Below are 180,496 nucleotides of genomic sequence, written 5' to 3' on the forward strand. Positions count from 1 at the left end.
TAATGCCGTTCACTTAAGCCTCGCGTGACTTATAGCTGAACGGATATTTAGGCGGAATATAAAGCACCGAACGCTCGTATCGTCGGTGCTTTCTTTTTTCCGGAAGGATAAAGGCTTTTACATTTTCCCTCATTCCTTTCAGATGCTTAGGTATATTCCCCGTCGCGCCCTTACCACTCACCCTGACCTGCGATATCAGAATATTTAATGCCGCCACGAAACTTATCCGGGTTGGAATAACGCCGGCCTCTCCTGCAATATCCACCATTTCCTTTCTCAGCAGGTTGTACGACACCAGGATCCCCCACAGCTCCTGTTTTACCCCCTCCGGAAATCGGCTCCGCAGTGTGACCTCCCCCTTCAACTGCCGTCTTTTTAGCTCTCCATAGCCTAGTTCGATCTCCCAGCGTTCCCAGTAAATTCGCAGCAAATCTTCGACTGGCCAGGCGACCGGATCGGTCAGCGACGTTAAAAATCCCGTGATTTTCCCTTTACCGCCACCGCTGACATAACTCACCATCCTTGCCCGCCAGACTTCCGGGAGATGAGGCGCAGCCTTGCGAGCCTGAGGTGAAACCGGCATCTCAATCAGCATGTCGTAATCGCTGTATCGTTCGATAACCTCATAGCGGAGTTTACTTTTTACTGGTGTGAGCCAGTGTGTGCAGGCTCCGGCCTGCTGCCATTCCAGGAAAAAAGCCGCGCTGAAATAACAGCGGTCGAACAGGGTCAGCGTATGGTCAGGGGCGGAGGAAATCAGACGATGCGCCAGCGTTAGCTCCCCCTCGGCCACACCGCCAAACGCCGCATCCAGCAACATATGGGAATGGGTTGCCATCAGCCCGACCATCCGTACCTGCGGGAATGTCCCCGTGGACGGTTCGATAAACCCAAAAGCAGCGGCGTTCTCAGGTGAATCGGGCGTGCGAAAAAGTGTTCCGTCAACGCTCAGAACCCGGAGGCCATGGAACGTAGCGGGCCCGAGTGCCGCAGGTTGCCAGGCCTCGTTGCAGGCATGAAAAAGGTAGCGAAGTGGGGCTTCGCCCAGGCGCTGGCGTGCGGCAGTGAGTACGCTGGGGGCAAGGCTTTGATAACCGTCTTCAGGCTGGAGAACAATGTCGAGATGATGGCAGACATCTTTAATGGATAAGTCACGCAGCAACCCCATCATCAGAATAAGCCAGACAGCCTGCTCAGCAGGGAGGCGACGCCTGCGAATGCTGGCCTTCTGGCAGGCGCTTAATGCCTGGTGTATCCAGAGGGGGTCAAGGGAGCGAGAAAAAGCATCCAGCTCAGAGGCGAAAGCATCAACAACAAAATCCATATCCTGTTCAGACATAAAAAAATCCGGGAGCAGAGGGCTGTTCCCGGATTGTCTCTCACTGGCAGGATCGTTCAAGTACTCTTAAATGATCGGCATTAAGTCGTTCGACTGGCCTTTTTCATTGAAGCTGAGTTTTTTCAGCGATGAAGCGATCGTACAAAGTCTTCAAGAAACCTCTGTTCCTCATCCTGCATCTGTTCATCACGCGCTGTTAACTTTTCTTTGAGCGATTTCAGCGTGCTGAGATTTTCCAGCTCCTGTTTTTCCTCTTCGATAAACGAACGCAGAGCCGTAATATGCTCATTGATTTTCTTATCGATGTCTTTTTGTGTGCTGCTCTTAAACTTGCACCAGATCATGCCTTCAGGCGAATCGCTGTCATTATTGAGTGCCTTGAATTCTTCTTTCAGAGTGGCTATTCGTTGTTCCAGTAAGGAATTGAGGGCCGGTAAATCTATTTCTGCAAACTCAGCGTCTGCATCTATGTGCTCCTGATACAAACTGAAAATAGCCCAGACGTCATGCGACTTTCTGGCCGCCGAGAGAGTGGTCATCAACTGATGACGGTGCTGTTTTTCTGTGTCATCCTGTGCTCTGTCAGGATGAAAAGCCGCAGCCAATCGTTTATACATCCGATTAATGACGGAGCGGCTGAACAGCGAATCTACTTTTTTCTGAGATGAGTGAGCGGTTTTGCCCGATGACTGGTCATCCTCAAAGAAATCATCATCATAAAAATCTGAGTCACCCTCTTCTTCATCCATAAAGTCATAGGTGTCTTGCCCTGCCGTTTCATGGAATTCGCGGATAAGAGCCGCTAATTTTTGTGGGTCATGCATCATTTCTGCGATTTGTTCGTCACTCAGATCACCGGCGATCCCCCACCTGTTTCGCAACTCATCCCGAAGATCCTCAATCTCTTCTGGAGAAGGGGGAGCGAGTGATTTTTTGGCGCTGTCGCTGTAAAGATCAATGAGAGCGTTGAGATCGGTAGTCACGTCCCGGAAGGGGTGTTCAATCAGGAACTGTAATTCATCCTGGATCCACAAGCCCAACTCTTCACGCTGGTAATTCGCAATGGATTTTTTCCCCATAAAGGCGATGAGCTTTTCTATTTTGAGATAGATAAGGTGAGTATGCTGATGTTCAAGGGGTAATACTTTTTCGCTAAAGCGTGCCATCAACTCCTGTTGTTGTTGGACCAGCTGTTCAATGCGTTGCTGCTGTTTCTTTATTTCTTTGCATCCGGCGTTAAACCGTTGACGTGGAGTGTTAGCGGTATTTTTGCGTTTCGCGGCCTTCGCTTTGCTGAGATGATTAGCCATAAAAAACCTGTAGTTAATGAACAAAGTTGTGCGCATTTTAATCTATTTTTTGATCATTAAAGGAGGTTTTTTATCTCCGAGTTCAGCATATCCGGTTCCTGAAGGGAGCCTCTCTCCGGGCAACCCGTTTACCGACCGTAAGTGACGCCTGTCAGTAGCCTTGTTCTATGCTCTCAGTGAACTTATCCCTGACCCCGGAGACTGTATGAACATCATCAATTGGTTTGAAATCCCGGTGTCTGACCTCAATCGTGCTGTCGCTTTTTATGAGCCCGTCATGCAAGTGAAACTGCGACGTGAAAGTATGGCGGAGGTGGAAATGGCTGTTTTCTCACATGCAGAGACCGCAACGGGTGGGGCGCTGCTGGCTGAGCGACTGGGCGTGTCGCTGTCCGGCATGCCGGAAGGCGATTCTGCGAGTGAGCAGACCGTTCCCTCAGTGATTTTCTGCGAAAAGTTCGTTGCGAAGATCGGAACGGACGCTGAGGTCAAACTCTGGCACTTTTTTTCGCACAAGCCCCGGCGTTGCAGGTATGGTGAGGGTCTCACTCACGACTCGGGAGTCACACGGAAATGCCCCATCACCACATTCACCTTCAGAACGTCCCGCAGCCGCAGTGCTGGACGGGGTTGCCTTCAGTCACGCTCAGCGATGCCACTCTTGCACAGCGTAAGGCGAAAGTGCTCGCCGGAATGCAGCAACAGAAGCTGGACACGCTGATTGTCTACGCTGACAAAGAGCACGGCGGCAACTTTGAGTATCTCACCGGGTTTATTCCGCGCTTCGAGGAGGCGCTGCTGGTACTGCATAGCGATGGTGAAGCGGTGCTGGTGCTTGGCAATGAAAATCTCAAACTGGCCGCTCATGCCCGGTTGCCAAACCGTGTTGTGCATGCGCCGTGGTTCTCGTTGCCTAATCAGCCGATGGATAACGTGCAGTCTCTGCCTGAGCTATTACAAAGCGCGGGTATCACGGCGAATAATCGGTTGGGGCTGGCGGGCTGGAAACTCTTCACCGGCGTGAAAGACAATACCCGTCAGATGTTTGATATTCCGGCGTTTATCGTGGATGCCCTCCGTGAAGCGGCACCGCTTGCGGAACTGCAAAATGCCACCGGGCTATTTATTTCCCCAGCGGTTGGGGCACGCGTTGTCAACAACGCCAATGAACTGGCGCATTATGAGTACGGCGCGAATCTGGCTTCTACCGCTATTCTGAGCGCCTTAAATGCCGTTGCACCGGGCAAAACTGAAAAGCAAATCGCCAGCCTGCTAGCCGCTGACGGTCAACCGAATAACGTGGTGATGATCGCCGCGACGGGCGACCGCTTCGCTAACGCCAGTCTTTATCCTGGCGACAAAGTCGTGCAGCAGGGTGATAAATTTTCGCTGACCACCAGTTATAAAGGCGGGCTCAGCAGTCGCGCGGCTTACGTCGTAAAAGATGCCTCTCAGCTCCCTGAAGCAGTAAGTGATTATCTTGATGTGGTGGTTATTCCGTATTTCCGCGCGGTGGTCACCTGGCTGGAAAACATTCGCCCGGGCATGACGGGCGGCGAACTGTATCAACTGATTGAAGACGTGCTGCCAAAGTCGGCATACCACTGGCATCTCAATCCTGGTCACCTGGTCGCAGATGAAGAGTGGTTATGCTCGCCAGTCGGCCCCGGGTCTGACATTCCCTTCAAAAGCGGCATGCTGCTGCAAATCGATATTATCCCATCACGTGCGGGCTACGCGGGCGCAAGCATTGAGGACACGGTGGCACTGGCAGATGAAACGCTGCGCAAACAGTTATCCGCTGAATACCCGGCACTTTGGGCGCGAGTCCTGAAAAGACGAGCGTTTATCGAGCGTGATATAGGGATTCAGTTGCCGGAATGGGTGTTGCCGTTTTCAAATACGGTGGGGTATTTACGACCGTGGCTATTGGATCAGAGTACAGCGTTGAGCGTGAAGTAGAGAAATTGCCCGGTGGCGGCTACGCCTTACCGGGCCTACAAACCGGGCTAATCGTTGATGCCTTGCATTCTGTTGTAGGCCCGGCAAGCCTGCGCCGCCGGGCATCAGCATTATCAGAAGTTATAACCCACAACCAGATAACCACCCCAACCGGTGGAGCGAACGCTGAAGTTGCCGTCGCCGAAGTTCAGGCTGGCATCATCGTTCCACTGGCCACCGTCGTGCCAGTAACGCGCCACCACAGAGTAGTGCCAGTGATCGTAGTTAAGCGCCAGGATGTGGCTTGAGGCGATGGAGTTGCTGGTACGCGCGTGCTTCCCGTTGTTGTCGATGAAGTTGTCGTCGCCCAGATCGGAACCCCAGTCAAAGTTGGTGAAGCCGATATAGCTCAGCTGACCGCCCCACAGTTGAGTGATTGGCACGAAGTATTTCACTTTGAAACGGTAGCCGTCCCACTCGTTTTCGTTGGACGCGCCGTAGTTCTGCCACTGGTATTTCGCGTACACGTTCAGGGACAGGCTCATTGGCAAACCGGTGTCGATGTCGGTGCCCAGACCCATGTACCAGGTGCTCTGCTTGCTGGCATCGTTGCCGTGAGCACCCATGTCATAGATGTAGTTGTTCGCGAAGTACCACTCTTTGAACGGACCGAACGCCAGGCTGGTGCCGGTCAGCTTGTCGATGGAGAAGCGCGGCTCGATTTCCATGAACATGCGGGAACCGTCGTCCCAGACGCCAGTGTCATTGCCGTTACCCCAACCGAAGGTTTTTGGGATATCGATGTAGCCGTAGAAATCAAACCAGTCTTTTTTGGCAAACGCTTCGTACTCCAGGTACACGTCGTTGTTGATTTTTGGTCCGAAGCGGGTGTGATAGCTGCCTACCACGTTGACGCTCTGGTGCCACCAGTCAGAGACGTACTCTGGCTTAGCGGTGTCGGCAGCGTTTGCCGTGAAAGACGAGGAGAGCGCAAGCACTGCACTGGCTGCAAGTAATGTTTTTTTCATAAAAGACGCCACTTTTTTAAAAATCCCTTTCGGGGTGTGAAAAGACCCGCCGAAGCGTTTCTAAATGTAACTGTTTTTGCGAGGCCTATTATAAGAATCATTGCTCACAAAAATATGTGGTGTTTCACAGTTTTCTCATATACGTAATCGATTGCGTTCACGTTTGCGTACATTGACGGCGGGCATTGTACGGATTCTCATGAATGTTTCCAGGGTTTTCTGGAAAAACAGGAAACATTGCAAAGGGGGTCAAAGCGTGAGGAACAGGCGGGAAAGAGGCCGGATAACGGGCGTTATCCGGCAACAATCAGTTACTGAGCATTCACTGGCTGAATGTCGTGGATACGGACGAAGACCGGTTGTTTCGGATCGATGCCGTTCAACTGCAACGGAATATCGACATCACTTGGGGCAAGGATGCTTGCTGGGGCGTTGATGAGCTGGTTTTTAACGTCAACTTCCTGGTAGTTGTCCGTGGTGCCCTGAATCAGGCCCCATTCGACTGTGCCGCTAAAGGCGGGCAACGGATCGTTGGATTCACCCTGAATACGCAGCGTGGCACGCATCCCGTCAGCGTTTTGCGCAATATTGGTCAGCGACATGCGCAAGGTACCAATCTGGCTTTCCAGACGTGCCGGGGTGTTCGCGCCGGGTAACAAGTAAACACCGCTTGCGGATTTTGCATTCAGCGCATTTTGCTGGGTTATCTTGACCGTTTCCTGATTAAGTTTGGACATGTCCTGAGAGAGGGCGCTCACGCTCTGCTGCATCTGGTGAACTTCGGTTTGCTGTGCACAGGCGCTAAGGGTAAACAAACTTCCCACGGCCAAAAGGCGTAAATAACGTCGTGTCATTGTCAGGGTTCCTTTCAGAGTTCTTTCGTCTTCAATGGTAGCAGTATCGCGCGCGTTGCCATCGGGGGTTTGTCTCAAAATGACGGCGCCGCCTGGGTCGTGGTAAAATAGGAAAATATTATTCCCCTTTCGTCAGGACGCGCCATGCATTGCCCATTTTGTTTAGCCGTAGATACCAAAGTGATCGACTCTCGTCTGGTGGGAGAAGGCTCTTCTGTACGCCGCCGCCGACAGTGCCTGGTCTGTAATGAACGCTTCACCACCTTCGAAGTGGCCGAACTTGTGATGCCGCGAGTGGTGAAAAGCAACGATGTTCGCGAGCCGTTTAATGAAGACAAATTGCGCAGCGGCATTCAGAAAGCACTCGAAAAGCGTCCTGTCAGTTCAGATGACGTCGAAATGGCGCTGAATCACATTAAGTCGCAGCTGCGCGCCACCGGTGAGCGTGAGATCCCAAGCAAACAGATTGGCAATCTGGTGATGGAGCAGTTGAAGAAGCTCGATAAAGTGGCCTATATCCGCTTTGCTTCGGTGTATCGCAGCTTCGAAGACATCAAAGAATTCGGCGAAGAGATCGCCCGTTTACAGGACTAAGCCATGCATGACGAACAGTACATGGCGCGTGCGCTGAAGCTGGCGAATCAGGGCCGTTTCACCACTCATCCCAATCCACGTGTTGGCTGTGTGATAGTCAAAGACGGCGAGATAGTGGGAGAGGGCGCGCACTACAGAGCGGGCGAGCCTCATGCTGAGGTGCATGCGTTGCGTATGGCTGGCGAAAAAGCTAAAGGCGCGACGGCATACGTCACGCTTGAACCGTGCAGCCACCACGGGCGTACGCCGCCGTGCTGTGACGCTCTCATTGCGGCAGGCGTGAACCGCGTGGTGGCAGCGATGCAGGACCCAAATCCCCAGGTTGCAGGCCGTGGGCTTTATCGTTTGCAGCAGGAAGGCATTGAAGTCAGCCACGGGCTGATGATGAGCGAAGCCGAAGCATTGAACAAAGGCTTCCTGAAGCGCATGCGTACCGGTTTCCCGTTTATCCAGCTAAAACTTGGCGCATCGCTGGATGGGCGCACGGCAATGGCGAGCGGTGAAAGCCAGTGGATCACTTCGCCACAAGCGCGCCGGGACGTTCAGCGTTTACGTGCAGAAAGCCATGCCATTCTCACCAGCAGTGCAACAGTGTTAGCGGATAATCCGGCTCTGACCGTACGCCGGGAAGAACTCAACGCTGATGTGCAGGCGCAGTATCCGCAGGAAAATTTGCGTCAGCCAGTGCGTATCGTTATCGACAGTCAAAATCGTGTGACGCCGGAACACCGCATCGTGCAGCAACCGGGCGAAACCTGGTTTGCCAGAACTCAGCCAGATCCTCGCGACTGGCCGGAGTCTGTACGCACGCTGCAAATCCCGGAACACAACGGTCATCTGGATCTGGTCTTGCTGATGATGCAACTGGGCAAACAGCAGATTAACAGTATCTGGGTTGAGGCTGGTCCAACGCTTGCTGGCGCGTTGTTGCAGGCAGGGCTTGTGGATGAGCTGATTGTTTACGTTGCGCCTAAACTGTTAGGCAGTGACGCCAGAGGATTATGTGTGCTGCCAGGGCTTGAGAAACTGGCCGATGCGCCCCAATTTAGTTTCAGCGAGATACGCCACGTTGGCCCGGATCTCTGTTTGCACCTGATACCCGCGTAAGTTGCTGTCAATAACCGAAGCAGCGCGCAAATTATTATGATAAAATCCGCCCCCCTCATGGGGTAAGTCGAATCCCAAAAGGAAAAGTATGAACATTATCGAAGCTAACGTAGCGGCTCCTGAAGCCCGCGTCGCCATCACCATTGCGCGTTTCAACAACTTCATCAATGACAGCCTGCTGGAAGGTGCGATTGACGCCCTGAAGCGCATTGGTCAAGTGAACGATAACAACATCACCGTAGTCTGGGTTCCGGGCGCATACGAACTGCCACTGGCAGCGGGCGCACTGGCGAAGACCGGTAAATATGACGCCGTTGTGGCATTGGGCACCGTTATTCGTGGCGGTACGGCTCACTTTGAATACGTCGCCGGTGGCGCAAGCAATGGCCTGCTGCAGGTTGCACAGGACAGCGAAATTCCGGTCGCTTTTGGCGTATTGACCACCGAAAGCATCGAACAAGCCATCGAACGCGCTGGCACCAAGGCGGGTAACAAGGGTGCAGAAGCTGCACTGACCGCACTTGAAATGATTAATGTATTGAAGGCCATCAGGGCCTGATTTTTGTAAGGGGAATTCCGTGAAACCTGCTGCTCGTCGCCGCGCCCGTGAGTGTGCCGTCCAGGCGCTTTACTCCTGGCAGTTGTCCCATAACGACATCGCTGATGTTGAATATCAGTTCCTGGCGGAACAGGACGTGAAAGACGTCGACGTCGTGTACTTCCGTGAACTGCTGTCCGGGGTGGCGACCAACAGCGCGTATCTCGATGGCCTGATGAAACCGTACCTCTCCCGTCTGCTGGAAGAGTTGGGTCAGGTGGAAAAAGCCGTGCTGCGTATCGCGCTGTTCGAGCTGGCTAAACGTGATGATGTGCCGTACAAAGTGGCCATCAACGAAGCCATCGAACTGGCGAAAACCTTCGGCGCTGAAGACAGCCACAAGTTTGTCAACGGCGTGCTGGATAAAGCAGCTCCGGTCATCCGTCCCCGCAAAAAGTAATCTGCAGGCCGACGAAGCGGTTTCTCCGCTTTGGTCGGCCTCTCTTTTTTCCTGTCTCGAGGCTGACGCATGGCATGCGGTGAATTCTCTCTCATTTCCCGTTATTTCGATCGCGTAAGAAGCTCCCGTCTTGATGTTGAAACCGGAATCGGTGACGACTGTGCGCTGCTCAGCGTGCCAGAGAAACAGACGCTGGCGATCAGCACCGATACGCTGGTATCGGGCATTCATTTTCTTCCGGACATCAACCCTGCCGATCTTGCTCGCAAAGCGCTGGCGGTCAATCTCAGTGATTTAGCGGCGATGGGCGCGGACCCCGCGTGGCTGACATTAGCCCTGACGCTGCCTTCTGTGGATGACGCCTGGCTGGAAACGTTCAGCGACAGCCTGTTCGAACAGCTCAATTACTACGATATGCAGCTGATTGGCGGCGACACCACTAAAGGTCCGCTGTCGATGACGCTGGGTATTCATGGTTTTGTGCCAGAAGGCCGGGCCCTCAAGCGGTCAGGCGCAAAACCAGGTGACTGGATTTACGTCACTGGCACACCGGGTGATAGCGCGGCGGGTCTGGCGATTTTGCAGGACCGCTTGCAGGTTAACGCGAAAGAAGACGCTGATTATCTGGTCAAACGCCATCTCCATCCGACGCCACGCATTCTGAGCGGGCAAGCCCTGCGCGGGCTGGCAAATTCGGCTATCGATCTTTCTGACGGGCTGATTTCTGATTTAGGGCACATCCTCAAAGCGAGCGAGTGCGGGGCAAGAATCGATCTCGATTTACTGCCGTATTCGCAAGCCATGACTCGCCACGTCGAGCCTGAGCAGGCGCTGCGCTGGGCGTTAGCGGGCGGCGAAGACTACGAGCTGTGCTTTACCGTGCCAGAATTGAACCGAGGTGCGATGGATGTGGCGCTGGGGAGTTTTGGTATGGCGTATACCTGCATCGGGCAGATGACGGCCGATGTAGAAGGACTGCATTTTCAGCGTGACGGTAAGCCGGTGACGCTCGACTGGAAGGGGTACGACCATTTTGCGCAGTAAAGACGTCGCGAAAAGCCGCCTGAGTCTGCTCAATCCCTGGCATTTACTCGCCACAGGATTTGGCAGCGGGCTGAGCCCAATCATGCCAGGCACGGCGGGCTCTCTGGCCGCCATTCCCTTCTGGTATCTGCTCACGCTTCTGCCCTGGCAGCTCTATTCGCTGGTGGTGATGCTGAGTATCTCTATCGGGGTCTACATTTGTCACCGCACTGCCAAAGACATGGGCGTGCATGACCACGGCAGTATCGTCTGGGACGAATTTGTCGGGATGTGGATAACGCTGATGGCGTTGCCAACCAACCAGTGGCAGTGGGTCGCCGCAGGCTTCGTGATCTTCCGCATTTTCGATATGTGGAAGCCGTGGCCGATTCGCTGGTTTGACCGCAACGTGCACGGCGGCATGGGGATTATGGTCGACGATATCATCGCCGGGATCATCTCTGCGGGGCTGCTGTACTTGATTGGCCACCACTGGCCGATGGGGATTATTTGATAAAGGGGGGCTTGCTCTCCTTTTTTATAATCAATATTTATATATTAATGTCAATTTATTCATTTAGTTAATGAGTAAAGTCCTGCTGGACATCCTCCTGCGAAATCGGACACACTAAATACAAGACCGTTTCTCCTGTAGCAACGTTTTGTAAGGCTGGTGATGATGGCAACCGATCTCAGTTATGACTTCCTTGAACAATTCAAAGAACAAAGCCTGGCGTTAAAGCTCCTTCGTTCAACACATTTCTCTCTTACCGTCAGTTTTCTCTATCGTGTCTTTGTTGTGACCAATCGCCGCAGCGTTCCCTATATGGAGCTGGTTGGCTTACTGGAGCAACACTTGTTTGATATCAAAGAAAGCTATGGCGAAGAAAAATATCCCAAAGCAGCCAGAAACTACCTTGATGACTGGATTAATAATAAAGGCGGCTATCTCAGAAAGTATCTGTCCGAAGGCAGCGATGAACCGGAATGCGATTTGCTACCCGAAGTGGAAAAAGCCCTGCACTGGCTTGAAGAGCTACAGGGGCGCCAGTTTGTCGGCACCGAATCGCGCCTGAAACTGTTGCTGGATATGATTGGTGAATTGGTTGAAGGCACCAGTGAAGATCCGGTGCAAAAACTGCAACAGCTTAAAGCACGAAAAGCTGAAATTGAGCAATCCATCGTGGCGGTAGAGCTTGGGCAGGAGCAGGGGTTCTCAGCGACACAGATCAGGGAAAGACTTTATTTACTCTCCGATATGTCTCGCCAGTTGCTTGGGGATTTTCGCCAGGTTGAGGCCAATTTTCGCCAGCTTGACCGCGATTCACGTAAGACTATCAGTGCCGGTGGTCATCTTAAAGGTGACGTGCTGGACAGGATTTTCGAGCATCAGGATGTGATTGATGATTCTGATGAGGGCCAGTCATTTAGCGCCTTCTTTGAGCTGCTGATGACGCCCAAAATGCGGGATGGAATGCGGGAAAATTTACAGCTGTTATTGCAACACGAACAGGGGCGTGAGGTTATTCAAAACGATCGGTTGTTGACGCATTTATACAGCTGGCTGTTGGATGCTGGGGGGAAAGTCAATGCGACCCGTCAGCAAATTACGGATCAATTAAGGCGCTATATCCAGGAACAATCGCAGGATAACCGACGCGTGCTGGAAATTATTCGTGAGTTTGAAATAGAAGCTCACCGTTTCAGAGAGCGGGAAGACGAACTGAATGCACTCTCGCTCGGTGGCATGCAGGCAGAGATCGACCCGTTGTTTAGCCGTCAGCTCTGGCAGCCGAAACAGGACGAACAGCTGGAGAGCCGCATTACGGTTGCGGAGTCAGAGCCTGATGTTGATTTCAACCAGTTGCTTGCGTTAAGCCATATCAGTGAGCAGCAGCTCCAGCGCAATATTTTGCAGTGCCTGATGGATAACCACGGGCAGGTCACTCTGGCGGAAGTGCTGGAACGCTATCCATTGCAGTATGGGCTGGATGAACTGCTGACCTACATCAAAATGGGCTGCGACCAGGTGGTGGCTTCGCATATCGACAAACAGCATAAGCAACGCGTCTCCTGGCAGCCTGAAGCCGGTCTGACGAGAAGCGTGTCGGTACCTAAAATTACGTTTGTACGGGGAGGGTAACGGATGACCGATATTTTTGCTGCCTCACTTTTGGGGGAAGAAACGCGTAACAGCCTGTCGCGGGTACTCATTCGTCTGTTGAAAGGGCCGCTATATCGCTCGCGCCACCGTGATTTGTGGGAAGTGATGACCCGTGATCAGCACAACATTCGCAGTTATTTTCAGCCGTTAGGGTTGACGCTAACGCTGGATGAGGCCGAAGGATTTGCTTTTCTGGTTCAGCAGCCTACTGATAATGATGATGATTTTCCCCGGCTTATTCCCAGACGTAATTTGACCTTCGCCCAAAGCGTGTTGCTGGTGTCATTAAGAAAGAGGCTGGCTGAACACGATGCAGAAGAAGGGGCGCCACGGCTGGTGGTGACGCGCCAGGAAATGTATTCCTGGCTAAAACCTTATCTGCCGGAAGTGAATAATGAGGTTAAACAAAATAAAGAGCTGGACACGGTAATTAAACGGATCAGCGAGATGGGATTTATCAGCGTGCTGACCCATCACCCTGATGAGTTTGAAGTTTTGCGCATTATTAAAGCCATTGTAACGGCAGAGCAGATTAACACGTTTATCCAGCTATTCAGGGAACGAAACGGCGTTCAGGAGGAAGAGTCGGATGAGTGACACGAGGGTATTAAAGGGCTTTCGCCTCGAACGTATGGAAGTCCTTAACTGGGGAACGTTTGATCAGCAGGTCTGGTCAATCACGCCTGAGGGGAAAAATAGTCTGTTGACCGGCAATATCGGCAGCGGCAAATCGACGCTGGTTGATGCTCTCACCACGTTACTGGTTCCTCCACGCAAGCTGGCCTATAACAAAGCCGCAGGAGCTGAAGACAAAGAGCGTTCTGCTGAGTCTTATTTCTTCGGACACTATACGTCCGTTCAGGATGATAGCGGGAAAGCGAGAGCCAAAGGGCTCCGGTCCGACGATAAACACTTCAGCGTGCTACTGGCTGTTTTTTATGCCGAAGCACTCCAGCAGACGGTTTCGCTGGCGCAACTCTTTTGGTTGAAGCCAGGTGAGACAAAAGTGAAGCGTCTCTACGTGGTTGCCCAGCGAGCGTTGTCTGTTTCGGCGGATTTCTCGGGTTTTGGCTCCAGAATAAACGATCTGCGTAAAGTCTTACGCAAAGACGTGACGACAGAGATATCGGATACCTTTCCGCTCTACCAGCAATCTTTTTCTAAGCTGCTGGGTCTGGGAAGCGATGGTCGCGCACTGGAGCTGTTCAACCAGACCATTTCCATGAAATCCGTGGGCTCGGTAACGGATTTTGTGCGCCACAATATGCTGGAACAGCCCGAAACGGAAAAGCAGCTGCTGGAGCTGGAGCGTAATTATGACGATCTCCATCGTTTACACGACGCGGTAGTTGCTGCGAGGCAGAAAATTCAACTATTGGAACCGGTAAGTCAGTTGGGCGAAGAAGCGCAGAAAGCGGCTAAAGAGCGGGAAGTTTATCATTATGCCCGAACGTTCCTTGAACCCTGGATGAGCAGCAAAGCTATCGTGTTGTATCGTTCGCGTCTGGAGCGTCAGCAGCAGGAACTGGCTAAGCAGATTATCGATCTTGATAACCTGGACAATCTTCAGGTCACGGTACAGCAACGGATCGAACAGATCCGTGATGAGATCAGCGGCAACGGGGGGAGCCGACTCCAGCAGCTTTCTCAGGAGATCAAACAGAAAGAAGCCGAACGCGACGACAGGCGCAAGAATTACGTGCTGTATCAGGGGCTCGCACTGGCGCTGGAGTTAAACAGCGAACTAGACTCTGCGACGTTTGTCAGCAACCTTGAACAGGCCAAAAATCGAGCCGAAAGTATTCATCAGAAGCTTAATCAGCATGAAGAGCGGCGCGACGAGCTCAAGCAGCAGCTGTGGCAAACACAGGCTGAACAGGAAAAAATTGCCGGGGAGCTCACGGCCATTAAAAAAAGGCAATCCAACATTCCTTCCCGCCAGTTGGCTATTCGCGAACAGCTTTGTGAAGCACTGTCGGTGGCAGAAACCGATTTACCCTTTATCGGTGAATTGCTGCAAATCAAACCCGCGCAGCAGCACTGGCAGGGGGCTATCGAAAGGGTGATGCATGGCTTTGCACTGAGTTTGCTGGTGCCCGATGAGCATTATCAACAGGTCTCTGAGTTTATAGAGCAAACCCATCTGGGGGGCCGACTGGTTTATTATCGCGTTAAGTCGGGCATCGATTTTTCTGTCGCGTCAGTGGATAACGAGGCTCTACCCGCAAAAATAGAGATTAAACCTGACAGCGCTTTTTATGGCTGGCTCGACCGGGAGATTCAGCAACGCTTTCATTATCAGTGCTGTGAGTCATTGACCGATTTTCGGCGTAGCCAAAAGGCGATTACGCTGAATGGGCAGGTAAAAACCGGCCCCGATCGCCATGAAAAAGATGACCGTTATCAGATTCAGGATAAAAGCCGTTATGTGCTTGGCTGGAGTAATAAAGAAAAAATTCAGCTGCTGGCGGCAAACTACAGCCAGTTACAAAGCAGCGTGGCCGCAATAAACAAAGAGATCGGTGAGTCCACGACATTCAAAGAATCGCTGGATGAACTGCGGCGAAAAGCCTTACAGCTTGCTGACTTTAGTTATTCTTTTCTTCAAATTAACTGGCCGCTTTCCAGCGAGCAGGTTGAACGGCTTGCCGATGAATATCGCCAGCTGGAGTCCTCTTCTGAGACGTTAAAGCTTTTACAGCAAAATTTAGATGTCGCACGTAACGAGTTGCAACAGGTACAAACTCAGCGTGATGAACTTCATCGCAAGCAAGGTGAGCTGAAAAATAAAATACTCACCCATCAGGGCGAATTGAATCAGCATCAAGTGCAGGCTTCTACTCCTACGGCCCAACAACAGACGGATTATTATCCCCTGCTGGAAGAGATATATACTCGCTATGGTGCCGGAGACGGGTTGCGTATCGAAATGCTGGTTAACCAACTTTTGTTACTGCGTACTAAATTAAACGAAAAAATACAGCATATTGAAGAACGGAGGGGCAAAAAACAGGATGGAATGATTGCGGCGATGGGCGATTTTATTTATGCCTTCCCCAATGATGCCACCGAACTCGATCGTAGCATGGAGGCACTGCCGGAATATCAGCAGCTTTTGCTCCAGTTACAAAAAGAAGATCTTCCTCGTCACGAAGCACGTTTTAAAGAAATGCTCAATCGTGACACCATTCGCGCCATGGTGCTATTTCGCAGCCAGCTGGATAAGCAGGAAGAAGATATTAAGAACCGGATCCGGATAATCAATCGTTCACTGATCGATTTAGATTATCAGCCCGGAACCTATATCGAAGTGATGGGGGTTCCTTCACCGGATGTGGATATTCGTGAATTTAAGCAGCGGCTGAAGCAGTGTGTTGAATATAGCACCGACGATAATCTGTATTCAGAGCAGAAGTTTGAGCAGGTGAAATCTCTTATCGAACAGATGCGCAATCAGCCGAAATGGACGCAAAAAGTCGTTGATGCGCGCTACTGGCTGCTGTTTAACGTGATCGAGCGCTACCGTGAGGATCACAGCGAGAAAGAGTGTTATTCCGACTCGGGGGGAAAATCGGGGGGACAAAAAGAGAAGCTGGCTTATTCCATTTTGGCCGCGGCTATCATGCTGCAATATCGTCTGGTTGAAGACGGCGAGCATAACAACAGGGCACGACGCTTCAACCTTGTGGTCATTGATGAGGCCTTTGCTCGCGGCTCAAAAGACAGTACGCGTTTTGGGCTTGAGTTGTTTAAAAAGCTGGGCCTGCAGCTTTTACTGGTGACGCCGTTACAGAAGCTGGACGTGATTGAAAACTATGTAAACCATGTTCATTTTGTCGATCAGAAAGAGAATCGCTCTATGGTGCTGAATATGTCGATTGAGGATTATCGTGAGCGTCTGCAACAGCATCGGGCGTTACAGGAATATGCGACGCTGATAGAAGAAGGCGATGATGGCCACTCTGTTTGACATAAAATCAGTGCGGGAAAAGCTAGTAAAATCATGGCTGCGTTACGATTTTCACCGGCGTTGGTTGACGAACAGCCTTGAATTTCCCTTGCAGGTCGCTTTGCCGAAAGTCACTGAACGACAGATGATGCATGATTTTATGAGTGTGCAGACTCAGGTTATCCAGTTTCGCAGAGTCTGTGAAGAACACCCCGGATTAGTGCTGATCGAGAAGGAATTTCAGTTTTCGTCGCTCGGGCGCCAGCGCGTACCGATTGCTGTTGAATGGCTATCGCTGGAGGCGATATGCCAGTTCCTCAGGCAACATGGCGCATGGGCGCGTTTTGTCAGCGATGTCACTTTATTACGTTCCCATTTCCCACAGCTTGAGTCGTGGTATTCGGAGAACATTGCGCTGATTGAGGAGTATCACGGCGACTGGCCTAAACTCATCAAAGTCTGTCACTACTTTTTGGCGATGCCACGACCTGGATTGTACCTGCGCCAGCTCGATATTGCTGATATTGACAGTAAGTTTATTGAAGCGCGCAAGCGGGCTCTTAAACTGCTGCTGGATGTCTTGTTGCCGCAGGAGAGTATTGATTTACGCTTTACGCAGTTATCGCATTTTGGTTTTGAACAGCGCTACGGCTTGTTGCATGAAAAAAATACGCTTCGTTTTCGGCTCCTTGATCCGGCGCTTGCTGAGCATTTCTGCGGCGTGCGTGATATGACGATCCCCGTGGATGAATTTGCCAGTCTCAATCTTGGTTTGAATGCCGTTTATATCACAGAGAATAAGGTCAATTTTCTGGCTTTTCCTGATGTAGCCAATGCCATCGTTATTTTTGGTCAGGGCTATGGCGTTCAGTTATTAAAGCAGGTGAGTTGGTTAACTCGGGTCAATATCCGGTATTGGGGCGATATTGATACCAACGGTTTTGCTATTTTGTCGCAGCTACGCGGCTATTTTCCTCATGTTCAGTCATTGCTGATGGATGAAGTGACACTCGTTGCCAGTCGGGAATTCTGGGGGGATGAGCCGAAGAGTAAGTGTCATCCTGCCGACATGCTCCCTTTTCTGACGGAGCCAGAACAACGGGTCTACCAAAAGCTCAAAACACATCACTGGAAGCCGTTTTTGCGGGTAGAGCAGGAAAGAATTCCCTTTCATCTCCTGCAGCAAGTGCTTACTTAAACCCCACTACAGGATGAGGCTGATAAGGCGTTTCCAGCTCAGCAATTTGCTCAGGCTTCCACCGCATTCAACAGGTCATTATTGGCGGTATCAAAGAAGTTAATGCCGCGCTTCCAGCGCGTGTTTGATGATAGGACGACTGCTCTCTTCCGGCAGCGTCCAGGCGTGATTGCCGCGATCGGGCTCGCCAAAGGTCATACAGCCCAGACAAAGTCGGGAGACGTTGAGGTCGGTCGTTCCTGATTTGTTGTATTGCATGGTTCCACTCCTGCGATGAACATGATGTTAAGCATAGCAGGAGCGGAAAGGGGGAGGGATCAGGCCAGCCAGGCGTTGATTTTGGCTTCGATTCCGGCGGCATCCAGACCAATTTCGGCCCGAGCCTCTTCCTGCGTACCTTGTGGGATAAAGAAATCAGGCAAACCAAGGTTCAGCACTGGCAACGGTTTACGATGCGCCATCAGCACTTCGTTCACACCGCTACCCGCCCCGCCCATGATGGCGTTTTCTTCCAGCGTGACCAGCACTTCATGACGTGCGGCCATCTCCAGAATCAGTGCTTCATCCAGCGGTTTCACAAAGCGCATATCGACCAGCGTGGCGTTCAGCTTGTCTGCGACAACGGCCGCATCTGCCAGCAGGGTGCCAAAGTTCAGCATCGCGATTTTTTCGCCCTGACGTTTCACCATGCCTTTGCCCAGCGGCAGTTTTTCCAGCGGAGCCAGTTCTGCACCCGTGCCACTTCCACGCGGATAACGCACAGCACTTGGGCCATCATTGTGGTGATAGCCGGTAAACAGCATCTGGCGGCACTCGTTCTCATCGCTCGGGGTCATGATGACCATATCCGGAATGCAGCGCAGATAAGAGAGATCGAATGCGCCCTGATGGGTTTGCCCATCTGCACCGACAATCCCGGCACGGTCGATAGCAAACAGCACCGGCAGCTTCTGGATAGCCACATCGTGGATAACCTGATCGTAAGCGCGTTGCAGGAAGGTGGAGTAAATCGCCACCACCGGCTTGTAACCGCCAATCGCCAGACCTGCGGCGAAGGTGACCGCGTGCTGTTCAGCAATCGCGACATCGAAATACTGATCCGGGTATTTCTTCGAAAACTCAACCATCCCGGAGCCTTCGCGCATCGCCGGAGTGACCGCCATCAGCTTATTGTCTTTGGCCGCCGTTTCGCACAGCCAGTCACCGAAGATTTTCGAATAGCTCGGCAGACCGCCGCTGCTTTTCGGCAGCACGCCGCTGGTGTGATCAAACTTCGGCACGGCGTGGAAGGTGATCGGATCTTTTTCCGCTGGCTCATAGCCACGGCCTTTCTTGGTCATGATGTGCAGGAACTGCGGGCCTTTCAGGTCTCGCATGTTCTTCAGGGTGCTCACCAGACCCAGCACGTCGTGCCCGTCCACCGGGCCGATGTAGTTAAAACCGAGCTCTTCGAACAGCGTGCCCGGCACCACCATGCCTTTGATATGTTCTTCGGTGCGCTTGAGCAGTTCTTTAATTGGCGGTACGCCAGAGAACACTTTCTTGCCGCCTTCGCGCAACGAGGAGTAAAGCTTACCGGAAAGCAGCTGCGCCAGATGGTTGTTGAGCGCACCAACGTTCTCGGAAATCGACATTTCGTTATCGTTGAGGATAACCAGCATGTCCGGTTTGATATCGCCCGCGTGGTTCATAGCTTCAAACGCCATGCCTGCGGTAATGGCCCCGTCGCCAATCACGCAGACGGTGCGACGCTGTTTGGCTTCTTTTTCGGCGGCGACGGCGATGCCAATCCCGGCAGAAATGGAGGTCGATGAGTGGCCGACGCTCAGCACGTCGAATTCGCTTTCACCGCGCCACGGGAACGGATGCAGGCCGCCTTTCTGACGAATGGTGCCAATTTTATCGCGACGACCGGTCAGAATTTTGTGCGGATAAGCCTGATGGCCTACGTCCCAGATCAGCTGATCAAACGGGGTGTTGTAGACATAGTGCAGCGCCACGGTGAGTTCCACCGTGCCAAGCCCGGAGGCGAAGTGTCCGCTGGAGCGGCTCACGCTGTCGAGCAGGTAGCGGCGCAGTTCGTCGCAGAGCTTCGGCAGGCTCTCTTTTGGCAACAGACGCAGTTCCTGAGTGGACTCCACCAGTGCCAGCGTCGGGTATTTGGCAATATCAAAACTCATCAGAGACTCATCGTGTTCCTCGTCATACTTCAGGCTGCAGATGCGTTGGCTGCCTTGCTCACCTCAGTCACTTACTGGAGTAAGCTCCTGAGGACTCACTGCGTTGCCGCCTTTCTGCAACCTGAATTATTTAGAGGATAATAGTTATTTATCGCGCTGAATAATATAATTCGCTAGCGCTTCCAGTGCCGTGGTGTCCAGAGACTGCGCGGCCAGAACGGTCAAGGCCTGGCGGGCTTCTTCAATCAGATCACGGGCTTTCGTTTGGGCTTGCTCAAGACCCAACAGGGCAGGGTAGGTGCTTTTGCCAAGTTGCTGATCGGCACCCTGGCGCTTACCAAGGGTCGCAGTATCCCCTACCACATCCAGAATGTCATCCTGCACCTGGAAGGCCAGGCCGATGCATTCTGCGTATTTATCCAGTACCGGCAGCGCCGCGAGGCCTTTATCACCCGCACTCAGCGCGCCTAAGCGTACGGCAGAACGAATCAGTGCGCCTGTTTTATGACGATGGATACGCTCCAGCGCCTGCAAATCAACCTGTTTGCCTTCTGCTTCCAGGTCTAACGCCTGACCGCCACACATGCCCGCCACACCGCTCGCTTGTGCCAGCTCGGAAACCATTTTCAGACGATAGCGATCGCTTACTTCCGGCATGGGCGCATCACTGAGTATAGAAAACGCCAGCGTTTGCAACGCATCTCCGGCCAGAATGGCGTTGGCTTCGCCAAATTTAATGTGGCAAGTCGGCTGACCGCGACGCAGATCGTCGTCATCCATCGCCGGTAAATCGTCGTGAATCAAAGAATAAGCGTGAATACATTCCACCGCCGCAGCGGGCGCATCCAGCGTGGACAAACTGACGTTGAACATCTCGCCTGTGGCATACACCAGGAACGGGCGCAGGCGCTTACCGCCTAAGAGTGCGCCATAGTGCATGGCTTCAACCAGTGGAGTGTTCTGAAATGGCTGCGGGGCGATGAACTGACGCAGCGAGTCGTTAGCTCGCGTTACGCAGGCCTGCAATTGTTGCGTGAAATCCATCTTACTCGGCGTCCGGCGTGAAGGGGGTCAGTGGGGCGTCTTCGTTATCGGCCAGCAGGATTTGCACACGCTGCTCGGCCTGTTGCAGTTTCACCTGGCCCTGACGCGCAAGCCCGATGCCGCGTTCAAACTCGTTCAGCGCCTCTTCCAGCGGAAGATCGCCGTTTTCAAGGCGCGAGACAATCTGCTCAAGTTCAGTCAGTGCGGTTTCAAAACTGGCTGGCGCTTCATTTTTCTTTGGCATGTGAATGGACTCTTATGTTTTCAGCCCCGTCATGGTAACGGACTCGGGGCAATTATCAAATAACGCGCAATGTGCACAGGAGCCGCGCGAAGGTGGTATACTTGCGCGCCTGGATGCAGCCACCGACGTGAGCTGCTGTACTCTTTTTCATCACAAGCCTTTGCGGGCTTGCCAAAGAACCATTGCCGCCATGAAGTTTATCATTAAATTGTTCCCGGAAATCACCATCAAGAGCCAATCTGTGCGCATACGCTTTATAAAGATGCTCACCGGGAACATCCGTAACGTTCTGAAGCAGTATGACGAAACCCTCGCCGTGGTGCGCCACTGGGATCACATTGAGGTGCGTGCCAAAGATGAGGAGCAGCGCCCTGTCATTCGTGACGCGCTGACCCGCATTCCCGGCATCCATCATATTCTGGAAGTGGAAGATGTGCCTTTCACTTCGCTGCACGATATTTTCGAACAGACGCTGCCGCTGTGGCGTGAGCAACTGGAAGGCAAATCCTTCTGTGTGCGCGTGAAACGTCGTGGTAAGCACGAGTTCACCTCTATCGAAGTGGAACGTTACGTTGGCGGCGGGCTGAATCAGCATATCGAAACGGCACGCGTGAAGCTCACCAACCCGGACATCACCGTGCACCTGGAAATCGAAAACGATCGCCTGCTGCTGGTGAAAGGCCGCTATGAAGGCATCGGCGGTTTCCCAATCGGCACTCAGGAAGACGTGCTGTCGCTGATTTCTGGCGGCTTCGATTCCGGCGTCTCCAGCTACATGCTGATTCGCCGTGGTTGCCGTGTGCATTACTGCTTCTTTAACCTCGGCGGTGCAGCGCATGAAATCGGTGTTCGTCAGGTGGCGCATTATCTGTGGAATCGCTTTGGTAGCTCCCACAAGGTGCGTTTTGTGGCGATCAACTTTGAACCCGTGGTTGGCGAAATTCTTGAGAAAGTCGATGACGGCCAGATGGGCGTTGTCCTGAAACGCATGATGATGCGTGCTGCATCCCAGGTTGCCGAGCGCTATGGCGTGCAGGCGCTGGTGACTGGCGAAGCGCTGGGCCAGGTATCAAGCCAGACGCTGACCAACCTGCGCCTGATCGACAACGTGTCTGACACGCTGATCCTGCGTCCGCTGATCTCTCACGATAAAGAGCACATCATCGATCTGGCACGTGAAATCGGCACCGAAGATTTCGCCCGTACCATGCCGGAATATTGCGGCGTGATTTCGAAGAGCCCAACCGTCAAAGCGGTGAAAGCGAAGATCGAAGCGGAAGAGCAGAACTTTGATTTCGCGATCCTCGACAAAGTGGTGGCGGAAGCCAGCAACGTCGATATCCGTGAAATTGCGCAGCAGGCCGAACAGGAAGTGGTGGAAGTGGAAACCGTTAGCGGCTTCAGCGCCAACGACGTGATCCTCGATATCCGCTCCATCGACGAGCAGGACGAAAAGCCGCTGAAAGTGGAAGGCGTTGAGGTTGTTTCTTTGCCTTTCTATAAGCTCAGCACGAAGTTTGGCGACCTTGATCAGAGTAAAACCTGGCTGCTGTGGTGCGAGCGTGGAGTGATGAGCCGCCTGCAGGCGCTGTATCTGCGTGAGCAGGGCTTCGCGAATGTGAAGGTTTACCGACCTGAGTAAACAGTCGGATTTCCCCCTCTCCCTCAAGGGAGAAGGCACCAGACCGCACTGTTCGCCGGGCGGCACGTCGTTTGCCCGGCCTACAAAAGCGGCAGGAATTTGTAGGCCGGGTCAGCGCAGCGCCACCCGGCGATTTTCTGGGAACCGCAATGCAAAAAACGCACAAATACCTCGAAATTAAGGAACGCCTCAAAGGCGACATCCTTAGCCAGGTCTATAAAAAAGGTGAAAGCATTCCCTCCGAACGTGAACTGGCGACGCAGTATGACGTCACTCGCGTCACGGTGCAGAAAGCCATCGATATTCTGGTGCAGGAAGGGTTTATCGAGCGTATTCACGGCAAGGGCATGTTTGTGCTGAAGAATACCGACACCAGCGTTTACCTCCTCAATAATGAAACCAGTGACAGCATTCTTGGCTTTTCCCGTGAATTTCAGGGGCGGGTCAAGGTCAGTAGCCAGTTATTAAAACTTGTGCTGATTCAGGCTGATGCCACTCTCGCACAGCATCTTGAAATCACCACGGGCGACAACGTCTGGTTTATCCGCCGAATCCGTCTGCTGGACGGCAATCCTGTGCTGGTCGAAGACAGCAATATTCCGCAACGCATTATCGAGACTATCCCTGAGCATATCCTCAAAGAAGGCTCGCTGTATGGTTATGTCGAGGAATACACCGGGAAGAAAATCAAAGATGCGGACTCGATTATCGAAGCCGCGCTGTTTGATGCTGAGCTGGCCCCTTTGCTGAAAATTGCCAGCGGGCTGCCGATGCTGAAAATTACCGAAGTGACGCGTCTGGCCGATAAAACGGCGTTTAACTTTTCCATCAGCTACAATCGCGCCGATATTTTCCGCGTCAAAAACCTGCGCATCGAACGCTAGCAGACGCGTGAGCGCCTGCCAGAGAAACGTTACAGCGCAGTGGCAGCCGCCTTATCGACGTATAAACTTGCCTTGTTGGTTGTCCTGACCAGCGTGGAAGGAATGGCGTTGCTGGCAGGCTGATTCACTGTCTGCGCCACAATCGACGCTTTCTTCTCACCGCTCGCCATCAGCACGATTTTCTTCGCAGCCAGAATCGTTTTCAGGCCAAGCGAAATCCCCTGCTTAACGTCCCGCGCGGTACCGAAATATTTCACTGACACGGTCTGAGTGACAGGATCGAGATCGACAACGTGACAGGTATTGTCCAACGCTGCTCCCGGTTCGTTAAAGCCAATATGGCCGTTCATGCCGATGCCGAGCATGATGCAGTCGAGTGGGCCGTGCTTCTCGATATAGCTGTCGACGCGTTTGCACTCAGCCTGCGGATCGTTTGTCAGGCCGTCAAAGAAGCAGATTTGCTCGTCGCGTAAGGCCAGTTTATCGAAGAAATGGCTCCAGACCATTTCCCGGCAGCTGCCTTTGTCCGCTTTGCCAAGCCCCAGCCATTCGTCGAGGCCGACAAACTGCGTGCGGGAGAAATCAACGTGGCCCTGTTTTTGCGCCTCGACCAGGGCGGCAAACACCCCGAGAGGCGTGTCGCCGCCTGCAATGCAGATCAGTGCATCCGGTTTTGCGTTCACACAATCGATAACGTTCTTCGCCACCGCCTCACACAGCTGTGGGTAATCCTGAGAGATAAGCGTTTTCATTGCTGCTCCTTAGCGTTTAGCCTGATATTGCGGTAAATAGCGCTGGTTCACTTCCAGATACTCATCAAGAATTTTCTCCGCAAGCGTGGCGGAAGGCACTAATGGGTTGATGGTCAGCGCCATCAGCGCCGTGCTGTAATCACCAGTGATCGCGGCTTCAACGGTCAACTCTTCATAGGCTTTAACACTCTGAATCAAACCACGTATTTTCACCGGTAAGCGGCCGTAGGCCAGCGGGTGAGCGCCGTGACGGTCAATCATTGCGTTGGTTTCCACGGTGACATGATCAGGCAGATCCGGTGTCGTTCCGTTGTTCACGGTGTTGACCACGTGGATCTCTTTTTTGTCGTTATAAATCGAGCTGATAATCGAGCAGGCGGTATCGGAGTACCAGGCACCGCCGCGTTTTTCCAGTTCTTTCGGTTTATGGGAAAGGTGCTCATCCTGATACAGCTCAAACAGGCGGTGTTCAATTTCTCGCGTTTGCTCACCGCGCGTCCCCTTGGTGGTCGCATCTTTTTGCGCCGCTTCCACCATTTCCCGGGTCAGGAAGAAGTACTTCAGATAAGAAATCGGGTACATGTGCAGCGCTTTGGCAAAGCGTGAAGAAAAGCCAATATCCGGGATGTTTTTCAGCGAGTTGCTGGCGCTGCCCTGAGCCAGTTTTGCCATAAAATCATCGGTGTACTCTTCCCCTTTAATGTAAATCTGGTCGGCGAAAATCAGATGGTTAAGCCCCATAATGCGGGCGTAGACGTCTTTCTTTTCCACCTCATAGGCTTTGGCGATATCCATCAGCATGCTGTTCGCGCCGCTGCAAATACCGATACTTTTAATCCTGGAATGACGAGTGATGGCTTCGGTGACAATGCCCGCCGGGTTGGTGAAGTTAATCAGCCACGCGTCCGGGCAGTATTTTTCCATATCGCGGCAGATATCCATCAGCACCGGAATGGTGCGCTGGGCTTTCATAAAGCCGCCGGGGCCGGTGGTTTCCTGACCAAGGACGCCATATTTCAGCGGGATTTTTTCGTCGTTAATGCGTGCATCAAGGAAACCGACGCGCAGCTGAGTGGTGACAAAATCCGCGTCTTTCAGCGCTTCGGCGCGGTCGAGCGTCAGATGGATAGTCATCGGGAGCCCGGCTTCTTTCACCATCCGCTGTGCCAGTTTGCCGACAATGTCCAGCTTCTCTTTGCCTTCCTCAATGTCCAGCAGGGTGTAGTCGGTCACCGGCAGTTCATCGTAGCGTTTGATAAAGCCGTCGATCAGTTCCGGGGTGTAGCTTGACCCCCCACCGATGGTCACGATTTTTAACTTTTTCATAGTGATGTCCTTAAGACGAAGCAGAGTCAGTGTTCAGTACAGAGTCAGTAGCCTGTTGGCTTTCCTGCGCTTCACGCGCCAGTTGTTGGCGTTCGAGCGCTTTGAAGAAGGGGAAGTAAATCGCCACTGAAATCACAATGGTGCAGACAGACCAGATGACCGCCGGGATATTGCCCCCCGTCACAAACCAGGCGGCCAGAATCGGCGGCATGGTCCACGGGATTTGTAGCACCGGGCGGCCGATGATGTCGAAGTACATCAGGCTGTAGGTGGAGATGCACAGCAGCATCGGTGTCAGTGTGAAAGGGATCATCAGCAGCGGGTTGAAGACAATCGGGGTGCCGAAAATCACCGGTTCGTTGATGCAGAAAACGGCGGAAGGCAGCGAGAGCTTGCCCACCGATTTATACATCTTGCTGCGGGAACGCAGCATCGCCAGCACCAGCCCGAGCGTTGCGCCAGTGCCGCCAATGCACATAAAGACGATGTAGAAGCCATCCGCCGTAATGTGAGGGATCGGCTGGTGGTTCAAATAGGCCTGAGTATTTTCAGCGATATATTTCAGGAAGATGGGGCTGGTTATCCCCGACAGCACGTTATCGCCGTGAATGCCGCAGCACCAGAGCAGGGAAATCAGGAAAATCAGGACCAGCATCCCCGGCAGTGAACCCAGGCCGCTGACCAGTGGGCTGAGCACTTCGGTAAAAAAGTTATTGATATCAAAGTTCAGCATCACTCTGACAAACCACACCAGCGTAATGGTCACCGCCGCAGGCACCAGGCTTGCGAAAGATTGTGCAACCGCGGGTGGTACGCCGTCCGGCAGTTTGATGACGATTTCACGGCCTACAAACCAGCGGATAATTTGCACAGTGACTATCGCAAGAATGATGGCGGAGAACAGTCCTGCCGCGCCGAGGTTATCCACGTTCAACTGATATTTGTCGTTAAGCTGCGCCAGCAGGAATACCACCAATGTCACGGCAGTGCAGGTAATGGCGTTGAGTTTGTACTCTTTCGCCAGGTTGTAGCTGATCCCGACGGCAGAAATCAGGCCAATCGCACCAAAGGTGACGGCCACCGGCGCGCTGATTTTTTCTGCCCACGGGCCAAGCCATTCGCTCCAGCCAGGGATGGGCAGGTTGGCAATAATCAGGAACAAACTGCCAGTAATGGTAAAGGGCAACGTCAGGGCAATTCCGTTTCTGACGGCGACCAGAATTTTGTTTTCACCGATCCGGATGAGGACAGGGACAACCTTGCTCTCAATAAATGTCACCACGGGCCACTCCTCTTAAGAGGTTTTTATGCCTTCAGTTGTAGGGGTCAGAAGGTTATTTTCAACTGGACTAGTCCAGTTGACTTTGAGTGTTCCACGCATCTTCTGGACTGTCAAACAGGCGACAACCTGGCAAATAACATGTCATCTCGATGAAATATCAGGGATTTGTTGAATAGATGTGCGAAAGGGTAGGCGCAGAAAAAATGAGAAGTGTGAGCGCTGGCACGCAAAACCGTACCTGAGCAGATCTTGATTAATTCTTAAAATGTCTTTTCCTGAAACGGCCTCGTAAATCATGAAAGTCATGATTTACAGTGAGTTATACGAGGCATATAAAAGCACCCACCTCGTTATTCTTGTGTTGAGAATAAACAAAAAAGTTTATACTCAAGGAGTGGTTGATGAAGCAAAGGGAATTTCGTCAGTGGCTGGCAAGGCAAGGAGCCATCTTCGTTGAAGGCACAAATCACCTGAAGATTTACCTTCATGGCCGTCAATCGGTTATGCCACGGCATCCGGGTAAAGAGCTGAACGAAAAGCTGCGCAAGGCCATCATTAAGCAACTCAATCTGCGCGAGGAATAAACAATGAAATACAAAGTGGTGATTGAGAAAGATGAGGTTGAAGGGGGCTGGTTTGCCTCTTTCCCTCAGATCCCTGAAGCGCTGACCTGTGGTGATACCCGAGAGGAAGCATTGCTGATGGCCAAAGATGCCCTGGTCACAGCGCTGGATTTTTACTTTGAAGATGAGCGTGCGATCCCGCTGCCTGACGCGCTTAAGGCTGAGGATGAGTTTGTCCAGCTCCCGGCCAGCATCACGGCCAAAGTGCTGTTGCTGAATGCCATGCTAAAGAGCGGCACCAGCCAGGCGGAGCTGGCGCGTAAACTGAAAACCCGCCCGCAGGAAGTGACTCGCATCGTGACGCTGGGGCACTCAACCAAAATCGATACCATTGCCGGAGCGTTGTCTGCGCTGGGCTGGCAGTTGGAACTCACTCTTGTAAAACGAGCTTAAAGACAGGCTTTGGCAGGCCGGGGAAGGCGATAGCCGCCACCCGGCGCATCAAGGATTATTCAGAGTAGTAGTTATAAATCCCCGCAGCCATCACCAGCTGCGAAGCGACCTCATACGCTTTTTCGCGTCCGACCAGCAGGTCGATAAGCTTCAGGCCAAAGTCGATGCTTGTTCCCGGCCCCTGGCTGGTCAACAGGTTCACTCGCGGGTCCCAGACTACGCGTTTGTCCTGCCATTGGTCTTCCGGAATAGTGTCTTTCAGCCCCGGGAAACCGGTCATGTTGCCGATGGGGAAGATATCGTGCGGCACTAAAACTGTGCCTGCGGCGGCGCAGATGGCGGCAACAATTCGCCCGGAGCGGTGAAATTGTTTCACCGTTTCAACCAGTAACGTGCTGTCGCGGAAACATTCCGCGCCTTTCAAACCGCCGGGCAGCACAATCGCGTCATAGTCGCCGTCGGCGACCTGAACCAGCGGCGCATCGGCCAGCAGTTTTACGCCACGAGAGCAGACAATCGCCAGTTCGCCATCGCTGGCCACACTCGCCGTGGTGACGCTAATGCCGCCGCGAACCAGCAGATCGATTGTGGTGACGGCTTCTGTCTCTTCACTCCCAGGGGCGAGACAAACCAGCGCTGATGCGCTCATACGCGTTCTCCTTACGTTTAATCAGTTCGAACAGACGGGCGTTTTCCGGCACCGGAATACCGTGCGCCCGGGCCCGTTTCAGCAGGTAACCGCTGATATAGTCTATTTCAGTTTGTCGCTCAGCGCGGACGTCCTGCAACATCGATGAGATGTTGGCGGCCGTGCTGTCGACAACTTGCCAGACGTAATACAGCAAATCTTCCTGCGAGGCATGATGCCCTTCGCGTTGCATCACCGCGGCGACTTCCGCACAAATACGTTCCACTTCTTGTGGATAGTCGCGAAGCTGTCCGTTCGGGCAGTTATAAATCGCGGTCAGCGGGTTAATCACGCAGTTCACGGCCAGCTTTTTCCAGCTCGCATTGCCCATATCGTTATGCCAGGCCACGTCGGGCAGGGCGGCTTGCAACACGTCGGCAAGATGGCTGTATTCCTGCACCATGGTATTCGCCGGGCCAATGTGTGTGATGCCGTTGGCGACATGAATGATCAGGTTTCCATCACGACGCGCCGCCTGGGTGGTCATCCCTATCAGCAGCGGCTGTTTCAGTGATTGCAGCTCTTCCACGGTGCCCATGCCGTTATGAATCAGCAGGATTGGGCAACCCGGCGGCAGTAACGGGGCCAGATTTTTGACGGCAGTAGAAATTTGCCAGGCTTTCAGCGTGACCAGTAAAAGGTCGCTGTGGGCGAGAAACTCAGGGTCGTTGGCGGTCAGCAGTTCGTTGAAGATACTGCCGTCGCGCTGCTGGAGGTTCACGCTGCACCAGGGCGCTGGCACGCGTAACCAACCCTGAACATCGTGGCCTTGCCGGAACAGCGCGGTCAGCCATAATTGTCCAAGGGCGCCGCATCCGAGCACGGTAATCTTCATTATTCCTCCTCACCTGCTTAGGGATCAGGCGTTATGTTACTATTATAGCGCCGACCGCATCCCCGCAGACACAGGTATAACAGGTTGTGTTCTCTGATGTTGCGGGTATTATGCATCGCAACAAAAAGAGAGGGAGAATAAAACATGCCATCTTTCGATATTGTCTCTGAAGTTGATCTTCAGGAAGCCAAAAACGCCGTAGAGAATGCGGCACGTGAAGTCGAATCTCGTTTTGATTTTCGCGGTGTAGAAGCAACCATCGAGCTGAACGAAAAGAACGAGACCATCAAGGTCCTGAGCGAGTCAGATTTCCAGGTGAATCAACTGCTGGATATTCTGCGCGCCAGGCTGCTCAAGCGTGGCATCGAAGGCAACTCCATTGAAGTGCCAGAAGAGTTTGTCCACAGCGGCAAAACCTGGTTCGTGGAAGCGAAGCTGAAAACCGGCATCGAAAGCTCAGTGCAGAAGAAAATCGTTAAGCTGATTAAAGACAGCAAGGCCAAGGTACAGGCGCAGATTCAGGGCGAAGAAATTCGCGTCACCGGTAAATCCCGTGATGACTTGCAGGCTGTCATGGCGCTGGTGCGCGGCGGCAACCTGGGCCAGCCGTTCCAGTTCAAAAACTTCCGCGATTAATTCGGTCGTGATGCGCCTCTGCTCTTTCGAAGCCGAGGCGCTGCTTTTATTCCGCTACTCTTCAACCCGCAGTCCGTAGCTCTTAAATTTCTCCAGCACAATCGCTATCTCTTCATCCGGCAGCACGGGCACATGCTCAGTGACCGCTAACGTTGCCAGATAAAGCTTCGCCAGCACTTCCACTTCCTGGGCCAGCCACAGCGCTTTTTCCAGATTCTGTTCACAGGCGATCAGCCCATGATGTTGAAGCAGAGTCGCTTTACGGTTGCGCATCGCAACGGCAACATGTTCCGACAAGGCTTTCGAACCAAACGTGGCATAAGGCGCACAGGGAATGGAATTTCCCCCGGCCGCGGCAATCATGTAATGAATGGCCGGAATTGGGCGGTTCAGAATCGACACGGCGGTACAGTGAATGGCGTGATTGTGCACCACGGCATTCGCTTCCGGGCGAGTCTGATAAACGGCCTGATGGAAGCGCCATTCGCTTGAGGGCAGTTTGCCCTCTTCGTGGCGGCCTTGCGCATCAACATACACAATGTGGTTTTCGGTGAGTTTTTCGTAAGGAATACCCGTGGGCGTAATCAGCATGCCGTTATCGTAGCGGGCGCTGATGTTGCCCGCCGTGCCCTGATTCAGGCCAAGGCGGGTCATTTCCAGACAGGTTTCGATGATTTCGCGTGACAGTTGTGATCGTTCCATTTCTTTCTCCGGGTGACGCGAGGCAAAAGGAAGCCACTGGAGAAGCGCAGGCCTCTCCAGACAGCGGCATAACAGACGTAATTAACGTTAAGCGCGACGAGCGCGTTTAATCAGTTTCATTTTTACTTTCACGGTTTCATTCACCGGGTCGCCCTTGATGGCGCGCTGCATAATCTCGAACGCCTTTTCGGCCCAGGTATGTTCATCCTGCTGCATCGACCAGACGTTATTGGCCAGAAACCCCAACATGGGGTGTTCGTCGAAGGTACCGATGTTGATGTCAGGCGGCACTTCACCGAACTTGTCGCGAAGGGCTTCAATCGCCCCTTCCAGAACCGGCAACGACGAGGCAATAAAAGCTTCAGGCGCAGGATGGGTATCCAGCAGCTGAGTCATGATTTGATGGCCGCCTTCCGGGGTGTTTTCCGCGCCGCGCTGCACCCAGTCCTGATGCTCAATGCCGTGTTTTTTTAACGCGTTCAGATAACCGGTAAGACGATCGCTGATGCTCGGCAGTTCGGCATCCCCCACCAGGAACCACAGCGGCGATTTGCCTGCGGCCAGTAGCGCTTCGGTGAGTTTCTGCCCACCTTCAGCGTTATGACTTTCGACCAGCGCGTTATCGGTAAATTTAAAATCACGGTCCAGCAACACCAGCGGCTTTTTCACCAACCGTAAATGATGCTGCTGGTTTTCCAGCGAGGTCGGAACAATAAACAGCCCGTCGAGGTTGCGGGCAATCAGCGACTGCACCAGCTTGTTCTCGTAATCAATATCGTTATAGGTACAGCTGATGGTCAGCTGATACCCCGAACGGCGACAGCGAAGCTCCAGTTTTTCAGCAAGCGTGGCGAAGAACACGTTGGAAATGTTCGGCACGATGAGGCCCAGCGTCTCGGTTTTGTTCAGCTTCAGGCTGCGGGCGGAATGATTGAGCACGTAGCCGTAGCGTTCCACGTGCTGGTTAATCCGGCTCTGGGTTTTCACGCTGATCCGGTACTGTTCCGCTTTTCCGCCCAACACCAACCGGACGGTGGTCACCGACAGGTTAAGGTCATTGGCAATTTGTTCCACTGTTTTGGCCATCACTGAGCTCCGCAGGCTTCCATAAAGAAAAACATAGCCGACATCATAGAAGGATTAGGCATCATAGTCGTTATTCATCAGGTGGTTAAGCTGCTGTTGGTGATCCCAAAGGGTCAGGTACACCTGATATTTGCGTTCATGAAACGCCCGGCGGGCCGGGTTCGCCAGTATGGACCGCCCTGGTTGAACCATGGCACCTGCGGCGGCAGACATGTCTGGATACGTACCGCTGGCTACCGCGCCGGTAATGGCGGCACCGAGTGTGACGGCATCTTCTTCCGCCATGAGTTGGATATCGCACCCGGTGACATCGGCATATTCTCGCAGCCACAAAGGATTATGGCTGGCCCCGCCGCACAGCGCGATGCGTTCCACGGTATGCCCGTTTTCACGCATCACTTCCAGAATATGGCGCGTGCCGTAGGCGATGGCCTGAAGGGTGGCCAGATAAAGCCGGGCGAGGGCGCTTTCGCCTTGTTCTACTGTCAGCCCGGAAACCGTACCGCGTGCGTCCGGTCGTGCTCGTGGCGAGCGATTACCGTGATGATCGGCAAGCACATGCAGATTCTGTGTGGGGTCTTTTTCTGCGGCTTCGAGTGCCGCAACCCACTCATTGATGAGTGCGACAGGGTGGCAATCTCGTGCTTTGGCCCTGGCGAACAACTCCGCGCTGGGGTAATGCTCTTTCAGCGTCCAGTCGACCAGGGCGCCTGCCGCGCTTTGTCCGCCTTCGGTTAACCAAAAATCCGGCAGCATCGCTGACCAGTAAGGGCCCCAAACGCCGGGTGTCATTAACGGTTGAGGATGGCTGATCATGTGACAGTTCGAGGTGCCGCTTATCAGGGCGACGGTGCCAGAAGGTTTTGCGGCAGTCAGCGCAACGCCGCCTGCGTGGGCATCAATCATCCCTGTGGCGACAATCACGTCTGTCGACAAACCAAGCTCCGCAGCAGCCTGTGGCGTAAGTTGCCCGGCGCGAGCACCTGGCGGAAGAATACGTGTTGGCACTTTATCCAGCAGCGGCGTGAGCCCAACCGCCGATAGCAAGGAGTCGCTAAAACGGTGTTCGTGCGCCAGATAGTTCCATTTGCAGGTGAGGGTGCACAGGCTGGCGACATCCTCGCCGGTGGCTTTCCAGACCATGAAATCGGCCAGGTCAAAAAAGCGGTGTGCCTGCTCCCAGGTTTGCGGATGGTGATGCTTGAGCCAAAGGACTTTTGGCAGCTCCATTTCGATACTGATTTCACCGCCGACATAGCGTAGCGCCGGGTCGCCGGTACGGTTGAGCTGGTGGGTTTCTTCATCGGCGCGATGATCCATCCACATGATGATGTCATGGTCAGGGCTGCCGTCAGGCGAGACCGACAGCCCTTTTCCCTGGGCATCGATAGCCACCAGTGAACAGGTGGCATCGAAGCCGATGGCGCAAACGTGGGCCGCGTCGATATCGGCAAGCGAGACGCTTTCACGCACGGCCTCGCAGGCATGTCGCCAGATTTCAGCGGACGACTGCTCCACGCGTTTCCCGCCGGGACGAAACTGAGACAGCGGGCGGGTGGCGAAAGCCAGGCGCTTGCCCTGACGGTCGTATATTCCAGCCCGAACGCTGCCTGAGCCGACATCCACACCCACAAAATAGCTGCTAGTCATCTTCATTCCTCAACGGGGATTATCATTATTTTTTACCCAGCGGGTAGAGCAGTTTGTCGACTTCAGGCGTATCGATATTTTTCGCGTTCACATATTTCACCGGAATATCGATTTGCTTCGGCACGCTTTGACCTGCCACGGCTGCATCCAGCGCTTTAAGCCCCTGATAGCCTATCTGGTAAGCATCCTGCACCATAAAGCCCTGAATCACGCCGCTTTTCAGGAACCCAATGATAGCTTCAGTGCTGTCAAACCCGATGACTTTCACTTTGCCCTTCAGGCTCTGGCTGTCGATGGCGTTCGCCACACCCAGTGTAGCCCCTTCATTGGTGGCGTAAATCCCCGCCAGGTCCGGGTTGGCCTGCACCATATCGATAGTCTTATCCATCGCTTTTTGCGGATCGCCATCGCTGTATTGCACCGGCAGTACCTGAATAGTAGGGTACTTCGCTTTCATTTCCGCGGAAAAACCTTCGGAACGTTCGATGGCTGACGTAGTACCGGCAACGTGCGCAATAATCCCGACTTTGCCTTTTCCGCCTACCTGTTCGGCCAGCGCATCGGCAGCCTGTGCCCCGGCTTTGCGGTTGTTGGTGGCGACGAAGCTTGCCGGAATGTCGGATTCCACGCCGGAGTCAAACGTCACGACTTTAATACCACGGCTGTTCGCAGTTTCAACCAGCGGAGCCAAGGCATTCGCGTCGAGTGCCGCCAGCAGCAGGCCATTCGGCTTCTGCGCCATGGTGTTTTCCACCAACTGGATCTGCTCCGCAATCTGCGTTTCATCCGCCGGGCCAACGTAGCTGGTTTTATCGCCCAGCTCTTTTGCCGCAGCTTCGGTTCCCATTTTGACGGTCTGCCAGAATTCATGCTGGAAGCCTTTACTGACCACCGGCAGGGTGTAATCTTTAGCCAGCGCGCTGCTGGTCATCACGGCGACGAGAGAGAGTGCATACAGAAATTGTCTGGTTTTCATTTTTGTACTCCGTACTGAGGGAAGAACCCTGGGCGTCAGGGCAGGTAAGGGTGTCCGGCATCACCGCCGGACGCTGTTTTAACGCATTTTTTTACGCAACGTATCGAGATACACCGCAGCGATAACTACCACGCCCATCGCCACCATCTGCCAGAACTGCGAGACGCCCATCAGGTTGAGGCCGTTTTTCAGCACGCTCATGATGAAGGCGCCGATGATGGTGCCGCCGATGGTGCCGATACCGCCCATCAGGCTGGTGCCGCCAATCACGACGGCAGCGATCGCTTCCAGTTCATAACCCACACCGACAGTCGGCTGGCCGGAATTGAGGCGCGAGGCGAGGATCACGCCTGCGATACCGGTCAGCAGACCGCAGAAGGCGTAAACAAAGATTTTGACCCGGCGTACTTTGATACCGGAAAGGTGTGCCGCCGTTTCATTGCTGCCCACGGCGTAGACATAGCGACCAATGACGGTTTTTTTCAGGATGTATGCGGAGAACAGCGCCACAATCACCAGATAGAACACCGGGTAAGGCAGAACATCAAACAGGCGACCCTGAGCCAGCAGTTTGAACATCGGGTATTCAGAGAAGTAAATGGCGCGCCCGTCGGTCATCACCATGTTGATGCCGCGTACCGACATCATCAGCCCCAGCGTGGCAATAAAAGGGGGGATTGCCGCGCGTGTGACAAGGAACGCGTTGACGTAGCCGCAAAGGCCACCGGCCAACACGCCAGCCAGCACGCACAATGGCAGAGGCAAACCGAAGCCTGCGCAGATGCCCACGACCACGCCGGAAAAGGCCACGACCGAGCCGAGCGACAGGTCGATGCCCGCGGTGATTATCACAAACGTCACGCCGATAGCCATAATGCCAATCACCGAGGTTTGCAGGGCGATGGTCATCAGGTTTTCGGTGTTGAAGAAGAACGGTGAGCTGAAGCTGAAGAACAGCACCAGCAGGATCAGGCTGAACAGCGGCGCCAGACGCATCAGCAGGGCTTTGTTCACTTTCATTTTGTGCTGCTCACTTTTTGCAGGGGTGACAGTGATGCTCATGGTTAATCCTCCAGCGTCGCGTATTGCATGATTTTTTCCTGGGTGGCGCTTTGTGCCTGAACTTCGCCGGTAATTCGGCCACCGCGCATGACCAGAATGCGGTCGCACATGCCTAAGACTTCCGGGAGTTCAGACGAAATCATGATGATGGATTTGCCTTTAGCGACCAGCCGGTTCATTAACTCGTAAATTTCCAGCTTCGCGCCGACGTCGATGCCGCGGGTCGGTTCATCAAAAATCAGGATATCGGTGTCTTTGCAGATCCAGCGGGCAATAATGATTTTTTGTTGATTGCCGCCGCTTAGGTTCAGCGCGGCCTGTTGCAGGTGGGGCGTTTTGATGCGCAGGGCTTTGACTAATTCGCTGCTGGTTTTCTCGCAGGATTTTTCATCCACGTTGCCAAAGCGGCTGCTGAATTCGGGGTAGTTGCCCAGCATGATGTTCTCTTCCACCGACAGCCCGAGCGCCAGCCCCTCTTTTTTACGGTCTTCCGTGAGATAGCTGATGCCCTGACGAATGGCATCGGCGACGTCTTTAATCACGATGTTTTTGCCGTTGAGCGTTAAGGTGCCGCCATCAATCGGGTCGGCACCAAAAATCGCGCGAGCAAGTTCGGTGCGTCCGGCTCCCATCAGCCCTGCAAGGCCAAGAATTTCCCCACGATGCAGCGTGAAACTGATGTCGTTAAGCACCTCTTTGCGCTGCAAATTTTTCACTTCCAGCACCGGCACTTTCTCGGTTTGTGGCGGGCGTTTAGGGTAAATATTGCCCAGATCCCGGCCGACCATCATGGCGATAAGCTCGCTTATCTGCACCGTTTCATACTCGACGGTGGCAATAAACTGGCCGTCGCGCATCACCGTGGCCCGGTCGGCAATCAACGCTAACTCTTCCAGGCGGTGTGAGATATACACAATGCCGGTGCCGCGAGATTTGAGCAGACGCGTGACCTTAAACAGACTTTCGATTTCACTCTCGGTCAGCGCTGCCGTGGGTTCATCCATGATCAGGACTTTGGCGTTAACAGAAATCGCCTTGGCAATTTCCACCATCTGCTGCTGAGCAACGGTTAAATCCGCCACGCGAGTTTGCGGTGAAATCGAAAGATTTAGCTGTGCCAGAATATCGATAACCGCCTGGCGTTGGCTTTTCTCATCCAGCCGCCAGCTCGTGTTCTTACGAAACTCGCGACCGATATAGATATTTTCCTCAACGGTCAGGTCAGGGAAGAGGTTAAATTCCTGATGAATAATGGTGATCCCGGCGTGCTGCGCACTGAGCGGATCGCTGAACGCCACCTTATTATTTTCGAAAACGATCTCGCCTTCATCGGGCTGATAAACGCCAGAGAGAATTTTCATCAGCGTCGATTTTCCGGCACCGTTCTCCCCCAACAGCGCATGCACTTCACCGGGCCGCAGGTTAAAACTGACGTTGCTGAGCGCCAACACACCGGGAAAACGCTTGGTGATGTTGCTCATCTGCAAGAAAGTCTCTGACATCATTAGGTTTTCTCCGGATGTTATCGCAATCACTTTGCAGCTAATTCGAATTAGCTTGTGCTGATAAAAGCTATTTCACGGTGGAATTTTCGCCAAATTATTTGTTTTTAAATTGTGACGCGGTGCAAGCGTATTTGTTTAACATAATGAATTTTAACTATTTATTGTTTTTTAGCTGAAACGAGTTATCTGACGCTGATCGAATTTTGACCTTTGATCGTGAAGGCGTTCACAGATCAACCACAAAGTAGTTGAGCGAAATTTCAAAGCGCTTCTAAGCTAATTCGAGTTAGCAATTTCTTGTTTTCATGCTCAATCGGCCTGCCGGGTCCACCGCGCCGTGCCTGTACGGGCAATAGCCATCACGAGGAGTGAAGATGAAATCGAAAAAACTGTTACCGAGAATTGGCATTCGTCCGGTGATCGACGGGCGTCGGATGGGCATTCGCGAATCGCTGGAAGAGCAGACCATGAACATGGCGAAGGCCACGGCGGCGCTGCTGCAGGAGAAGCTGCGTCACCCTTGTGGCAGCCAGATTGAGTGCGTGATTGCCGATACCTGTATTGCTGGCATGGCGGAGTCTGCCGCCTGTGAGGAAAAATTCTCGGCGCTGAATGTCGGGCTGACCATCACCGTGACGCCTTGCTGGTGTTACGGCAGCGAAACGATTGATATGGACCCGCTGCGACCAAAAGCCATTTGGGGTTTTAACGGCACTGAGCGTCCGGGCGCGGTTTATCTGGCTGCCGCGCTGGCTGCACACAACCAGAAAGGCCTCCCGGCGTTTTCTATTTATGGCCATGAAGTGCAGGACGCGGGGGACACTTCTGTTCCGGCTGATGTGGAAGAAAAACTGCTGCGCTTTGCTCGCGCAGGGCTGGCGGTTGCCAGCATGAAGGGCAAAAGCTATCTGTCACTGGGCGGCACCTCGATGGGGATTGCCGGGTCCATAGTTGATCATAACTTCTTCGAATCGTGGCTGGGGATGAAAGTGCAGGCGGTCGACATGACCGAACTGCGTCGTCGCATGGATAACCAGATTTACGATGAAGAAGAACTGGCGCTGGCGGTGAGCTGGGCGCAAGAGAAATTCCGCTTTGGCGAAGACAAAAATTCCGCCAAATACCGCCGCAGCGAAGAGCAAAATCGCGAAATTCTGCGCGAAAGTTTGCTGATGGCAATTTGCATTCGCGACATGATGCAGGGCAATCCTAAGCTTGCGCAGAAAGGCCGCGAGGAAGAGGCGCTGGGCTACAATGCCATCGTGTCGGGCTTCCAGGGGCAGCGTCACTGGACGGATCAATATCCCAATGGCGACACCGCAGAAGCGCTGCTCAACAGTTCGTTTGACTGGCACGGCGTGCGTCAGCCGTATGTGGTTGCCACGGAAAACGACAGCCTCAACGGCGTGGCGATGCTGTTCGGTCACCTGATGACTGGCACCGCGCAGATTTTTGCCGACGTGCGCACCTTCTGGTCGCCGGAAGCGGTTAAGCGAGTTACCGGGAAAGAGCTCACCGGTCACGCTCAGTACGGCATTATCCATCTGATTAACTCCGGTTCAGCAGCGCTGGACGGCACCGCCCAGCAAACTGATGCTGAAGGTAAACCAACCTTAAAACCGCACTGGGAAATCAGCCAGAAAGAGGCGGACGCCTGTCTGGAAGCCACGCGCTGGTGCCCGGCGGTGCATGAATATTTCCGCGGCGGCGGCTACTCCTCTAATTTCCTGACCCGTGGCGGCGTGCCGTTCACCATGACGCGCGTGAACATCATTAAAGGCATTGGCCCGGTGCTGCAAATTGCTGAAGGCTGGAGCATTGAATTGCCTGCGGATGTGCATAAAACGCTGGATCAACGAACCGATTCCACCTGGCCGACCACCTGGTTTGCGCCACGTCTGACGGGCAACGGCCCGTTCAAAGATGTCTGGTCAGTGATGTCGAACTGGGGCTCCAACCACGGTGTGTTGACGGTCGGGCATGTGGGCGCCGAGTTTGTCACTCTGGCGGCGATGCTGCGTATTCCGGTCTGCATGCACAACCTCGAAGAGGAGCAAGTCTGGCGTCCTACCGCGTGGGCGGCGCACGGCATGGATCTGGAAGGGCAGGATTATCGCGCCTGTCAAAATTACGGCCCGCTGTATAAACGTTAAGGGATGAGAGCGCGGGGTGATGCCTCGCGCTCATCGGGAGGGACGATGAAAGACTGTTTTCTGGTTCTCGATTGCGGGGCGACCAACGTGCGGGCGATAGCACTGGATCCGCAAGGTACGGTCGTCGCACGTGCAAGCATCGCCAATGCCAGTGAGTCTGCAGCTGAAGACTCCACCTGGCACCAGTGGTCGCTGGACGCCATTTTGCAGCGTTTTGCTCATTGTTGCCGGGAAGTTCAGACCCAGCTTATGGGCTACAGAATTGCCGGGTTGACCGTCACCACTTTTGGCGTCGACGGTGCGCTGGCAGATAACGCCGGAAAGTTGCTTTATCCCATCATTAGCTGGAAATGCCCGCGCACAACACCGGTGATGAACACCTTCCTGCAACAGGTTTCCCCTGAGTGGCTGCAAAAAACCAGCGGCGTCGGGCATTTTAGTTTTAACACCCTCTACAAGCTGCTTTGGTTGAAGCAACACCATCCAGATCTGCTGACAAAAGCACACCGCTGGCTGTTTATCTCTTCGTTGATTAATCAACGTTTGACGGGCGAATTCACCACCGACCGCACCATGGCAGGAACCAGCCAACTGCTGTCTCTGCAAAGTGGGGATTTCAGCGCATCCATCCTCGATTTAATGGGGGTTCCCGAGTCGCTCTTTCCGCCGCAGGTCATGCCGGGGGAATGTGTGGGACAATTACTTCCAACGATGGCTGAGTTTCTTGGATTACCGCCTGCTTTACCGGTGATTTCCTGCGGCCACGATACTCAGTTTGCGCTGTATGGCGCAGGGGCGGATATCGATCAGCCTGTGCTTTCTTCCGGCACCTGGGAAATTCTGATGGTACGCAGCCGCACTATCGACAGTCAGAAACTGGCGGCTTGCCCCGGTTCAACCTGCGAACTCGACAGCGAACCCGGCGTGTACAACCCCGGCATGCAGTATCTGGCCTCTGGCGTGCTGGAGTGGTTACGCACGCTGCTGGGCGATGCGCAAACGCCGTGGCAAGACATTGTGGAACAGGCTCGTCACATTCCTGCGGGTTGCGAAGGCGTGAGGATGAATTGTGAGCTGTTAACGCATCCGCAGGCTGGCTGGGAAGGCGTAACTTTAGGCACCACGCGCGGGCATTTGTATCGCGCCGCGCTGGAAGGATTAACGCGCCAGTTGAAAGGCAATCTTGCCCGGCTGGAACAGGCTGCGGGGTTCAGAACACGTGAATTATTGCTGGTGGGCGGGGGAAGCCGCAATACGCTCTGGAATCAGATGAAAGCCGATGCGCTGGGCATTCCGGTGAAGGTGCTGGATGAAGCAGAAACCACCGTGCTTGGCGCTTCTTTTTACGGCTGGAGCGGTGTCGGTTTCTATCCAACTGCCAGCGTCGCACGAGCCGCTGTTGATTACCGCTACCGCGTTTATACACCACAGGAAAACTGACATGCTGAAAACTATCTCGCCTTTGATTTCGCCTGACTTGCTGAAAACGCTGGCCGAAATGGGCCACGGGGATGAAATCATTTTCGCCGATGCGCACTTTCCCGCCCACAGCATCGGGCCACAGGTGATTCGCGCGGATGGCCTGAAAATCGATGCGCTGTTGAAAGCAGTCATTCCGCTGTTTGAACTGGACAGCTATGCTGAGCCCCTGGTGATGATGGCCCCGGTTGCAGGCGATCAGCTTGATAAAAGCGTGGAGGCTCGCTACCAGAAGGCTTTATTTGGTGAAGGTGAGATGACGCCTGTCAGTCGAATCGATCGCTTTGCCTTTTACGAGCGAGCGCAGAAAGCCTTTGCGATTGTCGTCACCGGCGAAACAGCTAAGTATGGGAATATTTTGCTGAAGAAAGGGGTGACGCCGGAGTCGTGATTTTGCCCGGTGGCGCTACGCTGACCGGGCCTACAGATTCAACGAAACCGTAGGCCGGGTAAGGCGAAGCCGCCACCCGGCAATCCAGACGACCGGCAATCAAGCCACCCGGCAATTTGTGAATCAAACGGCTTTGATAACCTGCTCCACTTCAAAGCGGTTGGTCACTTTGCTGTCAATTTTGACATAGGCAGAACGTTCCGCCGCAACCACCAACACTTCTTTCACGCCTTCTTTTGCCAGCAGACGAGTTTTCAACGCTTCGTCTTCGTCTACATCATCCGGAATGGCGACTCGCAGGCTACTGACGTAAGGCGGTTCCTGCATCGTCATGGCGACCAGCAGCCAAACCGTTGCCAGTAACGCACCCATCAAAAAGACGGTTTGTGAATCAAAGATGCCATCAACCCAGCCGCCCAGTGAGCCACCAATCGCCACGCCGAGGAACTGGCTGGTGGAATAGATACCCATCGCGGTGCCTTTGTACCCGGCCGGGGATTCCTTACTGATAAGCGAGGGCAGCAGGGCTTCCATCAGGTTAAACGCCAGGAAGAACAGCTGCACGCCTGCGACCAGCTCCCAGAAGTAAGAACCGGAACCCCACAGCACAATTTCTGCAATCAAAATCAGGGCGATGCACACCAGGAACACGCGCTTCATGCGGCGTTTCACTTCGGCGTAGATGATGAACGGCACGACGGAGACAAACGAAATCAGCATTGTCACCAGATAGATTTTCCAGTGTTCGGCGGCCGGGAAACCTGCGGCTTCGAGCTGGCCGGGCAGGGCGACAAACGTCGACATCAGCAGGATGTGCAGGCACATAATGCCGAAGTTCAGCTTCAGTAGCTTTGGCTCCATCAGCACTTTGCTGAAGCAGCCTTTCACCATGCCAGACTCGCGGTTCAGCACATGGTTTTCGCTGTTGGGCACCACCCAGAGGGTCAGCAGAATACCGAGCGTCGCCAGCCCGGCGATCATCCAAAACAGCGCGTGCAGACCCAGCTTGTGGGTCACTATCGGGCCAAGCACCATCGCGATAGCGAAAGTGACCCCGAAGCTGACGCCGATAAAGGCCATCGCCTTGGTGCGGTTCTGTTCGCGGGTGAGGTCGGAAAGCAGGGCCATAACGGCGGCGGCAATCGCCCCTGAGCCCTGTAATGCCCGGCCAAGAATAATGCCCCAGATGGAATCCGAGAGAGCGGCAATCACGCTGCCGAGGACAAAAATCAGTAAGCCGCCGACAATCAGCGGTTTGCGGCCAATCCGGTCAGAAAGCAGGCCAAACGGGATTTGAAACACAGCCTGAGCCAGACCGTAAATGCCGATAGCCAGGCCAATCAGCGCTTCGCTCGCGCCCTGAAGCGCCATGCCGTAAGTGGTCAGAACGGGCAGAACCATAAACATGCCGAGCATGCGCAGCGAGAATACGGTCCCTAAACCCCAGGTTGCGCGCAGTTCCCCCGGTGTCATTTTAAAATCGTTCATTTCCACCTCAATATAAAAGCAGCGCTTAGTGTAAGGCCGGGGAAGGGCAGGGTAAACAGGCGGTTGATTAGCAAATATTACATTGGGATTTTATTGATAACATGAATAAAAAAGGGTGCCGAAGCACCCTTTTATAGAGGCGATACGCTCAATCAATTTTTGATCGAGAAAATGGCACCCATCATAAAATCAGGAAAATCAATTTATTGATTTTCGGCTGCTAACTAAAAATAAGGAAAAACCACGCTTTTTCCTTATTTTTCATAATGTAAAGGGTGCCGAAGCACCCTTTTATTCATTTCGTCCGGTTTACCAGAGGTAAGCCAGCACAGAATGAGAATCCGGCACCATAAAGTCGACGGACATCATCACGGAAAGGGCAGTGATCGCGATGATAGAGAAGCCAAACAGCTTGCGCGCCCAGATTCTGTCATCGGCCACTTTGTATCCGCGTAATGCCATGCCAAGCCACCAGACGCTGACCGCTGCCGCGACAATCAGGTATTTATAGCCTGCATAGCCGCCGAGGGTGAGCATCAGGGTCGCCACAGCAAAGGCGATGATGTAGAGCGTGATGTGGTTTTTGGCAACGGAGATCCCTTTCACCACCGGCAGAACCGGGATGTTCGCCGCCTGATAATCCTTAAAGCGGAAAATCGCGATGGCGTAGGAGTGAGGCATTTGCCACAGGCTGAAGATAGCCAGCAGAATAGCCGCACCGCTGTCAAAGTTACCGGTGACGGCACAGTAGCCAATCACCGGCGGCGCTGCGCCTGACAGGGATCCAATCAGCGTGCCGTACACGGAGTTGCGCTTCATGTACAGGCTGTAAACGCCAACATAAACCACGAACCCCATCACGCCAAGCCAGCAGGCCAGCGGGTTAGCGCCGAACCACAGCAGCGCGAAGCCAGCAATACCCAACAGAGTGGCATACGCCAGCGAAACGTTCGCAGAAATCAGGCCTTTGACCAGCACCCGATTTTTGGTTCGTTCCATCTTCTTGTCGATATCCCTGTCGATGTAGTTGTTGAATACACAACCGGATGCAACGACCAGGGACACGCCGATCAGGGTGGAGATAAACAGCGGGTAATCGATGTGGCCTTTGGAGGCCAACAGGAATCCGCCGATCACCGAGATCAGGTTACCGAAGATGATGCCGGGTTTTGTAACTTGCAGGTATTGCTTAATCATACTCGCCGCTCTTATCGAACCATCATGTTGTAGTTAAGGTTCCACATGATCCAGATGGAGCCTATCACCACAATGGCGATGATCAGTACAGTAAAGATGAAGGCCGTCAGGTTCCAGCCCTCATCAGACTTGCTGTTCATGTGCAGGAAGCACACCAGATGCACCAGAATCTGCACCACAGCGGTCAACAGCACAGTGCCAATCAGCACAACGTGGGACGCAGAGCCGTTCATCACCATCGCAAACGGGATAGCCGTCAGGATGATCGACAGGATAAACCCTGTCATGTAAGTTTTTACGCTGCCGTGAGACGCGCCATGATCGGTTGAATGACTCATTACATCGCCCCCATCAGATAAACTACAGAGAACACGCAGATCCACACGACGTCCAGGAAGTGCCAGAACAGGCTCAGGCACAGGATACGAGTACGGTTAGTGCTGGTCAGGCCGCGACGGCTAATCTGGAACATCAGTACCGCCATCCAGATAAGACCAGAGGTCACGTGCAGACCGTGAGTCCCGACCAGCGCGAAGAACGCGGACAGGAAGCCACTGCGATCCGGACCCATACCTTCTACGATCAGGTGATGGAATTCATAGATTTCCATCGCGATGAAGCCTGCACCGAACAGCCAGGTCAACGCCAGCCAGGCGATAACCTGGCTCTTGTTGTTCTTATACATGGCGATCGCCGCCATGCCATAAGTGATGGAGCTGAACAGCAGCAGAGCCGTCTCAACCAGAACGAACGGCAGCTCGAAAATGTCCTTCCCTGCCGGGCCACCGGCGGTGTTGTTAACCAACACCGCGTAGGTCGCGAACAGAATGGAGAACAGAACGCAGTCGCTCATCAGGTAGATCCAGAAGCCGAAGACTTTGGTCGGCCCTGAATCGTGATGCCCATGGTCGTGCGCGTGGGCGTGCGCGTTAGTCAGAGTATCAGTTGCCATTTTTCAGCCCTGCCTTAGAGATCTCATCGAAATGCTGATTTTCCAGTTTTTCGATTTCTGCTACCGGCACGTAGTAATCCACGTCCTCGTCGAAGCTTTTCACAATCCAGCTAATAACGATGCCGAGGAAGCCAACAATCGCCATCCACCAGATATGCCAGATCATGGCAAAACCGAATACCGTAGCGAAGGCGGCAATCACGATGCCCGCACCGCTGTTTTTCGGCATATGGATTTCTTCATAGCTCGCAGGTTGCTTGTACGCTTCGCCTTTCTCTTTCATTTCCCAGAATGCGTCACGCTCATGAATCTGCGGCACAATGGCAAAGTTATAGAACGGAGGCGGAGAAGAGGTTGCCCACTCCAGCGTACGCGCGCCCCACGGGTCACCGGTCAGGTCACGGTTCTGCTCGCGGTCGCGAATAGACACGTAGTACTGAATCAGCTGGCACGCGATACCACAGGCAATCAGCGCTGCACCACAGGCTGCAACAACCAGCATAGGGTGGAACTGCGGATCAATCTGCTGGCTCAGGCGACGGGTCATCCCCATGAAGCCCAGCACGTACAGCGGCATAAAGGCCACGAAGAAGCCGATTATCCAGAACCAGAAGGCGCGTTTGCCCCAGGTCTCGTTCAGGGTGAAGCCAAAGGCTTTCGGCCACCAGTAGGTGATACCCGCGAAGCAACCGAACACCACACCACCGATAATCACGTTATGGAAGTGGGCAATCAGGAACAGGCTGTTGTGCAGCACGAAGTCCGCACCCGGCACCGCCAGCAGAACGCCAGTCATACCGCCGACCGAGAAGGTCACGATAAAACCGATGGTCCACAGCATCGCAGAATGGAACACGATCCGGCCCTGATACATGGTGAACAGCCAGTTGAAGATCTTAACCCCGGTAGGGATCGCGATAATCATGGTCGCAATACCGAAGAAGGCGTTTACGTTCGCGCCTGCACCCATGGTGAAGAAGTGGTGCAACCAAACGATGAACGACAGAACGGTAATACAGACGGTGGCCCACACCAGTGAGGTGTAACCAAACAGACGCTTACGGGAGAAGGTGGCCGCCACTTCGGAGAACACACCAAACACCGGCAGCACCAGAATGTACACTTCCGGATGGCCCCAGGCCCAGATCAGGTTGATGTACATCATCATGTTGCCGCCCATTTCATTAGTGAAGAAATGGGTACCGATATAACGGTCAAGGGTCAGCAGCGCGATGGTGACAGTCAGGATGGGGAAGGAGGCAATAATCAGGACGTTAGCGCACAGAGAAGCCCAGGTGAAAACAGGCATCTTGAACATGGTCATGCCAGGCGCACGCATCTTGATGATGGTCACAAAGAAGTTGATCCCGGTCAGCGTCGTACCGATACCGGAGAGCTGAAGGGCCCAAATCCAGTAATCGACCCCTACGCCCGGACTGTACTCAATGCCCGACAGCGGTGGATAGGCCAGCCAGCCGGTCTGCGCGAATTCGCCCACACCGAGAGACAGGTTAACCAGGATAACGCCGACGACAGTGAACCAGAAGCTCAGGTTGTTCAGGAACGGGAACGCAACGTCGCGCGCGCCGATCTGCAGTGGAACAACCACGTTCATCAGGCCGATAACCAGCGGCATCGCCACGAAGAAGATCATGATAACGCCGTGTGCGGTAAAGATCTGATCGTAGTGGTGCGGTGGCAAGAAGCCTGCTTCACCGGCTGAGGCAAGGACCTGCTGGCTACGCATCATGATGGCGTCAGCAAAGCCACGAATCAGCATCACGATACCGACGATGCAGTACATGATACCGAGCTTTTTATGGTCGACAGACGTCAGCCACTCTTTCCACAGGTAGGTCCACTTACCGAAGTAAGTGATCAAGCCCAGTAAGGCTGCCCCACCGATGATAATGGCAGCCACCGTAACCACGATAATGGGTTCGTGGTAGGGCACTGCATCCAGTGTTAATTTTCCGAACATCGTTTCTTCCTCGGCCCCTTAGTGAGCGGTTTCCGCGTGACTCATGTCCATGCCTTCCATCCCTTCGTGTGAGGCGTGCTCACCGGCAGGTTGGCTCATGTCCATGTGACCGTGACCCATGAATTTGTTAATCACATCTTTGAACAAATCAGGTTGCACGCTGGAGAAGTATTCCACCTTGTTGTATTCGCTCGGTGCGGCCAGTTTGTCATACGCAGCCATGTCGTTCAGGGTGCTCTGAGACTGTTTCACTTTCGCGACCCACTGATCGAAACCCGCGCGATCAGGTGTGGCAATGGCTTTGAACTTCATTCCAGAGAAGCCCGGGCCACTGTAGCTGGCGGAGATACCGTCGTAGGTGCCTGCTTCATTGGCGATCAGGTGCAGGTTAGTCTGCATACCGGCCATCGCATAAATCTGGCTACCCAAACGCGGGATAAAGAACGAGTTCATCACGGAGTTGGAGGTGACTTTGAACTGGACTGGCACGTTCGCCGGGAAGGCGATTTCGTTAACAGTCGCAATACCCTGTTCCGGATAAATGAAGAACCATTTCCAGTCCATGGAGACCACTTCGATGGTCATTGGTTTTTCGTCATGGGCCAGCGGTTTGCCAGGCTCAAGCGCGTGAGTGGTCTTCCAGGTGAGAACGGCAAGGAACAGGATGATAAGAATAGGCACTGTCCAGACCACAGCTTCCACTTTATTGGAGTGTGACCAGTTAGGGCTATACTTCGCATCTTTATTGCTCGCACGGTACTTCCAGGCGAAACCAACTGCCATCAAGATGGCGGGAATAACGACAATCAACATCAGGCCAAAAGCCGTCAGTATCAAAGAACGTTGCTCCAGTCCAATCTGTCCTTTGGGGTCAAGTAGCGCAGAATCACAGCCACTGAGTAATACAGTGCCTGCGAGTAATGACAACCATCCCAAACTTTTATTGTATTTCCTGAGTCTCATTAACGACCTCAATTCCACGGGATCTGGTGGCGTTTAAAGTGTGGGGGCATTTTACGGGAAGGTTACATTACTGTAAACATGATTGGAGAAGTGTCTTTGGGCTGTTACTGGGTTCTGCCGGGGCTGTCACAGATGTTACCGATTATGTCTAAAATCCAGGCAGATAGCGCATTCGCGCGGCGTTATAACTAAACGGGGTTGAATAATCTGGTTTCTGGAGCTTGGGCTATAAATGGCGCCAAAAACAAACAAATAATTAACAATAAATTATCAAACAAACGACAATGAAAAAACAATAAAATAAATGGCCTCAAGCTGAATCGGTTAAGGGAATAAGCCGAAATGCGAAAAGCGCCAGTAATTTCCGAAATTAGATAACGCACAAAATAACAATCGAAAAAAGTGAATGACTGACGGCCGTTATAATTACCCGAGGTGATTACAACGGCTGCTTTGCTTATTTATTGTTCAGGCAAGGCGTGTTTTCCGTAATGCCAGCGCATCCAAAAGGCCGCCAAAGACAATGCCGCCAATGGCAATAAAAGCGCCGACTTCCAGCATGTCGGTGAGGAAGGAGAAGTTGGTCAGATCCAGGGCGTTCAACACCAGCAGCAGAAGCCAGACGGCCAGGACAAGACAGCCCAGGGTCAGAACCAACAACGCCAATGAATAGGCCGATTTAAATTCCGTGCGTGGCATAAAGCTTTCTGTTTGCCAGGTGTATTCCAGCGTCTGACGACACAGCAGCAGCAGTAAAATACCGGGAACGGCGGCAACGACAGAGAACATATAGAAGGTTGGCCAGCCGTGCGCTTCCACAAACCAACCGGCAATTGGGCCGACATAGACACGCCCAACGGCAGACAGGGCAGAAAGCAGGGCAAACTGTGTTGCAGAAAACGACTTGTTGCAGAGGGTCATTAATAAGGCAACAAACGCCGAGGTGCCCATCCCGCCGCACAGGTTTTCGAAGAAGACGGCGCTGCCCATGCTGAACATGCTCTTATCGGTGACCGACAGCAGCCAGTAACCCGCGTTCGATGCGCCCTGCAAAATACCGAAAATCAGCAAAGCCCTGAACAGCGACAGACGTTGCATTAACACCCCGCCGTACAGCGCGCCGAGGATGGTGGCAAACAGCCCCAACGTTTTATTCACCACGCCCACTTCACCGGCATCAAAGCCGACGCCGCGGATCAGGAATGTGGTGGTCAGACTCATGGCAAACGCATCGCCCAACTTATAAAGGACGATCAGCAGCAGAATCAGCCAGGCGTTATTGCGGCCAAAGAAATCCAGCAGTGGCTCAGCCACAGCTTGTTCCAGCGTTTTCGGGGCAGGAATAACGTCGCTGGGTTCCGGCGCCATTAAGGTGGCGATGATGCAAGGGATCATCAGCGCGGCCATCAGCCAGTACATCGCTTGCCAGCCAAGCCATTGATCGGCCAACCACAGCGCCAGGCCGCCAGAAACCAGCATCGCCAGGCGATAACCCAGCACGCTAATCGCCGCGCCCGTGCCACGCTCTTCTGGTGGCAGCACATCCGTTTTCCAGGCATCGAACACGATATCCTGCGAGGCAGAACAGAAAGCTATCACTACCGCCAGCGCGGCCATCCAGCGTAACTGACTCGACGGTTCGAGAAAGCCCATCGCAGCAATGGCTACCAGCAACAGCACCTGAGTCGTTAATAACCAACCGCGACGACGGCCAAGAAACGGCGGCGTGTAGCGGTCCATCATCGGTGACCACAGGAATTTAAAGACGTAGGCCTGGCCGACGAGCGAGAAGAAACCGATGGTTTTGAGATCGATGTTCTCGACGGTCATCCACGCCTGAAGCGTGCCGGACGTCAACGCCAGAGGCAGGCCAGAGGCGAAGCCGAGGATCAGCAGAATGGCTGATTTAGGTTGCTGGAAGATGCGCAGGTAGTGATTTGACATGGGCTTTAGATGACTGACCCGGCCGGAGCCGGGTCAGTCATCAACTTAACGAGCGTTTTGCTTGATGAAGTCGTGAACGCTGGTGTCCTGCGCCATGTCGGAAATGGTATCCGTCAGCACGCTGTTCACCGCATTAGCGATGTTCTGGTTATTGGCGGTGAATGCGCCTTCAACCTGGTAGCTCGCGCGATAGTTCTTAGTCATCTTGTTACCGTTCTTCGCGGTGGCGATGATGGCGATGTCTGCTTTGGTCGCGATGTTGTAGCGAACGTTGCCCTGAGACACGTCAGCGTACAGGTTGTTAACGATGACTTGCAGATCAACGGCACCGTTCGGGCCAATCATGTAGCCACGGGCGGTCATTTGTTTCTCAAGCACTTCCTGCAGCAGGAAACGCAGATCGCGGGAAGCGGTCAGGGTCACCAGCTGGTTATCACGGGTCACTTTCGCCAGCGCCTGGTCCTGACGCTGATCGGCGCCATTGATGCTGACGGTCACGCCCATCAGGCTTGGATCCTGTGAAGGCAGGGTAATTTTAGGCGATACGTCAATGGTGGTTTGCGGCTTGGCACAACCGGCCAGCATAAACATCGCAACCAACGGGAAGAGGATTTTTTTTAACATGTCTTGGCTCTCAGCGTCACTGTTGTTCAACGGGCAAAATTTTCTACGGAGAAAAATTCCCGCCATCATAACATCGCCATCAGAGAGGGGAAGTGGGCAATGCATGTAAATTCATCGTGTTGAGTGATTTCTGCGCACAGGCACAATTTCCTGCCGATTTTTGCGAGGATTCGGAGGGCATTGAAAGCAAACTTCATCCCTTTGCGTGAGAGAAACAGACGAAAGCTAAATTTTTGTTGTCTTCATGTAATGGAAACGGTAAAAGCGGCTAACATTTAAAGGGAAAGGCGACATCTCAGCGTTGTCGGAGGAGTAAATTCATGATGATACGTGAACAGATAGAAGAAAAGTTAAGGGCAGCGTTTTCACCCTTATTCCTCGAAGTGGCAGACGAAAGTTATCGCCACAATGTCCCGGCGGGCTCTGAAAGCCATTTCAAAGTCGTGCTGGTTAGCGACTGTTTTGCCGGAGAGCGTTTCCTTAGCCGCCATCGAATGATTTACGGGACCTTAACCGCTGAATTGTCCAGCACCGTACATGCGCTGGCACTGCACACCTACACGGTGAAAGAGTGGGAAGGGTTACAGGACACCGTGTTTGCGTCACCGCCGTGTCGCGGAGCGGGCACTATCGCGTAAATTCACATTTGCAACAGCCGGAACTTTTCCAGTATGTTGCGTACAGATTAATGAGAAAACGGCCCATTGGGCCGTTAGAGACTTCTGACAAAGAAGGAAAAAGCGTGGTTTTTCCTTCTTTGTGGTGAGCAGCCGAAAATCAATAAATTGATTTTCCTTGTTTTTTTATTCGGTACCCTATGACAAATCTCATTCGTTAGAGGTTTGTCATCACTCTCAACGGCCCATTGGGCCGTTTTGTTTTGCATGAGATTTGAGCAGGCAATGCTTTTTTCAGGTCAAATTTACCTCAAAATTGTGAAAAATGGCGCATCGCTGCGCCATTCCTGTTCTCGACTCGCTACAGTGATGCCGCTATAATGCTGCGTCTTATTTTCGGAATGTCTTCGGGATGATTCTGGCAACAGGGAATGGACTTCTGTACTGAAGGGAACATCCCGGTTCTGCGAAGTCTGCGATACGCGCTTCCAGAGTTGACCGAGCACTGTGATTTTTTTGAGGTAACAAGATGCAAGTTTCAGTTGAAACCACCCAGGGCCTTGGCCGCCGTGTAACGATTACTATCGCTGCTGACAGCATCGAAAACGCTGTGAAAAGCGAGCTGGTCAACGTAGCGAAAAAAGTTCGCATCGACGGTTTCCGTAAAGGGAAAGTACCGATGAATGTTGTTGCTCAGCGTTATGGCGCCTCTGTTCGCCAGGACGTGCTGGGTGACCTGATGAGCCGCAACTTCGTTGATGCGATCATCAAAGAGAAAATCAATCCAGCCGGTGCCCCGAACTACGTTCCGGGTGAATACAAACTGGGTGAAGACTTCACTTACGCGGTTGAGTTCGAAGTGTACCCAGAAGTAGAACTGCAGGGTCTGGACGCGATCGAAGTGGAAAAACCAGTGGTTGAAGTGACCGATGCTGACGTTGACGGCATGCTGGACACCCTGCGTAAGCAGCAGGCAACCTGGAAAGATAAAGAAGGCGCAGTTGACGCTGAAGACCGCGTTACCGTTGACTTCACCGGCTCTGTAGACGGCGAAGAATTCGAAGGCGGCAAAGCCACTGATTTCGTACTGGCAATGGGCCAGGGTCGTATGATCCCAGGCTTTGAAGACGGTATCACAGGCCACAAAGCGGGCGAAGAATTCACCATCGACGTGACCTTCCCGGAAGAGTACCACGCTGAAAATCTGAAAGGTAAAGCGGCTAAGTTCGTTATTAACCTGAAGAAAGTCGAAGAGCGTGAGCTGCCAGAACTGACTGAAGAATTCATCAAGCGTTTCGGCGTGGAAGAGGGTTCCGTAGCCGGTCTGCGTGCTGAAGTACGTAAGAACATGGAGCGCGAGCTGAAAGGTGCTGTTAAAAACCGCATCAAGTCTCAGGCAATCGAAGGTCTGGTTAACGCCAACAACATCGACGTGCCAGCGGCCCTGATCGACAGCGAAGTTGACGTTCTGCGTCAGCAGGCGGCACAGCGCTTTGGCGGCAACGCTAAACAAGCGATGGAGCTGCCACGCGAACTGTTCGAAGAACAAGCTAAACGCCGCGTTGTTGTTGGTCTGCTGCTGGGCGAAGTGATTCGTACCCACGAGCTGAAAGCTGACGAAGACCGCGTGAAAGGCCTGATCGAAGAAATGGCTTCTGCGTACGAAGATCCGAAAGAAGTGATCGAGTTCTACAGCAAGAACAAAGAGCTGATGGACAACATGCGTAACGTCGCGCTGGAAGAGCAGGCTGTTGAAGCCATTCTGAACAAAGCGAAAGTGTCTGAAAAAGCCACTTCTTTCAACGAACTGATGAACCAGCAGGCGTAATTAACGCCCTGACGGTGTAAAGTTTGAGCGAAAAACCCGTTGCCTGCCGGTAGCGGGTTTTTTTATTGCAGTAATAGATGCCTGAACGTGCCAAAACAGTGTTTCGGTGTTAGCGTAACACCAAAATATTGTTATGCTTGAAATACGGCAGTAGCAACCCCATAAAAGGGGAAGTAACAGACAGACTGGCTGATGATCCGTCCGCAAGGTTACAATCAGTACAGCAGGTAATTTCACTATTTATCCAGGAGACGGACATGTCATACAGTGGCGAACGAGATAACTTTGCACCCCATATGGCCCTGGTGCCCATGGTCATCGAACAGACTTCTCGCGGTGAACGTTCTTTTGATATCTACTCCCGTCTGCTCAAGGAGCGCGTTATCTTTCTGACCGGTCAGGTGGAAGATCACATGGCGAACTTGATCGTAGCGCAGATGCTGTTTCTGGAAGCGGAAAACCCGGAAAAAGACATTTACCTGTACATCAACTCCCCAGGCGGCGTGATCACCGCAGGCATGTCTATCTATGACACCATGCAGTTCATCAAGCCGGACGTCAGCACCATTTGTATGGGTCAGGCGTGCTCGATGGGCGCATTCCTGCTGACCGCGGGCGCGAAAGGCAAGCGTTTCTGCCTGCCGAACTCCCGCGTGATGATCCACCAGCCGCTGGGCGGTTACCAGGGGCAGGCGACGGATATTGAAATCCACGCCAAAGAAATCCTGAAAGTTAAAGCGCGCATGAATGAACTTATGGCGCAACACACGGGTCAATCTCTTGAACAGATTGAGCGCGACACCGAACGTGACCGCTTCCTGGCTGCATCTGAAGCGGTAGAGTATGGTCTGGTCGACTCCATTTTGACCCATCGTAAATAATGCCACTGCGTCCAGTGCCGCTATACTGTAGAGGGCGGCATTTCGCGAAGACTGGCATTTGCGTCGTCATGTGCGGCACAAAGAACTTAGAAAGAGGTTTGGACTCATGACAGATAAACGCAAAGATGGTTCAGGCAAACTGTTGTATTGCTCTTTTTGCGGCAAAAGCCAGCATGAAGTGCGTAAGCTGATCGCCGGGCCGTCCGTGTATATCTGCGACGAATGCGTTGATTTATGTAACGACATCATTCGCGAAGAAATCAAAGAAGTCGCTCCGCATCGTGAACGTAGTGCATTGCCCACGCCGCATGAAATCCGCCATCACCTGGACGATTATGTTATCGGTCAGGAAAGGGCGAAAAAAGTGCTGGCGGTGGCGGTTTACAACCATTACAAGCGTCTGCGTAACGGCGATACCAGCAACGGTATAGAACTCGGCAAAAGTAATATTCTGCTGATTGGCCCAACCGGTTCCGGTAAAACACTGCTGGCGGAAACGCTCGCTCGTCTGCTGGACGTGCCTTTTACCATGGCGGATGCCACCACCCTGACCGAAGCCGGTTACGTGGGTGAAGACGTGGAAAACATCATCCAGAAACTGCTGCAGAAGTGCGATTACGACGTACAGAAAGCGCAGCGTGGCATCGTTTATATCGATGAGATCGACAAAATTTCCCGTAAATCGGATAACCCGTCGATTACCCGCGACGTGTCCGGCGAAGGCGTACAGCAGGCTCTGCTGAAGCTTATCGAAGGCACCGTGGCCGCTGTTCCGCCGCAGGGTGGCCGTAAGCATCCGCAGCAGGAATTCCTGCAGGTTGATACCTCGAAGATCCTCTTTATCTGTGGCGGTGCATTTGCCGGTCTGGATAAAGTGATCTCTCATCGTGTGGAAACCGGTTCAGGTATCGGCTTCGGTGCGACCGTGAAAGCGAAATCTGAAAAAGCCAACGAAGGCGAGCTGCTGGAGCAGGTCGAGCCGGAAGATTTGATCAAATTTGGTCTTATCCCGGAATTCATCGGCCGTCTGCCCGTGGTTGCAACCCTGAATGAACTGAGCGAAGACGCGCTGATTCAGATCCTCAAAGAGCCGAAAAACGCCCTGACCAAGCAGTATCAGGCGCTGTTTAACCTCGAAGGCGTGGATCTGGAATTCCGTGATGAAGCGCTGGACGCGATTGCTCGCAAAGCGATGGCCCGTAAAACCGGTGCCCGTGGCCTGCGTTCTATCGTGGAAGCTGCGCTGCTCGATACCATGTACGATCTGCCTTCTATGGAAGACGTTGAAAAAGTGATTATCGATGAGTCCGTCATCGAAGGGCAAACTAAGCCGCTGCTGATGTATGGCACCAGTGAAACACAGCAGGCATCTGGCGAATAATTCACCAAATTACTCAGTCAGTTAACCAAAAGGGGGATATTTTATCCCCCTTTTACTTTTCCTGTATTCCTGGCGTTGAATGTGTGGGAAACATCCCCATATACTGGATTACATGTTAACGGTGGCGTAAAGCCAGTGGCGCCATCGACTACCTGGCGGACATTAAACTAAGAGAGAGCTCTATGAATCCTGAGCGTTCTGAACGCATTGACATCCCCGTATTGCCGTTGCGCGATGTGGTGGTTTATCCGCACATGGTCATTCCCTTATTTGTCGGGCGGGAAAAATCTATCCGTTGTCTGGAAGCGGCCATGGACCATGATAAAAAAATCATGCTGGTCGCTCAAAAAGACGCGTCAACGGATGAGCCGGGTGTAAACGATCTTTTCACCGTCGGGACCGTGGCCTCTATTTTGCAGATGCTGAAGCTGCCTGATGGCACCGTCAAAGTGCTGGTTGAAGGCCTGCAGCGTGCGCGTATTTCCGCACTGTCTGACAACGGCGAGCATTTCTCGGCGAAAGCGGAGTACCTTGAGTCTCCGGCTATCGAAGAGCGTGAGCAGGAGGTGCTGGTACGCACCGCCATCAGCCAGTTTGAAGGCTACATCAAGCTCAACAAGAAAATCCCACCGGAAGTGCTGACGTCGCTGAACAGCATCGACGATCCGGCGCGTCTGGCGGACACCATCGCTGCGCACATGCCGCTCAAGCTGACGGACAAACAGTCGGTGCTGGAGATGTCCGACATCAACGAACGTCTGGAATACCTGATGGCGATGATGGAATCGGAAATCGACCTGCTGCAGGTTGAAAAACGCATCCGCAATCGCGTCAAAAAGCAGATGGAGAAATCTCAGCGCGAGTACTATCTGAACGAGCAAATGAAAGCCATTCAGAAAGAACTCGGCGAGATGGACGATGCGCCAGACGAAAACGAAGCGCTGAAGCGTAAGATTGATGCCGCTAAGATGCCGAAAGAGGCAAAAGAGAAGGCGGAAGCTGAGCTGCAGAAGCTGAAAATGATGTCTCCGATGTCGGCGGAAGCGACGGTCGTACGCGGCTACATTGACTGGATGGTGCAGGTTCCGTGGAATGCGCGCAGCAAAGTCAAAAAAGATCTGCGCCAGGCGCAAGAGATCCTCGATACCGACCATTATGGTCTGGAGCGTGTCAAAGACCGCATCCTCGAGTATCTCGCAGTCCAGAGCCGCGTGAACAAACTGAAAGGGCCGATTCTGTGCCTGGTAGGGCCTCCTGGTGTGGGTAAAACCTCTCTGGGTCAGTCCATTGCCAAAGCAACGGGCCGTAAATACATCCGTATGGCACTCGGTGGCGTGCGTGATGAAGCTGAAATTCGTGGTCACCGTCGTACCTACATCGGTTCGATGCCGGGCAAACTTATCCAGAAAATGGCAAAAGTGGGCGTTAAAAACCCGCTGTTCCTGCTGGATGAGATCGACAAAATGTCCTCTGACATGCGCGGAGACCCGGCGTCTGCATTGCTGGAAGTCCTTGATCCAGAACAGAACGTGGCGTTCAGCGATCACTATCTGGAAGTCGATTACGATCTCAGCGACGTGATGTTCGTGGCGACCTCTAACTCCATGAACATTCCGGCTCCGCTGCTGGATCGTATGGAAGTGATTCGTCTTTCCGGTTACACCGAAGATGAGAAGCTGAATATTGCCAAACGCCATCTGTTGCCCAAACAGATTGAGCGTAACGCCCTGAAAAAAGGCGAGCTTACGGTTGAAGACAGTGCGATTGTGGGCATCATTCGTTACTACACTCGCGAAGCCGGTGTGCGTAGCCTGGAGCGTGAAATCTCCAAACTGTGCCGTAAAGCGGTGAAACAGCTGCTGCTGGATAAAACGCTCAAGCACATCACCATCAACGGTGAGAATCTGCATGATTACCTTGGCGTGCAGCGCTTCGACTATGGCCGTGCGGATGATGAAAACCGCGTAGGTCAGGTTACGGGTCTTGCGTGGACAGAAGTGGGCGGCGATCTGCTGACCATCGAAACCGCGTGTGTACCGGGCAAAGGCAAGCTGACTTACACCGGTTCCCTGGGGGAAGTGATGCAGGAATCCATTCAGGCTGCGCTGACCGTGGTACGTGCGCGTGCGGAGAAACTCGGCATTAATGGCGACTTCTACGAAAAACGCGACATCCACGTTCACGTTCCTGAAGGCGCAACGCCGAAAGACGGTCCGAGCGCAGGTATCGCAATGTGTACCGCGCTGGTGTCCTGTCTGACGGGGAATCCGGTGCGTGCCGATGTGGCGATGACGGGTGAAATTACCTTACGTGGTCAGGTGCTGCCGATTGGGGGCCTGAAGGAAAAACTGCTCGCGGCTCACCGTGGTGGCATTAAGACTGTTCTGATTCCGGACGAGAACAAACGCGATTTAGAAGAAATTCCTGATAACGTGATTGCCGATTTGCAGATTCATCCTGTGAAACGTATTGAGGAAGTTCTGGTACTTGCACTGCAGAATGAGCCCTACGGAATGCAGGTTGTGACCGCAAAATAGTGATTTCGCGCAAATAGCGCTAAGAAAAACAGGGCTGGCAGGTGATTTCGCACTTGCCAGCCTTTTTTTGTATAGCTAATTTAGATTGCTGGTTGGGTATGTCATAGACAACGGGTGTTGTAAGGGCATGACACTCCTGATATAACTGCTGCGCCGTCGCACTGTGAAGGATTCCAGTGCGATATAAATTATAAAGAGAGGAAGAGAATAGTGAACAAATCTCAACTGATTGACAAAATTGCTGCAGGTGCGGATATTTCTAAAGCTGCTGCTGGCCGTGCGTTAGATGCTTTGATCGCTTCTGTCACCGAGTCTTTGCAGGCTGGGGATGACGTTGCGCTGGTAGGTTTTGGTACTTTTGCTGTTAAAGAGCGTGCTGCCCGTACTGGTCGCAACCCGCAAACAGGTAAAGAGATCACCATTGCTGCTGCCAAAGTTCCGGGTTTCCGTGCAGGTAAAGCACTGAAAGACGCGGTAAACTGATCGCTTTCCCGTTAAGGGAATGTGACAAAGTTCAAGGGCGCATCATCTGATGTGCCTTTTTTTTATTTGTCCAGCCGCACTTTCTCTGTTTTTAAGTGAGTCGCAGGCTGACAATTGCCCCTCTTTCTTGTCAAAATACGCCCTTACGCATAGCGCCAGTCGTGCTATGCTGTGCGAGGTAAAAGTCACCTACAGCGGAGCGTTGTTACACCATGATGGACTCCTTACGTACGGCTGCGAATAGCGTCGTGCTCAAGATTATTTTCGGTATCATTATCGTGTCGTTTATTTTGACCGGCGTGAGCAGCTACCTGATTGGCGGGAACAAGACCTACGCCGCGAAAGTGAACGGTCAGGAAATTAGCCGACCACAGTTTGAAAATGCCGTTGCCAGCGAACGTAACCGTATGCAGCAGCAGATGGGCGATCAGTTCTCCGAACTGGCGTCTAACGAAAACTACATGAAAACCATGCGTCAGCAGGTGCTGAACCGTCTTATCGACGAAGCGCTGCTGGATCAGTATGCCAGACATCTGAACCTTGGCATCAGCGATGCTCAGGTCAAACAGGCCATCTTCCAGACACAGGCATTCCAGTCGAATGGCAAATTTGATAACGATCGTTTCAACGGTATCGTCAATCAGATGGGGATGAGCGCCGATCAGTATGCGCAAGCACTGCGTAACCAACTGGTTACCCAGCAACTGATCAACGCGATTGTTGGCTCTGAATTCATGCTGCCGGGCGAAACGAATCAACTGGCTGCGCTGGTTTCTCAGCAGCGTGTTGTGCGTGAAGCCACCATTGATGTGAACGCACTGGCTGCGAAGCAGCAGGTGAGCGATCAGGAAATCAACAGCTACTACGAGCAGAACAAAAACCAGTTCGTTGCTCCAGAGCAGTTCCGCGTGAGCTACATCAAGATGGATGCTGCGAGCATGCAGGAAACCGCTTCTGACAGCGATATCCAGTCTTACTACGATCAGCATCAGGATCAGTTCACTCAGCCGCAGCGCGTGCGCTACAGCATTATCCAGACCAAAACGGAAGCTGATGCCAAAGCCGCGCTGGATGAAATCAACAAAGGCGCTAACTTTGCTGACGTCGCAAAAGCGAAATCTACCGATATCATCTCCGCGAAAAATGGCGGCGATATGGGGTGGCTGGAAGCCTCTACCACGCCAGATGAACTGAAAAATGCCGGTCTGAAAGACAAAGGTCAGCTCTCCAGTGTGATCAAGTCTTCAGTGGGTTTCCTGGTGGCACGTCTTGATGATGTTGAACCGGCGAAAGTGAAGCCGCTGGCAGACGTTCATGATGATATCGCGGCGAAAGTGAAACAGGAAAAAGCGCTGGATGCGTACTATGCGCTGCAGCAGAAAGTGAGCGAAGCAGCCAGCAATGACAACGAGACGCTGGCTGGCGCGGCGCAGGTTGCAGGCATGAAAGTGGTTGAAACCGGCTGGTTCGGTCACGACAGCCTGCCGGCTGAGCTGAACTTCAAACCTGTTTCTGATGCCATTTTCAACGGCGGTCTGGTGGGTGAGAACGGCACGCCGGGCAGCAACTCTGACATCATCACTGTCGATGGCGATCGTGCTTTTGTCCTGCGCGTGAGCGAGCACAAAGCCGAAGCGGTTAAACCGCTGGCAGAAGTCAAAGATCAGGTTGTTGATATCGTTAAGCACACCAAAGCGGAGCAGCAGGCGAAGCTGGATGCTGACAAGCTGCTGGCTGAGCTGAAAGCGGGTAAAGGTGACGATGCGATGAAAGCGGCCAATCTGAGCTTCAGCGCAGCGAAAACCCTGAGCCGTACCGGTCAGGATCCAATCAGCCAGGCTGCATTCACCCTGCCGCTGCCGCAGAAAGATAAGCCAGGCTACGGCGTGAGTACCGACATGCAGGGGAACGTGGTTCTGCTGTCGCTGGATGAAGTGAAAGACGGCACTATGCCGGAAGAACAGAAGAAAGCGATGGTTCAGGGCATTACCCAGAACAACGCTCAGATTGCCTTCGAAGCCCTGATGGCGAACCTGCGTAAAGAAGCGAAGATCAAGCTGGGCGATATCGTTCAACAGCAGCAATAACGTCGAGCACGCTCGCAGATTTTCGTAACGTACTGCAAAATTCAAAGGCCGCTTTCGCGGCCTTTTCCAATTCTGAACATTGCCTTTTGTGCTGGTGTTTTTCTCCGGTTATGGTGGCCTCGCTGTCAACAAACAAGGAGATAACAGCATGAAATCAGGAATCAAAGTTTGTCTTATTGCTCTCTCAGTCGCTTTCTCAGCTCTCGGATCACAGGCCATTGCTGCACAATCCACAAGCAAAGCACAAGTGGAAACCAAAGCAGCTGCTGCGCCTGCGGCTACGGCTACGGCAAAAACACCTGCGACCACCGAAAATAGCGACAGTGGCAAAGTCAGCATCAACACCGCCAGCGCCGAAGAGTTAGCGCGTGCCATGAACGGCGTCGGGTTGAAGAAGGCACAGGCGATTGTCAGCTACCGCGAAGAGTATGGCCCGTTTAAAACCCTCGACGATCTGCGCCAGGTACCAGGCATGGGAGGCGCATTGGTGGAAAGAAATCTGCCGCATCTGATGCTCTGACGCGCGAAGGCGTTTGCACACTAGCAAAAAAATGCCAGACTAAAGAGGTCGTACCAGTGTGCGACCTCCGATACTGGTGAGAATGATGATGCTTTCCGTCTAACGCACAGAAAGCACTCACGAGTAAACCTGGAAAATCAATTTATTGATTTTCGGCTGATAACCACAAAGAAGGAAAAACCACGCTTTTTCCTTTTTTGTTTGTGAACAGAGAGGTCGTACCAGTGTGCGACCTCTGACTCTATTAATAAGAAAGGCTATTGCGCTATGCAGACACAAATCAAAGTACGCGGCTATCACCTGGATGTTTATCAACACGTGAATAACGCCCGCTATCTCGAATTTCTCGAAGAGGCTCGTTGGGATGGGCTGGAAAACAGTTCGGGCTTCCAATGGATGACCCAACACCACATCGCGTTCGTGGTCGTCAACATCAACATTAATTATCGCCGCCCGGCGGTGCTGGGGGATTTACTCACCGTCACCAGCAAAGTTCAGCAGCTTAACGGCAAAAGCGGCGTATTAAGCCAGGTCGTGACGCTGGAGCCTGAAGGCGAAGTCGTTGCCGACGCGCAAATTACATTTGTCTGCATCGACCTGAAAACGCAAAAAGCGCTGCCGCTGGAAGGTGAACTTCGCGAGCATCTGGAAGCGATGGTGGAGTAACAGAAAACTTACCCCGTCGCAGAGCGCGGCGGGGGTTCTCCGTGTTTACTTCAGCCCCGTTTTCACCTTCATCGCCGCCATTACGCCTGCTTTATCAGCCATGTAATGGTTCAACCCGTTAGCACGCAGGGTGCACGCTGCACAGTGCCCGCAACCATCGCCTTTGATGCCGTTGTAGCAGGTGAGCGTTTCACTGCGGACTAACTCCAGTTGGCCCCAGTAATCGGCCAGTGCCCAGGTTTCGGCTTTATCAATCCACATCAGCGGGGTTTCAAAGCGAATCTCTTTGGCCATGCCCAGATTGACCGCGTGGTTCAGCGCTTTGACGAATTCGTCACGGCAGTCAGGATAGCCAGAGAAATCTGTTTCGCAGACTCCGGTAATGACCGCTTCGGCTTTCACCTGCCAGGCATAAATCGCTGTCAGGGTCAGGAACAGAATATTGCGGCCGGGAACGAAGGTATTGGGAATACCGTTGGCTTCTGGTTCGTAATCCGGCACCGGGATGCTGTCGCGAGTCAGGCTGCTCACCGCCAGTTCGTTCAGCAGGGTGACATCCAGCACTTTATGCGCTCGTGCACCTAATTTCAGGGCCAGTTCTCGGGCTACGTCGATCTCTGCGCGATGGCGCTGACCATAATCAAAGGTCACACAGTGTACTTCATCATACTGCTGTAAAGCCTGGACCAGACATGTTGTCGAATCCTGACCTCCGCTGAACACCACCACGGCGCGTTTCATAGCAAATCCTGTCAACTTTTTTGGAAAGCGCTATGGTAGCGCCTGAGCGCCGCGTCCACCAGCTTCACGACACGCTTGATGCTGGAAGCCAGGCTTCAGTGAATTCGAACCAGCCACGGGCATTGAGCCGAATCCCATTGACACCTGGCGGCGCGCTGATCTTGTATTGATAGTTGAAGAGCGGCGTCAGCACCGCGTGTTCCATCAGGTCCTGGAAAACATGCTTCAGCGCCGCATGCCGGGCTAGTGGCTGTTTTTGGGTCTGAACGGCATCCAGTGTCTGCTGAAGTTTGGCATATTGCTCGGCGCTCAACATTTGCGCCCAGAGCGAATCACAGCGCAACCATTGCTCAAGGGTATATTCAGGCGCTTCACCAATCAGCCTGTCTCCCATCATCAAATCGGCGTTGGCTAATGCTTCACAGCCATCCCAGGTTTTTGCATCATGGAAAATGAGCGTCAGTGTGCAGCCCAGTTTCTCTAAGGCCTGCCGGAGTTGTTCTGCCATGGTGTGAAGCTCAACGGGCAAATGGTAAACCAGCGTCAGGGCTGACGGGAACGCGATCTCAGGAGCGTCTTTCGTCACCGGAATATCCCATCCCGGCAGAAGTTCATGCGTTGGCGTGATCAGATTTTCATCCAGAGGCAAGGTTTCCATCAGCGACGAGCGATGAATTAAGGCAATGATTTTTTGTGCCTGGGCCGTGGTGAGACATGAGCTTTTACGCAGTGTGAGATAGCAAAACCCCAGGCTAATGCTGTCACTGACCAGCCGAAGTTTACGCAGTTCATCGGGTTCTCCAATGGCAATCTGTACCGGATGCCGACAGCTGGTACCCAAATCCTGTTCAAAAAGCTGAGGCGTTATCCAGAACTCAATCGCCTGCAATAACGGGTGGCTCAGGTGATAGCGATTGTGGCTTTCCAGCCGCACCAGTTCAGGTTCGAAAATTTTCAGCCGAAAAGGGCCCGTGCCCAGCGTGACGTTATCCGGATGGGCCAGCACGCTACAATAGCTTGCCAGACGATGCGCCAGCCAGAAGTCGGGTTTAGTCAGCGTAAACGTCAGGCACTGAGCGTGCGTCATTTCAATCCGCTGGACACTGACAAACAGTTTTCGCAGCGCAGGAAGCGCCAGCAACATCTCCAGGCGGCGGTGAAGTTGGGCGGTATCGACAGGATCGCCGTTGTGCCAGTGCAACGTTGAACGAATGTAAAAATGCCAGCGTAAGCCATCGGGGGAAACCTCCCAGTGATGTGCCAGATCGCCAATGGGCTCATCACTGTCAATGCCAAACCGGGTCAGCCCGGAAAAAATCTGCCCTGCCAGATGCTGCTCGGCGCGCCCTGGCAGAAAACCCGGCTGCAGTGAGTCAAGCGGGCGGTAATAAGGAATACGCAGTGTTGGCGTGTTGTTTTGCCATTGTCCACCCAGAAAAGGATGCAACAGGGCGCGCAGTTCTGGCGCATTAAGCTGCGCAAGTTCCAGTGCGTTTTGCTGTTGGCCCTGAGTGAGCGCCTGTTCCATCATGTCGTTGCGCAGGGCTTCTGGCGTGACCTGAAACGTCAGCGTGCCGCGTTTTCCCCGGCCTGACTGCGCCTGCCAGGTTAGCCAGCCGGCTTCCTGGGCCTGACGTAATAATGTTCGCACATGCCGCTCACTGCAAAAGCACCGTTCAGCCAGTTCGGCAACGGTGATCTGCTGCGGTGCGCCGGAAGAGGGCTGCCACAGGCGTTGAAACTGATTGAGTCTGTTGAGCTGGCGCATAGGCTAAATCCGGAACAATAAATAAGAGTTATTCAGTATTCCTTCCGTATATATCAGGTGATACTTTCCCACAAGCGACACTCATCACACTCCGGGGAAGAGAATGGCAAGACTGGCTGCATTTGATATGGACGGGACGTTGTTGATGCCCGACCATCGTCTGGGTGAACAAACGTTGAATACCCTTAAGCGCCTGCATGAAAGGGAAATCACGTTGACGTTTGCCACTGGCCGTCATGCTCTTGAAATGCGCCATTTGATGGGCAACCTTTCCCTTGATGCTTTCCTGATTACCGGCAACGGCACGCGCATTCATTCCCGCGAAGGCGATGTTCTGCATCGTAGCGATCTTGACCCGGATGTGGCCGACCTGGTTCTGCACAGTCATTGGGATACCCAGGCCAGCATGCATGTCTTCAATGATAGCGGCTGGCTCACCAACCGTGAAATCCCGGAAATGTTGCATGCCCACGTTTACAGCGGCTTTCGCTATCAGCTGTGTGATTTCAAACGCCTGCCCGCGCATGAAGTCACAAAAATCTGTTTCTGCGGCGAGCACGAAGATTTGAACCGTCTGCGCATTCAACTCAATGAAGCGTTGGGCACTCGCGCACATCTGACGTTCTCGGCGTTTGAATGTCTGGAAGTGCTGCCGGTTGGCTCCAATAAAGGTTCCGCGCTTTCTGTGCTGAGCCAACACCTCGGGATGGCGATGGCGGATTGCATGGCGTTTGGTGATGCAATGAACGACAGCGAAATGCTGGGATTGGTGGGGAAAGGCGTCATCATGGGCAATGCCATGCCGCAGCTTAAAGCCGCGCTGCCTCACTTACCGGTTATCGGGCACTGCCAGAATCAGGCGGTCTCACACTTTTTGACTCATTGGCTGGACACTCCACATCTCCCTTATTCCCCCGAATGATTGAGACTCCTCCCAGCAAGCCAGACATCGCATGATGCCTGGCTTTTTTCTTTTCTTATTCCAGCCATTGCGCAAGCTTAGCCTGCCATGGCGTCAGCTCGCCGATATTCGCCGCCACCCACTGCGGATTGTAGTAAGTGTCGAGGTAGCGTTCGCCGCTGTCACACAGCAGCGTCACGATAGACCCGGTTTGACCGTCGTTACGCATTTGCGCCGCCAGCTGCAGCGCGCCCCACATATTGGTGCCGGTTGAGGCACCTACTTTGCGGCCCAATTGGCTTTCCAGCCAGTGTGCCGTCGCCACGCTTGCCGCATCTGGCACGCGCAGCATGTTATCCACGACATCAGGAATGAATGACGGTTCGACACGCGGGCGACCAATCCCTTCAATTTTGCTGCCAACTGGGCTGCGCAGAGACGCATCGCGCTGTTGCCAGTAATCCATAAATACTGAATTCTGCGGGTCAACGACGGTCAGTTGCGTGTCATAACCCTGACAACGAATGTAGCGGCCGATGGTGGCAGAGGTACCGCCCGTGCCCGCGCTCATCACGATATGCGCCGGAACAGGGTTAGGTTCATGCTGCATCTGGCGGAAAATGCTGTCGGCGATGTTGTTGTTCCCGCGCCAGTCTGTTGCACGTTCTGCGTAGGTGAACTGATCCATATAATGGCCGTTCAGTTCGCGAGCCAGCCTTTCAGAGGCTTCATAGATCTCGCAGGCACTTTGCACGAAGTGACAACGTCCGCCATAAAATTCAATCTGTTCAATCTTGCGCTTCGCCGTACATGACGGCATCACCGCGATAAACGGCAGGCCGAGCAGGCGAGCAAACCAGGCTTCCGACACGGCGGTGGAACCGGAGGAGGCTTCGATTATGGGCATGCCTTCCTTGATCCAACCGTTGCAGAGTCCATAGATAAACAGCGAACGCGCCAGGCGGTGTTTCAGGCTGCCGGTTGGGTGTGTACTTTCATCTTTGAGATAGAGCTGAATGCCCGGGAAAGCGGGCAGCGCCAGACGAATCAGGTGCGTATCGGCAGAACGCTGATAGTCGGCGTTAATTTCACTGATGGCGTGTTTGACCCAGGTGCTATTCATCGTGGTTATCCGTTTGTCATTTTGTGCCCAGAATAGCGGAAAGCACGGAAAAAATTGTTGCTATTTGACCTTTGAAATACAATTAAAGGAGAAAAAATTTCTCCGAGGTGGGGTGATGATAGATAAAATTGACCGTAAGCTGCTCGCTTTGCTGCAAGAGGACTGCACCCTCTCTTTGCAGGCGTTAGCAGATGCCGTTAATCTGACCACCACACCCTGCTGGAAGCGCCTGAAACGTCTCGAGGACGAAGGCATTTTGCGCGCTCGGGTGGCGCTGCTGGATGCAGAAAAACTGGGGCTCGGGCTAACGGCTTTTGTGCTCATCAAAACACAGCATCACAGCAGCGACTGGTATAGCCGGTTTGTCTCCCACGTTACACAAATGCCCGAAGTGCTTGGCTTCTGGCGCATGGCAGGCGAATACGACTATTTGCTGCGGGTACAGGTAGCGGACATGAAACGCTACGACGATTTTTATAAACGGCTGGTGAACAGCGTGCCGGGGTTATCGGATGTGACATCGAGTTTTGCGATGGAACAGATCAAATACACCACCGCGCTGCCGGTCGATTCATTCTCTGGGTAATTCTGCGTGCGATTATTTGCTCAACTCAGTTGGTACTTCCGCCGGGAATGGCGTCGCTATCTCGGTGCGGTCCTGCTGCTTATCATTATTGCTATCCTTCAACTGATCCCGCCGCGTGTGGTGGGCTATGTGGTGGATGGCGTGACACAACAACATTACACCGCCATGCGAGTGATGATGTGGGTGGCGACACTGGCGCTGATTGCGGTGGTGGTTTATCTGCTGCGCTACGTCTGGCGCGTGCTGCTGTTTGGCGCATCCTATCAGCTCGCGGTTGAACTGCGTGAAGACTATTACCGTCAGCTCAGTCGTCAGCATCCGGAGTTTTATTTGCGTCACCGCACCGGGGATTTAATCGCCCGTGCTACCAACGACGTCGACCGCGTGGTCTTTGCCGCCGGGGAAGGCGTGCTGACGCTGGTGGATTCGCTGGTGATGGGCCTCGCGGTATTGATCGTGATGTCCACGCAAATCAGCTGGGAGCTGACGCTGCTGGCGCTGTTGCCGATGCCGATTATGGCGATTGCCATCAAGCGCAACGGCGACACGCTGCACGAGCGTTTCAAACTGGCGCAGGCCGCGTTTTCGGGTCTGAATGACCGAACTCAGGAGAGCCTGACCAGCATTCGCATGATCAAAGCGTTTGGCCTGGAAGACCGACAATCAGCACAGTTTGCGGCAGAAGCGGCTGATACCGGGGCGAAAAACATGCGCGTGGCGCGCGTAGATGCGCGCTTTGACCCGACTATTTACATCGCCATCGGCATGGCAAACCTGCTGGCTATTGCGGGCGGCAGCTGGATGGTGGTGCATGGCAGTCTGACGTTGGGCCAGCTCACCAGCTTTATGATGTATCTGGGCCTGATGATTTGGCCGATGCTGGCGCTGGCGTGGATGTTCAATATCGTTGAACGCGGCAGCGCGGCGTACAGCCGAATCTGCGATATGCTGGCTGAAGCGCCAGTAGTCACGGACGGAACAGAAACGCTGAAACCAGAGCGCGGCACGCTGGTCGTTGATATTCATGAATTCCAGTATCCGCAAACCGATAAAACCACGCTGAGTAACGTCAGTTTCCGCTTGTCGCCGGGCCAGATGCTGGGTATCTGTGGCCCCACTGGCGCGGGCAAAACGACGATACTTTCCTTGATTCAGCGTCACTTCGATGTGAAACACGGCGATATCCGCTTCCAGGATCTGCCCTTGACCGCGCTGCAACTGGACAGTTGGCGTAGCCGCCTCGCGGTGGTCAATCAGACGCCGTTCCTGTTCTCGGACACGGTGGGCAGCAACATCGCGCTGGGCAAACCTGGGGCGACGCAGGAAGAAATTGAGCATGTGGCGCGGCTTGCCAGCGTGCATGAAGATATTCTTCGCCTGCCGCAAGGCTACGACACCGAAGTTGGCGAACGCGGCGTGATGCTTTCTGGTGGGCAGAAACAGCGTATTTCTATCGCGCGCGCGTTGCTGCTGGATGCGGAGATCCTGATCCTCGACGACGCACTCTCGGCGGTTGATGGACGCACAGAACATCAGATCCTGCACAACCTGCGTCAGTGGGGCGAGGGGCGCACCGTCATTATCAGCGCACACCGTCTGTCAGCGCTGACCGAAGCGAGCGAAATCATTGTTATGCAGCATGGGCATATCGCCCAACGCGGCGAGCATGAACACCTGGCGATCCAGTCAGGCTGGTATCGCGATATGTACCGTTATCAACAACTTGAGGCGGCACTCAACGATGCACCGGACGAGCAAGAGGAGGCCGCCAATGCGTAGTTTTGGACAACTGTGGCCAACCCTGAAACGCCTGCTGGCATATGGCTCGCCGTGGCGTAAACCGCTCGGCATCGGCATGGTAATAATGTGGATTGCTGCGGCCGCCGAAGTCACCGGGCCGCTGCTGATAAGCTACTTCATCGATAACATGGTGGCGAAAAGCTATCTGCCGTTGGGCATTGTGGCTGGGCTGGCTGCGGCCTATGTGGGTTTACAGCTGCTGGCGGCTTCGCTGCACTATGTTCAATCGCTGCTGTTTAACCGGGCGGCGGTGGGCGTGGTGCAGCAACTGCGTACCGATGTGATGGATGCCGCGCTGCGCCAGCCGCTGAGCGAATTTGATGTGCAGCCTGTCGGGCAGTTGATCTCGCGCGTGACCAACGACACTGAAGTTATCCGCGATCTCTACGTCACGGTCGTTTCCACGGTATTGCGCAGTGCAGCCCTTATCAGTGCGATGCTGGTGGCGATGTTCAGTCTCGACTGGCGAATGGCGCTGGTGGCGATTGCTATCTTCCCGGTGGTGATTGTCGTGATGGTTATCTATCAGCGTTACAGTACGCCGATTGTGCGCCGCGTCCGTGCTTATCTGGCGGACATCAACGACGGCTTTAACGAAGTCATTAACGGCATGAGCGTTATCCAGCAGTTCCGCCAGCAGGCGCGTTTTGGTGAGCGCATGGGTGAGGCGAGTCGTTCGCATTATATTGCCCGCATGCAGACGCTGCGTCTGGACGGTTTCCTGCTGCGCCCGCTGCTGAGCCTGTTTTCTTCGCTGATCCTCTGTGGCCTGCTGATGCTGTTCGGGCTGACGACCAAAGGAACGATTGAAGTGGGCGTGCTTTATGCGTTTATCAGCTATCTCGGCCGTCTGAACGAACCGTTGATTGAACTCACGACGCAACAATCGATGCTTCAACAAGCGGTCGTGGCGGGCGAGCGTGTGTTCGAGCTGATGGACAAGCCGCGCCAGAACTATGGCGGCGATCCGCAGCCGCTGCGTAGCGGTTCAATTGACGTTGATAACGTTTCATTCGCTTATCGCGGCGATAGGCTAGTGCTGCAGGACATCAACCTGAACGTGCCTTCACGTCATTTTGTGGCGCTGGTTGGGCACACCGGCAGCGGCAAAAGCACGCTGGCCAGTTTGTTGATGGGCTATTACCCGCTCAGCCAAGGGGAAATCCGTCTTGATGGACGTCCGCTTTCCTCGCTCAGCCACAGCGTGCTTCGTCAGGGCGTGGCGATGGTTCAGCAGGATCCGGTTGTAATGGCAGACTCCTTCTTTGCCAACGTGACGCTGGGGCGAGACATCAGCGAAGAGCAGGTGTGGCAAGCACTGGAAACGGTACAGTTGGCGGAGCTGGCTCGTGGCTTAGATGACGGCATTTACACCCGTCTGGGCGAGCAGGGCAATAATCTCTCCGTGGGGCAGAAACAACTGCTGGCACTGGCTCGTGTGCTGGTGGATACGCCACAAATTCTGATCCTCGACGAAGCCACAGCCAACATCGATTCCGGCACGGAACAAGCCATTCAGCAGGCGCTGGCAGCGGTGCGTGAACGCACAACGCTGGTGGTGATCGCACACCGTCTGTCGACCATTGTGGAAGCGGATACCATCATGGTGCTGCATCGCGGGCAGGCGGTTGAAAGGGGTACTCACCAGCAATTGCTTGAAGCCAAAGGCCGTTACTGGCAGATGTATCAATTGCAACTGGCGGGTGAAGAGCTGGCGGCAAGCATCGAAGAAGAGTCGCTTATCGCCTGATGCACCACTATCAGGCAATCTGATAACACCAGCGCAAGCTGGTGCAAAAGTGAAACGCACCGTGCACTACGCTGGTGCGTTTTTGTTTCTGGCCTTGTGTCCGCTGTGCTTGCCCATCCGCTTTCCGACTCATTCCTCCCCCATAAAACGCCTCCACACTTCATGTAGTGGCCAGATTTTTATTTCTGGCACGCCGCTTGCTTTACCTCCTACGTGTTAGCCGCAGCCATTACCGAATTCTGACTGGAGGGGATCTATGAAGCTGGTTACCGTGGTAATCAAACCATTCAAACTCGAAGACGTGCGTGAAGCGCTGTCTTCCATTGGTATTCAGGGGCTGACCGTTACCGAAGTGAAAGGCTTCGGTCGTCAGAAGGGCCATGCCGAGCTGTACCGCGGTGCCGAATATAGCGTCAACTTCCTGCCTAAGGTGAAAATCGATGTCGCTATCGCCGATGACCAGCTTGAAGAGGTTATCGATGTGATCAGCAAAGCGGCCTACACCGGCAAAATTGGCGACGGCAAAATCTTCGTCGCCGAGCTGCAACGCGTTATTCGTATTCGTACCGGCGAAGCCGACGAAGCGGCACTGTAATTCTCAGACCACACAGTGATAGGGATCGAGAAAATGAATAAAGTACTGAAATTTGCCCCTGGTGTACTGGCTCTGCTGCCGGGTCTGGCGATGGCGGCTCCCGCTGTTGCTGACAAAGCGGATAACGCTTTTATGATGATCAGCACCGCGCTGGTGCTGTTTATGAGTATCCCTGGGATTGCGCTGTTTTACGGCGGCCTGATCCGCGGTAAAAACGTGCTCTCCATGCTGACGCAGGTCACGGTGTCCTTCGCACTGGTTTGCGTGCTGTGGGTGGTTTACGGTTACACCCTGGCGTTCGGGACCGGTGGGAATTTCTTCGGCAGCTTCGACTGGGTGATGCTGAAAGGCATTGAGCTGAAAGCGCTGATGGGCACCTTCTATCAGTACATCCACGTGGCGTTCCAGGGTTCGTTTGCCTGTATCACCGTTGGCCTGATTGTCGGTTCCCTTGCAGAACGTATTCGCTTCTCTGCGGTACTGATTTTCGTGGCCGTGTGGATGACCTTCTCCTATGTGCCAATCGCGCACATGGTCTGGGGCGGCGGCTTACTTGCAACACATGGCGCGCTGGATTTTGCAGGCGGTACCGTCGTGCATATCAACGCCGCAGTCGCGGGGCTGGTTGGTGCCTACCTCATCGGCAAACGCGCGGGCTTTGGCAAAGAAGCTTTCAAACCGCATAACCTGCCAATGGTCTTCACCGGCACCGCTATTCTGTATGTCGGCTGGTTTGGTTTCAACGCAGGTTCTGCAAGCTCAGCCAACGAAATTGCGGCACTGGCGTTCGTGAATACCGTTGTGGCAACCGCCGCAGCGATTCTGGCCTGGGTCTTCGGTGAGTGGGCTGTTCGCGGTAAACCTTCTCTGCTGGGAGCCTGTTCAGGTGCTATCGCTGGTCTGGTTGCGGTCACTCCGGCTTGTGGCTACATCGGGGTTGGCGGTTCGCTGATTGTTGGCATCGCGGCAGGTCTGGCGGGTCTGTGGGGTGTCACCGCACTGAAACGCTGGTTACGTGTAGATGACCCTTGCGATGTGTTCGGTGTTCACGGCGTGTGTGGGATTGTGGGTTGTATCCTGACCGGTATCTTCGCGGCGACTTCACTGGGCGGCGTGGGTTATGCCGAAGGTGTCACCATGGGCCATCAGGTGCTGGTACAGCTGGAAAGTGTCGCCATCACTATCGTCTGGTCTGCGGTTGTTGCCTTCATCGGCTACAAACTGGCTGACCTGACTGTGGGCCTGCGTGTACCGGAAGAGCAGGAGCGCGAGGGTCTGGACGTCAACAGCCATGGCGAGAATGCTTATAACGCCTAGGTAGACAGCAAGGCTCTCTCCTGGGGAGAGCCTTTAGTGTTTGCACCCTCGCCCTGTGGGAGAGGGGTTGGGGGAGAGGGCATCAGACAACTCAATCCTCGACGTTATCTCCATAGCGACGAAAGCCTCCGAATCGGAGGCTTTTGTTTTTTGGTGATATTGCCGGGCGGCACTGCGTTGGCCCGGCCTACTTTCCGGTTTGTAGGCCGGGTAAGCGTTAGCGCCACCCGGCAATCACGCAATATCAATTGCGGTTACGCATCACCCCTTCCTGCACCGTCGAAGCGACTAACACACCATCCTGGGTGTAAAACTCGCCGCGCACAAACCCGCGAGCGCTGGAGGCGGAAGTGCTTTCCACGCTATACAGCAGCCACTCATTCATATTGAACGGGCGATGGAACCACATGGAATGGTCGATAGTGGCGACCTGCATGCCTTTTTCGAGGAAGCCCACGCCGTGCGGCTGAAGGGCGACTGGCAGGAAATTGAAATCTGAGGCATAACCCAGCAGATACTGATGGACGCGGAAGTCGTCTGCGACGGTACCGTTCGCACGGATCCAGACCTGGCGAGTGGGTTCCGCCACATGGCCTTTTAAAGGGTTATGGAATTCGACCGGGCGAATCTCCAGCGGCTTATCGCACAGAAACTTCTCTTTGGCCTGCGGAGGGAGCAGATGTGCCAGCTTGCGTGCAATGTCTGTTTCCGAAGGCAGGGCATCTGGCGCAGGCGCAGGAGGCATCTGCTTTTGATGTTCATAACCGGATTCCGGTGCCTGGAAAGAGGCGGTCATATAGAAAATCGGTTTGCCATGCTGAATGGCGGCCACGCGGCGCGCGCTGAAGCTATTACCATCACGCAGCACTTCTACGTCATAGACAATCGGCTTCTGGCTGTCGCCCGGGCGTAAAAAGTAGCTGTGAAAGGAGTGAACGAGTCGGTCAGCAGGCACGGTTTCTTTCGCCGCATACAGCGCCTGACCGACGACCTGACCCCCGAATACCTGACGTAATCCCAGATCCTCACTCTGGCCGCGGAATAATCCCTCTTCGATTTTTTCCAGATTTAACAGGGCTAGCAGATTAGAGAGAGCCTGACTCATAAATGTCCTCAACAGGTAAAAAAAGCCACGGTGGAGCGCGGGAATAGCCACAGTATAACGCAGTTTGCGAAGTGGTCCGATGGGTGCAATAGTCTGAATAACGAGGCGAATACAGGCAAATATCTGAGATCTGTGCCACACTTAGCGCGTCACAAATGTTTTAACCACTCACTCTGGCAGGATATCATCCTGCGAGTGCATGGATGAAAAGGAGAACATAATGAAACTCGTGCACGTGTTAAGTGGTTTAGCGGTTGCGGTTGCGCTGTCGGCCTGCGCTCAGAAAAGTGCAGACATTCCGACACCTGCGCCAAGCCCGAACCCCTCTGCGGCTACACAGCCTGTTATCCAGCAGCCTAATGTTTCAGGTACTGCGTGGATCCGCCAGAAAGTGGCGCTGCCACCTGATGCCGTTCTGACGGTCATGCTGTCTGATGCTTCACTGGCCGATGCGCCATCGAAAGTGTTGTCACAGAAAGTGACCCGTACGGAAGGGAAACAGGCACCGTTCAGCTTCGTTCTGCCTTATAACCCGGCCGATATTCAGCCGAATGCTCGCATCCTGTTGAGTGCGGCCATCACTGTGAACGATAAGCTGGTGTTTATCACCGACACCGTTCAGCAGGTGATCAATAACGGTGGAACAAAAGCCGATCTGACGCTGGTGCCTGTTCAGTCGACTGCTGTGCCGGTGAATGAAACCGGTGGTGCGGCGACAACCGTTCCGTCCACTTCACCGACTCAGGTGAATCCGTCTTCGGCCGTTCCTGCTCCAACGCAGATGCCGTAATGACGTGAGCTCCTCCCTCCATTGCGAGGGAGGACTCAGTATTTCCAGCGGTACTTCAGCAAATCAACTTTTCCGCTTCCCGACACCTGAACGCCCTCAGACAACAGCGCCTGGCGCTGACGTTGCAAATCCGGCCCGGTAAGGGAAATAGTGCCCTGACTGTTGATCACCCGGTACCACGGCAGCGTCGAGCCTTCCGGCAGCCTGCGAAGCACGCCACCCACTTGTCGCGCCGCGCGGGGTGAACCTGCCAACCGTGCCACTTCACCGTACGTCGTTACAGACCCTTCCGGAATAGCAGCCACAATTTGCCAAACCCGCTGCGGGAATGAATCTTTAGGTTCCATTACTGCGTCCGAATTGCCAAAAAACACAGGATAAGTGACGCTCCTGACCTTGTGAAGCGCTCACTCGGGCTGCTGAACGGTAAATTCAAGCGCCAGGCCAATCACTTGCGTGGTTGTCGGGGCAAATTTATCCGGGCTGACGACCTGATTTTCCAGAAACTTGAGCTTTCGTGAGGCGGTGTTGATGATGAGTTTACCCCGCAGTTCCGGCAGTTCCTGAGTGCAAATCGGATAGATAACCCGACCAGATACCGCGACGGGGATCTGGCGCAAAGACACGTGATTCACCACGCCGAGCGAAGAGAAAAGCACCGCCACAGGCGTAACAAACAGCAACGGGCTGGGGCTGATGGTGACGAAATCCAGCAGCAGTTCAGGGCGCAAATAGTTCAGCCCCTGATGAGGAATGGTGGCTTCGTCGATAGCGGGCATCGGCAGCGTGAGTGTCTGAGGTGGTGTCTTGATCATTGTCATACCCTGAATGCTTCGAAAGATAAACAGAGTCTGCACGTTGTAGCCGGATTTGCTGGGAGCAGCTTCGCACTCTGCACATCCTGGCTTTCAGGTGCTGTACAGAAAGAATGGCGCAAAGATGGGCAATAAACCAGCATCCAGTCTGCAGCGGGTTGCAATTGCCGGGCTGCACAGGGATAATGCGCCAGCGCGTTAGGAATAACGCTCTCAATGGGGGCTCTGTTGGTTCTCCCGCAACGCTACTCTGTTCACCAGGTCAGGTCCGGAAGGAAGCAGCCAGGGCAGACGACGTGTGTGCCGGGATGTAGCTGGCAGGGCCCCCACCCATTCGTGCTCCCCCAAAAATCTTCATGCTTCACCTCTTTGCTTCGTGCGCTTTTTATCCGTTCTCTACAATGTAGCGTGCACCCTCAGAGCAAAGATAAATGTTAAATTAACGGTGAAAAGTTAAGCTATGCTAATCCCATTACTCAATAGTTTGTCATGCCACTGAAATATTACTGTCATATAAATGTCATTTTATAGGCGGACAATAAAAATGGGTAATTATTAAGTTAACGATTATGAAAAATTTATTTCTGGATCGTTTTGTTATGTTCATGTATTAATTATCTGAATTTATTGCACGGGAAACGTGAACATGAGTACTGCAGTACTGAATGTAAAAATTGATGGCGATCTGAAAGAGCAATTACGGCATTACGCGGAAGTCCATAACGAGACCCTGAGCGCGGCAACACAGAAGCTGTTACAGCTTGCGTTCGACAAGGAGGTTGCGGCGGGAGTATCCGAAGATGAGGTCGACAGCCAGCATACCGAAGAAGAATCATCACCTCTTACTCCTAAAGAAATCAAAGCACTACGCAAACTTTTGAAGAAGAGAAAATGAAACAACAACTCTCAACGGCCAGCACTTATGGCGAAGCCTGTGAACTGCTGCGTTCCGGTTATGTTAAGCATGTGCGTTTGAACTGGAATGTGGGCAGCGATGAGTTTTTCCGCATCGCTTCTGACTGGTGTGATACCGGTGCAAAAATTAAAAAAGATGGCGACAGTTTTATTATTTCCTTGAAAGGTTTCCCGATCCCACGCCAGCATTAATAAAACTGCCAACATCTTGTCATGTTGCGGACATCTGAATCCAGGATGATGTTTTGCAATAAGAAAGACATGATCATCTCATATCATCATGGACGATATTTTTAGACGAGCCATCGTTAATGCTGGCTCGTCGTTATTTTATTATATTATTTTCCGTGTACGTAAATTATTCTGCTGACCGTTCAGAGAATTCCAGAGGGGTTGCAGCGCCTTAAAAGCAACACGCAGCGTTTCGTCGTCATGGGTGAAGGGCAGACGAAGCCAGCGATCGAAAGCGCCCGCCAGCCCAAAACGGGTACCCGTTCCCAAATGAATACCGATGCCTTCGGCGCGAGCGGCAAACAGCGTTGCCAGCATATCCGGCAGTTCCACCCAAAATGACAGGCCACCTTCAGGCTGCTCATAACGCCATTGTGGAAAATACTCCGCCATTAATGCACTGCACATGTCCCGTCGAGTCGCCAGCATCTGGCGGCGCTGGGACAGCAAATCCTCGCTGTTTTCCAGCAGCCAGCAGGTGGCGAGCTGCTCCAGGATCGGCGAACCCAAATCGAGTGTGTCACGCGCCTGAATCAGCGATGCAATTGTGCGAGTGGATGCTCTGATCCAACCCAGCCGTAATCCGCCCCAAAAGCTTTTTCCTGCCGAACCCAGCGTGATGATTTGCGCCTGAGAATTAAACGCAGCGAGCGGTGGCGGCGGCGGGGCGTTGAACCACAAATCGACCATCGTTTCATCCACCACCAGAGCAGTACGCGTTTTCGCAGCCAGGTCAGCAATCGCCTGTCGCGTAGCGCTGTCCATGCACCGCCCTGTGGGGTTATGAAAATCGGGCATCAGGTAAGCCAGTCTTGGCGCGGTTTGCGCTATGGTGGCCGCTAACCCTCCCACGTCCCAACCCTGATGGGGAAGTGCAACGCTGACAGGACGGCAAGATGCGCCCTGAATGGCTGCAATCGCCAGCGGGTAAGTCGGGTTTTCCACGACCACCCGATCGCCCGGCCCGGTCAGTAAACGCAGGATCAGTGCCAGCCCGCTGACGGCACCATTGACCACCATGATTTCATCCGCTCGGGTAGGCAGCCCACGTTGGCAATAGCGCTTTGCGATAGCTTCCCGCAGCGCGGGTAATCCTTGCTGATCGTAACCCGTGCTGGCGAGATGTTCGGGCAGAGCGGCCATTGCGTGGCTGTAGGCCTGATGGATTTCAGGCCCGGCGCTCAAAGCCGCGGTGGAAAGATCCAATGACTGAGCGGCGCTCATTCGGGTCGGCACCTGAGGATGGTGAGCGGGTAGCATGACCTGCGATCCGCTACCGTGACGGCTGACGATAAATCCTTCTTCACGCAAGTGGGCAAGGGCGCTGGCAATCGTCGTTCGACTGACCTGTAGCGCGCTTGCCAGTTCACGTTCGCCGGGCAGACGGCTGTCCAGCGCCAGACGACCGTCCAGAATCAAAAGACGCAGCGCTTCAGCCAGCTGTCGCCAGAGCGGCATACGAGAAGGGCTTTCCTGCCAGTGGCCCAATAAGCTCACCAGCGACTGACTTCCGGAACGACGTTGAGGCATAGCAGTCCACTTTTATAAAACTGGTCATTAATAATAAGTCCATTTTTAACGATGATGCGGTTTTCAGCAATCCATCGTGAGGTTTTTATGCTGCGCCGTTTAGTTCAGCTGTATGTCGGGCTTTGTCTGTATGGGATTTCCACCGCGATGTTTGTCCGTGCGGATCTCGGGGCCGATCCTTGGGATGTGTTTCACCTTGGCGTCGGGAAAGTCTTTTCGTTGGATATTGGCACGGTGATGATCCTCACCGGCGCGCTGGTGTTGCTGCTGTGGATCCCGATTCGCCAACGCCCTGGACTGGGCACCATCAGCAATGTGATTGTGTTGGGTCTGGCGGCCAATGCCACGATGGCTGTTTTGCACACGCCGGATTCGCTGTGGTTAAAAGCGGTGTTGATGGTGGCCGCTGTCGTGCTAAATGCGCTGGCAACAGGCATGTACATCGGCGCAGGATTTGGTCCGGGGCCGCGCGATGGGTTAATGACCGGCCTGCACGCCCGCACGGGCTGGTCGCTTCGTGGCATCCGCACCACCATTGAGTTGACCGTGCTGGTGATTGGCTATCTGCTCGGCGGCAGCGTGGGGGTCGGCACGCTGGTTTATGCCCTGGCGATTGGCCCCTTGATTCAGCTCTGCTTGCCCTGGTTTCGCACTTTACCCACAGCAGAATCTGTCGCCGCAAAGGTGAAAGCAGTTAGCTAAATTTGCGAAGCGCTCACAGTCAGAGTAAGGCTTTTCAGGTACACTGAGTGCATCTCTGACTGGAAGCTGCATTTGATGAAACCCACAACGCTCTACGATGTCGCTCGCCTCGCGGGTGTGTCCTACCAGACTGTCTCCCGCGTCATTAACCAGGCGGAGCACGTTTCTGCTCGTACGCGAGAGAAAGTTCAGCACGCCATGGCTGAACTGAATTACGTGCCCAACCGGGGCGCGCAGCTGCTGGCTGGAAAACATCAACCCACTCTGGGGTTAATCACCGCCGATCTGGCATTACACGCGCCATCGCAAATTGCCTCCGCAGTAAAAACTCGGGCCACTGAGAAAGGGTATGCCGTGTTGATTTCGATGGTTGCCAGCCATCAGCCGAGTGATTGCGCCCTGGCGATGCAGGAGTTGCTGGCGCAGCGTGTCGATGGGCTGGTGATCAACGTGCCGCTGGAAAATGCAGCCGCAAAACAGCTTCGCGAGCTGGCTGCGCCGTTACCGGTGCTCTTCCTGGATGTGGGTGAACAGGCTCAGGTCAATAGTCTGGTGTTTGATGCTGTTCAGGGCGCGGCGCTGGGCGTTGAACATCTGCTGGCGGAAGGGCATCGCAAAATAGCGTTATTGGCGGGGCCGAAAACCTCTGTTTCAGCGCGTGCGAGGCTGGAGGGTTGGCTGCACACGCTTCGAAATGCAGGCTTAGAGGCCGCTGCAATTGCAGAAGGAGACTGGAGCGCACAATCGGGCTTCGAAAAAGCGCACAGCTTGCTTGCCGGTGCACCGCGCCCAGAGGCCATTCTGGTGGGCAACGATCAGATGGCGCTTGGCGTACTTCGTGCCTGTGCCGAAAAGGGGATTTCTGTCCCGCATCAATTATCGGTTATCGGTTATGACGACACCACGGACAGCGCCTGGTTTACGCCGCCGTTAACCACCGTTCGGCAGGCTTTTCGCGAGGCCGGTGAGAAGGCTGTCGATTGGCTGATTGATTCACATCGCGGGGAAACCTCAGCCAGCCAAACTCGTTTGCCCGTCTCGCTGATCGTGCGTGGATCAACCTCTCGAATGAGTCAGACGACATCGCAGGATCTGGCTGAACGTTTTCAGGCACTGGCAGAAATGGCCAACAAGCTTGGGCTGCGCTAAACGCTTTGTGATCCTCCTCGCTTCCTGCTGATCTGATCCTTTACGGGCACAGGATAACGATGCACTCTCAGTTAAAATTGTGAGCGCTTCGCAAAAGAGGTTTACTGATGCAATCTGCTACCCAAATTCTGGCTTCGTTACTGGCTCGTCGTGACTGGGAAAACCCAGGCGTGACCCAATGGCACCGTTTACCTGCTCATGCGCCGATGTTTAGCTGGCGTCACGAAGAAGAGGCCCGGCGCGATGAAGCTTCCACTTCACGCTTGCTGCTAAACGGCGAGTGGCGGTTTAGCTTTTTTACTCGCCCGGAAGCGGTGCCTGAAAGCTGGCTCGAAAAGGATTTACCTGAGGCAGTTGCCATGCCCGTGCCCTCAAACTGGCAGATGCAAGGGTTTGATATCCCGATTTATACCAACGTGACCTATCCCATTCCCGTCACGCCGCCGCAGGTGCCAGAAGAAAACCCGACAGGCTGTTATTCCCGTGAATTTGAGGTGCCGGAAGCCTGGCTGGCGGAAGGGCAGACGCGCATTATCCTCGACGGCGTGAACTCCGCTTTTTATTTATGGTGCAACGGCCTGTGGGTCGGCTATTCCCAGGACAGCCGTTTGCCCGCGGAATTTGACCTCAGCCCTGGGCTGGTGGCCGGACGAAACCGGCTGACCGTGCTGGTGCTGCGCTGGTGTGATGGCAGCTATCTTGAAGATCAGGATATGTGGCGGATGAGCGGCATTTTTCGCGATGTCACTCTGCTGCACAAACCGGTGACGCGCATCGCCGACTATCACCTCTCAACCCGGCTTAACGAAGATTTCACCCACGGCGTGGTGGAACTTGAGGTCACGCTGGAAGGTGAGGCGTACGCTCGTTCCGTTGTAGAAGCCGTGCTTTGGCGCGATGGCGTTGAGGTTGGAAGCGTGAGCCAACACCCCGGCAGCGATATCGTGGATGAGCGCGGAAATTGGACTGAACGCCTTCATCTGAACCTTCCCGTAGCGCAGCCTGCATTGTGGAGCGCTGAGCTTCCCGAGCTGTATCGGCTGACGCTGACGCTAAAAAATGCGCAGGGCGATGCTCTGGAAACAGAAGCTTGTGACGTCGGTTTTCGCAAGGTGGAAATTGCTGATGGCTTGCTGAAGCTCAACGGTAAGCCCTTGCTTATCCGTGGCGTGAACCGGCATGAACATCATCCGCTCACCGGGCAAGCCGTGGATGAGGCCACGATGGTTCAGGACATTCTGCTGATGAAGCAGAACAACTTTAATGCCGTGCGCTGCTCGCATTATCCTAATCATCCGCAGTGGTATCGGCTGTGCGATCGCTACGGCCTGTATGTGGTGGATGAAGCCAATATCGAAACCCATGGCATGGTGCCGATGAGTCGCCTGGCGGACGATCCGCGCTGGCTCCCTGCAATGAGCGAACGCGTGACGCGGATGGTCGCCCGCGATCGCAATCACCCGTCGATAATTATCTGGTCGCTGGGCAATGAATCCGGGCATGGCGCGAACCACGATGCGCTCTATCGTTGGATCAAAACCACCGATCCAACCCGTCCGGTGCAGTATGAAGGCGGCGGTGCAAATACCGCCGCAACGGATATTGTTTGCCCGATGTATGCTCGCGTCGATCAGGATCAGCCTTTCCCGGCGGTGCCAAAATGGTCGCTGAAAAAGTGGATCGGTTTGCCTGGTGAATATCGCCCGCTGATCCTTTGTGAATATGCGCATGCCATGGGCAATAGCTTTGGTGGTTTTGCCAAATACTGGCAGGCGTTTCGCGACTTTCCTCGTTTGCAGGGCGGTTTTGTCTGGGATTGGGTCGATCAGGCTTTGTGCAAAACAGACGCCGAGGGCAAGACGTTTTGGGCTTACGGCGGCGATTTCGGCGATACGCCAAACGATCGCCAGTTCTGCATGAACGGGCTGGTGTTCCCGGATCGCAGCCCGCATCCTGCGCTTTACGAGGCCAGGCGCGCGCAGCAGTTCTTCCAGTTCCGTTTGCTGTCCACTTCACCGCTTCAGATTGAAGTGACCAGTGAGTACCTTTTCCGTCATAGCGATAACGAAAAATTACGCTGGTGGCTGGCCTGTGAGGGCGAAACGCTGGCAGAAGGCGAAAGGGCGCTTGATGTCGAAGCGGAAGGCCAGCAACGGTTTGAGTTGCCAGAGTTTACGATGCCAGAAAACGGTGGAGAGATATGGCTCAACGTCGAAGTGTGGCAGCAGGAAGCCACCGCCTGGTCTGATGCCAACCATCTTTGTGCCTGGGATCAGTGGCTGTTGCCTTCGCCACTTGCCCTGCCAAAACCACTCGCCCACGGCACGGCTTCACGTTTGAATGAAACGGAAGCGGCTTTTAGCATCACGCACGGCGATCAGCGCTGGCAATTCAGTCGCCAGAGTGGCGATCTCAGCCAGTGGTGGCGCAACGAACAGCCCGCTTTGCTTGCACCGCTGACCGATAATTTTACCCGTGCGCCGCTGGATAACGACATTGGTGTGAGCGAGGCCACGCGTATCGATCCGAATGCCTGGGTTGAACGCTGGAAGGCGGCGGGCATGTACGCGATGACGCCGCATTTACTGCTGTGCGAAGCTCAGGAACAAGGCAATGACGTGGTGGTGATGACTCGCCACGCCTGGCAGCACGGTGACAAGACGCTGTTCATTTCTGATAAACGCTGGCGTATCGACGGGCAGGGCGAACTGCACGCAGAAATAGACGTGTCCGTGGCAAGTGATATTCCCGAACCTGCGCGTATCGGCCTGAGCTGCCAGCTAGCGGCATCGGCCAATGAGGTGACGTGGCAGGGGCTTGGCCCTCATGAGAATTACCCCGACCGTAAACTGGCAGCACGGCAGGGTCGCTGGACGTTACCGTTGGAAGCGCTGCACACGCCGTATATTTTCCCGAGTGAGAACGGGCTGCGTTGTGATACGCGCGAAGTGCAATATGCCGATCATTGCCTGCGCGGGTTGTTCCATTTTGGCCTGAGTCGCTACAGCCAAAAACAGCTTCATGAAACCACGCATCAGCACTTGCTACGCGAAGAAGCGGGCTGCTGGCTAAATCTCGATGCGTTTCATATGGGCGTCGGTGGGGATGATTCCTGGAGTCCGAGTGTGTCGCCAGAGTTCCTTTTGCCGACGCGCCGCCTGCGTTATGCGTTCAGCTGGCGTCGCGACTAAACTTATCAACGCCGGACGCGGTCAGACCCGCTGGCCGCGCCGTTCACTTCGGAGGTTATCTCATGAAGTATGTTGATGGTTTTGTCGTTGCCGTGCCGGCGGACAAAAAGGAGGAGTATCTGGCGCTGGCGGCAAAGGCGGCACCGCTGTTTAAAGAGTTTGGTGCCACTCGCGTGGTGGAGTGCTGGACGGACGATGTCCCCGCGGGAAACCTGACTGATTTTCGCATGGCGGTCAAAGCTGAAGACAGCGAAGAGGTGGTGTTCAGCTGGATTGAGTATCCGTCGAAAGAGGTTCGGGATGCTGCCAACGCGAAGATGATGGCCGATCCACGGATGAAAGAGATGGGTGAAAGCATGCCATTTGACGGTAAACGCATGATCTATGGCGGCTTCGCGCCGATTCTCGACGAGTAATCCTTCCCGGCTGTGCGGCGTGCCGCCAGCCGTTTTCGTTTCAGGCCTGCCTCAGACTGGCTTCCGCCCACGCAATAAACGCCTCTTTCGGCAGCGCTTTGCTGTAAAGCCATCCCTGACCAAACTGCACGTCATGCGCTTCCAGCCAGTCCGCCTGAGACTGGGTTTCCACGCCTTCGGCAATCATCGACAGATTCAACGTTTTGGCTATCTCGATAACGTGCGGTGTCAGGCTGGTAAAGGCCTGCGGGTCGACAAAGGCTTTGTCGATTTTGAGCGTATCGACCTGCAAATCTTTCAAAAAGCTCAGGCTGGAGTAGCCGGTGCCAAAGTCATCGATATAAATCGCGTGCCCGGCTTCACGGAATTGACTCAGCCGAGCTGACGAACGTTGAGGATCAATAAAACTGCGCTCTGTCAGTTCAAGCGCAATCTGCGATGGCGAGATTCCATATTCCAGCAGCTTATGGAACAGCAATGCTGAAAATGACGGTGAGTTGAGATCGCGGGGATCTAAGTTCACTGAGATATGAAGCTGCGGGTGATGTTTCAGCCAGGCTCCCAAATCTTCAAAAATCTTCTCAATCACCAGTTCGGTGAGGTCTGTAATCAACCCGGCTTGTTCAGCGATTGGAATGAAAATGTCGGGTGACAAAAAGGTACCGTCCGGCTGCGGCCAGCGGGCAAGCGCTTCTGCCCCGACAATTTTCTTTGTCTTCAGTGAGACCACCGGCTGGTAATAAACCTCAAGGGTCCTGTTTTTGATGGCGTCCTGAATTCTGTGCCACGGCAGTTGTGTGCGTCGAACCATCCAGATAATCAGCCCTGCGCCCGCCAGACTGATAAAAATGCCTACCGGCAGCCAGATAAATAACTGGCGATGCCAGCTTTCTGCGAGGGGAACCGTGGAGGCCCAGACCACCAGCGAGATGCCCAGTTCCGGATAATCGCGCAGGTTGTACATCATGCCCTGGTGTTCAAACACCCGTAATCCATCACGGCGGGCGTTTTCCCACAGCTGAGGTGTTAAGTCGGCATTTTGCGCGATGATATGCCCGCTACGGGTGGCAATCAGTGCAGCATTAATGTTCCACGATGAGAAAGGAAGCACGTCGACAAAGGCCGTGGGATCAACCATCACCATATAATGCTCGTTGGCGAGCGCAACCATGGCATGCTTGATACCCAGGTCGTTATCGGTGGTCAGCCAGACGCGGTAGCCATCGTGAGTATGGCCGAAGGTCGAGGGGAACCCGATCTCAGCGCTGCGCTTTTCCATCGATGAACAGCGGGGCTGCAATCCGTCGAGCCACAGCACTTCCTGAACATCACGCCAGGTGTAAGCGATACGGCGCATCGCCATTAAATGTTCGTCACTGCAAGGCGTGCCCTGGAACTGGCTGATGACCTGAATAGCTTGTTTCGCCTGGTCAGCCACCTGCTGAGAACGCTGGATGACACGCTCGCCATACGCATCGAGCGTGTAGGTAAAATCCTTTTGTGCCTGATAATGCGCCAGCCAGATGCTCAGGGTGACAGGCAGCAGCACGACCAGAAACAGCACGGTGATGACAAGCGCAATCAACCGGGTATTTGTCATAGCCTGCTTTCCTTTCAGCGCAAATTTCGTAAAGTTAACCCAGTATATGCGCTGCCAGCCCGTGCTGTCTTACGGAGATCAAGAATGAGAAAAACAACGTATGAAGAAGAACGAGTTCGTCACCCAGGATCTGCTCAGTAAAATTTATCAGCACAGCGAAGGCGGCCCGTGCAAACTGCCTCCGGAGCGGCAACTGGCCGAGGAATGTTTCACCGTGCGTCAGGCGCTGGAAAAACTGGCGAGTATTGGGGTGGTCAGAATTGTTCAGGGTTTGGGGGCGTGGATTCACGAACAGGCGCGGAATAACCCGCTGGTATTGCGCATGTACTGATCCTGATCGAACCAGGCGCCGGAAGAAGGGTTTTCGGGATCGTATCATTCCGTTGGCGTGCCGCCATAAAAAAAACCACTGGGGATCACCGAACCCGCGCTGTCCGGCGTGGCTATCGCGCTGGTGCTGTCCTTCACGCTGACGACAGTGCTGGTGGGGCGCGAGCAGCGGTAATGTGCCATTGCCGGGTGGCGGCTGCGCCTGACCCGGCCTACGTTTCTATGTTGCATTGTAGGCCTGCGCAAGCGTAGCGCCGCCAGGCAGCTCCTTTTTCTTAATAAATAACCCTGATTTATTCAGGGTTGATCTTGTTCAGGCGTCGGCGTATTTTATTGTTATGTTATACTATAACAATTGAGGTTCATCATGAAAGCCGACATTCATCCGCACTATCGTACCGTGGTGTTTCACGACACCAGTGCTAACGAGTACTTTAAAGTGGGCTCGACCATCAGAACGGACAGAGAGATTGAGCTGGAAGGCGAAACGTATCCGTACATCACCCTGGAAGTGTCGTCCAAATCGCACCCGTTTTACACCGGGAAGCAGAAAACCTTCTCCAGCGAAGGCAGTACAGCGCGCTTCCGTCAGCGTTTTGCTGGTTTCCTTAATGCGAAACGAGGCTAACCATGCAGGTGCTTAACTCACTGAAGAGCGCGAAACAGCGCCATCCGGATTGCCAGATAGTCAAACGCAAAGGGCGGCTGTACGTCATTTGCAAAAGTAACCCCCGCTTTAAAGCTGTGCAGGGGCGTAAGAAAAGACGTTAACGTTTTGGCTGTCGCCAACTTTCCAGGGAACTTACCTGCTTGCCGTCGGGACCAAAATTCCCGGCGGCAAGCCATTTCTGCATAGCATGGTCGATTTCGGGCCACTCGCTATCAATGATCGAGAACCAGTCGGTATCCCGGTTGTGCCCTTTAATCACCAGCGCCTGGCTGCCAACGGGCTGCCCCGTGTTTTTGTCGATCACTGCAAAATGAATCGGGTCCTGCAGCGCAGCAATACTTGCCACCCACGCCTGATAGCTTTCAACGTTTGTATCCGGTTCACGCAGTAACCATGTCCAGTTGCGCGTATCTTCTGCCAGTTGATAAGCTGAGAACAGTGCTTGCGCATGGTGTTCAGCCAGCGGCTCCAGCCTGCACAAACGGCCTTCAAGGGGGACTCGTTGTGGATGTTGACGCGGTTGCCAGTCCGGAAGGGCATCGCCCACCGGCTGACCAAACTCATTATTCTGACTCATACTCACTCCTTTTATGAACGCTCGCCTGCAGAATAGAGATAAGATGGTTCCCTAAAAAGAACCATTGACGGGCATTGTGGTGGTACCACGAGGAGAGGCGATGAACATTCCGCAGGACGCTTTCTACACCTGCCGTCCAGGCTGGTACAACTGCCACCGGGCATCCGGCGCGATTCCCCTGCCTTTATGTTCACGCCTGGCACTTCGGCGGTGAACTATTTTCCGCTACCGCTGTGGCGATGTTTGCTGGATCGCGTGTTGAGGGAAGAGGGTAGCACGCTGCCTGGTTACGGTGAATCGGGCCTCTGTGCACGGCAATTGCCCGCCACCTGGCGCTGTTGGCGTTCGCGCGCGCCTCTTGCCGCGCTGAGTCGTTATTACCTCGACGCTTCCAGTGGAAAAACGGGCTTTGTGTTGGGGGACGGCAATACGTCCGCATCCCAGTTTATCTCTGGAATGCGGACGCTGAATAAGCTTATTGCGCAGTCTCGGCGCGGGCGAGGGTGAAGATATCGTAGAACGACAGCTCGCCTTTGGTCGCCATCATTTTCTGTAATTGGCTTTTCTGCGGGTCGGCTACGCGAGGGGAATGCAAAATGCGCTCGATGAGCTCATCTGGCACAAAGCGAGTGTTGTACCACTCGCCGTTATAGCAGACGCGAAAATCCAGCACGTCGATATCTTCGTAGCGGTAACGCGGGGCGACGTCGAAAAAGAAAAAGCCGTTGAGGACGATAAACAACACCACCAGTAGCCACAGGGAATCCGCCAGCGTTTCTGAACGATGCATGACGATGTACGTCGCCAGAAAGCCGAGATACATCGCCAGGAACAGCCCAGGGAAGCGGCGAATAAAGCTGATGCTAAAGCGCGGACGATTATCGCGTTTCTCGGCGCTGTTTAATTCTTCGATGGTATTGGTAAGCAGTCGCTGGATTTCGGCCATCTGCGCCCTCTGTTATGCCTGAATCGGGTGATGCCCTATTTTAGGTTGCCGTGATTCAGGCGGAAAGTAACAGTTTGGTTGCAGAAAAGCATAACAGTCAGTTGAGCATTTTAATGATTTGCGCCGGATTGCCACCGACCACCGCATTCGCCGGGACATCTTTCACCACGATAGCGCCGGAAGCAATCACCGCATTATCGCCGATGATGACGCCAGGATTGATCACCGCACGTCCGCCAATCCAGACATTGTGGCCAATCGTCACGGGTTTGCCGAATTCGGCTCCGCCTACGCGTTCCTGCGCATCGAGGGGATGAGTGGCGGTGTAGATATGTACGCCGGGCGCAAGCATACAGTTGTCGCCGATATGAATCGGGCAGACGTCGAGCATGATGCAGTCAAAGTTGGCGTAGAAGTTGCGACCGAGGAGAATGTTGTAGCCGTAGTCACAGCGGAAAGTGGGTTCGATATAAGCGCCATGCTCATAGCCCAGTAAGTCGCTGAGCAGGCTGCTACGTAACGCTTTCTCTTCTGGCGAGGAAAGGTTGTAGCGATGCAAAATTTCTCTTGCCCGCAAACGATCGGCCCGGAGGGTGACGTCACCCGGACGATACAGCTCTCCAGCGAGCATTTTGCGTTTTTCTTCACTCATGTGATTCTCCTGTTAGCGAGAGAGTCACAGTATAAGGTCTACGGCAATCAGGGAACGTTCCCTGCGTTGCCGTGTGACATTTGTCACACTGCCATCTGTACGCTTGAGGGAGACAGATAAGGACGTGTCTTTTTTTAGCTGACAGGGATAATTAACGTATAAATTTCCACACAGAAGAAGGGATTTTATCGTACAGCTTATTCATGGTCAGTTCGGCCAGACGGTGATCTGCCGCTGAGTAAAAAACAGCCAGTTCGTTATCGGAAAGTTCATATTTATTTTTTTCAATAACACGTTCCAACGTATCAATAGTCTGACAACGTCGCAGACGCATCAAATAATCGGTTTTTGTTAAAAGTTTATCTGACATCATTTTACCTTTTTGGTTGTAATAATTTTAACAAGAATGACTTACAGGATTCGCTCGGCTGACGTTGATGAAGCAACGGAAAAGTCTGTTACCCGATTTACGCCATTTCTGCAGGTCGTCAGCATTAATGCCATAGTTACTGAACAGCATAAAGGTATCGTCCAGATATTCATCAATTTGCGCGATCAATTTATTGTCTTCATCATACTTAATTTTGTAATTAAGTGCGAAGGTGGCTATATGCTCGATCAGTTCATTAAGCTGAAGATTAAGCGCCGACGTCGGGTCATTGACCCAGCCAGTTCGGTTTTCTTCAAGGTTAACCAGACAATCATGATACAGGGTTTCGCAGAGAAATTTAAGCTGCGCAATATCATGTCTTTTTGGCGAGTATTCGTCCATAGCGCATCCCCTTATGATAAACCAACAAACACCGTGTGGGATGGATACAACTGTCTGACCCGGAACATATGCTTCTATCCTGACACTCTAACTATAATCCACTCTGAAAAAGATTTCACCGCGCTATTACGAAAAATTACAATTAGCGTTATTTCGGACATTCAGCTTGCGTAAATCTTAAGCATTTCTAATGCCTGAAATTTTAGGTTTCGCTCACTAAATATGCTGTTGGACGCTTAGTTTTCATTAGCTTATGTTTATCTGAGGGCAATGAATGCGTGTGAAATTTCTTAGTGACTTAGCAAACTATTCTTAATGGCTTAGCAAGCTAAGAATATTCCTAAGCAAGTTCAGATAAAAATCAACGTTATCGCTTATAGCTACGGAAAAAGTGTCAGAATATTAAGATTATATCCCTGATGTTTGTTGTGGAGATATAAACAGAGAGGCAATACGTGCGATTTTAGTGGGATTGAAGAGATAAGAAAGGGCCGCGAATGCGGCCCTTGAGAGTGATGACAAACCTCTAACGAATGAGATTTGTCATAGGGTACCGAATAAAAAAACAAGGAAAATCAATTTATTGATTTTCGGCTGATAACCACAAAGAAGGAAAAACCACGCTTTTTCCTTCTTTGTCAGCAGTCTGAAGGGCCGCGAATGCGGCCCTTTGTCGTTATGGCTTAGCCAAATTAACGGTGTTCAACCGGGTGGTTATGTTCCAGATCATCGTTCTTTTTACTGAAACGACGACGAACAACCACAAAGAACACTGGCACGAAGAAGATAGCCAGTATGGTCGCGGTGATCATCCCGCCCATTACGCCAGTACCTACGGCGTTCTGTGCGCCGGAGCCTGCACCGGAGCTGATAACCAGCGGCATTACCCCGAGGATAAACGCCAGCGAAGTCATTAGAATCGGGCGCAGACGCATGCGCACCGCTTCCAGCGTTGCTTCAATCAACCCTTTACCTTCTTTGTCCATCAGGTCTTTGGCGAATTCCACAATAAGTATCGCGTTCTTTGCCGACAAGCCAATGGTTGTCAGCAGGCCTACCTGGAAGTACACGTCGTTAGTCAGGCCGCGGAACGTCGCCGCCAACAGCGCACCGATAACGCCAAGTGGAACGACCAGCATAACGGAGAACGGAATAGACCAGCTCTCGTACAACGCCGCCAGACACAGGAACACGACAATCAGTGAAATCGCATACAGGGCAGGGGCCTGGTTACCGGACAGGCGCTCCTGATAGGACATACCGGTCCAGTCGTAGCCCACACCGGTTGGCAGTTTGCTCGCCAGTTCCTCCATCAGCAACATCGCTTCACCGGTACTTTTACCTGGCGCTGCCTGACCGAGGATTTCCATCGATGGCAGACCGTTGTAACGCTCCAGACGCGGTGAACCGTATTCCCAACGTGAAGTGGAGAAGGCGGAGAACGGCACCATCTGTCCATTACTGCCGCGAACATACCAGTTACCAATATCACTCGGCAGCATGCGGTATGGCGCTTCGGACATCAGATACACTTTTTTCACGCGGCCACGGTCAACGAAGTCGTTGACGTAGCTTCCGCCCCAGGCGGCACCTAGCGTAGTGTTAATGTCGCTAATAGACACGCCCAGAGCCTGTGCTTTTTCCTGATCGATATCGATTTTAAACTGCGGCGTATCTTCCAGACCGTTCGGACGCACGCCGACGAACACATCAGGATGCCTGGCAATTTCGCCAAACAGTTGATTACGTGCCTGAGTCAGTTTTTCGTGGCCGAGACCTGCCTGGTCAATCAGCTGGAAGTCAAAGCCGGTTGCCGTACCCAGTTCAACGATTGCTGGGAGGTTGAAGGCGAACACCATCGCATCTTTAATCTGCGAGAAGCGCGCCATCGCTCGACCGGTAATGGCCTCGACCTTGTTCTCATCGCCGGGTCGTTGGCTCCAGTCTTTCAGCGAAACGAAGGCGATACCGGTGTTCTGGCCACGACCAGCGAAGCCGAAGCCGTTAACCGCGAACACGGATTCCACGTTGTCTTTCTCTTTGTTGAGGTAGTAATCGGTCACCTCATCGAGCACTTTTTGCGTACGCTCCTGGGTGGCACCCGCTGGCAGCTGCGCCATGGTCAGGAATACCCCCTGGTCTTCATCTGGCAAGAACGAGCTTGGCAGACGTACGAACAGGTAGGCCATGCCGACCACAATGATGATATAGAGCAGCAGATAACGACCGGTGCTGCGCAGAATGTTGCCCACGCTGTCGGTATAATGGTGCGTGCTCTTATCGAAGATGCGGTTAAACCAGCCGAAGAATCCTTTATGCTCGCCATGACCGCCTTTCTGAACGGGCTTGAGCATGGTGGCACACAGTGCAGGCGTCAGGATCAATGCAACGAGTACCGACAGTGCCATCGCTGAAACAATCGTGATGGAGAACTGACGATAAATCGCCCCGGTGGAACCGCCAAAGAATGCCATCGGGATGAATACCGCTGACAGCACCATCGCGATACCGACCAGCGCGCCCTGAATCTGGCCCATGGATTTACGGGTTGCTTCTTTTGGCGGCAGCCCTTCTTCGGCCATCACACGCTCGACGTTTTCCACCACCACGATGGCGTCATCCACGAGCAGGCCGATGGCGAGCACCATCCCGAACATCGTCAGGGTGTTTATCGAGTAGCCGAAAATGGACAGGACCGAGAACGTCCCCAGCAATACGACCGGTACTGCGATGGTCGGGATCAACGTCGCGCGGAAGTTCTGCAGGAACAGATACATCACGAGGAACACGAGGATGATCGCTTCGACCAGCGTTTTCACTACTTCATGAATGGAGATCTTCACGAACGGGGTGGTGTCGTACGGGTAAACGATTTTCAGACCTGACGGGAAGAACGGCTCCATGTGTTTCAGTTCAGCGCGGATAGCATCGGCAGTGTTCAGCGCGTTCGCGCCAGTTGCCAGTTTTATCCCCAAACCGGATGCCGGTTGGCCGTTGAATTTGGCGACAACGTCGTAGTTCTCACCGCCAAGCTCAATTTTCGCCACGTCACGCAGGCGGACCTGCGAACCGTCCGGGTTTACTTTCAGCAGAATTTTGCCGAACTCGTCGGTATTGGTCAGACGGGTTTGCGCCACAATTGAGGCGTTCAACTGCTGGCCTTTCACTGGTGGCGTGCCGCCTAACTGACCGGCTGCAACCTGGGCGTTCTGTGCTTTCAGCGCGCTGATAACGTCGACAGGAGTCAACTGAAAGTTATTCAGTTTATTCGGATCCATCCAGATACGCATTGCGTACTGAGAACCGAACAGCTGAACATCACCGACGCCGGAAGTACGGCTGATAGGATCTTTCATATTGGCCGCAACGTAGTCGGAGATATCGTCCTGGGTCATGGTGCCGTTGGTGTTAATCACCCCGACAACCATCAGGAAGCTGCTGGACGCTTTCTCAACGCTCACGCCTTGCTGCTGAACTTCCTGCGGCAGAAGCGGCATTGCCAACTGCAATTTGTTCTGCACCTGGACCTGCGCGATATCCGGATCGGTACCGGATTCAAAGGTCAGCGTGATGGTGGCTGTACCCGTCGAGTCACCGTTGGAAGACATGTACATCAGGTTATCGATACCGTTCATGTTCTGTTCGATAACCTGTGTCACCGTGTTCTGCACGGTTTCAGCATCCGCTCCGGGATACATCGCCGTGATGGCAATTGCCGGTGGCGCAATCGTTGGGTATTGCGCTATGGGCAGTTTGAGGATCGCAAGTCCCCCTGCCAACATGATAATAATGGCGATCACCCATGCAAAAATGGGGCGATCGATAAAGAAATTAGGCATGTCTTAACGTCTCCTGTTTAAGTTAAGACTTAGGCTGTTCTGACGCGGCATGACCTGGGGTTTGCTGCTGATTGTCAGAAGTGACTTCTTGCGCTTTGACCTGGGCGCCCGGTCTGACTTTCTGTAAACCGGTAATGATGACGCGATCGCCTGGCTTCAGACCGTCGGTCACCAGCCATTTGTCACCAATCGCCTGAGTGGCGGTAATCTGGCGAACTTCCACTTTGTCACCTTCACCGACAACCATCGCACTGGCATCACCGCGTGGTGTACGAGTGACGCCTTGCTGAGGAACCAGCAAGGCTGTCGGGTTCACGCCTTCTTCCAGTTTCGCCCGGACGAACATGCCCGGCAGCAGGGTATGATCAGGGTTCGGGAAGATAGCGCGCAGGGTAATAGACCCGGTGGTCTGGTCCACGGTGACGTCAGAAAACTCCAGCGTGCCGCTCTGCGAATAGGTAATGCCGTCCTGAGTCACGAGGTTGACTTTCGCTTTGCCGTTTTCTTGTTTCAGCGAGCCGCTAGCCAGCTCTTGTTTCAGACGCAGGAAATCGTTGCTGGACTGGGTCACGTCGACATAAATCGGGTCGAGCTGTTGAACGGTTGCCAGTGCATCGGCCTGACCATTCTGGACCAGCGCGCCTTCAGTGACAGACGATTTACCAATACGACCGCTGATGGGCGAGGTCACTTTGGTGTACGCCAGGTTAATACGTGCCGTTTCTGTCGCCGCTTTGGCTGCCACAACGGCGGCATTGGCCTGTTGAGCGTCTGCCAGCGCAGTATCATAATCCTGCTTACTGATGTACTGGGTCCCTACCAGCTTCTGATAGCGGCTTACGGTCAGTTGCGCGATTTTTGCAGCGGCTTCAGCTTTCGCTAAATCGCCTTTCGCGCTGTCCCAGGCAGCCTGATAGGTTGCGGGATCAATCTGATACAAAGACACCCCAGCCTGAATATCGCTGCCTTCTGTAAAGTTACGTTTCAGGATGATGCCACCCACCTGAGGGCGAACTTCTGCGATACGGAAAGCACTGGTGCGGCCAGGTAATTCAGTCGTGATTTGGAGAGGTTCGGTTTTGAGCGTCACCACGCCAACTTCTGGCGTCTGGGCCGCGCCCTGTTGAGCCTGTTTATCGTCACATCCTGTAAGCGCTAAGCTGCCTGAAAGCATCAGAACGACCGCCAGAGGCGTTAACCCTCTGTTTTTGTTCATATGTAAACCTCGAGTGTCCGATTTCAAATTGATCAATGGATCAAATGTCCACAAACCCATTGCTGCTTTATATTATGGTCGTACTATGGTACATACATTCATAAATGTATGTAAATCTAACCTCTGTAAATTCACTAACCTATGGCACGAAAAACCAAACAACAAGCGCTGGAAACACGGCAACACATTCTTGATGTTGCCCTGCGTTTGTTTTCTCAACAGGGGGTATCATCCACCTCGTTGGCCGAGATTGCAAAAGCGGCTGGCGTGACCCGCGGTGCAATATACTGGCATTTCAAAAACAAATCAGATCTCTTCAGCGAAATCTGGCAGCTCTCGGAGCTTAGCATCGACTCATTAGAAACAGAGTATCAGGCAAAATTCCCCGGCGATCCACTCTCAGTTCTTAGGGAGATTCTAGCTTATATTCTTGAAGCTACAGTGTCAGAGGAGCGCCGACGTCTGCTAATGGAGATAATCTTCCATAAATGTGAATTTGTCGGCGAAATGGCCGTGGTGCAGCAGGTTCAACGCGACCTCTGTCTGGAGAGTTACGATCGCATCGAACAGGCCTTACAGTCATGTATGGATGCCGGGCAGTTGCCCGCGGATTTATTGACCCGGCGTGCGGCGATTCTGATGCGTAGCTATGTTTCCGGAATTGTTGAAAACTGGCTTTTTTCGCCGGACTCTTTCAATCTGAAAAAAGAAGCCCGTGCTTACGTGGACGTGTTGCTCGAGATGTATCAGTACTGCCCGACGCTGCGGGCGGGTTCCACGAAGTAAGGCGTGAACGAGTCCGAGAATTTTCCTGGTGAGATCTGCTATTCGACGCCAGGCAGAAATGCTATTCTCTGGCGGCACTTGTCCCCGGTTATTCCGGTCCTGAACTCATTCATGTCGACACTATGCTGCACAACATTTTCTGGCGGAAGCCACTTTCCGCATTCATTATTGTTTTGGTCTTTTTCTTTGGCGCCATGGGGACCAGCCAGGCACGAGCGCAAAACAGCAGCGATCTTCCCGATCGCGCCGATGTTCAGAAACAACTGACCTCGCTCACCGGGAAAAAAGAACTCACGCCTCAGGATAAGCTCATTGAGCAGGATCTGTCAGACACCCTGCAACTGCTCGACAAAATCGATCGGGTAAAGGATGAGACCAGCCAGCTTAAGCAGCAGATTGATCAGGCTCCGCTGAAAATGCGTCAGGCGACAGACAACCTGAATGCCTTAAGCGAGCTTGATAACGACGACGAAACCCGCAAAACGCTGAATCAGCTCTCCGTACGCCAACTGGAAGCACGCATTTCAGACGTTCTGGACCAGTTGCAAACCGCACAAAACGATCTCGCGACCTATAACAGCCAGCTGGTTTCGCTGCAAACGCAGCCAGAGCGTGTGCAGAACGCGATGTATAACGCCTCGCAGCAGTTACAGCAGATTCGTAATCGACTCAACGGCACGACGGTGGGCGAAGATGCGCTGCGTCCCACTCAGCAAACCATGCTGCTGGTGCAGCAAGCCTTGCTGAATGCCGAACTCGATCAGCAACGCAAAAGCCTTTCAGGCAATACCGCGCTGCAGGATGCTCTGCAAAAGCAACGAGACTATGTGACTGCCAACAGCAACCGCCTGCAACATCAGCTTCAGCTCTTACAGGAAGCGGTGAACAGCAAACGCCTGACGCTGACAGAAAAAACGGCGCAGGAAGCGGTTTCTCCGGATGATGCCGCCCGTATTCAGGCCAACCCGCTGGTGAAACAGGAGCTTGATATCAATCATCAGCTCAGCGAACGCTTGATCAAAGCGACCGAAAATGGCAACCAGCTGGTACAGCAAAACATCCGTGTGAAAAACTGGCTCGACAGGGCGCTGCAGTCCGAACGTAATATCAAAGAACAAATTTCCATGCTCAAAGGCAGCCTGCTGCTGTCGCGCATTCTGTATCAGGAACAACAAACGTTGCCTTCCGCCGATGAGCTGGAAGACATGACCAACCGCATCGCGGATTTGCGTCTTGAGCAGTTTGAAGTCAACCAGCAGCGTGACGCGCTGTTCCAGAGCGATGATTACGTGTCGAAGCTGGAAGAGGGGCATACCGGCGAAGTGAACGACGAAGTGACCGATGCATTAACGCAGGTTGTTGATATGCGCCGTGAGCTGCTGGATCAGATGAACAAACAGTTGGGTAACCAGCTGATGATGGCTATCAACCTGCAGGTGAACCAGCAGCAGCTGATGAGCGTATCGAAAAGCCTGCGTTCCATTCTGACTCAGCAAATTTTCTGGGTGAACAGCAACAAGCCGATGGACTGGGGCTGGATCAAATCTTTCCCGTCGGCGCTGAAAGACCAGTTCAGCAAAATGAAGCTGACCGTTAACTGGCAGAAAGCCTGGCCTGCGGTCTTTGTCGCTTTCCTCGCCGGATTGCCGCTGTTATTGATTGCCGGGCTAATTCGCTGGCGGCTGAAATGGCTGCATAACTATCAGGCAAAGCTGGCTTCAGAAGTCGGGCAACTGCGTAACGACAGCCAGTTGCACACGCCGAAAGCGATTCTTATCGACCTGATTCGCGCCCTGCCGGTGGTGATGCTCATTCTCGCGGCAGGGTTGATTCTGCTGACCATGCAGTTGAACGTCAGCGATCTGCTGTGGGCATTCAGTAAAAAACTGGCGCTGTTCTGGCTGGTGTTCGGCGTGTGCTGGAAAGTACTGGAAAAAGACGGCGTTGCCGTGCGGCATTTCAACATGCCACCGCAGCTGACCAGCCACTGGCGTCGGCAGATTGTGCGTATCAGCCTGGCGTTGTTGCCACTGCATTTCTGGTCCGTTGAGGCGGAGTTGTCTCCGCTGCATCTGATGGATGACGCGCTGGGCCAGTTTGTTATTTTCCTCAACCTGCTGCTGATAGCCGTGCTAATCATGCCGATGTGCCGCGACGCCTGGCGTGATAAAGAGTCGCATAGCCTGCGTTTGCTCACCATCACCGTACTGGCGATTGTGCCTGTCGCGCTGCTGGTGTTGACGGCAACGGGGTATTTCTACACCACGCTGCGTCTGGCGGGGCGCTGGATTGAAACCGTCTATCTGGTCATCTTGTGGAACCTGCTTTATCAAACCGTTCTGCGCGGTCTGAGCGTTGCGGCTCGCCGTATTGCTTATCGCCGTGCGCTGGCTCGCCGTCAGCATCTGGTGAAAGAGGGCGCTGAAGGGGCGGAACCGCAGGAAGAACCGACCATTGCGCTGGAAGACGTAAACCAGCAAACATTGCGCATCACCATGCTGGTGATGGTGGCGCTGTTTGGCGTGGTGTTCTGGGCTATCTGGTCGGATTTAATCACCGTCTTCGCTTATCTCGACAGCATTACCCTGTGGCATTACAACGCCAGCGAGGCGGGGGCAGAGGTTATCCGCAACGTCACGCTGGGCAGTATTCTGTTCGCGCTGATCTCGTTAGCGGTCGCCTGGGCGTTGATTCGCAACTTGCCGGGTCTGCTGGAAGTGCTTGTGCTCTCGCGTCTGAACATGCGTCAGGGCGCATCTTATGCCATCACCACCATTCTGAATTACGTCATCATTGCCGTCGGGGCGATGACGGTCTTTGGCTCACTTGGGGTGTCATGGGACAAACTGCAATGGCTTGCTGCTGCGTTGTCAGTCGGTCTTGGCTTTGGTTTGCAGGAGATTTTCGGGAACTTCGTTTCCGGTCTGATCATTCTGTTCGAACGTCCGGTGCGCATCGGCGATACGGTCACCATCGGAACGTTCTCGGGTTCTGTTAGCAAAATTCGTATTCGTGCCACGACGATTACAGATTTCGACCGCAAAGAAGTCATCATCCCGAACAAAGCGTTCGTGACCGAGCGCCTGATCAACTGGTCGCTAAGCGATACGATCACCCGCGTAGTTATCCGCCTTGGTGTGGCGTATGGGTCAGATCTCGACAAGGTGAAAGAAGTCCTGCTGAAAGCCGCCAACGATCATCCAAAAGTGATGCACGAGCCGGAACCATCAGTCTTCTTCACCACCTTTGGCCCAAGCACGCTCGATCACGAGCTACGCCTGTATGTGCGTGAGCTGCGAGATCGCAGCTATACCGTCGATGAACTGAACCGTACCATTGACCGCTTGTGCCGCGAGAACGGCATCAACATTGCCTTTAATCAGCTTGAAGTGCACCTGCGCAACGAGAAGGGTGATGAAGTGAGGGAAGTGAAGCGTGAAGTGAAAGGGGACGATCCGACGCCTTCTCAGGCATAGCACCCGCTTTTTCCCCCTCTCCCTCTCCCTCAGTGACATGGGGGCGTCTTCTTTTGACTCCCTCTCTCTCAGGGAGAGGGCAGGGGAGAGGGTGAATCTCCCTGTAACTTACGCTCAAAATCCCGCTTCACCATTTCTAAAGCACTCAGCACCGTTTCCGGGGCCAGTGCGTGCTCTTCCAGCAACATAATTAAATCCACAGCCAGCTTCACATCATCCGGGGCGTTTTCCAGCGACATCCTTCCTCCTGCTAGCGCGTCATTCGCGCCAGTACGTTTTCTATGTTTTCCAGCGCATCGCGGCAGCGTTTAAGTCTGGTGCTAAACACCTCCACTTCCCGCGCGAGCCGTTGCTGATCTTCAAGCGTTGTGGCTTGCGCAAGTTGCCGTCGACGCTGCTGTGTCATCTCTAGCAGCCGCCGCTCATAATCCTGATGTTGCAGGCGTTTTCTCTGCCAGCGTGTCAATGCGGGGGAGCCATTATCCCAGCCGCGTAGCTGCCAGGCGGCGCTTTCGCGGGCGATGGCTTCCAGTTGGGCGACCAGATGTTCCGCCAGCCACTGGACTTGCTCGAATTGCTGTTGTGCGACGGCATGACGCAACGCTTGCAGATTGCCTCGTGCTTCTTCCACACAGGCCTGCAAAAATGAGCTGCGAGTGCGAAATAACTGTCTGTCAAAACGAGCACCGAGCGTGGCATGAAAGGCCACTGGCGCAATGTCGGCTTCCAGCCTTGAAAGTTGGGTCTCCAGCGATTGCAGTAACAGGTCTGTTCTCATCTTTTTCTCCAGCGATTTCACGCATGCCTGTGCTACATTTGCCGTTCGGTTTGATAACCCTTATCACGATGAAACGGACTATTCTAAACATCATTGGCTGGCTGGCGGTAGTGTTAGGCACGTTGGGTGTGTTTTTGCCGCTGTTGCCGACGACGCCCTTCATCCTGCTGGCGGCCTGGTGCTTTGCCCGGTCGTCGCCTCGTTTTCATGCCTGGCTGCTTTATCGTTCCTGGTTTGGCGGTTATTTACGCCACTGGCAGCAGCATAAAGCGATGCCGCCGGGGGCAAAGCCGCGCGCCATCGCAATGATTCTTATCACTTTCGCGTTTTCCCTGTGGATGGTGAAGATCCTGTGGGTGCGCATTCTGCTGCTGGTTATCCTGGCCTGCCTGCTGATTTTTATGTGGCGAATTCCCGTGGTTGATGCAAAACAACAAAAAGAATAATGGTCGCAATGGTTATTGCATTTATCGATGACTGCCAGTACATTCTGGCGTTTTCGAGCACGGGTGCAATGGGTTAAAAGTTAATCAAATGTAACTTTGAACTAAAGTAAAATGCGCCTTGTGAGTTACACCGTTTTAATCAGGCATACACCTATGACCGCAACTGCACAGCAGCTTGAATTTCTGAAAAACAGCATCAAAAGCATCCAGGATTATCCGAAGCCAGGCATCCTTTTCCGTGATGTCACCAGCTTACTGGAAGACCCGAAAGCCTATGCGCTCAGCATTGAACTGCTGACGGAGCGTTTCAAAAACGCTGGGATCACCAAAGTGGTGGGAACTGAGGCACGTGGTTTCCTGTTTGGTGCTCCGGTTGCGCTGGCGCTGGAAGTAGGTTTTGTGCCAGTGCGTAAACCGCGCAAACTGCCACGCGAAACCATCGCGGAGAGCTACGAACTGGAATACGGCACCGATCAGCTGGAAATCCACGTTGATGCCATCAAACCAGGCGACAAAGTGCTGGTGGTGGACGATCTGCTGGCGACCGGCGGCACCATCGAAGCAACCGTGAAGCTGATTCGTCGTCTGGGCGGTGAAGTCACCGACGCGGCGTTCATCATCAATCTGTTCGATCTGGGTGGTGAGCAGCGCCTGGAAAACCAGGGCATTAATTGCTATAGCCTGGTCCCGTTCCCGGGTCATTGATCCGCACCTCCACAGCCTCGCCCAACGGGTGAGGCTGTGGAAGGTTTTAACAAAGAAGGAAAAAGCGTGTTTTTTCCTTCTTTGTGGTTAGCAGCCGAAAATCAATAAATTGATTTTCCTGGATTTTCATGTTGAGAACGCCTTCGAGGCTGGCGCTAATCTAGGGTTTATTCGCAGTTTGTGATAGCATTACCCTCCTGTATTCCACCTTCCAGCGTTTCAGAGCCTGCCAATGAGTTATCAGGTCTTAGCCCGAAAATGGCGACCACAAACCTTTGCTGACGTCGTCGGTCAGGAACATGTGCTGACCGCACTGGCGAACGGCCTGACGTCCGGTCGACTCCATCATGCGTATCTCTTTTCCGGCACGCGCGGCGTCGGTAAAACCTCCATTGCCCGTTTGCTGGCAAAGGGGCTGAACTGCGAAAGCGGCATCACCGCCACCCCTTGTGGCGTTTGCGATAACTGCCGTGAAATCGAACAGGGCCGTTTTGTCGATCTGATTGAGATCGACGCCGCCTCGCGCACCAAAGTTGAAGACACCCGTGACCTGCTGGACAACGTTCAGTACGCGCCCGCGCGTGGCCGCTTCAAGGTCTATTTGATAGATGAAGTGCACATGCTCTCGCGTCACAGCTTTAACGCGCTGTTGAAAACGCTGGAAGAGCCGCCCTCACACGTGAAATTCCTGCTGGCGACCACCGATCCGCAAAAGCTGCCGGTGACTATCCTGTCGCGTTGCCTGCAATTTCACCTCAAAGCGCTCGATGTCGATCAGATTCGCGATCAGCTCGAACACATTCTGGCGGAAGAGAAGATTGCCGCTGAGCCGCGTGCGCTTCAGCTTATCGCCCGTGCGGCGGATGGCAGCCTGCGTGATGCGCTGAGCCTGACCGATCAGGCGATTGCCAGCGGTGACGGCCAGCTGAGCGCCGCCAGCGTCAGCACCATGCTGGGCACGCTGGATGACGATCAGGCGCTGTCGCTGATTGAAGCGCTGGTGGCCGCCAATGGCGAGCAGGTGATGACGCTGATCCACGAAGCGGCTGCCCGTGGTATCGAATGGGAAGCCCTGCTGGTCGAGATGCAAAGTTTGCTGCACCGCATTGCGATGGTGCAGCTTTCGCCTTCTGCCCTCGGCAGCGACATGGCGATTGTCGAGCACCGCATGCGCGAACTGGCTCGCACCGTGCCGCCTGCTGATATTCAGCTTTACTACCAGACGTTGCTGATTGGCCGCAAAGAACTGCCTTACGCGCCAGATCGTCGGATGGGCATTGAAATGACGCTGCTGCGTGCGCTGGCGTTCCATCCTCGCAAGCCGCTGCCGGAGCCAGAGGTGCAGCCTCAATCGTTCGCGCCCGTTACGCCAACGGCGGTGATGCACCCAACGCAAGTGCCGCAACAACAGGCACCGGCTGCGCCCGCATATCAGAACGAAGCATTGCCGGATTCCACCAGCCAGGTGCTGGCGGCCCGCAATCAGCTGCAACGCGCTCAGGGAGCACCCAAAGCAAAAAAGAATGAGCCGGCCACCGCATCCCGCGCGCGGCCGGTGAACAGTGCTGCGCTCGAGAGACTGGCCTCGGTGACGGAACGCGTGCAGGCGCGCCCGGCAGCGTCTGCGCTTGAAGCTCAACGTCCGCAGAAAAAAGAAGCCTACCGCTGGAAAGCGACCACCCTCACTGAAGAGGTGAAGGAAGAGGTCGCCACGCCGAAAGCGCTGAAAAAAGCGCTGGAGCATGAGAAAACGCCAGAGCTGGCGGCTAAGCTGGCGGTTGAAGCCGTTGAGCGTGACAGTTGGGCGGCTGAAGTCAGCCAGATGAAATTGCCTAAACTGGTAGAGCAGGTGGCGTTAAATGCGTGGAAAGAGCAGAACGGAGCGGCAATTTGTCTGCATCTGCGTCCCTCGCAACGACACCTGAACAATGCCGGAGCGCTCAAGACGCTGACCGAAGCGCTGAGCGAATTAAGCGGTTCTCCGGTTGAACTGACCCTCGTGGAAGATGATAATCCGGCGGTACGTACGCCGCTGGAGTGGCGTCAGGCCATTTATGAAGAGAAGCTCGCACAGGCGCGTGAGGCGATTGTGGCAGATAACAACATCCAGACCCTGCGCCGATTCTTTGATGCGGATCTGGATGAAGAAAGTATACGACCCATTTGACTGTAAGCCCGGCTTGCGGTTGAACCTTTAACATGACTGACTGAGAGATAAGCCTATGTTTGGTGGAAAAGGCGGTCTGGGTAACCTGATGAAACAGGCCCAGCAGATGCAAGAAAAAATGCAAAAAGCCCAGGAAGAGATCGCTCAACTGGAAGTGACCGGTGAGTCTGGCGCTGGCCTGGTAAAAGTCACCATCAATGGGGCGCACAACTGCCGCCGCGTTGAGATTGACCCAAGCCTGATGGAAGACGACAAAGAGATGCTGGAAGACCTGGTCGCTGCGGCGTTCAACGATGCGGCTCGCCGTATTGAAGAAACCCAGAAAGAGAAAATGGCGTCTGTCTCCTCCGGGATGCAACTGCCACCAGGCTTTAAGATGCCGTTCTGATAACGGTCAAAGGGCGACAGCGATGTCGCCCTTTTTGTTTTTAGTTCTCCACCAACGCCTCATAACGCTCAGCCAGAAAATCAATCAACGCCCGAACCGCAGGCAATTGTCCGCGTCGTGAGGGATAGACGATATGGATGATTTCCTGCTTTGCCCGCCACTCGGGCAGCAACTGAACGAGTTTCCCTTCTTTAAGCTGTTCATCCAGCATCAATAACGGCAACTGGACCACGCCAACGCCCGCGACGGCGGCGGTTCTCAGGGCAATCATATCGGTGGTGATAAAGCGCGGCTGATGATGAATTGTCGCTTCCTGCTGTTCAGGCCCAATCAAAAACCAACGATAGTGGTTCTGAGCGTGAGCCCGCGCCAGGCTTGGCCAGTGTTGCAAATCGGCTGGGGAAGAGGGCAGGCCAAATTGAGCGACCAAACTCGGGCTAGCCACCAGACACATATTACGTGTCGCCAATTTGCGCATCACCAGGTCACTGTCTTCCAGCGGCAGAGGACGCACGCGGATCGCCAGATCGATGTTTTCGTTCACGACGTCCACGCGGCGGTTGGTTTCTTCGAGCTGCACCGTCACGTGCGGGAACTTGAGCATGAACTGCGCCAGCATCTCACCAATATGGACATGCAACAGCGCGACAGGGCAGGTCAGGCGAATCAAGCCACAGGGCTCGGCGTGCAGGGTTTCCATCGCTTCTTGCGCGGCTTCTGCTTCGATGATCATCGCTTTGCAGTGGCGATAGAACAGCTGCCCGGCGTCCGTGACCGTAAAGCTCCGTGTTGAGCGCTGTAGCAAGCGAGTCCCCAGCCGTTCTTCCAGCAGTGCAATGCGGCGGCTGAGGCGAGATTTCGGTATCCCAATCGCCCGGCTAGCCGGGGAAAACCCTCCTTGTTCTACCACCTGCGCGAAATACCACAAATCGTTGAGATCCTGCATAACCTTTGTCCTGTTTGTAGAACACTGTGTTCATTTTGGCAGTCTACCGCAATCACTGTCTTGCCGATAAGCTTTATCCCATCGCATGACATTGCACAGGAGAGAAACATGAAATCGATTCTTGGCGTTTACTCAGCCCCGAAATCGCATTGGGTGGGTGACGGGTTCCCGGTGCGTTCCCTGTTTTCCTACGCAAAATTCGCGCAGCAGCTCAGCCCGTTTTTGCTGCTGGACTATGCAGGGCCCGCTGAATTCAAACCGAGCAACAAAGGCCAGCGTGGCGTGGATGTGCATCCTCATCGTGGATTTGAAACCGTCACCATTGTCTATAAAGGCGAAGTCGCACACCGTGATTCCAGCGGAGGCGGTGGTGTTATCGGGCCGGGTGACGTGCAATGGATGACGGCGGGCAGCGGAATTCTGCATGAAGAGTTTCACTCTCCCGCGTTCAGCGAAAAAGGCGGCACGCTGGAAATGGTGCAGCTCTGGGTGAACCTTCCGGCGAAGGCGAAAAACACGCCGCCTGCGTATCAGCCGATCACGGATGCGGATATTCCGCAGGTGACACTGCCTGATAGTGCAGGCCTGGCGCGAGTGATTGCTGGCGAACTGGACGGCCACAAAGGCCCAGCCAACACCTTTTCGCCGATGCAAATTCTCGATTTACGCCTGAACGCGCAGGGCGTGACGCATCTGCACCTTCAGGATGGCTGGAATACCGCGCTGGTGGTGCTCAAAGGCACTGTCATGGTGAATGGCGAAGAGGTTGCGCGGGAAGCGCAACTGGTGGTGCTGGATGCCAAAGGCGAGGGCGTGGCGCTTGAAGCCAACAATGATGCCGTGGTGCTGGTGCTCAGCGGCGAACCGCTGAATGAGCCAGTGGAAGGTTACGGGCCGTTCGTCATGAACACTCGTGAAGAAATAAACCAGGCCATTGACGATTTCAACCAAGGGCGATTTGGCCAGTCGGTGGCGTAAACGTGAACGGCTGCCAGGGAGGTAGCCGTTTATTTTCAACAGAAACGGAGAATTGAATCATGAACCCTGCAAATTTTAACGGACAAAAACCGATGATTGACGCCAGCGACGCGGTGTTGTTGCTGATTGATCATCAAAGCGGCCTGTTCCAGTTGGTGCACGATATGCCAATGACCACGCTGCGTACCCACGCCACTGTACTGGCGAAAATGGCGACACTGGCTGAAATCCCTGTCGTGACCACGGCCTCCGTCCCGCAAGGGCCGAATGGGCCGCTGATCCCGGAAATTCATCAGTACGCGCCGCATGCGCAGTACGTTCCACGTAAGGGGGAAATCAACGCCTGGGATAACCCGGAATTTGTCGCTGCCGTGAAGGCGACCGGGCGTAAAACACTCATTATTGCCGGTACGGTTACCAGTGTTTGCATGGCGTTCCCGGCCATCAGCGCGGCAGCAGAAGGCTATAAAGTTTTCGCTGTCATCGATGCCTCTGGCACTTACTCCAAAATGGCGCAGGAAATTACGCTGGCGCGGGTGATGCAGGCCGGTGTGGTGCCGCTGGATATGGCTGCGGTAGTGGCGGAAATTCAGCACACCTGGAAGCGAGAAGACGCGCTCGACTGGGCGAATTTGTGGACCGGCGTGTTCACCGAATATTCCTTACTGATTGAAAGCTACCAGAAAGCTCAGGATGTGGTGACGCATCAGGAACAACTGGATTCTCAACGCGCTTGAGGGTGTCCCTCTGCACGGGTGACGGTGCAGAGGGATCTTTTTCTATGCCCGCCGCCGGGGCTAATGTTAGGCTATGGCCCACTCTTTTTTCAGAAGTCTGAGCGATGCAAACCAGTCCTTTACTTACCACCCTCATGGAAGCGTTACGCTGCCTGCCGGGCGTTGGCCCGAAATCCGCGCAGCGTATGGCGTTCACTCTGTTACAACGCGATCGCAGCGGCGGAATGCGCCTGGCGCAGGCGTTGACCCGTGCAATGTCAGAGATTGGTCACTGTGCCGATTGCCGGACGTTTACCGAGCAGGATGTGTGCAACATCTGTTCGAACCCGCGTCGTCAGGAAAATGGACAGATTTGTGTGGTAGAGAGCCCGGCGGACATCTACGCCATCGAGCAAACAGGGCAGTTTTCTGGTCGCTACTTTGTGCTGATGGGCCACTTGTCTCCGCTCGACGGCATTGGGCCGGACGATATCGGTCTCGACAGGCTGGAGCAGCGCTTAAGCAGCGAACAAATGAAAGAAGTTATCCTCGCCACCAACCCAACGGTAGAAGGCGAAGCAACGGCGAACTACATCGCTGAACTGTGTGGTCAGTATGGCGTTGAGGCCAGCCGCATCGCGCACGGCGTGCCGGTTGGCGGCGAGCTGGAAATGGTGGATGGCACCACGTTGTCTCACTCCCTTGCCGGCCGTCACAAGATTAAATTCTGAACAAACGGAGGCGCTTCTTCTCGCCTCCGCTTGAAATCATCCTCGCCGAGCCTCATATCTCCCTCAACGCTTTTTTACACTGTAAACATTGGCATTGAGGAATTTTCCCTATGAAAGGACAAGAAACCCGTGGTTTCCAGTCAGAAGTGAAACAGCTTCTGCACCTGATGATCCATTCTCTCTATTCGAATAAAGAAATTTTCCTGCGTGAACTGATTTCCAACGCCTCCGATGCGGCGGATAAGCTGCGTTTTCGCGCGCTCTCTGACGCCAGCCTCTATGAAGGCGATGGCGACCTGCGCGTGCGCGTCTCTTTTGATAAAGAAAACCGCACGCTGACCATCGCCGATAACGGCATTGGGATGAACCGTGATGACGTTATCGACCATCTCGGCACCATCGCCAAATCAGGCACCAAAGCCTTCCTGCAGTCCATGGGCTCTGATCAGGCGAAAGACAGCCAGTTGATTGGTCAGTTTGGTGTGGGCTTCTACTCTGCGTTTATCGTGGCCGACAAAGTCACCGTACGTACCCGTGCGGCGGGCGACAGCGCAGAGAACGGCGTGTTCTGGGAATCCCACGGTGAAGGCGAATACACCGTAGCGGACATCACCAAAGCCGATCGCGGGACCGAAATCACTCTGCACCTGCGTGAAGGCGAAGATGATTTCCTCAACGACTGGCGCGTACGCTCGATCATCAGCAAATACTCCGACCACATCGCGCTGCCGGTAGAGATTGAAACTCAGGAAGAAAAAGACGGCGAAACCATCGTCTCCTGGGAGAAAATCAACAAGGCGCAGGCGCTGTGGACCCGCAACAAAGCGGAAATCAAAGACGAAGAGTACAACGAGTTCTACAAGCATATCGCGCACGACTTTACCGACCCGCTGGCGTGGAGCCACAACCGCGTGGAAGGTAAGCAGGAATACACCAGCCTGCTGTATATCCCGGCGCAGGCACCGTGGGACATGTGGAACCGTGACCATAAACACGGCCTGAAACTGTACGTCCAGCGCGTGTTCATTATGGATGAAGCGGAGCAGTTCATGCCGAACTACCTGCGCTTTGTCCGTGGCCTGATTGACTCCAACGATCTGCCGCTGAACGTTTCCCGTGAAATCCTGCAGGACAGCAGCGTGACCCGCAATCTGCGTAACGCACTGAGCAAACGTGCCCTGCAGATGCTGGAAAAACTGGCGAAAGACGACGCGGAAAAATACCAGACCTTCTGGAAACAGTTCGGCCTGGTGCTGAAAGAAGGCCCGGCAGAAGACAGCGCTAACCAGCAGGCGATCGCCAAACTGCTTCGCTTTGCTTCTACTCACACCGATTCTTCGGCGCAGACTGTCTCTCTGGAAGAGTATGTGTCTCGCATGAAGGAAGGGCAGGAGAAGATTTACTACATCACCGCCGACAGCTATGCCGCTGCGAAGAGCAGCCCGCATCTGGAATTGCTGCGCAAGAAAGGCATCGAAGTGCTGCTGCTTTCTGACCGCATTGATGAGTGGATGATGAGCTACCTGACCGAGTTCGACGGCAAGCCGTTCCAGTCCGTGGCGAAGGCAGATGAGTCGCTGGATAAGCTGGCGGATGAAGTGGACGAGTCCACCAAAGAAGCCGAGAAGGCACTGACGCCGTTCATCGAGCGCGTGAAAACCCTGCTGGGTGAGCGTGTGAAAGAAGTCCGTCTGACGCACCGTCTGACCGATACGCCAGCCATCGTGACCACCGAAGCGGACGAAATGAGCACCCAGATGGCGAAACTGTTCGCCGCTGCGGGCCAGAGCGTCCCGGAAGTGAAGTACATCTTTGAACTGAACCCGGATCATGCGCTGGTGAAACGTGCGGCGGATGTGCAGGACGAAACGCAATTCGGCGAATGGGTCGAGCTGCTGCTGGATCAGGCGCTGCTGGCAGAGCGCGGCACGCTGGAAGATCCGAACCTGTTTATCAAGCGTATGAACCAGCTGTTGGTGTCGTAATCACGTAACCCTCACCCCGGCCCTCTCTCTGAAAGGGAGAGGGAGCAAATCATACCCTCGCCCCTCCGGGGAGCTGTCTCTTATACACAAGTCTGTATCATGTTGTTTTATAAAAAGATTGTTTTTTGAATGTATGTATGTAGCTCAAAAAAAATTCCTTTAAAAACAACCTGCTGTATTTCTCAGATCGCGGCAATAAAGCCGCAATCTGAGATGTGTATAAGAGACAGCCGGGGAGAGGGTTAGGGTGAGGGGCAACCACTCCGCCGCCAAAATTATTCCCCCCATTAACCGTTTCAGCCGTCCCGCCTTCCTTGAGCGAGCCGCCGTCTGGTGGTATCGTTTAGCGCTTTTGAAAAATTGAACCAACATTTGAGGGGATTTTCGCGATGCGTATTATTCTGCTTGGCGCTCCGGGCGCGGGTAAAGGAACTCAGGCGCAGTTCATTATGGAGAAGTACGGTATTCCGCAAATCTCCACCGGTGACATGCTGCGTGCTGCAGTCAAATCTGGCTCCGAGCTGGGCAAACAGGCGAAAGACATCATGGACGCTGGCAAGCTGGTGACTGATGAGCTGGTGATCGCCCTGGTGAAAGAGCGCATTGCGCAGGAAGATTGCCGTAACGGTTTCCTGCTGGACGGCTTCCCACGCACCATTCCACAGGCTGATGCCATGAAAGAAGCGGGCATCAAAGTGGATTACGTGCTGGAGTTCGACGTACCGGACGAACTGATCGTGGATCGTATCGTGGGTCGTCGCGTACACGCGGCTTCTGGCCGTGTGTATCACATCAAATTCAACCCGCCTAAGGTTGAAGGTAAAGATGATGTGACTGGCGAAGAGCTGACCACCCGTAAAGACGATCAGGAAGAAACCGTGCGTAAGCGCCTGGTGGAATACCATCAGATGACCGCGCCGCTGATCGGCTACTACTCCAAAGAAGCGCAGGCTGGCAATACGAAGTATGCCAAAGTTGACGGCACTCAGGCCGTGGCTGACGTTCGTGCTGAACTGGCTAAAATCCTCGGTTAATTCCGTGGCAAGTGCCGGGTGGCGCAAGCTTACCCGGCCTACGGTTTTCCACAGGCCTCTTTTGTAGGCCTGCTCGCGCCCCCGCTCACCTTTCGCAGCAATTAGTTCTTCTTTCTCTCTTTTCCGTTACAATTATCAGCCATTTAAACAGTTAAGAGGCGGTAATGCGTCAGACGAAAACCGGCATTCTGTTAGCAAACCTCGGCACGCCCGATGCACCCACTCCTGCGGCGGTAAGCCGCTATCTGCGCCAGTTCCTGAGCGATAAACGTGTGGTGGATACGCCCCGCTTACTGTGGTGGCCGTTGTTGCGTGGGGTGATTTTGCCGATTCGCTCGCCGCGAGTGGCAAAACTCTATCAATCTGTCTGGATGGATGAAGGCTCTCCGCTGCTGGTTTACAGCCGCCAGCAACAACAGGCGCTGGCAAAGCGTCTGCCGGGCACGCCCGTCGTGTTGGGCATGAGCTATGGCTCGCCTTCACTGGAAAGCGCGGTGGAAGAATTGCTGGCGCAGGATGTGGAACACATTGTCGTGCTGCCGCTTTATCCTCAGTACTCCTGCTCAACGGTAGCTGCCGTGTGGGATGAACTGGCTCGCATTCTCGCCCCTAAACGCCATATTCCGGGCGTTTCGTTTATTCGTGATTACGCCGACGACAGCGACTACATTCAGGCACTGGCGGACAGCGCACGAGCTTCCTTTGCCGAACATGGCGAACCGGATTTACTGCTGCTTTCCTATCATGGCATTCCACAGCGTTACGCTGACGAAGGTGATGATTATCCTCAGCGCTGCCGCGATACCACACGTGAACTGGTGTCCGCGCTGGGTATCTCGCACGATAAAGTGATGATGACGTTCCAGTCACGCTTTGGCCGCGAGCCATGGCTGACGCCGTACACCGATGAAACCCTGAAAATGCTGGGTGAGAAGGGCATGAAACACATTCAGGTGATGTGCCCGGGCTTTGCCGCAGATTGCCTGGAAACCCTCGAAGAGATTGCGGTGCAGAACAAAGAGGTGTTCCTCGAAGCGGGCGGGGAGAAGTACGAATACATCCCGGCGCTGAACGCTCAGCCGCAGCACATCGAGATGATGGTCAACCTGACCGCCCCTTACCGCTGAGTGCACAGAGCAGCGAACAGGCGGGGAATATGCTAGTATTCTTCGCTTGTTCACAGCTACCTGACCGCAACTCATGAAATTTCCCGGTAAACGCAAATCCAGGCACTATTTCCCCGTTAACGCTCGCGATCCCCTCCTGCAACAAATTCAGCCTGTCAATGAGACCAGCGCCTCCTGGGTGGTGGGTATCGATCAGACGCTGGTGGATATCGAAGCCAAAGTTGACGACACCTTTGTGGCGCGTTACGGCCTGAGCAGCGGGCACTCTCTGGTGATTGAGGATGATGTCGCGGATGCGCTTTATCAGGAACTGATGCGCGAAAACCTGATTACCCATCAGTTCGCGGGCGGGACAATCGGCAACACCATGCACAACTATTCCGTGCTGGCCGACGACCGCTCGGTGCTGCTTGGCGTAATGTGCAGCAATATTGAAATCGGTGGCTATGCCTATCGCTATCTGTGCAACACCTCCAGCCGTACTGACCTGAACTACCTGCAAGGCGTTAATGGGCCGATTGGCCGCTGCTTCACGCTTATCAGCGACAACGGCGAGCGCACGTTCGCCATCAGCCCGGGCCACATGAATCAGCTGCGCGCCGACAGTATTCCTGAAGAGGTGATTGCCGGAGCCTCCGCCCTGGTGCTGACGTCCTATCTGGTGCGCTGCAAGCCGGGTGAACCGATGCGCGATGCCACGATGAAAGCGGTGGAATACGCCAAAAAGCATAATGTGCCGGTGGTGCTGACGCTCGGGACTAAATACGTTATCGCGGACAATCCCGCCTGGTGGCAGGACTTCCTCAAAGAGAACGTCTCGATTCTGGCGATGAACGAAGAAGAAGCCGAAGCGCTGACCGGCATTGCCGATCCGCTGCTGGCCTCCGACAAAGCGCTGGATTGGGTTGATCTGGTGCTTTGCACCGCGGGGCCTGTGGGGCTGTATATGGCGGGCTTCACCGAAGATGAGAAAAAACGCGTCACGCAGCATCCGTTGTTGCCGGGCGCAATTGCAGAATTCAACCAGTACGAGTTCAGCCGTGCGATGCGTCACAAAGACTGCAAACAGCCGCTGCGTATCTACTCCCATATCGCGCCATACATGGGCGGCCCGGAGAAGATAATGAACACCAATGGCGCGGGCGATGGCGCTTTAGCGGCGCTGCTGCACGACATCACCGCCAATAACTATCACCGCAGCAATGTGCCGAATTCCAGCAAACACGAGTTCAGCTGGCTGACCTATTCGTCACTGGCGCAGGTGTGTAAGTACGCGAATCGTGTGAGCTATCAGGTGTTGAACCAGCACTCCCCACGCCTGACGCGCGGCCTGCCGGAACGGGAAGACAGTCTGGAAGAGTCTTACTGGGATCGTTGAGTTTCCCCCGGCGGCTCTGTGCTTGCCGCGGATGCGGGCTTTTGTAGGCCTGCTAAGCTAAGCGCCAGCAGGCAATGTTGGATTATGTACCGCGTTTTCCCCCTCTCCCTGACTTTCTCCCCAAAGGAGAGGGAACGAAAAACTCCCCTCGCCCTGTGGGAGAGGGGCTGGGGGAGAGGGCATCAGGCCGCAGAAAGCTTACCCCGTCACCGCTTCTCCAACCGGCGGTTTCTCCAGCAGCGTCAGCATCGTGTTCGCAATCTCTCGCTCGCCCATCACCACCTGATTCGCACCCCGTTCGGTAATGTATTCCACTTCGTCGTCATAGTGTGCGCGGGCGATAATCTCGATATTCGGGCATTTCTCTCTGGCTGAGGCGACAATTTCCCCTGCCTCGTAGCCATTTGGAATCGTCAGCAGCAGCCAGCGTGCGCAATCCAGATGCGCCAGATTCATGATTTCTTCACTGGCCGCATTGCCTAGTACGGCACGAATACCGCATTCTCGCAGCTCATCCACTCGGGTGCGCGAGGTTTCAATCACCACTAATGGAATGCCCTGCGCCATCAGTTTCTCACCGAGCAGGCTGCCGACGCGGCCAAAACCGACCAGCAGCGCATGGTTGCAGATATCCACCGGGATCTGTTTCTCGTCTTCAATCGCTTCTTCGAAGGTTTGCTCGTCGAGGGTTTCGGTTTTATCGAGGTATTTTTCCAGCACCGCGAACAGCACCGGGTTGAGCATAATCGACAGAATAGCCCCGGCCAGCACCAGATTCTGCCCGGCTTGTGGCAGCAGGTTCAGCGCCATGCCAAGTCCGGCGAGGATAAACGCAAATTCACCAATCTGCGCGAGGCTTGCGGCGATGGTCAGAGCGGTACGCTGCGAGTGTCCAAACAGGCGCACCAGAATGAACGCGGCAACAGACTTACCGAAGATAATAATCGCCAGCGTGCCCAACACCGCCAGAGGCTGCTCGATCAGCACCATCGGGTCGAACAACATGCCGACGGACACAAAGAACAGTACCGCAAAGGCATCACGCAGGGGCAGCGTGTCGTGCGCCGCTCGGTGGCTGAGTTCGGATTCGTTCAGCACCATTCCGGCGAAGAACGCGCCGAGAGCAAAGGAAACATCAAACAGTTCGACTGCGCCAAACGCGATGCCCAGCGCCAGCGCTAAAACAGAAAGGGTAAACAGTTCACGTGACCCGGTGGCGGCGCTGCGAGCCAGGATCCACGGTACCAGGCGACGGCCCACCAGCAGCATCACGGCGATAAAGGCAACGACTTTGCCGATGGTCAGGCTCATGTCCAGCGCAAGCGTAGCCAGCCCGACGTCGCCTTGTTCCATCATCCCGGCGACCGCAGGCAGCAGCACCAGCGTCAGCACCATCACCAGATCTTCCACAATCAACCAGCCGATGGCGATTTGCCCTCGCTGGCTGTCTATCAGTTGCCGCTCTTCAAGCGCGCGTAACAGCACCACGGTACTGGCGGTCGAAAGACATAATCCGAACACTACGCCGGTCATCAGCGACCAGCCCAGCATGGACGAAAGCGCCATACCCAGCAGCGTTGCGACCAGAATCTGGGCAATCGCGCCGGGAATGGCGATGGCCTTTACCGCCATCAAATCCTTCAGGGAAAAATGCAGGCCTACGCCGAACATCAGCAGGATGACACCCAGTTCAGCCAGTTCAGGGGCAAGTTTCGTATCGGCAACGAAGCCAGGAGTAAAAGGACCTGAAAGCACACCCGCCAGCAAATAGCCCACCAGAGGCGAAATACGGAGTTTGTTGGCGATCATGCCAAAGATAAAAGCGAGTACCAGCCCGCCGACAATGGTGGTGATTAGCGGTGTTGCGTGATGCATTCCGTCTCCTTTCGTTGCTGCAGGGTCCCCTTTCTGGCTCGACGAACCAGAAATCCGAGTAATAGTTTATGACAATTTCAATCATCCTGTTTATGAATAATTGTTGGATTTTGAGGAAAAACGGAATTTGGCGTGAAAACCGCACAGATCGAAAAATGAAAGGGCAATTACGCCAATAAAGCGGACAGAATGCAGGGAAATGCCCGCCAGGGTTTCACTCTGACGGGCAGAAAATCAGGCTTTATGACGATTATCAGGCAGGAATATGGTCAACATACCCAGTAAAGGCAGGAAAGCACAGATTTTATAGACTTCTTCAATGCTGGTGTGATCGGCAACCACCCCAAGCACCGCGGCTCCAAGGCCACCCATGCCAAAAGCGAAACCGAAGAAAAGGCCGGAAACCATGCCAATTCGGCCCGGTAACAGCTCCTGGGCGTACACTAAAATGGCGGAAAACGCGGAGGCGAGGATAAATCCAATGATCACCGTCAGAATCCCTGTCCATTCGAGTGATGCGTACGGTAAAACGAGAGTGAACGGCGCAACACCCAGGATAGAGCCCCAAATAACATATTTACGGCCAATCTTATCGCCAACAGGCCCACCAATTACGGTGCCAGCGGCTACTGCAAACAGGAAGGCGAACAAGTGAATCTGCGCATTCTGTACCGATAAGCCAAATTTATGCATCAGATAAAAGGTGTAATAGCTGCTGATGCTCGCCATATAGAAATATTTCGAGAAAATCAGCATTAACAACACGCAAACCGCCAGAATGACTTTGTTGCGCGGTAGCGGATTGACTATCGCCGCTTTGGGCTTGCCCTTGTTCATTCGGTGCTGCGCGGCATACCAACGGCTGATTTGCGCCAGCACCACGATGGCGAGCAGGGCCGCCAGCACAAACCACGCCACGTTACCTTTACCGTATGGTGCAATAATCATTGCCGCCAGCAACGGTCCTAAGGAACTGCCAAAGTTGCCGCCAACCTGGAACAGCGATTGCGCCAGACCATGACGGCCACCGGAAGCCATTCGTGCCACGCGAGAGGATTCTGGGTGGAACACCGAAGACCCCGTTCCGACCAGCGCTGCCGCCAGCACAACGGCTTCAAAACTGCCTGCCATCGCCAGCAAAATCAGACCGCTCATGGTGAAACACATGCCAATCGGCAGCGACCACGGCATCGGGTGTTTGTCCGTCCAGTAACCGACCACCGGCTGGAGCAGCGAGGAGGTGAGCTGGAAGGTCAGGGTGATCATCCCGATCTGGACAAATGTCAGGGAAAACTCAGATTGCAGCAGCGGATAAATCGCCAGGATCAGCGACTGGATCATGTCATTCAGCAGGTGAGACAGACTGATGGCGCCGAGAATGCGAAATGAGGTTTTGGCTTTTTGCTGCGGCGACGACGTGCCGGGCAGTGTTGGACTGGTTTCACTGATTGCCATAGAAAATTCACTGTAGTTAGGGTTTAGCGACGTTGGGGATTTTATGGTCTGTAATCATTATCAGACTAAGATAACGGGCTCAGGCGTTTGAAGAAAGTCTCAATTCTGAAAACATATTTGTCTAAGCTTGTGACTCACTGTAATTTCGGCAGGTGAAATTTATTCAGGGAGAGAGTCATGACATTGTTGAAACGTGGCGTGGTGCTGGCGATGCTGGCAGCGGGCCTGTTGAGTAGCCTGCAAGCCAACGCTTATGAGCAGGATAAAACGTATAAAATTACCCTCCTGCACACCAACGATCACCACGGGCATTTTTGGCGTAGCGAGTACGGCGAATATGGCCTGGCTGCGCAGAAAACGCTGGTGGATGGCATTCGCAAAGAAGTGGCGTCGGAAGGGGGCAGCGTGCTGCTGCTTTCTGGTGGCGACATCAATACCGGCGTGCCGGAATCCGATTTACAGGATGCGGAACCTGATTTCCGCGGCATGAACCTGGTGGGCTACGATGCGATGGCCGTTGGCAACCACGAGTTTGACAATCCGCTCAGCGTGATTCGCCAGCAGGAAAAATGGGCCAAGTTCCCGTTCCTGTCGGCCAACATCTACCAGAAAAGCACTGGCGAGCGCCTCTTCAAACCGTGGCAGCTGTTTGATCGTCAGGGGCTTAAAATTGCAGTTATCGGTTTAACGACCGATGACACGGCCAAAATTGGCAACCCGGAAAACTTTACCGATATCGAATTCCGTAAACCTGCCGAAGAAGCGAAGCTGGTGATTCAGGAACTGCAGCAGACGCAGAAGCCCGACATCATTCTGGCGGCTACCCACATGGGTCACTACGATAACGGCAATCACGGTTCCAATGCGCCGGGCGATGTGGAACTGGCTCGCAGCCTGCCTGCTGGGGCCTTGACCATGATTGTGGGTGGTCACTCACAAGATCCGGTTTGCATGGCTTCCGAGAATAAAAAGCAGGTCGATTATGTGCCTGGCACGCCTTGCGCGCCGGACAAGCAAAACGGTATCTGGATTGTGCAGGCTCATGAATGGGGCAAATATGTCGGCCGCGCGGATTTTGAATTCCGCAACGGCGAGATGAAACTGGTGCATTACCAGCTCATTCCGGTGAATCTGAAGAAGAAAGTGACCTGGGACAACGGGCAAAGCGAGCGTGTACTTTACACCCCGCAAATCCCGGAGAACCCGCAAATGCTGTCGCTGCTGACGCCGTTCCACAATAAAGGCAAGGCACAGCTCGACGTAAAAGTGGGTGAAGTGAATGGGCACCTGGAAGGCGATCGCAGCAAAGTGCGTTTCGTGCAAACCAACATGGGGCACCTGATCCTCGCGGCACAGATGGCGCGCACCACAGCTGATTTTGGCGTCATGAGCGGCGGCGGCATTCGCGATTCTATCGAAGCGGGCAAAATCACCTACAAAGACGTGCTCAAGGTGCAGCCGTTTGGCAACGTGGTAGTTTATGTGGATATGACGGGCAAAGAAGTGACGGACTATCTGACCGCCGTGGCGCAGATGAAGCCGGATTCAGGAGCTTATCCGCAGTTCGCGAATGTCAGCTTCGTGGCGAAAGGCGGGCAGCTCACTGAGTTGAAAATCAAAGGCGAGCCTGTCGACCCGGCGAAAAACTACCGTATGGCGACGCTGAGCTTTAACGCCACCGGCGGCGACGGCTATCCGCACATCGACACCAAACCGGGCTATGTGAACACCGGGTTCATTGATGCGGAAGTGCTGAAGCAGTATATCGAGCAGAACTCACCGTTGGATGTGAATGCTTACGAACCGAAAGGGGAAGTGAGCTGGCAGTAACGTTTTACCCTCACCCTAACCCTCTCCCTAAAAGGGAGAGGGGATCAGGCCGGAGCTGGTTTTCTCCCTCGCCGCTTTGGGCGAGGGGATCAGGCCGGAGTTGATTTTCTCCCTCGCCGCTTTGGGCGAGGGGATCAGGCCGGAGTTGATTTTCTCCCTCGCCGCTTTTGGCGAGGGGAGCGGGCCGGAGTTGATTTTCTCCCTCGCCCCTTTGGGGAGAGGGTCGGGGTGAGGGGAAATAAACGACACGAAACCTAATCCCGTCGCGCAATATCCGCAAACGTCGCATCCAGCATTTTCGCAAGGCTCTCTGCCGTCAGCTCAATATCCAGACCGCGTTTACCGCCGGACACATAAATAGTCTCAAACGTTTGGGCAGGTGCATCGATAAGCGTCGGCAGGCGTTTTTTCTGCCCTAATGGGCTGATGCCCCCCACCAGATAGCCGGTGGTTCGCTGGGCGATCATCGGGTCAGCCATATCGACTTTTTTGGCTCCCAGCGCTTTTGCGACCTTCTTCAAATCAAGCTGTGTAGCGACTGGCGTTACCGCTACGGCCAGGTGTTTCATATCCCCGTTAACCGCCACCAGCAGGGTTTTGTAAACCTGATCGGCATTGAGTCCCAGTTTACGCACTACCTCATCGCCAAAGTTGGTTTCATTCGGATCGTGATCGTAGCTGTGAACCTTAAACGGGATCTTGTTTTTTTCGAGTAACTTAACGGCGGGCGTCATAACCATCCTTCTTACAACCGGAGTGAACAGCCGTCAGGATACGCCTGACGGCTGTCGAAAAAATAGTACCATCTTGCGCAATAGTGTTGGCAGTGATGGTTACTTTGAGCGACAATCGAAAGATCCGAAGTGCGAACTTCGGGATAATAATAATGATGAAATACCTCTTTGACGGGCCAATAGAAATATTGGCCATTTTTTTATTTCCGCGCCGCGCTCAGCATCGAAGGCAGGTTTCCTTCTCCGTACAAATGCAGGGCGCCCACCGCCACAACGTAGCGCCCCGGCGGCAGGGAAAGCAGACGATCCCGCCATGCCAGATTGCGCTGGTGCATTAAGACGTCATACAGCTCATGGCTGAAGGTATTTGGCAGCGAAGGGGTTTCACCCGGCGGCTGCTCCAGCCACCAGCCGATCATCACCTGCAACAGACGTGCATTGGTATGCCAGTGCGTCAGCGTGTCTTCCAGCAGCGACAGCCCCTGATCGGGTAAGTTGCGCAACAGGTCAATCTGGCTTTGCGCCCCTTCCAGTTCAATGATCTTCCTGTGAGCTTCACGTGCGCAATGCAGCAGCTGGTAATCAATCCCATAATCAGGGCGAAGGCCCAGTTTCTGCGCCTGCGTCGCCTGAAGCACCATCGCGATTTGCCATAAAGGTTGGCTGTCGAACAGCGCCAGCGAGAGGCCCAGCTCATCGGTCAGCTGTTCCAGCTGTTGATAGCTTGAGGGCGATAAGCGTTCGCTCAGCGGTGGACAGGGGGGCAGATCACGAAAGGGTGTTTCCGTGCCGGTAATGTCGGCTTCGACGATCACCGCATCGGCCTGTTGGATCAGGGCTGTCAGCCTGGGCGGCAGCGGCGACATATCGCGAGTGCCCATGTGAATGCTGCCCACCAGATGCAACTGCTGTCCGCTAGCGAGCGTGATGTCCAGACCGGGCCAGCGATAGCGTTTCCCGGACAAGGCGCGTAATAAAGATTTTATTCGTTGAAACAGACCCATACGCGCTCCCTAAAATCAAAGGTCCATGCTAGCGCGTCGGGGATCGGGGCTCAACGTCTAAATAGGGGACTGGCCCTTAACAAGCTCTGCTAAGGGCCAGTACGCCATCAGGCTTTCGGTTTGAAGCGCAGCAAGCGGTTGGCGTTGCTCACCACGGTGATGGACGAAAGTGCCATCGCCGCCCCGGCAACTACCGGGTTTAACAACGTCCCGGTGAGCGGCCACAGGATCCCGGCGGCAATCGGAATACCCAGCGAGTTGTAAACAAACGCGCCCAGCAGGTTCTGCTTCATGTTCCGCAGCGTGGCCCGGGAAATCGCCAGCGCATCGGCAACGCCAGTCAGGCTGTGGCGCATCAGCGTGATGGCTGCCGTTTCGATAGCCACGTCGCTGCCGCCGCCCATCGCAATCCCGACTTCCGCTTGTGCCAGCGCAGGCGCATCGTTGATGCCGTCGCCCACCATCGCCACTTTGCGGCCTTCTGCCTGCAATTTTTTGATGGCTTCGGCTTTGCCGTCTGGCAGCACTCCGGCGATCACTTCGTCGATACCCGCTTCTTTGGCAATGGCGTTGGCGGTAGTCGGGTTATCCCCCGTCAGCATCACCAGGCGATAACCTTCGCGATGCAGGCGTTGCAGCGCTTCTACGCTGTCACTGCGCAGCGGATCCCGGATGGCAAACAGAGCCGCGATTTGCCCGTCGATAGCCAGTAATACCGGCGTTGCGCCTTGCTCTGCCTGCGCCTGAATTTCAGCTTCACAGGCTGTGGTCATCACGTTTTGCTCGTTTAACAGAGCCTGATTTCCCAGCAGCAGCGCACGGCCTTCCGCTTCACCGCTGACGCCTAACCCGCGTAACGTGCGGAAGTTGTTCACTTGCGGCAGCACAGTTTCACCGGCTTTCTCAATAATGGCTCGGGCCAGCGGATGGCTTGAACCCTGCTCAAGAGCCGCTGCAAAACGCAGTGCCTCGGCTGCGTCCACCGTGGCGAAGGTTTTCACGGCCACCACCTGCGGTTTTCCTTCCGTCAGCGTTCCGGTTTTATCAAACACCAGAGTGTCGAGTTCACTGGCACGTTGCAGTGCATCGGCATCACGTACCAGCACGCCGTATTCTGCGGCACGCCCGACACCCGCGATAATCGACATCGGCGTCGCCAGACCCAGCGCACAAGGGCAGGCAATAATCAGCACCGTGGTGGCGATCACCAGGGTGTAAACAATCTGCGGTGCCGGGCCGAAGAAATACCAGATGGCGGCGCTGATAAGCGCGATGGCGACAACCACAGGAACAAACACCGCTGAGATGCGATCCGCCAGTTGGCCGATTTCCGGTTTGCTGCTTTGCGCCTGGCGAACCATGCGGATAATACGCGACAGCGTGGTGTGACTGCCGACAGCGCTGGCACGGAACAGCACGCTGCCGTCCTGCACCACGGTGCCCGCATGAATCGCTGCGCCGTCTGTTTTTTGCTGCGGCACGGGTTCGCCGGTCAGCATGGCTTCATCAAACCAGCCTTCACCCTGGGTAATTTCGCCGTCGACCGGCACCCGATCGCCAGTCGTCAGGCGTAACGTCATGCCCGGCTGAACATCGGCCAGCGGCACGGATTTCTCGCCTTGTTCTGTCACCACTCGTGCGGTTGGCGGCGTGAGGTCGAGCAGTTTTTCCAGCGCTTTCGAAGAACGCTGGCGTGCGCGCGCTTCCAGCATGTGGCCGAGGTTAATCAGACCAATGATCATCGCGCTGGCTTCGTAATAGAGGTGGCGAGCTTCCATCGGGAACCATTGCGGCCACAGGTTGACGCTCATCGAATAGAGCCACGCCACGCCAGTGCCCAACGCCACTAAAGTGTCCATCGTCGCGGTGCCGTTTTTCAGGCTCTTCCACGCGCTGGCATAAAAATGACCGCCCGCAAAGACCATCACCCCGAGGGTGATAAGGCCAATCGTCAGCCACAGGGAGCGATTGGCTTCGGTGACCATCATGTTGTCGCCGAACATGCCCCAGACCATCACTGGCACACCGACCAGCAGGGCGACAATCGCCTGCCAGCGGAAGCGTTTCATGGTGACGATGGCGGTTTCCTGCTGGCGTTCACGGCGTTCTTGATCGTCTTCAATCGCTTCTGCGCCGTAGCCTGCTTTTTCCACCGCCTGCACTAAATTTGCGGCGGACGCACTGCCCATCACCAGCGCCGTGCGTTCCGCCAGATTCACCCGTGCCTGCGTCACGCCCGGTACCGCAGCAAGCGCGTTTTGTACCCGGGACACACAGCTGGCGCAGCTCATACCGTTGATCAGCAGCTGTTGGCTGTCATCAATGTCATCGGCTGCCGGAAGCGCTGAGGGGGCCGCTGTCAGTGCTTCCGACGGGGTTGATGACTCTGTCAGCGGGTTAGCCTTTGGGTGGCTGAGCTCCGCCCCGTATCCAGCTTGTTTAATGGTTTCAATCAGCGCTTCGGCGCTGGCGCTGCCGGTGACATGCGCTTCAGTGATCGTCACGTCAGCCTGGTCAACGTCAGGGCGTTGTTCAAGGCTCTCTTTTACGCGTTTGACGCAGTGGCCGCAGGAGAGGCCGTCCAGCGTCAGGTCGATGGTGGTAGACATCATTCCTCCAAATTTAACAATCGCTGGCTATTGACCAGCAGGTGACTTCTTTCTACTGTTAGTCAGGATAAACCTTCCATTAAGGGAAAGGTCAAGGGGGGAATATGAACATCAGTGATGTTGCGAAAAAAACCGGTTTGACCAGCAAAGCGATTCGTTTCTATGAAGAGAAAGGGCTGGTGACGCCGCCCTTACGTAGCGATAACGGCTACCGCACCTACTCGCAAAAGCATCTTGATGAGTTGACGCTGCTGCGCCAGGCACGCCAGGTGGGGTTTAATCTGGAAGAGTGCGGCGAGCTGGTGAACTTGTTCAACGATCCCGCTCGCCACAGTGCGGATGTGAAAGCGCGAACCTTGCAGAAAGTGGCGGATATTGAACGTCACATTGAAGAGCTGCAGGGAATGCGTAAGCAATTAATCACGCTCGCCGAAGCCTGCCCGGGAGATGACAGCGCCGACTGCCCGATTATCGATAATCTTTCCGGCTGCTGTCATCGTAAGGCCTGATCAGTGAGGGCGCACCTTTAAGGTGATCCCTTCCACGGCAATGACTTCCACGCGCGTGCCTGCTGGAAAATCTTCTTCGGCGGCGACGGGCCACGAGCTGTCACCCACTTTGACATGGCCTCGCCCGTTGTTTAGCGCCGCTTCAAGCGTAAACACTTTGCCCACCAATTGCTGCCCACGCTGATTTAGCTGACTGTCGGCGCGGGACTGTTGCTTCACGCGATTAGCCAGCCAACGCCACCACAGCCAGGCGGCCAGCAGCGTCAGGACGGCAAAAATCACCCCTTGCCACTCCCAGCCAAGCGGCAGAAGCCACACCAGCAAGCCGGTGATGATACCCGCCACGCCGCTCCACAGCAGATACCCGTTCCCGCCCAACATTTCCGCCGCCAGCAGCAAACCACCGAGGCTTAGCCAGAAGATGTGCGGGTGTGTGAGAAGGGTGTCCATCATCTGTTTTTCCGCTCAGTGGCGCTGTCTTTCATCAATTCGGCAATCCCGGCGATAGACCCCATCAGGCTGCTGGCATCCAGCGGCATCATCACCACTTTACTGTTGCTGGAGGAGCCAATCTGCTGCAGCGCATCGGTGTATTTCTGCGCCACGAAGTAGTTCACCGCCTGAATGTCACCGGCAGCGATCGCTTCGGACACCATTTGCGTAGCACGAGCTTCTGCTTCCGCAGAACGTTCACGGGCTTCCGCCTGCAGAAACGCTGACTGACGCTCACCTTCCGCTTTGAGGATCTTGGACTGTTTTTCCCCTTCCGCTTTGACGATTTCGGCCTGACGAATCCCCTCGGCTTCAAGGATATAAGCACGCTTGGTACGTTCGGCTTTCATCTGGGCATTCATCGCATCGATAAGTTCGGCTGGCGGGCGAACATCACGGATTTCGATACGGGTGATTTTGATCCCCCAGGGATTGGTGGCTTCATCCACGATGTGCAGCAGGCGAGTGTTGATGCTGTCTCGCTGAGAGAGCATTTCATCGAGCTCCATCGAGCCCAGTACGGTACGGATGTTGGTCATGGTCAGGTTGATGATCGCCAGCTCAAGATTGCTGACCTCATAGGCCGCTTTCGGGGCATCGATAACCTGAATAAAGCACACCGCATCAATCGCCACGTTGGCGTTGTCTTTGGAAATGACTTCCTGTGAAGGGATGTCGAGGACCTGTTCCATCATATTGATCTTACGCCCAATACGGTCCATAAACGGCACCACCAGGCTCAGCCCTGGCTGCAGGGTGTTGGTGTAGCGGCCGAAGCGTTCTACCGTCCATTGATAGCCCTGCGGCACAATTTTGACGCCTGCACCAACAATCACCAGCGCGACAAAGATTAAGACGGGAATAAAGATGAGCATGAAAACCTCCTGTTTTTTTGCCTGATAGCCAACAGCCTTCGTCAGCCCGAGAACAGAAAGTATAACTTTTATCCTTCTCAGCGCGAAGTGCGCAGGCGTACAATAATGGGGAATAAGCGTAATAAATGGGAAAACAATGAAGGAATTATTGCAGGTCAGCCAACTGGGATTTATGTCTGGTGAAACTCCCCTCCTGAATAATATCAATCTGCGGTTGTGTGAAGGACAATTTACGCTGATTACAGGGCCTTCCGGCTGCGGAAAAAGTACCTTACTTAAGATCATTGCCTCGCTGCTCAGCCCAACGTCCGGCAGCATTCATTTTTGTGGGGAAGATATCCTGCAACTTTCTCCTGAAGCCTATCGCCAGCAGGTTTCTTACTGCGCACAAACCCCTGCGCTGTTTGGCGAGACGGTTTATGACAACCTCATTTTCCCGTGGCAAATACGGGATAAACGTCCGGAACCGGAACATTTGCTGGCGGATTTGGCGCGTTTTAATCTGCCAGAAGACACGCTGCAAAAATCCATTCATTCGCTGTCTGGTGGTGAAAAGCAGCGAATATCGCTGATTCGCAATCTGCAATTCTTACCGAAAGTGTTATTGCTTGACGAAATGACCAGCGCACTCGACGAGAGTAATAAGCATAACGTGAATGAGATTATTCATCGCTATGTGAAGGAGCAGAACGTCGGCGTGTTGTGGGTCACTCATGATAAAGACGAAATAAGCCACGCCGATGACGTTATTACCCTGAAACCGCAGGCGGGTGGAATGGAGGAGCACGCAGATGGGCGAGCATAATATTTCCAACGAATCACTGGCGTTATCGATGCTGCTAGTGCTGGTGGCGATTATTGTCAGCTATCGGGAAAAACTGGCGCTGGAGAAAGACATCATCTGGAGTATCTGCCGGGCCGTTATCCAGTTGGTGATTGTCGGCTACGTGCTGAAAACGATTTTTAACGTCAATAACGCCTTGCTGACCCTGCTGATGGTGCTGTTTATCTGTTTCAATGCGGCGTGGAATGCGCAAAAACGCAGTAAATACATCAGTCAGGCGTTTGTTTCGTCGTTTATGGCTATCACCACTGGGGCAGGGCTGACGCTGGCGGTATTGGTTTTCTCAGGGGCGATTACTTTCACCCCAATGCAGGTGATTCCTATTGCAGGGATGATCGCTGGCAACGCGATGATTGCGGTGGGGCTGTGCTACAACAACCTTGGGCAGCGCTTCAACAGTGAACAGCAGCAAATTCAGGAGAAGTTGAGTCTGGGCGCAACGCCGAAAATGGCGTCTGAACGTTTGATTCGCGAGAGCATTCGCGCGTCGCTGATCCCAACGGTGGATTCGGCCAAAACGGTAGGATTAGTCAGTTTACCGGGCATGATGTCAGGCCTGATTTTTGCCGGAATCGACCCGGTGAAGGCCATTAAATACCAGATTATGGTGACGTTTATGCTGCTCTCAACCGCGAGCCTGTCGACCATCATTGCCTGCTATCTGACGTACCGGAAGTTCTATAACTCGCGCCACCAGCTGGTGGTGAAGCAGTTGAAAACGCCGGGCGGCTGATGCCTTACCCGGCCTGTTTACGTTATCGTAGGCCCGTGCAAGCGAAGCGCCGCCGGGCATTCAGCAAAGGGGTTAGTAAAGCAGAGAATAAAGCTGACGGCGGTACTTCGAGGCCAAAGCGTCGCCGGTGCCGAGTGCTGCAAGAATTTCCTGCATCATCTTGCGTGCCTGGCCGTCTGCTGCGCCCAAATCTTTCTTCAAATGGCTAAACAGCAATTCCAGCGCTTCTTCGTTACGCCCCACTTGATGCAGTTGCAGCGAGAGCTGGGAAGCCAGCGCAGCATCTTCTGGATTGGCGGCCACTTGCTGCTGTAATTGCTGAATTTCTGGGGTATCAGCGGCTTGTTTCAGCAACTCGATTTGCGCGACCAGCCCTTGATAGCGGGTATCCTGATCCTGCAACGGCACGGTTTTCAGCGTCGCTTCGGCGTCTTCAGAACGGTGTAGCGCGATTTGAGTTTCTGCCAGCAGCAGGCCAATCTGGCTGTCCTGACTGGACAACTGCCAGGCGTCTTTCAGCAGCGGCAACGCTTCGTCGTGTTTACCTTCCTGCATCAGGGCCATCGCCTGCTGAGCTTTTAACTCTTCTTCACGCGGCAGTACTTTGTCGAGCAGGGCCCGCACCACTTCTTCCGGCTGCGGGCCCTGGAAGCCGTCAACCGGCTGACCGTTCTGGAACAGATAAACGGTTGGAATGGCGCGCAGACCAAACTGTGAGGCGATCATTTGCTCGGCGTCGCAGTCCAGTTTGGCGAGGATAAACTGCCCGTTGTACTGTGCCGCCAGGCTTTCCAGCATCGGGGTTAACTGTTCGCAATGCTGGCTACGAGGAGACCAGAAGTAAAACAACACCGGCGTGGTGACCGACTGCTCCAGCGTCGGGTGCAGGTTAGCTTCGGTAATGTTAACGATGTACTGTGCAGTCATGAGGCACTCTCTATAGTCGAATTCAGAGGATATCTCTGTTACATGGGGGCTTTAGCCACAGCTTCAACTCAGCCCTGTAAAATTTTGTCCATCATCCGGCCGGGTAACAGGCGCTTGAGCAGCATCACCGCATGGGTGACCAGCGTCACCGGATAGCGCATTTTGGGCTTATCACTGGTAAAAGCATGGCGCACTTTGTCCACTACGGCTTCCGGCCCCAGCGTGAAACGTGCGGCAATGCCTGGGTTTTCTACTGGCTTATCGGCCTGAGACTGATTGACGTTTTCCGTAAAGCGGGTGCGAATTGGGCCCGGTTCAATCAGGCTGACTTTGATGCCGCTGTAGCGTAATTCCATGCGCAATGCGTCGGACCACGCTTCCAGCGCATATTTACTGGCGGCATAAGCCCCGCGGCCTGGGGTGGAAATCAGCCCCATCACCGACGATGTCATCACAATGCGGCCTTCGCCGTGCGGTTCCATGGCGGGCAGCAGGCGCATGGTTAACTGGTGTGTACCAAAGAAGTTAGTGGAGAATTGTTGCTCTACCTGCGCACGACTCAGCGTGCTTAATGGGCCGTACAGCCCGTATCCGGCGTTGTTGAAAATGCCGAACAGGCGGTTCCCGGTGAGGGCGATAATGTCATCGGCGGCACGATCGACGCTGTCAGGCGAATCCAGATCGAGAACGATCCCGACCAGCCCCAATTCTGCCATGCGCGCCACGTCTTCTGGCTTACGGCAAGCGGCCAGTACGCGAAAACCCTGGCGTTTCAGTTCCAGCGCACTTTCCAGCCCGATTCCGCTGGAACATCCTGTTATTAAGACCGTTTTTTGCATAACTTTACCTGAAGACCACTCGCGACTCTCAGGAGTCGTGTTTAACTAAGGGAGCCAGACGTGTCGCCATCCAGTCGGCAATAAACGGCTGGGCGTCACGGTTGGGGTGAATACCATCATCCTGCATCCACTGCGGTTTCAGATAGACCTCTTCCATAAAAAACGGCAACAGAGGAATAGCGAACTCGCTGGCAAGCTTCGGATATATCGCGCTAAACGCCTCATTATACCGACGGCCATAGTTTGCAGGCAGACGAATTTGCATCAGCAAGGGTTTGGCGTGGGCGGCTTTGACCTGAGTAAGGATCGTGCGCAGGGTGGCTTCAGTTTGCTGCGGCTGGAACCCGCGCAGGCCGTCATTGCCACCCAGTTCAACCAGCACCCATTTGGGCTGGTGTTGTTTCAGCAGGACGGGTAAGCGCGACAGCCCTTGCTGCGAGGTGTCACCGCTAATACTGGCGTTGACAACCTCCGTCTTCGGCTGCCACTTTTCATTCAGCAGCGCAGGCCATGCGGCCGTGGCCGCCATCCGATAGCCCGCACTCAGGCTGTCACCCAGAATCAGCAGCGTGTCGGCAGCCGCGGCGCGGAAGCTTAACAGAATCAGAAACAGGAAAGGCAAATGCCAGCGGAAAACATACTTGAAGTTCATCATCTTAAGAAATCCGTCGGTCAGGGTGAGCAGGAGCTTTCCATCCTTACCGGAGTTGAGCTGCTTGTCAAACGGGGGGAGACACTCGCGCTGGTGGGCGAATCGGGCTCCGGGAAATCGACGCTGTTGGCCATTCTTGCGGGTTTGGATGATGGCAGCAGCGGTGAAGTGAATCTGATGGGTAAGCCACTGCATAAGCTTGATGAGGAGGCTCGGGCGGCTTTACGCGCACGGCATGTCGGCTTTGTTTTCCAGTCATTCATGCTTATCCCAACGCTGAATGCGCTGGAAAACGTCGAGCTTCCTGCGTTGCTGCGTGGGGAAAGCGACAGCCAGGGGCGCACTCACGCCAAAGCGCTGTTAGACCAGCTTGGCCTGGGCAAGCGTCTGCATCACCTTCCGGCACAACTTTCCGGTGGCGAACAGCAGCGAGTGGCGCTGGCTCGTGCGTTTAACGGTCGGCCTGATTTGCTGTTTGCCGATGAGCCAACAGGCAATCTCGACAGACAAACCGGGGATCGCATTGCTGACTTACTGTTCTCCCTTAACCGCGAACATGGCACCACGCTGGTGCTGGTGACGCATGACCCGGAACTGGCAGCACGCTGCGACAGACGTCTGCGTCTGGTTAACGGTCAGTTGAGGGAAGAATCATGATTGCCCGCTGGTTCTGGCGAGAGTGGCGGTCGCCCTCGCTGCTGATTGTCTGGCTGGCGTTGAGCCTGGCGGTGGCGTGCGTGCTGGCGCTCGGCAATATCAGCGACAGAATGGAAAAAGGATTAAGCCAGCAAAGCCGTGAATTTATGGCGGGCGACAGAGCCCTGCGTAGCGCGCGGGAAGTGCCCGCCGCCTGGCTGGATAAAGCCCGGGAATCAGGCCTGAAAGTGGGCGAGCAGCTCAATTTTGCTACCATGACCTTTGCAGGCGATACCCCGCAGCTTGCCGATGTAAAAGCGGTAGACGATGTTTATCCGATGTACGGCGAGCTGGATACGCGTCCTCCAGGCCTGAAGCCGCAGGCGGGCAGCGTGTTGTTAGCGCCGCGCTTAATGGCGCTGTTGAACCTGAAAGTCGGTGATTCTATCGATGTGGGTGATGCGACACTCAAGATAGCCGGGGAAGTGATTCAGGAGCCAGATTCAGGATTTAACCCTTTCCAGATGGCACCACGGCTGATGATGAATGTCGCCGATGTGGCGAAAACAGGCGCGGTTCAGCCTGGAAGCCGCGTGAGCTGGCGCTATAAATTTGGCGGCACGCCGCAGCAAATAGCCGCATATGAATCGTGGTTGTTGCCGCAGCTCAAACCCGATCAGCGCTGGATTGGCCTTGAACAGGATGAAGGCGCGCTCGGCAAATCTCTCGAACGCTCACAGCAATTCTTGCTGCTTTCCGCTTTGCTGACTTTGCTTCTGGCTGTGGCTGCCGTCGCCGTGGCGATGGGGCATTACTGCCGCAGCCGTTACGATCTGGTGGCCATCCTGAAAACGCTTGGCGCCGGGCGAGCGCAGCTGCGAAAACTGATCCTCGGGCAGTGGGCGATGCTGCTGGCGTTGTCGCTGATCACCGGTGGCGCGATGGGATTGGTGTTCGAGAAAGTCCTGATGGTGCTGCTAAAACCTGTGCTGCCTGCCGCGCTGCCGCCAGCCAGTTTGTGGCCGTGGCTATGGGCTACCGGCGCGATGGTGGTGATTTCGCTGCTGGTGGGCCTTCGTCCGTGGCGATTGCTGCTGGCAACCCAACCGTTACGCGTGCTGCGGCGTGATGCGGTGGCGGATGTCTGGCCGCTGAAGTTTTACATCCCCGCGATTGTGGTGGTCGTGGTGCTGCTTCTGGCCTGGTTGATGGGCGGCTCAATGCTGCTTTGGTCGGTGCTGGCTGGGGCCGTCGTGCTGGCCGTGCTGTGCGGCATTGTTGGCTGGCTGTTGCTTAATGGCCTGAAGCGATTGACGCTGAAGTCTCTGCCGCTGCGTCTGGCGGTGAGTCGTTTGCTGCGCCAGCCGTGGTCGACGCTCAGTCAACTGGCGGCGTTTTCGCTGTCATTCATGCTGCTGGCGCTGCTTTTGGTGCTGCGTGGCGATCTGCTGGACAGATGGCAACAACAACTGCCGCCCGAAAGTCCGAACTATTTTCTCATCAACATAGCGCCGGAGCAGGTGGGGCAAGTGAAGGGGTTCCTGGCTGAGCATCAGGTTATTCCTTCGGCGTTTTACCCCATTGTTCGCGCACGTCTGACAGAGATTAACGGCAAATCCACCGATGGCAGCGCTGACGAATCCTTGAACCGAGAACTGAATCTGACCTGGCAAAACCAGCTGGATCATAACGAGGTGACAGCCGGGAACTGGCCGCCGAAAACGGGCGAGGTCTCGATAGAAGAGGGGCTGGCGAAACGGCTGAATATTGCGCTGGGCGACAGTGTGACCTTTACCGGCGACACGCAGGCGTTCAGCGCCAAAGTAACCAGCCTGCGCAAAGTGGACTGGGAAAGCCTGCGGCCCAATTTCTTCTTCATCTTCCCGCAAGGGGCGCTGGACGGGCAACCGCAAAGCTGGCTGACCAGTTTCCGCTGGGATAATGGCACGACGTTGCTGACCCAACTGAACCGTGAATTCCCGACCGTCAGCCTGCTGGATATCGGTGCGATCCTCAAACAAGTTAGCCAGGTGTTGGGGCAGGTCAGCCGCGCGCTGGAGGTCATGGTGGTGCTGGTCACAGCCTGTGGCGTGTTGCTGTTGTTGGCGCAGGTGCAGGTCGGCATGCGGCAACGCCATCAGGAGCTGGTGGTGTGGCGCACGCTGGGTGCAGGCAAATCGCTGTTGCGAACCACGCTGTGGGCTGAATTTGCGCTGCTTGGCTTTGTCTCCGGGCTGGTCGCCGCGATAGGGGCGGAAACGGCGCTGGCAGTATTGCAGACCAAAGTCTTTGACTTCCCCTGGGAACCAGACTGGCGGCTGTGGGTGACCTTACCGGTGTGCGGTGCAGTGCTACTTTCCCTTTGTGGTGGCTGGCTGGGCGTTCGGCTGCTTAAAGGCAAAGCGTTATTCCGTCAGTTCAGCGTATAGTTTTTTTTGGTCATCAATTAAAGCTGGCCAATATGCCTAATGACGACGAATATCTGCCGGGCAACGGCCTGCGCGACGATTTCTGATACAGGAAGGCGGCGAAATCGCCGCCCTTCTTTAGGCTGAGAGCCAGGCCGCAACCTCATCATAATTCCCGCGAAACACAATTTTCTGTGCTTTTTTACTGAGCTGATAGCTGTACATCGGATCGTAATATTCAATCAGCAAGGGCTTGAGCCAACTGAAATGCGATTCGGTCGATCCTGTACGCTGCTGCTCAACCAACGCGGTATCCAGTTTGTCCGTCAGTTCCGCAAAGCGCTGTAACCCCAGACGGCGGCGAATGGCGAACAAGCCCTGGTGCAGATAATCACTGTATTCCTGCCAGCCTTTTTCTTCGCCAAAAGCCTGCAAGAACGCCTGATGCATCGTCGTGAAGTACTCTTCCCGAAGGCGCTCTAGCCGAACGTCAAACGGATCTTCCACCACCACAATTGGCGATTGCGCCATCCTTTCGCGCAGACATTCTGGCAGGTGATTGGCACCAATCATGTGGCCTTCATCTTCCAGCACCCAGCGTTCACTCTCAGTACGTAACAATTCAACAGCCAGCGCATTTTCAAAACTTGCCTGCGAAAGTTGCGGTTGCAGGGTTCGGCCAAATGAAGAGCCGCGATGATGTGCGAGGCCTTCGAGATCAACACCCGAAGCGTGCGCCTTCACCAGTAGCGTTTTGCCATTACCTGTGCAACCGCCAACCAGCACAATGGGCTTTTTGACCTTCTCCTCGGTGAGGCTTATCGTTGCTTGCCTCAGGGATTTATACCCGCCGACAATCAGCGGAACATCAAGCCCTGCTTCGTGCAGCCACTGCTGAGAGATATGCGATCGCTGGCCGCCACGGGCGCAGCAAAGAAAAGCGGTTGGGTGATGCTGAAATGCCTCTAGCCAGGCGTCAATACGCTGCTGGCGAAGCTCACCGCCAACCAGTGAATGGCCGAGTTTTAGCGCAGCTTCTGCCCCATGGCGTTTGTAGCAGGTACCAACGGACGCGCGCTCATCGTCATTCATGAGCGGCAGGTTGATGGCTGTAGGCACGGCACCTTGCTGAAACTCAACGGGCGCGCGTACATCGATGATGGGCGTTCCGGCACGCAGAATGGCGCGGAAGTCTGTCCCATTGTTCATGAAAAAATCCTTCTCAGATGGCATAGGGGGATTCTACGCGCATCGCGGAAGGATACTTTGATTTTTCACTGCAACGACGAGGAAAAGGGCTGCCAGAAGCCTTCGACCTCCGCTTTACGTTGAAGGAACAGCTCAACAATATCCTGCACGGCTTTTCCGGTATTGCCTTTTTGCCAGGCCAGACTCAGCGGTGAAGGCGGGCGCATCACTGGAATGGTCATACTGACCAACAAGCCTGCCTCAATTAACGGTCGACACAGGGGTTCAGGCAAAAAACCGACGCCAACGCCTGCGAGGTGAGCCGCAATTTTGGTTTCCATGTCCGGCACGACAATCTCTTTTTGCCCCGGCAGCAACCAGGCAACACGCCGGGTTAGCTTCACGGCGCTGTCTTTGATATTGACTGCCGGATAGCGCCGCAACTGGGCATCGGAAAGGGGTAAAGATTGCTGGCTGAGCGGGTGATTTGGAGCCATCACGAACAGCCAGTTGACCTCGCCGAGCGGGGCCAGCGCCACGCTGTCGGACAACGATTCATTCCCCGTCACGCCAATGGCCAGGGAAAAATCATCGTGCAGCAGAGTGTCCCACACGCCCATATAAATCTGGCGCGAAAAGTGAAACTGCGTAAAAGGATAGCGCTCGGTCAGCCAGGCCAGCAGCGTGGCAATGGCCTGCGGGGAATACATCAGGTTGTTCACCACGATATTGACCTGTCGCTCAACGCCATCGTTGATTTGGCGAAGCTCGCCCTGCATGCCGTCTATCCAGCCTAGCCATTCCCTCGCCTGGCTTAAGAGATGCCGTCCTGCGGGGGTCAGGGAAACGCTGCGGGTGGTTCTGATCAGCAAAGGAACGCCCACATTGTCCTCGAGCAGTTTTATGCGGTAGCTGATGGTGGCGGTGGTCTTAAACAGCTTTTCCGCTGCGCGTGAAAAATTCCCCGTTTCGGCAATGCAAACAAAGGTGCGTAAGGTATCAGGATCTAACATGAGCTTTCCCCTCTGTGGAGGCGTTAATTTTCTTGTTGGCTGATTTAAAAGTATTTTTTCATAATGGCCATGTTAATAATGTGGCCTTCATCTGTTTTTGGAAAAATATTCCAACTTTGGTATTGATGTTCCGATTCGATGGTTCTAAATTAGCCAACAGAAACGCTACGGCGGTGAAAGGCCGGGCAAAACGGATTGAGATAACAAGGAAAAGGCGATGAAACTTGAAGTGTTACCGCTGTCGCGTGAAGCGTTCCGTCCGTATGGCGATGTCATCGAAACCGACGGGCAGGATTTTTTCCACATTAACGAGGGAAAGGTCCAACGTTTCCACGATCTGGCGCTGGTCGAGGTGCTGGAACAGCCCCGAACGCTTATCAGCATCAATAAAGCCCAGCCGGCAGCGTTGCCCATTATTGTCACCGAACTGGAACGTCATCCGCTGGGAACCCAGGCTTTTATCCCGCTAGGCGGAGAAGCCTTTGTGGTGGTTGTGGCGCTGGGCGGTGACACACCCGATGAAACCACACTGCGTGCCTTTATCAGTAACGGCAAGCAGGGCGTGAATTATCACCGCAATGTCTGGCATCATCCGCTGTTTGCCTGGCAGAGCGTGACAGACTTTTTGACCGTCGATCGCGGCGGCCAGGACAACTGCGATGTGGCGAAAGTAGGACCCAAAGAGCTGCACTTTGCATGAACTGAACGTGACCCGGTGGATTATCTTGCATAAGATGTCGGTGTTTTCAGACAACTGATGCCCGCTTTCAGGGTGGAGATAATCGAAGCATGACTGAAGTTAAACGGCGTGGCAGGCCGAGCCAGGCAGAGCCCGCGGCGCAAAAGGGCGCACAGGCGCTGGAGCGCGGTATCGCTATCCTGCAGTACCTGGAAAAAAGCGGTGGCAGCTCGTCGGTCAGCGATATTTCATCGAATCTGGACTTGCCGTTATCAACGACTTTTCGCTTGCTGAAAGTGCTGGAAAGCGCTGATTTCGTCAACCAGGACAGCCAGTTAGGCTGGTGGCACATCGGGCTAGGGGCGTTTAATGTGGGCGCGGCTTACATCCACAATCGCGATGTCCTGTCAGTTGCCGCCCCGTTTATGCGCCGTCTGATGCTGATGTCAGGTGAAACCGTGAATGTGGCGATTCGCAACGGCAATGAAGCCGTGCTGATAGGGCAGCAAGAGTGTAAATCGATGGTCAGGATGTGCGCGCCGCTGGGTAGCAGGCTGCCGCTTCATGCCTCTGGCGCAGGAAAGGCGTTGCTGTTTCCCTTGTCAGAAGAAGAGTTGATGGACGCTATCCTGAAAACGGGCCTGCAACGTTTTACGCCCACCACAATAGTGGATTTGCCGGAACTGCAGGCAAGCCTGAAGCAGGCGAAAGAACGGGGTTACGTTATCGATCTGGAAGAGCATGTGGCAGGGCTTAACTGTCTTGCTGCGGCCATTTACGATGATGTGGGCACCGTGGTTGCGGCTATCTCCATCTCTGGCCCGGCATCAAGACTGACGCCGGAACGCTTCACCAGCCAGGGCGAATTAGTGCGTGATACCGCAAGAGATATCAGCCTGGCGTTGGGCCAGAAAGCGCCAGCCCAGTAACCGTAAGACCCCGCTCTCTGGAGCGGGATTTTTTGACCCAAATTTGAAGTTGGAAAATTTTTCCAAAAATAAAGGAGTGGAAAGAGAATGGCAAAAATGCGAGCTGTTGATGCGGCACTGTTGATACTGGAAAAAGAAGGGGTGACCACGGCGTTTGGCGTACCGGGGGCAGCAATCAACCCGTTTTATTCCGCGATGCGTAAGCACGGTGGAATTCGCCATATTCTTGCCCGTCATGTAGAGGGCGCGTCCCATATGGCAGAAGGGTACACCCGTGCGACGGCAGGAAACATCGGTGTTTGTCTGGGGACTTCTGGCCCGGCTGGCACGGATATGATCACCGCCCTTTATTCCGCCTCGGCCGATTCAATTCCTATTCTGTGCATCACCGGGCAAGCCCCGCGTGCGCGTCTGCATAAAGAAGATTTCCAGGCTGTAGACATCGAATCTATCGCCAAACCGGTCAGCAAAATGGCTGTCACCGTGCGTGAGCCGGCACTGGTGCCAGGCGTGCTGCAACAAGCTTTCCATCTGATGCGCTCTGGTCGTCCAGGCCCGGTACTTATCGACCTGCCGTTTGATGTTCAGGTTGCGGAAATTGAGTTCGACGCTGAACTTTATGCGCCGCTGCCGGTATACAAACCAGCCGCCACACGTCCACAGGTTGAGCGTGCGCTGCAAATGCTGTGTCAGGCGGAGCGTCCGTTGATTGTCTCCGGCGGCGGCGTTATCAATGCCGATGCCGCGGCGCTGCTGCAGCAGTTTGCTGAACTGGTTAACGTGCCGGTTATCCCTACGCTGATGGGCTGGGGCACTATTCCAGACGATCATGAACTGATGGCGGGGATGGTCGGGCTGCAAACGGCGCATCGTTACGGCAATGCCACGTTGCTGGCCTCGGATCTGGTCTTCGGTATCGGTAACCGCTTTGCTAACCGCCACACAGGCTCAGTAGAGAAGTACACCGCCGGGCGCAAAATCATTCACGTTGATATCGAACCGACCCAAATTGGCCGCGTGCTTTGCCCGGATTTAGGCATTGTTTCCGATGCGAAAGCCGCGCTGACGCTGCTGATTGAAGTGGCGAAAGAAATGCAGGCACAAGGTCGTCTGCCGAAGCGTGATAGCTGGGTGGCAGAATGTCAGGAGCGTAAACGCACGCTGCTGCGTAAAACACACTTTGATAACGTGCCGGTGAAACCACAGCGCGTCTATGAAGAGATGAACAAAGCCTTCAGCCGTGACGTGTGCTATGTCACTACCATCGGTCTGTCGCAGATTGCGGCGGCGCAAATGCTGCACGTCTTTAAAGACCGTCGCTGGATTAACTGCGGTCAGGCTGGCCCGTTAGGCTGGACGATTCCGGCAGCGCTGGGGGTGTGTGCCGCCGATCCAGAACGTGAAGTGGTCGCTATTTCCGGTGACTTCGACTTCCAGTTCCTGATTGAAGAACTGGCCGTGGGCGCACAGTTCAACATTCCTTACCTCCACGTGCTGGTCAACAACGCCTATCTGGGTCTGATTCGCCAGTCGCAGCGCGGCTTTGATATGGATTACTGCGTGCAGCTGGCGTTCGAGAATATCAACTCCAGCGAAGTGAACGGCTACGGTGTTGATCACGTGAAAGTGGTTGAAGGCCTGGGTTGTAAAGCCATCCGCGTGCAAAAACCAGAAGATATCGCGCCAGCGCTGGAACAGGCGAAAGCCTGGATGAAGCAATACAAAGTGCCGGTTGTCGTGGAAGTGATTCTGGAACGTGTCACCAATATTTCGATGGGGACGGAGCTCGATAACGTTAACGAGTTTGAAGACGTGGCAGACTGTGCCGCTGATGCCCCAACCGAAACCTGTTTCATGAAGTACGAGTAGGAGACCGCTATGCTTCGTTTCTCTGCCAACTTGTCGATGCTGTTTACGGAATATGATTTCCTTGAGCGTTTCGAGCGTGCCGCACGCGCGGGCTTTCGCGGCGTGGAATTTATGTTCCCGTACGACTACGACATCGACGTTTTAAAACAAAAATTGCAGGACAACGCGCTCGAACACACGCTGCACAATCTGCCTGCGGGTGACTGGGCGGCGGGTGAGCGTGGCATCGCTTGCATTCCAGGCCGCGAAGAAGAGTTTCGTGAAGGTGTGACGGCCGCAGTTCGCTATGCTCGTGAACTGGGCAACAGCAAGATCAACTGCCTGGTGGGTAAAACGCCTGCGGGTGTGAGTGCGGAAATCGTGCGTAACACGCTGGTTGAAAACCTGCGCTATGCCGCAAATGTGCTGGCGAAAGAGCGCATTTTGCTGCTGATTGAGCCTATTAATCAGTATGACATTCCGGGCTTTTACCTCTCTGGCACTCAGCAAGCGCTGGCGTTACTGGAAGAAGTCGGATGCAGCAACCTGAAGATTCAGTACGACATTTACCACATGCAGCGCACCGAAGGTGAAATTGCTCTGACGATGCAAAAATATCAGGACAAGATTGGCCATCTGCAAATTGCCGATAACCCGCAACGCGGGGAACCGGGCACCGGTGAAATTAATTACGACTATTTATTTGCCGCGATTGCAGACTCCCGTTACGACGGATGGGTCGGATGCGAATATAAGCCGAAAACAACCACCGAGGCGGGTTTAGGCTGGTTTGATCGCTATCGCTAATTAAGTAATCACATTCAGGCTGTGTTTTATTTCCACCCGGTGGAAAGGGACTGCTGTTGCCTGAATATCTGAAAAGGAATGAGGGAAATGATGAAACTGGGATTTATTGGTCTGGGCATTATGGGTACGCCGATGGCGGAACGTCTGGCAAAGGCCGGACATCAGCTTCACGTCACCACGATTGGGCCCGTGTCACAAACGCTGCTTGAGCTTGGCGCACAGCATCTCGAGACTGCGAAGCAGGTCGCTGAGAAATCAGAAATTATCTTTATTATGGTTCCCGATACGCCACATGTCGAAGCGGTTTTGTTCGGTGAAAACGGATGTGCTGAGACGTCGCTGAAGGGAAAAACCATCGTGGACATGAGCTCCATCTCACCTATCGAAACCAAGCGTTTTGCCGCGAAAGTGAATGCGGCGGGGGCAGATTATCTCGATGCACCGGTCTCCGGTGGCGAGATTGGTGCCCGTGAAGGCACGCTCTCTATCATGGTTGGTGGCGATGAGTCCGTCTTTAATCGTGTTAAGCCTCTGTTTGATGTACTGGGGAAAAACATCACCCTGGTGGGCGGCAATGGCGATGGGCAAACCTGCAAAGTGGCGAATCAGATTATCGTTGCGCTGAATATCGAAGCGGTGTCTGAAGCACTGTTGTTTGCATCGAAAGCCGGTGCCGATCCAGCACGTGTTCGCCAGGCATTAATGGGTGGGTTCGCCTCTTCACGCATTCTTGAAGTGCATGGCGAGCGTATGCTGAAACGCACTTTTAACCCAGGCTTTAAGATTGCGCTGCATCAGAAAGATTTAAATCTGGCCTTGCAGAGCGCCAAAGCGCTGGCGCTAAATTTACCGAACACGGCAACCTGTCAGGAGTTATTTAATACCTGTGCGGCAAACGGTGGCAGCGATCTCGATCACTCGGCGCTGGTGCAGGCACTGGAATTAATGGCGAATCACAAGCTGTCATAATAACAAATCGCCACATCAGTGATGTGGCGAATAAAATTTGTCTTTATTTAATAATTATAAAATTAAAACATCATTGTTCCGCATAGCTAAACCTGAAAAACGTAATCCGATACGTCTTAAGAGGGAATTATGGAACAACACAGAAATCTGTACCAACAGCGAGGTTACAGCGAGGATCTACTGCCTAAAGTAGAAGCTCAGCGTAACTGGAAGACATTTAACTACTTTACCTTATGGATGGGATCAGTTCACAACGTGCCAAATTATGTGATGGTGGGCGGGTTTTTTATTCTCGGCCTTTCTACGCTTAATATTATGCTGGCCATTATTATCAGCGCATTATTTATTGCTGCGGTGATGGTGTTTAACGGCGTCGCGGGCAGCAAATATGGTGTTCCCTTTGCGATGATTTTACGTGGCTCTTACGGCGTTCGCGGGGCATTATTCCCGGGGATTTTAAGAGGCGGCATTGCAGCCATTATGTGGTTCGGCTTGCAGTGCTATGCCGGGTCACTGGCCTTTTTGATTTTAATTGGCAAGTTCTGGCCTGAATTTCTGACGTTGGGTGGGGATTTCAAACTGCTTGGGCTTTCATTGCCCGGGTTGATTGCCTTCCTAATCTTCTGGCTGATTAACGTCGGCATCGGGTTTGGTGGCGGCAAAGTCCTGAATAAATTCACCGCAGTGCTGAACCCTTGTATCTACATCGTGTTCGGCGGCATGGCGATTTGGGCGATTTCGTTGGTGGGGATTGGCCCTATTCTGGATTACCTGCCAGCAGGTGTTGCTAAAGCGGAAAACAGCGGTTTCTTAACGCTGGTGGTTATCAACGCGGTGGTTGCCGTATGGGCCGCGCCCGCGGTCAGTGCGTCTGACTTTACCCAGAATGCGCACTCGTTTCGTGCTCAGGCGTTGGGGCAAACGCTGGGTTTAGTGGTCGCTTACGTGCTGTTTGCCGTTGCCGGGGTCTGCATTATTGCCGGAGCGAGCATTCACTACGGTATGGACACCTGGAACGTGCTGGATATCGTGCAGAGATGGGACAGCCTGTTCGCTTCCTTCTTTGCCGTCGTTGTTATTCTGATGACGACTATCTCCACGAACGCGACGGGGAACATCATTCCGGCGGGCTATCAAATTGCTGCCATCGTACCGACGAAATTGACCTATAAAAACGGTGTGCTGATTGCCAGTCTTATCAGTCTGGTTATCTGTCCATGGAAGTTGATGGAAAACCAAAGCAGTATTTATCTGTTCCTCGATATTATCGGCGGCATGCTTGGCCCGGTCATTGGCGTCATGATGGCACACTATTTTGTGGTGATGCGTGGTCAGATTAACCTCGATGAACTTTATACCGCGCCTGGCGATTACCAGTATTTTGAGAATGGTTTCAACCTGACGGCTTTTTTAGTCACGCTGGTGGCGGTTGTTCTTTCGCTCGGCGGAAAGTTTATTCCCTTGCTTGAGCCTTTGTCTCGTGTCTCGTGGTTTGTGGGTGTCATATTTGCCTTCGTGGCTTATTCATTATTAAAAAAACGCACGCTGCAAAAAGACTTAGTGCAGCAAAATATTCCCGGTTAGTGAAGTACAAAGTAACAGGATGATTGAGTTCAGGGATGAAGCAGATAAAACACTCTTATTAATACAAGGAATAAGTTATGTCATTTGATCTGATTATTAAGAACGGTACCGTCATTTTAGAAAACGAAGCACGCGTGGTCGATATTGCCGTCAACGCGGGCAAAATTGCCGCCATCGGGGAAAACCTGGGTGAGGCGAAAAGCGTCATGGATGCCAGCGGACTGATTGTTTCCCCTGGCATGGTGGATGCGCACTCTCATATCTCCGAACCAGGGCGTACCCATTGGGAAGGCTATGAAACTGGCACCCGTGCAGCCGCGAAAGGTGGTATCACCACCATGATTGAAATGCCGTTGAACCAGCTGCCCGCCACCGTTGACCGCGCCTCTATCGAACTGAAATTCGATGCTGCAAAAGGTAAGTTAACGGTGGATGCAGCGCAGCTGGGTGGCCTGGTGTCTTACAACACCGACCGTCTGCATGAGCTGGATGAAGTCGGCGTGGTCGGTTTCAAATGCTTCGTCGCCACCTGCGGCGATCGCTCAGTGGATAACGACTTCCGCGATGTGAATGACTGGGAGTTTTATAAGGGCGTGCAAGCGCTGGCGAAAATGAACCAGACCGTGCTGGTGCACTGCGAAAACGCCCTGATTTGTGATGCGCTGGGTGAAGAAGCCAAAAACGAAGGCCGTGTCACCGCGCACGACTATGTGGCCTCTCGTCCAGTGTTCACGGAAGTGGAAGCCATTCGCCGCGTGCTGTATCTGGCGAAAGTGGCAGGTTGTCGCATTCATATTTGTCACGTCAGCAGCCCGGAAGGTGTGGCGGAAGTGACCCGTGCGCGTCAGGAAGGTCAGGCCGTGACCTGCGAATCCTGCCCGCATTACTTCGTGCTGGATACCGATCAGTTTGAAAAAATCGGCACCCTGGCGAAATGCTCACCGCCAATTCGCGATGCAGAGAATCAGAAAGGCATGTGGGACAAACTGCTGAACGGCGAAATTGACTGCCTGGTCTCTGACCACTCGCCATGCCCGCCAGAAATGAAAGCCGGCAATATCATGCAGGCGTGGGGCGGAATTGCTGGCCTGCAAAGCTGCATGGATGTGATGTTTGATGAAGCCGTACAGAAGCGCGGGATGTCGCTGCCGATGTTTGCTCGTCTGATGGCGACCAACGCCGCCGATATTTTTGGTCTGAAGAACAAAGGCCGTATCGCCCCGGGCAAGGACGCCGATCTGGTGTTTATTCAGCCGGAAAGCAGCTACGTGCTGAAAAATGAAGATCTGGAATATCGTCACAAAGTCAGCCCTTACGTTGGGCGCACTATTGGCGCGCGCATTGCCCGCACCATTCTGCGTGGGGAAGTGATTTATGACATCGAGCAGGGCTTCCCGAAAGCGCCGCAGGGTAAATTTATCCTGAAACATCAGCAGTAAGTCGTCGTGTGTGCCCGCCCTGCGCGGGCACTCTTTTACAGAGTGGTGCTATGGCCGTATTCAAGTTTGATCGTCGCCAGTTGCCTGGCGGATTTCAGTGGTTCTTCTTCATTTTCTGCAACACCGTGGTGGTTCCGCCCACGCTGTTGTCGGTCTTTCATCTTCCTGCCTCGTCGCTTCTGACCCTGACTCAATATGCGTTTATCGCAACCGGCTTTGCCTGTCTGGCTCAGGCATTTTTCGGCCATCGACGGGCTATCATGGAAGGGCCAACGGGGCTGTGGTGGAGTACAATTCTGACCATCGCCGCCGGGGAAGCCGCGCGAGGCACGCCGATTAACAGCATTGCCTCAAGCCTTGCGGTGGGCATTTTGCTTGCTTCGCTGTTGAGCATGGTGATTGGCATCAGCGGCATAGGCTATCGCTTAGCCCGGCTGTTCAGCCCGGTGGTGATGACCTTCTTTATGCTGATGCTCGGCGCACAGTTGACCACGATTTTCTTCAAAGGCATGCTCGGCCTGCCGTTTGGCGCCGCTATTGCCCCCGTGAGCATTCAAATGGGGCCTGGGATGTTGTCGTTGGCGATAGTGTGCCTGATGCTCGGCATGATTATTTTCCTGCCCCTTCGATGGTCGCGGTATGCCTTGCTGACCGGAACGCTGGTAGGCTGGCTGCTCTGGTATCTCTTGTTTCCGGCCGTTGCCGCACAAGGCGTGGCGGAGGCGCACTGGCAATGGTTCCCGTTAGGAAGCGGTGGGCAACTGATGCCGGGTATCATTCTCACTGCCGTGCTGGCCGGGCTGGTGAACATCACCAACACTTACGGTGCCATTCGCGGCACGGACACGTTTTATCCTGAGCAGACAAACGGCAATGCGCGATATCGCCGCAGTTTCCTTGTCTCCGGCGTGGTGACGCTGGTGACTCTCCCGATGGCCGTTGTGCCGTTTTCCCCGTTTGTCTCTTCCATTGGCTTGTTGACCCAAACCGGGGACAGTTCACGTTCGCCTTTTGTGCTGGGCGGTTTCTGCTGTCTGATTGTCGGTTTGGCTACGCCGTTAACGCATTTTTTCACCACGTTGCCGCTCACTGTGAGCAGCGCCGTGATGCTGGTTTCTTATCTGCCCTTGCTCTATTCCAGCCTGAATTTCAGCCGCCAGGTGACGTTCACCTCCCGCAATATCTACCGTCTGGCGCTGCCGCTGTTCTTCGGTTTGTTTTTAATGAATCTGCCAGGTGTCTATCTGCAAAGCCTGCCGCTGGCGTTGCGCCCCTTATTAAGCAACGGGTTGCTGGTCGGTGTTTTGCTGGCTCTGGTTCTGGAAAATGGTATTCCGTGGCAACGGATTGACTCCCCTCGTCAGTGAAAGGATGAAGCATGAAAATTGTAATTGCGCCTGATTCGTTTAAAGAAAGCCTGAGTGCCGAGCGGTGTGCACAGGCCATCAAAAAAGGATTTATGACGTTTTTCCCGATGGCGGAGTATCTCTGCCTGCCGATCGCGGATGGCGGCGAAGGCACGGTGGAAGCGATGGTCAGTGCCACGGGCGGAAAACTGGTTTACAAAACGGTGACAGACCCGCTTGGGCAGGAAATACAAGCGTTCTACGGACAAAGCGGCGATGGACGTACGGCCTATATCGAAATGGCGGCGGCCAGCGGCTTGATGCTGGTATCACCGGAAAAACGTAACCCATTGCTGGCGACCAGTTACGGCACCGGCGAGCTGATTCGTCATGCTTTGGACGCCGGGTTGCGACACATTATTTTAGGCATTGGCGGCAGCGCCACGGTAGATGGCGGAGTGGGCATGGCGCAGGCACTCGGCGCACGATTTTACGACATTAACGGCCTGAACCTTGGGTTTGGCGGCGGCGAGTTGCAGCGCATGGTGAAACTGGATATCAGCGGGCTCGATCCGCGTCTGGCGGAATGCACCATCGAAGTGGCATGCGACGTGGATAACCCGTTAATCGGGCCGCGCGGCGCTGCTGCGGTATTTGGCCCACAAAAAGGAGCCACGCCAGAAATGGTGCAAATGCTGGAAAACGGGCTGAAAAAGTATGCCTCGTTGATTCAGAATCTGACGGGCAAGGCGGTAGATACATTGCCGGGCGGCGGTGCGGCAGGCGGGATGGGCGTAGCAGCGCAGGTTTTCCTCAATGCTACTCTTCGTCCCGGGATTGATATCGTCATTGATGCTGTGGGGCTGGATGCCGCCGTACAAGGCGCGTCGCTGGTCATCACCGGTGAAGGCCGAATTGATTCACAGACGGTCGGCGGAAAAGCACCAATGGGCGTGGCGCAAACGGCGCAAAAACATGGCGTGCCGGTAATTGGTATCGCGGGCGTGCTGGGGGAGGGCGTAGAAATCGTGCATCAGTACGGTATTGATGCGGTGTTCAGCATTTTGCCGCGCCTTGCGCCGTTGCCCGATGTGCTGGCGAACGGTGAAGAAAACCTCTACCACTGTGCGCGGAATATTGCTGCGGTTTTGCGTCTTGGCCAGCAGATAGCCTGATAAAAAAAAGCCACGGTTTACACCGTGGCAAAAAACAACATAGCTAAACACAATCGGTAGAAGGCTTACGCCATACCCGTCATACTTCAAGCTGCAGGGGTGTTGGCTGCACTCTCTCACCCCAGTCACTTACTTAAGTAAGCTCCTGGGGATGAGCTCCCTTGCCGCCTACCTGCAACTCGAATTATTAGGGTATAAATTAGATCTCAATGTCGCGGTTGCAGTCCTTCGAATAGATATAGCTGAATGTTTCACGTCCTACGCCATAGCCTGCCTGCAATGAATAAGCGCCCATAAAGATGTAGTCGCCCTGTTTTACAGGAACCCACTCGTTATCCAGGTTATAAACCCCTTTCCCCGAGAGAATATAAGCGCCGTGTTCCTGAACATGTGTCTCGATATAACCGTGGCTGGCCCCTGGTTCGAACGACAGGATGTGCATGTTCATATCAAACCCGAGCTCTTTAGGCAGGAAGTCGAACAGAATGACGTCGTCCATGCCTTCGTAATGGATAGGCTCAAGCTGGCTAACGTTGCCGGTGACACGGTAAGGTAAATGGCCTGCGACTGGCGTGTAGCGGCGCTTGTAAAGAAACAGTTGGCTGTCGGCATGGCTGGCATTGCTGAAGGTCATCAGCTCGCCCGGAGGGCAGTAAAGGTAGCCGCCAGCGTCCAGGTTCAGGCGATCATTCCCTGCTGTCGCGTGGATTTTCCCGCTGATCACATACAGAAAGGTTTCAATGCCTTCGCCACCAAAGCCCTGCAGATTACCGCCGTCCTTGTGAAGGGTGACCAGATAATCGACAAAGGTTGCCCCGAGTTTCGGTGTGGACAAGATAGTCGCATCGCAGTTATCGAAACCGGGAATAATATTCTTCACCAGACCGTCAGGCGTTAACAGCGCATAGTTGCCATGACGAACAACAGAGCGGGTTGCCAGCAAATCTTCACGGTAGCCGGTCACGTTATTCAGATATCCCATTTACTTCTCCTTATTCGCACCAGGCCAGCTGGTGCAGCATCAGTGCCAGCGTTCTGACCCCTTCGGCCAGATCGTCAATGTGGGTGGCTTCCGCCGGGTTGTGGCTGATACCGCCTATGCTTGGCATGAAAATCATGCAGGTCGGTACCCGCGGGGCAAAAATTTGTGCATCGTGGCCCGCGCCGCTATGCATCACCCGGTAGTTCATCTTTTCTTTTTCACACAGCGCAGCCAGTTGAGCGACCAGCTGCTTGTCCATCGGCACGGGCGCTTCGTCCATCCACAAATCGATATCAATGTCGATAGTCATCTGCTGGCAAATGCGGCGCATATCGGCTTCCAGCTCGACGGTAAAGGCGCGAAGCGCTTCGGCGTCGGTATGGCGGCAGTCGACAGTGAACACCGTTTTGCCGGGCACCACGTTGACGGTATTGGGCTGAGGATTGACTTTGCCGAAGGTAAGCACCAGCGGATCGCCGTGGGCGTTGGCTTTGTCGATGGCCTCGGTGCAAATTCGGCTAAACGCATGGACGGTGTCGCGACGGTAGCTCATTGGCGTGGAACCCGCGTGGTTGGATTCGCCGCTGAGTGTGACGGTATAACGGCGCTGGCCGACGATGGCATTCACCACGCCAATGGACTGGTGATTCACCTCAAGCACGCGGCCTTGCTCGATATGCAGCTCAACAAAAGCTTTGATGTTTTTCTTCGCCGGAAGCGGGGCACTCGGCAGGCTAAACCCACAGGCTTTCATCGCGTCGACAAAGCCCACGCCGTCAACATCGCAGATGTCGCGCACATCGGCCGGGTTGGCCAGGCCGAAGATATTCTTGCTGCCCCAGAACACATACGGGAAACGGCTGCCTTCTTCTTCGGCAAGAGCGACCACTTCCACAGTACGAAGCGGTGGGCCGTAAGTGTCTCTCAGCCAGCGAAGCGCCAGCCAGGCGGCTAAAGCGCCGAATTGCCCGTCCAGATTGCCGCCGTTGACGACGCTGTCGATGTGCGAGCCGCTGAGGATAATTTCATCCTTGTAGCGAGTGCCCTCCAGCGACGCAAACAGGTTGCCGACTTCATCAAAGCGCGCGTTAAACCCGCTGTCGCTCATACGTTGCCTGAATGCCTGCTGTGCCTGCAACCACTCAGGAGAATAAAGCAGACGAGTCAGGCCCCCTGATTCATCTGCGCCGAAGGAAGAAAGCCACGGCAGCGTCTCTTCTACCGCCTGGCGAAAATAAGTCTGCATAATGCCCTCTGATATTATTTGGCCTGTGCAAATGGCGAATGTGTTTCATAGGAGCGGGTGTATAAAACATCCGACACAAGGTAGTCGTAAATATCATCGACAATCTCGATGCCTTCTTTTTCTGAGAGGCGTTCGTTAATATCCAGATTCTGCCCCGGATAATAAACCTGCTGGAACCCTGGTGCTGGCGCAATCGCATTGAGCTCTTGCATGGTCTGGCTAATATGCTGGCGGAAAAGCATGCCATTGCCGAAAAAGGCAGGATTAATCACAATATGCAACTGACCTAAATCGCGGCCTTTGCTTAAATTATCGTACATCGAGCTGACCTGACGACCGAAAGGCAGGTTTAATAAAATGCCCGACAAAATGTCGATCATCATCATCAGACCATAACCTTTCGGGCCTGCGGCGGGCAGCAGCGCGTGAACCGCATAAGGGTCGGTGGTTGCCGCACCGTTTTTATCAACGGCCCAGCTATCCGGAATGCTTTCACCGCGCGCTCTTGCGTCCAGTATTTTTCCCCATGCCTGCACCGTGGTGGCCATATCGAAGGTGATGATATCGTCGCCTTCACCAGGTGCTGCAAAGGCCAGCGGGTTGGTGCCGTAATAGATCTCTGCGCCGCCGAAGGGGACGACCATCGGATCTGACTGACAAAGGGAAAGGCCGATAAACCCAGCTTTTGCCGCCATTTGGGCAAAACAAGAAATGGCGCCACTGTGCCCCATTTGCCTGATGCCCACGACCGCCACGCCGTTTTCGCGCGCCAGCGCGATGGCTTGCACCATGCCTTCTTTTGCCGCCACTTGTCCTGCTGCATTGTCTGCATGAAGAATGGCGCTGCACGGCCCTGTTTGCTCAAAGTTGAAGTGTGGAGTGCAGTTGGTGCCGCCTTTGGAGATCCTTTCGGCGTAATATTCCACGCGAACCGCGCCGTGCGAGTGAATACCCCGGGCATCGGCGTAGGTCAGGACTTCGGCAACGGTCGCGGCGTGCGAGTCGTTGAGTCCGGCCTTGTGCAGTTTACGGGCAATAAGTTGATGGAGTTTTTCCCGACTGATTTTCATCTGTCTTCCTTTTTAGGGCATGTAGAGCCTTTAACTGCGCACCAAAATACCGGGGAATAGATTTAAAATTGTGATCTGAACGACTAAATATAGTTAGTTAGAATTTGTTTGATAATCCCACTGGCTTTATCGGTGATTATTAAATAAAAGAGCCTGGTAAATTATTTCGCTAATGCGCAGGCTATTTTTTCAATAATTCTTTCAATCCGGTGAGTGTGATTTTTATCACGCTAATAACCTATTTTGGCGGCTAGCCTGTGCACATATTTACCTGAGCTGTAAATACACTTACCGGAGAGCCGTAATGATCCATGCTTTTATTAAAAAAGGCTGTTTTCAGGATTCCGTCAGCTTAATGATTATCTCTCGCAAGCTGAGCGAAAATGAAAATGTTGATGATGTGTCGGTGATGATGGGCACGCCAGCCAATAAAACGTTGCTGGAAACAACAGGGTTCTGGCATGACGATTTTACTGCGGCAACGCCGAACGATATCTGCGTGGCGATACGCACAGAAAGCGAAGATGACTCGATTGCCAAAACCATTCTCGACCAACTGGACGATGCCTTAAAGGGGCTCGCGCAGGGCAACAGCAACAGTCAGTCTCTGACGGTGGTTCGCCGTTGGCAGAGCGCCACTCGCGCCTTACCGCCCGCCAACGTGACGCTGATTTCCATTGCGGGCGAATACGCGGCAGGGCTGGCTCGTCAGGCGCTGGACGATGGCCAGAACGTGATGATTTTTTCCGATAACGTCACGCTCGAAGATGAAATCGCCTTAAAGCAGCAAGCGCGAAGCAAAGGTCTGCTGGTGATGGGCCCGGATTGCGGGACCGCGATGATCGCCGGCACACCGCTTGCTTTTGCTAACGTGATGCCACAAGGCAATATCGGCGTCATTGGCGCATCAGGCACGGGCATTCAGGAACTGGTTTCGCAAATCGCGCTGGGCGGAGAAGGGATCACCCATGCGCTAGGTCTTGGTGGGCGTGACCTGAGTGCGGAAGTGGGCGGGATCAGTGCTTTGACGGCGCTGGAGATGCTTAGCGCAGACAGTCAAAGCCAGGTGCTGGCTTTTGTCTCTAAACCGCCAGCCGCAGAAGTGCGTACACGTATTATTGATGCGATGAAAAAGACCGGGAAACCTGTCATCGCGTTGTTCCTTGGCTGGTATCCGCCAGCACCTTGTGAGGGCAACGTCTGGTTCGCGCAAAGTCTTGATGATGCAGCAAGACTGGCGTGTCGGCTTTCTCGTGTGATGTCGCTGCGTGCAACATTACCGAGCTGTCACCAACGCACCATTCGCGGGCTTTACACCGGCGGAACGCTTGCTGCCGAGGCCGCAGGTTGGCTGGCGCAAAGTCTGCAAATTGACACTGATAGCCACCACCCGCACGGCATGATGCTGGAGGGCAAAGGCCATCAGGTTGTCGATCTTGGTGATGATTTCTACACCGTGGGCCGTCCGCATCCGATGATCGACCCTTCCTTGCGTAATCAACTCATTGCCGAACTGGCTCACCAGCCGGAAGTCGGCATTCTGCTGCTCGATGTGGTGATTGGCTATGGGGCCACCGCAGATCCAGCGAGCTCGCTGGTGACCGCCTGCGATCAGGCAAGATCAGGACGCACGCAGGATTCACCGCTGCACATCATCGCCACCGTTACTGGCACAGAACAGGATCCGCAGTGTCGCTCGCAACAAATCGCCACGCTGGAAGACGCGGGCATTCTGGTGGTCGACACCCTTCCGGAAGCGACGCTACTGGCGGCTGAGCTGGTGCGTGCGCCTGCTACAAAGTCTCCTCAAACCAAAGCCGCTCTGCTTGAAGGCGTGGCGGTGATTAACGCTGGCCTGCGCAGTTTTGCGTTGGATCTCCAGGCCGCCGAAACGCCGGTTGTTCACTTCCAGTGGGCTCCGGTAGCAGGCGGAAATACCGAACTGGCTCGTTTACTCGAACGTTTGCAATAAGAGGTTGTTATGTACACATCCGTGGCGCAAGCCAACGAAGCAGTGATCGAAAAAATCCGTAATGCGCGTCCACACTGGCTGGACGTGCAGCCCGCAGGCCGCGTTATTGCTGAACTTAATGAGGCAAAAACCCTGCTGCATGCCGGGCCGCCAATGCGCTGGCAGGAAATGACGGGCCCGATGAAAGGGGCCTGCATTGGCGCCTGCCTGTTTGAAGGCTGGGCGCAGAACGAAGCACAAGCGCTGGACTTACTGGAAAGCGGCGGCGTGCGTTTCATTCCTTGCCATCACGTGAATGCCGTGGGGCCGATGGGCGGGATTACGTCGGCCAGCATGGCGATGCTGGTGGTCGAAAACCACACCGACGGCAATCGGGCCTACTGCAACCTGAACGAAGGGATTGGCAAAGTGATGCGCTTTGGCGCGTACGGTGACGAAGTGCTGGCCCGCCTGCGCTGGATGCGCGATGTGTTGATGCCAGTGCTGCATCAGGCGCTAAGCACATTACCGCAAGGGCTGGATTTAACGGCGATGATGGCTCAGGGCATCACCATGGGCGATGAGTTCCATCAGCGCAACATTGCGACTTCAGCACTGCTAATGCGCACGCTGGCCGCGCCGATTGCCCGTCTGGATCACGATAAAGCAAAAATTGCGCAGGTGATGGAGTTCCTCGCCACCACCGATCAGTTCTTCCTCAATCTGGCGATGGCCTACTGCAAAGCGGCAATGGATGCCGGAGCCCAGATTCGTGCGGGCAGTATCGTCACCGCCATGACCCGCAACGGCGATAACTTCGGCATTCGCGTCAGTGGCCTGGGCGACCGCTGGTTCACCGCGCCGGTTAATACGCCACAAGGACTCTTCTTCACAGGTTACAGCCAGGAACAGGCCAACCCGGACATGGGCGATAGCGCGATTACGGAAACCTTCGGCATCGGTGGCGCAGCCATGATCGCCGCACCAGGCGTCACGCGCTTTGTTGGCGCGGGTGGCGTTGAGGCGGCGAAAACCGTTTCAGAAGAGATGGCGGAGATTTTCCTCGAACGCAATATGCAGTTGCAGATCCCGGGGTGGGATTTCCAGGGCGCTTGTCTGGGGCTGGATATTCGCCGGGTGGTGGAAACCGGGATCACGCCGCTGATCAATACCGGGATTGCGCACAAAGATGCCGGGATCGGGCAAATCGGCGCGGGTACTGTTCGTGCTCCATTGGCTTGTTTTGAACTGGCGCTTCGGGCGCTGGCTGAGTCAATGGGCGTCTGATGAACGGTGAGATCCTGCCTCTGATCGGCAGCCAGCATGCGCCTGCCCATCTTCAGCGCTGGCATGTGGGCGGTGTCTGGCGTCGGGCTGTCAATCTGTATACGGACAAAGGCGAACAGCTCACGCTGCACGATCAAGGCCGGGGTCTCACGCCAGGAGGCTGGCTGCTTCGACATCGGGATTTTACCCGTGTCAGCAGGGCGCTCCAGGCCGGAAGGAGGGTGGATGCCGATGAGGAAGCTCTCCGCATCGGGCACCTGACGCTGCGACCGCCGCAAAGACGCTGTGCGTTAACTTTACGAGCGCATTCGGCTTGCCTCTCGCTTCCCGCGTCAATGCTGGATTTGCCCGAGGAAACTGGCCTGTGTGGATTGCTTTCACAGGCAATCGCTACACCGTTCTCATCCGAGCTAAAACAGTTCTGCCATTGCTTCAGCGCAGCGTTACAGGGCGAGATCGTGGACTGGCGACCGTGGCTAGGCAAGGGGCCGGGGCTCACACCCAGTTCGGACGACATGCTGGTAGGCATGCTGCTGGCTGCACAAATGGACGGCGCGCTCAGCTCAAAGCAGTGCGAAAACTTTTTTGCCGCATCAGGAAATCTGTTTGTCGTCACCACGCGGGTTAGCGCCAGCTATTTGCGCTACGCGAGTCAGGGCCTGTTTGGCTCACCTTTGCTGCATTTTGCCACTTCTCTGCAACGAGGCCTGCGGATTACGCAGGCCGTCGAAAAATTACTTGGCGTCGGGCATACCTCCGGCGCGGACACTCTGCTGGGATTCTGGCTGGCCCGTCAACTCATCACGAAAGGATAAAACATGAAAACGCTGGTGGTTGCCCTTGGCGGCAACGCGTTATTGCAGCGCAATGAAGCGCTGACGGTCGAAAATCAATATCGCAATATTGCCAGTGCCGCGCCCGCGCTGGCTCGTCTGGCGCAACACTACCGCTTAGCGATTGTTCACGGTAACGGCCCCCAGGTGGGATTGCTGGCTTTGCAAAATCTGGCTTATCGCGATGTTGCGCCGTGGCCGCTGGATGTGCTGGTGGCGGAAAGCCAGGGCATGATTGGGTCGATGCTGGTGACCTGTTTGCGCCAGCAGCCCGGGATGCCGCAAGTGGTCAGCGTGATGACTCGCGTTCGGGTTTCAAAAGACGACCCGGCGTTTCTTGAACCAGAGAAATTTATCGGCCCGGTCTATGCCCCGGAACAGCAGGCGGCGCTTGAGAAAGAATACGGCTGGCAGATGAAGCGTGACGGGCAATATTTACGCCGCGTGGTGGCTTCGCCGCATCCGCTGAAAATTGAAGAGAGCGAAGCGATTAGCCAGTTGCTGAATGCCGGGCAGGTCGTGATTTGCTGCGGTGGCGGCGGAGTACCTGTGACAACGCAAGGCGAAGGAGTGGAGGCGGTCATCGATAAAGACCTGGCGGCGGCATTACTGGCGGAGCAGATTGATGCTGATGGTCTTGTCATCCTGACCGATGCGGATGCGGTGTATGAAAACTGGGGTACGCCAACGCAGAGAGCTATTCGAGAAGCCACGCCGGATGCGTTAGCGTCTTTCGCCAAAAACGATGGATCAATGGGGCCCAAAGTGGCTGCGGTGAGCGGCTTCGTTCGTCGGAAAGGAAAACCTGCGTGGATTGGCGCGTTATCGCGTCTGGATGAAACGCTGGCGGGAACCGCGGGAACCTGCATTCATCCCTGAAATGCAGGTTCCGGTGCGCTTATTTCAGTTTTGCTTGTGCCCATGCGATCCCGCTGGCGTACTCCGGCGGAAGCAGGGGAATAAGCGCTTCAAGCGTGGCGCTCAAACGGCCGGTGTCACTGTCGTTCAGGTTTAAGTGACCGACTTTGCGACCCGGGCGCACTTCTTTGTCATACCAGTGCAGATGCACCAGCGGCAGCTTCAGCCAGTTGTAGTTCAGGTCAGTGCCAATCAGATTGACCATCACTGACGGGCTGTTGACCACTGGCGGCGGCAGCGGTAAGTCTGTCACACCGCGCAAGTGCAACTCGAACTGGCTAATGGATGCGCCGTTTTGCGTCCAGTGTCCGCTGTTGTGCACACGCGGGGCCAGTTCGTTAATCAACAATCCTGATGGTGTAATAAAACATTCCATCGCCATCACGCCCACATAGTTCAGCTCATTCATAATGGCCGTGAGCATGCTTTCAGCCTGTGATTGCTGCTGAGCATTGGCCTGCGGGAACGCTACGCTGACACGCAGAATGCCGTCCTGATGCAGGTTATGGGTCAGAGGGTAGAACACCGTGCTGCCATCGTGGGCGCGTGCGCCTACCAGCGAAACTTCACCGCTAAAGTTGATCCCTTGCTCAACAATGCATTCGCCATAGCAATCGGCAGGAAGCTGATCGGTTTCATCGGCGTGTAAACGCCACTGCCCGCGGCCGTCATATCCGCCTGTGCGACGCTTCACAATCGCCAGTTCGCCCAGACGCTCAAACACGCCAGGCCATTCTGCGTTATCGGCCAGCAACTGCCACGGCGCGGTAGCGAGCCCCAGCTTGTCGAACAACTGCTTTTGCGTCAGACGGTCAGCGATGATCGGGAACACGTCGCGGTTCACAAACGCTTTATGCAGCGCCAGCTCGCGAGTCAGTGCCGTTTCTGGCCAGCGCTCAATTTCTGCGGTGATCACGCTTTGCTGAAAGGGCACGGCTTCGGGATCAGCTTCCAGCCCGACAGGCCAAACGCTAATACCCAGCGGTTCGCCAGCCTGGCGCAACATTCGGCCTAATTGACCGTTGCCAAGGACGCAAACTTGTTTCATTGCGCACCCCGTGGGTCTGGATTGTCCAGCACTTCATCAGTTTGCGCTTTCCGCCAGTCCGCCAGGCGCTGGTGTAATTCACTGTCGTGAGTGGCGAGGATTTGCGCCGCCAGCAGGGCGGCATTAGCGGCACCTGCTTTGCCAATCGCCAGCGTGCCAACCGGAATGCCGCGTGGCATCTGGACGATGGAGTAAAGGCTGTCGACACCGCTCAGCGCTGCGCTCTGCACAGGCACACCCAGAACTGGGACTAATGTTTTCGCGGCAATCATGCCCGGCAAATGTGCAGCACCACCAGCTCCGGCGATGATCACCTGATAGCCATTCTCTTCTGCGCTTTCGGCGAAGCTGAACAGTTTGTCGGGTGTGCGGTGTGCGGAAACCACTTCCACATGGTGCGGTACGTTCAGGGTATCGAGGATTTCAGCGGCGAACTGTAGGGTAGCCCAGTCGCTTTTGGACCCCATCACGATGGCGACACGCGCCGGATTGTTGCGGGAAGACATGCGTCTTAAAACTCCTGTGGGTGTGGAACACACTGCTTTGAAGGCCACAGAGAATAGCATGGAAAATCGGCAAGGAAAACGGTTGCGCGGTCAGGATTACGTGGATGTGCTGAGAAAATATAAAGGGTATATGGGACTGATGACAAACCTCTAACGAATGAGATTTGTCATAGGGTACCGAATAAAAAAACAAGGAAAATCAATTTATTGATTTTCGGCTGCTCACCACAAAGAAGGAAAAACCACGCTTTTTCCTTCTTTGTCAGCAATCTGGGTATATGGGACTTTATTATGACTACCGTTGCGTAAAATGGCCGAATGCGGACGGGGCACCATGTATCTCCGCTGTAGTATGTTTACCGGGCCCCGGATGGGCCGGGTCATCAGCGATCAGCGAGAGCAGAGTACGGAGGTAGGGCTTGTCAAAATATGACCTTTATTCAGCGGAGGAGCGCTATCAGTCAGGCTCTGGCGGTCTTGTGCTTGCCAATAAGCTGGGGATCATCGATGAGCAGGAAATGGAGTCACTTGAGTCAGGCCTACTAATGATGCTGTACGAACAACTTTTTCTTACTGACCCGCTATCTGTGCCGCTGGCTTTTGAGCAGATCCGCGACTGGCATCGCCAATGGCTGGGAAATGTGTATGACTGGGCAGGGAGATTGCGTCATGCCAATCTGACTAAGGACGGCTTTCACTTTGCAGCGGCAGACAGAATTCCTCAGCTGATTACCGGGTATGATCGGCAGTATTTGTCACGGACTGGCACATTGAAATCTTTATCACGCTCAGAATTCGTACGCTATCTGGCTGAAAGCCATGTGGAATTTATTTTGATCCACCCTTTCAGGGAAGGCAATGGACGCTTATCACGGCTACTTTGTGACAGCCTGTCGGTTCAGGCGGGGTGGAGCCTGCTGGATTATAGCTTGTGGGATAAACACAAAGAGTATTACTTCAAAGCGATTCAGGCGGGCGTATCAGGGAACTACAAGCCTATGATGCAACTCGTGAATGATATATTGCCGGATTAGCGTGCAAGACCAATAGCCTTAACCTTCGCCTGAGAACGTTTAAGCTGTTGCTCTATTTTCTGTACAGAATTACCCGTTTCGATCGCAGTTGAACTGGCAACGGTTCGGAGAATTTGAGTTTTCGTGATCGGATCTTGCTCTTTCTGTTTTGCCATGCTCTGAGCCTCATTTTACAAGCTTTGATTTTAGTTCTGACAAAGACCATTCGCAAGACCGTTGCGGCCGCCAGCAACCAGCAGAAAAGTGGCTAAGCGGGATGCACACATTTCTGATGTGCTAGCCGCTGTAAATTTACCGCAACGAGACCAGAAATACGGTAAAGTTGCCACTGGAGTTGTTACCTTGCCGACTAAATGACTGCGGAAGCACCGCAGCGCAGCATAACCACGAGGAGAGCGTATGCTGAAACACATTCTTCGCACCCCGGAAGGGAAAAAATTTCTGACCGCTGTCGCGATTGTCTTTCTGATTGCCGTGACAGTGGTGACTAAGGTGACGTTTCAGGGCGTAGAGGATCAGTACAATCTGCCGATGGAAAACTGGAATGTGGGCATGTTCTTTATTCAGGGCGCGTGGGCGGCCATTTACAGCATCATGTTCACCATCATCGGTTCACTGCCGTTTGGCTTTTATTTCCTCGGCCCGAAAGACGATCGCGGCTGATTAGAACGGAAACGCGATCAGCTCGACGCTGTCGGTGGTCACTTTGACCATCGACCCTTCTTCATGCCACGCACCTAACACCACTCGCTTTGCAGGTCGGCCATTCGCTGTAAGCGGGTGAACCGCCGGGCGATGGGTATGCCCATGAATGAGCCACTGCATCTGATGTTTTTCCATCATGCGCACCACGGCTTGCGGGTTCACGTCCATGATGGCCATCGATTTATGGCTGTTGGCAGCTTTACTGCCATTACGCATTTTGGCGGCGATTTTACGGCGGATAAATAACGGCAGAGCAAGAAACAGGGCCTGAAGCCAGGGCTGATGCACTTTGGTGCGAAAGGCCAGATAGCCGGTGTCGTCTGTGCACAGCGTATCGCCATGCATGATCAACACTTTGCGCCCGTAAAGATCTAACACTTGCTCTTCCGGCAGCAGCGTCATGCCGCTTTCACGCGCGAAGCGTTTACCGAGCAGGAAATCACGGTTGCCATGGATGAAGGAGCAGGGCACGCCGGAATCGACCAGCGCTTTGATCTCTTTGGCGATTTCACGGTGCAGCGGTTCGGGATCGTCGTCGCCAATCCAGGCTTCAAACAGGTCGCCCAGAATGTAAAGCGCATCGGCTGTGCGCGCTTCACCGCGTAAAAAACGCAGAAAACCGGCGGTGATCGCCGGTTCTTCTGTGTGCAGATGCAAATCTGCAATAAAGAGTGTCGCCACGATTACTCGCTGACGGTCACGCTTGTGACGATAACGTCTTCTTTTGGCACGTCCTGGTGCATGCCGCTGCGGCCTGTTGCGACAGCTTTAATTTTATCAACCACGTCCATGCCTTCGACGACCTCAGCAAATACGCAGTAACCCCAACCCTGCAGGCTCTCGCCAGAGAAGTTCAGGAAGTCGTTATCAACCACGTTGATGAAGAACTGTGCGGTGGCAGAGTGTGGCGCCTGAGTACGGGCCATCGCCAGCGTACCACGGGTGTTTTTCAGGCCATTGTTCGCTTCGTTTTTGATCTGATCTTTGGTGGCTTTCTGATGCATGCCTGGCTCAAAGCCGCCGCCCTGAATCATAAAGCCGTTGATAACGCGGTGGAAAATGGTGTTGTTGTAAAAACCTTCGCGGCAGTAGTCGAGGAAGTTTTTAACTGTTTCAGGCGCTTTATCATCAAAGGTTTTGATAACGATATCGCCGTGATTAGTGTGGAAAGTAACCATTTTTGCATCCTGTTACGATAGAGTGGTGCGAATACCCGCTGACGGGTCACGTATAGGGGCTTGTTATAGCATAACCGTAAGGTTGGATCACCTTGCAATGCGTGCTGCTTCCGGATTGAATTACAGGTAGAATACGCCGTTTACGACCACACACGTTTACATGGAATCTTCAATGTTAAAAATCTTTAATACACTGACGCGCCAAAAAGAGGAATTCAAACCTATTCATGCCGGGGAAGTCGGCATGTACGTGTGTGGTATTACCGTTTACGATCTCTGTCATATTGGCCACGGCCGTACTTTTGTCGCGTTTGATGTCGTGTCCCGCTATTTGCGTTTCCTGGGCTACCAGCTGAAGTACGTGCGTAACATCACCGATATCGACGACAAAATCATCAAACGCGCTAATGAAAATGGCGAAGACTTTGTGGCGCTGGTCGATCGCATGATTGCCGAAATGCACAAAGATTTTGATGCCCTGAATATCCTGCGTCCGGACAATGAGCCGCGCGCTACGCACCACATTCATGAGATCATTGAGATCACCGAAAAGCTTATCGCTCGCGGTCACGCTTATGTGGCAGACAATGGCGACGTAATGTTCTCGGTGCCAAGCGATCCGAACTATGGCTTGCTGTCACGCCAGGATCTGGAACAGCTGCAGGTTGGCGCACGCGTTGACGTGGTTGACGTTAAACGCAACCCGATGGATTTCGTGCTGTGGAAGATGTCCAAAGCAGGCGAGCCGAGCTGGTCTTCTCCGTGGGGCGAAGGGCGTCCAGGCTGGCACATTGAGTGTTCTGCGATGAACTGCAAACAGCTGGGTTCCCATTTCGATATTCACGGTGGCGGTTCGGACCTGATGTTCCCACATCATGAAAACGAAATCGCTCAGTCCACTTGTGCGCACGATGGCGAGTATGTGAACACCTGGATGCACTCCGGCATGGTGATGGTTGACCGCGAGAAAATGTCGAAATCGCTGGGTAACTTCTTCACCGTGCGCGATGTGCTGAAGTACTACGATGCTGAAACCGTGCGTTACTTCCTGATGTCCGGCCATTACCGCAGCCAGCTCAACTACAGCGAAGAGAACCTGAAACAGGCACGCTCAGCGCTGGAGCGTCTTTACACCGCACTGCGCGGTACGGATGCTTCTGTTAAAGCCGCAGGTGGTGAAGCGTTTGAAGCCCGTTTCCGTGAAGCCATGGACGACGATTTCAACACCCCGGAAGCGTACTCCGTGCTGTTTGATATGGCCCGTGAAGTGAACCGTCTGAAAGGTGAAGACCTGGCCGCAGCAAACGGGATGGCGGCGCACATGCGTAAACTGTCTGGCGTGCTGGGCCTTCTGGAACAAGATCCAGAAGTGTTCCTGCAAGGCGGTGCGCAGGCCGACGACGGTGAAGTGGCAGAAATCGAGGCTCTGATTAAACAGCGTCTGGAAGCACGCCAGTCAAAAGACTGGGCAGCAGCAGATGCCGCGCGTGACCGTCTGAATGAGATGGGCATCGTGCTGGAAGATGGCGCGCAGGGGACGACCTGGCGTCGTAAGTAATTTCTCCGCAATCTAGCTTACCGGCAAAAGAAAATCGTCGCTTCACGTTCAGCAATGGGCTAATCGGGTTGGGCGAGAGGCAAGTTATTAGCCCCATGGGGTCGCAGGGATTGACAAGGGAGACGCGAGAGTCTCCCTTGTCCCGTTCACGTGCAGAGATAGTTGAGGTGACTGCAAGGCATAAAGTGAACGGAATAATTCTACTAAGTGAAAAGACAAAACGAGTTGCTCGTCGATTAGCGCCTTCTCCACCACATTAACCCCATCACCACGATCCCCGGCAGCCACACCCACATCAGCTCTGACAAAATGACCTGATGCCCGTACGGCGTGGTATAGCGCGACAGGGCAAACGGCGCGACTTTGATAACTTGCCACGGCGCAAAGAAGCGTTCATCTGACCACGGCCACAACCAGCCGACACCTTTCCCGCCGGTGGTTATCGAATCAAGAAGACTGTGTGATAACAGCGAAACCGTCAGAAATGCCCAGCAGCGTAGCAGCGAGGTTTTAAACCATCGTCGGCCAATGAGTACACACAAAATGGGAACGACAAAGGCAAACAGCAAAGAGTGCGTAAAGCCGCGATGGCCGAAAGCATTGCCGTAGGCCACACCGAATTTGAAGGCCAGCACGTCGGCATCGGGCAGCATGGCTAATACAACTCCCGCAAAAAGCAGGCGTGGCGGAATAACTCGGGTTCCCAGACCAATGCCGAGACAGATTGGCACCGCAGCGTGTGTAATGATGGTTGGCATGTCAATTTCGCTTAGGGTGAAAAAGCGAACTATAGCAGTCATTTGGGCGATAAATCGCCATTAAATATCTGAATTAAGCGGACTCCCGCGCAATCAGTTGGCCTGAAAGCGTAATGCGCTGGGTTTGCAAATCGGGTTCTTTGAGCTTGCGTATTATTAATCCTGCTGCCTGACGACCTGTTTCCTCGCTGGCGGACGACACATAAGTAAATGACGGCGAAGTCAGGTTCACGTGCAGCATGTCTTCGAAACCAATCAGCGCGACCTGTTGAGTCAGGAACACATCTTTACCGATGGTGCGGCCGACGTGGTGAATGCCGTTGATGCAGCCAATCATGGCATTGGGCGAGTGGCAGAGCAGGGCGGTAATGGTGTTGTTTTTCTCAAGCAGTTGTCGTGTGGCGAGGCTGGCGGCGTGAGTATCGTCACTGCACGCCGGGGCCGAGTCTTCTTTGTACACCATGCCGTTTTGCGTCAGAGCGCTGCGAAAGCCCTGTAATCGTTGCTGGCGAATCAGGCAGTCGGTCTGGCCGCCAATATAGCCAATGCTGCGATGGCCGCGTTCAATCAAATAACGGGTTGCCAGGCTGGCCGCCTGACGGTTATCCCTCATCACCAGATTGCAGTTTTCTTCCATCAGCGATTGTGACACCACGACCAGCGGCAGTGGGCACTGGCTCACCAGCGCAGGCAAGGTGGCCCGATTGGTTTCTGAGGCCAGATAGATAACTCCGGCGACGCCTTGTTGCTTGAACGATAAAAGGCACCGTTCCAGGCTTGCGCGGTCATCCTGCGGTTGGCCGAGGAAAACCATAAAGCCTTGTTTTTCCAGTTCCTGAACCACGCTTGCCATCACTTTGATGGAGAAGCTGTCGCTGAAATCTCGCAGGATCAATCCAATCAGGTTGGAGGTGTTTGCCCGCAGGTTGGCGGCGGCCACGTTGTGGACGTAACCGAGTTCGTGAATCGCGGCCTGCACTTTCTCAATGGTGGCGTCGGAAATCTTGCCTTTCTGGCGCAGCACCAGCGAGACCGTCGAGACCGAGACGCCCGCCTGTTTCGCCACATCAATAATGCCGACTTTTTTCACACCTGCTCCCTGAAACATCCGCGCAATCAGCCAGATAAAACAACCTCTCCCGCCGAAGCAGGAGACGCTGACAGACTATCATCTTCCGCTTATTTGCCAATCATCGTCGACATGGTTTGTGCGATAAATTGCGCGCGGGCGCCAAAAATCACCTGAATACCCGTATCGCCGACGAAGACAACGCCGCGAGCGCCGACCGCATTCAGACCGTCTTTATCCACGATGTCGCTTTTCGCCACTTCCAGACGCAGACGAGTGATACAGGAACCGACAGAATCGATGTTCTGCGCTCCGCCCAGCAGGCTGATAATTTCCGTGGCCAGTTCGGTGTCCGTTTTGTCATTCGCATTGGCGGTGGCGCTGGTGCGGCCCGGCGTTTTCACATCGAAGCGACGGATAACAAAGCGGAAGGTGAAGTAATAAATCAGCCCCATCGGGATCCCGATGATCACCGCGCTGAGGAAGTTGGTCTGGTAGCCGTTGAAGGACGGCAGGATGCCGAAGGACAGGTAGTCAATGAACCCGGCAGAGAACGACTTCGCAATGTGCGCGTGCATCAGGTACATGGTCATGTAGGCCAGGCCCGCCATGATGGCGTTGAACACGTACAGGATTGGCGCAACGAAGATAAAGGTGAATTCAACCGGCTCGGTGATCCCGGTCAGGAAGCAGGTCAGCGCAGCGGAGAACAGAATACCGGCCGCGATTTTCTTGTTCGCGGTGTGCGCTTCGTGGTACATCGCCAGACAAGCGGCTGGCAGGGCGAACAGCATCAGCGGGAACTCGCCCTGCATGAATTTACCGGCGTTCTGGTAGGAATCGCTGCTGAAGGATTTCACGCCTTCTTCCAGCATTTTGAACCAGATGGTCTGGTCGCCGTGAATGACCTGGCCTGCCTGAGTCGTGTAATCGCCAAAAGAGTACCAGAAGGACGGATACCAGATGTGGTGCAGACCGAGCGGGATCAGCGCGCGTTCAACCAGGCCGAAGATAAAGGTCGAAGCCGCCTGATTGTCACCGTTGACGACTACCGACAGCGCATCGATCCCGGACTGAATGTGCGACCAGATGTATGGCAGCAGCAGGCCCATAATGAAGGAGAGGAATGCTGTAGCGATAGCCACGAAGCGCTTGCCAGAGAAGAAACCGAGAAACTCCGGGAGCTGCATCTGATGGAAGCGGTTGTAACACCACGCCGCCAGCACGCCGCAAATCAAGCCGCCAAAGACACCCATTTGCAGGGTTGGAATGCCGACCACCATGGCGTATTTCCCGCCCTGAGAGGCCATTTCTGGCGTAATGCTCAGCACGGTGCTGATGGTGATGTTGGTGACAAACACGGATACCGCAGCCGACAGCGCAGCGATACCGGATTCGGATGCCAGCCCGACTGCGGAACCGATGGCGAACAACATTGGCAGGTTATCGAAAATAACCCCGCCCGCGTTCATCATCAGCGGCAGATGAAACTTATCGCCGAAGGCCAACAGCAGACCCGCAGCAGGCAGCAGTGAAATTGGCAGCATTAAGGCGCGACCAATCATAGAAAGTTTTGACAATGATTTAACAAACCCTGAGAACAGACTCATGCTGTTATCCCCCGACCTGAGACCCTGAGATGCACTTTTTATGTGCTGCTGTAGTAAGTAGAACGTTTTAGTAGAACGTTCTACTTATCGTCGGTGATGTGAATGTAACGCGCAACGTAAATTTCACATTCGGTCAGAGGATTTACTGATTTTTTTGAAGTGGATCGTAAAACGGGGTGATGACGGGCAGGGAAAAGAGGGAACTGCCCGGTGGCGCTACGCTTACCGGGCCTACCAGACCGTCAGCCTGGATTGAGGTTGGGTTGTAGGCCCGGTAAGGCGAAGCCGCCACCGGGCAACAGCGACGGCAAAATGTCAGGGATTAGGCGATAACGGTAATGCTCTGGCCGTCAAAGCTGACGGTTTGACCGGCGATAATCTTGCAGCGCTTGCGGGTTTCCACCACGCCATCCACGGTGACCTGGCCTTCGGCGATAAAGATCTTCGCCTGCGCGCCGCTCTCGCTCCAGCCTTCGAGTTTCAGCAGGTCGCACAGTTCTACGTGCGGATGTTTGCCCAGGGAAAAAGTGGCCATTCTCAGTGTTCCTCTACATCATGATATTCTTCACACGCCTGAAGCGTGTTCTGGATAAGCGTTGCCACGGTCATGGGGCCAACGCCACCCGGTACCGGCGTAATATAAGACGCACGCGCTGCGGCGTCGTCAAAAATCACATCGCCAACCACTTTGCCGCTTTCGAGGCGGTTAATGCCGACATCGACCACAATCGCGCCTTCTTTAATCCACTCGCCAGGAATAAAGCCCGGTTTGCCCACCGCGACGACCAGCAGATCGGCGTTCTCAACGTGCTGACGCAGATTCCTGGTAAAGCGGTGCGTGACGGTGGTGGTGCAGCCTGCTAACAGCAGCTCCATGCTCATCGGGCGACCCACGATATTGGAGGCGCCGATGATCACCGCATTCAGACCGTAAGTGTCGATATTGTAACGCTCAAGCAGCGTCACGATGCCGCGCGGTGTGCAAGGGCGCAGACGCGGCGCACGCTGGCACAGACGACCCACGTTATACGGGTGGAAGCCATCGACGTCTTTGTCCGGCGCGATACGCTCCAGCACTTTGACGTTATCGATGCCTGCGGGAAGAGGAAGCTGCACCAGGATGCCGTCAATCTCACCGTCGGCATTCAGGGTATCAATCAGCTCCAGCAGCTCGGCTTCGCTGGTGGTTTCCGGCAAATCGTAGGAGCGGGAGATAAAGCCCACTTCTTCACAGGCTTTGCGTTTGCTGCCGACATAAATTTGCGAAGCAGGGTTGCTGCCGACCAGCACAACTGCCAGGCCAGGGGCACGTTTTCCGGCTGCAACTCGAGCCTTCACTTTTTCCGCGACCTCAGAGCGTACCTGCTGCGCAATCGTTTTACCGTCAATAATCTTTGCTGCCATCAGAGAGAGGATTCCGTCTGTCACTATCAAAAGAGGGGATGCTCATATTTTGTCAGAAGCCGGGCGTGATGTCAGTCACCGTTTACGTTTTTATCGTGTGCGCGGGGCAGGATGACAAGAAAAACCACAAAGAGAGACAGGTTTTTTCCCATGTTTACGGAAATAAGTAGCCCTTTCCTAATTATTATTAGGACGAGACTGATGCGGATCGCAGCCTTTATACGTATTGCCCATTCATTAATCTGTCTATTGTATGCCGACTGCGACGGGGTTATTTCCGTTCAGTGTTAAAGGAACGACGGGAGTTATTTTTCGGATTGTTTCTTCAGCCGTGAATAATTAGATAAATCAAGGAAAACTCATGAAAGTAAGTAAGATTGCCTTCGCTCTGGTGGCGGTTATTGGTTTTGTTGCAGGTTCTGCAAATGCAGCCACCACAACCGTTAATGGCGGCAACGTGCATTTTAAAGGTGAACTGGTGAACGCTGCCTGTGCTGTCAGCACAGAATCTTCTAACCAGACCGTTGAACTTGGCCAGTACCGTACTGCGTCTTTCACCAAGACCGGTGATACTTCTGCCAAAATCCCTTTCAGCATCGTGCTGAATGACTGTGATCCAACGGTTGCCGCTACTGCTGCTGTTGCCTTTACCGGCCAGATTGATGCCACCGATACCTCTCTGCTGTCTGTTGCTTCCGGGAGCAACACTGACACCGCATCTGGCGTGGGTATTGAGATCATGGATAACGCATCTGCAACGCTGACGCCGAACGGTACCGTGTTCTCTGCTGCGCAGAACCTGGTTCAGGGTACCAACACCCTGCAGTTCAGCGCACGTTACAAAGCAACAGCTGACACCACCACTCCGGGCCAGGCTAACGCTGACGCGACCTTCGTCATGAAATACGAGTAAATCGCCTTCGCGCTCAGGATGAGCATTGCCTTAAGGATGAGGCGCTTTTCAGAGCTTCCGGGACAAAACGATGAGATGGAAGTTGCCGCTGCTGGCCTTATTCATTGCTACAACTGCCCCTGCATTTGCCCACACCGTGGTGGTGGATGGCGGTCGCGTAAAGATGCGGGGCGAGCTGGTCAACAGCGCCTGTGCCGTTGCCCCCGACAGTCAGTCAATGCGGGTAGACATGGGCCAGTACCGCACCAACACCTTCGGTGAAGTCGGCAGTTATTCCACGGTCACGGTGCCTTTTTCACTGCATCTGGTGGAGTGTCAGCCGGATGTCGCAAGCCTGGTGGGGGTGAGCTTTCAGGGGCTTAGCCCGGCGGAAGATCCTCAGGTGTTTGTTTCCTCAGCGCAGGCCAGCGGCATGCCTGGCGAAAGCGGGCTGGGGTTAGCGCTGTTTGACCCTCAGCAACAGCTGATTATTCCCAACGCATCACCAAATTATTATTTACCGATAACCACCAAAGAAATGACGTTGCACTTTAGCGCGCGTTATCGCGTTATTTCTTTGCCATTGGTTCCAGGGAATTTACTCACCGATGTCTGGTTTACGTTGGTGTATCCGTAAAGACCAGACTGCATCAGAAAATAAAAAACAGGTTATTTCGCTATGATCCGCCTTATTAAAGCGACGACGTTGCTGTCACTGCTGTTATGGAGTTGTGTGATGCCTGCCAAAGCGGCGGGTGGGATCGCGCTGGGCGCGACTCGGGTGATTTATCCCGAGAATGCCAAACAAACCTCTCTGGCGCTGAGCAACAGCAATAAGCAGGAACGCTACCTGATCAATGCGTGGATTGAGAACGCTACCGGGCAGAAAGAGAAAACGTTCGTCATCACGCCACCGCTGTTTGTCAGCGAGCCGAACAGTGAAAACACGCTGCGTATTATCTATGCCGGGCCTGCGCTGCCTGCTGACCGGGAAACGCTGTTCTACCTGAACGTGAAAGCAATTCCTTCGATGGACAAGAAAAACGCAGACGGTAACAACGTGCTGCAACTGGCGATCCTCTCGCGCATCAAGCTGTTTGTCCGCCCGCAAAATCTTGAGATTCAGCCCGCTCCGGCGCTGGAAAAACTGGCGTTTACCCGTAGCGGCGGCACCCTGAGTATCAGCAATCCCTCGCCGTATTACATCACGCTGGTGAATCTGCAAATGGGCGGGAAGAAAGTCGACAACGTCATGATCGCGCCGAAAAGTAGCGCCAGCGTTTCGTTGCCTGCTGCGGCACCGGGCGTGCTGAGTTGGCAGAGTGTGAATGATTATGGCGCCATCACGCCTGTCCGCCGTGTGAATTTGTAATGAGCACCCTTACTGTCGCCTCCACTGCCCGACGCTGGCCGCGGTTGAAACTGCTGGTGCTGACGATGTCGGGTGCAGGATTAACGTCTGGCGTTTGCGCCGAAAGTTACTTTAACCCTTCATTCCTGTCTGATGATGCCGCGGGCGTGGCGGATTTATCGCGCTTTGAAAAAGGCCATCAGCAGCCCGCTGGCGTCTACCGTGTCGATATTTCGCGTAACGACGAATTTATGGGCTCACAGGATTTACGCTTTGTTGCGGCCGAAAATACCCAACCTGCCGCTGGCGGGCTGGCACCTTGTCTCACCCCGGAATTGTTACGACGCCTGGGCGTCAACACGGCGGCGTTTCCTGAACTGGCGAAAGTCGAAAAGGGAGAATGTGTCGCGCTGGAAAAAACCATTCCTGGGGCTGAGACAAGTTTTGATTTTGCGGCTCTGAAGCTCAGCATCAGCTTGCCGCAGGTGGCGATGTTCAACAGCGCACGCGGCTACATTCCGCCGGAAGAGTGGGATGAAGGTATCCCGGCGCTGCTGGCTAACTACAGTTTTAGCGGTAACCGCGGCAGCAATGATGACAGCTACTTTTTAAACCTGACGAGCGGGCTGAACTACGGTCCGTGGCGCTTACGCAATAACGGCACCTGGAGCTATTCCAACAACAATAATCAGAAACAGAATCAGTGGCAAAATGTTGCCACCTGGGCGCAGCGTTCAATCATTCCATGGAAAAGCGAACTGGTGCTGGGTGACAGCAACAGCGGCAGCGATGTGTTCGACAGTGTGGGATTTCGCGGCGCACGTCTTTACTCGTCCGACAGCATGTACCCCGACAGTATGCAGGGCTTCGCGCCGACAGTGCGTGGTATTGCCCGCACCCCAGCGAAAGTGACCATTCGTCAGAACGGCTACGTGGTTTATCAAAGCTATGTGCAGAGCGGCGCGTTTGCTATCAGCGACCTGAACCCAACCTCTTCAAGCGGTGACCTTGAAGTGACCGTCGATGAAAAAGATGGCAGCCAGCAGCGCTACACTGTGCCTTATTCCTCCGTGCCATTACTGCAACGTGAAGGGCGCTGGAAATACGATTTGGTGATGGGTGATTTCCGCTCGGGTAACGATCAGCAGGACACGCCATTCTTCGCGCAAGGCACGCTGATAACCGGATTAAACGCAGGTGTGACCGTGTATGGCGGTACGCAGCTTGCTGAAAATTATCGGGCCTTCGCCGTTGGGGTGGGTAAAAACCTCGGCGACTGGGGGGCCGTCTCATTCGATATCACCCATGCGCACAGCGTCCTCGTGGATGATTCCTCGCACGATGGGCAGTCGCTGCGCTTCCTGTACGCGAAATCGCTGAATACCTTCGGCACCAACTTCCAGCTACTGGGTTATCGCTACTCGACAAAAGGCTTCTTCACCCTTGATGACACCACGTGGAAAAACATGAGTGGCTATCAGTATGGGAATGACGACAGCGACCGGGATGGCGTGCCGGATGTCATTAGCTACCACAACCTGACGCAAAATAAGAAAGGCCGTTTCCAGGCCAACATTTCACAATCGCTGGGGGATTACGGTTCTCTGTATCTGTCTGGCAGTGAGCAAACCTACTGGGGCTCCGATGAGAGCACGACCTGGTATCAATTCGGCTATTCAGCGGGCTGGCGCGGGATCAGTTATTCGTTGTCCATGTCCTGGAACCAATCAGTGGGGATCGAAGGCACCGATCGTATCGCTTCCTTTAATCTCTCTGTTCCTTTCAGCATCTTCAATAGCGGTGGAAGCAAGCGCTGGCGCACGGCGGTCGATCGTGCCTATGCCACCGTTTCGGCTAGTCGCAACAGCGACGGTGATAGCAGCTGGCAAAGTGGTATCAGCGGCACATTGCTTGAGGGGAACAACCTGAGCTACAGCGTGACGCAGGGCAACGCCAACGATCGTGGTTACACCGGCAGCGTCAGTGCCAACTGGCAGGCGACCTACGGCACGTTAAGCGGCGCGTACAACTACGACAGGGATCAGCACTCGCTGAACTGGCAGGCTTCGGGCGGCATTCTGGCGCACGCCGACGGCATCACCTTCAGCCAGCCGCTGGGCGACACCAACGTGCTGATCAAAGCGCCTGGCGCTGACGGTGTTCGCATCGAAAACCAGACCGGGGTGAAAACCGACTGGCGCGGCTACGCGGTCATGCCTTATGCCACGGTTTATCGCTACAACCGTATCGCGCTGGACACCAACACCATGAGCAACAGCACCGACGTGGAAAACAACGTCAGCAGCGTGGTGCCGACGGAAGGCGCAGTGGTGCGCGCTGCATTCGATACCCGCATCGGCGTGCGCGCATTGATAACGGTGCGTCGCGGTGCTCAGCCCGTTCCTTTTGGCGCCATCGTGCGTGAAACCGCCAGCGGCGTCACCAGCATGGTGGGGGATGACGGACAAATCTACCTGAGTGGTTTACCGCTGAGCGGTGAGCTGTTGATTCAGTGGGGCGAAGGGGCAAATGCACAATGTCGCGCACCGTATTCTCTCCCCGAAAAGAGCCTGCAACAGGCGATCACACTCACGGAGGTTCGCTGTGATCACTAAAATTATGCCCCTGTCTCTGTTGGCCATCACGTTGGTGAGCACGTCCACATGGGCAACGGTGTGTCGTAACCAGAATGGGGTGCCGACGGATGTGTTTTACGATCTGACGGATACCTTTACCAGTGCCAACAACCAGGTTGGGCAAACCGTGACGCTTAGCCAGAAATCAGGCTGGATTGGCGTTAACGCTGTGTGTCCGGCGGGCACCACAGGCACCACCACCAAACGCAGTTACGTGACCAGCTTCCCGGTGGTGAGCACCGAGAACAATTTCAAGTATTTGAAACTGAATGACTATCTTGATGGCGCGATGCAGATAACGGATAGCGCGGCGGGGACTTTTTATCCTCCAGAGAACTACATTCAGATGGGCTCACACCCTAACGTGCCGAAGCAACAACCCTTTCCGGTGGATGACTCTAAATTGATTTTCCGCCTGAAGGTGACCCGTCGCTTTATCAATATGGTGGTTATCCCGAAACAGACGATGTTTACGGTCTATGTGACGACCAACAGCGGCGATCCGCTGACCACGCCGGTCTACACCATCAGCTACAGCGGCACCATCAACGTGCCGCAGACCTGTGAAATCAACGCGGGCACGATGGTGCAGTTTGATTTCGGGGATATCAGAGCCTCGCTATTCAGCGATGCAGGGGCGGGCAATCGCCCGGCAAATGTGCCGGTTCAGCAGAAAACCATTGGCATAAAATGCACGAACGTGGAGTCGCAGGCCTATCTCACCCTGCGTGTCGAAGCGGAGAAATCCCAGGGCAATGCGATGGTGTCGGACAACCCTGACCTCGGGTTTATCGTTGCTGACAGCAGCGGTAATCCTCTCACGCCGAATAACATCAACAGCAAGATCCCTTTCCGTCTGGATGGCAGTGCGCAGGCACAGGTGGGCATCCGTGCCTGGCCCGTCAGCGTGACCGGCAATAAACCGGAAGAGGGGAAATTTACGGCTCGTGGCTACCTGCGTGTGGATTATGACTAAGGAGCGGACGATGAAAAAACTGGGATGGATTGTGTTAGGCGTGGGCATCAGCAGTACGGTTTGGGCTGATACGCCACTGGGCGAAATCAACATTGAGCTGACCGGAAATGTGGTTGATTACACCTGTGTAGCAGAAGGAAGCGACAGCGATAAATCGGTTGAACTAGGGCGTTGGGCGTCAAAGCAATTACGCCAGACCGGGAGCACGACCTCTTTAACACCCTTTACCTTGAGCCTGACCGGTTGTCCTCCGGGCGCCGCTTCGATTACGTTTGCGGGTAAGGCCGATGACAGCGACCCTTCGTTGCTCGGCTTAAATGCGAGCAGTACCGCCAGTCGTGTTGCTGTTGAAATTCGTGACAGCGACCGGCGGCGTTTGCCTCTGCAACAGTCCAGCCGCGAAGTGGTCGTGGATGCGCAAGGAAATGCGACCTTGCAGTTTTTTGCCAACTATATCGCTACCGCCGAAAACCCTCAGGCGGGTAGCGCAGACGCAGACGCTACCTTCGCCATTAATTATTATTAAATACGCCCCATTCCCTGTATTTTTCGGGCATGGGGACGCTTTTCAGAGCAGCTCGTGCGAGCGGGCATAGTCAATCAATTCTACGATAGAATGAACCCCAAGCTTAGAGAAAATATTGGATTTATGTGCGCTTATGGTCTTGTTGCTCAATAATAACTGGTCAGCAATTTCTTTATTTGTTAACCCATTAACCAGATGGCGCATTACGGTCACCTCGCGATTAGATAAAGGCAGTTCCACTTGTTCATTGCGACGTGTGGCATGCTGGCTCAACAAATTTATTGTGTCCGATGGGAAAAACGAATAGCCATCCAGAAGCATTTCCACCGCTTTATAAATATCATTATAATCCTTGCGTTTACTCACAAATCCATTCGCCCCAGCACGAAGTGCCCGGCCAGCATAATAGTTTTCCGACTTTGATGATAAAAACAAGACCTTCGTCGTTGGGCGAATATCATTAATGCGCTTTAACAGTGAGAACCCGTCTGTTCCCGGCAGTTCAATGTCGACGATAATCAGGTCGACTTCTGATTTTCTTATGTAATCAAGTACTTCTCTTCCATCCCCTGACGTTAACACAACCCGGATGTCGCTGTTTTTGTTCAGCAAGACTTCTATTGACATTCTGACGATGGGCTGTTCGTCCATAATAATTACGGCGGCCGGTTTCATTTTCTATTCCTCAGATTATGTTTTCGGTTCTGCTGTTCCCCGAACGGGCAGTTCGCCAGTGCAGGATAATAACAATGTAACCAGGCGTCTGATATAGCGAAAAATGGCTCATGGGAGCCGCTAACGTCAGTTTTTATCTGGCAGAACAGCAATGTAAGTGACGGTGGGGTAATCAGAACATCCTGATGCTGATGTATTTTCCAATGAGTGTGATGAGAGCTTCCTTGTTTTTTGTGGTCACGAAATTACCATCAACTATTATCTGCGGGGGAGACGTCGTGGTGAGTTTTGTTATTTATCTTAATGCTGATGATTATACCCTTTAACGTTATTTGAAAAAGCCTGAGAAACGGATAAATGCCTTTACTAATTAGGATGTTCTGAATGATCTCGGGTAATATTTCGCTTTTGGCGATATTTTCTGCTTATTTTTGTTTTATCGATGTTTATGGCTTACTGGTCTGAAAAAACAACACAACGCACTGGATGTTGTTATAGTGTTAATTTTATTTCCAAATGTTATTTTTTCACCTATTGGAGAGAGGCTGCTAAAAAAGCTTTTAAGATAAATAGTTATGCTTAAATAACGACATGTCATATCGACTGCAACACGCACTGCTGCAGTGCAGCAGGATCTCCGGTTGTTGCAAACTCCAGGCTCCATAGTTTGCCAGTACGCTCACATTTTACTCGAATAAATCACCTGTTATTCGTGTAAAAATCTTACTAAATAGTGGTAAATATTGAACAATTCGCCCAGGGTGGTTGTTCGTTTCATTAACGAGATTAATTTAAGATAAATTATAATTGTTATTTTTTGGTTAATGAATCATGTTTTACTTACCTGATTTTAAGTAATTTCCTAAAAAATACGCGGCTTCAACAAGTTATTCCGAGGTATAGTCAGGGGGGATCGCACTGATTTTCTGTAAAAGGTTGAGTAGCTGCTGACGCTTCTCCAGCCGCAACAGGCTGATGATGCAATTTACCCGGTAGGTAATTCGGTGATAGGGGCGCTGTTGATGGTGTGCTATCTCGCACAAAGATAATCCTCGGGCCATTAATAACAACACGCTCCATTCTTTGGATTTAAACAGGCGGTGAGGGGCGGGAAGGGGAAGGCGGCGATACTGCAAGGCGTCGCGGAGTTGTTTTAGTTCCAGATGCTTGTCAATTAAGCGGCACAGGCACGCGGCTTGCAAAAAACGGCGATAGGAAAAGTTTTTTTCGGGCGTGATCAGTGAGATCTCAAGGCTTGGGTGCCGTTTATGCAGTTCGAGTAGATGATTAAGGATAACCAGCGTCGGTATGGGCCAGCCCTCAATATCGATAATCAGGTTCAGTGACTGTGTGCCACACACTGTGTTCAACGCCTCGTCGAGATTGTCATAAATAGCGCAATAACACAGCGGAGCCGGGCTGTGGTGAATACCGAGAGCGAGGAAATAATCGCAGGTGACCAGAATGCGGTTTTCATTGGCTCGCCCATGGTGGCTCAGCAAATCGTGGCGTTCAACCAACGCAAAATGAGGAAGCGATCGGGCGTGGTTCTGAATGGAGGTGAAATTTCTCCGTCGTCTTTCTCTGCGCAGTATGATGCTCATCGTTCCCTCTCTTACCGTCAATCCATGTTTATCTTCTTTAACTCATTATCGGTTACTCAGGAAAACGCTATTTCTCATGGCCGTTTTTAGCCTTACAAATCCTGATACTGCCGAGATAAGCGGTGGCTCTCTATTGTTGTCAGAGCCCAAAAATGAAGGTACCAGGCGTTGCTTAAACGGTGCTGGGATATTTCGTATACCAAAGCCGGAATAACGAACGTCTGGTGATGGAGTGAGCGGTAAATGAGGGCTATTTAAGCTGATATCCGGGTAAACAACGTTTCCGGGGAAAAGCCATTGACTCAACAGGCGTTGACCGTATAATTCCACGCGTTCCAACCACGAAGTTTCTACTCCGTGCGCCCTTAGCTCAGCTGGATAGAGCAACGGCCTTCTAAGCCGTAGGTCACAGGTTCGAATCCTGTAGGGCGTGCCATTTCGACATCTACCATCGTCTATCAAAGTCCACAAAATCCAGTAATACCAAGGCTTATAGCTAGATTCACGTCTATCAATGTCTACTCGCGTCTATTGTAATCTACATAGAAATGGGGGCATTATTGGGGGCATTCTCAGGTTCAATAAAGTCGATGCCCCCATATGAAGCTGACCGCCACAGAAATCAAAGCTGCAAAGCCCAAAGATAAAGCCTACAAACTGTCAGACGGTGGGGGCATGTACCTTGAAGTTTTCCCTAACGGAACCAAAAGTTGGCGTATGAAGTACCGCTTTGGCGGGAAGGAGAAGCGTGTCGTATTCGGCGTTTATCCTGCTGTTACTCTCGCAGAGGCCAGGGGAAAGCGTGAGGACGCAAAGCGGATACTGGCTGCTGGTGGTGATCCGGGGCAGGCAAAGCAGGCAGATAAGCTAGCTAAACTTATGGCTGTATCTAACAGTTTTGAGCGACTCGCTCAGGAGTGGCACGAGCACAAGCGGCCCAACTGGTCGGAAGGCTATGCGGCCGATATCTGGGAGTACCTGAAGAAAGATGTATTCCCGTTCATTGGTGCAAGAGCAATTACTGACATCAAGCCCGCTGAAATGCTATCCGTGCTACGTAAAATGGAGCAGCGCGGAGTTCTGGATAAGCTCAAGAAGACCCGGCAGGCCTGCCGCCAGATTTTCACTTATGCTGTTATCACCGGAAGGGCTGAAGTTAATCCCGTTGTTGATCTTGCCAGTGCGCTTAAAGCGCCCAAACAAAAGCATTTCCCCCACCTCAACGCAGAACAGCTCCCGGAGTTTCTCCGCGCACTGAATGATTACAGCGGCAGCATTGTTACCCGCAATGCGACCCGTCTGCTCATGCTGACCGGGTTGAGAACTATTGAGCTGCGTGCTTCTGAATGGGTCGACATTGATTTTGATAAAGGTGTCTGGAACATTCCGGCAGAGCGAATGAAAATGCGTAGGCCGCATCTCGTACCTGTCACCAGCCAGATAAAGGAGCTGCTGGAGGAAATTTATCAGTTTACTGGTCGCGGGAAATTTGTTTTTCCTGGTCGGAATAATGCAGGTAAGCCCATGAGCGAAGCGAGTATTAATCAGGTGATTAAGCGTATTGGCTATGATGGTCAGGCAACCGGGCACGGATTCCGCCACACGATGAGTACCATTCTTCACGAAAAGGGCTATAACACTGCGTGGATAGAAACGCAGCTTGCACACGTCGACAAAAATAGCATACGCGGCACTTACAACCATGCTCAGTACCTTGATGGTCGTCGGGAGATGCTCCAGTGGTATGCTGACTACATGGATAAGATAGTGTAATAATGTACTAAATATTTTCTTGAGGATATTCAAATGATAAGGATGCTTTATTATTTTTTAATTTTATAAGGTGATTACTATGTTTGAAGTATCTCGCGAATTTTTAGATGGTGATGATTATGCGAAAACTATTAAAGTTTTAGCTACACATCGAGATTCAGATGATAAGCGCTCAGAGGACCATTACTTTAATGAAAGTGCATATGCAATTTTCATGGATTTAGCAACGAAAGTAGAAATGGGGATTGGATTTGACGAAGAGGAAGAATGGAACGAAATATTCCTTTCAATTCTCTCGGGTGAAGGCGGAGATGAAAAAATCAACAAATATATAAGCGAGGCGTGTTCAGAATTTTGCGATAACCTTACAATTTCCAAAAAAATGTTTAACCCTCTAATTAAACATATAATTCTTCTTATTATTTCTGACAACTACGACGACGCATATTCATTGTTCCGTATTGCAATGTATCCCTACACTCTTGCAGATGAAACAATGATGGCTCCAGTTAAAATTGGAAAAACTGGCGGGAGGCCTGAGCATCACCGAAAAGCTGAAGCCTTACAGATCGCAAGAGACAGGATGACCAGAACGCACGGAACACCATCGGAAATAGCTAATCATGTATTTGGCGAACTTTCAAAAAGACATACTGATAACCCTTCTTTCTCAAGCATTCGGGAGTGGGTGTTGAAGATTCAAAAAGAACACAATTAATAAACTTTGAACTTGCCATTTATTGTGCAATAACCGGTTGAAAAAAGAAAACCGGTTATTGCATTTTAACCCGTTATTAAATTACATGAATTTTAAAAAAATAACTAATAATTACTCCTGTAGACGGTAATCAACCTCAGGAGCCATTCAAAATGCACCCTACCTTTATCCGACTTCCAGAAGTTCTACGTCGCACCGGCTATAGCAAAGCCTGGATTTATCGCCTGATTAGCCAGAAGCGCTTTCCGGCAGCGGTTAAGCTCGGTGAAAGATCCATTGCCTTTGTTGAAAGTGAGATTGATGAGTGGGTTAACCAGCTCATTGCAAAGCGTGATCAGCATAAGAATTCATAACAGGCCTGGAGAGTTGTTGTCTGATAACGGGGAGCGGAAATGCGTAATCATTTTAAGGCCAGAACCCGCACAAAAGAAAAGGGCGCAGCCGATAACCACGCCATTTGGTATTACCTGCCAGAACGGGGCCGGGGTTATTTTCCGCCTTTGAGCTGCTGGGCTTCACTCTGCGCAACGCCTACCAGTTCCCGGAGTTGTTCACCGGCTTGCGTGCCGATCTCCTCGATACGCTCCAGTGCTTCAAGAGCGCCATTGAGATTGGTTAAGAGCTTATCTTCTCCGTTCTGCCTGAGCTGGCGGCGGGCTATTTCTCCTTGCATGGCTGTAACTATAAAACCAGCGCTGGATTCACCTTCTTTTTTTGATGACTCCATATCAGAGACAACCTCATGAGGCACTCTGACTGTGAAAAGTTGTGATTTTGCGTTTTTGTTGGTCGAGGCCATTTGCGTAACTCTCTTTGTGTGGTGTGTATCAGTATACACAAAGATGAAACACAAAAAAGAGTTGACCTGTGTTTCACTCAAGGTTAATGTGAAACACATGTTGTTTGTAGGTGAAACACAGTAGGTACTCAGAAACGACGAAGCCCCGAAGTGCACGAACACTAACGGGGCCTCTAACCGCAATTTAAACGTAAGGTAAAAATTATGGCTGGTGAAAATTGTACCCAAAACAACCCCGAAAAAGTAGTTTTACCGCATGTAAAATATTATTCCGCAGAAATGGAGGCCGCTCTCGATCCCTTTGTACTGGCTCTTTATCACGAGCGCTGCGAAATGATGCTCAGCTTCAAACAGGCTCTTGATGCGGCTGGTGTGGAATATGTTGAGTATGCGGGGGCTTGCCATGAATAACGATTCTGTTTCCTCCATCATGCTTACCCCATTATCCACGACGATGAATTTATTTGAGGTTCTGGATTTTTGCAATGAAGTGGCATACGAGCTGGTGGAGGTTGATAGCTTTACGGATGAAATCGCGCTGTGTGGTCGCCTGTTATACGCGCTTGGCATTGTTCGTAAACTATGTGAACAGGATTTACCGCCACAGCTAATTGAGAATGCCGCCGCTGATGCTTTGTCATTACCCCTCGTGCCTGATATCTGGAGTGACTCGGATATATTGCTTGATTACGCGCTGGCAATGGTAAATATCCAGCTCAGTTGCGTAACTGACGGTGATACACGACGCAGCGCTAATGGCTTACTGCATGATCTCGTTTACCTGCTGGCAGGCAATCTGAAACAACCACGCTTTCAGGGGGCCGGGAATGTTTGAAAACCATCGCCCGTTATTCACCTGGCTGTTTCTGGCCAGTTACGCCAGCCCGGATGAATTGCCTACCGTTCTGCGCATCGAGGCAGACACGGAAGAGGAAGCCCGCAACATGCTTACCGGCTCCTGGCATTTGACCTTTGCCGCAAAAATTAACAGCAACAGTCCGCTGAAAGACTGCGCCATCAATGAACATTGGGCAAGTGCAGAAGGTGATAACCCTTGCCTCTGGTCAGTTATCGCCACTGATGCCGCCGCAACGTTTGCAGAGGTGAGGGGGGCTAATTATGCGTAATACCAGCCAATTAACCGCCGCACCGCTTGTGGATGTGACAGCCACCGGAGCTCATCTCTTCGCCTTGCGTGATAATGCCGCTAACGCCATCGGCAGCGCCAAAGAAGCGCGGGAGGTTATCGCCCTGTGGCTTGATACCTGCGGCCCACATAGCGAACGCGAAGCCATACGGCTTGGGCTATTACTTTCCAGTGTTTCAGAGGTTATTTCCCAGCTTGAACGGGTAATAGCAGAGGACTAAAACCATGACAAAAAAGTTAAACCGGAACTTATCCGGGGGCCGCGCTCAACCTGAAATCAGGATTGGCTCCCGCTGGATGGATAACAGCGGGTCAAAAATAACAATTATTCAGAATACCGGGAATTGTGTTTCGTATGTTCGTGACGGCTATCAGCGCGATTGTGTTTGCGCTGTAGATCGGCTTTTCCGCGAATTTAAACCAGCAACGGAGGCCGCAGCGTGACCACGAAAAAACCAACGGATAAACCAGCAAAGAAAGCGGCGGGGAATTTGCCTGGCTGGTCTGATGCGCTCTTTTCCTGCGTTTATCAATGGGTGCAACGTGGCAAGCCACCTGAAGCCGGAGAAGTGGCGGCGGCAGTCCGTCGCCATGCCTCTGACCATCTGGCGAACCTGGCTGAGTGTATGGCAGGGATTGTGCTTGGGGGTGACGTAACGCCGGAATGGTTCGTTACTCAGGGCTATCAGGATGCGAAAAAGCCTGAACGGGCAAAGCAGAAGCGGCAGGAACTCATATCCATGCATATAGCCTCTGGCGAGCTACAGGAGGTTTTGACAGATGTTAAGCGTATTAATCGCCTTTGGCCTGCTAAAGAGGCTGCTCGCCTTCCTGTGGTGAATGCGGAGCAATCCAGGAGCATTACACCCGCACTGAATCAAATGGGGGCAAGCCAGCGCGGTGACGTTCTGGCAGCGCATTACGGTAATGAACTGGCGATAGATAGCGACTCTGACACGGTTCACTTCTATAACGGCGTTATATGGTCGCCAATGCCGGACAAAGATTTACAGCGGACTATGGCGCGTTTGTTTACTGAAGCTGAGATTGCTTATTCACCGGCGAGTGTAAAAAACGCAGTTGAGGCCATGAAGCTTGGATTGCCACAAATGGGTGCGACGTCGCGCCACCTGATAGGCTTTAGTAATGGCGTATTTGATAGCCGCGCTGGAGCTTTCCGGACTCATGATAAAGATGATTGGCTACTTATAGCGAGTAACGTTGAATATTGTCAGGCTGCTGAGGGTGAGTTACTGGAGACTCACGCGCCTAATTTTTGGCGCTGGCTGCAGCATTCCACAGGAAAGGACAGCAACAAAACAGCGCGTTTACTGGCGGCGCTTTTTATGGTTCTGGCTAACCGGTATGACTGGCAGTTATTCCTTGAGGTAACGGGGCCAGGGGGAAGCGGTAAAAGCGTTATGTCGGAAATATGCACCATGCTTGCCGGGAAGGGGAACACTGTTTCCGCCAGCATGGCAGCACTGGAGAACCCGAGGGAGCGGGCATTGATTGTGGGTTACTCTCTGGTGATTTTGCCGGATATGACACGCTATGCCGGTGACGGTGCCGGGATTAAAGCCATTACAGGTGGTGACAGGGTATCAATAGACCCAAAGCACAAAGCGCCATACTCAGTACGCATTCCGGCAGTTGTTCTGGCGGTAAACAATAACGCCATGACATTTAGCGACCGTAGCGGGGGCATATCGCGCCGTCGCGTAATATTCAACTTTTCAGAGGTTGTGAGCGAAGAGCGGCGCGATTCATTACTGGTGGAAAAAATAGAGGCAGAATTGCCGGTGATAATTCGCCACTTACTTTCGCGATTTATCGACCAGAACGCCGCACGGCAGCTCTTAAACGAACAGCGCAAATCAGAGGAAGCTTTAGCCATAAAGCGCGAAGGTGATTCGCTTATCGATTTCTGCGGCTATCTCATGTCGCTGGTTGAGTGTGAAGGAATGATTGTCGGAAACGCTGAAATGATCCCCTTTAGTCCGCGCCGATATCTGTACCACTCCTACCTTGCTTATATGTCAGCTCATGGGCTGGGTAAGCCCGTATCACTGACTCGCTTTGGTTCTGATATGCCTGGATCAATGGCTGAATATGGCAAGGAGTACAGGCGCAAGCAATGTACCAAAGGGCCGGATAAGGGGCGAACCGTCTCAAACGTTTTATTAACCGAAAATGCAGAAACATGGCTCCCCGCAGCAACAGGAATTAAACCAGAAGAAGAGATATAAAAAATTTCTTTAATAGTAAAAGTGTCTACCGTGTCTACCAGATAAAATAATTAGGATATAGATTAGTAATTTCAATGAGTTGTAATGGTAGACACTTGGTAGACAGTAAGCGGTTAAGTGTCTACCGTGTCTACTTTTCGAAGTTTGTTTTTTGTCCAATTGGTAGACACGCGGTAGAGACTTTTATACGGGGTGTCTACCGGGTATCTACCTTGCAAGATATTGAAAGTAAATAGTTTATTTGAATGGTAGACACGGTAGACAGTTAAGAGGGTAAGTTTTATTTTTTTATTATAGAAAACACAGAATTTTCAATAAAAACAAGGTGCTTACGTTTTTGAGGTTTTATCGAGATGAAAAAAGAGCATTCAGCATTACCGGATAACAGAACAACAGCAGATCAGAAAACGAAAAAACCAGATTCACTTCTGTTTGATGAAATCGCCATTAGTCTTGAAAAGCGCGGATTATGGCGACGGGCCGCGGTTCGCTGGCTGGCGGTTATGGATAGTGAAGAGAATGATAAAATAAAGAGGCGGCAGCATTTCGCCGTAATCATTGCAACCGCATGGCGGCAGCAGGTCTAAAAGAAAAGATGGAGTATGCAGAATGACAGCGCAGATCGCCGCATACGGCAGAATTGCCGCAGATGTTCAGACAAAGGCCACCAGCAATGGTAGCAATATGGCATTTACGCGTATGGCTGTATCTCTTCCATGTCGTGAGGCTGAAGATGGTTCTGCGGTGATGTGGCTTGGTGTTACAGCATTTGGTAAGCAGGCAGATGCGCTGGCAGCACACAACAAAGGCGACGTGATCAGCGTGTCTGGCCCGTTGCAGGTTCGCCAGTGGACGGGGCAGGGGGGCGAGGTGCAAAGCGGTTATTCGCTGGTGGCTGACAGTGTAGTGAGTGCAAAAACAGTAAGGCCAGGCGCTGGCAATAAGAGAAGCGCAGGAAAGGCAGATCAATCAAGCAAGCCACCGGCGCAGGCTCCAACAGCATCACCACCAGCTGGGGGCGCTATTGATGACGACGAACCGCCATTTTGATAGATAAACCCGCCAGCGAAGCGGGTTTTTTAGTCTGTTAACAATCAGATTTCCTGTAATGATTTTAAATCTTGAATAAGGCAATGAATCCATATCGATTAAGAATTGGAATGTCTCAACCTCTGGAATCATCAGTACGCCTGCGGCTTCACTGGCGTTGTCTTAGAACGAAATATGCGATGATCCACACAATGCAAAACGTGATTGCCGCACTTCCCATAATGATTATGTTACTTATGATGCTATCCCATTCAGCACCCGGAACCGGCCCGGCAAAGCGACTGTATAACGTAAGCAATGCTCCCTGAGGAACAAACGCGTACATCAAGATAAGAACAACCGCATACACCGCGAACGACGCGGCCCACATAAGGGCAAAGTAAATTGCTTTCATCAGTAAACCTGCACAGTGCCATAAGCGGTGAGCATCGATGTAACCTGTATTGCGGGTGTATTCAATAGGGCGTTTCGCAATACTGAAAAATGCGCCTTGCTGGGTAACGTAATACACCCTTCACTGATGCCCATATAACCCGCCGGATGAAGCCTGAAATGCCCCCGCTCAACATTGTTGATGAATGTCCAGTCGTCTATGTTGCTATCTTCCCGGTATAGCGCAAACCAGACGGAACGATCGGACCCTGTGTATTCACTGGCTGCCCAGTCCTGAACCATCGTCCTTAGTCCTCCTGTGGGGCGACTGACAATATAATACTTTCCTGGTGGTAATGGGCCTACACTCGGCACGGCAATATCATCTGGATTATTTCTTGTTGATCCCTCCTTGCCTGAGTAGGCAGGAAAAAAGCCAATGCCCGGGCAGCTAAGGTTAGAGAGCTGCCCGCCATTCAGATGAAATGTACAGCGAATCATCTTTCATTCCACGCGTCAGAAAACTGCACGTTACCATCACAGTATTTCCAGGTGATGCGCTCATAGCGAAGGGATACGCTTTCAAGGTGGTTGTGCTTTTCGGTGGCCGGGTTTTTTACATTGTGCATATGCGGGCAGATAGACACCACTTTCACATTCTCAAGAAGCATGTTGAAGTATTCCACTTCCTGCCCTGCATCGTTGATGCGATACCACTTAAATTCAGCACTGGTGAGCGTTTGCCCCTTGGCGGTGGCCTTGTAAAAGTAGGGGCTCGATGAGTCGAATTCTTTTTCAAAGGTGAGGGCGCTATGTACCCGTGTGCCGGTGATTTTCCCTGTGTTTCCATCTGTCGGCAGGTGCAGACCGTGGCTAAACCCCAAAATCTCAATGCTTCCTTCCCGGTTCTGCACATCTACAGAGCCTTTAATGTCCGCGCCGCCGTCGTCTTTAAGCCATAAATAAGCCGGTATTGCCATTTTTTTACATTCCTTGTTGTTGAAATATCTGCACAAAAATAGCGCGACTCCTTTTTACAAAATGTAAATTTTACTCACCAACGTTACGACGATACCTTCCCGCTATGAATCCTTATTAATCATTATTTCAGAGAATGAATTCGCCGTTTTTCTCTGCTCTTTGTGGTTTATGTATTGCTCGTATTTATGTTTCATTTTTTGCAATGAATGATATTAACATTGCGTTTAATGCAACTATAATTAATGCTGATTTCTTAAACAGCAACACGGAGCAATGTCATGATTTCGAACAATAAACCAGTACTGTTAAGCGGTGAGCAGATGGAGGAAATACGCAAGATTCAGCAGAAGCAAAGCGTGAATTCCGCGCTGGGCGTGTCACCGTCTGTTAACTCCATCGCTCGGGCGCTGGTGGCTAAGGGGCTGGAGGCGCTGCAGCAGGAACAGAATAAAGGGGCAAAATCATGATCCGCAATGTTTTTGCCGAACGCCAAAAGCTGGCGAATATAGCCGCCGATTGTTGGGGGGCACCTGTTTCAGCCAGGGCACGGACGCTGGCGCATTTGCGCTTACTTGATAGTCATCTTAAAGAGGCGGGTTTAACCAGCTCAGAAGAGGAAGCCTTGTATGCTCAGTTATCCCCGCTTTTCTCTGATGTGGCTGCGCGGCGTACATGCTGGAATAACATTGAATGGACGGTCGTAAACATCGCCTGTCACAGTGTGTATGAACCATTTCGCGAGGAAATAAAGCGGGAGTTTATCGCAGTGGCGCAGGCCAACTCCGAAAAAACTATTCAGCAAATTATTGATCAACTTGCGGGATGTGAACTGGCTGACTTTCGTCTGCGTAATCCAGGTGTGTCCGCTGGTGATGAGGTGGCGTTGTTGTGCCGCTACTCTCCACGGTATGACATGGTTGTGTGATCTTACCCAGCAATAGTGATCTTACCCAGCAATAGTGGACACGGCACTAAGTGAGTAAACTCTTAACCCAGAGGTGACTCATGACTAAACCATCAGCAACGAAAAACAAGCCCCGTAAACAACACTCGCCTGCCTTTCGTGACGAAGCGCTTAAGCTTGCTCAACGTATTGGCGTGGCCGCAGCAGCGCGCGAACTCGGCCTGTATGAATCTCAGCTCTATGCCTGGCGCAGCAAGCAACAGCAGAGCCTGTCCGCTTGCGAACGTGAGCAGGAACTCGCGACCGAAAATGCCCGACTCAAGCGCCAATTGGCCGAACGAGATGAAGAGCTGGCCATTCTCCAAAAGGCCGCGACATACTTCGCGAAGCGCCTGAAATGAAGTATGTCTTTATCGAAAAACATCAGGCTGA

173 protein-coding genes, 1 tRNA gene, 1 other RNA gene, 6 pseudogenes and 1 other annotated feature are annotated in these 180,496 nt (G+C 53.7%); of the genes and pseudogenes, 104 read left to right on the forward strand and 77 right to left on the reverse strand.

Translation table 11 applies throughout. The features are described from left to right. Positions 1-13 precede the first annotated feature (13 nt). Both ACLW56_RS07005 and ACLW56_RS07010 read right to left on the reverse strand, forming a co-directional pair. On the reverse strand, positions 14-1,339 hold the full coding sequence (locus tag ACLW56_RS07005; protein WP_330983077.1) for an IS4 family transposase: 1,326 nt from the start codon (positions 1,337-1,339) through the stop codon (positions 14-16). 122 nt (positions 1,340-1,461) lie between these two features. After that, positions 1,462-2,649, reverse strand: coding sequence for a hypothetical protein (locus ACLW56_RS07010; RefSeq protein ID WP_330983078.1), 1,188 nt, complete (start codon positions 2,647-2,649; stop codon positions 1,462-1,464). Between the two features lie 205 nt (positions 2,650-2,854). On the opposite strand from ACLW56_RS07010, the pseudogene ACLW56_RS07015 reads away from it, so the two are divergent. From ACLW56_RS07015 to ACLW56_RS07025, 3 genes and pseudogenes are all read left to right on the forward strand, one after another. Further along, positions 2,855-3,013: pseudogene (locus ACLW56_RS07015) on the forward strand (VOC family protein); the annotation flags it as partial. A 26-nt stretch (positions 3,014-3,039) separates the two neighbouring features. Further along, positions 3,040-3,135 (forward strand): annotated as a pseudogene (locus ACLW56_RS07020) (DNA-binding transcriptional regulator); the annotation flags it as partial. 87 nt (positions 3,136-3,222) lie between these two features. Continuing rightward, complete coding sequence (locus ACLW56_RS07025; protein WP_330983079.1) at positions 3,223-4,611, forward strand: M24 family metallopeptidase; 1,389 nt, start codon at positions 3,223-3,225, stop codon at positions 4,609-4,611. 113 nt (positions 4,612-4,724) lie between these two features. Here the strand turns inward: ACLW56_RS07025 and ACLW56_RS07030 are convergent, their stop codons facing one another. Both ACLW56_RS07030 and ACLW56_RS07035 read right to left on the reverse strand, forming a co-directional pair. After that, the gene (locus tag ACLW56_RS07030) at positions 4,725-5,618 is read right to left on the reverse strand and encodes a nucleoside-specific channel-forming protein Tsx (RefSeq protein WP_330983080.1); all 894 of its coding nucleotides are present in this window, start codon (positions 5,616-5,618) and stop codon (positions 4,725-4,727) included. Positions 5,619-5,929: 311 nt separating this feature from the next. Continuing rightward, a complete protein-coding gene (locus ACLW56_RS07035; protein WP_330983081.1) occupies positions 5,930-6,472 on the reverse strand; it encodes a DUF3251 domain-containing protein in 543 nt (180 codons plus the stop codon). A gap of 144 nt (positions 6,473-6,616) precedes the next feature. On the opposite strand from ACLW56_RS07035, the gene nrdR reads away from it, so the two are divergent. The 10 genes from nrdR to ACLW56_RS07085 all read left to right on the forward strand — a co-directional run bounded on the left by nrdR (position 6,617) and on the right by ACLW56_RS07085 (position 17,505). Beyond that, entirely contained in the window at positions 6,617-7,066 is a 450-nt protein-coding gene (gene nrdR / locus ACLW56_RS07040) for a transcriptional regulator NrdR (protein WP_330983082.1), read from the forward strand. 3 nt (positions 7,067-7,069) lie between these two features. After that, a complete protein-coding gene (gene ribD, locus ACLW56_RS07045) occupies positions 7,070-8,173 on the forward strand; it encodes a bifunctional diaminohydroxyphosphoribosylaminopyrimidine deaminase/5-amino-6-(5-phosphoribosylamino)uracil reductase RibD (RefSeq protein WP_330983083.1) in 1,104 nt (367 codons plus the stop codon). A gap of 88 nt (positions 8,174-8,261) precedes the next feature. Then, a complete protein-coding gene (gene ribE / locus ACLW56_RS07050) occupies positions 8,262-8,732 on the forward strand; it encodes a 6,7-dimethyl-8-ribityllumazine synthase (protein ID WP_330983084.1) in 471 nt (156 codons plus the stop codon). A 19-nt stretch (positions 8,733-8,751) separates the two neighbouring features. Beyond that, entirely contained in the window at positions 8,752-9,171 is a 420-nt protein-coding gene (nusB, locus tag ACLW56_RS07055; RefSeq protein WP_312624796.1) for a transcription antitermination factor NusB, read from the forward strand. 69 nt (positions 9,172-9,240) lie between these two features. Then, positions 9,241-10,215 carry a thiamine-phosphate kinase gene (thiL, locus tag ACLW56_RS07060; protein ID WP_330983085.1) on the forward strand — a complete coding sequence of 325 codons (975 nt, stop codon included), beginning with the start codon at positions 9,241-9,243 and terminating at the stop codon, positions 10,213-10,215. Continuing rightward, positions 10,202-10,708: a phosphatidylglycerophosphatase A gene (pgpA, locus tag ACLW56_RS07065; RefSeq protein ID WP_330983238.1), complete on the forward strand. Its 507-nt coding sequence runs from the start codon at positions 10,202-10,204 to the stop codon at positions 10,706-10,708. Before thiL ends, pgpA begins: the two co-directional genes overlap by 14 nt. A 165-nt stretch (positions 10,709-10,873) precedes the next feature. Further along, positions 10,874-12,337: a DUF3375 domain-containing protein gene (locus ACLW56_RS07070; protein WP_330983086.1), complete on the forward strand. Its 1,464-nt coding sequence runs from the start codon at positions 10,874-10,876 to the stop codon at positions 12,335-12,337. Between the two features lie 3 nt (positions 12,338-12,340). Beyond that, the gene (locus ACLW56_RS07075) at positions 12,341-12,955 is read left to right on the forward strand and encodes a DUF4194 domain-containing protein (RefSeq protein ID WP_330983087.1); all 615 of its coding nucleotides are present in this window, start codon (positions 12,341-12,343) and stop codon (positions 12,953-12,955) included. Continuing rightward, on the forward strand, positions 12,948-16,328 hold the full coding sequence (locus ACLW56_RS07080) for an ATP-binding protein (RefSeq protein ID WP_330983088.1): 3,381 nt from the start codon (positions 12,948-12,950) through the stop codon (positions 16,326-16,328). Before ACLW56_RS07075 ends, ACLW56_RS07080 begins: the two co-directional genes overlap by 8 nt. Next, positions 16,312-17,505 (forward strand): Wadjet anti-phage system protein JetD domain-containing protein, encoded by a 1,194-nt coding sequence (locus ACLW56_RS07085; RefSeq protein WP_330983089.1) that lies wholly within the window; start codon positions 16,312-16,314, stop codon positions 17,503-17,505. Before ACLW56_RS07080 ends, ACLW56_RS07085 begins: the two co-directional genes overlap by 17 nt. 77 nt (positions 17,506-17,582) lie before the next feature. On the opposite strand, the pseudogene ACLW56_RS07090 reads toward ACLW56_RS07085, so the two are convergent. From ACLW56_RS07090 to xseB, 4 genes and pseudogenes are all read right to left on the reverse strand, one after another. Further along, a pseudogene (locus tag ACLW56_RS07090) lies at positions 17,583-17,763 on the reverse strand (aldo/keto reductase); the annotation flags it as partial. A 59-nt stretch (positions 17,764-17,822) separates the two neighbouring features. After that, positions 17,823-19,685: a 1-deoxy-D-xylulose-5-phosphate synthase gene (gene dxs / locus ACLW56_RS07095; protein WP_330983090.1), complete on the reverse strand. Its 1,863-nt coding sequence runs from the start codon at positions 19,683-19,685 to the stop codon at positions 17,823-17,825. A 144-nt stretch (positions 19,686-19,829) separates the two neighbouring features. Beyond that, positions 19,830-20,729, reverse strand: a complete 900-nt coding sequence (ispA, locus tag ACLW56_RS07100; protein ID WP_330983091.1) for a (2E,6E)-farnesyl diphosphate synthase — start codon at positions 20,727-20,729, stop codon at positions 19,830-19,832. Between the two features lies 1 nt (position 20,730). Continuing rightward, positions 20,731-20,973: an exodeoxyribonuclease VII small subunit gene (xseB, locus tag ACLW56_RS07105; protein WP_330983092.1), complete on the reverse strand. Its 243-nt coding sequence runs from the start codon at positions 20,971-20,973 to the stop codon at positions 20,731-20,733. Positions 20,974-21,163: 190 nt separating this feature from the next. Between xseB and thiI the strand changes: the two genes are divergently transcribed. Continuing rightward, a complete protein-coding gene (thiI, locus tag ACLW56_RS07110; protein ID WP_330983093.1) occupies positions 21,164-22,615 on the forward strand; it encodes a tRNA uracil 4-sulfurtransferase ThiI in 1,452 nt (483 codons plus the stop codon). 149 nt (positions 22,616-22,764) lie between these two features. Continuing rightward, complete coding sequence (locus ACLW56_RS07115; protein WP_330983094.1) at positions 22,765-23,499, forward strand: GntR family transcriptional regulator; 735 nt, start codon at positions 22,765-22,767, stop codon at positions 23,497-23,499. A 29-nt stretch (positions 23,500-23,528) separates the two neighbouring features. On the opposite strand, the gene ACLW56_RS07120 is transcribed toward ACLW56_RS07115, so the two are convergent. The 3 genes from ACLW56_RS07120 to ACLW56_RS07130 are packed head-to-tail and all read right to left on the reverse strand — an operon-like array spanning position 23,529 to position 26,859. Beyond that, entirely contained in the window at positions 23,529-24,251 is a 723-nt protein-coding gene (locus ACLW56_RS07120) for a glucosamine-6-phosphate deaminase (RefSeq protein ID WP_330983095.1), read from the reverse strand. Positions 24,252-24,260: 9 nt separating this feature from the next. Continuing rightward, positions 24,261-25,577 (reverse strand): 6-phospho-beta-glucosidase, encoded by a 1,317-nt coding sequence (locus tag ACLW56_RS07125; protein ID WP_330983096.1) that lies wholly within the window; start codon positions 25,575-25,577, stop codon positions 24,261-24,263. Positions 25,578-25,587: 10 nt separating this feature from the next. Next, a complete protein-coding gene (locus ACLW56_RS07130) occupies positions 25,588-26,859 on the reverse strand; it encodes a PTS sugar transporter subunit IIC (RefSeq protein WP_330983097.1) in 1,272 nt (423 codons plus the stop codon). 401 nt (positions 26,860-27,260) lie between these two features. On the opposite strand from ACLW56_RS07130, the gene ACLW56_RS07135 reads away from it, so the two are divergent. Further along, positions 27,261-27,443 carry a type II toxin-antitoxin system HicA family toxin gene (locus tag ACLW56_RS07135; protein ID WP_330983098.1) on the forward strand — a complete coding sequence of 61 codons (183 nt, stop codon included), beginning with the start codon at positions 27,261-27,263 and terminating at the stop codon, positions 27,441-27,443. Between the two features lie 3 nt (positions 27,444-27,446). Continuing rightward, a complete protein-coding gene (locus ACLW56_RS07140) occupies positions 27,447-27,875 on the forward strand; it encodes a type II toxin-antitoxin system HicB family antitoxin (RefSeq protein ID WP_330983099.1) in 429 nt (142 codons plus the stop codon). Between the two features lie 55 nt (positions 27,876-27,930). Here ACLW56_RS07140 and yajL read toward each other — a convergent pair whose 3' ends face one another. Then, positions 27,931-28,524, reverse strand: coding sequence for a protein deglycase YajL (gene yajL / locus ACLW56_RS07145; protein WP_330983100.1), 594 nt, complete (start codon positions 28,522-28,524; stop codon positions 27,931-27,933). Then, a complete protein-coding gene (gene panE, locus ACLW56_RS07150) occupies positions 28,484-29,398 on the reverse strand; it encodes a 2-dehydropantoate 2-reductase (protein ID WP_330983101.1) in 915 nt (304 codons plus the stop codon). The genes yajL and panE overlap by 41 nt, the downstream gene beginning before the upstream one ends. A 144-nt stretch (positions 29,399-29,542) precedes the next feature. Between panE and ACLW56_RS07155 the strand changes: the two genes are divergently transcribed. After that, positions 29,543-30,034 (forward strand): YajQ family cyclic di-GMP-binding protein, encoded by a 492-nt coding sequence (locus ACLW56_RS07155; RefSeq protein WP_330983102.1) that lies wholly within the window; start codon positions 29,543-29,545, stop codon positions 30,032-30,034. Between the two features lie 54 nt (positions 30,035-30,088). Here ACLW56_RS07155 and fucA read toward each other — a convergent pair whose 3' ends face one another. The 6 genes from fucA to ACLW56_RS07185 form a co-directional block, all read right to left on the reverse strand. Continuing rightward, on the reverse strand, positions 30,089-30,736 hold the full coding sequence (fucA, locus tag ACLW56_RS07160) for an L-fuculose-phosphate aldolase (RefSeq protein WP_330983103.1): 648 nt from the start codon (positions 30,734-30,736) through the stop codon (positions 30,089-30,091). 87 nt (positions 30,737-30,823) lie between these two features. After that, the gene (locus ACLW56_RS07165) at positions 30,824-31,822 is read right to left on the reverse strand and encodes a LacI family DNA-binding transcriptional regulator (RefSeq protein ID WP_330983104.1); all 999 of its coding nucleotides are present in this window, start codon (positions 31,820-31,822) and stop codon (positions 30,824-30,826) included. 54 nt (positions 31,823-31,876) lie between these two features. Beyond that, complete coding sequence (locus ACLW56_RS07170; protein ID WP_330983105.1) at positions 31,877-33,472, reverse strand: FGGY-family carbohydrate kinase; 1,596 nt, start codon at positions 33,470-33,472, stop codon at positions 31,877-31,879. 25 nt (positions 33,473-33,497) lie between these two features. Beyond that, on the reverse strand, positions 33,498-34,448 hold the full coding sequence (locus ACLW56_RS07175) for an ABC transporter substrate-binding protein (RefSeq protein WP_330983106.1): 951 nt from the start codon (positions 34,446-34,448) through the stop codon (positions 33,498-33,500). 78 nt (positions 34,449-34,526) lie between these two features. Further along, positions 34,527-35,510, reverse strand: a complete 984-nt coding sequence (locus tag ACLW56_RS07180) for an ABC transporter permease (RefSeq protein WP_330983107.1) — start codon at positions 35,508-35,510, stop codon at positions 34,527-34,529. Positions 35,511-35,512: 2 nt separating this feature from the next. Further along, complete coding sequence (locus tag ACLW56_RS07185; protein WP_330983108.1) at positions 35,513-37,012, reverse strand: sugar ABC transporter ATP-binding protein; 1,500 nt, start codon at positions 37,010-37,012, stop codon at positions 35,513-35,515. Between the two features lie 377 nt (positions 37,013-37,389). Here ACLW56_RS07185 and ACLW56_RS07190 point away from each other — a divergent pair, with 377 nt between their 5' ends. From ACLW56_RS07190 to fucU, 3 genes are read left to right on the forward strand one after another with little or no spacing between them, the layout of a single operon-like run. Beyond that, positions 37,390-39,168 (forward strand): L-fucose isomerase, encoded by a 1,779-nt coding sequence (locus ACLW56_RS07190; protein WP_330983109.1) that lies wholly within the window; start codon positions 37,390-37,392, stop codon positions 39,166-39,168. A gap of 45 nt (positions 39,169-39,213) precedes the next feature. Continuing rightward, a complete protein-coding gene (gene fucK, locus ACLW56_RS07195; protein WP_330983110.1) occupies positions 39,214-40,608 on the forward strand; it encodes an L-fuculokinase in 1,395 nt (464 codons plus the stop codon). Position 40,609: 1 nt separating this feature from the next. Then, positions 40,610-41,038: an L-fucose mutarotase gene (fucU, locus tag ACLW56_RS07200; RefSeq protein WP_330983111.1), complete on the forward strand. Its 429-nt coding sequence runs from the start codon at positions 40,610-40,612 to the stop codon at positions 41,036-41,038. A 123-nt stretch (positions 41,039-41,161) separates the two neighbouring features. On the opposite strand, the gene ACLW56_RS07205 is transcribed toward fucU, so the two are convergent. The 8 genes from ACLW56_RS07205 to ACLW56_RS07240 all read right to left on the reverse strand — a co-directional run bounded on the left by ACLW56_RS07205 (position 41,162) and on the right by ACLW56_RS07240 (position 50,187). Continuing rightward, complete coding sequence (locus ACLW56_RS07205) at positions 41,162-42,526, reverse strand: MFS transporter (protein WP_330983112.1); 1,365 nt, start codon at positions 42,524-42,526, stop codon at positions 41,162-41,164. 309 nt (positions 42,527-42,835) lie between these two features. Beyond that, positions 42,836-43,723, reverse strand: a complete 888-nt coding sequence (cyoE, locus tag ACLW56_RS07210; protein ID WP_330983113.1) for a heme o synthase — start codon at positions 43,721-43,723, stop codon at positions 42,836-42,838. Positions 43,724-43,734: 11 nt separating this feature from the next. Continuing rightward, positions 43,735-44,061 (reverse strand): cytochrome o ubiquinol oxidase subunit IV, encoded by a 327-nt coding sequence (locus ACLW56_RS07215; RefSeq protein ID WP_330983114.1) that lies wholly within the window; start codon positions 44,059-44,061, stop codon positions 43,735-43,737. Beyond that, positions 44,061-44,675 (reverse strand): cytochrome o ubiquinol oxidase subunit III, encoded by a 615-nt coding sequence (locus ACLW56_RS07220; protein WP_330983115.1) that lies wholly within the window; start codon positions 44,673-44,675, stop codon positions 44,061-44,063. Before ACLW56_RS07220 ends, ACLW56_RS07215 begins: the two co-directional genes overlap by 1 nt. Further along, complete coding sequence (cyoB, locus tag ACLW56_RS07225) at positions 44,665-46,656, reverse strand: cytochrome o ubiquinol oxidase subunit I (RefSeq protein WP_330983116.1); 1,992 nt, start codon at positions 46,654-46,656, stop codon at positions 44,665-44,667. The genes ACLW56_RS07220 and cyoB overlap by 11 nt, the downstream gene beginning before the upstream one ends. A gap of 18 nt (positions 46,657-46,674) precedes the next feature. After that, complete coding sequence (gene cyoA / locus ACLW56_RS07230; RefSeq protein ID WP_330983117.1) at positions 46,675-47,619, reverse strand: cytochrome o ubiquinol oxidase subunit II; 945 nt, start codon at positions 47,617-47,619, stop codon at positions 46,675-46,677. Between the two features lie 468 nt (positions 47,620-48,087). Next, the gene (ampG, locus tag ACLW56_RS07235) at positions 48,088-49,563 is read right to left on the reverse strand and encodes a muropeptide MFS transporter AmpG (protein ID WP_330983118.1); all 1,476 of its coding nucleotides are present in this window, start codon (positions 49,561-49,563) and stop codon (positions 48,088-48,090) included. Positions 49,564-49,608: 45 nt separating this feature from the next. After that, a complete protein-coding gene (locus ACLW56_RS07240; RefSeq protein ID WP_330983119.1) occupies positions 49,609-50,187 on the reverse strand; it encodes a lipoprotein in 579 nt (192 codons plus the stop codon). Between the two features lie 320 nt (positions 50,188-50,507). On the opposite strand from ACLW56_RS07240, the gene bolA reads away from it, so the two are divergent. The 9 genes from bolA to ACLW56_RS07285 all read left to right on the forward strand — a co-directional run bounded on the left by bolA (position 50,508) and on the right by ACLW56_RS07285 (position 61,187). After that, the gene (gene bolA, locus ACLW56_RS07245; protein ID WP_330983120.1) at positions 50,508-50,825 is read left to right on the forward strand and encodes a transcriptional regulator BolA; all 318 of its coding nucleotides are present in this window, start codon (positions 50,508-50,510) and stop codon (positions 50,823-50,825) included. A gap of 508 nt (positions 50,826-51,333) precedes the next feature. Then, positions 51,334-52,632, forward strand: coding sequence for a trigger factor (gene tig, locus ACLW56_RS07250; RefSeq protein WP_330983121.1), 1,299 nt, complete (start codon positions 51,334-51,336; stop codon positions 52,630-52,632). Between the two features lie 257 nt (positions 52,633-52,889). Then, on the forward strand, positions 52,890-53,513 hold the full coding sequence (gene clpP, locus ACLW56_RS07255) for an ATP-dependent Clp endopeptidase proteolytic subunit ClpP (protein ID WP_330983122.1): 624 nt from the start codon (positions 52,890-52,892) through the stop codon (positions 53,511-53,513). A 106-nt stretch (positions 53,514-53,619) separates the two neighbouring features. Beyond that, complete coding sequence (clpX, locus tag ACLW56_RS07260; protein WP_330983123.1) at positions 53,620-54,894, forward strand: ATP-dependent protease ATP-binding subunit ClpX; 1,275 nt, start codon at positions 53,620-53,622, stop codon at positions 54,892-54,894. Positions 54,895-55,076: 182 nt separating this feature from the next. Continuing rightward, entirely contained in the window at positions 55,077-57,431 is a 2,355-nt protein-coding gene (lon, locus tag ACLW56_RS07265; protein ID WP_330983124.1) for an endopeptidase La, read from the forward strand. A gap of 210 nt (positions 57,432-57,641) precedes the next feature. Continuing rightward, positions 57,642-57,914, forward strand: coding sequence for a nucleoid-associated protein HU-beta (gene hupB, locus ACLW56_RS07270; RefSeq protein WP_002444653.1), 273 nt, complete (start codon positions 57,642-57,644; stop codon positions 57,912-57,914). A 212-nt stretch (positions 57,915-58,126) separates the two neighbouring features. Next, positions 58,127-60,001 carry a peptidylprolyl isomerase gene (gene ppiD, locus ACLW56_RS07275; protein ID WP_330983125.1) on the forward strand — a complete coding sequence of 625 codons (1,875 nt, stop codon included), beginning with the start codon at positions 58,127-58,129 and terminating at the stop codon, positions 59,999-60,001. A 148-nt stretch (positions 60,002-60,149) separates the two neighbouring features. Then, positions 60,150-60,521 carry a ComEA family DNA-binding protein gene (locus ACLW56_RS07280; RefSeq protein WP_330983126.1) on the forward strand — a complete coding sequence of 124 codons (372 nt, stop codon included), beginning with the start codon at positions 60,150-60,152 and terminating at the stop codon, positions 60,519-60,521. A 267-nt stretch (positions 60,522-60,788) separates the two neighbouring features. Then, positions 60,789-61,187, forward strand: coding sequence for a YbgC/FadM family acyl-CoA thioesterase (locus ACLW56_RS07285; protein ID WP_330983127.1), 399 nt, complete (start codon positions 60,789-60,791; stop codon positions 61,185-61,187). A 45-nt stretch (positions 61,188-61,232) separates the two neighbouring features. On the opposite strand, the gene queC is transcribed toward ACLW56_RS07285, so the two are convergent. Together queC and ACLW56_RS07295 are read right to left on the reverse strand one after the other, a co-directional pair. Next, a complete protein-coding gene (gene queC / locus ACLW56_RS07290; protein ID WP_330983128.1) occupies positions 61,233-61,928 on the reverse strand; it encodes a 7-cyano-7-deazaguanine synthase QueC in 696 nt (231 codons plus the stop codon). Between the two features lie 64 nt (positions 61,929-61,992). Beyond that, complete coding sequence (locus tag ACLW56_RS07295; protein ID WP_330983129.1) at positions 61,993-63,696, reverse strand: SgrR family transcriptional regulator; 1,704 nt, start codon at positions 63,694-63,696, stop codon at positions 61,993-61,995. 103 nt (positions 63,697-63,799) lie between these two features. Here ACLW56_RS07295 and cof point away from each other — a divergent pair, with 103 nt between their 5' ends. After that, on the forward strand, positions 63,800-64,618 hold the full coding sequence (gene cof, locus ACLW56_RS07300) for an HMP-PP phosphatase (protein ID WP_330983130.1): 819 nt from the start codon (positions 63,800-63,802) through the stop codon (positions 64,616-64,618). A gap of 55 nt (positions 64,619-64,673) precedes the next feature. On the opposite strand, the gene ACLW56_RS07305 is transcribed toward cof, so the two are convergent. Further along, the gene (locus ACLW56_RS07305; protein ID WP_330983131.1) at positions 64,674-65,720 is read right to left on the reverse strand and encodes a PLP-dependent cysteine synthase family protein; all 1,047 of its coding nucleotides are present in this window, start codon (positions 65,718-65,720) and stop codon (positions 64,674-64,676) included. A gap of 115 nt (positions 65,721-65,835) precedes the next feature. Here ACLW56_RS07305 and ACLW56_RS07310 point away from each other — a divergent pair, with 115 nt between their 5' ends. The 5 genes from ACLW56_RS07310 to amtB all read left to right on the forward strand — a co-directional run bounded on the left by ACLW56_RS07310 (position 65,836) and on the right by amtB (position 71,768). Continuing rightward, on the forward strand, positions 65,836-66,306 hold the full coding sequence (locus ACLW56_RS07310; protein WP_330983132.1) for an Lrp/AsnC family transcriptional regulator: 471 nt from the start codon (positions 65,836-65,838) through the stop codon (positions 66,304-66,306). Positions 66,307-66,312: 6 nt separating this feature from the next. Next, positions 66,313-68,085, forward strand: a complete 1,773-nt coding sequence (locus ACLW56_RS07315) for a SmdA family multidrug ABC transporter permease/ATP-binding protein (RefSeq protein WP_330983133.1) — start codon at positions 66,313-66,315, stop codon at positions 68,083-68,085. Next, a complete protein-coding gene (locus tag ACLW56_RS07320; RefSeq protein ID WP_330983134.1) occupies positions 68,078-69,856 on the forward strand; it encodes a SmdB family multidrug efflux ABC transporter permease/ATP-binding protein in 1,779 nt (592 codons plus the stop codon). Before ACLW56_RS07315 ends, ACLW56_RS07320 begins: the two co-directional genes overlap by 8 nt. Before the next feature lie 256 nt (positions 69,857-70,112). After that, on the forward strand, positions 70,113-70,451 hold the full coding sequence (gene glnK, locus ACLW56_RS07325; RefSeq protein WP_097161518.1) for a P-II family nitrogen regulator: 339 nt from the start codon (positions 70,113-70,115) through the stop codon (positions 70,449-70,451). A gap of 33 nt (positions 70,452-70,484) precedes the next feature. Continuing rightward, on the forward strand, positions 70,485-71,768 hold the full coding sequence (gene amtB, locus ACLW56_RS07330; RefSeq protein WP_330983136.1) for an ammonium transporter AmtB: 1,284 nt from the start codon (positions 70,485-70,487) through the stop codon (positions 71,766-71,768). A 244-nt stretch (positions 71,769-72,012) separates the two neighbouring features. Here amtB and tesB read toward each other — a convergent pair whose 3' ends face one another. Then, entirely contained in the window at positions 72,013-72,873 is an 861-nt protein-coding gene (tesB, locus tag ACLW56_RS07335; protein ID WP_330983137.1) for an acyl-CoA thioesterase II, read from the reverse strand. A 220-nt stretch (positions 72,874-73,093) separates the two neighbouring features. Between tesB and ACLW56_RS07340 the strand changes: the two genes are divergently transcribed. Continuing rightward, complete coding sequence (locus ACLW56_RS07340) at positions 73,094-73,663, forward strand: YbaY family lipoprotein (RefSeq protein ID WP_330983138.1); 570 nt, start codon at positions 73,094-73,096, stop codon at positions 73,661-73,663. Between the two features lie 35 nt (positions 73,664-73,698). Here ACLW56_RS07340 and ACLW56_RS07345 read toward each other — a convergent pair whose 3' ends face one another. Both ACLW56_RS07345 and ACLW56_RS07350 read right to left on the reverse strand, forming a co-directional pair. Next, positions 73,699-74,010 (reverse strand): MGMT family protein, encoded by a 312-nt coding sequence (locus ACLW56_RS07345; protein ID WP_330983139.1) that lies wholly within the window; start codon positions 74,008-74,010, stop codon positions 73,699-73,701. Between the two features lie 60 nt (positions 74,011-74,070). Then, complete coding sequence (locus ACLW56_RS07350; protein WP_330983140.1) at positions 74,071-74,478, reverse strand: dTDP-glucose pyrophosphorylase; 408 nt, start codon at positions 74,476-74,478, stop codon at positions 74,071-74,073. A 226-nt stretch (positions 74,479-74,704) separates the two neighbouring features. Here ACLW56_RS07350 and ffs point away from each other — a divergent pair. From ffs to ACLW56_RS07365, 3 genes are all read left to right on the forward strand, one after another. Continuing rightward, positions 74,705-74,801, forward strand: an RNA gene (gene ffs, locus ACLW56_RS07355) — signal recognition particle sRNA small type. 323 nt (positions 74,802-75,124) lie between these two features. Then, complete coding sequence (locus tag ACLW56_RS07360) at positions 75,125-75,373, forward strand: hypothetical protein (RefSeq protein ID WP_330983141.1); 249 nt, start codon at positions 75,125-75,127, stop codon at positions 75,371-75,373. Next, a complete protein-coding gene (locus tag ACLW56_RS07365) occupies positions 75,370-75,585 on the forward strand; it encodes a hypothetical protein (protein ID WP_330983142.1) in 216 nt (71 codons plus the stop codon). The genes ACLW56_RS07360 and ACLW56_RS07365 overlap by 4 nt, the downstream gene beginning before the upstream one ends. Positions 75,586-75,726: 141 nt before the next feature. Here the strand turns inward: ACLW56_RS07365 and ACLW56_RS07370 are convergent, their stop codons facing one another. Next, on the reverse strand, positions 75,727-77,154 hold the full coding sequence (locus ACLW56_RS07370) for a PLP-dependent aminotransferase family protein (RefSeq protein ID WP_330983143.1): 1,428 nt from the start codon (positions 77,152-77,154) through the stop codon (positions 75,727-75,729). 87 nt (positions 77,155-77,241) lie between these two features. On the opposite strand from ACLW56_RS07370, the gene ACLW56_RS07375 reads away from it, so the two are divergent. The 4 genes from ACLW56_RS07375 to ACLW56_RS07390 all read left to right on the forward strand — a co-directional run bounded on the left by ACLW56_RS07375 (position 77,242) and on the right by ACLW56_RS07390 (position 82,612). Next, entirely contained in the window at positions 77,242-77,856 is a 615-nt protein-coding gene (locus ACLW56_RS07375) for a hypothetical protein (protein ID WP_330983144.1), read from the forward strand. 75 nt (positions 77,857-77,931) lie between these two features. Continuing rightward, positions 77,932-79,005 (forward strand): LacI family DNA-binding transcriptional regulator, encoded by a 1,074-nt coding sequence (locus ACLW56_RS07380; protein WP_330983145.1) that lies wholly within the window; start codon positions 77,932-77,934, stop codon positions 79,003-79,005. A 107-nt stretch (positions 79,006-79,112) separates the two neighbouring features. Next, positions 79,113-82,196 (forward strand): beta-galactosidase, encoded by a 3,084-nt coding sequence (locus ACLW56_RS07385; protein WP_330983146.1) that lies wholly within the window; start codon positions 79,113-79,115, stop codon positions 82,194-82,196. A gap of 62 nt (positions 82,197-82,258) precedes the next feature. Then, entirely contained in the window at positions 82,259-82,612 is a 354-nt protein-coding gene (locus ACLW56_RS07390) for a DUF1428 domain-containing protein (protein ID WP_330983147.1), read from the forward strand. Positions 82,613-82,652: 40 nt separating this feature from the next. Here ACLW56_RS07390 and ACLW56_RS07395 read toward each other — a convergent pair whose 3' ends face one another. Continuing rightward, positions 82,653-84,212, reverse strand: a complete 1,560-nt coding sequence (locus tag ACLW56_RS07395) for an EAL domain-containing protein (RefSeq protein ID WP_330983148.1) — start codon at positions 84,210-84,212, stop codon at positions 82,653-82,655. 100 nt (positions 84,213-84,312) lie between these two features. Between ACLW56_RS07395 and ACLW56_RS07400 the strand changes: the two are divergent. Further along, positions 84,313-84,528: pseudogene (locus ACLW56_RS07400) on the forward strand (GntR family transcriptional regulator); the annotation flags it as partial. 59 nt (positions 84,529-84,587) lie between these two features. Here ACLW56_RS07400 and ACLW56_RS07405 read toward each other — a convergent pair. After that, entirely contained in the window at positions 84,588-84,725 is a 138-nt protein-coding gene (locus ACLW56_RS07405) for a hypothetical protein (protein ID WP_330983149.1), read from the reverse strand. A 184-nt stretch (positions 84,726-84,909) separates the two neighbouring features. On the opposite strand from ACLW56_RS07405, the gene ACLW56_RS07410 reads away from it, so the two are divergent. Together ACLW56_RS07410 and ykgO are read left to right on the forward strand one after the other, a co-directional pair. After that, a complete protein-coding gene (locus ACLW56_RS07410; RefSeq protein WP_330983150.1) occupies positions 84,910-85,170 on the forward strand; it encodes a type B 50S ribosomal protein L31 in 261 nt (86 codons plus the stop codon). 2 nt (positions 85,171-85,172) lie between these two features. Beyond that, on the forward strand, positions 85,173-85,313 hold the full coding sequence (gene ykgO, locus ACLW56_RS07415) for a type B 50S ribosomal protein L36 (RefSeq protein WP_049847774.1): 141 nt from the start codon (positions 85,173-85,175) through the stop codon (positions 85,311-85,313). On the opposite strand, the gene ACLW56_RS07420 is transcribed toward ykgO, so the two are convergent. Next, a complete protein-coding gene (locus tag ACLW56_RS07420) occupies positions 85,310-85,789 on the reverse strand; it encodes a hypothetical protein (protein WP_330983151.1) in 480 nt (159 codons plus the stop codon). The genes ykgO and ACLW56_RS07420 overlap by 4 nt on opposite strands. 129 nt (positions 85,790-85,918) lie before the next feature. Between ACLW56_RS07420 and ACLW56_RS07425 the strand changes: the two are divergent. Then, positions 85,919-86,127, forward strand: a pseudogene (locus ACLW56_RS07425) (PLP-dependent aminotransferase family protein); the annotation flags it as partial. 137 nt (positions 86,128-86,264) lie between these two features. Here ACLW56_RS07425 and ACLW56_RS07430 read toward each other — a convergent pair. The 6 genes from ACLW56_RS07430 to acrA all read right to left on the reverse strand — a co-directional run bounded on the left by ACLW56_RS07430 (position 86,265) and on the right by acrA (position 93,214). Next, a complete protein-coding gene (locus ACLW56_RS07430) occupies positions 86,265-86,735 on the reverse strand; it encodes a YlaC family protein (protein WP_330983152.1) in 471 nt (156 codons plus the stop codon). Between the two features lie 97 nt (positions 86,736-86,832). Next, the gene (gene maa / locus ACLW56_RS07435; protein ID WP_330983153.1) at positions 86,833-87,387 is read right to left on the reverse strand and encodes a maltose O-acetyltransferase; all 555 of its coding nucleotides are present in this window, start codon (positions 87,385-87,387) and stop codon (positions 86,833-86,835) included. Positions 87,388-87,538: 151 nt separating this feature from the next. Next, positions 87,539-87,757: an HHA domain-containing protein gene (locus ACLW56_RS07440; RefSeq protein WP_330983154.1), complete on the reverse strand. Its 219-nt coding sequence runs from the start codon at positions 87,755-87,757 to the stop codon at positions 87,539-87,541. Positions 87,758-87,784: 27 nt separating this feature from the next. Then, complete coding sequence (gene tomB / locus ACLW56_RS07445) at positions 87,785-88,159, reverse strand: Hha toxicity modulator TomB (RefSeq protein ID WP_330983155.1); 375 nt, start codon at positions 88,157-88,159, stop codon at positions 87,785-87,787. A gap of 692 nt (positions 88,160-88,851) precedes the next feature. Continuing rightward, positions 88,852-91,998 carry a multidrug efflux RND transporter permease subunit AcrB gene (acrB, locus tag ACLW56_RS07450; protein ID WP_330983156.1) on the reverse strand — a complete coding sequence of 1,049 codons (3,147 nt, stop codon included), beginning with the start codon at positions 91,996-91,998 and terminating at the stop codon, positions 88,852-88,854. Positions 91,999-92,020: 22 nt separating this feature from the next. After that, positions 92,021-93,214, reverse strand: coding sequence for a multidrug efflux RND transporter periplasmic adaptor subunit AcrA (gene acrA, locus ACLW56_RS07455; protein WP_330983157.1), 1,194 nt, complete (start codon positions 93,212-93,214; stop codon positions 92,021-92,023). A gap of 141 nt (positions 93,215-93,355) precedes the next feature. Here acrA and acrR point away from each other — a divergent pair, with 141 nt between their 5' ends. Further along, positions 93,356-94,000 (forward strand): multidrug efflux transporter transcriptional repressor AcrR, encoded by a 645-nt coding sequence (acrR, locus tag ACLW56_RS07460; RefSeq protein WP_330983158.1) that lies wholly within the window; start codon positions 93,356-93,358, stop codon positions 93,998-94,000. A gap of 122 nt (positions 94,001-94,122) precedes the next feature. Continuing rightward, positions 94,123-97,476 carry a mechanosensitive channel MscK gene (mscK, locus tag ACLW56_RS07465; protein WP_330983159.1) on the forward strand — a complete coding sequence of 1,118 codons (3,354 nt, stop codon included), beginning with the start codon at positions 94,123-94,125 and terminating at the stop codon, positions 97,474-97,476. 68 nt (positions 97,477-97,544) lie between these two features. On the opposite strand, the gene rsmS is transcribed toward mscK, so the two are convergent. Together rsmS and priC are read right to left on the reverse strand one after the other, a co-directional pair. Then, positions 97,545-97,715 (reverse strand): pleiotropic regulatory protein RsmS, encoded by a 171-nt coding sequence (rsmS, locus tag ACLW56_RS07470; RefSeq protein ID WP_330983160.1) that lies wholly within the window; start codon positions 97,713-97,715, stop codon positions 97,545-97,547. Positions 97,716-97,726: 11 nt separating this feature from the next. After that, on the reverse strand, positions 97,727-98,254 hold the full coding sequence (priC, locus tag ACLW56_RS07475; RefSeq protein ID WP_330983161.1) for a primosomal replication protein N'': 528 nt from the start codon (positions 98,252-98,254) through the stop codon (positions 97,727-97,729). A 68-nt stretch (positions 98,255-98,322) separates the two neighbouring features. Here priC and ACLW56_RS07480 point away from each other — a divergent pair, with 68 nt between their 5' ends. The 4 genes from ACLW56_RS07480 (at position 98,323) to ACLW56_RS07495 (ending at position 101,960) form a co-directional block, all read left to right on the forward strand. Beyond that, positions 98,323-98,700: a DUF454 family protein gene (locus tag ACLW56_RS07480; protein WP_330983162.1), complete on the forward strand. Its 378-nt coding sequence runs from the start codon at positions 98,323-98,325 to the stop codon at positions 98,698-98,700. Positions 98,701-98,853: 153 nt separating this feature from the next. Next, the gene (gene apt, locus ACLW56_RS07485) at positions 98,854-99,405 is read left to right on the forward strand and encodes an adenine phosphoribosyltransferase (RefSeq protein WP_330983163.1); all 552 of its coding nucleotides are present in this window, start codon (positions 98,854-98,856) and stop codon (positions 99,403-99,405) included. A gap of 232 nt (positions 99,406-99,637) precedes the next feature. Continuing rightward, positions 99,638-101,572, forward strand: a complete 1,935-nt coding sequence (gene dnaX, locus ACLW56_RS07490) for a DNA polymerase III subunit gamma/tau (RefSeq protein WP_330983164.1) — start codon at positions 99,638-99,640, stop codon at positions 101,570-101,572. Continuing rightward, positions 100,902-100,966: a sequence feature (DnaX frameshifting element), on the forward strand. It overlaps the preceding gene by 65 nt. A gap of 55 nt (positions 101,573-101,627) precedes the next feature. Beyond that, entirely contained in the window at positions 101,628-101,960 is a 333-nt protein-coding gene (locus tag ACLW56_RS07495) for a YbaB/EbfC family nucleoid-associated protein (RefSeq protein ID WP_330983165.1), read from the forward strand. Positions 101,961-102,000: 40 nt separating this feature from the next. On the opposite strand, the gene ACLW56_RS07500 is transcribed toward ACLW56_RS07495, so the two are convergent. After that, on the reverse strand, positions 102,001-102,906 hold the full coding sequence (locus ACLW56_RS07500; RefSeq protein ID WP_330983166.1) for a LysR family transcriptional regulator: 906 nt from the start codon (positions 102,904-102,906) through the stop codon (positions 102,001-102,003). A 108-nt stretch (positions 102,907-103,014) separates the two neighbouring features. Between ACLW56_RS07500 and ACLW56_RS07505 the strand changes: the two genes are divergently transcribed. The 7 genes from ACLW56_RS07505 (at position 103,015) to ACLW56_RS07535 (ending at position 110,855) form a co-directional block, all read left to right on the forward strand. Next, positions 103,015-103,884 (forward strand): pirin family protein, encoded by an 870-nt coding sequence (locus ACLW56_RS07505; protein ID WP_330983167.1) that lies wholly within the window; start codon positions 103,015-103,017, stop codon positions 103,882-103,884. A gap of 56 nt (positions 103,885-103,940) precedes the next feature. Beyond that, positions 103,941-104,621: an isochorismatase family protein gene (locus ACLW56_RS07510; protein ID WP_330983239.1), complete on the forward strand. Its 681-nt coding sequence runs from the start codon at positions 103,941-103,943 to the stop codon at positions 104,619-104,621. Between the two features lie 104 nt (positions 104,622-104,725). Beyond that, on the forward strand, positions 104,726-105,331 hold the full coding sequence (gene recR / locus ACLW56_RS07515; RefSeq protein WP_330983168.1) for a recombination mediator RecR: 606 nt from the start codon (positions 104,726-104,728) through the stop codon (positions 105,329-105,331). A gap of 110 nt (positions 105,332-105,441) precedes the next feature. Beyond that, complete coding sequence (htpG, locus tag ACLW56_RS07520) at positions 105,442-107,316, forward strand: molecular chaperone HtpG (protein ID WP_330983169.1); 1,875 nt, start codon at positions 105,442-105,444, stop codon at positions 107,314-107,316. Positions 107,317-107,705: 389 nt separating this feature from the next. Further along, positions 107,706-108,350 carry an adenylate kinase gene (adk, locus tag ACLW56_RS07525; RefSeq protein ID WP_330983170.1) on the forward strand — a complete coding sequence of 215 codons (645 nt, stop codon included), beginning with the start codon at positions 107,706-107,708 and terminating at the stop codon, positions 108,348-108,350. 164 nt (positions 108,351-108,514) lie between these two features. Then, positions 108,515-109,477, forward strand: coding sequence for a ferrochelatase (gene hemH, locus ACLW56_RS07530; protein ID WP_330983171.1), 963 nt, complete (start codon positions 108,515-108,517; stop codon positions 109,475-109,477). A gap of 73 nt (positions 109,478-109,550) precedes the next feature. Further along, positions 109,551-110,855 carry an inosine/guanosine kinase gene (locus ACLW56_RS07535; RefSeq protein WP_330983172.1) on the forward strand — a complete coding sequence of 435 codons (1,305 nt, stop codon included), beginning with the start codon at positions 109,551-109,553 and terminating at the stop codon, positions 110,853-110,855. 198 nt (positions 110,856-111,053) lie between these two features. Here the strand turns inward: ACLW56_RS07535 and ybaL are convergent, their stop codons facing one another. Together ybaL and ACLW56_RS07545 are read right to left on the reverse strand one after the other, a co-directional pair. After that, positions 111,054-112,730 (reverse strand): YbaL family putative K(+) efflux transporter, encoded by a 1,677-nt coding sequence (gene ybaL / locus ACLW56_RS07540; protein WP_330983173.1) that lies wholly within the window; start codon positions 112,728-112,730, stop codon positions 111,054-111,056. A 234-nt stretch (positions 112,731-112,964) separates the two neighbouring features. After that, positions 112,965-114,185 carry an MFS transporter gene (locus tag ACLW56_RS07545; protein ID WP_330983174.1) on the reverse strand — a complete coding sequence of 407 codons (1,221 nt, stop codon included), beginning with the start codon at positions 114,183-114,185 and terminating at the stop codon, positions 112,965-112,967. A 177-nt stretch (positions 114,186-114,362) separates the two neighbouring features. Here ACLW56_RS07545 and ushA point away from each other — a divergent pair, with 177 nt between their 5' ends. Further along, complete coding sequence (ushA, locus tag ACLW56_RS07550) at positions 114,363-116,015, forward strand: bifunctional UDP-sugar hydrolase/5'-nucleotidase UshA (RefSeq protein ID WP_330983175.1); 1,653 nt, start codon at positions 114,363-114,365, stop codon at positions 116,013-116,015. Between the two features lie 254 nt (positions 116,016-116,269). Here the strand turns inward: ushA and ybaK are convergent, their stop codons facing one another. The 4 genes from ybaK to copA form a co-directional block, all read right to left on the reverse strand. Further along, on the reverse strand, positions 116,270-116,749 hold the full coding sequence (ybaK, locus tag ACLW56_RS07555) for a Cys-tRNA(Pro)/Cys-tRNA(Cys) deacylase YbaK (protein ID WP_330983176.1): 480 nt from the start codon (positions 116,747-116,749) through the stop codon (positions 116,270-116,272). Beyond that, entirely contained in the window at positions 116,733-116,945 is a 213-nt protein-coding gene (locus tag ACLW56_RS07560) for a hypothetical protein (protein WP_330983177.1), read from the reverse strand. Before ACLW56_RS07560 ends, ybaK begins: the two co-directional genes overlap by 17 nt. Before the next feature lie 4 nt (positions 116,946-116,949). Further along, complete coding sequence (locus ACLW56_RS07565) at positions 116,950-117,753, reverse strand: TraB/GumN family protein (RefSeq protein WP_330983178.1); 804 nt, start codon at positions 117,751-117,753, stop codon at positions 116,950-116,952. A 107-nt stretch (positions 117,754-117,860) separates the two neighbouring features. Further along, positions 117,861-120,362: a copper-exporting P-type ATPase CopA gene (gene copA, locus ACLW56_RS07570; RefSeq protein ID WP_330983179.1), complete on the reverse strand. Its 2,502-nt coding sequence runs from the start codon at positions 120,360-120,362 to the stop codon at positions 117,861-117,863. 104 nt (positions 120,363-120,466) lie between these two features. On the opposite strand from copA, the gene cueR reads away from it, so the two are divergent. Then, positions 120,467-120,871: a Cu(I)-responsive transcriptional regulator gene (gene cueR / locus ACLW56_RS07575; RefSeq protein WP_330983180.1), complete on the forward strand. Its 405-nt coding sequence runs from the start codon at positions 120,467-120,469 to the stop codon at positions 120,869-120,871. Here cueR and ACLW56_RS07580 read toward each other — a convergent pair whose 3' ends face one another. Beyond that, positions 120,872-121,324 (reverse strand): NfeD family protein, encoded by a 453-nt coding sequence (locus ACLW56_RS07580; protein ID WP_330983181.1) that lies wholly within the window; start codon positions 121,322-121,324, stop codon positions 120,872-120,874. Continuing rightward, positions 121,321-122,238, reverse strand: a complete 918-nt coding sequence (locus ACLW56_RS07585) for an SPFH domain-containing protein (RefSeq protein WP_330983182.1) — start codon at positions 122,236-122,238, stop codon at positions 121,321-121,323. Before ACLW56_RS07585 ends, ACLW56_RS07580 begins: the two co-directional genes overlap by 4 nt. Before the next feature lie 136 nt (positions 122,239-122,374). Here ACLW56_RS07585 and fetA point away from each other — a divergent pair, with 136 nt between their 5' ends. Both fetA and fetB read left to right on the forward strand, forming a co-directional pair. Next, positions 122,375-123,043: an iron efflux ABC transporter ATP-binding subunit FetA gene (gene fetA / locus ACLW56_RS07590; protein WP_330983183.1), complete on the forward strand. Its 669-nt coding sequence runs from the start codon at positions 122,375-122,377 to the stop codon at positions 123,041-123,043. Then, on the forward strand, positions 123,030-123,815 hold the full coding sequence (gene fetB / locus ACLW56_RS07595) for an iron efflux ABC transporter permease subunit FetB (protein WP_330983184.1): 786 nt from the start codon (positions 123,030-123,032) through the stop codon (positions 123,813-123,815). The genes fetA and fetB overlap by 14 nt, the downstream gene beginning before the upstream one ends. A gap of 72 nt (positions 123,816-123,887) precedes the next feature. Here fetB and ACLW56_RS07600 read toward each other — a convergent pair whose 3' ends face one another. From ACLW56_RS07600 to tesA, 3 genes are all read right to left on the reverse strand, one after another. Further along, entirely contained in the window at positions 123,888-124,742 is an 855-nt protein-coding gene (locus ACLW56_RS07600) for a co-chaperone YbbN (RefSeq protein ID WP_330983185.1), read from the reverse strand. 68 nt (positions 124,743-124,810) lie between these two features. Next, the gene (locus tag ACLW56_RS07605; protein WP_330983186.1) at positions 124,811-125,581 is read right to left on the reverse strand and encodes an SDR family oxidoreductase; all 771 of its coding nucleotides are present in this window, start codon (positions 125,579-125,581) and stop codon (positions 124,811-124,813) included. A 28-nt stretch (positions 125,582-125,609) separates the two neighbouring features. Continuing rightward, positions 125,610-126,236, reverse strand: coding sequence for a multifunctional acyl-CoA thioesterase I/protease I/lysophospholipase L1 (gene tesA, locus ACLW56_RS07610; RefSeq protein ID WP_330983187.1), 627 nt, complete (start codon positions 126,234-126,236; stop codon positions 125,610-125,612). Here tesA and ybbA point away from each other — a divergent pair. Continuing rightward, complete coding sequence (ybbA, locus tag ACLW56_RS07615; protein ID WP_330983188.1) at positions 126,204-126,890, forward strand: putative ABC transporter ATP-binding protein YbbA; 687 nt, start codon at positions 126,204-126,206, stop codon at positions 126,888-126,890. The genes tesA and ybbA overlap by 33 nt on opposite strands. Then, positions 126,887-129,298: a putative ABC transporter permease subunit YbbP gene (gene ybbP, locus ACLW56_RS07620; protein WP_330983189.1), complete on the forward strand. Its 2,412-nt coding sequence runs from the start codon at positions 126,887-126,889 to the stop codon at positions 129,296-129,298. Before ybbA ends, ybbP begins: the two co-directional genes overlap by 4 nt. Before the next feature lie 117 nt (positions 129,299-129,415). Here the strand turns inward: ybbP and mnmH are convergent, their stop codons facing one another. Then, entirely contained in the window at positions 129,416-130,486 is a 1,071-nt protein-coding gene (gene mnmH / locus ACLW56_RS07625) for a tRNA 2-selenouridine(34) synthase MnmH (RefSeq protein WP_330983190.1), read from the reverse strand. Between the two features lie 65 nt (positions 130,487-130,551). Further along, positions 130,552-131,478, reverse strand: a complete 927-nt coding sequence (gene allS, locus ACLW56_RS07630; RefSeq protein ID WP_330983191.1) for an HTH-type transcriptional activator AllS — start codon at positions 131,476-131,478, stop codon at positions 130,552-130,554. A gap of 217 nt (positions 131,479-131,695) precedes the next feature. Between allS and allA the strand changes: the two genes are divergently transcribed. The 9 genes from allA to glxK all read left to right on the forward strand — a co-directional run bounded on the left by allA (position 131,696) and on the right by glxK (position 142,254). Continuing rightward, a complete protein-coding gene (gene allA, locus ACLW56_RS07635) occupies positions 131,696-132,178 on the forward strand; it encodes an ureidoglycolate lyase (RefSeq protein ID WP_330983192.1) in 483 nt (160 codons plus the stop codon). An 89-nt stretch (positions 132,179-132,267) separates the two neighbouring features. Continuing rightward, positions 132,268-133,086, forward strand: a complete 819-nt coding sequence (gene allR, locus ACLW56_RS07640) for an HTH-type transcriptional repressor AllR (protein WP_330983193.1) — start codon at positions 132,268-132,270, stop codon at positions 133,084-133,086. Between the two features lie 87 nt (positions 133,087-133,173). Beyond that, on the forward strand, positions 133,174-134,955 hold the full coding sequence (gcl, locus tag ACLW56_RS07645; RefSeq protein ID WP_330983194.1) for a glyoxylate carboligase: 1,782 nt from the start codon (positions 133,174-133,176) through the stop codon (positions 134,953-134,955). A gap of 9 nt (positions 134,956-134,964) precedes the next feature. Then, positions 134,965-135,741 (forward strand): hydroxypyruvate isomerase, encoded by a 777-nt coding sequence (gene hyi / locus ACLW56_RS07650; protein WP_330983195.1) that lies wholly within the window; start codon positions 134,965-134,967, stop codon positions 135,739-135,741. Between the two features lie 90 nt (positions 135,742-135,831). Beyond that, entirely contained in the window at positions 135,832-136,710 is an 879-nt protein-coding gene (gene glxR / locus ACLW56_RS07655) for a 2-hydroxy-3-oxopropionate reductase (RefSeq protein WP_330983240.1), read from the forward strand. A gap of 129 nt (positions 136,711-136,839) precedes the next feature. Continuing rightward, positions 136,840-138,294, forward strand: a complete 1,455-nt coding sequence (locus tag ACLW56_RS07660; protein WP_330983196.1) for an allantoin transporter — start codon at positions 136,840-136,842, stop codon at positions 138,292-138,294. A 77-nt stretch (positions 138,295-138,371) separates the two neighbouring features. Then, positions 138,372-139,733, forward strand: coding sequence for an allantoinase AllB (gene allB / locus ACLW56_RS07665; protein ID WP_330983197.1), 1,362 nt, complete (start codon positions 138,372-138,374; stop codon positions 139,731-139,733). Between the two features lie 50 nt (positions 139,734-139,783). Then, positions 139,784-141,100, forward strand: a complete 1,317-nt coding sequence (locus ACLW56_RS07670) for a uracil/xanthine transporter (protein WP_330983198.1) — start codon at positions 139,784-139,786, stop codon at positions 141,098-141,100. Between the two features lie 11 nt (positions 141,101-141,111). Next, positions 141,112-142,254 (forward strand): glycerate 3-kinase, encoded by a 1,143-nt coding sequence (glxK, locus tag ACLW56_RS07675; RefSeq protein WP_330983199.1) that lies wholly within the window; start codon positions 141,112-141,114, stop codon positions 142,252-142,254. A gap of 199 nt (positions 142,255-142,453) precedes the next feature. Here glxK and allE read toward each other — a convergent pair whose 3' ends face one another. From allE to allD, 3 genes are read right to left on the reverse strand one after another with little or no spacing between them, the layout of a single operon-like run. Next, positions 142,454-143,236, reverse strand: a complete 783-nt coding sequence (gene allE, locus ACLW56_RS07680) for a (S)-ureidoglycine aminohydrolase (protein WP_330983200.1) — start codon at positions 143,234-143,236, stop codon at positions 142,454-142,456. 10 nt (positions 143,237-143,246) lie between these two features. Further along, the gene (gene allC / locus ACLW56_RS07685) at positions 143,247-144,482 is read right to left on the reverse strand and encodes an allantoate deiminase (protein WP_330983201.1); all 1,236 of its coding nucleotides are present in this window, start codon (positions 144,480-144,482) and stop codon (positions 143,247-143,249) included. A gap of 14 nt (positions 144,483-144,496) precedes the next feature. After that, positions 144,497-145,552, reverse strand: coding sequence for an ureidoglycolate dehydrogenase (gene allD, locus ACLW56_RS07690; RefSeq protein WP_330983202.1), 1,056 nt, complete (start codon positions 145,550-145,552; stop codon positions 144,497-144,499). A 304-nt stretch (positions 145,553-145,856) separates the two neighbouring features. On the opposite strand from allD, the gene ACLW56_RS07695 reads away from it, so the two are divergent. From ACLW56_RS07695 to ACLW56_RS07710, 4 genes are read left to right on the forward strand one after another with little or no spacing between them, the layout of a single operon-like run. Further along, the gene (locus ACLW56_RS07695) at positions 145,857-147,524 is read left to right on the forward strand and encodes an acyl-CoA synthetase FdrA (RefSeq protein ID WP_330983203.1); all 1,668 of its coding nucleotides are present in this window, start codon (positions 145,857-145,859) and stop codon (positions 147,522-147,524) included. A 9-nt stretch (positions 147,525-147,533) separates the two neighbouring features. Continuing rightward, positions 147,534-148,790, forward strand: coding sequence for a DUF1116 domain-containing protein (locus tag ACLW56_RS07700; protein ID WP_330983204.1), 1,257 nt, complete (start codon positions 147,534-147,536; stop codon positions 148,788-148,790). Then, positions 148,790-149,605 carry a DUF2877 domain-containing protein gene (locus ACLW56_RS07705; RefSeq protein ID WP_330983205.1) on the forward strand — a complete coding sequence of 272 codons (816 nt, stop codon included), beginning with the start codon at positions 148,790-148,792 and terminating at the stop codon, positions 149,603-149,605. Before ACLW56_RS07700 ends, ACLW56_RS07705 begins: the two co-directional genes overlap by 1 nt. A gap of 3 nt (positions 149,606-149,608) precedes the next feature. Next, a complete protein-coding gene (locus ACLW56_RS07710) occupies positions 149,609-150,502 on the forward strand; it encodes a carbamate kinase (protein ID WP_330983206.1) in 894 nt (297 codons plus the stop codon). Between the two features lie 19 nt (positions 150,503-150,521). Here the strand turns inward: ACLW56_RS07710 and purK are convergent, their stop codons facing one another. Continuing rightward, positions 150,522-151,589 carry a 5-(carboxyamino)imidazole ribonucleotide synthase gene (gene purK / locus ACLW56_RS07715; protein WP_330983207.1) on the reverse strand — a complete coding sequence of 356 codons (1,068 nt, stop codon included), beginning with the start codon at positions 151,587-151,589 and terminating at the stop codon, positions 150,522-150,524. Beyond that, positions 151,586-152,095 (reverse strand): 5-(carboxyamino)imidazole ribonucleotide mutase, encoded by a 510-nt coding sequence (gene purE / locus ACLW56_RS07720; RefSeq protein WP_154160146.1) that lies wholly within the window; start codon positions 152,093-152,095, stop codon positions 151,586-151,588. Before purE ends, purK begins: the two co-directional genes overlap by 4 nt. 419 nt (positions 152,096-152,514) lie before the next feature. Between purE and ACLW56_RS07725 the strand changes: the two genes are divergently transcribed. After that, positions 152,515-153,129 carry a Fic/DOC family protein gene (locus ACLW56_RS07725; protein ID WP_330983208.1) on the forward strand — a complete coding sequence of 205 codons (615 nt, stop codon included), beginning with the start codon at positions 152,515-152,517 and terminating at the stop codon, positions 153,127-153,129. Here ACLW56_RS07725 and ACLW56_RS07730 read toward each other — a convergent pair. Further along, a complete protein-coding gene (locus ACLW56_RS07730; protein WP_330983209.1) occupies positions 153,126-153,284 on the reverse strand; it encodes a hypothetical protein in 159 nt (52 codons plus the stop codon). The two genes, ACLW56_RS07725 and ACLW56_RS07730, sit on opposite strands and share 4 nt — an antisense overlap. 244 nt (positions 153,285-153,528) lie before the next feature. On the opposite strand from ACLW56_RS07730, the gene ACLW56_RS07735 reads away from it, so the two are divergent. Next, complete coding sequence (locus tag ACLW56_RS07735) at positions 153,529-153,792, forward strand: DUF2534 family protein (protein WP_330983210.1); 264 nt, start codon at positions 153,529-153,531, stop codon at positions 153,790-153,792. Here ACLW56_RS07735 and lpxH read toward each other — a convergent pair whose 3' ends face one another. Together lpxH and ppiB are read right to left on the reverse strand one after the other, a co-directional pair. Next, positions 153,793-154,515 (reverse strand): UDP-2,3-diacylglucosamine diphosphatase, encoded by a 723-nt coding sequence (gene lpxH / locus ACLW56_RS07740; protein WP_330983211.1) that lies wholly within the window; start codon positions 154,513-154,515, stop codon positions 153,793-153,795. It lies immediately after the preceding gene. A 2-nt stretch (positions 154,516-154,517) separates the two neighbouring features. Further along, entirely contained in the window at positions 154,518-155,012 is a 495-nt protein-coding gene (gene ppiB, locus ACLW56_RS07745; protein WP_330983212.1) for a peptidylprolyl isomerase B, read from the reverse strand. A 172-nt stretch (positions 155,013-155,184) separates the two neighbouring features. Here ppiB and cysS point away from each other — a divergent pair, with 172 nt between their 5' ends. Further along, positions 155,185-156,570 carry a cysteine--tRNA ligase gene (gene cysS, locus ACLW56_RS07750; RefSeq protein ID WP_330983213.1) on the forward strand — a complete coding sequence of 462 codons (1,386 nt, stop codon included), beginning with the start codon at positions 155,185-155,187 and terminating at the stop codon, positions 156,568-156,570. A 236-nt stretch (positions 156,571-156,806) separates the two neighbouring features. Here cysS and ACLW56_RS07755 read toward each other — a convergent pair whose 3' ends face one another. The 5 genes from ACLW56_RS07755 to folD all read right to left on the reverse strand — a co-directional run bounded on the left by ACLW56_RS07755 (position 156,807) and on the right by folD (position 161,411). Beyond that, complete coding sequence (locus ACLW56_RS07755; RefSeq protein ID WP_330983214.1) at positions 156,807-157,328, reverse strand: metal-dependent hydrolase; 522 nt, start codon at positions 157,326-157,328, stop codon at positions 156,807-156,809. 73 nt (positions 157,329-157,401) lie between these two features. Continuing rightward, positions 157,402-158,418: a Mal regulon transcriptional regulator MalI gene (gene malI / locus ACLW56_RS07760; protein ID WP_330983215.1), complete on the reverse strand. Its 1,017-nt coding sequence runs from the start codon at positions 158,416-158,418 to the stop codon at positions 157,402-157,404. A gap of 89 nt (positions 158,419-158,507) precedes the next feature. Beyond that, positions 158,508-160,007, reverse strand: coding sequence for a PTS transporter subunit EIIC (locus ACLW56_RS07765; protein ID WP_330983216.1), 1,500 nt, complete (start codon positions 160,005-160,007; stop codon positions 158,508-158,510). A 322-nt stretch (positions 160,008-160,329) separates the two neighbouring features. After that, a complete protein-coding gene (gene ybcJ / locus ACLW56_RS07770) occupies positions 160,330-160,542 on the reverse strand; it encodes a ribosome-associated protein YbcJ (RefSeq protein ID WP_330983217.1) in 213 nt (70 codons plus the stop codon). A gap of 2 nt (positions 160,543-160,544) precedes the next feature. After that, positions 160,545-161,411 (reverse strand): bifunctional methylenetetrahydrofolate dehydrogenase/methenyltetrahydrofolate cyclohydrolase FolD, encoded by an 867-nt coding sequence (gene folD / locus ACLW56_RS07775; protein WP_330983218.1) that lies wholly within the window; start codon positions 161,409-161,411, stop codon positions 160,545-160,547. Between the two features lie 361 nt (positions 161,412-161,772). Here folD and fimA point away from each other — a divergent pair, with 361 nt between their 5' ends. The 6 genes from fimA to sfmF all read left to right on the forward strand — a co-directional run bounded on the left by fimA (position 161,773) and on the right by sfmF (position 167,792). Next, entirely contained in the window at positions 161,773-162,324 is a 552-nt protein-coding gene (gene fimA, locus ACLW56_RS07780) for a type 1 fimbrial major subunit FimA (protein ID WP_330983219.1), read from the forward strand. Positions 162,325-162,394: 70 nt separating this feature from the next. Beyond that, the gene (gene fimI, locus ACLW56_RS07785) at positions 162,395-162,940 is read left to right on the forward strand and encodes a type 1 fimbrial protein subunit FimI (RefSeq protein ID WP_330983220.1); all 546 of its coding nucleotides are present in this window, start codon (positions 162,395-162,397) and stop codon (positions 162,938-162,940) included. 42 nt (positions 162,941-162,982) lie between these two features. After that, positions 162,983-163,675: a type 1 fimbria chaperone FimC gene (gene fimC, locus ACLW56_RS07790; protein ID WP_330983221.1), complete on the forward strand. Its 693-nt coding sequence runs from the start codon at positions 162,983-162,985 to the stop codon at positions 163,673-163,675. A 65-nt stretch (positions 163,676-163,740) separates the two neighbouring features. Continuing rightward, positions 163,741-166,269, forward strand: a complete 2,529-nt coding sequence (locus tag ACLW56_RS07795; RefSeq protein ID WP_330983241.1) for a fimbrial biogenesis usher protein — start codon at positions 163,741-163,743, stop codon at positions 166,267-166,269. 4 nt (positions 166,270-166,273) lie between these two features. Then, positions 166,274-167,266, forward strand: coding sequence for a type 1 fimbria D-mannose specific adhesin FimH (gene fimH / locus ACLW56_RS07800; RefSeq protein ID WP_415377631.1), 993 nt, complete (start codon positions 166,274-166,276; stop codon positions 167,264-167,266). Positions 167,267-167,276: 10 nt separating this feature from the next. Beyond that, complete coding sequence (sfmF, locus tag ACLW56_RS07805; RefSeq protein WP_330983222.1) at positions 167,277-167,792, forward strand: fimbria assembly protein; 516 nt, start codon at positions 167,277-167,279, stop codon at positions 167,790-167,792. 42 nt (positions 167,793-167,834) lie between these two features. On the opposite strand, the gene fimZ is transcribed toward sfmF, so the two are convergent. Further along, a complete protein-coding gene (gene fimZ / locus ACLW56_RS07810; protein ID WP_330983223.1) occupies positions 167,835-168,467 on the reverse strand; it encodes a fimbria biosynthesis transcriptional regulator FimZ in 633 nt (210 codons plus the stop codon). A gap of 887 nt (positions 168,468-169,354) precedes the next feature. Beyond that, entirely contained in the window at positions 169,355-170,071 is a 717-nt protein-coding gene (locus ACLW56_RS07815) for a hypothetical protein (protein WP_330983224.1), read from the reverse strand. A gap of 359 nt (positions 170,072-170,430) precedes the next feature. Here ACLW56_RS07815 and ACLW56_RS07820 point away from each other — a divergent pair. The 4 genes from ACLW56_RS07820 to ACLW56_RS07835 all read left to right on the forward strand — a co-directional run bounded on the left by ACLW56_RS07820 (position 170,431) and on the right by ACLW56_RS07835 (position 172,915). Next, positions 170,431-170,507: transfer RNA gene (locus ACLW56_RS07820), tRNA-Arg, on the forward strand. A gap of 164 nt (positions 170,508-170,671) precedes the next feature. Continuing rightward, on the forward strand, positions 170,672-171,844 hold the full coding sequence (locus ACLW56_RS07825; RefSeq protein ID WP_330983225.1) for a tyrosine-type recombinase/integrase: 1,173 nt from the start codon (positions 170,672-170,674) through the stop codon (positions 171,842-171,844). A 79-nt stretch (positions 171,845-171,923) separates the two neighbouring features. Beyond that, positions 171,924-172,562, forward strand: a complete 639-nt coding sequence (locus ACLW56_RS07830) for a hypothetical protein (RefSeq protein ID WP_330983226.1) — start codon at positions 171,924-171,926, stop codon at positions 172,560-172,562. A 152-nt stretch (positions 172,563-172,714) separates the two neighbouring features. After that, positions 172,715-172,915: an AlpA family transcriptional regulator gene (locus ACLW56_RS07835; RefSeq protein ID WP_330983227.1), complete on the forward strand. Its 201-nt coding sequence runs from the start codon at positions 172,715-172,717 to the stop codon at positions 172,913-172,915. A gap of 134 nt (positions 172,916-173,049) precedes the next feature. Here ACLW56_RS07835 and ACLW56_RS07840 read toward each other — a convergent pair whose 3' ends face one another. Beyond that, positions 173,050-173,361, reverse strand: coding sequence for a YlcI/YnfO family protein (locus tag ACLW56_RS07840; protein ID WP_330983228.1), 312 nt, complete (start codon positions 173,359-173,361; stop codon positions 173,050-173,052). Positions 173,362-173,565: 204 nt separating this feature from the next. Here ACLW56_RS07840 and ACLW56_RS07845 point away from each other — a divergent pair, with 204 nt between their 5' ends. The 8 genes from ACLW56_RS07845 (at position 173,566) to ACLW56_RS07880 (ending at position 177,807) form a co-directional block, all read left to right on the forward strand. Next, positions 173,566-173,772 carry a hypothetical protein gene (locus ACLW56_RS07845; RefSeq protein ID WP_330983229.1) on the forward strand — a complete coding sequence of 69 codons (207 nt, stop codon included), beginning with the start codon at positions 173,566-173,568 and terminating at the stop codon, positions 173,770-173,772. After that, positions 173,765-174,196: a hypothetical protein gene (locus ACLW56_RS07850; protein WP_330983230.1), complete on the forward strand. Its 432-nt coding sequence runs from the start codon at positions 173,765-173,767 to the stop codon at positions 174,194-174,196. The genes ACLW56_RS07845 and ACLW56_RS07850 overlap by 8 nt, the downstream gene beginning before the upstream one ends. Beyond that, on the forward strand, positions 174,189-174,488 hold the full coding sequence (locus ACLW56_RS07855; RefSeq protein ID WP_330983231.1) for a host cell division inhibitor Icd-like protein: 300 nt from the start codon (positions 174,189-174,191) through the stop codon (positions 174,486-174,488). The genes ACLW56_RS07850 and ACLW56_RS07855 overlap by 8 nt, the downstream gene beginning before the upstream one ends. Next, complete coding sequence (locus ACLW56_RS07860; protein WP_330983232.1) at positions 174,481-174,729, forward strand: hypothetical protein; 249 nt, start codon at positions 174,481-174,483, stop codon at positions 174,727-174,729. Before ACLW56_RS07855 ends, ACLW56_RS07860 begins: the two co-directional genes overlap by 8 nt. Positions 174,730-174,733: 4 nt before the next feature. Continuing rightward, positions 174,734-174,952 (forward strand): DUF4222 domain-containing protein, encoded by a 219-nt coding sequence (locus tag ACLW56_RS07865; protein WP_415377628.1) that lies wholly within the window; start codon positions 174,734-174,736, stop codon positions 174,950-174,952. Then, complete coding sequence (locus ACLW56_RS07870; RefSeq protein WP_415377629.1) at positions 174,949-176,757, forward strand: DNA primase family protein; 1,809 nt, start codon at positions 174,949-174,951, stop codon at positions 176,755-176,757. Before ACLW56_RS07865 ends, ACLW56_RS07870 begins: the two co-directional genes overlap by 4 nt. Positions 176,758-177,110: 353 nt before the next feature. Continuing rightward, a complete protein-coding gene (locus ACLW56_RS07875; RefSeq protein WP_330983233.1) occupies positions 177,111-177,344 on the forward strand; it encodes a PerC family transcriptional regulator in 234 nt (77 codons plus the stop codon). Positions 177,345-177,366: 22 nt separating this feature from the next. Next, positions 177,367-177,807, forward strand: coding sequence for a single-stranded DNA-binding protein (locus ACLW56_RS07880; protein WP_330983234.1), 441 nt, complete (start codon positions 177,367-177,369; stop codon positions 177,805-177,807). A gap of 393 nt (positions 177,808-178,200) precedes the next feature. Here ACLW56_RS07880 and ACLW56_RS07885 read toward each other — a convergent pair whose 3' ends face one another. Together ACLW56_RS07885 and ACLW56_RS07890 are read right to left on the reverse strand one after the other, a co-directional pair. Beyond that, complete coding sequence (locus tag ACLW56_RS07885) at positions 178,201-178,680, reverse strand: DUF2778 domain-containing protein (protein ID WP_330983235.1); 480 nt, start codon at positions 178,678-178,680, stop codon at positions 178,201-178,203. Beyond that, complete coding sequence (locus ACLW56_RS07890; RefSeq protein WP_330983244.1) at positions 178,677-179,159, reverse strand: Hcp family type VI secretion system effector; 483 nt, start codon at positions 179,157-179,159, stop codon at positions 178,677-178,679. Before ACLW56_RS07890 ends, ACLW56_RS07885 begins: the two co-directional genes overlap by 4 nt. 279 nt (positions 179,160-179,438) lie before the next feature. Between ACLW56_RS07890 and ACLW56_RS07895 the strand changes: the two genes are divergently transcribed. The 3 genes and pseudogenes from ACLW56_RS07895 to ACLW56_RS07905 form a co-directional block, all read left to right on the forward strand. After that, positions 179,439-179,627 carry a hypothetical protein gene (locus ACLW56_RS07895; protein ID WP_330983236.1) on the forward strand — a complete coding sequence of 63 codons (189 nt, stop codon included), beginning with the start codon at positions 179,439-179,441 and terminating at the stop codon, positions 179,625-179,627. Beyond that, entirely contained in the window at positions 179,624-180,085 is a 462-nt protein-coding gene (locus ACLW56_RS07900) for a hypothetical protein (protein ID WP_330983237.1), read from the forward strand. The genes ACLW56_RS07895 and ACLW56_RS07900 overlap by 4 nt, the downstream gene beginning before the upstream one ends. Positions 180,086-180,165: 80 nt before the next feature. After that, a pseudogene (locus ACLW56_RS07905) lies at positions 180,166-180,496 on the forward strand (transposase); the annotation flags it as partial.

Origin of the sequence: Pantoea sp. sgz302252 (assembly GCF_047713085.1) — a bacterium.
GTDB lineage: Bacteria > Pseudomonadota > Gammaproteobacteria > Enterobacterales > Enterobacteriaceae > Scandinavium.

Excerpts from the sequence above, each read along its gene's own strand:
- ACLW56_RS07005 (WP_330983077.1), bottom strand. The coding sequence starts at position 1,339 with ATGTCTGAACAGGATATGGATTTTGTTGTTGATGCTTTCGCCTCTGAG.
- ACLW56_RS07010 (WP_330983078.1), bottom strand. The coding sequence starts at position 2,649 with ATGGCTAATCATCTCAGCAAAGCGAAGGCCGCGAAACGCAAAAATACC.
- ACLW56_RS07025 (WP_330983079.1), top strand. The coding sequence starts at position 3,223 with ATGCCCCATCACCACATTCACCTTCAGAACGTCCCGCAGCCGCAGTGC.
- ACLW56_RS07030 (WP_330983080.1), bottom strand. The coding sequence starts at position 5,618 with ATGAAAAAAACATTACTTGCAGCCAGTGCAGTGCTTGCGCTCTCCTCG.
- ACLW56_RS07035 (WP_330983081.1), bottom strand. The coding sequence starts at position 6,472 with ATGACACGACGTTATTTACGCCTTTTGGCCGTGGGAAGTTTGTTTACC.
- nrdR (WP_330983082.1), top strand. The coding sequence starts at position 6,617 with ATGCATTGCCCATTTTGTTTAGCCGTAGATACCAAAGTGATCGACTCT.
- ribD (WP_330983083.1), top strand. The coding sequence starts at position 7,070 with ATGCATGACGAACAGTACATGGCGCGTGCGCTGAAGCTGGCGAATCAG.
- ribE (WP_330983084.1), top strand. The coding sequence starts at position 8,262 with ATGAACATTATCGAAGCTAACGTAGCGGCTCCTGAAGCCCGCGTCGCC.
- thiL (WP_330983085.1), top strand. The coding sequence starts at position 9,241 with ATGGCATGCGGTGAATTCTCTCTCATTTCCCGTTATTTCGATCGCGTA.
- ACLW56_RS07070 (WP_330983086.1), top strand. The coding sequence starts at position 10,874 with ATGGCAACCGATCTCAGTTATGACTTCCTTGAACAATTCAAAGAACAA.
- ACLW56_RS07075 (WP_330983087.1), top strand. The coding sequence starts at position 12,341 with ATGACCGATATTTTTGCTGCCTCACTTTTGGGGGAAGAAACGCGTAAC.
- ACLW56_RS07080 (WP_330983088.1), top strand. The coding sequence starts at position 12,948 with ATGAGTGACACGAGGGTATTAAAGGGCTTTCGCCTCGAACGTATGGAA.
- ACLW56_RS07085 (WP_330983089.1), top strand. The coding sequence starts at position 16,312 with ATGGCCACTCTGTTTGACATAAAATCAGTGCGGGAAAAGCTAGTAAAA.
- dxs (WP_330983090.1), bottom strand. The coding sequence starts at position 19,685 with ATGAGTTTTGATATTGCCAAATACCCGACGCTGGCACTGGTGGAGTCC.
- ispA (WP_330983091.1), bottom strand. The coding sequence starts at position 20,729 with ATGGATTTCACGCAACAATTGCAGGCCTGCGTAACGCGAGCTAACGAC.
- xseB (WP_330983092.1), bottom strand. The coding sequence starts at position 20,973 with ATGCCAAAGAAAAATGAAGCGCCAGCCAGTTTTGAAACCGCACTGACT.
- thiI (WP_330983093.1), top strand. The coding sequence starts at position 21,164 with ATGAAGTTTATCATTAAATTGTTCCCGGAAATCACCATCAAGAGCCAA.
- ACLW56_RS07115 (WP_330983094.1), top strand. The coding sequence starts at position 22,765 with ATGCAAAAAACGCACAAATACCTCGAAATTAAGGAACGCCTCAAAGGC.
- ACLW56_RS07120 (WP_330983095.1), bottom strand. The coding sequence starts at position 24,251 with ATGAAAACGCTTATCTCTCAGGATTACCCACAGCTGTGTGAGGCGGTG.
- ACLW56_RS07125 (WP_330983096.1), bottom strand. The coding sequence starts at position 25,577 with ATGAAAAAGTTAAAAATCGTGACCATCGGTGGGGGGTCAAGCTACACC.
- ACLW56_RS07135 (WP_330983098.1), top strand. The coding sequence starts at position 27,261 with ATGAAGCAAAGGGAATTTCGTCAGTGGCTGGCAAGGCAAGGAGCCATC.
- ACLW56_RS07140 (WP_330983099.1), top strand. The coding sequence starts at position 27,447 with ATGAAATACAAAGTGGTGATTGAGAAAGATGAGGTTGAAGGGGGCTGG.
- yajL (WP_330983100.1), bottom strand. The coding sequence starts at position 28,524 with ATGAGCGCATCAGCGCTGGTTTGTCTCGCCCCTGGGAGTGAAGAGACA.
- panE (WP_330983101.1), bottom strand. The coding sequence starts at position 29,398 with ATGAAGATTACCGTGCTCGGATGCGGCGCCCTTGGACAATTATGGCTG.
- ACLW56_RS07155 (WP_330983102.1), top strand. The coding sequence starts at position 29,543 with ATGCCATCTTTCGATATTGTCTCTGAAGTTGATCTTCAGGAAGCCAAA.
- fucA (WP_330983103.1), bottom strand. The coding sequence starts at position 30,736 with ATGGAACGATCACAACTGTCACGCGAAATCATCGAAACCTGTCTGGAA.
- ACLW56_RS07165 (WP_330983104.1), bottom strand. The coding sequence starts at position 31,822 with ATGGCCAAAACAGTGGAACAAATTGCCAATGACCTTAACCTGTCGGTG.
- ACLW56_RS07170 (WP_330983105.1), bottom strand. The coding sequence starts at position 33,472 with ATGACTAGCAGCTATTTTGTGGGTGTGGATGTCGGCTCAGGCAGCGTT.
- ACLW56_RS07175 (WP_330983106.1), bottom strand. The coding sequence starts at position 34,448 with ATGAAAACCAGACAATTTCTGTATGCACTCTCTCTCGTCGCCGTGATG.
- ACLW56_RS07180 (WP_330983107.1), bottom strand. The coding sequence starts at position 35,510 with ATGAGCATCACTGTCACCCCTGCAAAAAGTGAGCAGCACAAAATGAAA.
- ACLW56_RS07185 (WP_330983108.1), bottom strand. The coding sequence starts at position 37,012 with ATGTCAGAGACTTTCTTGCAGATGAGCAACATCACCAAGCGTTTTCCC.
- ACLW56_RS07190 (WP_330983109.1), top strand. The coding sequence starts at position 37,390 with ATGAAATCGAAAAAACTGTTACCGAGAATTGGCATTCGTCCGGTGATC.
- fucK (WP_330983110.1), top strand. The coding sequence starts at position 39,214 with ATGAAAGACTGTTTTCTGGTTCTCGATTGCGGGGCGACCAACGTGCGG.
- fucU (WP_330983111.1), top strand. The coding sequence starts at position 40,610 with ATGCTGAAAACTATCTCGCCTTTGATTTCGCCTGACTTGCTGAAAACG.
- ACLW56_RS07205 (WP_330983112.1), bottom strand. The coding sequence starts at position 42,526 with ATGAACGATTTTAAAATGACACCGGGGGAACTGCGCGCAACCTGGGGT.
- cyoE (WP_330983113.1), bottom strand. The coding sequence starts at position 43,723 with ATGATTAAGCAATACCTGCAAGTTACAAAACCCGGCATCATCTTCGGT.
- ACLW56_RS07215 (WP_330983114.1), bottom strand. The coding sequence starts at position 44,061 with ATGAGTCATTCAACCGATCATGGCGCGTCTCACGGCAGCGTAAAAACT.
- ACLW56_RS07220 (WP_330983115.1), bottom strand. The coding sequence starts at position 44,675 with ATGGCAACTGATACTCTGACTAACGCGCACGCCCACGCGCACGACCAT.
- cyoB (WP_330983116.1), bottom strand. The coding sequence starts at position 46,656 with ATGTTCGGAAAATTAACACTGGATGCAGTGCCCTACCACGAACCCATT.
- cyoA (WP_330983117.1), bottom strand. The coding sequence starts at position 47,619 with ATGAGACTCAGGAAATACAATAAAAGTTTGGGATGGTTGTCATTACTC.
- ampG (WP_330983118.1), bottom strand. The coding sequence starts at position 49,563 with ATGTCAAATCACTACCTGCGCATCTTCCAGCAACCTAAATCAGCCATT.
- ACLW56_RS07240 (WP_330983119.1), bottom strand. The coding sequence starts at position 50,187 with ATGTTAAAAAAAATCCTCTTCCCGTTGGTTGCGATGTTTATGCTGGCC.
- bolA (WP_330983120.1), top strand. The coding sequence starts at position 50,508 with ATGATGATACGTGAACAGATAGAAGAAAAGTTAAGGGCAGCGTTTTCA.
- tig (WP_330983121.1), top strand. The coding sequence starts at position 51,334 with ATGCAAGTTTCAGTTGAAACCACCCAGGGCCTTGGCCGCCGTGTAACG.
- clpP (WP_330983122.1), top strand. The coding sequence starts at position 52,890 with ATGTCATACAGTGGCGAACGAGATAACTTTGCACCCCATATGGCCCTG.
- clpX (WP_330983123.1), top strand. The coding sequence starts at position 53,620 with ATGACAGATAAACGCAAAGATGGTTCAGGCAAACTGTTGTATTGCTCT.
- lon (WP_330983124.1), top strand. The coding sequence starts at position 55,077 with ATGAATCCTGAGCGTTCTGAACGCATTGACATCCCCGTATTGCCGTTG.
- ppiD (WP_330983125.1), top strand. The coding sequence starts at position 58,127 with ATGATGGACTCCTTACGTACGGCTGCGAATAGCGTCGTGCTCAAGATT.
- ACLW56_RS07280 (WP_330983126.1), top strand. The coding sequence starts at position 60,150 with ATGAAATCAGGAATCAAAGTTTGTCTTATTGCTCTCTCAGTCGCTTTC.
- ACLW56_RS07285 (WP_330983127.1), top strand. The coding sequence starts at position 60,789 with ATGCAGACACAAATCAAAGTACGCGGCTATCACCTGGATGTTTATCAA.
- queC (WP_330983128.1), bottom strand. The coding sequence starts at position 61,928 with ATGAAACGCGCCGTGGTGGTGTTCAGCGGAGGTCAGGATTCGACAACA.
- ACLW56_RS07295 (WP_330983129.1), bottom strand. The coding sequence starts at position 63,696 with ATGCGCCAGCTCAACAGACTCAATCAGTTTCAACGCCTGTGGCAGCCC.
- cof (WP_330983130.1), top strand. The coding sequence starts at position 63,800 with ATGGCAAGACTGGCTGCATTTGATATGGACGGGACGTTGTTGATGCCC.
- ACLW56_RS07305 (WP_330983131.1), bottom strand. The coding sequence starts at position 65,720 with ATGAATAGCACCTGGGTCAAACACGCCATCAGTGAAATTAACGCCGAC.
- ACLW56_RS07310 (WP_330983132.1), top strand. The coding sequence starts at position 65,836 with ATGATAGATAAAATTGACCGTAAGCTGCTCGCTTTGCTGCAAGAGGAC.
- ACLW56_RS07320 (WP_330983134.1), top strand. The coding sequence starts at position 68,078 with ATGCGTAGTTTTGGACAACTGTGGCCAACCCTGAAACGCCTGCTGGCA.
- glnK (WP_097161518.1), top strand. The coding sequence starts at position 70,113 with ATGAAGCTGGTTACCGTGGTAATCAAACCATTCAAACTCGAAGACGTG.
- amtB (WP_330983136.1), top strand. The coding sequence starts at position 70,485 with ATGAATAAAGTACTGAAATTTGCCCCTGGTGTACTGGCTCTGCTGCCG.
- tesB (WP_330983137.1), bottom strand. The coding sequence starts at position 72,873 with ATGAGTCAGGCTCTCTCTAATCTGCTAGCCCTGTTAAATCTGGAAAAA.
- ACLW56_RS07340 (WP_330983138.1), top strand. The coding sequence starts at position 73,094 with ATGAAACTCGTGCACGTGTTAAGTGGTTTAGCGGTTGCGGTTGCGCTG.
- ACLW56_RS07345 (WP_330983139.1), bottom strand. The coding sequence starts at position 74,010 with ATGGAACCTAAAGATTCATTCCCGCAGCGGGTTTGGCAAATTGTGGCT.
- ACLW56_RS07350 (WP_330983140.1), bottom strand. The coding sequence starts at position 74,478 with ATGATCAAGACACCACCTCAGACACTCACGCTGCCGATGCCCGCTATC.
- ACLW56_RS07360 (WP_330983141.1), top strand. The coding sequence starts at position 75,125 with ATGAGTACTGCAGTACTGAATGTAAAAATTGATGGCGATCTGAAAGAG.
- ACLW56_RS07365 (WP_330983142.1), top strand. The coding sequence starts at position 75,370 with ATGAAACAACAACTCTCAACGGCCAGCACTTATGGCGAAGCCTGTGAA.
- ACLW56_RS07370 (WP_330983143.1), bottom strand. The coding sequence starts at position 77,154 with ATGCCTCAACGTCGTTCCGGAAGTCAGTCGCTGGTGAGCTTATTGGGC.
- ACLW56_RS07375 (WP_330983144.1), top strand. The coding sequence starts at position 77,242 with ATGCTGCGCCGTTTAGTTCAGCTGTATGTCGGGCTTTGTCTGTATGGG.
- ACLW56_RS07380 (WP_330983145.1), top strand. The coding sequence starts at position 77,932 with ATGAAACCCACAACGCTCTACGATGTCGCTCGCCTCGCGGGTGTGTCC.
- ACLW56_RS07385 (WP_330983146.1), top strand. The coding sequence starts at position 79,113 with ATGCAATCTGCTACCCAAATTCTGGCTTCGTTACTGGCTCGTCGTGAC.
- ACLW56_RS07390 (WP_330983147.1), top strand. The coding sequence starts at position 82,259 with ATGAAGTATGTTGATGGTTTTGTCGTTGCCGTGCCGGCGGACAAAAAG.
- ACLW56_RS07395 (WP_330983148.1), bottom strand. The coding sequence starts at position 84,212 with ATGACAAATACCCGGTTGATTGCGCTTGTCATCACCGTGCTGTTTCTG.
- ACLW56_RS07405 (WP_330983149.1), bottom strand. The coding sequence starts at position 84,725 with ATGGCACATTACCGCTGCTCGCGCCCCACCAGCACTGTCGTCAGCGTG.
- ACLW56_RS07410 (WP_330983150.1), top strand. The coding sequence starts at position 84,910 with ATGAAAGCCGACATTCATCCGCACTATCGTACCGTGGTGTTTCACGAC.
- ykgO (WP_049847774.1), top strand. The coding sequence starts at position 85,173 with ATGCAGGTGCTTAACTCACTGAAGAGCGCGAAACAGCGCCATCCGGAT.
- ACLW56_RS07420 (WP_330983151.1), bottom strand. The coding sequence starts at position 85,789 with ATGAGTCAGAATAATGAGTTTGGTCAGCCGGTGGGCGATGCCCTTCCG.
- ACLW56_RS07430 (WP_330983152.1), bottom strand. The coding sequence starts at position 86,735 with ATGGCCGAAATCCAGCGACTGCTTACCAATACCATCGAAGAATTAAAC.
- maa (WP_330983153.1), bottom strand. The coding sequence starts at position 87,387 with ATGAGTGAAGAAAAACGCAAAATGCTCGCTGGAGAGCTGTATCGTCCG.
- ACLW56_RS07440 (WP_330983154.1), bottom strand. The coding sequence starts at position 87,757 with ATGTCAGATAAACTTTTAACAAAAACCGATTATTTGATGCGTCTGCGA.
- tomB (WP_330983155.1), bottom strand. The coding sequence starts at position 88,159 with ATGGACGAATACTCGCCAAAAAGACATGATATTGCGCAGCTTAAATTT.
- acrB (WP_330983156.1), bottom strand. The coding sequence starts at position 91,998 with ATGCCTAATTTCTTTATCGATCGCCCCATTTTTGCATGGGTGATCGCC.
- acrA (WP_330983157.1), bottom strand. The coding sequence starts at position 93,214 with ATGAACAAAAACAGAGGGTTAACGCCTCTGGCGGTCGTTCTGATGCTT.
- acrR (WP_330983158.1), top strand. The coding sequence starts at position 93,356 with ATGGCACGAAAAACCAAACAACAAGCGCTGGAAACACGGCAACACATT.
- mscK (WP_330983159.1), top strand. The coding sequence starts at position 94,123 with ATGCTGCACAACATTTTCTGGCGGAAGCCACTTTCCGCATTCATTATT.
- rsmS (WP_330983160.1), bottom strand. The coding sequence starts at position 97,715 with ATGTCGCTGGAAAACGCCCCGGATGATGTGAAGCTGGCTGTGGATTTA.
- priC (WP_330983161.1), bottom strand. The coding sequence starts at position 98,254 with ATGAGAACAGACCTGTTACTGCAATCGCTGGAGACCCAACTTTCAAGG.
- ACLW56_RS07480 (WP_330983162.1), top strand. The coding sequence starts at position 98,323 with ATGAAACGGACTATTCTAAACATCATTGGCTGGCTGGCGGTAGTGTTA.
- apt (WP_330983163.1), top strand. The coding sequence starts at position 98,854 with ATGACCGCAACTGCACAGCAGCTTGAATTTCTGAAAAACAGCATCAAA.
- dnaX (WP_330983164.1), top strand. The coding sequence starts at position 99,638 with ATGAGTTATCAGGTCTTAGCCCGAAAATGGCGACCACAAACCTTTGCT.
- ACLW56_RS07495 (WP_330983165.1), top strand. The coding sequence starts at position 101,628 with ATGTTTGGTGGAAAAGGCGGTCTGGGTAACCTGATGAAACAGGCCCAG.
- ACLW56_RS07500 (WP_330983166.1), bottom strand. The coding sequence starts at position 102,906 with ATGCAGGATCTCAACGATTTGTGGTATTTCGCGCAGGTGGTAGAACAA.
- ACLW56_RS07505 (WP_330983167.1), top strand. The coding sequence starts at position 103,015 with ATGAAATCGATTCTTGGCGTTTACTCAGCCCCGAAATCGCATTGGGTG.
- recR (WP_330983168.1), top strand. The coding sequence starts at position 104,726 with ATGCAAACCAGTCCTTTACTTACCACCCTCATGGAAGCGTTACGCTGC.
- htpG (WP_330983169.1), top strand. The coding sequence starts at position 105,442 with ATGAAAGGACAAGAAACCCGTGGTTTCCAGTCAGAAGTGAAACAGCTT.
- adk (WP_330983170.1), top strand. The coding sequence starts at position 107,706 with ATGCGTATTATTCTGCTTGGCGCTCCGGGCGCGGGTAAAGGAACTCAG.
- hemH (WP_330983171.1), top strand. The coding sequence starts at position 108,515 with ATGCGTCAGACGAAAACCGGCATTCTGTTAGCAAACCTCGGCACGCCC.
- ACLW56_RS07535 (WP_330983172.1), top strand. The coding sequence starts at position 109,551 with ATGAAATTTCCCGGTAAACGCAAATCCAGGCACTATTTCCCCGTTAAC.
- ybaL (WP_330983173.1), bottom strand. The coding sequence starts at position 112,730 with ATGCATCACGCAACACCGCTAATCACCACCATTGTCGGCGGGCTGGTA.
- ACLW56_RS07545 (WP_330983174.1), bottom strand. The coding sequence starts at position 114,185 with ATGGCAATCAGTGAAACCAGTCCAACACTGCCCGGCACGTCGTCGCCG.
- ushA (WP_330983175.1), top strand. The coding sequence starts at position 114,363 with ATGACATTGTTGAAACGTGGCGTGGTGCTGGCGATGCTGGCAGCGGGC.
- ybaK (WP_330983176.1), bottom strand. The coding sequence starts at position 116,749 with ATGACGCCCGCCGTTAAGTTACTCGAAAAAAACAAGATCCCGTTTAAG.
- ACLW56_RS07560 (WP_330983177.1), bottom strand. The coding sequence starts at position 116,945 with ATGGCCAATATTTCTATTGGCCCGTCAAAGAGGTATTTCATCATTATT.
- ACLW56_RS07565 (WP_330983178.1), bottom strand. The coding sequence starts at position 117,753 with ATGGGTCTGTTTCAACGAATAAAATCTTTATTACGCGCCTTGTCCGGG.
- copA (WP_330983179.1), bottom strand. The coding sequence starts at position 120,362 with ATGTCTACCACCATCGACCTGACGCTGGACGGCCTCTCCTGCGGCCAC.
- cueR (WP_330983180.1), top strand. The coding sequence starts at position 120,467 with ATGAACATCAGTGATGTTGCGAAAAAAACCGGTTTGACCAGCAAAGCG.
- ACLW56_RS07580 (WP_330983181.1), bottom strand. The coding sequence starts at position 121,324 with ATGATGGACACCCTTCTCACACACCCGCACATCTTCTGGCTAAGCCTC.
- ACLW56_RS07585 (WP_330983182.1), bottom strand. The coding sequence starts at position 122,238 with ATGCTCATCTTTATTCCCGTCTTAATCTTTGTCGCGCTGGTGATTGTT.
- fetA (WP_330983183.1), top strand. The coding sequence starts at position 122,375 with ATGAAGGAATTATTGCAGGTCAGCCAACTGGGATTTATGTCTGGTGAA.
- fetB (WP_330983184.1), top strand. The coding sequence starts at position 123,030 with ATGGGCGAGCATAATATTTCCAACGAATCACTGGCGTTATCGATGCTG.
- ACLW56_RS07600 (WP_330983185.1), bottom strand. The coding sequence starts at position 124,742 with ATGACTGCACAGTACATCGTTAACATTACCGAAGCTAACCTGCACCCG.
- ACLW56_RS07605 (WP_330983186.1), bottom strand. The coding sequence starts at position 125,581 with ATGCAAAAAACGGTCTTAATAACAGGATGTTCCAGCGGAATCGGGCTG.
- ybbA (WP_330983188.1), top strand. The coding sequence starts at position 126,204 with ATGCCAGCGGAAAACATACTTGAAGTTCATCATCTTAAGAAATCCGTC.
- tesA (WP_330983187.1), bottom strand. The coding sequence starts at position 126,236 with ATGATGAACTTCAAGTATGTTTTCCGCTGGCATTTGCCTTTCCTGTTT.
- ybbP (WP_330983189.1), top strand. The coding sequence starts at position 126,887 with ATGATTGCCCGCTGGTTCTGGCGAGAGTGGCGGTCGCCCTCGCTGCTG.
- mnmH (WP_330983190.1), bottom strand. The coding sequence starts at position 130,486 with ATGAACAATGGGACAGACTTCCGCGCCATTCTGCGTGCCGGAACGCCC.
- allS (WP_330983191.1), bottom strand. The coding sequence starts at position 131,478 with ATGTTAGATCCTGATACCTTACGCACCTTTGTTTGCATTGCCGAAACG.
- allA (WP_330983192.1), top strand. The coding sequence starts at position 131,696 with ATGAAACTTGAAGTGTTACCGCTGTCGCGTGAAGCGTTCCGTCCGTAT.
- allR (WP_330983193.1), top strand. The coding sequence starts at position 132,268 with ATGACTGAAGTTAAACGGCGTGGCAGGCCGAGCCAGGCAGAGCCCGCG.
- gcl (WP_330983194.1), top strand. The coding sequence starts at position 133,174 with ATGGCAAAAATGCGAGCTGTTGATGCGGCACTGTTGATACTGGAAAAA.
- hyi (WP_330983195.1), top strand. The coding sequence starts at position 134,965 with ATGCTTCGTTTCTCTGCCAACTTGTCGATGCTGTTTACGGAATATGAT.
- glxR (WP_330983240.1), top strand. The coding sequence starts at position 135,832 with ATGAAACTGGGATTTATTGGTCTGGGCATTATGGGTACGCCGATGGCG.
- ACLW56_RS07660 (WP_330983196.1), top strand. The coding sequence starts at position 136,840 with ATGGAACAACACAGAAATCTGTACCAACAGCGAGGTTACAGCGAGGAT.
- allB (WP_330983197.1), top strand. The coding sequence starts at position 138,372 with ATGTCATTTGATCTGATTATTAAGAACGGTACCGTCATTTTAGAAAAC.
- ACLW56_RS07670 (WP_330983198.1), top strand. The coding sequence starts at position 139,784 with ATGGCCGTATTCAAGTTTGATCGTCGCCAGTTGCCTGGCGGATTTCAG.
- glxK (WP_330983199.1), top strand. The coding sequence starts at position 141,112 with ATGAAAATTGTAATTGCGCCTGATTCGTTTAAAGAAAGCCTGAGTGCC.
- allE (WP_330983200.1), bottom strand. The coding sequence starts at position 143,236 with ATGGGATATCTGAATAACGTGACCGGCTACCGTGAAGATTTGCTGGCA.
- allC (WP_330983201.1), bottom strand. The coding sequence starts at position 144,482 with ATGCAGACTTATTTTCGCCAGGCGGTAGAAGAGACGCTGCCGTGGCTT.
- allD (WP_330983202.1), bottom strand. The coding sequence starts at position 145,552 with ATGAAAATCAGTCGGGAAAAACTCCATCAACTTATTGCCCGTAAACTG.
- ACLW56_RS07695 (WP_330983203.1), top strand. The coding sequence starts at position 145,857 with ATGATCCATGCTTTTATTAAAAAAGGCTGTTTTCAGGATTCCGTCAGC.
- ACLW56_RS07700 (WP_330983204.1), top strand. The coding sequence starts at position 147,534 with ATGTACACATCCGTGGCGCAAGCCAACGAAGCAGTGATCGAAAAAATC.
- ACLW56_RS07705 (WP_330983205.1), top strand. The coding sequence starts at position 148,790 with ATGAACGGTGAGATCCTGCCTCTGATCGGCAGCCAGCATGCGCCTGCC.
- ACLW56_RS07710 (WP_330983206.1), top strand. The coding sequence starts at position 149,609 with ATGAAAACGCTGGTGGTTGCCCTTGGCGGCAACGCGTTATTGCAGCGC.
- purK (WP_330983207.1), bottom strand. The coding sequence starts at position 151,589 with ATGAAACAAGTTTGCGTCCTTGGCAACGGTCAATTAGGCCGAATGTTG.
- purE (WP_154160146.1), bottom strand. The coding sequence starts at position 152,095 with ATGTCTTCCCGCAACAATCCGGCGCGTGTCGCCATCGTGATGGGGTCC.
- ACLW56_RS07730 (WP_330983209.1), bottom strand. The coding sequence starts at position 153,284 with ATGGCAAAACAGAAAGAGCAAGATCCGATCACGAAAACTCAAATTCTC.
- ACLW56_RS07735 (WP_330983210.1), top strand. The coding sequence starts at position 153,529 with ATGCTGAAACACATTCTTCGCACCCCGGAAGGGAAAAAATTTCTGACC.
- ppiB (WP_330983212.1), bottom strand. The coding sequence starts at position 155,012 with ATGGTTACTTTCCACACTAATCACGGCGATATCGTTATCAAAACCTTT.
- cysS (WP_330983213.1), top strand. The coding sequence starts at position 155,185 with ATGTTAAAAATCTTTAATACACTGACGCGCCAAAAAGAGGAATTCAAA.
- ACLW56_RS07755 (WP_330983214.1), bottom strand. The coding sequence starts at position 157,328 with ATGCCAACCATCATTACACACGCTGCGGTGCCAATCTGTCTCGGCATT.
- ACLW56_RS07765 (WP_330983216.1), bottom strand. The coding sequence starts at position 160,007 with ATGAGTCTGTTCTCAGGGTTTGTTAAATCATTGTCAAAACTTTCTATG.
- ybcJ (WP_330983217.1), bottom strand. The coding sequence starts at position 160,542 with ATGGCCACTTTTTCCCTGGGCAAACATCCGCACGTAGAACTGTGCGAC.
- folD (WP_330983218.1), bottom strand. The coding sequence starts at position 161,411 with ATGGCAGCAAAGATTATTGACGGTAAAACGATTGCGCAGCAGGTACGC.
- fimA (WP_330983219.1), top strand. The coding sequence starts at position 161,773 with ATGAAAGTAAGTAAGATTGCCTTCGCTCTGGTGGCGGTTATTGGTTTT.
- fimI (WP_330983220.1), top strand. The coding sequence starts at position 162,395 with ATGAGATGGAAGTTGCCGCTGCTGGCCTTATTCATTGCTACAACTGCC.
- fimC (WP_330983221.1), top strand. The coding sequence starts at position 162,983 with ATGATCCGCCTTATTAAAGCGACGACGTTGCTGTCACTGCTGTTATGG.
- ACLW56_RS07795 (WP_330983241.1), top strand. The coding sequence starts at position 163,741 with ATGTCGGGTGCAGGATTAACGTCTGGCGTTTGCGCCGAAAGTTACTTT.
- fimH (WP_415377631.1), top strand. The coding sequence starts at position 166,274 with ATGCCCCTGTCTCTGTTGGCCATCACGTTGGTGAGCACGTCCACATGG.
- sfmF (WP_330983222.1), top strand. The coding sequence starts at position 167,277 with ATGAAAAAACTGGGATGGATTGTGTTAGGCGTGGGCATCAGCAGTACG.
- fimZ (WP_330983223.1), bottom strand. The coding sequence starts at position 168,467 with ATGAAACCGGCCGCCGTAATTATTATGGACGAACAGCCCATCGTCAGA.
- ACLW56_RS07815 (WP_330983224.1), bottom strand. The coding sequence starts at position 170,071 with ATGAGCATCATACTGCGCAGAGAAAGACGACGGAGAAATTTCACCTCC.
- ACLW56_RS07825 (WP_330983225.1), top strand. The coding sequence starts at position 170,672 with ATGAAGCTGACCGCCACAGAAATCAAAGCTGCAAAGCCCAAAGATAAA.
- ACLW56_RS07830 (WP_330983226.1), top strand. The coding sequence starts at position 171,924 with ATGTTTGAAGTATCTCGCGAATTTTTAGATGGTGATGATTATGCGAAA.
- ACLW56_RS07835 (WP_330983227.1), top strand. The coding sequence starts at position 172,715 with ATGCACCCTACCTTTATCCGACTTCCAGAAGTTCTACGTCGCACCGGC.
- ACLW56_RS07840 (WP_330983228.1), bottom strand. The coding sequence starts at position 173,361 with ATGGCCTCGACCAACAAAAACGCAAAATCACAACTTTTCACAGTCAGA.
- ACLW56_RS07845 (WP_330983229.1), top strand. The coding sequence starts at position 173,566 with ATGGCTGGTGAAAATTGTACCCAAAACAACCCCGAAAAAGTAGTTTTA.
- ACLW56_RS07850 (WP_330983230.1), top strand. The coding sequence starts at position 173,765 with ATGAATAACGATTCTGTTTCCTCCATCATGCTTACCCCATTATCCACG.
- ACLW56_RS07855 (WP_330983231.1), top strand. The coding sequence starts at position 174,189 with ATGTTTGAAAACCATCGCCCGTTATTCACCTGGCTGTTTCTGGCCAGT.
- ACLW56_RS07860 (WP_330983232.1), top strand. The coding sequence starts at position 174,481 with ATGCGTAATACCAGCCAATTAACCGCCGCACCGCTTGTGGATGTGACA.
- ACLW56_RS07865 (WP_415377628.1), top strand. The coding sequence starts at position 174,734 with ATGACAAAAAAGTTAAACCGGAACTTATCCGGGGGCCGCGCTCAACCT.
- ACLW56_RS07875 (WP_330983233.1), top strand. The coding sequence starts at position 177,111 with ATGAAAAAAGAGCATTCAGCATTACCGGATAACAGAACAACAGCAGAT.
- ACLW56_RS07880 (WP_330983234.1), top strand. The coding sequence starts at position 177,367 with ATGACAGCGCAGATCGCCGCATACGGCAGAATTGCCGCAGATGTTCAG.
- ACLW56_RS07885 (WP_330983235.1), bottom strand. The coding sequence starts at position 178,680 with ATGATTCGCTGTACATTTCATCTGAATGGCGGGCAGCTCTCTAACCTT.
- ACLW56_RS07890 (WP_330983244.1), bottom strand. The coding sequence starts at position 179,159 with ATGGCAATACCGGCTTATTTATGGCTTAAAGACGACGGCGGCGCGGAC.
- ACLW56_RS07895 (WP_330983236.1), top strand. The coding sequence starts at position 179,439 with ATGATTTCGAACAATAAACCAGTACTGTTAAGCGGTGAGCAGATGGAG.
- ACLW56_RS07900 (WP_330983237.1), top strand. The coding sequence starts at position 179,624 with ATGATCCGCAATGTTTTTGCCGAACGCCAAAAGCTGGCGAATATAGCC.